218 protein-coding genes, 3 tRNA genes, 3 rRNA genes and 3 pseudogenes (2 of these 227 running past the window's edge) are annotated in these 222,541 nt (G+C 72.8%); 143 read left to right on the forward strand and 84 right to left on the reverse strand.

The genetic code is table 11. The annotated features are described in order from the left end of the window. A protein-coding gene (locus Q2K19_RS17000) for a PP2C family protein-serine/threonine phosphatase (RefSeq protein ID WP_302762231.1) crosses the window boundary here: on the reverse strand, window positions 1-415 show its start. Its footprint begins 1,247 nt before the window's first position; the window shows 415 of its 1,662 coding nt (coding positions 1-415); the start codon lies at window positions 413-415; its stop codon lies off the left edge, out of view. Between the two features lie 129 nt (window positions 416-544). Further along, window positions 545-1,801: an ROK family transcriptional regulator gene (locus Q2K19_RS17005; RefSeq protein WP_302762233.1), complete on the reverse strand. Its 1,257-nt coding sequence runs from the start codon at window positions 1,799-1,801 to the stop codon at window positions 545-547. A 50-nt stretch (window positions 1,802-1,851) separates the two neighbouring features. On the opposite strand from Q2K19_RS17005, the gene xylA reads away from it, so the two are divergent. The 4 genes from xylA to Q2K19_RS17025 are packed head-to-tail and all read left to right on the forward strand — an operon-like array spanning window position 1,852 to window position 7,177. Then, window positions 1,852-3,039: a xylose isomerase gene (xylA, locus tag Q2K19_RS17010; protein WP_302762234.1), complete on the forward strand. Its 1,188-nt coding sequence runs from the start codon at window positions 1,852-1,854 to the stop codon at window positions 3,037-3,039. An 11-nt stretch (window positions 3,040-3,050) separates the two neighbouring features. Further along, complete coding sequence (gene xylB / locus Q2K19_RS17015) at window positions 3,051-4,586, forward strand: xylulokinase (RefSeq protein ID WP_302762235.1); 1,536 nt, start codon at window positions 3,051-3,053, stop codon at window positions 4,584-4,586. A gap of 41 nt (window positions 4,587-4,627) precedes the next feature. Continuing rightward, entirely contained in the window at window positions 4,628-5,716 is a 1,089-nt protein-coding gene (locus tag Q2K19_RS17020) for a DUF5925 domain-containing protein (RefSeq protein WP_302762236.1), read from the forward strand. 48 nt (window positions 5,717-5,764) lie between these two features. Then, entirely contained in the window at window positions 5,765-7,177 is a 1,413-nt protein-coding gene (locus Q2K19_RS17025) for an MFS transporter (protein ID WP_446839647.1), read from the forward strand. A gap of 51 nt (window positions 7,178-7,228) precedes the next feature. Here Q2K19_RS17025 and Q2K19_RS17030 read toward each other — a convergent pair whose 3' ends face one another. The 5 genes from Q2K19_RS17030 to Q2K19_RS17050 form a co-directional block, all read right to left on the reverse strand. Then, window positions 7,229-8,887 (reverse strand): glycoside hydrolase family 13 protein, encoded by a 1,659-nt coding sequence (locus Q2K19_RS17030; RefSeq protein WP_302772567.1) that lies wholly within the window; start codon window positions 8,885-8,887, stop codon window positions 7,229-7,231. A gap of 70 nt (window positions 8,888-8,957) precedes the next feature. After that, window positions 8,958-10,031 (reverse strand): LacI family DNA-binding transcriptional regulator, encoded by a 1,074-nt coding sequence (locus Q2K19_RS17035; RefSeq protein WP_302762238.1) that lies wholly within the window; start codon window positions 10,029-10,031, stop codon window positions 8,958-8,960. 63 nt (window positions 10,032-10,094) lie between these two features. Beyond that, window positions 10,095-11,057: a carbohydrate ABC transporter permease gene (locus Q2K19_RS17040; protein WP_302762240.1), complete on the reverse strand. Its 963-nt coding sequence runs from the start codon at window positions 11,055-11,057 to the stop codon at window positions 10,095-10,097. 1 nt (window position 11,058) lies between these two features. After that, window positions 11,059-12,108 carry a carbohydrate ABC transporter permease gene (locus tag Q2K19_RS17045; protein ID WP_302762242.1) on the reverse strand — a complete coding sequence of 350 codons (1,050 nt, stop codon included), beginning with the start codon at window positions 12,106-12,108 and terminating at the stop codon, window positions 11,059-11,061. 68 nt (window positions 12,109-12,176) lie between these two features. Further along, window positions 12,177-13,520: an ABC transporter substrate-binding protein gene (locus Q2K19_RS17050; RefSeq protein ID WP_302762243.1), complete on the reverse strand. Its 1,344-nt coding sequence runs from the start codon at window positions 13,518-13,520 to the stop codon at window positions 12,177-12,179. Between the two features lie 262 nt (window positions 13,521-13,782). On the opposite strand from Q2K19_RS17050, the gene Q2K19_RS17055 reads away from it, so the two are divergent. Then, window positions 13,783-14,559 (forward strand): peptidoglycan DD-metalloendopeptidase family protein, encoded by a 777-nt coding sequence (locus tag Q2K19_RS17055; protein WP_302762244.1) that lies wholly within the window; start codon window positions 13,783-13,785, stop codon window positions 14,557-14,559. Between the two features lie 102 nt (window positions 14,560-14,661). On the opposite strand, the gene Q2K19_RS17060 is transcribed toward Q2K19_RS17055, so the two are convergent. From Q2K19_RS17060 to Q2K19_RS17075, 4 genes and pseudogenes are all read right to left on the reverse strand, one after another. Then, window positions 14,662-14,805, reverse strand: a complete 144-nt coding sequence (locus Q2K19_RS17060; RefSeq protein WP_167537057.1) for a GPGG-motif small membrane protein — start codon at window positions 14,803-14,805, stop codon at window positions 14,662-14,664. Next, window positions 14,796-15,573 (reverse strand): annotated as a pseudogene (locus tag Q2K19_RS17065) (metallophosphoesterase family protein). The gene Q2K19_RS17060 and the pseudogene Q2K19_RS17065 overlap by 10 nt, the downstream one beginning before the upstream one ends. Before the next feature lie 10 nt (window positions 15,574-15,583). Continuing rightward, window positions 15,584-15,853, reverse strand: a complete 270-nt coding sequence (locus Q2K19_RS17070; protein WP_302762249.1) for a hypothetical protein — start codon at window positions 15,851-15,853, stop codon at window positions 15,584-15,586. Further along, entirely contained in the window at window positions 15,850-16,431 is a 582-nt protein-coding gene (locus tag Q2K19_RS17075; RefSeq protein ID WP_302762251.1) for a nucleotidyltransferase, read from the reverse strand. Before Q2K19_RS17075 ends, Q2K19_RS17070 begins: the two co-directional genes overlap by 4 nt. A gap of 152 nt (window positions 16,432-16,583) precedes the next feature. On the opposite strand from Q2K19_RS17075, the gene Q2K19_RS17080 reads away from it, so the two are divergent. After that, the gene (locus Q2K19_RS17080) at window positions 16,584-17,297 is read left to right on the forward strand and encodes a dTMP kinase (RefSeq protein ID WP_302762252.1); all 714 of its coding nucleotides are present in this window, start codon (window positions 16,584-16,586) and stop codon (window positions 17,295-17,297) included. Here the strand turns inward: Q2K19_RS17080 and Q2K19_RS17085 are convergent. Further along, window positions 17,282-17,971, reverse strand: a complete 690-nt coding sequence (locus tag Q2K19_RS17085; RefSeq protein WP_302762254.1) for an SDR family NAD(P)-dependent oxidoreductase — start codon at window positions 17,969-17,971, stop codon at window positions 17,282-17,284. The genes Q2K19_RS17080 and Q2K19_RS17085 overlap by 16 nt on opposite strands. 309 nt (window positions 17,972-18,280) lie before the next feature. Here Q2K19_RS17085 and Q2K19_RS17090 point away from each other — a divergent pair, with 309 nt between their 5' ends. The 3 genes from Q2K19_RS17090 (at window position 18,281) to Q2K19_RS17100 (ending at window position 21,571) form a co-directional block, all read left to right on the forward strand. Continuing rightward, window positions 18,281-19,195 carry a MurR/RpiR family transcriptional regulator gene (locus tag Q2K19_RS17090; protein WP_302762256.1) on the forward strand — a complete coding sequence of 305 codons (915 nt, stop codon included), beginning with the start codon at window positions 18,281-18,283 and terminating at the stop codon, window positions 19,193-19,195. After that, window positions 19,192-20,139, forward strand: a complete 948-nt coding sequence (murQ, locus tag Q2K19_RS17095; protein WP_302762258.1) for an N-acetylmuramic acid 6-phosphate etherase — start codon at window positions 19,192-19,194, stop codon at window positions 20,137-20,139. Before Q2K19_RS17090 ends, murQ begins: the two co-directional genes overlap by 4 nt. 442 nt (window positions 20,140-20,581) lie before the next feature. Then, window positions 20,582-21,571, forward strand: a complete 990-nt coding sequence (locus Q2K19_RS17100; protein ID WP_189197923.1) for a sigma-70 family RNA polymerase sigma factor — start codon at window positions 20,582-20,584, stop codon at window positions 21,569-21,571. Window positions 21,572-21,644: 73 nt separating this feature from the next. Here the strand turns inward: Q2K19_RS17100 and Q2K19_RS17105 are convergent, their stop codons facing one another. Beyond that, window positions 21,645-22,613, reverse strand: a complete 969-nt coding sequence (locus Q2K19_RS17105; RefSeq protein WP_302762260.1) for a C40 family peptidase — start codon at window positions 22,611-22,613, stop codon at window positions 21,645-21,647. Between the two features lie 501 nt (window positions 22,614-23,114). On the opposite strand from Q2K19_RS17105, the gene Q2K19_RS17110 reads away from it, so the two are divergent. Continuing rightward, window positions 23,115-23,633 carry a DUF6232 family protein gene (locus Q2K19_RS17110; RefSeq protein WP_302762262.1) on the forward strand — a complete coding sequence of 173 codons (519 nt, stop codon included), beginning with the start codon at window positions 23,115-23,117 and terminating at the stop codon, window positions 23,631-23,633. 1 nt (window position 23,634) lies between these two features. Here the strand turns inward: Q2K19_RS17110 and Q2K19_RS17115 are convergent, their stop codons facing one another. After that, window positions 23,635-23,964 (reverse strand): DUF3817 domain-containing protein, encoded by a 330-nt coding sequence (locus Q2K19_RS17115; RefSeq protein ID WP_302762264.1) that lies wholly within the window; start codon window positions 23,962-23,964, stop codon window positions 23,635-23,637. A 26-nt stretch (window positions 23,965-23,990) separates the two neighbouring features. Continuing rightward, window positions 23,991-24,407 (reverse strand): hypothetical protein, encoded by a 417-nt coding sequence (locus Q2K19_RS17120; RefSeq protein WP_302762265.1) that lies wholly within the window; start codon window positions 24,405-24,407, stop codon window positions 23,991-23,993. A gap of 121 nt (window positions 24,408-24,528) precedes the next feature. Here Q2K19_RS17120 and Q2K19_RS17125 point away from each other — a divergent pair, with 121 nt between their 5' ends. Genes Q2K19_RS17125 through Q2K19_RS17135 form a run of 3 tightly spaced genes read left to right on the forward strand, consistent with a single transcriptional unit; the run spans window position 24,529 to window position 25,738 of the window. Next, window positions 24,529-24,846 carry a DUF6158 family protein gene (locus Q2K19_RS17125; protein ID WP_302762266.1) on the forward strand — a complete coding sequence of 106 codons (318 nt, stop codon included), beginning with the start codon at window positions 24,529-24,531 and terminating at the stop codon, window positions 24,844-24,846. Further along, window positions 24,846-25,169 (forward strand): hypothetical protein, encoded by a 324-nt coding sequence (locus Q2K19_RS17130; protein ID WP_302762267.1) that lies wholly within the window; start codon window positions 24,846-24,848, stop codon window positions 25,167-25,169. Before Q2K19_RS17125 ends, Q2K19_RS17130 begins: the two co-directional genes overlap by 1 nt. Before the next feature lie 32 nt (window positions 25,170-25,201). Next, window positions 25,202-25,738, forward strand: a complete 537-nt coding sequence (locus Q2K19_RS17135) for a DUF1360 domain-containing protein (protein ID WP_302762268.1) — start codon at window positions 25,202-25,204, stop codon at window positions 25,736-25,738. A gap of 85 nt (window positions 25,739-25,823) precedes the next feature. Here the strand turns inward: Q2K19_RS17135 and Q2K19_RS17140 are convergent, their stop codons facing one another. From Q2K19_RS17140 to Q2K19_RS17150, 3 genes are all read right to left on the reverse strand, one after another. Then, a complete protein-coding gene (locus tag Q2K19_RS17140; protein ID WP_302762269.1) occupies window positions 25,824-26,036 on the reverse strand; it encodes a hypothetical protein in 213 nt (70 codons plus the stop codon). A gap of 31 nt (window positions 26,037-26,067) precedes the next feature. Then, on the reverse strand, window positions 26,068-26,298 hold the full coding sequence (locus Q2K19_RS17145) for a hypothetical protein (RefSeq protein ID WP_446839807.1): 231 nt from the start codon (window positions 26,296-26,298) through the stop codon (window positions 26,068-26,070). Window positions 26,299-26,581: 283 nt separating this feature from the next. Then, window positions 26,582-27,667, reverse strand: a complete 1,086-nt coding sequence (locus Q2K19_RS17150) for a 3-deoxy-7-phosphoheptulonate synthase (RefSeq protein ID WP_302762271.1) — start codon at window positions 27,665-27,667, stop codon at window positions 26,582-26,584. Window positions 27,668-27,973: 306 nt separating this feature from the next. Between Q2K19_RS17150 and Q2K19_RS17155 the strand changes: the two genes are divergently transcribed. From Q2K19_RS17155 to Q2K19_RS17180, 6 genes are all read left to right on the forward strand, one after another. Continuing rightward, a complete protein-coding gene (locus Q2K19_RS17155) occupies window positions 27,974-28,186 on the forward strand; it encodes a hypothetical protein (RefSeq protein WP_302762272.1) in 213 nt (70 codons plus the stop codon). Window positions 28,187-28,336: 150 nt separating this feature from the next. Further along, on the forward strand, window positions 28,337-29,635 hold the full coding sequence (locus tag Q2K19_RS17160) for a M16 family metallopeptidase (RefSeq protein ID WP_302762273.1): 1,299 nt from the start codon (window positions 28,337-28,339) through the stop codon (window positions 29,633-29,635). Beyond that, complete coding sequence (locus Q2K19_RS17165) at window positions 29,632-30,978, forward strand: M16 family metallopeptidase (RefSeq protein ID WP_302762274.1); 1,347 nt, start codon at window positions 29,632-29,634, stop codon at window positions 30,976-30,978. The genes Q2K19_RS17160 and Q2K19_RS17165 overlap by 4 nt, the downstream gene beginning before the upstream one ends. A 242-nt stretch (window positions 30,979-31,220) precedes the next feature. Next, window positions 31,221-32,246 carry an aspartate-semialdehyde dehydrogenase gene (locus Q2K19_RS17170; protein WP_302762275.1) on the forward strand — a complete coding sequence of 342 codons (1,026 nt, stop codon included), beginning with the start codon at window positions 31,221-31,223 and terminating at the stop codon, window positions 32,244-32,246. A gap of 166 nt (window positions 32,247-32,412) precedes the next feature. Next, window positions 32,413-32,853 (forward strand): PPOX class F420-dependent oxidoreductase, encoded by a 441-nt coding sequence (locus tag Q2K19_RS17175; RefSeq protein WP_302762277.1) that lies wholly within the window; start codon window positions 32,413-32,415, stop codon window positions 32,851-32,853. Window positions 32,854-32,919: 66 nt separating this feature from the next. Beyond that, a complete protein-coding gene (locus Q2K19_RS17180; protein WP_302762279.1) occupies window positions 32,920-33,336 on the forward strand; it encodes a CBS domain-containing protein in 417 nt (138 codons plus the stop codon). Window positions 33,337-33,407: 71 nt separating this feature from the next. Here the strand turns inward: Q2K19_RS17180 and Q2K19_RS17185 are convergent, their stop codons facing one another. Beyond that, window positions 33,408-33,935 carry a DNA glycosylase AlkZ-like family protein gene (locus tag Q2K19_RS17185; RefSeq protein WP_302762281.1) on the reverse strand — a complete coding sequence of 176 codons (528 nt, stop codon included), beginning with the start codon at window positions 33,933-33,935 and terminating at the stop codon, window positions 33,408-33,410. A gap of 375 nt (window positions 33,936-34,310) precedes the next feature. Here Q2K19_RS17185 and Q2K19_RS17190 point away from each other — a divergent pair, with 375 nt between their 5' ends. Next, window positions 34,311-34,682 (forward strand): SCP2 sterol-binding domain-containing protein, encoded by a 372-nt coding sequence (locus tag Q2K19_RS17190; RefSeq protein ID WP_302762283.1) that lies wholly within the window; start codon window positions 34,311-34,313, stop codon window positions 34,680-34,682. Next, window positions 34,682-36,745: an amylo-alpha-1,6-glucosidase gene (locus tag Q2K19_RS17195; protein WP_302762285.1), complete on the forward strand. Its 2,064-nt coding sequence runs from the start codon at window positions 34,682-34,684 to the stop codon at window positions 36,743-36,745. Before Q2K19_RS17190 ends, Q2K19_RS17195 begins: the two co-directional genes overlap by 1 nt. 50 nt (window positions 36,746-36,795) lie before the next feature. Here Q2K19_RS17195 and Q2K19_RS17200 read toward each other — a convergent pair whose 3' ends face one another. Together Q2K19_RS17200 and Q2K19_RS17205 are read right to left on the reverse strand one after the other, a co-directional pair. After that, window positions 36,796-37,188 carry a VOC family protein gene (locus Q2K19_RS17200; RefSeq protein WP_302762287.1) on the reverse strand — a complete coding sequence of 131 codons (393 nt, stop codon included), beginning with the start codon at window positions 37,186-37,188 and terminating at the stop codon, window positions 36,796-36,798. 18 nt (window positions 37,189-37,206) lie between these two features. After that, complete coding sequence (locus tag Q2K19_RS17205; RefSeq protein ID WP_302762289.1) at window positions 37,207-37,854, reverse strand: alpha/beta hydrolase; 648 nt, start codon at window positions 37,852-37,854, stop codon at window positions 37,207-37,209. Window positions 37,855-37,976: 122 nt separating this feature from the next. Between Q2K19_RS17205 and Q2K19_RS17210 the strand changes: the two genes are divergently transcribed. From Q2K19_RS17210 to Q2K19_RS17220, 3 genes are all read left to right on the forward strand, one after another. Next, entirely contained in the window at window positions 37,977-38,729 is a 753-nt protein-coding gene (locus Q2K19_RS17210) for a lysophospholipid acyltransferase family protein (protein WP_302762291.1), read from the forward strand. A gap of 88 nt (window positions 38,730-38,817) precedes the next feature. Then, a complete protein-coding gene (locus Q2K19_RS17215) occupies window positions 38,818-39,471 on the forward strand; it encodes an isochorismatase family protein (protein WP_302762293.1) in 654 nt (217 codons plus the stop codon). Window positions 39,472-39,475: 4 nt separating this feature from the next. Beyond that, window positions 39,476-40,405 (forward strand): GlxA family transcriptional regulator, encoded by a 930-nt coding sequence (locus Q2K19_RS17220; protein ID WP_302762296.1) that lies wholly within the window; start codon window positions 39,476-39,478, stop codon window positions 40,403-40,405. A 5-nt stretch (window positions 40,406-40,410) separates the two neighbouring features. Here the strand turns inward: Q2K19_RS17220 and Q2K19_RS17225 are convergent, their stop codons facing one another. From Q2K19_RS17225 to Q2K19_RS17245, 5 genes are all read right to left on the reverse strand, one after another. Then, on the reverse strand, window positions 40,411-41,154 hold the full coding sequence (locus Q2K19_RS17225) for a hypothetical protein (RefSeq protein ID WP_368046148.1): 744 nt from the start codon (window positions 41,152-41,154) through the stop codon (window positions 40,411-40,413). Window positions 41,155-41,227: 73 nt separating this feature from the next. Further along, a complete protein-coding gene (locus Q2K19_RS17230; RefSeq protein WP_302762300.1) occupies window positions 41,228-41,944 on the reverse strand; it encodes a response regulator in 717 nt (238 codons plus the stop codon). After that, on the reverse strand, window positions 41,914-43,140 hold the full coding sequence (locus tag Q2K19_RS17235) for a hypothetical protein (protein ID WP_302762301.1): 1,227 nt from the start codon (window positions 43,138-43,140) through the stop codon (window positions 41,914-41,916). Before Q2K19_RS17235 ends, Q2K19_RS17230 begins: the two co-directional genes overlap by 31 nt. Beyond that, window positions 43,130-44,308: a sensor histidine kinase gene (locus Q2K19_RS17240; protein WP_302762302.1), complete on the reverse strand. Its 1,179-nt coding sequence runs from the start codon at window positions 44,306-44,308 to the stop codon at window positions 43,130-43,132. The genes Q2K19_RS17235 and Q2K19_RS17240 overlap by 11 nt, the downstream gene beginning before the upstream one ends. Window positions 44,309-44,460: 152 nt before the next feature. Beyond that, entirely contained in the window at window positions 44,461-45,261 is an 801-nt protein-coding gene (locus tag Q2K19_RS17245; RefSeq protein ID WP_302762304.1) for a class I SAM-dependent methyltransferase, read from the reverse strand. A gap of 170 nt (window positions 45,262-45,431) precedes the next feature. Between Q2K19_RS17245 and Q2K19_RS17250 the strand changes: the two genes are divergently transcribed. After that, window positions 45,432-46,466, forward strand: a complete 1,035-nt coding sequence (locus Q2K19_RS17250) for a sigma-70 family RNA polymerase sigma factor (RefSeq protein ID WP_446839646.1) — start codon at window positions 45,432-45,434, stop codon at window positions 46,464-46,466. Here Q2K19_RS17250 and Q2K19_RS17255 read toward each other — a convergent pair. Continuing rightward, the gene (locus Q2K19_RS17255) at window positions 46,429-47,334 is read right to left on the reverse strand and encodes a septum formation family protein (RefSeq protein ID WP_302762308.1); all 906 of its coding nucleotides are present in this window, start codon (window positions 47,332-47,334) and stop codon (window positions 46,429-46,431) included. The genes Q2K19_RS17250 and Q2K19_RS17255 overlap by 38 nt on opposite strands. Window positions 47,335-47,736: 402 nt before the next feature. On the opposite strand from Q2K19_RS17255, the gene Q2K19_RS17260 reads away from it, so the two are divergent. From Q2K19_RS17260 to Q2K19_RS17270, 3 genes are all read left to right on the forward strand, one after another. Then, a complete protein-coding gene (locus Q2K19_RS17260; protein ID WP_302762310.1) occupies window positions 47,737-48,246 on the forward strand; it encodes a hypothetical protein in 510 nt (169 codons plus the stop codon). Window positions 48,247-48,473: 227 nt separating this feature from the next. After that, window positions 48,474-49,262, forward strand: a complete 789-nt coding sequence (locus Q2K19_RS17265; RefSeq protein ID WP_302762312.1) for a class I SAM-dependent DNA methyltransferase — start codon at window positions 48,474-48,476, stop codon at window positions 49,260-49,262. After that, a complete protein-coding gene (locus tag Q2K19_RS17270; protein WP_302762314.1) occupies window positions 49,235-49,849 on the forward strand; it encodes a dihydrofolate reductase family protein in 615 nt (204 codons plus the stop codon). The genes Q2K19_RS17265 and Q2K19_RS17270 overlap by 28 nt, the downstream gene beginning before the upstream one ends. A 63-nt stretch (window positions 49,850-49,912) precedes the next feature. On the opposite strand, the gene Q2K19_RS17275 is transcribed toward Q2K19_RS17270, so the two are convergent. After that, window positions 49,913-51,112, reverse strand: a complete 1,200-nt coding sequence (locus Q2K19_RS17275; protein ID WP_302762315.1) for a hypothetical protein — start codon at window positions 51,110-51,112, stop codon at window positions 49,913-49,915. Next, window positions 51,109-51,633: a SigE family RNA polymerase sigma factor gene (locus Q2K19_RS17280; RefSeq protein WP_302762317.1), complete on the reverse strand. Its 525-nt coding sequence runs from the start codon at window positions 51,631-51,633 to the stop codon at window positions 51,109-51,111. Before Q2K19_RS17280 ends, Q2K19_RS17275 begins: the two co-directional genes overlap by 4 nt. 177 nt (window positions 51,634-51,810) lie before the next feature. On the opposite strand from Q2K19_RS17280, the gene Q2K19_RS17285 reads away from it, so the two are divergent. Further along, window positions 51,811-51,936, forward strand: a complete 126-nt coding sequence (locus Q2K19_RS17285; protein ID WP_302762319.1) for a hypothetical protein — start codon at window positions 51,811-51,813, stop codon at window positions 51,934-51,936. A gap of 10 nt (window positions 51,937-51,946) precedes the next feature. Here Q2K19_RS17285 and Q2K19_RS17290 read toward each other — a convergent pair whose 3' ends face one another. Further along, on the reverse strand, window positions 51,947-52,441 hold the full coding sequence (locus tag Q2K19_RS17290; protein ID WP_302762321.1) for a hypothetical protein: 495 nt from the start codon (window positions 52,439-52,441) through the stop codon (window positions 51,947-51,949). Between the two features lie 12 nt (window positions 52,442-52,453). Continuing rightward, window positions 52,454-52,693: a GntR family transcriptional regulator gene (locus Q2K19_RS17295; RefSeq protein ID WP_302762323.1), complete on the reverse strand. Its 240-nt coding sequence runs from the start codon at window positions 52,691-52,693 to the stop codon at window positions 52,454-52,456. A 353-nt stretch (window positions 52,694-53,046) separates the two neighbouring features. Here Q2K19_RS17295 and Q2K19_RS17300 point away from each other — a divergent pair, with 353 nt between their 5' ends. Further along, the gene (locus Q2K19_RS17300) at window positions 53,047-53,226 is read left to right on the forward strand and encodes a hypothetical protein (protein ID WP_302762325.1); all 180 of its coding nucleotides are present in this window, start codon (window positions 53,047-53,049) and stop codon (window positions 53,224-53,226) included. 227 nt (window positions 53,227-53,453) lie between these two features. Here Q2K19_RS17300 and Q2K19_RS17305 read toward each other — a convergent pair whose 3' ends face one another. Then, window positions 53,454-53,618 carry a hypothetical protein gene (locus tag Q2K19_RS17305; RefSeq protein ID WP_302762327.1) on the reverse strand — a complete coding sequence of 55 codons (165 nt, stop codon included), beginning with the start codon at window positions 53,616-53,618 and terminating at the stop codon, window positions 53,454-53,456. 176 nt (window positions 53,619-53,794) lie between these two features. Here Q2K19_RS17305 and Q2K19_RS17310 point away from each other — a divergent pair, with 176 nt between their 5' ends. Then, window positions 53,795-54,358, forward strand: coding sequence for a hypothetical protein (locus Q2K19_RS17310; protein ID WP_302762329.1), 564 nt, complete (start codon window positions 53,795-53,797; stop codon window positions 54,356-54,358). An 84-nt stretch (window positions 54,359-54,442) separates the two neighbouring features. Here the strand turns inward: Q2K19_RS17310 and Q2K19_RS17315 are convergent, their stop codons facing one another. Further along, window positions 54,443-55,420, reverse strand: a complete 978-nt coding sequence (locus Q2K19_RS17315; protein WP_302762330.1) for a HEAT repeat domain-containing protein — start codon at window positions 55,418-55,420, stop codon at window positions 54,443-54,445. A 615-nt stretch (window positions 55,421-56,035) separates the two neighbouring features. Continuing rightward, on the reverse strand, window positions 56,036-56,515 hold the full coding sequence (locus tag Q2K19_RS17320) for a GNAT family N-acetyltransferase (protein WP_302762331.1): 480 nt from the start codon (window positions 56,513-56,515) through the stop codon (window positions 56,036-56,038). A 197-nt stretch (window positions 56,516-56,712) separates the two neighbouring features. On the opposite strand from Q2K19_RS17320, the gene Q2K19_RS17325 reads away from it, so the two are divergent. After that, entirely contained in the window at window positions 56,713-57,603 is an 891-nt protein-coding gene (locus Q2K19_RS17325) for a sulfotransferase domain-containing protein (RefSeq protein WP_302762332.1), read from the forward strand. A gap of 859 nt (window positions 57,604-58,462) precedes the next feature. Here the strand turns inward: Q2K19_RS17325 and Q2K19_RS17330 are convergent. From Q2K19_RS17330 to Q2K19_RS17340, 3 genes are all read right to left on the reverse strand, one after another. Beyond that, window positions 58,463-59,578, reverse strand: coding sequence for a MerR family transcriptional regulator (locus Q2K19_RS17330; protein WP_302762333.1), 1,116 nt, complete (start codon window positions 59,576-59,578; stop codon window positions 58,463-58,465). 85 nt (window positions 59,579-59,663) lie between these two features. Continuing rightward, window positions 59,664-59,855 (reverse strand): hypothetical protein, encoded by a 192-nt coding sequence (locus Q2K19_RS17335; protein WP_302762334.1) that lies wholly within the window; start codon window positions 59,853-59,855, stop codon window positions 59,664-59,666. A 143-nt stretch (window positions 59,856-59,998) separates the two neighbouring features. Then, window positions 59,999-60,071: transfer RNA gene (locus Q2K19_RS17340), tRNA-Arg, on the reverse strand. Window positions 60,072-60,240: 169 nt separating this feature from the next. Between Q2K19_RS17340 and Q2K19_RS17345 the strand changes: the two genes are divergently transcribed. Next, window positions 60,241-60,981, forward strand: a complete 741-nt coding sequence (locus Q2K19_RS17345; protein WP_302762335.1) for a hypothetical protein — start codon at window positions 60,241-60,243, stop codon at window positions 60,979-60,981. A gap of 10 nt (window positions 60,982-60,991) precedes the next feature. Here the strand turns inward: Q2K19_RS17345 and Q2K19_RS17350 are convergent, their stop codons facing one another. Together Q2K19_RS17350 and Q2K19_RS17355 are read right to left on the reverse strand one after the other, a co-directional pair. Continuing rightward, on the reverse strand, window positions 60,992-62,020 hold the full coding sequence (locus tag Q2K19_RS17350) for an alpha/beta hydrolase (RefSeq protein WP_302762336.1): 1,029 nt from the start codon (window positions 62,018-62,020) through the stop codon (window positions 60,992-60,994). An 84-nt stretch (window positions 62,021-62,104) separates the two neighbouring features. After that, window positions 62,105-62,512 carry an HPF/RaiA family ribosome-associated protein gene (locus Q2K19_RS17355; protein WP_302762337.1) on the reverse strand — a complete coding sequence of 136 codons (408 nt, stop codon included), beginning with the start codon at window positions 62,510-62,512 and terminating at the stop codon, window positions 62,105-62,107. Window positions 62,513-62,951: 439 nt separating this feature from the next. Between Q2K19_RS17355 and Q2K19_RS17360 the strand changes: the two genes are divergently transcribed. From Q2K19_RS17360 to Q2K19_RS17375, 4 genes are all read left to right on the forward strand, one after another. Beyond that, the gene (locus Q2K19_RS17360; RefSeq protein ID WP_302762338.1) at window positions 62,952-64,028 is read left to right on the forward strand and encodes an IS110 family RNA-guided transposase; all 1,077 of its coding nucleotides are present in this window, start codon (window positions 62,952-62,954) and stop codon (window positions 64,026-64,028) included. Window positions 64,029-64,155: 127 nt separating this feature from the next. Then, complete coding sequence (gene ssb / locus Q2K19_RS17365; protein ID WP_302762339.1) at window positions 64,156-64,914, forward strand: single-stranded DNA-binding protein; 759 nt, start codon at window positions 64,156-64,158, stop codon at window positions 64,912-64,914. A gap of 95 nt (window positions 64,915-65,009) precedes the next feature. Continuing rightward, entirely contained in the window at window positions 65,010-66,029 is a 1,020-nt protein-coding gene (locus Q2K19_RS17370) for a cobalamin biosynthesis protein (RefSeq protein WP_302762340.1), read from the forward strand. After that, window positions 66,026-67,564 (forward strand): cobyric acid synthase, encoded by a 1,539-nt coding sequence (locus Q2K19_RS17375; protein WP_302762341.1) that lies wholly within the window; start codon window positions 66,026-66,028, stop codon window positions 67,562-67,564. Before Q2K19_RS17370 ends, Q2K19_RS17375 begins: the two co-directional genes overlap by 4 nt. On the opposite strand, the gene Q2K19_RS17380 is transcribed toward Q2K19_RS17375, so the two are convergent. After that, window positions 67,558-67,959, reverse strand: coding sequence for a rhodanese-like domain-containing protein (locus tag Q2K19_RS17380; protein ID WP_302772572.1), 402 nt, complete (start codon window positions 67,957-67,959; stop codon window positions 67,558-67,560). The genes Q2K19_RS17375 and Q2K19_RS17380 overlap by 7 nt on opposite strands. A gap of 137 nt (window positions 67,960-68,096) precedes the next feature. On the opposite strand from Q2K19_RS17380, the pseudogene Q2K19_RS17385 reads away from it, so the two are divergent. The 4 genes and pseudogenes from Q2K19_RS17385 to Q2K19_RS17400 form a co-directional block, all read left to right on the forward strand. Continuing rightward, window positions 68,097-68,798, forward strand: a pseudogene (locus Q2K19_RS17385) (uridine kinase family protein); the annotation flags it as partial. Next, window positions 68,788-70,140, forward strand: coding sequence for a dipeptidase (locus tag Q2K19_RS17390; RefSeq protein WP_302772574.1), 1,353 nt, complete (start codon window positions 68,788-68,790; stop codon window positions 70,138-70,140). The pseudogene Q2K19_RS17385 and the gene Q2K19_RS17390, both read left to right, overlap by 11 nt. Before the next feature lie 75 nt (window positions 70,141-70,215). Then, entirely contained in the window at window positions 70,216-70,422 is a 207-nt protein-coding gene (locus Q2K19_RS17395) for a hypothetical protein (RefSeq protein ID WP_302762343.1), read from the forward strand. A 103-nt stretch (window positions 70,423-70,525) separates the two neighbouring features. Continuing rightward, on the forward strand, window positions 70,526-72,121 hold the full coding sequence (locus Q2K19_RS17400) for an ATP-dependent DNA ligase (RefSeq protein ID WP_302762344.1): 1,596 nt from the start codon (window positions 70,526-70,528) through the stop codon (window positions 72,119-72,121). 21 nt (window positions 72,122-72,142) lie between these two features. Here Q2K19_RS17400 and Q2K19_RS17405 read toward each other — a convergent pair whose 3' ends face one another. Beyond that, the gene (locus Q2K19_RS17405; RefSeq protein WP_302762345.1) at window positions 72,143-72,967 is read right to left on the reverse strand and encodes an SURF1 family cytochrome oxidase biogenesis protein; all 825 of its coding nucleotides are present in this window, start codon (window positions 72,965-72,967) and stop codon (window positions 72,143-72,145) included. Window positions 72,968-73,113: 146 nt separating this feature from the next. Here Q2K19_RS17405 and Q2K19_RS17410 point away from each other — a divergent pair, with 146 nt between their 5' ends. Together Q2K19_RS17410 and Q2K19_RS17415 are read left to right on the forward strand one after the other, a co-directional pair. After that, window positions 73,114-74,481, forward strand: a complete 1,368-nt coding sequence (locus tag Q2K19_RS17410; protein WP_302762346.1) for a cobyrinate a,c-diamide synthase — start codon at window positions 73,114-73,116, stop codon at window positions 74,479-74,481. Next, window positions 74,478-75,047: a GNAT family N-acetyltransferase gene (locus tag Q2K19_RS17415; protein WP_302762347.1), complete on the forward strand. Its 570-nt coding sequence runs from the start codon at window positions 74,478-74,480 to the stop codon at window positions 75,045-75,047. The genes Q2K19_RS17410 and Q2K19_RS17415 overlap by 4 nt, the downstream gene beginning before the upstream one ends. A 99-nt stretch (window positions 75,048-75,146) precedes the next feature. Here the strand turns inward: Q2K19_RS17415 and Q2K19_RS17420 are convergent, their stop codons facing one another. Next, a complete protein-coding gene (locus Q2K19_RS17420) occupies window positions 75,147-77,282 on the reverse strand; it encodes a transglycosylase domain-containing protein (protein ID WP_302762348.1) in 2,136 nt (711 codons plus the stop codon). 133 nt (window positions 77,283-77,415) lie between these two features. Here Q2K19_RS17420 and cobC point away from each other — a divergent pair, with 133 nt between their 5' ends. From cobC to cobA, 3 genes are read left to right on the forward strand one after another with little or no spacing between them, the layout of a single operon-like run. Then, entirely contained in the window at window positions 77,416-78,501 is a 1,086-nt protein-coding gene (cobC, locus tag Q2K19_RS17425) for an Rv2231c family pyridoxal phosphate-dependent protein CobC (protein WP_302762349.1), read from the forward strand. Next, window positions 78,501-79,577, forward strand: a complete 1,077-nt coding sequence (gene cobT, locus Q2K19_RS17430; RefSeq protein ID WP_302772576.1) for a nicotinate-nucleotide--dimethylbenzimidazole phosphoribosyltransferase — start codon at window positions 78,501-78,503, stop codon at window positions 79,575-79,577. The genes cobC and cobT overlap by 1 nt, the downstream gene beginning before the upstream one ends. Then, window positions 79,574-80,815, forward strand: a complete 1,242-nt coding sequence (cobA, locus tag Q2K19_RS17435) for a uroporphyrinogen-III C-methyltransferase (RefSeq protein WP_302762350.1) — start codon at window positions 79,574-79,576, stop codon at window positions 80,813-80,815. Before cobT ends, cobA begins: the two co-directional genes overlap by 4 nt. Window positions 80,816-80,926: 111 nt before the next feature. Here the strand turns inward: cobA and otsB are convergent, their stop codons facing one another. Both otsB and Q2K19_RS17445 read right to left on the reverse strand, forming a co-directional pair. Further along, window positions 80,927-83,488, reverse strand: a complete 2,562-nt coding sequence (gene otsB / locus Q2K19_RS17440) for a trehalose-phosphatase (protein WP_302772579.1) — start codon at window positions 83,486-83,488, stop codon at window positions 80,927-80,929. 35 nt (window positions 83,489-83,523) lie between these two features. Further along, window positions 83,524-84,924, reverse strand: coding sequence for an alpha,alpha-trehalose-phosphate synthase (UDP-forming) (locus Q2K19_RS17445; RefSeq protein ID WP_302762351.1), 1,401 nt, complete (start codon window positions 84,922-84,924; stop codon window positions 83,524-83,526). Between the two features lie 317 nt (window positions 84,925-85,241). Here Q2K19_RS17445 and ettA point away from each other — a divergent pair, with 317 nt between their 5' ends. The 4 genes from ettA to Q2K19_RS17465 all read left to right on the forward strand — a co-directional run bounded on the left by ettA (window position 85,242) and on the right by Q2K19_RS17465 (window position 88,764). After that, a complete protein-coding gene (gene ettA / locus Q2K19_RS17450; RefSeq protein WP_302762352.1) occupies window positions 85,242-86,918 on the forward strand; it encodes an energy-dependent translational throttle protein EttA in 1,677 nt (558 codons plus the stop codon). After that, a complete protein-coding gene (locus Q2K19_RS17455; RefSeq protein ID WP_302762353.1) occupies window positions 86,911-87,354 on the forward strand; it encodes an acyl-CoA thioesterase in 444 nt (147 codons plus the stop codon). The genes ettA and Q2K19_RS17455 overlap by 8 nt, the downstream gene beginning before the upstream one ends. Before the next feature lie 28 nt (window positions 87,355-87,382). Then, window positions 87,383-88,051 (forward strand): hypothetical protein, encoded by a 669-nt coding sequence (locus tag Q2K19_RS17460; RefSeq protein WP_302762354.1) that lies wholly within the window; start codon window positions 87,383-87,385, stop codon window positions 88,049-88,051. 131 nt (window positions 88,052-88,182) lie between these two features. After that, window positions 88,183-88,764, forward strand: coding sequence for a type III secretion system chaperone family protein (locus Q2K19_RS17465; protein ID WP_302762355.1), 582 nt, complete (start codon window positions 88,183-88,185; stop codon window positions 88,762-88,764). A 51-nt stretch (window positions 88,765-88,815) separates the two neighbouring features. Here the strand turns inward: Q2K19_RS17465 and Q2K19_RS17470 are convergent, their stop codons facing one another. The 3 genes from Q2K19_RS17470 to Q2K19_RS17480 form a co-directional block, all read right to left on the reverse strand. Then, entirely contained in the window at window positions 88,816-89,205 is a 390-nt protein-coding gene (locus Q2K19_RS17470; RefSeq protein WP_302772581.1) for a globin, read from the reverse strand. A gap of 77 nt (window positions 89,206-89,282) precedes the next feature. Next, a complete protein-coding gene (locus Q2K19_RS17475) occupies window positions 89,283-90,653 on the reverse strand; it encodes an MFS transporter (RefSeq protein ID WP_302762356.1) in 1,371 nt (456 codons plus the stop codon). A 242-nt stretch (window positions 90,654-90,895) separates the two neighbouring features. Then, window positions 90,896-91,936 carry a mechanosensitive ion channel family protein gene (locus Q2K19_RS17480; protein WP_302772583.1) on the reverse strand — a complete coding sequence of 347 codons (1,041 nt, stop codon included), beginning with the start codon at window positions 91,934-91,936 and terminating at the stop codon, window positions 90,896-90,898. Between the two features lie 302 nt (window positions 91,937-92,238). On the opposite strand from Q2K19_RS17480, the gene Q2K19_RS17485 reads away from it, so the two are divergent. Next, on the forward strand, window positions 92,239-92,778 hold the full coding sequence (locus tag Q2K19_RS17485; RefSeq protein ID WP_302762357.1) for an HNH endonuclease: 540 nt from the start codon (window positions 92,239-92,241) through the stop codon (window positions 92,776-92,778). 7 nt (window positions 92,779-92,785) lie between these two features. Here the strand turns inward: Q2K19_RS17485 and Q2K19_RS17490 are convergent, their stop codons facing one another. The 3 genes from Q2K19_RS17490 to Q2K19_RS17500 all read right to left on the reverse strand — a co-directional run bounded on the left by Q2K19_RS17490 (window position 92,786) and on the right by Q2K19_RS17500 (window position 95,116). After that, window positions 92,786-93,538, reverse strand: a complete 753-nt coding sequence (locus Q2K19_RS17490; RefSeq protein WP_302772586.1) for a class F sortase — start codon at window positions 93,536-93,538, stop codon at window positions 92,786-92,788. 465 nt (window positions 93,539-94,003) lie between these two features. Further along, window positions 94,004-94,513, reverse strand: coding sequence for a hypothetical protein (locus Q2K19_RS17495; RefSeq protein WP_302762358.1), 510 nt, complete (start codon window positions 94,511-94,513; stop codon window positions 94,004-94,006). A 132-nt stretch (window positions 94,514-94,645) separates the two neighbouring features. After that, window positions 94,646-95,116, reverse strand: coding sequence for an Lrp/AsnC family transcriptional regulator (locus tag Q2K19_RS17500; protein WP_302762359.1), 471 nt, complete (start codon window positions 95,114-95,116; stop codon window positions 94,646-94,648). A gap of 141 nt (window positions 95,117-95,257) precedes the next feature. Between Q2K19_RS17500 and Q2K19_RS17505 the strand changes: the two genes are divergently transcribed. The 14 genes from Q2K19_RS17505 to Q2K19_RS17570 all read left to right on the forward strand — a co-directional run bounded on the left by Q2K19_RS17505 (window position 95,258) and on the right by Q2K19_RS17570 (window position 108,176). Next, window positions 95,258-96,142, forward strand: coding sequence for a tryptophan 2,3-dioxygenase (locus tag Q2K19_RS17505; RefSeq protein WP_302762361.1), 885 nt, complete (start codon window positions 95,258-95,260; stop codon window positions 96,140-96,142). 14 nt (window positions 96,143-96,156) lie between these two features. After that, window positions 96,157-97,434: a kynureninase gene (gene kynU / locus Q2K19_RS17510; RefSeq protein ID WP_302762363.1), complete on the forward strand. Its 1,278-nt coding sequence runs from the start codon at window positions 96,157-96,159 to the stop codon at window positions 97,432-97,434. Beyond that, on the forward strand, window positions 97,431-98,765 hold the full coding sequence (locus Q2K19_RS17515; protein WP_302762365.1) for an FAD-dependent oxidoreductase: 1,335 nt from the start codon (window positions 97,431-97,433) through the stop codon (window positions 98,763-98,765). Before kynU ends, Q2K19_RS17515 begins: the two co-directional genes overlap by 4 nt. Before the next feature lie 20 nt (window positions 98,766-98,785). Next, window positions 98,786-100,267 (forward strand): 2-hydroxymuconic semialdehyde dehydrogenase, encoded by a 1,482-nt coding sequence (locus Q2K19_RS17520; RefSeq protein WP_302772588.1) that lies wholly within the window; start codon window positions 98,786-98,788, stop codon window positions 100,265-100,267. 65 nt (window positions 100,268-100,332) lie between these two features. Then, window positions 100,333-101,127, forward strand: a complete 795-nt coding sequence (locus Q2K19_RS17525; protein ID WP_302762366.1) for a 2-keto-4-pentenoate hydratase — start codon at window positions 100,333-100,335, stop codon at window positions 101,125-101,127. Further along, the gene (locus Q2K19_RS17530; RefSeq protein ID WP_302762368.1) at window positions 101,124-102,056 is read left to right on the forward strand and encodes an acetaldehyde dehydrogenase (acetylating); all 933 of its coding nucleotides are present in this window, start codon (window positions 101,124-101,126) and stop codon (window positions 102,054-102,056) included. The genes Q2K19_RS17525 and Q2K19_RS17530 overlap by 4 nt, the downstream gene beginning before the upstream one ends. Beyond that, window positions 102,053-103,108, forward strand: coding sequence for a 4-hydroxy-2-oxovalerate aldolase (gene dmpG, locus Q2K19_RS17535; RefSeq protein WP_302762370.1), 1,056 nt, complete (start codon window positions 102,053-102,055; stop codon window positions 103,106-103,108). Before Q2K19_RS17530 ends, dmpG begins: the two co-directional genes overlap by 4 nt. Beyond that, window positions 103,105-103,878, forward strand: coding sequence for a 2-keto-4-pentenoate hydratase (locus Q2K19_RS17540; RefSeq protein ID WP_302762372.1), 774 nt, complete (start codon window positions 103,105-103,107; stop codon window positions 103,876-103,878). Before dmpG ends, Q2K19_RS17540 begins: the two co-directional genes overlap by 4 nt. A 20-nt stretch (window positions 103,879-103,898) precedes the next feature. After that, entirely contained in the window at window positions 103,899-104,351 is a 453-nt protein-coding gene (locus tag Q2K19_RS17545) for a RidA family protein (RefSeq protein WP_302762374.1), read from the forward strand. Then, on the forward strand, window positions 104,351-104,875 hold the full coding sequence (locus Q2K19_RS17550; RefSeq protein WP_302762376.1) for a 3-hydroxyanthranilate 3,4-dioxygenase: 525 nt from the start codon (window positions 104,351-104,353) through the stop codon (window positions 104,873-104,875). Before Q2K19_RS17545 ends, Q2K19_RS17550 begins: the two co-directional genes overlap by 1 nt. After that, a complete protein-coding gene (locus Q2K19_RS17555) occupies window positions 104,875-105,897 on the forward strand; it encodes an amidohydrolase family protein (RefSeq protein ID WP_302762378.1) in 1,023 nt (340 codons plus the stop codon). Before Q2K19_RS17550 ends, Q2K19_RS17555 begins: the two co-directional genes overlap by 1 nt. A 56-nt stretch (window positions 105,898-105,953) precedes the next feature. Further along, window positions 105,954-107,417, forward strand: coding sequence for an amidase (locus Q2K19_RS17560; RefSeq protein ID WP_302762380.1), 1,464 nt, complete (start codon window positions 105,954-105,956; stop codon window positions 107,415-107,417). Window positions 107,418-107,470: 53 nt separating this feature from the next. Then, window positions 107,471-107,776, forward strand: coding sequence for an aa3-type cytochrome oxidase subunit CtaJ (gene ctaJ, locus Q2K19_RS17565; protein WP_446839644.1), 306 nt, complete (start codon window positions 107,471-107,473; stop codon window positions 107,774-107,776). Beyond that, entirely contained in the window at window positions 107,763-108,176 is a 414-nt protein-coding gene (locus Q2K19_RS17570) for a DUF5130 family protein (protein WP_302762381.1), read from the forward strand. Before ctaJ ends, Q2K19_RS17570 begins: the two co-directional genes overlap by 14 nt. A 129-nt stretch (window positions 108,177-108,305) precedes the next feature. Here Q2K19_RS17570 and pepN (Q2K19_RS17575) read toward each other — a convergent pair whose 3' ends face one another. Beyond that, window positions 108,306-110,852 carry an aminopeptidase N gene (gene pepN, locus Q2K19_RS17575; protein ID WP_302762382.1) on the reverse strand — a complete coding sequence of 849 codons (2,547 nt, stop codon included), beginning with the start codon at window positions 110,850-110,852 and terminating at the stop codon, window positions 108,306-108,308. A gap of 223 nt (window positions 110,853-111,075) precedes the next feature. On the opposite strand from pepN (Q2K19_RS17575), the gene Q2K19_RS17580 reads away from it, so the two are divergent. The 4 genes from Q2K19_RS17580 to Q2K19_RS17595 all read left to right on the forward strand — a co-directional run bounded on the left by Q2K19_RS17580 (window position 111,076) and on the right by Q2K19_RS17595 (window position 114,072). After that, a complete protein-coding gene (locus Q2K19_RS17580; RefSeq protein ID WP_302762383.1) occupies window positions 111,076-111,699 on the forward strand; it encodes a mycothiol-dependent nitroreductase Rv2466c family protein in 624 nt (207 codons plus the stop codon). A 172-nt stretch (window positions 111,700-111,871) separates the two neighbouring features. Beyond that, window positions 111,872-112,237, forward strand: a complete 366-nt coding sequence (locus Q2K19_RS17585) for a hypothetical protein (RefSeq protein WP_302762384.1) — start codon at window positions 111,872-111,874, stop codon at window positions 112,235-112,237. A gap of 91 nt (window positions 112,238-112,328) precedes the next feature. Continuing rightward, window positions 112,329-113,537 (forward strand): DUF1015 family protein, encoded by a 1,209-nt coding sequence (locus Q2K19_RS17590; protein ID WP_302762385.1) that lies wholly within the window; start codon window positions 112,329-112,331, stop codon window positions 113,535-113,537. Window positions 113,538-113,601: 64 nt separating this feature from the next. Further along, window positions 113,602-114,072, forward strand: coding sequence for a ribose-5-phosphate isomerase (locus tag Q2K19_RS17595; protein ID WP_302762386.1), 471 nt, complete (start codon window positions 113,602-113,604; stop codon window positions 114,070-114,072). Window positions 114,073-114,085: 13 nt separating this feature from the next. Here Q2K19_RS17595 and Q2K19_RS17600 read toward each other — a convergent pair whose 3' ends face one another. Both Q2K19_RS17600 and Q2K19_RS17605 read right to left on the reverse strand, forming a co-directional pair. After that, window positions 114,086-114,421: a hypothetical protein gene (locus Q2K19_RS17600; RefSeq protein WP_302772593.1), complete on the reverse strand. Its 336-nt coding sequence runs from the start codon at window positions 114,419-114,421 to the stop codon at window positions 114,086-114,088. 201 nt (window positions 114,422-114,622) lie between these two features. Beyond that, the gene (locus tag Q2K19_RS17605; protein WP_302762387.1) at window positions 114,623-115,843 is read right to left on the reverse strand and encodes a GNAT family N-acetyltransferase; all 1,221 of its coding nucleotides are present in this window, start codon (window positions 115,841-115,843) and stop codon (window positions 114,623-114,625) included. Between the two features lie 99 nt (window positions 115,844-115,942). Here Q2K19_RS17605 and Q2K19_RS17610 point away from each other — a divergent pair, with 99 nt between their 5' ends. Both Q2K19_RS17610 and Q2K19_RS17615 read left to right on the forward strand, forming a co-directional pair. Next, window positions 115,943-116,479: a hypothetical protein gene (locus tag Q2K19_RS17610; RefSeq protein WP_302762388.1), complete on the forward strand. Its 537-nt coding sequence runs from the start codon at window positions 115,943-115,945 to the stop codon at window positions 116,477-116,479. Window positions 116,480-116,751: 272 nt separating this feature from the next. After that, a complete protein-coding gene (locus tag Q2K19_RS17615) occupies window positions 116,752-118,635 on the forward strand; it encodes a propionyl-CoA synthetase (protein ID WP_302762389.1) in 1,884 nt (627 codons plus the stop codon). On the opposite strand, the gene Q2K19_RS17620 is transcribed toward Q2K19_RS17615, so the two are convergent. Continuing rightward, entirely contained in the window at window positions 118,636-118,803 is a 168-nt protein-coding gene (locus tag Q2K19_RS17620) for a hypothetical protein (protein WP_302762390.1), read from the reverse strand. It lies immediately after the preceding gene. 39 nt (window positions 118,804-118,842) lie between these two features. Here Q2K19_RS17620 and Q2K19_RS17625 point away from each other — a divergent pair, with 39 nt between their 5' ends. Further along, window positions 118,843-119,301, forward strand: coding sequence for a hypothetical protein (locus tag Q2K19_RS17625; protein WP_302762391.1), 459 nt, complete (start codon window positions 118,843-118,845; stop codon window positions 119,299-119,301). A 61-nt stretch (window positions 119,302-119,362) separates the two neighbouring features. Here the strand turns inward: Q2K19_RS17625 and Q2K19_RS17630 are convergent, their stop codons facing one another. Both Q2K19_RS17630 and Q2K19_RS17635 read right to left on the reverse strand, forming a co-directional pair. Then, a complete protein-coding gene (locus Q2K19_RS17630) occupies window positions 119,363-119,743 on the reverse strand; it encodes a VOC family protein (RefSeq protein ID WP_302762392.1) in 381 nt (126 codons plus the stop codon). A gap of 85 nt (window positions 119,744-119,828) precedes the next feature. After that, window positions 119,829-120,671: a LysR family transcriptional regulator gene (locus Q2K19_RS17635; protein ID WP_302762393.1), complete on the reverse strand. Its 843-nt coding sequence runs from the start codon at window positions 120,669-120,671 to the stop codon at window positions 119,829-119,831. 108 nt (window positions 120,672-120,779) lie between these two features. Here Q2K19_RS17635 and Q2K19_RS17640 point away from each other — a divergent pair, with 108 nt between their 5' ends. Next, window positions 120,780-121,988 (forward strand): MFS transporter, encoded by a 1,209-nt coding sequence (locus Q2K19_RS17640; RefSeq protein WP_302762394.1) that lies wholly within the window; start codon window positions 120,780-120,782, stop codon window positions 121,986-121,988. Between the two features lie 97 nt (window positions 121,989-122,085). Here Q2K19_RS17640 and Q2K19_RS17645 read toward each other — a convergent pair. Beyond that, window positions 122,086-122,159 (reverse strand) — tRNA-Gly (locus Q2K19_RS17645). A 227-nt stretch (window positions 122,160-122,386) separates the two neighbouring features. Between Q2K19_RS17645 and Q2K19_RS17650 the strand changes: the two genes are divergently transcribed. From Q2K19_RS17650 to clpX, 5 genes are all read left to right on the forward strand, one after another. Then, a tRNA-Pro gene (locus tag Q2K19_RS17650) sits at window positions 122,387-122,460 on the forward strand. A gap of 145 nt (window positions 122,461-122,605) precedes the next feature. Then, window positions 122,606-123,952 (forward strand): trigger factor, encoded by a 1,347-nt coding sequence (tig, locus tag Q2K19_RS17655; RefSeq protein WP_302762395.1) that lies wholly within the window; start codon window positions 122,606-122,608, stop codon window positions 123,950-123,952. A 173-nt stretch (window positions 123,953-124,125) separates the two neighbouring features. After that, complete coding sequence (locus Q2K19_RS17660) at window positions 124,126-124,767, forward strand: ATP-dependent Clp protease proteolytic subunit (protein ID WP_302762396.1); 642 nt, start codon at window positions 124,126-124,128, stop codon at window positions 124,765-124,767. A 14-nt stretch (window positions 124,768-124,781) separates the two neighbouring features. Beyond that, on the forward strand, window positions 124,782-125,444 hold the full coding sequence (locus Q2K19_RS17665) for an ATP-dependent Clp protease proteolytic subunit (protein WP_302762397.1): 663 nt from the start codon (window positions 124,782-124,784) through the stop codon (window positions 125,442-125,444). Between the two features lie 213 nt (window positions 125,445-125,657). Further along, window positions 125,658-126,950, forward strand: a complete 1,293-nt coding sequence (gene clpX, locus Q2K19_RS17670) for an ATP-dependent Clp protease ATP-binding subunit ClpX (RefSeq protein WP_302762398.1) — start codon at window positions 125,658-125,660, stop codon at window positions 126,948-126,950. Between the two features lie 24 nt (window positions 126,951-126,974). Here clpX and Q2K19_RS17675 read toward each other — a convergent pair whose 3' ends face one another. Further along, a complete protein-coding gene (locus Q2K19_RS17675) occupies window positions 126,975-127,601 on the reverse strand; it encodes a helix-turn-helix domain-containing protein (protein WP_302762399.1) in 627 nt (208 codons plus the stop codon). Window positions 127,602-127,642: 41 nt separating this feature from the next. Here Q2K19_RS17675 and Q2K19_RS17680 point away from each other — a divergent pair, with 41 nt between their 5' ends. Together Q2K19_RS17680 and Q2K19_RS17685 are read left to right on the forward strand one after the other, a co-directional pair. After that, on the forward strand, window positions 127,643-128,476 hold the full coding sequence (locus Q2K19_RS17680) for a DMT family transporter (RefSeq protein WP_302762400.1): 834 nt from the start codon (window positions 127,643-127,645) through the stop codon (window positions 128,474-128,476). Window positions 128,477-128,516: 40 nt separating this feature from the next. Continuing rightward, window positions 128,517-129,314, forward strand: a complete 798-nt coding sequence (locus Q2K19_RS17685; RefSeq protein WP_302762401.1) for a carbon-nitrogen hydrolase family protein — start codon at window positions 128,517-128,519, stop codon at window positions 129,312-129,314. Between the two features lie 4 nt (window positions 129,315-129,318). Here Q2K19_RS17685 and Q2K19_RS17690 read toward each other — a convergent pair whose 3' ends face one another. After that, window positions 129,319-129,546 carry a hypothetical protein gene (locus tag Q2K19_RS17690; protein WP_302762402.1) on the reverse strand — a complete coding sequence of 76 codons (228 nt, stop codon included), beginning with the start codon at window positions 129,544-129,546 and terminating at the stop codon, window positions 129,319-129,321. A gap of 637 nt (window positions 129,547-130,183) precedes the next feature. On the opposite strand from Q2K19_RS17690, the gene Q2K19_RS17695 reads away from it, so the two are divergent. The 3 genes from Q2K19_RS17695 (at window position 130,184) to rrf (ending at window position 135,373) form a co-directional block, all read left to right on the forward strand. Next, a 16S ribosomal RNA gene (locus Q2K19_RS17695) occupies window positions 130,184-131,699 on the forward strand. A 369-nt stretch (window positions 131,700-132,068) separates the two neighbouring features. After that, window positions 132,069-135,178: ribosomal RNA gene (locus Q2K19_RS17700) — 23S ribosomal RNA — on the forward strand. 78 nt (window positions 135,179-135,256) lie between these two features. Next, window positions 135,257-135,373: ribosomal RNA gene (gene rrf / locus Q2K19_RS17705) — 5S ribosomal RNA — on the forward strand. The 16S, 23S and 5S rRNA genes sit together here, the layout of an rRNA operon. 126 nt (window positions 135,374-135,499) lie before the next feature. Here rrf and Q2K19_RS17710 read toward each other — a convergent pair. After that, window positions 135,500-136,180: a hypothetical protein gene (locus Q2K19_RS17710; protein ID WP_302762403.1), complete on the reverse strand. Its 681-nt coding sequence runs from the start codon at window positions 136,178-136,180 to the stop codon at window positions 135,500-135,502. Window positions 136,181-136,249: 69 nt separating this feature from the next. Here Q2K19_RS17710 and Q2K19_RS17715 point away from each other — a divergent pair, with 69 nt between their 5' ends. From Q2K19_RS17715 to Q2K19_RS17725, 3 genes are read left to right on the forward strand one after another with little or no spacing between them, the layout of a single operon-like run. Then, the gene (locus tag Q2K19_RS17715) at window positions 136,250-138,868 is read left to right on the forward strand and encodes a valine--tRNA ligase (RefSeq protein WP_302762404.1); all 2,619 of its coding nucleotides are present in this window, start codon (window positions 136,250-136,252) and stop codon (window positions 138,866-138,868) included. Continuing rightward, window positions 138,865-140,199 (forward strand): bifunctional folylpolyglutamate synthase/dihydrofolate synthase, encoded by a 1,335-nt coding sequence (locus tag Q2K19_RS17720; protein ID WP_302762405.1) that lies wholly within the window; start codon window positions 138,865-138,867, stop codon window positions 140,197-140,199. The genes Q2K19_RS17715 and Q2K19_RS17720 overlap by 4 nt, the downstream gene beginning before the upstream one ends. Further along, window positions 140,196-140,639, forward strand: coding sequence for a DUF4233 domain-containing protein (locus tag Q2K19_RS17725; RefSeq protein ID WP_302762406.1), 444 nt, complete (start codon window positions 140,196-140,198; stop codon window positions 140,637-140,639). Before Q2K19_RS17720 ends, Q2K19_RS17725 begins: the two co-directional genes overlap by 4 nt. Window positions 140,640-140,668: 29 nt before the next feature. Here Q2K19_RS17725 and Q2K19_RS17730 read toward each other — a convergent pair whose 3' ends face one another. Further along, a complete protein-coding gene (locus Q2K19_RS17730) occupies window positions 140,669-141,922 on the reverse strand; it encodes a VOC family protein (protein ID WP_302762407.1) in 1,254 nt (417 codons plus the stop codon). A gap of 144 nt (window positions 141,923-142,066) precedes the next feature. Between Q2K19_RS17730 and ndk the strand changes: the two genes are divergently transcribed. Continuing rightward, a complete protein-coding gene (gene ndk, locus Q2K19_RS17735) occupies window positions 142,067-142,492 on the forward strand; it encodes a nucleoside-diphosphate kinase (protein ID WP_302762408.1) in 426 nt (141 codons plus the stop codon). Between the two features lie 54 nt (window positions 142,493-142,546). On the opposite strand, the gene sigJ is transcribed toward ndk, so the two are convergent. Together sigJ and Q2K19_RS17745 are read right to left on the reverse strand one after the other, a co-directional pair. Beyond that, a complete protein-coding gene (gene sigJ, locus Q2K19_RS17740; protein WP_302762409.1) occupies window positions 142,547-143,431 on the reverse strand; it encodes an RNA polymerase sigma factor SigJ in 885 nt (294 codons plus the stop codon). After that, window positions 143,428-143,868, reverse strand: a complete 441-nt coding sequence (locus Q2K19_RS17745) for a carboxymuconolactone decarboxylase family protein (protein ID WP_302762410.1) — start codon at window positions 143,866-143,868, stop codon at window positions 143,428-143,430. Before Q2K19_RS17745 ends, sigJ begins: the two co-directional genes overlap by 4 nt. 168 nt (window positions 143,869-144,036) lie before the next feature. Here Q2K19_RS17745 and Q2K19_RS17750 point away from each other — a divergent pair. Next, window positions 144,037-144,189 (forward strand): annotated as a pseudogene (locus tag Q2K19_RS17750) (alkaline phosphatase D family protein); the annotation flags it as partial. A gap of 46 nt (window positions 144,190-144,235) precedes the next feature. Here Q2K19_RS17750 and Q2K19_RS17755 read toward each other — a convergent pair. The 4 genes from Q2K19_RS17755 to Q2K19_RS17770 all read right to left on the reverse strand — a co-directional run bounded on the left by Q2K19_RS17755 (window position 144,236) and on the right by Q2K19_RS17770 (window position 147,966). Continuing rightward, the gene (locus Q2K19_RS17755) at window positions 144,236-145,021 is read right to left on the reverse strand and encodes an ABC transporter permease (RefSeq protein WP_302762411.1); all 786 of its coding nucleotides are present in this window, start codon (window positions 145,019-145,021) and stop codon (window positions 144,236-144,238) included. 10 nt (window positions 145,022-145,031) lie between these two features. Next, window positions 145,032-145,802, reverse strand: coding sequence for an ABC transporter permease (locus Q2K19_RS17760; RefSeq protein ID WP_302762412.1), 771 nt, complete (start codon window positions 145,800-145,802; stop codon window positions 145,032-145,034). Continuing rightward, window positions 145,799-146,809, reverse strand: coding sequence for an ABC transporter ATP-binding protein (locus Q2K19_RS17765; protein ID WP_302762413.1), 1,011 nt, complete (start codon window positions 146,807-146,809; stop codon window positions 145,799-145,801). The genes Q2K19_RS17760 and Q2K19_RS17765 overlap by 4 nt, the downstream gene beginning before the upstream one ends. Window positions 146,810-146,949: 140 nt before the next feature. Then, window positions 146,950-147,966 (reverse strand): ArsR family transcriptional regulator, encoded by a 1,017-nt coding sequence (locus Q2K19_RS17770; protein WP_302762414.1) that lies wholly within the window; start codon window positions 147,964-147,966, stop codon window positions 146,950-146,952. A 397-nt stretch (window positions 147,967-148,363) separates the two neighbouring features. On the opposite strand from Q2K19_RS17770, the gene ileS reads away from it, so the two are divergent. Then, complete coding sequence (gene ileS, locus Q2K19_RS17775) at window positions 148,364-151,510, forward strand: isoleucine--tRNA ligase (RefSeq protein ID WP_302762415.1); 3,147 nt, start codon at window positions 148,364-148,366, stop codon at window positions 151,508-151,510. A 132-nt stretch (window positions 151,511-151,642) separates the two neighbouring features. Next, window positions 151,643-152,329 (forward strand): lysophospholipid acyltransferase family protein, encoded by a 687-nt coding sequence (locus tag Q2K19_RS17780; RefSeq protein WP_302762416.1) that lies wholly within the window; start codon window positions 151,643-151,645, stop codon window positions 152,327-152,329. Window positions 152,330-152,356: 27 nt separating this feature from the next. Here the strand turns inward: Q2K19_RS17780 and Q2K19_RS17785 are convergent, their stop codons facing one another. Beyond that, window positions 152,357-153,826: a cryptochrome/photolyase family protein gene (locus tag Q2K19_RS17785; protein WP_302762417.1), complete on the reverse strand. Its 1,470-nt coding sequence runs from the start codon at window positions 153,824-153,826 to the stop codon at window positions 152,357-152,359. Between the two features lie 82 nt (window positions 153,827-153,908). Beyond that, window positions 153,909-155,615 (reverse strand): hypothetical protein, encoded by a 1,707-nt coding sequence (locus tag Q2K19_RS17790; RefSeq protein WP_302762418.1) that lies wholly within the window; start codon window positions 155,613-155,615, stop codon window positions 153,909-153,911. A 252-nt stretch (window positions 155,616-155,867) separates the two neighbouring features. On the opposite strand from Q2K19_RS17790, the gene Q2K19_RS17795 reads away from it, so the two are divergent. The 11 genes from Q2K19_RS17795 to Q2K19_RS17845 all read left to right on the forward strand — a co-directional run bounded on the left by Q2K19_RS17795 (window position 155,868) and on the right by Q2K19_RS17845 (window position 168,888). Beyond that, the gene (locus tag Q2K19_RS17795; RefSeq protein ID WP_302762419.1) at window positions 155,868-157,853 is read left to right on the forward strand and encodes a TIGR03960 family B12-binding radical SAM protein; all 1,986 of its coding nucleotides are present in this window, start codon (window positions 155,868-155,870) and stop codon (window positions 157,851-157,853) included. Window positions 157,854-158,032: 179 nt separating this feature from the next. Then, entirely contained in the window at window positions 158,033-158,476 is a 444-nt protein-coding gene (locus Q2K19_RS17800; RefSeq protein ID WP_302762420.1) for a hypothetical protein, read from the forward strand. A 13-nt stretch (window positions 158,477-158,489) separates the two neighbouring features. After that, complete coding sequence (locus Q2K19_RS17805; RefSeq protein WP_302762421.1) at window positions 158,490-159,923, forward strand: hypothetical protein; 1,434 nt, start codon at window positions 158,490-158,492, stop codon at window positions 159,921-159,923. 10 nt (window positions 159,924-159,933) lie between these two features. Further along, complete coding sequence (gene mycP / locus Q2K19_RS17810) at window positions 159,934-161,328, forward strand: type VII secretion-associated serine protease mycosin (protein ID WP_302762422.1); 1,395 nt, start codon at window positions 159,934-159,936, stop codon at window positions 161,326-161,328. 245 nt (window positions 161,329-161,573) lie between these two features. Continuing rightward, a complete protein-coding gene (locus Q2K19_RS17815) occupies window positions 161,574-162,293 on the forward strand; it encodes a TIGR03936 family radical SAM-associated protein (RefSeq protein WP_302772595.1) in 720 nt (239 codons plus the stop codon). A 131-nt stretch (window positions 162,294-162,424) separates the two neighbouring features. After that, on the forward strand, window positions 162,425-165,478 hold the full coding sequence (locus tag Q2K19_RS17820) for an Rne/Rng family ribonuclease (RefSeq protein ID WP_302762423.1): 3,054 nt from the start codon (window positions 162,425-162,427) through the stop codon (window positions 165,476-165,478). Between the two features lie 313 nt (window positions 165,479-165,791). Next, window positions 165,792-166,070: a hypothetical protein gene (locus tag Q2K19_RS17825; RefSeq protein ID WP_302762424.1), complete on the forward strand. Its 279-nt coding sequence runs from the start codon at window positions 165,792-165,794 to the stop codon at window positions 166,068-166,070. Window positions 166,071-166,236: 166 nt separating this feature from the next. Continuing rightward, a complete protein-coding gene (gene rplU, locus Q2K19_RS17830) occupies window positions 166,237-166,551 on the forward strand; it encodes a 50S ribosomal protein L21 (protein ID WP_088975625.1) in 315 nt (104 codons plus the stop codon). 11 nt (window positions 166,552-166,562) lie between these two features. Further along, window positions 166,563-166,817 (forward strand): 50S ribosomal protein L27, encoded by a 255-nt coding sequence (rpmA, locus tag Q2K19_RS17835; RefSeq protein WP_013288010.1) that lies wholly within the window; start codon window positions 166,563-166,565, stop codon window positions 166,815-166,817. A gap of 90 nt (window positions 166,818-166,907) precedes the next feature. After that, a complete protein-coding gene (obgE, locus tag Q2K19_RS17840; protein ID WP_302762425.1) occupies window positions 166,908-168,368 on the forward strand; it encodes a GTPase ObgE in 1,461 nt (486 codons plus the stop codon). Window positions 168,369-168,438: 70 nt separating this feature from the next. Further along, window positions 168,439-168,888, forward strand: a complete 450-nt coding sequence (locus tag Q2K19_RS17845) for a GNAT family N-acetyltransferase (protein ID WP_302762426.1) — start codon at window positions 168,439-168,441, stop codon at window positions 168,886-168,888. Window positions 168,889-168,901: 13 nt separating this feature from the next. Here the strand turns inward: Q2K19_RS17845 and Q2K19_RS17850 are convergent, their stop codons facing one another. Together Q2K19_RS17850 and Q2K19_RS17855 are read right to left on the reverse strand one after the other, a co-directional pair. Further along, on the reverse strand, window positions 168,902-169,561 hold the full coding sequence (locus Q2K19_RS17850) for a DUF6766 family protein (protein ID WP_302762427.1): 660 nt from the start codon (window positions 169,559-169,561) through the stop codon (window positions 168,902-168,904). A 120-nt stretch (window positions 169,562-169,681) separates the two neighbouring features. Then, window positions 169,682-170,164 (reverse strand): DUF4383 domain-containing protein, encoded by a 483-nt coding sequence (locus Q2K19_RS17855; protein ID WP_302762428.1) that lies wholly within the window; start codon window positions 170,162-170,164, stop codon window positions 169,682-169,684. Between the two features lie 199 nt (window positions 170,165-170,363). Between Q2K19_RS17855 and Q2K19_RS17860 the strand changes: the two genes are divergently transcribed. The 3 genes from Q2K19_RS17860 to Q2K19_RS17870 are packed head-to-tail and all read left to right on the forward strand — an operon-like array spanning window position 170,364 to window position 172,301. After that, the gene (locus Q2K19_RS17860) at window positions 170,364-171,158 is read left to right on the forward strand and encodes a hypothetical protein (RefSeq protein ID WP_302762429.1); all 795 of its coding nucleotides are present in this window, start codon (window positions 170,364-170,366) and stop codon (window positions 171,156-171,158) included. A 31-nt stretch (window positions 171,159-171,189) separates the two neighbouring features. Beyond that, the gene (locus tag Q2K19_RS17865; RefSeq protein WP_302762430.1) at window positions 171,190-171,654 is read left to right on the forward strand and encodes a phage holin family protein; all 465 of its coding nucleotides are present in this window, start codon (window positions 171,190-171,192) and stop codon (window positions 171,652-171,654) included. Then, entirely contained in the window at window positions 171,651-172,301 is a 651-nt protein-coding gene (locus Q2K19_RS17870) for a DUF3618 domain-containing protein (RefSeq protein WP_302762431.1), read from the forward strand. The genes Q2K19_RS17865 and Q2K19_RS17870 overlap by 4 nt, the downstream gene beginning before the upstream one ends. A gap of 108 nt (window positions 172,302-172,409) precedes the next feature. Here the strand turns inward: Q2K19_RS17870 and Q2K19_RS17875 are convergent, their stop codons facing one another. After that, window positions 172,410-172,709, reverse strand: a complete 300-nt coding sequence (locus tag Q2K19_RS17875; protein ID WP_302762432.1) for a hypothetical protein — start codon at window positions 172,707-172,709, stop codon at window positions 172,410-172,412. 152 nt (window positions 172,710-172,861) lie between these two features. On the opposite strand from Q2K19_RS17875, the gene Q2K19_RS17880 reads away from it, so the two are divergent. The 5 genes from Q2K19_RS17880 (at window position 172,862) to Q2K19_RS17900 (ending at window position 178,179) form a co-directional block, all read left to right on the forward strand. Continuing rightward, window positions 172,862-173,500 carry an SRPBCC family protein gene (locus Q2K19_RS17880; RefSeq protein WP_302762433.1) on the forward strand — a complete coding sequence of 213 codons (639 nt, stop codon included), beginning with the start codon at window positions 172,862-172,864 and terminating at the stop codon, window positions 173,498-173,500. Next, window positions 173,497-174,675: a zinc-dependent alcohol dehydrogenase gene (locus Q2K19_RS17885; RefSeq protein ID WP_302762434.1), complete on the forward strand. Its 1,179-nt coding sequence runs from the start codon at window positions 173,497-173,499 to the stop codon at window positions 174,673-174,675. The genes Q2K19_RS17880 and Q2K19_RS17885 overlap by 4 nt, the downstream gene beginning before the upstream one ends. A gap of 61 nt (window positions 174,676-174,736) precedes the next feature. Further along, window positions 174,737-175,267, forward strand: a complete 531-nt coding sequence (locus Q2K19_RS17890; RefSeq protein ID WP_302762435.1) for an HPP family protein — start codon at window positions 174,737-174,739, stop codon at window positions 175,265-175,267. Window positions 175,268-175,271: 4 nt separating this feature from the next. Beyond that, window positions 175,272-177,719 carry a molybdopterin oxidoreductase family protein gene (locus Q2K19_RS17895; RefSeq protein ID WP_302762436.1) on the forward strand — a complete coding sequence of 816 codons (2,448 nt, stop codon included), beginning with the start codon at window positions 175,272-175,274 and terminating at the stop codon, window positions 177,717-177,719. 1 nt (window position 177,720) lies between these two features. Then, entirely contained in the window at window positions 177,721-178,179 is a 459-nt protein-coding gene (locus Q2K19_RS17900; protein WP_302762437.1) for a hypothetical protein, read from the forward strand. Between the two features lie 29 nt (window positions 178,180-178,208). On the opposite strand, the gene Q2K19_RS17905 is transcribed toward Q2K19_RS17900, so the two are convergent. Continuing rightward, window positions 178,209-179,456: a cytochrome P450 gene (locus Q2K19_RS17905; RefSeq protein WP_302762438.1), complete on the reverse strand. Its 1,248-nt coding sequence runs from the start codon at window positions 179,454-179,456 to the stop codon at window positions 178,209-178,211. Window positions 179,457-179,717: 261 nt separating this feature from the next. Here Q2K19_RS17905 and Q2K19_RS17910 point away from each other — a divergent pair, with 261 nt between their 5' ends. Further along, the gene (locus Q2K19_RS17910) at window positions 179,718-180,110 is read left to right on the forward strand and encodes a hypothetical protein (RefSeq protein WP_302762439.1); all 393 of its coding nucleotides are present in this window, start codon (window positions 179,718-179,720) and stop codon (window positions 180,108-180,110) included. A 7-nt stretch (window positions 180,111-180,117) separates the two neighbouring features. On the opposite strand, the gene Q2K19_RS17915 is transcribed toward Q2K19_RS17910, so the two are convergent. Beyond that, on the reverse strand, window positions 180,118-180,336 hold the full coding sequence (locus Q2K19_RS17915; protein WP_302762440.1) for a DUF397 domain-containing protein: 219 nt from the start codon (window positions 180,334-180,336) through the stop codon (window positions 180,118-180,120). Between the two features lie 66 nt (window positions 180,337-180,402). On the opposite strand from Q2K19_RS17915, the gene pepN (Q2K19_RS17920) reads away from it, so the two are divergent. Continuing rightward, entirely contained in the window at window positions 180,403-182,919 is a 2,517-nt protein-coding gene (gene pepN / locus Q2K19_RS17920; protein ID WP_302762441.1) for an aminopeptidase N, read from the forward strand. Between the two features lie 51 nt (window positions 182,920-182,970). Here pepN (Q2K19_RS17920) and Q2K19_RS17925 read toward each other — a convergent pair whose 3' ends face one another. Beyond that, window positions 182,971-184,176, reverse strand: coding sequence for an FAD-dependent oxidoreductase (locus tag Q2K19_RS17925; RefSeq protein ID WP_302762442.1), 1,206 nt, complete (start codon window positions 184,174-184,176; stop codon window positions 182,971-182,973). A gap of 154 nt (window positions 184,177-184,330) precedes the next feature. Then, on the reverse strand, window positions 184,331-184,972 hold the full coding sequence (locus Q2K19_RS17930) for a PadR family transcriptional regulator (RefSeq protein WP_302762443.1): 642 nt from the start codon (window positions 184,970-184,972) through the stop codon (window positions 184,331-184,333). Window positions 184,973-185,124: 152 nt separating this feature from the next. Here Q2K19_RS17930 and nadD point away from each other — a divergent pair, with 152 nt between their 5' ends. From nadD to Q2K19_RS17960, 6 genes are all read left to right on the forward strand, one after another. Then, window positions 185,125-185,721, forward strand: a complete 597-nt coding sequence (nadD, locus tag Q2K19_RS17935; RefSeq protein WP_302762444.1) for a nicotinate-nucleotide adenylyltransferase — start codon at window positions 185,125-185,127, stop codon at window positions 185,719-185,721. 110 nt (window positions 185,722-185,831) lie between these two features. After that, entirely contained in the window at window positions 185,832-186,236 is a 405-nt protein-coding gene (gene rsfS / locus Q2K19_RS17940; protein ID WP_302762445.1) for a ribosome silencing factor, read from the forward strand. Further along, the gene (locus Q2K19_RS17945; RefSeq protein ID WP_302762446.1) at window positions 186,233-186,862 is read left to right on the forward strand and encodes a histidine phosphatase family protein; all 630 of its coding nucleotides are present in this window, start codon (window positions 186,233-186,235) and stop codon (window positions 186,860-186,862) included. Before rsfS ends, Q2K19_RS17945 begins: the two co-directional genes overlap by 4 nt. A gap of 48 nt (window positions 186,863-186,910) precedes the next feature. Beyond that, complete coding sequence (locus Q2K19_RS17950) at window positions 186,911-187,756, forward strand: DegV family protein (protein WP_302762447.1); 846 nt, start codon at window positions 186,911-186,913, stop codon at window positions 187,754-187,756. A gap of 4 nt (window positions 187,757-187,760) precedes the next feature. After that, window positions 187,761-188,534 (forward strand): SDR family NAD(P)-dependent oxidoreductase, encoded by a 774-nt coding sequence (locus Q2K19_RS17955; RefSeq protein WP_302762448.1) that lies wholly within the window; start codon window positions 187,761-187,763, stop codon window positions 188,532-188,534. 5 nt (window positions 188,535-188,539) lie between these two features. Beyond that, complete coding sequence (locus Q2K19_RS17960) at window positions 188,540-189,262, forward strand: alpha/beta fold hydrolase (RefSeq protein ID WP_302762449.1); 723 nt, start codon at window positions 188,540-188,542, stop codon at window positions 189,260-189,262. 122 nt (window positions 189,263-189,384) lie between these two features. Here Q2K19_RS17960 and Q2K19_RS17965 read toward each other — a convergent pair whose 3' ends face one another. Further along, window positions 189,385-189,651, reverse strand: a complete 267-nt coding sequence (locus Q2K19_RS17965; RefSeq protein WP_302762450.1) for a hypothetical protein — start codon at window positions 189,649-189,651, stop codon at window positions 189,385-189,387. Between the two features lie 355 nt (window positions 189,652-190,006). On the opposite strand from Q2K19_RS17965, the gene Q2K19_RS17970 reads away from it, so the two are divergent. The 4 genes from Q2K19_RS17970 (at window position 190,007) to Q2K19_RS17985 (ending at window position 195,063) form a co-directional block, all read left to right on the forward strand. Further along, complete coding sequence (locus Q2K19_RS17970; protein ID WP_302762451.1) at window positions 190,007-190,204, forward strand: helix-turn-helix transcriptional regulator; 198 nt, start codon at window positions 190,007-190,009, stop codon at window positions 190,202-190,204. A gap of 363 nt (window positions 190,205-190,567) precedes the next feature. After that, complete coding sequence (locus Q2K19_RS17975) at window positions 190,568-191,644, forward strand: IS110 family RNA-guided transposase (protein ID WP_302762338.1); 1,077 nt, start codon at window positions 190,568-190,570, stop codon at window positions 191,642-191,644. A 99-nt stretch (window positions 191,645-191,743) separates the two neighbouring features. Beyond that, entirely contained in the window at window positions 191,744-192,649 is a 906-nt protein-coding gene (locus Q2K19_RS17980) for a helix-hairpin-helix domain-containing protein (RefSeq protein ID WP_302762452.1), read from the forward strand. Beyond that, window positions 192,649-195,063 carry a ComEC/Rec2 family competence protein gene (locus Q2K19_RS17985; protein WP_446839642.1) on the forward strand — a complete coding sequence of 805 codons (2,415 nt, stop codon included), beginning with the start codon at window positions 192,649-192,651 and terminating at the stop codon, window positions 195,061-195,063. Before Q2K19_RS17980 ends, Q2K19_RS17985 begins: the two co-directional genes overlap by 1 nt. 64 nt (window positions 195,064-195,127) lie before the next feature. Here Q2K19_RS17985 and Q2K19_RS17990 read toward each other — a convergent pair whose 3' ends face one another. After that, window positions 195,128-196,279, reverse strand: a complete 1,152-nt coding sequence (locus Q2K19_RS17990; RefSeq protein WP_302762453.1) for a glycosyltransferase — start codon at window positions 196,277-196,279, stop codon at window positions 195,128-195,130. A 279-nt stretch (window positions 196,280-196,558) separates the two neighbouring features. On the opposite strand from Q2K19_RS17990, the gene holA reads away from it, so the two are divergent. Together holA and Q2K19_RS18000 are read left to right on the forward strand one after the other, a co-directional pair. Then, complete coding sequence (gene holA / locus Q2K19_RS17995; RefSeq protein WP_302762454.1) at window positions 196,559-197,539, forward strand: DNA polymerase III subunit delta; 981 nt, start codon at window positions 196,559-196,561, stop codon at window positions 197,537-197,539. Then, window positions 197,536-197,958 (forward strand): hypothetical protein, encoded by a 423-nt coding sequence (locus Q2K19_RS18000; protein ID WP_302762455.1) that lies wholly within the window; start codon window positions 197,536-197,538, stop codon window positions 197,956-197,958. Before holA ends, Q2K19_RS18000 begins: the two co-directional genes overlap by 4 nt. Before the next feature lie 123 nt (window positions 197,959-198,081). Here the strand turns inward: Q2K19_RS18000 and rpsT are convergent, their stop codons facing one another. After that, a complete protein-coding gene (rpsT, locus tag Q2K19_RS18005; RefSeq protein WP_302762456.1) occupies window positions 198,082-198,348 on the reverse strand; it encodes a 30S ribosomal protein S20 in 267 nt (88 codons plus the stop codon). A gap of 128 nt (window positions 198,349-198,476) precedes the next feature. After that, the gene (locus tag Q2K19_RS18010; RefSeq protein ID WP_302762457.1) at window positions 198,477-199,535 is read right to left on the reverse strand and encodes a phosphotransferase family protein; all 1,059 of its coding nucleotides are present in this window, start codon (window positions 199,533-199,535) and stop codon (window positions 198,477-198,479) included. On the opposite strand from Q2K19_RS18010, the gene Q2K19_RS18015 reads away from it, so the two are divergent. From Q2K19_RS18015 to Q2K19_RS18050, 8 genes are all read left to right on the forward strand, one after another. Next, on the forward strand, window positions 199,534-200,070 hold the full coding sequence (locus Q2K19_RS18015) for a DUF4240 domain-containing protein (protein ID WP_302762458.1): 537 nt from the start codon (window positions 199,534-199,536) through the stop codon (window positions 200,068-200,070). The two genes, Q2K19_RS18010 and Q2K19_RS18015, sit on opposite strands and share 2 nt — an antisense overlap. A gap of 93 nt (window positions 200,071-200,163) precedes the next feature. Continuing rightward, window positions 200,164-202,041 carry a translation elongation factor 4 gene (gene lepA, locus Q2K19_RS18020; protein WP_302762459.1) on the forward strand — a complete coding sequence of 626 codons (1,878 nt, stop codon included), beginning with the start codon at window positions 200,164-200,166 and terminating at the stop codon, window positions 202,039-202,041. 294 nt (window positions 202,042-202,335) lie between these two features. Beyond that, window positions 202,336-202,617, forward strand: a complete 282-nt coding sequence (locus tag Q2K19_RS18025) for a GlsB/YeaQ/YmgE family stress response membrane protein (protein WP_302762460.1) — start codon at window positions 202,336-202,338, stop codon at window positions 202,615-202,617. 265 nt (window positions 202,618-202,882) lie between these two features. After that, a complete protein-coding gene (locus tag Q2K19_RS18030) occupies window positions 202,883-203,164 on the forward strand; it encodes a GlsB/YeaQ/YmgE family stress response membrane protein (protein ID WP_302762461.1) in 282 nt (93 codons plus the stop codon). A 229-nt stretch (window positions 203,165-203,393) separates the two neighbouring features. Beyond that, window positions 203,394-204,686 carry a sugar ABC transporter substrate-binding protein gene (locus tag Q2K19_RS18035; protein WP_302762462.1) on the forward strand — a complete coding sequence of 431 codons (1,293 nt, stop codon included), beginning with the start codon at window positions 203,394-203,396 and terminating at the stop codon, window positions 204,684-204,686. Continuing rightward, complete coding sequence (locus tag Q2K19_RS18040) at window positions 204,683-205,669, forward strand: carbohydrate ABC transporter permease (RefSeq protein ID WP_302762463.1); 987 nt, start codon at window positions 204,683-204,685, stop codon at window positions 205,667-205,669. The genes Q2K19_RS18035 and Q2K19_RS18040 overlap by 4 nt, the downstream gene beginning before the upstream one ends. Continuing rightward, the gene (locus Q2K19_RS18045; protein WP_302762464.1) at window positions 205,666-206,496 is read left to right on the forward strand and encodes a carbohydrate ABC transporter permease; all 831 of its coding nucleotides are present in this window, start codon (window positions 205,666-205,668) and stop codon (window positions 206,494-206,496) included. The genes Q2K19_RS18040 and Q2K19_RS18045 overlap by 4 nt, the downstream gene beginning before the upstream one ends. Window positions 206,497-206,531: 35 nt before the next feature. Continuing rightward, window positions 206,532-207,176 carry an MOSC domain-containing protein gene (locus Q2K19_RS18050; protein WP_302762465.1) on the forward strand — a complete coding sequence of 215 codons (645 nt, stop codon included), beginning with the start codon at window positions 206,532-206,534 and terminating at the stop codon, window positions 207,174-207,176. A 13-nt stretch (window positions 207,177-207,189) separates the two neighbouring features. Here Q2K19_RS18050 and Q2K19_RS18055 read toward each other — a convergent pair whose 3' ends face one another. Then, entirely contained in the window at window positions 207,190-208,056 is an 867-nt protein-coding gene (locus tag Q2K19_RS18055; protein WP_302772600.1) for a hypothetical protein, read from the reverse strand. Window positions 208,057-208,166: 110 nt separating this feature from the next. Next, window positions 208,167-208,952, reverse strand: coding sequence for an enoyl-CoA hydratase-related protein (locus Q2K19_RS18060; RefSeq protein WP_302762466.1), 786 nt, complete (start codon window positions 208,950-208,952; stop codon window positions 208,167-208,169). 19 nt (window positions 208,953-208,971) lie between these two features. Here Q2K19_RS18060 and hemW point away from each other — a divergent pair, with 19 nt between their 5' ends. Then, complete coding sequence (hemW, locus tag Q2K19_RS18065; RefSeq protein WP_302762467.1) at window positions 208,972-210,195, forward strand: radical SAM family heme chaperone HemW; 1,224 nt, start codon at window positions 208,972-208,974, stop codon at window positions 210,193-210,195. 39 nt (window positions 210,196-210,234) lie between these two features. Here hemW and Q2K19_RS18070 read toward each other — a convergent pair whose 3' ends face one another. Then, window positions 210,235-210,882 carry a DUF4870 domain-containing protein gene (locus Q2K19_RS18070; RefSeq protein ID WP_302762468.1) on the reverse strand — a complete coding sequence of 216 codons (648 nt, stop codon included), beginning with the start codon at window positions 210,880-210,882 and terminating at the stop codon, window positions 210,235-210,237. Window positions 210,883-211,076: 194 nt separating this feature from the next. On the opposite strand from Q2K19_RS18070, the gene hrcA reads away from it, so the two are divergent. The 4 genes from hrcA to Q2K19_RS18090 all read left to right on the forward strand — a co-directional run bounded on the left by hrcA (window position 211,077) and on the right by Q2K19_RS18090 (window position 215,577). Further along, window positions 211,077-212,099: a heat-inducible transcriptional repressor HrcA gene (gene hrcA, locus Q2K19_RS18075; RefSeq protein ID WP_302762469.1), complete on the forward strand. Its 1,023-nt coding sequence runs from the start codon at window positions 211,077-211,079 to the stop codon at window positions 212,097-212,099. A 73-nt stretch (window positions 212,100-212,172) separates the two neighbouring features. Then, window positions 212,173-213,315 carry a molecular chaperone DnaJ gene (gene dnaJ, locus Q2K19_RS18080; protein WP_302762470.1) on the forward strand — a complete coding sequence of 381 codons (1,143 nt, stop codon included), beginning with the start codon at window positions 212,173-212,175 and terminating at the stop codon, window positions 213,313-213,315. Between the two features lies 1 nt (window position 213,316). Beyond that, window positions 213,317-214,051 carry a 16S rRNA (uracil(1498)-N(3))-methyltransferase gene (locus Q2K19_RS18085; RefSeq protein WP_302762471.1) on the forward strand — a complete coding sequence of 245 codons (735 nt, stop codon included), beginning with the start codon at window positions 213,317-213,319 and terminating at the stop codon, window positions 214,049-214,051. Between the two features lie 263 nt (window positions 214,052-214,314). Then, window positions 214,315-215,577 (forward strand): ISL3 family transposase, encoded by a 1,263-nt coding sequence (locus Q2K19_RS18090; RefSeq protein WP_302762472.1) that lies wholly within the window; start codon window positions 214,315-214,317, stop codon window positions 215,575-215,577. 159 nt (window positions 215,578-215,736) lie between these two features. On the opposite strand, the gene Q2K19_RS18095 is transcribed toward Q2K19_RS18090, so the two are convergent. After that, window positions 215,737-216,498, reverse strand: a complete 762-nt coding sequence (locus Q2K19_RS18095; RefSeq protein WP_302762473.1) for an SDR family NAD(P)-dependent oxidoreductase — start codon at window positions 216,496-216,498, stop codon at window positions 215,737-215,739. Window positions 216,499-216,591: 93 nt separating this feature from the next. Here Q2K19_RS18095 and Q2K19_RS18100 point away from each other — a divergent pair, with 93 nt between their 5' ends. From Q2K19_RS18100 to era, 7 genes are all read left to right on the forward strand, one after another. After that, window positions 216,592-216,942, forward strand: a complete 351-nt coding sequence (locus tag Q2K19_RS18100; protein WP_302762474.1) for a histidine triad nucleotide-binding protein — start codon at window positions 216,592-216,594, stop codon at window positions 216,940-216,942. Between the two features lie 21 nt (window positions 216,943-216,963). Beyond that, window positions 216,964-218,340, forward strand: coding sequence for a serine hydrolase domain-containing protein (locus Q2K19_RS18105; RefSeq protein WP_302762475.1), 1,377 nt, complete (start codon window positions 216,964-216,966; stop codon window positions 218,338-218,340). A gap of 134 nt (window positions 218,341-218,474) precedes the next feature. Further along, a complete protein-coding gene (locus Q2K19_RS18110) occupies window positions 218,475-219,533 on the forward strand; it encodes a PhoH family protein (protein ID WP_302762476.1) in 1,059 nt (352 codons plus the stop codon). Between the two features lie 17 nt (window positions 219,534-219,550). Next, complete coding sequence (gene ybeY / locus Q2K19_RS18115) at window positions 219,551-220,024, forward strand: rRNA maturation RNase YbeY (RefSeq protein WP_302762477.1); 474 nt, start codon at window positions 219,551-219,553, stop codon at window positions 220,022-220,024. Then, window positions 220,000-221,409, forward strand: coding sequence for a hemolysin family protein (locus tag Q2K19_RS18120; protein WP_302772602.1), 1,410 nt, complete (start codon window positions 220,000-220,002; stop codon window positions 221,407-221,409). The genes ybeY and Q2K19_RS18120 overlap by 25 nt, the downstream gene beginning before the upstream one ends. Next, on the forward strand, window positions 221,402-221,788 hold the full coding sequence (locus tag Q2K19_RS18125; RefSeq protein ID WP_302762478.1) for a cytidine deaminase: 387 nt from the start codon (window positions 221,402-221,404) through the stop codon (window positions 221,786-221,788). The genes Q2K19_RS18120 and Q2K19_RS18125 overlap by 8 nt, the downstream gene beginning before the upstream one ends. A gap of 5 nt (window positions 221,789-221,793) precedes the next feature. Next, a protein-coding gene (gene era / locus Q2K19_RS18130; protein WP_302772604.1) for a GTPase Era crosses the window boundary here: on the forward strand, window positions 221,794-222,541 show its 5' portion. Its footprint extends 155 nt past the window's final position; the window shows 748 of its 903 coding nt (coding positions 1-748); the start codon lies at window positions 221,794-221,796; its stop codon lies off the right edge, out of view.

Genomic DNA, 222,541 nt, shown 5'->3' on the forward strand with positions numbered 1-222,541 from the left:
ACCGCTCGGCCAGCAGCGCGTCGGCGCGGGCCTGCTCCTCGGTGACGTCCCGCACGTACCAGCCGCAGCGCCCGCCGGCCAGGCCGCGGCGGAGGCCGTGCAGCCGCCGGCCGTGGTGCTCGGCGTCGAACGTGTCGCCGCCCTCGCGGACGGCCCGGGCCAGTGCGGGCACCGCACAGCGGGCCAGGTCCACGCCGGGGGAGAGCTCGGGGAGGAACGCGCCGGCCATCGCGTTGACCAGGGTCACCACCCCGGCCTGGTCGGTGGTCACGACCGCCTCGGCGAGCCCGTCGAGCAGCTCACGGGCGAGGCGGGAGTCGGCCGGCAGCGCGTTCTGGGCGGTCCGGTGGACCCGGGGTCGGGCAGCCTGACCGCTGGCCGCCCCGGCGACACCGCCCCGGCGGGACGTCGTCACCGCAGGTCGCCGGGCGCCCCGGTGGGTCCACCTCTGCGCATGCTGTCGGTGCACTCCTCGGTCGCCGGCCGGTTGCCTGCGGCCCAGCGTACCGAGCAGGGCCGCCGCTCGCCCACGGAGGAAGGCGGGTCAGCCGGATCGCGCCAGCCAGCCGACCGGGCGGTCGACGATGCGGCGGACCACCGACGCGGCGCCACCGACGGCCGCGGACTGCGGGCCGAGCGCCGCCGGTCGGACCGTGATCGGTGACCACGCGGCGGTCAGCACCCGCCGGGAGACCTCCGCGACCACCGGTGGGCAGAGCCACGGAGCCAGTGGCGCGTATCCGCCGCCGAGCACCACGGTGTCCAGATCCAGCAGGTTCACCACGCCCGCCACGGCCACGCCGAGGGCGGTGCCGGCGTCCGCCAGGGCGGTCAGGGTGGCCGGGTCACCGGCCCGGGCGAGGTCGGCCAGCCGGGTCGCGGCGGTGTCGGCGGGCAGCTCCGCCCCGGCCAGCCCGGCGGCGGCGAGGATGGCCTCCTGGCCCGCGTACCGCTCCAGGCAGCCCTGGCCGCCGCAGCGGCAGGGCCGGCCGCGCGGGTCCACCGGCAGGTGACCGATCTCGCCGCTCCACCCGCGCGCGCCGCGGTAGAGGACCCCGTCGAGCACGATCCCGGCGCCGATGCCGATCTCGCCGGTGACGTGCAGGAAGCTGGCCGACCCGGGCGGGCCGGCGTGCAGCTCACCGAGGGCGGCCAGGTTGGCCTCGTTGTCGACCACCAGCGGCGGGATCCCGTCCACCGGCTCGGCCAGCCGATGCCCGGCGAGCAGCCGGGGGACGTCCACGTCCCGCCAGCCGAGGTTGGGCGCGAGGCGGACCAGGCCGCCGTCGCCGACCAGGCCGGGCACGGCGAGCGTCGCGCCGGCCAGGGTCAGCCCGGCGCGGACGGCCGCGGTCCGGGCCTCCGCGGCGAGCGCGGCCAGCCGGGCCAGCGCGTCGGCGGGGGAGACCGGGCGCAGGTCGGCCCGCCGCACCGCGTGGTGGCGTACCGCGCCGGTCAGGTCGACCACGCAGGCGGCCAGGTAGTCGACGTTGATCTCCAGCCCGAGCCCGGCCGGGCCGTCCCCGGACAGCACCAGGCCGCGGGCGGGCCGCCCGGCCCCGGTACGCGGCGCGGGCTCCGCCTCGGCGACCAGCCGGCCGGCGATCAGGTCGTCGACCACGGCCGAGACGGTGGCCCGGGTCAGCCCGGTCCCGGCGGCGATCTCGGCGCGGGACGGCGGTCGGTCGGCGGCGGCGATCCGCCGGAGCACCACGGCGAGGTTGAGCTCGCGGAGGCTGCCCTGCCGGACCGCCCCGGTGCTGGCGCTGGTCACCCCTTGACACTGCCACATCGCCGCCATTTAATTCAACCACTGAACAAATTTGGCGACGACACCACCGGAGGTCTGCCATGGCGCCCCGTCCCACCCCCGCCGACAAGTTCTCCTTCGGTCTCTGGACGGTGGGCTGGCAGGCCCGTGACCCGTTCGGCGACGCGACCCGGCCCGCGCTGGACGCCGTCGAGGCGGTCCACCGGCTCGCCGAGCTCGGCGCGTACGGGATCACCTTCCACGACGACGACCTGATCCCCTTCGGGGCGGACGCCGCCACCCGCGACGCCCACCTGACCCGGTTCCGCAAGGCCCTCGACGAGACCGGCCTGGTCGTCCCGATGGTCACCACCAACCTCTTCACCCACCCGGTCTTCAAGGACGGCGGCTTCACCAGCAACGACCGCGACGTCCGCCGCTACGCCCTGCGCAAGGTGCTGCGCAACGTCGACCTCGCCGCCGAGCTGGGCGCCCGCACCTTCGTGATGTGGGGCGGCCGGGAGGGCGCCGAGTACGACCTGGCCAAGGACATCCGCGCCGCGCTGGACCGCTACCGGGAGGCCGTCGACCTGCTCTGCCAGTACGTCGTCGACCAGGGCTACGACCTGCGCTTCGCCATCGAGCCCAAGCCGAACGAGCCGCGCGGCGACATCCTGCTCCCCACCGTCGGCCACGCGCTGGCGTTCATCTCCACCCTGGCCCGCCCCGAGCTGGTCGGGCTGAACCCCGAGGTCGGGCACGAGCAGATGGCCGGGCTGAACTTCGCGCACGGCATCGCCCAGGCGCTCTGGCAGGGCAAACTCTTCCACATCGACCTCAACGGCCAGCGAGGCATCAAGTACGACCAGGACCTGGTCTTCGGCCACGGCGACCTGCTCAACTCGTTCGCCCTGGTCGACCTGCTCGAGCACGGCGGCCCGAACGGCGGCCCCGGGTACGACGGGCCCCGGCACTTCGACTACAAGCCCTCCCGCACCGAGGACATGACCGGGGTGTGGGCGTCGGCGGAGGCGAACATGCGGACCTACCTGCTGCTCAAGGAGCGGGCCGCGGCGTTCCGGGCCGACCCGGAGGTGGCCGAGGCCCTGGCGGCCAGCAAGGTCACCGACCTGGCCACCCCGACCCTCAACGCCGGCGAGGGCTACGCCGAGCTGCTCGCCGACCGGTCCGCGTTCGAGGAGTTCGACCCGGAGGCGGCCGGCGCGAAGGGCTTCGGCTTCGTCCGGCTCAACCAGCTCGCCGTCGAGCACCTGCTCGGCGCGCGCTGAGGCGGCCCGCCATGCCGCTCGTCGCCGGCATCGACTCGTCCACCCAGTCCTGCAAGGTGGTGATCCGGGACGCGGAGACCGGCGCGCTGGTCCGGCAGGGCCGCGCGCCGCACCCCGAGGGCACCGAGGTCGACCCGCTCGCCTGGTGGGACGCCCTGCTCGCGGCCGTCGCCGAGGCCGGCGGGCTGGCCGACGTGGCCGCCGTCGCGGTCGGCGGCCAGCAGCACGGCATGGTCTGTCTGGACGAGTCGGGGCAGGTGGTCCGTCCGGCGCTGCTGTGGAACGACACCCGTTCCGCCGACGCCGCCCGCGAGCTGGTCGAGGAGGCCGGCGGCGGGGAGGCGGGCCGCCGGTTCTGGGCCGAGGCGACCGGCTCGGTGCCGGTGGCCAGCTTCACCGCCACCAAGCTGCGCTGGCTGGCCCGGCACGAGCCGGCGAACGCCGACCGGGTGGCCGCCGTCTGCCTGCCGCACGACTGGCTCACCTGGCGGCTGGCCGGCGCCCCCGGCCTGGCGGCGCTGCGCACCGACCGGGGTGACGCCAGCGGCACTGGCTACTGGTCGCCCCGGACCGGGGAGTACCGCCTCGACCTGCTGGAACGCGCCTTCGGGCGGCGGGTCGAGGTGCCCGTCGTGCTCGGTCCGGGCGAGGTGGCCGGCTACCTCGACCCGGCGGCCCTCGGCGGCGGCCCGAGCGGCACCGGCCCGGCCGACGGTGCGGGGTCCGGTGCCGTCGGCCGGGTCCTGCTCGGCCCGGGCACCGGGGACAACGCCGCCGCCGCGCTGGGCGCCGGGGCCGGCCCGGGGGACGTGGTCGTCTCGATCGGCACCTCGGGCACCGTCTTCGCGGTGGCCGACGGTCCCGCCGCCGACCCGACCGGGGCGGTGGCCGGCTTCGCCGACGCCACCGGCCGGTTCCTGCCGCTGGTCTGCACGCTCAACGCGGCCCGGGTGCTGGACTCCGCCGCGACCCTGCTCGGGGTCGGCCTCGACGAGCTGAGCGAGCTGGCCCTGGCGGCCCCGCCCGGCGCGGACGGGCTGGTCATGGTGCCGTACCTCGAGGGGGAGCGGACCCCGGACCGGCCCACCGCCACCGGCGCCCTGCACGGCCTCACCCTGGGCACCTCGACCCCGGCCCACCTGGCCCGGGCCGCCGTCGAGGGCATGCTCTGCGCCCTGGCCGACGGTCTCGACGCGCTGGTCGCGCAGGGCGCCCGCGCCGACCGGATCATCCTGGTCGGCGGCGGGGCCAGGTCCGCCGCCGTGCGACGGATCGCCCCGGAGGTCTTCGGCCGCCCCGTGGTCGTGCCGCCGCCCGGGGAGTATGTCGCCGACGGGGCGGCCCGCCAGGCCGCCTGGGTCGCCCTGGGCGGGGAGGCGCCGCCCACCTGGTCGGTCGGCCAGACCGAGGAGTACGCGGCGGACGACGGCTCCAGGTCGCGGCGCGGCGTCAGCCGCGCCGAGCTGGAGTCGTCGCCCGTCCCCACTGTCCGCGAACGCTACGCCCGGGCCCGCGAGCTGGTGGTGGACCGGCAGGCCGGCGGGTAAACGGCTGTACGGGCGGTGCCCGCACTCGCGATCATGGAGGGATGCGCACCGCCCCCGCCGGCCCCGCCCTGCCCTCGGTCCTCCAGTACGACGATTCGGACACCCCCTGCGACGTGATCGACGCGCTGGCCCTGGCCGACTTCGTCACGGGCCGGCATCCGTGGGCGCGGACCGTACGGCTGTCCCGGCTGCGGCGGGACGCGGCGCTGACTCCCGCCGACGCGCGGGTGCTGCGGACCGCCGTCGAACATCGGCAGCGGTACCGGCTGCTCGCCGGGGAGGGCTGGACCGCGCGGGTGGTGACCTGGAACGGCCGGTCCGGCGAGGTGACGGTGACCGCGGTGAGCGACGAGGTCGGCCAGGCGGCGCTGGACCGGATCGTGGACGGCGCCGCCGAACCCGATGACCCGGACACCGGGCGGATCGGGTTCTGGCACCACGATCCCCGACGCGGTGCCCAACGGGACGTGCGGTCGATCGTGGCGCCGGAGTGGACGGCGATCCGGAGCAACTACGCCGCGCAGGCGGGTGCCGCTCTGGATCGACTGATGGGCGTCACGCCGGAGGACATCTTGGGCCGGTTGGTGCTGCTGCACGGCGCACCGGGCACCGGCAAGACCACCGCGCTGCGCGCGCTCGCCCGGCAGTGGCGCGACTGGTGCCAGGTCGACGCCGTCCTCGATCCGGACGTGCTCTTCGCCGACGCGGCGTACCTCTCCGAGATCGCGGTGGGGGACGACGACGAGGAGGGTGGCGCGGGACGCCGCTGGCGGCTGCTGATCCTGGAGGACTGCGACGAGCTGATCCGGGGCGAGGCCAAGCAGGCGGCCGGACAGGCGCTGTCCCGGCTGCTCAACCTCACCGACGGGCTGCTTGGCCAGGGCCGCGAGGTGCTGGTGGCGATCACCACCAACGAGGACCTGGCCCGGCTGCACCCGGCCGTTACGCGGCCCGGCCGCTGCCTGGCCCGGATCGAGGTCGGCCCGCTGTCGTACGGGGAGGCGACCGACTGGCTCGGCACCTCGGCGGGCGTCCCGGCGCAGGGCGCCACTCTGGCGGAGCTCTACGCGCTGCGTGCCGGCACCGTCCCGGCCGGGGCCGTGCCGGTCGAGATCGGCGGTTACCTCTGAAGCGGGGTCGTCATCCGGCCGTGATCTGTACCTGATTTGCTGCCGGGCATGAGCGGCACCAGGATCTCCAGGCGCGGGAACGCGGCCCACCGGTGGTACAGCGTCGTGGTGTTCGTGGTGCTCGCCTCGCTGGACAACGTGGCGATCGGGCTGGTCCCGCCGCTGTACGGGCCGATCTCCGGCGCGCTGGGCGTGTCGCAGCGGATGCTCGGCCTGGTCACCGCGGTGAGCTTCCTGGTCAGCGCGGTCGCCGCCGTCGCCTGGGCGTACGTGGGCGACCGGACCGACCGCAAGCCGCTGCTCATGGTCGGCACCCTGATCTGGGCGGCCGGCACCGGGGGCAGCGCGCTCGCCCAGAACTACCCGACGTTCCTGGTCGCCCAGCTGGTCGCGGCGGTCGGGCTGGGCGCGGTCGGCTCGGTCGGCTTCTCGGTGGTCACCGACCTGATCTCGCCCCGGCGCCGGGGGCTGGTGATGAGCTTCTGGGGGTTGTCGCAGGGCGTCGGCACCCTCGCCGGCACGCTCACCGGCGGCATCCTCGGCGCCACCGAGTGGCGGCGGCCGTTCCTGGTGCTCACCGTGGTCGGCCTCGCCGCCACCGTGGCCTACCTGTTCACGTACGACATCCGGCGCGGGCAGAGCGAACCGGAGCTGGCCGCGGCGCTCGACGCGGGCGGCGAGTACGACTACCGGATCAGCCGGGCGGACCTGCCCCGGATCCTGGCCCGGCGGACCAACCGCTGGCTGATCCTCCAGGGCCTGACCGCACAGGCGGCGTTCGGCTCGCTGGTCTGGCTGCCCGTGCTGTTCGCCCAGCGGGCCGAGGCGCAGGGCTACTCGGCGGCCACCGCGGTCGTGGTGGGCAGCGTCTTCGCCACCCTGTTCCAGCTCGGCGGGGTGCTCTCCATCGTGGGCGGCCTGGTCGGCGACGCGCTCCAGCGGCGTACGCCGAGCGGCCGGGCACTGGTCGCGGCGGCGGGCATCCTCGCGGCCGTGCCCTTCTACCTGGTCCTGTTCCTGGTGCCGATCCGGATCGACGTGCCGGACGGCGGCAGCTCCGGCGCGGTGGTCGGCGCGGTGCTGGCCAGCGTGGTCACCGAGCCGACCGTCGGGCTGAGCCTGCTCACCGCCGTGCTGGCGCTGGCGCTCACCTCGGCGAACTCGCCCAACTGGTTCGCGCTGATCGCCGACGTCAACCCGCCCGAGCACCGGGGCACCGTCTACAGCCTGGGCAACCTGGTCAACGGGGTCGGCCGGGCGGCCGGCAACGGGCTGGTCGGGGCGGCCTTCCAGGGGCTGCGGGCGGCCTTCCCGCCGCCGTTGAACTACGCCGTCGGGCTGGCCGTGTTCCAGCTCTTCTTCATCCCGACCGGGCTGATGTACTGGCTCGCCGCCCGTACCTCACCCGGCGACATCGAGTCGGTCCACGACCTCCTGCACACCCGCGCCGACCGCCTGTAGGGAAGGGCCCCCGGTCAACGCCTCGCGCGGTACCGGGGGCCTCCTGAACCGTCAGACGCGGTACCAGACGGTGACGTCCGTCGGGACGGCATTGTCGTCGTCGAGCGGGGCGCTGGCGGCCAGCACCTTGGCGCCGACCGGCAGCGGCACCGGCTCGGCGCCGAAGTTGGTCAGCACGATGAGCCCCCGGTTGCTGAAGATGAGCACCTCGTCGCCGGAGGAGTGCCAGCGCAGCGGGCCGCGGGCGAGGCCGTGCTCACGGCGCAGCCGCAGCGCCGTCCGGTACAGCTCGTACGTCGAGCCCGGCACGTCGCGCTGCCGGTCGAGCGCGTACTCGGCCCAGCTCGGGGGCTGGGGGAGCCAGCTCGCGTCGGTCGGCCCGAAGCCGTACGACGGGGCGTCGGCCTCCCACGGGATCGGCACCCGGCAGCCGTCCCGGCCGCGCTGGGTGTGCCCGCTGCGCTCCCAGGTCGGGTCCTGCCGGGCCTCGTCGGGGAGCGTGGTGTGCTCCGGCAGCCCCAGCTCCTCGCCCTGGTAGAGGTACGCCGAGCCGGGCAGGGCGAGCATCAGCAGGCTGGCCGCCCGGGCCCGGCGCAGGCCGAGCGCGGCGTCCGGCTGCGGGTCGCCGATGCCGATGCCGTTCGGCCGGCCACCGCTGATCGGCAGGCCGAGCCGGGAGGCGTGCCGGACGACGTCGTGGTTGGAGAGCACCCAGGTGGTGGGGGCGCCGACCGAGTCGGTGGCCTCCAGGGAGCGGGTGATCACCGCGTACTGGGCCGGGGCGGTCCAGGCGGCGAGCAGGTACTCGAAGTTGAACGCCTGGTGCATCTCGTCCGGGCGCACGTAGCGGGCCAGCCGCTCGGCCGGCTCGACCCACGCCTCGGCGACCAGGATCCGCTCGCTGTCGTACGAGTCGAGCAGCCGCCGCCACTCCCGGTAGATCTCGTGCACGCCGTCCTGGTCCCACATCGGCGGGCGCGGCTTGTCGATCTCCGCGCCGGAGAGAATCTCCGGTTGCTCCTGCCAGTCGGCCAGGTCGGCCTGCTTGATCAGGCCGTGCGCCACGTCCACCCGGAAGCCGTCGACGCCCCGGTCCAGCCAGAACCGGAGGATGTCCAGGAACTCGGCGCGGACCTCGGGGTTGCCCCAGTTGAGGTCGGGCTGGCCGGGGTCGAAGAGGTGCAGGTACCACTGGCCGTCCGGCAGCCGGGTCCAGGCGGGACCGCCGAAGACGCTCTGCCAGTCGTTCGGCGGCTCGGCGCCCTGCGGCCCCTTGCCGTCCCGGAAGACGTAGCGCTGCCGCTCCGGGCTGCCCGGCGCGGCCGGTAGCGCGGCCTGGAACCAGCGGTGCTGCGAGGAGGTGTGGTTGGGCACCAGGTCGACGATCACCTTCAGCCCGCGCGACTTGGCCTCGGCGATCATCTTGTCGGCGTCGCCGAGGGTGCCGAAGAGCGGGTCCACATCCCGGTAGTCGGCCACGTCGTACCCGGCGTCGGCCTGCGGCGACGGGTAGAACGGCGACAGCCAGACCGCGTCGACGCCCAGCTCGGCGAGGTGGCCGAGGCGGGCGGTGATGCCGGGAAGGTCGCCGATGCCGTCGCCGTTCGAGTCGGCGAACGAACGCGGGTAGATCTGGTAGATGACAGCCTCGGTCCACCAGCCGGTGGCCGGGACGACGGCCGGTTCCTGCTGCGTAGCGTCGGTGTTCAGAGCCTTCTCCCCTGTGTCGTGCGGTGGCCGTGCGGCCGTTCCCCGGCCGTCGCGGGACGGCCGGATCCGTTCAGTGTGCCCGCGGCGGCGCGGTCGACTCCCGCACCACCAGCCGAGTGGGCAGGATCACCGGCCGCGTCGGCGTGTCGCGGCCGGTTTTCGCGCCGGCCTGCGAGGGCACCAGCCCGGCGTACGGGTCGGCGGCGCGTACGCCGAGCGGGTCGAGCAGGATCCGGGCGGCGAGCAGGCCCTGCTCCGCCGCGGGTTGGGCGATGGTGCTCAGCCCGAGCGCCCCGGCGAGGTAGTGGTCGTCGACGCCGATCACGCTGACGTCCTGCGGTACCCGCAGCCCGGCGTCGCGCAGCGCGGTCATCGCGCCCATCGCCATCTCGTCGCAGGCGGCGAAGATCGCGGTCGGCAGCTCGCCGCGGGCCAGCAGCTCGGTGGCGGCCCGGGTGCCGCCGTCGATGGTGAACTGCGACTCGATGTCCAGGGTCGGGTCGGGCCGGATCCCGGCGGCCCGCAGTGCCTCCTGGTAGCCGCGGCGGCGGTCCAGGTGCGTGGTGAAGGCGAGCTCGTCGTCCGGGTCGCCGGAGATGTGCGCGATCCGGGTGTGGCCGAGGTCGAGCAGGTGCCGGGTGGCGCTGCGGCCCGCCGCCACGTCGTCGATGCGTACGCAGGGCCAGCCGGGAACGCCGCTGCCCGAGCTGATCGTCACGCCGGGCAGGTCCAGCTTGGTCAGCGCGGTCACGTCGGCCGGGCGCAGCGGGGTGGCGACCAGGATGATCGCGTCCACCCGCTTGTGCAGGTCGGCCGTCCGTAGCACCCGCCGCCGCGTCTGCTCCCGACCGCCGAGGTTGTAGAGCAGCAGGTCGTAGCCGTTCTCGTGGAGATGGTCCTCGACCGCCTCGACCACCGTCGCGAAGAACCAGCGGGTGATCCGGGGGACCACCACGGCCACGGTGCCGGTCTTCCCGCCGGCCAGTCGGGACGCGCTCGGCGAGACGGCGTACTGGAGCTGCTCGGCGGCGGCGAGCACCCGGTGCCGGGTGGCGGCCGAGACCGTCGGGAGGCCGCGCAGCGCCCGGGAGACGGTGGCCGTGGAGACCCCGGCCAGGCGGGCGACGTCGTCAATCTTGGTCATCATTGTTCCCCGCTCCGGCCCGCGCCCCGCCGCCGCCGGGGTCGGCGGCGGCGGAGCAGCGGGTCAGCCCTTGACGCTGCCGGCGAGCAGGCCCCGCACGAAGTAGCGCTGGAGGGACAGGAACACGATCAGCGGTACCACGATCGACACGAACGCACCGGAGGTCAGCCGCTGCCACTCGTTGCCCCGGGTGCCGGCCATCTCGGCGAGCCGGACGGTCAGCGGGGCGGTCTCGTTGCCGCCACCCGCGAAGATGAGCGCGACCAGCAGGTCGTTCCAGACCCAGAGGAACTGGAAGATGCCGAACGCGGCCAGGGCGGGCGTGATCAGCGGCAGCACGATGGTGCGGAAGATCTTCGGGTGCGTGGCCCCGTCGACCCGGGCCGCCTCCATCAGGTCCGACGGCAGCTGCGAGATGAAGTTGTGCAGCAGGAACACGGCGAACGGGAGGGCGAAACAGGTGTGCGCGAACCACACCTGCGCGAACTTCTGCTCGTCGACGAGATCCCAGGCCGGGAGCACCTGGACACCGGCGACGGTGACGCCGGTGGAGAAGAACTTCAGCAGCGGCACCAGGGCCATCTGCAGCGGAACGATCTGCAACGCGAAGATCGCGATGTAGAGCCAGTCCCGCCCCTTGAAGTTGATCCAGGCCAGCGCGTACGCGGCCAGCGCCGCGAACGCCGTCGGGAAGAGCACCGACGGGATGGTGATCGCCAGGGAGTTGATGAAGTAGCTGGCGAGCTGACCCGACGAGGAGGACGTGCTGAAGAGGACCTGCTGGTAGTTCTCCAGCGTGAACTGCGGGTCGGTGAAGAACGTCCACCAGCCGGTGGTCTTGATCTGGTCCTCGGGCCGGAACGAGGAGATGAACAGGCCGAAGGTCGGAACCGTCCAGAGCAGCGCGATGACGATCGAGACCAGCGTGGCGGTCCGGCTGTTCAGGCGCTTGCGGACCCGGCCGATCCGGGTGGTCTTCCCGGTTGCCTGGACGCCGGCTCCGACGGTGGGCGTGGCGGTGGTCATCTCAGCCCTCCCGCTGCTGACGCAGGTTGCGGATCTGGTAGATCACGATCGGGATGACCAGGACGAAGAGGAAGACCGCGAGGGCGGAACCCTGCCCGTTCTGGCCGTACCGGAACGCCTGGTTGTACATCTCGTTCGCGATCACGCTGGTGTCGTAGTTGCCGTTGGTGGCGGTCCGGACGATGTCGAAGACCTTGAGCGTGGCGATGGAGAGCGTGACCACCACCACGATCAGCGCCGGCCGGATGCTCGGCAGGGTGATCTGCCAGAACATCTGCCACGGGCTCACCCCGTCCAGCCGGGCCGCCTCGACGATGTCCGCCGGGATGGCCTTGATCGCGGCCGAGAGCACCACCATCGCGAAACCGGCCTGGATCCAGACCATGATCACGATGAGCAGGAAGGTGTTCAGGGGCGATTCGAGCAGCCACTGCTTCGGCTCGCCGCCGAGGCTGACCACCATCTGGTTGAGCAGACCGATCTGCTCCTCACCGTCGCCGCGGTAGGCGTAGACGAACTTCCAGATGATGCTGGCGCCGACGAACGAGATCGCCATTGGCAGGAAGATCAGGGACTTGGCGAGCGCCTCGAGCCGGGCCCGGTCCACCATCACGGCGTAGATCAGGCCGAACGTGGTGGCGACCAGCGGCACCAGGAGCACCCAGATCAGGGTGTTGGTCAGCACCTGGACGATCGCGCCGTCGGAGAACATCCAGCCGTAGTTGCGCAGTCCGACCCAGTTGTTGCTGCCGGAATCCATGAAGGAGAGCAGCGTGGTGCGGATCGCGGGCACCACCAGCCCGACGAGGAGGAACAGCAGCGTCGGCAGCAGGAAGAAGAGCGCGAACAGCCCCTCACGCGGCTTGCGCCGGCGGGGCAGCGGGGCGCCGCTCGTCGCGGCGGCGACCAGCTTCGCCTCCCGGCGGCGGGCGAACCAGGCCGGCACCACGTCGAGGAGCAGGAGCAGCCCGCCCACCACCGCGACGAAAGCGATCAGCCCGTACATCAGCATGAGGAACTTCGGCTGTTCCTCCGCGAAGTCGAACTCCATCGACCCTCCCAGGGGTTGGATCGAGCGGTGGTCCGGCCCGCGGGCGCGGACCGGACCACCGGCTCAGATCACTTCGGCCAGCTGCTCTCGATGCCGTTCAGGACCGTGGTGGTGTCCTTGCCGTTGATCCAGTCGACCATGCCCTTCCAGAAGGTGCCCGCGCCGACCGCGGCCGGCATCAGGTCCGAGCCGTCGAAGCGGAAGACGGTCTTCGGGTCCTGCAGGATCTGGACGGAGAGCTTGTCCACCGGGTTGGGCACGTTGTTGATGTCGAGCTTCTTGTTCGCCGACAGCCAGTCGCCGATCTTGGCGCGGCTGTTGACGTACTCGCCGGAGGCCAGGTAGGTCTGCACCGCCTGGACCTCGGGACGGTCGGCGAAGGCCGCGACGAACTCACCGGCACCCAGCACGGGCTTGCCCTTGGCCGGGTCGATGGCCGGGAAGTAGAACGCGAAGACGTCGCCGTCCTCGGCCACCTTGGTGCCCTGCGGCCACTGGTTGGCGTAGAAGGACGCCTGGCGGTGCATGGCGCACTTGCCGGCGGTGATCGGCGTGCCGGCCTCCTGGAAGGAGGTGGTGGCGATGCTCTTCACGCCGCCGAAGCCGCCGTTGACGTACTTCTCGTTCTTGAGGATGGTGCCGGCCTTGTCGACGGCCGCGACGACCTGCGGGTCGTTGAACTTGATGCCGTGGGTGGTCCACTGGTCGTAGACCTCGGGGCCCGCCGTCCGCAGCATCACGTCCTCGATCCAGTCGGTGGCCGGCCAGCCGGTGGCGTCACCGGACTCGATGCCGGCGCACCACGGCTTCGTGCCGCTCGCCGCGATCTTGTCGCTCAGGGCGATCATCTCGTCCCAGGTGGTGGGGACGGTCCAGCCCTTCTCCTTGAAGGTCTTCGGCGAGTACCACACGTACGACTTGACGTTGGAGCCGAGCGGAACGCCGTAGAGCGTGCCGTTGACGGTGCTGTACTTCAGCCAGTCGGGGGTGAAGTTCTGCTCCGCCAGCGCCTTGGTGTCGGCGCCGACCGGCTTGAGCTTGCCCGCGTCGGCGAACCGCTTGAGCAGGCCCGGCTGCGGGATGAAGGCCAGGTCGGGGGCGTTGCCGCCATCCACCCGGACGCCGATCTGGGCCTCGAACTCGCCCGAGCCCTCGTGGTCGATGTCGATGCCGGTGCAGTCCTCGAACTGCTTCCAGGACTGGTCCAGGCGGTCGGCCTCGATGTCCCGGATCGACGAGTAGATCGTGACCTTCTTGCCGTCGTGGCCCTGGTACTTCTCGTATGCGGCGCACTCCGCGGAGCTCGCCTTGCCGCTCTTCTTGTCGTTGCCCGTGCCGCAGGCGGTGACGCCGAGCGCCAGGCCCAGCACGCCGGCGATCGCGAGAGCCTGGCGCGATCTGGCAAACGCCATGCCGATCTCCTTCCTTGCCGGCGCGTGGGGGAAATCGAACCCGCGCCGGTCCGATGGTCGTCCCCACATGTAAGCGCTTGCATCCTCGCTGGTCCACCCCCTGTCGGACACGGCCCGGTAACAATCCGGAAACCCGCTCACCGGCCGTGGACGCGCTCCCACGCTCCGTTCGTTCCGGCGCCGGGAAGGCCCTTCCCATCGATGGAGCTTTCTGTCACCCTGACCCTAGGAAATCGAAAACTTTCAACATAGGAGGTAGTGGATGCGCAAGCGGTGGTTCACCCTGGCGGCCGTGGGCGCGGTCCTCGCGGCCACGCTGGTGCCGGCGACCCCGGCCATGGCGGCTCCGACCTTCAAGGTCCCGTTCCCCTGCAACCAGTCCTGGTCCGGGCAGACCCGGTCCGACCACAGCCCCGCCTACGCCATCGACTTCAACCGGACCGACGACCTCGGCGACCCGGTGGTGGCCAGCGCGCCGGGCACCGTCGACCGGGTGACCGACCTCGGCGGCACCAGCTACGGCAAGTACGTCCGGATCGACCACGGCAACGGCTACACCACCTACTACGCCCATCTGAACGGCTTCAACGTCTCGGTCGGGCAGACCGTCGGCTACGGCAGGGTGATCGGGTACGTCGGCAGCACCGGCGGGTCCACCGGGCCGCACCTGCACTACGAGCAGCGGCTCAACGGCAACGACATCCAGGTCCGGTTCAACGGGGCGCTCGCCCTCTACTGGGGCACCAAGACCTACACGAGCGACAACGGCTGCTCCGGCACGAACACCGGCGAGGGCACGGTGAACACGGCGGGCGCCGCCCTGACCGTCCGCTCCGGCCCCGGCACCGGCTACGCCGCGGTCGGCTCGGTCGCCGACGGCGCGAAGGTGACCATCTACTGCCAGACCACCGGCACCACGGTCACCGGCACCTACGGCACCAGCTCGATCTGGGACCGGATCGGCACCGGCAGGTACGTCTCCGACGCGTACGTCTACACCGGCTACGACGGGTTCATCCCGGGCGTGCCGCGCTGCTGACCGCAGCACGCCGGGGTCGTCGTGCCCGGAGCACCTGTCTGGGAGGACGGAGCTCTCGGGTTCGACGACCCCGGCGGGTCAGGGGTGGTCAGGACATGTCGGTTAACTGAAGATGCTGACGCCACCCGGGCCGACGAGCAGACCGACGATGATGAGGACGATGCCCCACAGGATCTGCCGGCGGAACAGCGCGAGAATGCCGGCGACCACCAGTACGACTGCGAGAATCCACAGAATCAGCTCCATGGCCGCTGAGTACCCGGCCGTCCGATCCGGGAAACCTGCTCCTCACTCCAGATGATCTCCCAGGTGGAAGATGCTGTACGCCTGCTTGATGACGGGGTGGGCGACGTTGCGGACCCGGACCCCACCCGGCGTGGTGCCCCGCTCGGTCCCGTGGTGGGCGTGCCCGTGCAGGGCCAGTGCCGTGGGTGCCGAGTCGATCGCCTGCCCGAGCTGGTAGCAGCCGAGGAACGGATAGATCTCCAGCGGCTCGCCGGCGAGGGTGTCCGGCACCGGGGAGTAGTGGGTCAGCGCCACCAGCAGATCGCACTCCAGCCCGCGCAGCGCCGCGCCGAGCGCGTCCGCGCTCTCGGTGGTGGTGTGGACGAACGCCTTCATCTCCGGCTCGCCGAAGTCGCTGGCGCAGCGCCCGGCGAACCCGCCGCCGAAGCCCTTCACCCCGGCGACGCCGAGCCGCCCGCCGGCACACTCCAGCACGATCCCGGTCCCCTCCAGCACGGTGATGCCGACGTCCTCCAGCACCTTCACCACCTGCGGCACCTCGTCGCACTGATGATCGTGGTTGCCGAGCACGGTGATCACCGGGACGCCCAGGTTGCCGAACTCCTGCGCCACGCAGCGCGCCTCGGACTCGGTGCCGTGCCGGGTCAGGTCGCCGGCGAGCAGCAGCACGTCGGCACAGTCCGGCAGCTCATCCAGCGCCGGCCGGAACCGGCCGACGACGTCCTGGTCCAGGTGCACGTCGCCGACGGCGGCGATCCGGATCACCATCGATCCTCCCTCACGGCAGCTCCTCGACCTGGCTGGGCGCCTGCGTACGGATCACCCCGATGTCGCTGGTGATCGGCTCGTCCGGGAACCGCTCGGCGACCCGGCGCAGGATCTCCTCCCGCCGGTGCGGGCTCTCCACCTCGCCGTAGAGCACCAGGCCGCGCTCGCGGCGGACCACCGTGATGCCCTGTTCGGCGACGGAGGGGTCCTCGGCCAACAGGCGGTGGATCTCCGCCTCCACGTACTCGTCGGGCGGCCCGCCGCCGTGCTGCTCGGTCACGCTGTCTCCCTTCCTCCGGACGCGCCCTCGGGCAGCACGTCCAGCCGGTCGAGCAGCACCAGGAACGCCTCGGCGTACGGCGAGTGCTGCGTCTCCTTCCGTACCCGTTCCCAGTCGATCTGTTCCCGCAGCGAGCGGGCGAGCGGCAGGGCCCGGGCGAAGTCGCAGTAGTGCTGCTCGAAGCTGAGCAGCTTGTGCACCATCAGCTGGCTGGCCGAGAGGACCGGCATGTGGATCGCGTCGACCGGTCGCACGACGGTGTCGGCGAAGGTCTCCTCGGTCACCGGGGTCTCGATCGGCCGGTGGATCAGGTCCACCATCCGCCCCTCGTCGTAGACCTTGACCAGCCAGTCCTCCGGCGGGCGCTCGGCGCGGAAGCCGGACTCGACCAGCGCCTCCAGGGCCCGGTCCACGTCCTGCTCCCGGATCAGGAAGTCGACGTCGTGGTCGCTGGAGTGACCGCCGTGGGCGTAGACGGCAAAGCTCCCGCCGAGCGCGAAGGGGATCTCGGAGTGCTTGAGCACGGCGGCGACCTTCTTCAGGGTGTGCACCAGGCTCTCGTCCCCGCGCTCGGCCATCTGGATCTCCCGTCGTCGTGGGTGGCGGTGGGAATGAAGTTGCGTACCCGGCGTGCCGGTCGGTCACACCTCTTCCCGGCACGGCGGGGCGGGAGGGGGACGGGAACGGACAAATCCCCACGGCGGAGCGCCCGTCGGATAGCCTCGGGAAGGTGGCCAGGTCACTGCGGGTGCGGCGCGGCAGGGCCCGACTGCGCGCCGTCGCCCTGATCGGCATCGACGGATCGGGCAAGACCACCCAGGCTCACCGGCTCGCCGAGGCGCTCACCGCCGCCGGCCAACCCGCCACCTACCACCGCAACGCCGGCGGCCGGCGCTGGCTCGGCCGCCTCGCCCACCGGCTCGGCCGGCCCGACGCCCAACGTCTCGTCGGGCGGGAGGGCCTGCTCGCCGTCGAGTCCGTGCTCCGCTGGCTCGCCATCGCCCTGGCGATGCTGAGCTGCCTGGCGACCGGCCGCACCGCGGTGATGGACCGCTACGCCGCCTGCCAGTACGCCAGCATCCGGGCGCACGGCGGGCAGCGCTGGGAGCGGCTGGCCCGGGCCGGCTACCGCATCTTCCCGGCGCCCCAGGTCACCTTCCTGCTCACCGTGGACCCGGCCGAGGCGTACCGGCGGATCGAGCGGCGCGGCACCGACCACGAGAGCATGAGCTGGCTCACCACCGCCGCCACCGCCTACCGGACGCTGCCCGAGTACGGCAGTTTCGTGGTGGTCGACGCCAGCGGCACGCCCGAGGAGGTGTCCCGCCGAATCCAGGACCACCTCACCGAGTGGCTTCCCGGCGACCCGCCGGCCGAGGGCACCCGCCCGCCCGCGGGCGGCGCCGGCCGGGACGGTCCCGTCCCGGCTCAGGCCCGCCCGTAGACCGGGATGCTCGCCCCGCTGGTCGGCGCGGACTCGTCGGAGGCCAGGAAGCGGATCACCCCGGCGATCTCGGCCGGCGGCACCCAGCGCCCATGGTCGGCATCCGGCTGGGCGGCCCGGTTGGCCGGGGTGTCGATGACGCTGGGCAGCACCGTGTTGCACCGCACGCCGTGCTGCCGGTACTCCACCGCGACCGCGTTGGCGAAGGCGACCACCGCCGCCTTGGCGGTGGCGTAGCCGGCCGCGCGGGCAAAGGGCGCCACCGCCGCCCGCGCCGACACGCAGACCACCGCACCGCCGCCGGCCGCCGTCAGGTGCGGCAGCGCCGCCTGGGTGACCAGGTACGTCGGGCGTAGGTTGATCCGCAGCATCCGGTCGAACTCCTCGACCGGGGTCTCGTGCACCAGCCCGCCGCTGGCGTAGCCACCGACGAGGTTGACCACCGCCCGCAGCGGCGCGGTCGGGTCGGCCGTGGCCGCCTCGACCGCGCGGGCCACTCCGGCGGGTTCCAGCAGATCCGCGACGACGCGGACCGGTCCGGACGTCGCCGGCGTCGTCTCCCCGCCCTTCCGATCGGGTACGACCACCCGCCACCCGGCCTTCAGGAAGGCGGCGGTGACCGCGCCGCCCAGCCCGCCCGTGCCGCCGGTCACCAGCACCGTGCGCTCCACCATGGGCACACGCTAGCGGCCCGGTCCGCTCGTCGGTGGCCCGGGCGCGATCCGGCCCGCTCGACGCCGGCGGCCCTCGTCCGGCGGGTCGGCCCGGCCGTCCGGCGACGCGTGCCGGCCGTCCGGCCGGGGCGCCGTGGACGACGGCCCGTCCGCTGGTGGGCCGGGGTGGCCGAGTCGACCGGACCGGAGGAGGCGGCCGGGCTGCGGGAATGGGACCCTTGCCGCGCGGGACCCGCGCGGAAGGCGGTACTTTTCCCGATACGCGCCGTCATGGTTGACGGTCACGCCTCATGAAAGTAAGTTTCATCCGTGGCGAAGAGTCCGAAGATTTCTGCGAGTCACGAGCCCGGTGGACTGATCGTCCACATCAGTGGCCTGCTCCCGTCGCTGTCCCCGGCCGAGCAGCGGGTCGCCCGGCTGGTCGTCGCCGATCCCGCGGACGCCGCCCGGCGCACCATCACCGACCTCGCCACCGCCGCCGAGACCTCGGAGGCCACCGTCATCCGGTTCTGCCGGTCGGTCGGCATGGACGGCTACCCCCAGCTACGGATCCGGCTCGCCGCCGAGGCCGCCCGCCGGATCGAGCCGCCGGACGCCCGGGTGGTCGGTGGCGACATCCCGCCCGGCGCCGACCTGGCGCAGATCATCGCGACCATCGCCTTCAACGACGCACGGGCCGTCGAGGAGACGGCCGAGCAGCTCGACCCGGCGGTCTGCGAGCAGGTGGTCGAGGCGATCGGCGCGGCCGGCCGGATCGACGTCTACGGCGCCGGCGCCAGCGGCTTCGTCGCCTCCGACTTCCAGCAGAAGCTGCACCGCATCGGCCGGACCGCCTTCTACTTCCCCGACGTGCACACCGCGCTGACCTCCGCGGCCCTGCTCGGCCGGGGCGACGTCGCCGTGGGCATCTCGCACACCGGCACCACCTCGGACGTCATCGAGGTGCTGGAGCAGGCCCGGGCCCGGGGCGCCACCACGGTCGCGCTGACCAACTTCCCGCGCTCGCCGATCACCGAGGTCGCCGACTTCGTGCTGACCACCGCCGCCCGGGAGACCACATACCGCTCCGGGGCGATGGCCAGCCGGCTGGCCCAGCTGACCGTGGTCGACTGCCTCTTCGTCGGGGTGGCCGCGCGTAACCGGGCCAAGGCCCGCAAGGCACTGGAGGCGACGGCCGAGGCCGTCCAGTCGCACCGGGTGGGCTCCGGCCGGAGGCGGGCATGACGACGGGCCGGATGGAGCGGGACGAGGTGGACGCGATGCGGCCCGTGGTGCGGGTCGGCGCGCCGACCGAGCGGCGCAACCCGCACAGCCTGGACCTCGACCTGATGTCGACCCGGGACGTGCTCACCGTCATCAACGAGGCGGACCGGCGGGTGCCGGCCGCGGTGGCCGCCGTGCTCGACGAGATCGCCGAGACCGTCGACCTGGCGGTGGCCGCGCTGCGCGGCGGTCACCGGGTGCACTACTTCGGCGCCGGCACCTCGGGTCGACTCGGCGTGCTGGACGCCGCCGAGCTGGCCCCCACCTTCAACTCGCCGCGGCACTGGTTCTGCGCCCACCTGGCCGGGGGGCCGGAGGCGATGTGGCGGGCCGTGGAGGACGCCGAGGACGACGAACGCGGCGGCGCCGCCGAGGCGGCCGAGTGCGTACGCCCCGGCGACCTGGTGGTCGGGCTGGCCGCCAGCGGTCGCACCCCGTACGTCCTCGGGGCGCTCGGCGCGTCCCGGGCTCAGGGCGCCTCGACCGTGTTGCTCTGCGCCAATCCGGAGGCGGACGCCGCCTCGACGGTGGACGTCTTCATCGGGGTGGACACCGGACCGGAGGTGGTCACCGGGTCGACCCGGATGAAGGCGGGCACCGCGCAGAAGCTGGTGCTCAACACGTTCTCCACGGCCGTCATGGTGCGCCTCGGCCGGGTCTACTCGAACCTGATGATCGACATGGTGGCCACCAACGCCAAGCTGCGCGGCCGGATGATCTCGATCCTGATCGAGGCCACCGGCTGCCCCGAGGAGCTCTGCCAGGCCGCGCTGCAACAGGCCGACGGTGACCTCAAGACCGCCCTGGTCTCCCTGGTCTCCGGCGCGGAGGTCTCCGCCGCCCGGGCCGCCCTGGCCCGCTCCGCCGACCAGGTACGCGGCGCGCTGGCCCTGCTCGCCTCCTGACCGCCCTTCCGCACCCTCCCGCCGCCAGATGCGACGCGCGTCACGCTGCCGGGGGGACGTGTCGCGCGCTCCGGATTGTTCAAGGAGGCGTGGGGTAATCCTCACCCGTGGCTGAACCGACCGGCCCACGGACGCGTATCTCGCAGTGACCAGGATCGCAATGACGCGGTGACGCGGGTCGCTGTGTTCATGGAATTCGCAATGGTGCGATTCCGTGGGCGGACGACGATTCCGCTGCTCCGATGCCCTGCCACCAGGGCGTACGGGAGCCACCCGAGCAGGGGTCCTGACAGCAAACATGGACCGGGCTCTCAGCTACTACTCAGGCATTCGTGACAGTTTCGGCTCACGACATGGAATCCCCGACGCGTCTCATCTGTTGTGTAGGTGTCAGCACCTACGGGCACAGCGGAGGTTACGGGGAGGGCTGATGAACGTGGGGATGGCAAGGAACCGGGCAACCGGCGCGAGCGAGGGGACCGTGGCAATCGTGGACAAGAACATCGGCATGCGTACCGACGAGGTCGCCGAGGAGCGGGACCTGGTCGGCGTCTACCTGCACGAGATCTCCCGGACGCCGCTGCTGGACGCCGCCAAGGAGGTCGACCTCTCCAAGGCGATCGAGGCCGGCCTGTACGCCGAGCACCTGCTCGGCGAGGACCGCGTTCCCGACGGCGTCGACCGGGAGGACCTGGAGCGGCTGGTCGTGGAGGGTGAGCGCGCGAAGGACCTGTTCATCCGCGCCAACCTGCGGCTGGTCGTCTCGATCGCCCGCCGCTACGTGCGCTCGGGCATGCCCATGCTGGACCTGATCCAGGAGGGCAACACCGGCCTGGTCCGGGCGGTCGAGAAGTTCGACTACGAGCGCGGCTACAAGTTCTCCACCTACGCGACCTGGTGGATCCGCCAGGCGATCAGCCGGGCGATCGCGCAGCAGGAGCGCACCGTGCGGCTGCCCGTGCACCTGGTCGAGGACGTCAACCGGATGCGCAACGTGGCCCGGCAGCTCACCCGTGAGCTGGGCAGCGACCCGGAGCCGGAGCAGATCGCGGCGGCGCTCGGCGTCACCGTCGAGCGGGTCAACGAGCTGCGCCGCTGGTCGCAGGACACCGTCTCGCTGGACACCCCGGTGGGCGACGACGGCGACACCAACCTCGGCGACCTGGTCGCCGACAGCGACGCCCCGTCGCCGGAGGAGATCGTCCTCACCGGCCTTGAGCGGCAGCGGATCGAGGGTCTGCTCAACCACCTCGACGACCGTTCGGCCGGCATCATGCGGGCCCGCTACGGCCTCGAGGACGGGCGCGAGCACTCGCTGACCGAGGTCGCCTCGCGGTTCTCGCTCTCCCGGGAGCGGATCCGCCAGCTGGAGATCCAGGCCCTCGGCCGGCTCCGTGAGCTGGCCCGGGCCGAGGGGCTGCAGGCCGCCTGACCTGGTAACAATTGACACGACGAACGGCCGGCGTCCGATAGGGGGACGCCGGCCGTTCGTTCTGTCGGCGGGGTCAGCGCACCCGGCCGTAGCCGGCGATGGACATGATGTCCATGTCCCGTTTGCTGACGTTGCGGCCCGCGCTGGGCGCGTCGATGATCTGGCCGCTGCCCACGTAGATCGCCACGTGTCCGAGGCCGGAGTAGAAGACGAGGTCGCCGGGCTTCAGCGAGCCGCGACTGATCCGCGCGGTGGCGTCCCACTGCATCGCCGCGTTGTGCGGCAACGACTTCCCGGCCGCGCGCCAGGCCGCGAGGGTGAGCCCCGAACAGTCGTAGCTGTCCGGGCCGTCGTCCCCGTAGCCGTACGGCTTGCCGACCGCCCCGTACGCGTACCGCACCGCCACCCCGGCGGAGCCGGAGATGGCCGGCGGGTTCCCGGCGGAGCTGGAGCTGCTGGGCGCCTCGGTGGCCCGCCCGTACGCCTGGCGGCGCAGCTCGTAGAGGCGGGAGAGATCCGCCTCGATCTTCTTCTTGCCCGCGGCCAGTTGCTTGGCCTGCGCGGCCTGCCGGGCCAGCGTGGTGTCCAGCCGGGTCTTCTGGTCGATCAGCCTGCGCTGGCTGGCCGTGAAGCCGTCGATGGTCTGCTGGTGCTGCCGGCTCAACTGGTCCAGGGCGCCCAGCCGCTCCGGAAGCGAGGTCGACCCGCCCGGATCCAGCAGGGCCTGGGCGGTCCGCAGCCCACCGGTCTTGTACGCGGTCGTGGCGAGGACCCCGACGTCGGCGCGGCTCTGCTCGGCCTGCGCCTGCAACGGGCCGATCTTGGCCTGCAACGTGGCCGCGGTGGCCTTGTTGGCCTTGATCTCCTCGCTGAGCTTGTTGTAGGACTCGACGATTCGCTCCAGCTCAGTCGAGGACTTGTCGATCTGCTTCGTCAGCTCGGCCGGGGTGGGCTGGGCCCGGGCCACCGACGCCGGGGCGATCAGCACGGCCGAGAGGCCGGCCACCGCCAGGCTGCGCAGCAGGATCCGTAAGGACGACAAGAGCGGAAAGCTCCTCTCCGACGGTCGCCGGGGGCGGCGATGCGCACCCGGCGACACCAGCCCGGGGCCATCCGGCTGGATGGCGGTCGACCGGACCGGCCCGCCCAACCTAACCCGTGACCGAAGACGGCGGGAGTTGAAGCAGGGGCGAATGTTGGCAAAGTGTCAAAAAGTGACACTGGTGAGGGTGACGCTTCGTGTCCGGTGTGCCGGCCCGCCGTCGCGGCCCGCAGGGGGATGGGTGGATAGTGCGGCTGGCCCGATTCGTCGTTCTCGGCTGATGTCGCCAGGCGGCTCGGCGCGATATGCCGACAAAGCCGGAAATGCCTTCTCTTTCCCGGCGGGCAAGGCGCCGGGCCAGCCGGGCTGAGCAGGGAAAACGCCATGCCGGGGGTGGCGCGACCGCAACACAATGAAGCGCGGATCCGGGAATCCCGCCACACCGCATCGGCGCGTCTGGCCTGTGGCGCGGAAGTCCGGCGCGATCCCCGGGAGGACGCCGTGCAGACCGATGGCTCCACCACCCGCCCGCCCCGCTCGGCCCGGGCGGCCGCCCCGACCCTGCTCTACGCCCGGCCGGGCATCGTCGTCACCGCCGAGCGCTTCACCGTCGGCCGCGCCAGCTGGCCGGTCGCCGAGCTCACCCAGGTCTGGACCACCCGCGGCCCCCACGACCGTCTCGTCCTCCGCGCGGTCGGGGTCACCGCCGCCCTGATCGGCGGGGTCGGCGTGCTGCTCGGCTTCACCGGCGGACTGCAACGGCTCACCGCCGCCGCCTATCTGGCGCTCGGCGCGGTCGGCCTGCTGCCGGTGCTGCTGGTGGTGCTCGCCGACCGCTGGCGGCCCCCGGCGTACGAGCTGTGGGGGCGGTACCGGGGCGCCGAGGTGCTGCTCTTCAGCAGCGACAACGAGCGGCAGTTCGGGCAGGTCACCCGGGCCCTCCAACGGGCCCGCGAGGGAGTACGCCTCGGTGGCTGGGCGGAGCCGCTGGCCTCCACGGTGTGGCGGCCGAACCGCTGACTCAGCCGGCGACCGGCTCCGGAGTCCGGGGCCGGTCGGCGTCGGCCAGCCAGTGGCTCACCCGGCGCTCGGCGTAGAACGACACGAACGGCACCGTGCCGGCGAGCATCACCAGCAGCATCCGCTTCAGCGGCCAGTCGACCCGCCGCGACAGGTCGAAGGTGAGCGCCAGGTAGATCATGTACAGCCAGCCGTGCGCGGTACCGACCACGGCCACCACGGTCGGGTAGTCGAAGAAGTACTTCAGCGGCATGCCGATCAGGACCAGCACCACCAGCGCGACGCCCACGATCCAGGCGATCACGCGGTACCGGGTAAGGGCTCCGCCCACCGTCGTCCGTCCTTCCGAAGCCGGCCTCAGCCGGGATAGTCACCGGGCCTCGCGCCCGGGTTGGCGTTCAACCATGACAGGTAGCGGTTGTACTCGGCGAGGTCGCCGTCCTCCGCCCCGACCGGGGTGGCCGGTTGGCGGCTGACCCGCACGGGTCGGCGTACCGCCGGGGTGGCGGCGGCGGGCTCGGGCCCGGCGGCGGCCGGCGGCGCCGGGGCCACCTCCTCCTCGGGCCGCCCCCGCAGCGTGTGCCGCAGCTCACGCCACCAGACGAAGACCACGAAGCCGGCGAAGACCGGCCACTCGATCGCGTAGCCGAAGCTCAGCGTGTTGCCACCGGCGGCCCGGGTGACCTGCCACCAGCCGAGCCCGAGGAAGCCCACGACCAGCACGACCATGGCCACGTGGCGGGCGATCCACGCCGGTGTCCAGAGCCGCTTCATGCCCTCGAGGGTACCGGGGCCGGCGCCCGTCTCCGACGCGGTGTCGTAGGTGGCGGGGTTTGGTGGCATCCCGGGTGGGCATCCGTCTAGACGCCAGCCCGAACGAGACGAGGGGGCGACGATGACCGAATCAGTACGCCGCACCGGCGAGACCAGCCCGGAGCAGCGGATGCCCGAGTGGGACGGCGACCACGCCCGGACCGACACCATGACCGGCGACGTCGACGGCGAGCTGCTCGGGGTGGACCCGGCCGAGCTGGGGGACGAGGACCTGATCCGGGAGATGCAGAGCCTGCACCGGACCCGGCTGGACACGCTGCGGCACGCCACCGACTCGGCACTCGCCAACCACCTGCGCCGGACGGCGGAGCTGGAAACCGAGTACCTCGCCCGCCACCCCGGGCGGGAGGTCGACCCGAGCCGGCTGCGGGAGGGCTGATGGCCAGCCACGCCGAACGCGGCATGTCCGCGCCGCCCGAGGTGGTGTTCAACACCGCCACCGACCCGGACCGGTCGGCCGCCTGGCTGCCGGAGGAGCTGCGGCGCGCCGGGACGCACCGGGTGGAGATCGTCGACAGCGAGGACATGCGGGCGCGCTGGAGATCCGAGGCCGCCGGCTGGTCGGCGGACATCGACGTCGAGCCGGCCGACGCCGGCGGTGCCCGGGTCCGGCTGGACCTGTCCGGCACCGACCACGGCATGGCCGACGAGATCCTGGCCAGTCTCGCCCGTGAGGTGGCCGACAACCTGACCGCCGGCTGAGCCGGCGCCGCCACGAGCACCGAGGAGGCCGGGTGACCGGGAGTGGCCTGAAGCAGAAGGTGGCGCGGCTGCGCCAGGCGTACGCGCCGCACGAGCACCGGCCGCTGGGCGGCTACCTGGTGGCGATGGGCACCTACGCGGGGGTGACCGCGTCCCTGGTGGGCCTGGTGAAGGCGACCGGGCGGCCGGTGCCGGAGCGGCCCAGCCCGGGCGACGTGGTGCTGCTCTCGATCGCCACGCACAAGCTCAGCCGGCTGCTGTCCAAGGACGCCATCACCAGCCCGCTGCGCGCGCCCTTCACCCGCTACGACCACCCGATCGGCAGCGGCGAGGTGATGGAGCAGGTCCGCGACCAGGGCAGTCCCACCCGGCACGCCGTGGGTGAGCTGGTGAGCTGCCCGTTCTGCCTGGCTGTCTGGGTCGCCACCGGGCTCACCGGCGGACTCGTGCTGGCGCCCCGGCTGACCCGGCTGGTCGCCACCGCGCTGACCGCGGTCGCCGCCTCCGACTTCCTCCAGATGGGGTACGCCGTCGCCCAGCAGGCGGCCGAGGGCGGGCACGGGGAGTGACCGGCGGGCTGTCCAGCGACGTCCCGCGCTGGTGTTGTCGAGACGCGAGGGGTCGGCGCGCCGCCGGCCCCTCGGCTCGTAGAAATCAGGTGGCGGAGGTGCCGTGGTTCTCGCCGGCCCAGCCCCGCGCCGACTCCGGCTCCCGCCGGCCCGCGTCCTCGCCGGTGATGACGTCCTCGTCCACCGCGGTCTCCTCGTGTTCCTCCGCGAAGTCCGGGTCGGGGTCGGGGGGCACCGCCGCCGGCGGCTGGCCGAGCGCCTCCGGATGGGGTCGCTGACCCTCGTCCTGGTCGGTCATCCTGCTGTCCTCTCCGTCGTCCGGTCGGCGGTCACACCGTCCCGCCCAACAGCTCGGAGACCTCGTCGATCGCGTACTCGCCCTGGGGGAGCGCGGCGATCCGGGAGAGCAGCTCCGCGGGGAGCTCGGCGGCGACCGCCCGGCGGTAGATGTCCGCCTGGGTGATCCGTTCCTGGCCGTGGTAGATGTCGTCGAGCAGGTCGTCGAGCCGCCGAGTGTCCGGCTGCTCGGTCACGGGCGCGTCGTCGGTCACGCCGGTCAGCTACCCGGGCCCGAATCGGTCAAACGTCGTCGCCCGTGGCGCGGGACCGAGTGACGGCGGACACGGTGCCGGCCGGAACACCCGGCGGTCACCGGTCGTTGTGCAGAACGTCGGTGTGCCCAGTGTCCCCGGGCCTCACCCATTGCCTTCGCGGAATACCGTCCGGCTGGAGCCGCGTCGTGCCACTCGCCGAGAGGCGACCTGCACACCGACACCCAGCGCCGCCCGGTCCCCGGACCGGGCGGCGCTGTCACGTCCACCCCACCCCACCCCGGCCTGGCGGTCAGGCGGGGGTGGGGAGGGTGGCGCGGCGGGCACGGACGGCGGCGGCGAGGTGGTCGAGGACCTCGGCCGTGGTGTCCCAGCCGATGCAGGCGTCGGTGACCGACTTGCCGTACTCCAGCTCGCGGGTCGGGTCGAGGTCCTGCCGGCCCGGCTGGAGGAAGCTCTCCAGCATGACCCCGACGATGCCGCGCTGGCCGGCGGCGAGCTGGGCGGCCACGTCCGCCGCGACCAGCGGCTGGTTGCGGTGGTCCTTGCCGCTGTTGGCGTGGCTGGCGTCGATCACCACCCGCTCGGGCAGGCCGGCCGCCCGGAGCAGGTCGAGCGCGGCGGCCACCGACTCGGCGTCGTAGTTGGGCCGGCCGCCCCCGCCGCGCAGCACCAGGTGCCCGTCGGCGTTGCCCCGGGTGTGCATGATCGCCGGGGTGCCGGAGACGTCGATGCCGGGGAAGACGTGCGGCACGCCGGCCGCCCGGATCGCGTCCACCGCGGTGGAGATGCTGCCGTCGGGGCGGTTCTTCATGCCGATCGGCATGGACAGGCCGGAGGCGAGCTGCCGGTGCACCTGGCTCTCCACCGTCCGCGCGCCGATCGCGCCCCAGGCCACGGTGTCGGCGATGTACTGCGGGGTGATCGGGTCGAGGAACTCGCAGCCCACCGGCAGGCCCAGGCGCAGCACGTCGAGCAGCAGCGCCCGGGCGGTCCGCAGGCCGGTGTTGACGTCGCCGGAGCCGTCCAGCCCCGGGTCGTTGATCAGGCCCTTCCAGCCGACCGTCGAGCGCGGCTTCTCGAAGTAGACCCGCATCACCACGAGCAGGTCGTCGGCGAGCCGGTCGGCGGCCTCGCGCAGCCGGCCCGCGTACTCGAGGGCGGCCGCCGGGTCGTGCACCGAGCAGGGGCCGACCACGACCAGCAGCCGGTCGTCGGCCCGGTCCAGCACCCGGCCGACGGCGCGTCGACCGGCCACCACGGCCTCCGCGAGCGGAGCCTCCAGGGGCAGGTGGTGGTGCAGCAGGGCCGGGGTGGTCAGCGGCACGACACGGTCGATCCGCTGGTCGATGACCCGATGGGCGTCCGGGGTCGTCACGGTGGGGTTCCTTCCGCCGACCGTGCCCCCGGGGCCGGCGCCCGAGGTCGAGCCGGCTGCTCGTACACGAAAGGGCAGGGAGATCCCTGCCCGGCCGGCTCGAAGAGGAGTGACGTCAGATCATGGTCGAGTCACCGGCTCCTCCAGCCGGCTGCCTAAACCATCGATACGACCGCGTCACGCCGGCCAGCTTACCCGACGCAACGGGCGGCTCTCACCCGCTGGCCGCGCGGTACCACCCGCTGGGATCAGCTACGCGGTGCGTGGCCCGTTCCGCTGAGCCCCGGTGGGGGTATGGAGCACGGCATGAGTCACGAGCAGAGCGACCAGGAGCGGATCGAGTCCCGCGCCCATCTGCTGCCCGAGGAGGCCAGGACGGGCAGCGACGACCCGGAGGCCCAGGCCGACGCGATCCTCACCGAATCGGACATCCGGGAGGACCGGAACGTCGCCGAGGACACCACCCTGGAACACCGGACCTCCGATCAGACCGTGACCCCCGTCGAGCCGCCCGACTGAGTCGACGCGCCCCGGACCCGGCGGCGCGTGGCCGATCGGATCGAAGGCCGGCGCGGCATCCTCCCGGGCGCCGCGCCGGCCGTCCAGGCGGACCCGAGGATGCTCCCCGCTCGTCACCTTTCCGCCCGCGAGATCGGATAGCGTCGGGCCATGCCCGACAGCGGTTACCCCTGGCCCATCGAGACCACCCGACTGGACAACGGACTGCGCGTGGTGGTGAGCGAGGACCGCACCGCCCCCGCGGTCGCGGTGAACCTCTGGTACGACGTGGGGTCCCGGCACGAACCGGACGGACAGACCGGCTTCGCCCACCTCTTCGAGCACCTGATGTTCGAGGGCTCGCTGAACGTGGCGAAGACCGAGCACATGAAGCTGATCCAGGGCTCCGGCGGGTCGCTGAACGCGACCACCAACCCGGACCGGACCAACTACTTCGAGACCGTCCCGGCCGAGCACCTGGAGCTGGCGCTCTGGCTGGAGGCCGACCGGATGGGCGGCCTGGTGCCCGCGCTGACCGAGGAGACGCTGGACAACCAGCGGGACGTGGTCAAGAACGAGCGCCGCCAGCGCTACGAGAACGTCCCGTACGGCGACGCCTGGCTGCGGCTGCTGCCGCTGCTCTACCCGCCCGGCCACCCGTACCACCACGCCACGATCGGGTCGATGGCCGACCTGAACGCCGCCGACCTGGCCACCTTCCAGGCGTTCCACACCACCTACTACGCGCCGAACAACGCGGTGCTCACCGTGGTCGGCGACACCACGGCCGCCGAGGTCTTCGCGCTCGCCGACAAGTACTTCGGCGCGATTCCGATGCGCGAGGCCATCCCCGCCGCGCCCGACGGGCGCAGCGTGCCGGTGGCCGGGCGGCCGGCCGGGCAGACCGTGACCGCCGACGTGCCCGCGCCCCGCGTCTACGTCGCGCACCGCACCCATCCGTTCGGCAGCCCCGGGTACGACGTGGCCACGGTGCTCGCCGCCGTGCTCGGCAGCGGCCGGGGCAGCCGCCTCTACCAGCGCCTGGCCGACGGCGAGCGGATCGCCCAGCCGGACCTGGTCGGGGCGTACGGGGTGGACCTGGCGCACGCGCCGGCCCCGCTGATCGCCACCGCCACCGCCCGCCCCGGCGTCGACGCCGAGCGGCTGCGGGCCGGGCTGGCCGAGGTGATCGACGAGCTGGCCACCGTGCCGGTGACCGCCGCCGAACTGGACCGGGCCAAGGCGCTGCTGAGCACCCTGTGGTGGCGGCAGATGTCCACCGTGGACGGGCGGGCCGACACCCTGGGCCGGTACGCCACCCAGTTCGCCGACCCGGCGAAGGCCGGCGAGCGGCTGCCCGCCTGGCTCGCCGTCACCGCCGAGCAGATCGCCGAGCTGGCCGCCGAGCTGCTCCGGAACGAACACGACCGGGTGACCCTGATCTACGTGCCGGAGGAGAAGACCGCATGACGCTGATCACCGAACGCCCCGGCCCGGGTGCCGCCCGCCCGTACCGGTTCCCGCAGGTGGTCCGGCGGGCCGTCGCCGGCGGGCAGGTCGTCGCCGCGCACCTGCCCGGGCAGAACCTGGCCGTCGCGCTGCTGCTCCTCGACGCCGGGGCCGGCCGGGAGCCCGTCGGCAAGGAGGGGCTGGGCGGGGTCCTCGCCAAGGCCCTGGAGGAGGGCACCGCGCAGCGGGACGGCACCGCGTACGCGCTGGCCATCGAGGCGCTCGGCACCGAGCTGGTGACCGGGCTGGACTGGGACTCGTTCCAGGTCAGCGTGCAGGTTCCGGTCGACCGGCTGGGCGCCGCCGTCGAGCTGCTCGCCGAGGCCGTCCGGACGCCCCGGCTCGACCCGGCCGACGTGCTGCGGGTCCGCGACGACGAGGCGACCGCGCTGCGGATGGACTGGGCCAACCCCGGCCCCCGGGCCGACGCCGTGCTCCGCGCCGACATCTTCGGCGGCGAGAACCGCTGGGGCCGGCCGATGTACGGCGACCCGGAGAGCGTGGCCGGCCTGGACGTCGACGACGTGACCGTCTTCCACTCCGAGTGGTTCATCCGCCCGGGCACGCTGATCGTCGCCGGCGACCTGGACCGGCTCGACCTGGACGCGCTCGCCGCCGCCGCGTTCGCCGGCACCGGGGGTGGGCCGGTGGAGAAAAGCGGCCCGATCGAGCTGTCGCTGCCCGGCCAGCGGAAGGTCATCCTGGTCGACCGGCCCGGCTCGGTGCAGTCCACGCTCCGCCTCGGGCACCCCTCCCCGCATCGCGCCCACCCGGACCACGTGCCGACGACGCTCGCCGGCACGGTGCTCGGCGGGGCGTTCACCTCCCGGCTCAATCACCTGCTCCGCGAGGTGCACGGCTACACGTACGGCATCCGTGGCGACTTCGCCTCGTCGCGGCGGTTCGGCCGGTTCGCGATCAGCTCCGGGGTGCAGACCGCGGTGACCGCGCCGGCCCTGGTGGAGGCGGTCGGCGAGGTCTCGCGTACCCAGCTCACCGGGGTGACCGAGGACGAGCTGGCGGTGGCCCGCTCCTGGCGGGCCGGCCAGCTCTCGGTCGAGCTGCAGAGCCCGCGGGCGATCGCCTCGGCGCTGACCACGCTGGTGGTGCACGACCTGCCGGACGACTACCACGCCCGGCTGCGGGAGGCGCTGCTCGCCGCCGACGTGGACCAGGTCTCCGCGGCGGCCGCGACGCACCTGCACCCGGATTCGCTCACCCTGGTCGTCGAGGGCGACTCGGCGCTGATCCGGGACGAGCTGGTCGCCGCCGGGCTGGGCGAGGTCGTCGACCACCTCCCCTGACCGCCGGCACCCGGCGAGGTGTGATTCCGGTCGCGTCCGGGCGGCGCCGGGCCGCAGGGGGCGGGTGCGTGGATGCTCCGGCCCGGCGCGGCGCCGGCGGGCGATCTTCCGGGGCGGAGCGTCCCGGAGCGCTGTCGTTGCAGGTGGCGCGCCCGCCCGGCGGCCGGCGCGGGGCCGGGCGCCGGCCCGCGCGGTGGGAAAGGCTTCCCGGTCGGGCCACCGGGCTGGGTAGCCTCGCGGGCATGAGGATCGGCATTGTGGGGGCCACCGGCCAGGTCGGTGGCGTGATGCGGCGGGTGCTGGCGGAGCGCGACTTCCCGGCGGAGCAGGTGCGGTTGTTCGCCTCGGCCCGGTCGGCGGGGCGCACGCTGCCCTGGCGCGACGGCGAGGTCACCGTCGAGGACGCGGCCACCGCGGACTACCGCGGGCTGGACATCGTGCTCTTCTCGGCCGGCAAGGGCACCGCCCGGGAGCTGGCCCCCCGGGTCGCCGAGGCCGGCGCGGTCGTCATCGACAACTCGTCGGCGTTCCGGATGGACCCGGCGGTGCCGCTGGTGGTCGCCGAGGTCAACCCGCACGCCATCGCCGACCGGCCGAAGGGCATCGTGGCCAACCCGAACTGCACCACCATGGCCGCCATGCCGGTGCTGCGCCCGCTGCACCAGGAGGCCGAGCTGGTCAGCCTGGTGGTCTCGACGTACCAGGCGGTCTCCGGCGCCGGCCTGGCCGGCGTGGCGGAGCTGGACGAGCAGGTGCGCAAGGTCGCCGAGCACGCCAGCGGGCTCACCTTCGACGGCGGGGCGGTGGAGTTTCCCGCACCCCGCTCCTTCGCCCGCCCGATCGCCTTCAACGTGCTCCCGCTGGCCGGCTCGATCGTGGACGACGGCTCCTTCGAGACCGACGAGGAGCAGAAGCTGCGCAACGAGAGCCGCAAGATCCTGGAGATCCCCGAGCTGAAGGTCTCCGGCACCTGCGTCCGGGTGCCGGTGTTCACCGGCCACTCGCTCCAGATCAACGCGCGCTTCGCCCGGCCGATCAGCCCGGCGCGGGCCCGCGAGCTGCTGGACGGCGCGCCGGGGGTGGCCCTCTCCGACGTGCCGACGCCGTTGCAGGCGGCCGGCCAGGACCCGACCTACGTCGGGCGGATCCGGGCCGACGAGACGGTGGCGCACGGGCTGGCCCTGTTCTGCGCCAACGACAACCTGCGCAAGGGCGCGGCCCTCAACGCCGTGCAGCTCGCCGAGCTGGTCGCCGCCGAGCGCGGCTGAGTCTCCCGACGAGCGGCATGCCGGTCGCGGCATACCGCTCGTCGCCGCAGTGCCGCTGCGCGCTCTGCTGCCGTCCCCGGCGGCACGCCGGGGCGGCGCAGCTCGCGGCACGCGCGCCGATGCGGTGGGATGGTACCGACACGACGCGTCGACGCGGGAGCGCAGCATGGCGGACGAGCAGACCCGGCAGGCCCTGACCGACCTCATCGCGAGCCGGTGGCTCGGGATCCTCGCCACCGTCAAACGGGACGGGCGGCCGCAGTTGTCCAACGTGGTCTACTCCTTCGACCGGGAGCGGGGGCTGATCCGGGTCTCCGTCACCGACGGCCGGGCCAAGACGGCCAACCTGCGGCGCGACCCCCGGGCCAGCTTCCACGTCAGCAGCGAGGACGGCTGGGCGTACGCGGTGGCGGAGGCCCGGGCCGAGCTGACCCCGGTGGCGGAGCACCCGGACGACCCGACCGTCGAGGAACTGGTCGGGCTCTACCGCGCGGTGCAGGGCGAACACCCGGACTGGGCCGACTTCCGGCGGGCCATGGTGGCCGAACGCCGCCTCGTGCTGCGGCTGCACGTCGAGCGGGTCTACGGGATGCCGGCGCGCGGCTGATTGACTGCGGGTTACCCCGTCGGCGGGGCGGGTAGACCGCGGTGCCGACACCGAGAGGGGAGCCCCATGACAACGGTCGGAGAGTTCATGACGACCCGGTTGGTGACGATGGACGGCAACGACACCCTCACCGCCGCAGCCCAGGAGATGCGGGACAGCGCCATCGGCGACGTGGTGGTGACCGACGGCGACCACGTGGTCGGCATCATCACGGACCGGGACATCACGGTTCGGGGCGTCGCCGAGAACATGGACCCGAGCACCACCCGGCTCAACCAGATCACCACCAAGGACGTCGTGACGGTGAGCCAGTACGACGACGCGGTGTCCGCCGCCGACCTGATGCGGACGTACGCCGTCCGCCGGCTGCCCGTGGTGGACGACGGCCGGCTGGTCGGGCTGGTCTCCATGGGCGACCTGGCCGTGGAGCGGGAGCCGCAGTCGGTGCTCGCCGACATCAGCGCCGACGAACCCAACAACTGAGCTGTCCGCCGCGGTGACGCCGGCCTCCGGTACCGGAGGCCGGCGTTCGGGCTGTCCGGACCGGCCTCGGCTCAGCCCGCCTCGACGGCCAGCCGCACGTCGGCGGCGCCCCGGGCGGCACCGACGGTTTCCGCCTCGGCGGCCAGGGCCCGGGTCACCGCCGCCGGGAGCCGGTGGAACGGCGTCACGGTCAGCTCCAGCCGGCCCCGCCCGGCCTGCTTCGCGCGCCAGGAGCCGGCCACCTCGCCGTCCACCAGCAGCGCACCGGGGTTGCCCAGCATTCGCCAGACCTGCCGCTGGTGGGCCTTCTCCGGGACCAGCAGCGCCCGGTCGCGGGCCTGGAGCCACGGGTCGCCGGGCGGCAGCAGCCGGACCAGCCGGGCCGGCGCGGCGCCACGCAACGCGTCGAGCCGGTCCGCGGGCAGCCAGGCCCGCCGGCCGTCGACCTGGACCTCGGCCAGCGCGTCCGCCGGCCACACCCGGCGCAGCTCGGTGGCCGAGGCGCCCAGGAACCCCGCCGCGTCGCCCGGCGTCGCCGGACCGGACAGCCGCAGGTACGCCAGGACCAGCGCGTCCGTGCCGGCGGCCGCGGCGGGCACCGGTGCCGGGGTCGGCCAGCGGCGCCAGCCGGGCCGCCCGGCCGGCGACCACCAGGCGTACGCCGCCGGCCAGGCCGGCCTGCTGGAAGAGCGCGCCGGAGACGTGGCGGGCCTGGCAGGCCCGGCATTCGTAGGTCAACTCGGCCGGGATCCGGGCGCTGACCGCCCGGCTCACCTCGCCCTTCTCCAACGGGCCGGTCACCACCGCGCGGAACGCCGCCATGGTCCCTCCTCGTCGCCGACTGAGCACGTTACGGCCCAGGTCCGACCGGACGGGTGGGACGACTCACCCGAACCGGGCGAGGTTGACGTCGTACCCGGCGGGGACCCCTCCTCGGACGTCGAACGCCGCGGCTCGCGGGAGGAGTGGACCCGATGGTGGACGCGACCACGAGGTTCTTCGAGGACCTGGACCGGCGGGGGTACGAACCCCTGCTGGCGAAGACCGCCGGAACCCTTCGGTTCGACCTGCACGAAGGGGCGCACACCACGCACTGGCTGCTGAAGATAGACCGGGGCAACCTGCAGGTCCGTCAGCAGGATCAGGAGGCGGACACGGTCGTCGGGACCGAACCCCGACTCTTCGGCGAACTCGCCAGGGGTGAGGAGAACGCCATCGCCGCCCTGCTGCGCGGGGACATGACCGTCTCGGGCGACCTGCGGTTGGTGCTCCAGGTCGAACGGCTCTTTCCCAGCCCGCCGGACTCCCGTGGGCCGCGCCATTCGTTCCGAAGGGAGGGGTTCTGATGGCGGACACGAACACCGTTCGAATCCTCGACGGCAACACCTTCGTGGTCTCCGAGGACACCGGCGACATCGAAGCCACTCCGAGTGAGCCGACCGGTCTCTTCTCCATCGACACCCGCTTCCTGTCCCGCTGGGTGCTGACCGTCAACGGTGAGCGGCTCAACGCGCTCTCCTACGACGACCTCCAGTACTACGAGGCGCGCTTCTTCCTGGTGCCCGGCCTGGCCACCCACTACGTCGACGCCAAGCTGTCGATCATCCGGGAGCGGGCGGTGGGCGGCAGCTTCCGGGAGACGCTGACCATCCTCAACCACGACGAGAAGGCGGTCGATCTGGAGGTGCGGATGGCGGCCGCCTCGGACTTCGCCGACCTCTTCCAGGTCAAGGACGAGATCCTGAACAAGAAGGGGGAGATCTACAGCGAGGCCGAGCCGGACAAGTTGCGGTTGGGCTACCGGCGCGGGAACTTCAAGCGGGAGACGCTCATCTCCTCGTCGCAGCCGGCCCGCTACGACCGCGACGGCTTCGCCTTCACCATCCACCTGGAGCCCAACGAGCAATGGGACACCGCCATCGACGTGCAGACCTTCGCGGTCGGCCCGGGCGGACGGGACCTGCGGATGGGACTGCGGGTGCACGGCACCGAGCGGCTGGCCCTCCAGCGCGACCTGGAGGAGTGGATCGCGAGGGCGCCGAAGGTGAACAGCGAGCACGGCCGGGTCTCCTCGACGTACCGGCGCAGTCTGGTCGACCTGGCCGCGCTGCGGTTCTCGCCGCTCTCCCTCGGCGGGCAGACGCTTCCGGCCGCCGGCCTGCCCTGGTTCATGACCATGTTCGGCCGGGACAGCATCTTCACCTGCCTCCAGGTGCTGCCGTTCGCACCGGAGATGTCCAAGACCACGCTGCGGATCCTCGGCGCGTTGCAGGGCACCCGGTTCGACGACTTCCGGGACGAGGACCCGGGCCGGATCCTGCACGAGATGCGGTACGGCGAGACGGCCGCCTTCGAGGAGCAGCCGCACTCGCCGTACTACGGCTCGGTGGACGCGACGCCGCTGTTCGTGGTGCTGCTCGACGAGTACGAGAAGTGGACCGGTGACGTCGCGCTGGTCAAGGAGTTGGAACGGGAGTGCCGCGCCGCGCTGAAGTGGGTCGACGACTACGCCGACCTGGCCGGCAACGGCTACGTCTGGTACGAGCGACGCAACACCGACACCGGCCTGGAGAACCAGTGCTGGAAGGACTCCTGGGACTCCATCTCGTACTCCGACGGCACGCTGCCCCCGTTCCCGCGCGCCACGTGCGAGGTGCAGGGGTACGCGTACGACGCGAAGATGCGGGCCGCCCGGCTGGCCCGGGAGTTCTGGGACGACCCGGCGTACGCCGAGCAGTTGGAACGGGAGGCGGCGGCGCTGAAGGAGCGGTTCAACCGCGACTGGTGGGTGCCGGACGGCGGGTTCTACGCCCTCGCGCTGGACCCGGACGGCCGGCAGTGCGACGTGCTCAGCTCCAACGTGGGGCACCTGCTGTGGAGCGGCATCGTCGACGAGGACCGGGCGCCGCAGATCGCGCAGCACCTGGTCGGGCCGCGCCTCTGGTCGGGTTGGGGAGTGCGCACGCTGGCCGAGGGCGAGGTCCGCTACAACCCGATCGGCTACCACAACGGCACGATCTGGCCGTTCGACAACTCGTTCATCGCCTGGGGCCTGCGCCGGTACGGGTTCGCCGAGGAGGCGGCCACCATCGCCAACGGCATCCTCGACGCGGCGACCTACTTCGACGGCCGGCTGCCGGAGGCGTTCGGCGGCTACCGGCGGGAGCTGACCAAGTTCCCGGTGGAGTACCCGACGGCGTGCAGCCCGCAGGCCTGGTCGACGGGCACCCCGCTGCTGCTGATCCGCACCATGCTGGGGCTGGAGCCGCACGAGGGGCACCTGGCGGTCGACCCGCGGCTGCCGGTGGGCATGGGCCGGATCGAGGTGCTGGACATCCCGGGCCGGTGGGGTCGGGTGGACGCCTTCGCCCGGGGCCGGCTCGACCTGCAGAACCTGGCCTCCGGCTGAGGCGACCGTCGTCGGGGCGCCGCCGGCCCGGCGGCGCCTCGACCCCGCGTTCAGGTCCCGGCCGCCAGCGGGTCGGTGTGCGCCTCGTTGCGGGGGATCAGGCAGAACTCGTTGCCCTCCGGGTCGGCCAGCACCGTCCACCGGGGCAGCTCGCGGACCACGGTCGCGCCCGCCTCCAACACCGCGGCCCGCTCCTCGGCGTCCCCGACCAGGTCGAGGTGGATCCGGCCGGGGCCGGGCAGCTCCCCTGCAGGCGTGATCCAGACGTCCGGATGGCGGCCGGCGGGGTCGCGGAGCAGCACCGACTCGTCCGCCTCCAGCGACCGCTCGGCGAGCTTGACCCGGTCCTCCTCCACCACGGGCAGCCCGGTCACGATGCTCCAGAACGGGGCGAGCAGGTAGGGGTCGCGGCAGTGGATGACGATCGAGGCGAGGTCGGGCATGCCCTGACCGTAGTCGGCTCAGCCGGGCGTCAGGACGGTGTCCAGGAACGCGGCGGTGACCGCCCGGATGTCCGGGCGGGCCAGGTCGAGGGCGTGCCCGCCGTGGGTGAGCCAGGCGTGCACCGGGTGCCCGGCGACGAGCAGCCGGCGCGCGAGGTCGACTGACTGGCCGGCCGGCACCGACCTGTCCTCCCGGCCGTGCACCAGCAGCACCGGAACGCCGGAACCGAGGTGGGTGGCGACCGTCGCGTCGACGGTGGCGGGATCGCCCGCGGCGGGCGGACGGCCGAGCAGGCCGGCCCACGGGTCGTCGTCGGCGCGCAGCCGCCGGTACTCCGGATCGAGCGGGTCGAGCGGCGCCCAGTACGCCAGCGCCGCCGCCACGTCGCCGGGGCGGTCCACCCCGCGCAGGGCGAGGTGCAGGGCGAGCATCCCACCGGCCGAGTCGCCCCCGACCAGCAGCGGCAGCCCGTCCGCCGCCATCCGGGCCGCGCGGGCCGCGGCGCGCACGTCGTCGAGCTGGGCCGGCCAGCGGGCCTCGTCCACGAACCGGTAGGTCGCGGCGACCACCCGTAGCCCGAGCGGGGCCAGCGCGGCACCGTCCTCGTGGTACCGGCCCCGCCAGCCGCCGCCGTGGATCCAGAGCAGCACCGCGCGTTCCGTCATCCCGCCATCGTGCCCGCCGACGCGACGTCCCGGCGAGGCGGCTCTGCCGCGGGCAGAAGAAGGTGCCCGAGGACGGACTCCGCCCCTACGGTCGCGTAACCTACTCGGGGTAAAGTTGGCGGATGTCGGAACTCGTGTATCCGCCCGTGATCGCCGCCGCCAAGACGATGTTCCGGGTCCTCGACCTGCGGCTCACCGTCGAGGGCAGCCACCACGTGCCGCGTACCGGCGGCGCCGTGCTGGCCAGCAACCACGTCAGCTACCTGGACTTCATCTTCTGCGGCTACGGCGCACTCGAGTCCCGTCGCCTGGTCCGGTTCATGGCCAAGGACTCCGTCTTCCGGCACAAGGTCTCCGGCCCGCTGATGCGGGGCATGAAGCACATCCCGGTGAACCGGGCGGCCGGCGCCGGGTCGTACGCCGCGGCGGTCGGCGCGCTGCGTCGCGGCGAGGTGGTCGGGGTCTTCCCGGAGGCGACCATCAGCCGCTCCTTCACCGTCAAGGACCTGAAGAACGGCGCCGCCCGGATGGCGCAGGAGGCCGGGGTGCCACTGCTGCCGGTCGCCCTCTGGGGCACCCAGCGGCTCTGGACCAAGGGCCGGCCGCGCACCCTGACCCGTCGGCACACCCCGATCACCATCCTGGTCGGCGAGCCGATGGACCCGGCCGCCCATCCGGACGCCACCACGCTGACCGCCGAGCTGCGCACCCGGCTCGCCGGACTGGTCGACCGGGCCCAGCGGAACTACCCGGAGCAGCCGGCCGGCCCGGACGACGCCTGGTGGCAGCCGGCCCACCTGGGGGGCGGCGCGCCCACCCCGGAGGAGGCCGCCGCGCTGGACCGCCCGGGCCGCGGCGCCCGCAGCGCCTCCTGACGCGCCGCCAGGCGGCTGACCGGATCGTTCCGCATCCAGGCATGATGGTGCCTGCCGCCGCGGCGTCCGCCCGGCCAGGATCGAAGTCATGAGCAGAGCAGCACTCGTCGTCATCGACGTCCAGGAGTCCTTCCGGCAGCGCCCCAACTGGGCGTACGCCTCCCAGCCCGCCATCGTCGACCAGGTCAACAAGCTGGTCGACGCGGCCCGCCACCGCGGCGACCTGGTGGTATGGGTCCTGCACGCCGAGCCGGGCACCGGTGGCGTGTTCGACCCGGCCAACGGGCACGTCCGGCTGATCAACGGCCTCGCCCCGGCCGCCGGGGAGCCGACGCTGGTGAAGACGTCGCACAACGCCTTCACCACGACCAACCTCCAGCAGCTCCTCACCCTCGCCGGGATCCGGGACCTCACGGTCTGCGGCATCCGGACCGAGCAGTGCGTCGAGACCACCACCCGGGTCGGCGCCGACCTGGGCTACGAGATGACCTTCGTGACCGACGCGACGGTCACCTTCCCCACGCCGCACCGCGACCTGCCGGCGGACGCCTCGCTGGAGGAGATCCTCGCCGACCCGCGCACCCTCTCCACCGCCGACATGATCGCCCGCACCGAGTACGCCCTCGCCGGCCGGTTCGCCACCGTGCGGACGGTCGCCGAGGTCGTGCGACAACTCCCGCTCGGCGCGTCCGGCGGCGCGCCGCGACCCGGAGCCGTCGACGCGATCCCGGTCGGAGCCTGACTCCGTGGCCCGGGTCGTCTTCCTCCTGGTCCCGCAGGTGCACCTGCTGGACCTCGCCGGCCCGGCCCAGGTCTTCTCCACCGCCGCCGACCTCGGATACGACTACCGGCTGCACTACGTCGCCGCCACCCCGGAGGTGCCGACCGTGCAGGGAGTGACCCTGCGGGCCGACACCGACTGGCCCCCGCTGGACCGGAACGACCTGCTGGTCGTACCGGGGTGGCGGGTGTCGGCGCACGGCCCGGCGGGGCCGGTCGGCGGCGACGACCTGCGGCGGCTGGCCGACCACCACGCGGCCGGCGGCGTCGTGGCGAGCGTCTGCGCCGGGGCCTTCGCGCTGGGCCGGGCCGGCCTGCTCGACGGGCGGCGCTGCACCACCCACCACGAGGTGCAGGACGAGCTGGCCCGCCGGCACCGGGCGGCCCGGGTGGTCCGGGATGTGCTCTACGTGGTCGACGACCGGGTGGTCACCTCGGCCGGCATCGCCAGCGGCATCGACGTGGCGCTGCACCTGATGGCCACCCGGCACGGCCCGGCGGCGGCGGCCCGGATCGCCCGCGCCCTCGTCGTCTACGCCCGGCGCAACGGGGACGAACAGCAGGCCAGCGCCATGATGCGGCACCGCTCGCACCTGTCCGACGCGGTGCACCGCGCGCAGGACCTGATCGACGCCCACTACGCCGAGCCGCTGCCGCTGGCCGAGCTGGCCGCCGCCTGCGGCGTCTCCGAGCGCACGCTGAGCCGGCTGTTCCGGCAGGCCACCGGGCTGACCCCGCTCGGCTACCAGCAGCTGCTGCGGGTGGAGCGGGCCGAGCACCTGATCGGGCACGGCGCCACCGTGGAGGCCGCGGCCCGGGCGGTCGGCTTCACCGACGCCCGGATGCTCCGCCGGCTGCGCGCCCGCACCCGCCCCACCCTGGCCCCCGCCGGCTGAGCGGGTCAGCAGGCGGAGCCGGGGCGGTCCCGCGCCGGGGAGCCCTGACGCGGCCAGTCGGGCGTCTCGCCCACCGCCGGGCGGTAGTAGTCGTCGCGGGACAGGAACTCCACCGGCAGCGACCCCGGCAGGGTCACGGCGCCCCGCACCGGGCCCGGCGCCGCGCCCACCCGGAGCGCGAGGGTGTCCCGCTCCGGCGGGGAGAGGTCCACCAGCTCGGGGTGGACCAGCCGGAACCCGGCCACCGAGCGGCGGACCTGCCGGCCCAGCGCGGTGACCACGGCGGCCGGCCCGGTGAGCGCGAGCGCCGGCTGCCGGATGGTGCGCAGCGCGTCGCAGACCACCAGCAGCGCGAGCTGGCCGTCCGGGCCGTCGGCCAGCTCCAGCCGGGACGGCCACTGCCAGCGGATCTGGCCGCTGACCAGGCGGGACAGCCGGACCGGGCGCCGGTGCCGGGCGCCCGTCCGGCCGTCCGGCCCGGTGACCAGGGACAGCTCCGAACCGGAGCAGACGTACGCGAGCCGCCGGTCGGTCACGGTGACCGTGGCCGGCGCGGGGAGACTCCAGGCGCGGGCGCTCTCCGTCGGGCCGAGCAGGTGCCCGGCCACCTCGAGCCGGTGCTGCCCGAGCACCTGCTCGCCCGGCTCGGGGACCAGCGCGTGCCGCCGGTCGAGCAGGGGGCGGATGGCGTCGTCGTCCGCGTCGAAGCGGTGCGGCCGGATGAAGAAGGGAGCGGCGTCCTCCTGCACGGTCACGACCTCCCGGTGACGGTTGGCGGTACGTCGAGCCTGGCCGACGCGGCGGCGGCTGTCATGACACCCGTTAGGGGGTCGGCCTATCGGACTGCGCCTCTGACCGGTAGGTGCCGATCTCCTCCGGCCGGACGAGGCCGTCCTCGATCGCCCGGGCGAGCAGCGCCGCCTTGGTCGCGGCCGGTCGGCCCGCCCGGGTGTACTTGATCCGCGCCCGGTCCACGTACTGCTTCACGGTGTGCTCGCTGATCCGCATCCGGCGCGCCACCGACGCCTTCGACATCGACTGGAACCACAGCAGCAGCGCCTCACGCTCCTTGTCGGAGAGCGCCGGCCGGTCCGGCCGGTGGTCGCCCACCATCGCCCCGGCCAACGCCGGCGGCACGTACGGCCGGTCGGTCGCCGCCGCGAGCACGGTCGCCACGCAGTGCTCGCGCCCCTCGTGCTTGGCGAGGAACGCCACCGCGCCGGCGTCCAGCGCGGCGAGCATCGTGTCCGGGTCGGTGTGTTCGGAGTAGACGACCACCCGCCGCCCGGCGCTGCTCAGCTCGGCCAGCTTGTCGATCACCATCCGCCCGTGCAGCCGCAGGTCGAGCAGGACCACGTCGGCGTCCGGAGCGTTCAGCAGCACCGCGTCCGGATCGTCCCCGGTGGCCAGTACGCGCAGCCGCGGCTCGCCGGCCAGCCAGGCGCGCACCCCGTCGATCACCACCGGGTGGTCGTCCACGATCGCCACCCGGATCGGCCGTCCGCCGGTCACGCCCTCCGCCACCGGATCTGCGTCCATCTGATCTCCCCGTCCCGCTCCTGCACGTGGTCCACCGGCCCCTCCCCGCCCGGCTCGGGCGGGCCGGTCGCCTCCGGCCCGCCCCGCTCCGGGGTGACCAGGCTGACCACCACCTCGTCCGGGTTGGCGACCACGGTCAGCCGGGCCCAGTCGCGGGCGTCGGCGAGCGCCGTGGTGAGCGGGTCGGCCAGCCGCCGGCGTATCTCCACGGGCAGCTCCGGCGGGACGCCGAGGGCGACCAGTTCGATCGGCAGGCCGTTGCGTTCCGCCAGGTCGGCGGCGGCGCGCAACTCGTGCAGCAGCGGATCGGGCACGTCGTCCGACTCGGCGATGAGCCGGCGCAGCCGGGCCGCGGCCAGCACGCAGCGGCGGCGTACCTCGGGGTCGGCCGGGTCGGCCTCGCCGGCGGCGAGGGCGGCCAGCACCTCCTCGGCGGTGCCGCTGACCAGCGCGAGCCGGGCCTGCCGCTCCTGGCGGGCCCGTTCCGCCGCGATCCGTTCCGCCGCCACCGCGTGCGCCGCGGCGGCGGTGCCGGCCCGCTGCCGGGCCAGGGTCGCGATCGCGGCGCCGCCGACGAAGACGGCGACGGGCAGCGAGGAGGTGCCGTAGACGTACATCGCGGAGCGGGCGAGGTCGGCGGGGGCGGTGGCGCCGTGCGCGAACATCGCGCCGAGGGCGATCGCCGCGTGCGCGCCGAGCAGCACGAGCAGCCAGCGCACCGGCCGGCGCCAGAGCACCAGCAGGAAGAACCAGACCAGGCCACCCCACACCCAGTTCGCCGAGGCGAAGAGTTGCCCGCCGCCGACCGCCGCGAACACCGCCGCGTCGACCACCAGCAGCACCGCCGCCAGCCGCCGGGCCGGTGGCAGGCCACCGCGCAGCAGGCGTACGCCGGCCGCCGCGCCGACCGCCGTGGTCACCAGCCAGGCCGTGGCGATCACGGCCGAGGCGGCGGGCGTGGCCCCGGCGCCGTGCAACGCCGGCAGGTCGATCACCAGGTGCCAGGCCAGCGCGATGGTGACCGCCGCGATCCGGGCGGCCCGGTCGGAGGCGCTGGCCACCGCGCTCGCCGCCCGGCCGGCCGATACCGTCCCGTCGGCGGGCTGCGCCCCACCGGCCGTCCCCGCCCGGTCGGCCGGCGCGGCGTCGGGTCGGCGGTGGACGTCGTCGAGCCGCGCACCCAGGTCAGTAGCCACCGGTCCACTCCAGCCGGATCCGGGTGCCGGCACCAGGGGCGGACGTCACCTCTGCCCGGCCGCCCACGGTGGACATCCGCCCGATGACGGACTCCCGCAGTCCGTACCGGTGGGCGGGGACGGTGGTCGGGTCGAAGCCGGGACCGTCGTCGGCCACCTCGACCACGACGGTCTCCGCGTCCCGGGCCAGGCGCAGCGTGGCGTGCGCGCCCGGCGCGTGCCGGGCCACGTTCGCGAGGGCGGCGGCGGCGCTGTCGGCGAGCGCGCCGGCGACCTCCGCCGGCACCACGCACGGGGCGAGCGTCGCGGTCACCGGCAGGTCGGGCAGCCGGGTCAGGGCGGCCCGCAGCCGGTCGTCCAGCGCGACCGGGCCGGCCGCCGGCGCCGACCTGGCGTCGGCCAGCGCGGCGAGGGCACGCAGGTCCGCCGCGCACCGCTCGCGCAGCGTGGCCGACGGGCCCGGGACCGCGCCGAGGCCGACCATGGTCAGCGTGCCGAGGAGGGTGTCGTGCAGGTCGCGGTTCTGTCGCCGCTCGGCGTCCCGGGCGGCCCGCGCGGCCGCCGCCTCGCGGGCCAGCCGCTGGTAGTCGGCGAAGGCGGCGTCGGCGCGCCCGATCCGGGAGCGCATCACCGCGGTCAGCACCGCCGTGATGCCGGCCTGCACCAGCAGCGTCACGGCGTGCGCCCGCGCCTCGACCGGGTTGCCGGCGGCCGTCGCGCCGGCCGCGTAGCCGGCCGTGACCAGCAGCGCGGCCGGGATCGACCAGCGCGCCGGCGAGGTGGCCTGGGCGTTGATGACGGTGGTGCTGGCGAGCACCGCGATCCAGCTCACTTCCCCTGGAAGCACCTCCGGCGCGACCAGCCACGGGATCGCCAGTGCGGCCGCGGTGGTGAGCGCGACGTCGCCGGCGACCAGCGGGCCGGTGGCCCCGTGCCGCAGCGCGCGGACGGCGTACCAGACGGACCAGGCGGTCAGCACGGCCACCGCCGGGACCAGCAGCCCCACCCGGACGGGTGGGGTGCGGACCGCGAGGGCCACCACCGCGGCGACCAGGCCGCAGGTGAGCCGGAGCAGCGCCGGCAGGGTGGTGAAGACGAGGGTGAACGCGCCGGCGCCCGGCTGGTCCAGCGGGGCCGGTGGCGATGTCGTGGCGGCTACGACCGGCATCGGCGAGGCGTCCTTCCGGCAGCGACCCGGTCGGGTTCGGCACGGCCTGGATCGACGCCGGAGAATAACATGGCAAAACGCCACTGGTCACCCTCGGTGCGCGGTGCGTCGCTGGCCCGAACGGCGCTCCCGGCACCCGCCGGACGGGCGGCTCAGGCGGGCGCCACCGCCAGCAGGTGGGAGCTGGCGCCGAGCACCGCCGGATCCCGCTCGAACGCCTCGGCGCAGGCGACCGCGTCGGCGAAGAGCCGGTCCTCCGAGCCGGTGTCCAGCGTGTTCAGCAGTGGCCACAGCGGACCCTCCACCCCGTACACCGTCGGGGCCGGCAGGCCCGCCGCGGTGAACTCCGCCACCACCTGCTCCGGGCGGTGGAAGTAGGCGGTGGTGAAGCCGGTCTCCGGGTCGTTCACCCCGGTGGCGTACGCCCCGAGCAGCAGGGGGCGGCTGCGCTCGTCCACCCGCCCCTGCGCGGTCAGGTCGATCAGGGCCGCGTTGCGGCTGATCACCGCCGCGACCACCGGCCCACCGGGGCGGGTGAGCCGGGCCGCCTCGCGCAGCGCGGTCACCCGGTCCGCCCGGCCGGTCAGGTGGTAGAGCGGGCCGAGCAGCAGGGTCGCGTCGACCGAGTCGTCCGGCAACGGCAGGGCACGAGCGTCCCCGACCGTCGCGGTGACCTCCGGGTACGCCGCCCTTGCGGCGGCCACGTGCGCCGGCACCAGGTCGACCAGGTGCACCCGGTGCCCGGCCGACGCCAGCCACCCCGCGTACGCGCCGGTGCCCCCGCCGACGTCCAGCACGGTCGCCGGCGGCGCGGGGAGCAGGCGGGCGAGCAGGTCCCGGGTGCGCCGTGCCTCCAGCCGGCCCTGCGGCGTCCGGTGCAGCCGATCCGCCTCGTCGAACACCTCGGTGTAGTAGCGCTGGATGTCCGGCTCCGCCGGTCGATGGTGCGGCATCCGACGATGGTGGACCACCCGGCCCGGCAGATCATCCCGATTACCCGCCGGGCCCGGCCCGCGGTCATGGTCGTCCTTCCTCACGGCAACCTTCCGCCGGTACCTACTCGGCGGGCCGGGGCAACTCATCGGCCCGGCGGGGATGAATTTCGGCGACCGGGCCGGTAGGTATGGGGAGGGCGCGGCGGGAGGGCGGAACGGTGACGGTGACCAGCGAGGAGTTCGGCCGGCGGACCGGCCCGTACCGGCCGGAGCTGCTGGCCCACTGCTACCGGATGCTCGGCTCGGTGCACGAGGCGGAGGACCTGGTGCAGGAGACGCTGCTGCGGGCATGGCGGGCCTTCGACCGGTACGACGAAGGCCGCGCCTCGCTGCGCACCTGGCTGCACCGGATCGCCACCAACGCCTGCCTCACCGCGCTGCGCGGCCGCGCCCGCCGGCCACTGCCCTCGGACTTCGTGGCACCGAACCCGGACCCGGCGGCGCCGATGGTGGTCGGCGAGGTGCCCTGGTTGCAGCCGCTGCCGGACGCCCTGCTCGACCCGGCCACCGTGGTCGCCGCCCGGGGCAGCCTGCGGCTCGCGCTGGTCGCCGCGCTGCAGCTGCTGCCGCCCCGGCAGCGGGCCGTCCTGATCCTGCGCGAGGTCCTCGACTGGTCGGCCGCCGAGATCGCCGAGGCCCTGGAGACCACGCCCGCGGCGGTGAACAGCGGGCTGCAGCGGGCCCGGGCCCGGCTCGGCGCGACGGCGGTCCGCGAGGAGCAGGTGGCCGAGCCGGCCGACCCGGAGCAGCGGGCGCTGGTCGACCGGTACGTGGCGGCGTTCGAGCGGGCCGACGTGGCCGCGCTGACCCGGCTGCTCACCGACGACGCGGTGCTGGAGATGCCGCCGGTGCTCAACTGGTACGTCGGCCGGGACCGCTACGGCCGGTTCATCGCCCGGATCCTGGCGCTGCGCGGCACCGACTGGCGACTGGTCCCCACCGCGGCGAACGGGCAGCCCGCGCTGGCCGCGTACGTGCGGGACGGGGACGCGTACCTGCCGCACACCCTCCAGGTGCTCACCGTCACCGGTGGGCGGGTCAGCCGCAACGTGGTCTTCCAGGACCGGGCGGTGTTCGCCGCGTTCGGGCTGGCGCCACTGCCGGCCGACCCGGCAGCGACGCCGGTCAGCCGATCGGCAGCACCCGCGGGCCACCGCCCCTGATCGAGCGGGTCACCTTCTTCCCGCTGGACCAGTAGAAGCAGCGGATGCCGCGGTCACCCCGGGCCCACGCCTCCTCGGACGGCAACCGGAACGCCGTGCCGGTCCGGTAGGGCAGCGCGCGGTCGACCGGGACCTTCGCGTACCGGGCGACGAGGGTCCGGCACCGGGCGTGGATGCTCGTCTCCCGGCCGGCGGCGGCCTCCTCGAACCGCCCGTCCGGCGCGGTCCACGTGCCGACGTACTCGTACTGGTGGCTCTTCGTGCAGGAGGTCTGCAGGAAGCTGTCCCACGAGGTCGTCGTCAGGCAGCCGTACGCCAGCGGCGACGCTCCCTTCAACGCGCCCCGCAGGCTGCCGGCGTGCTGGCTGGCGAGGTCGCTCTGACCGTGGGCGTAGTCGGGATCGCCGTCGATTGCGTTCAGTTCGTACATGTCGCAGCGGAACCAGCGGGCGCCGCCCTGCCAGCCCGGGGGCGACGGCGGCACCACCTGGATCGTCAGGCGGGCGCCCCGCCAGTCGCCGCCGACGAACGCCGTCGCCTTCGCGGCACACTCGGCGAACGCGGGTCGGAGCGCGGCGGACCCGACCTTCGGCGGGGTGGGCCGCTCGGCGAGCGGGCCGGTGAACGTGCCCAGGTGGAAGGTCTCCACCAGGTGCGCCCGGGCGCAGTCGACCGGCTGGTAGCTGGTCAGGTAGCTGGTCGGGGCGGCGATCAGGTGGCAGTCGCCCGCCTTCGGCGCGAACTGCGTGACGGCGCCCACCGGCCGCCAGTCGTCGGTCAGGTCGCCGTCCAGGCCGGCCGGCGTCCCGCAGCCCGCCAGCGCCACCGTGCTCAGGGCAGCCGCCACCAGGCCCCGCCACCGTCGCATGTGAACCTCCCCCGTGTGCCGCGCGGCAGCATATGCCACCGGCGCGGGGTCCGGCGCCCCCGGCGGTGCGCCCGTGGTCGGCCCGCGTACGCCCTGACCAGCCTCTTCGGTTGCGGTCGGTCGGCTCGCGGTGCCCGACGGTGACGGTGTGACATCTGGCGAGGGGGCGGCGCTGAGGGGCACGGAATGCACGCACTGGAAACTTCGACCAGCACGCCTCCGGCGTCGCCGACTGATCACTCAGCGGCGCCGCCGGTGCGCGTCGGCAGCCGGCCGCCCCACCCGGCTGCCGGTCGTTCCAGGCGTCCGTCCCGCCGCCCGGCACCCCCGCCGGACGGTGAGCTGTTCCGGAGGCACGCCGGGCGGCCGGTCCGAACTCTCTATCCCAAACGGAGCCGTTCGATGTCACAGTTCGCCCTCGCGAAACTCCTCACCCTGAAGGCCGGCGCGACGGTCGTCGCGGTCACCGCCACCGGCGGGGTCGCGCTCGCTGCGGCGACCGGCACCCTGCCCGGCACGAGCAGCGAGCCGTCCACGAAGCCGGCGGCGCACGCCACCGGCAAGCCGTCCGACGCGGCCGACAAGGGCAAGGGCGCCGGTGACGCGCAGGGCACGCCCTCGCCGAACCTGGTCGGCCTCTGCCGGGCGTACCGGGCCGGTGCGGGCGACAACCCGGGCAAGGCGCTGGAGAACCCGGCGTTCCGCGTGCTGATCACCACCGCCGGCGACAAGGAGCAGGTGGCGGCGTACTGCGACGCGCTGCTCGCCGGCGCGAAGGGCAAGCCGAGCCAGGCGGCCCGGCCCACGGCCACCCCGAGCCACCCGACCGGCCGGCCCAGCGCCCGCCCGACCACCGCCGGAACCGACGCCCCGGACGCCGACCGCAAGCCGACCGCCCGACCCACCCACTGACCTCCGATGCCGGGCGGGCACACCCCCCTCCCGCCCGCCCGGCATCGGCGCCGCGACCCCGCCCGGACGACCAACCCCCCGGTCCTCCGTACGGCGTCGCGATCCGCGCCGCAGCATGGCGCGGCGAGGCGGCGGCCGAGGTCCCGCGGCCGCCGCCTCACCCACTCCCGCGTCCGGCGCCGCCACGTCTCGGTCCACGAGCGGGTCCGGGACGCTACGGTCGGCGGATGACCGAGCCCGCCCACCTGGTCCGCACCCGGGCGGCGTACGACACCGTGGCCGTCGACTACGCCGCCCTGGTGCCCGGCAAGCTGCCCGACATGCCGCTGGGCCGGGCGATGCTCGGCGCGTTCGCCGAGCAGGTCCGCTCGGGCGGCGGGGGCTCGGTCGCGGACGTCGGGTGCGGGCCCGGGCACGTGACCGCCCACCTGGCGGGGCTCGGCGTGGACGCGTTCGGCGTCGACCTGTCGCCGCGCATGGTCGACCTGGCCCGGCGGGCGTACCCGCTCCTGCGGTTCGAGGTCGGCTCGATGACCGCCCTGGCGATCCCGGACGGTCGCCTCGGCGGCGTCCTCGCCTGGTGGTCGACCGTCCACACGCCACCCGAGGTGCTGCCGGCGGTGTTCGCCGAGTTCCACCGGGCGCTCGCGGCCGGCGGGCACGCGCTGCTCGGCTTCCACGCCGGCGACGACGAACACGTCCGCCTGGACCACCCGTACGGCCACCCGGTGCCGCTCGACCTGTACCCCGCCCGGCCCGAACGGGTCGCGGCACAGCTGGCGGAGGCGGGTCTCGAGGTCACCGCGACCCTGCGGCAGGCGCCGGGGGAGGGGCTGCGGCGCCAGCAGGCGTACGTGTTCGCCCGGAAGCCGAAGGGATGTGGCTCAGGTCACACCCTCCGAGAGGTCGGATTGTCGAATCGGTCGGCTTCCGGCCGTCGGCATGGTGAGAGCCGGCGCGGGGCCGGCCCAACCGGAGGAGACACGTCATGCGACTCACCGTCACCACGTTCCTGACCCTGGACGGCGTCATGCAGGCCCCCGGCGGGCGGGACGAGGACGTCAGCGGCGGGTTCGACCTGGGTGGCTGGCTGCCGCCGCATTTTGACGAGACCGTCGGCGGGTGGATGGGGGAGATCCTCGGCCGGGCCGACGCGCTGCTGCTCGGCCGGCGCACCTACGACATCATGGCGGCCTACTGGCCGCACGTCACCGACCCGGCCGAGGGCGGACCGGACAACCCGCTCAACCGGCTGCCCAAGTACGTCGCCACCAATCGCAAGGACGAGCTGACCTGGTCCGGCTCGCACCGGCTCGACGGCGACCTGGCCACCGGGGTCACCGAACTCAAGGACCGCCCCGGCGGTGAACTCCAGGTGCACGGCAGCGGCGCGCTGGCCCGATCGCTGATGCGGGAGGGGCTGATCGACACGTACCACCTGCTGGTCTTCCCGGTGGTCCTGGGCCGCGGGCAGCGACTCTTCGCCGAGGGCGTGCCGCCGGCGGGCCTGCGGATGACCGACAGCCGCAACTCGCCCAGCGGGGTGACCATGCTGACCTACGACAGCGTCGGCGCGCCGACGTTCGGCACGGTCGGGGAATGACGTCGACGGCGACGCGGCCGGTGGCGATTCCCGCCACCGGCCGCGCCTGCGCCTACGGCTGCGTCAGCACCGCCACACGCGCGGTCCCAGGTTCTGGTGGTCGTTGCTGTCACTGCTCCGTGCCTGACCCACGACCAGCCCGGTGTCGGACACGGCCGAGGCGAAGCCGGCCTGCCCGCTCGGCACGCTGAGGTCGACAGCGGCGCCGTCCCGCACCAGTACCCCATTGGTGACCACCCAGCCGGCCGCGTTGACCGACTGTCCCGGTCCCTCCGTGGCCAGGTCGGTGACCTCGCCGGTCCGGATGTTCCACACGGCGGTCGAACGGGACGGCCACAGGCCGCCCGTCGCCCAGTCGCCCGCTGCCGCGTAGGCGGCGCCGGTCTCGCCGGCCGGCGCCCTCAGCTTCCGGCCCTTGCCCTGCTGGTCCCAGGCGTACGCCGCGATCCCGACGCCGTTGCGGTACATCGCGCCGACGATCGTGCCGTCGTCGGTGATGTCGTACGCGTTGGCGCCGTCGGGAAGCCGCAGCTTGACCGCGGTCGTCGACCCCGCCTTCCAGAGCAGGACGATGCTGTCCTTGCCCCCCGAGTTCCCGCGCGGCTCCGCGTTGATGACGACGTCGCCGGCCGCGTTGATCGCCGGGGACGGGTACACGTGCCAGTTCCCCGGCGGGGTGCGCAGCCGGGTGTACCCGCCCTTCTCGTAGCGGAAGACGTACTCCTCCTGCGGCCCGTTCTCCACCAGGCCCACCGCAATCCCGCCGGAGTTGACGGCGGTCACCTGGACCGACTGGCCGGGCACCGGCAGCGCCTGCGGCTGCCCGTCGGTCCACAGCACCGGCCGGAAGTCCTGCCCGACGACGCTGTTCCCGACCACGTACCGCCCGGCCGGATCCACCGCGTCGGCCGTGACGTCCCTCATGCCGCCCGGCACGGGCAGCTCCATCATCGTGCAGCGGCCGTCCGGGGCGGTGGCCGCCGGTGACGCGGTCGGCTCCGCCGACGCCGTCGCCTCCACTGTGGCCGTAGGGTCCGCCGAGGCGTCGGCCAGGCCGGCGGCCGGCTGCGCTCCCGCCCTGGTCAGGATCGACGGCACCGCGAGCAGCAGGGCTGTCGCCAGCGCCACACCCCCGACCCCCTGGACCGAGCGGCGGCGAAAGGCACGCCGGCGACCGGCGCGGACCAGGGCGTCCAGCTCGATACGGCTGGGCGGAACGTCGACCGCCGCCAGCCGGTCCCGCAGTTCCTGTTCCTCGTTCATGACCGGTCCCTCCCTCCCTGTACGACCGTGATCGGATGCCGTTCGCCGAGCGCCTCGCGCAGCGCGGCAAGACCCCGCGAGCACTGGCTCTTCACGTTGCCTGCCGAGCACCCGAGGGCTTCCGCGGTCGCCTCGACCGACAGGTCCCCGAAGTAGCGCAGCACCACGACCGCCCGCTGCCCCCGGGGCAGCGACCGCAACGCCGTCACCAGCGCGTCCCGCTCCTCGACCGCCTGATCGACCGGGGTGGACTGTTCCGGCAGGCGATCCCCGAGCAGCACCTTGGACCACCCGCGCCGCCGCTCGTCGAGGTAGCGCCGCATCATGATCCGGTGCACGTACCCGTCGAGATTGTCGGCGCCGGCGGCGCGCTTCCAGTTCACGTAGAGGGCCGTGAGCGTCGCCTGGACGATGTCGTCCGCCTGGTACGCGTCGGCGCAGAGGAGGTACGCCGTGCGATGCAGGCGCGGCAGTCGCGCCCGCACGTACTCGACGTACTCCCGTTCTAGGTCGGGCCGCATCCTGCTCCCTTGGTCGGCCGGCGTGGACGTTGGGCTCTGGTCGTCTCTATGTCGCCGATCGCGGGGTGAAAGGTTGCACGCCGGTCGGGCGCCGCAGGCGACGGACCTCAGCCGGTGGTTCTTGGCTGTCCGAACGGCTGTAGCGGCACTGGTAGCTGATCCCTACGGTTCACGATCATGGATGCCGCACTTGCAGCCGTTCTCCTGTACGCGCTGGGCCTCTTCGTTCTCTACTGGGTGATCCGGCTAGCGGTCCGGCACGCGATCGAGGACGCTGACGGGCGCCGGCGGGGCGGGGTGTGATGCGCGGCAGTCACAGGCAGGTGGGCCGGAGGTCGCGAGGCGTGTAGGTGATCTGCAGGTGGTACGTGCCCTTGGCGGTGTTCCGGACCTGCAGGTACCACGAGCAGTGGGTCCCGTCCGGCTTCCCGGCGTCGAAGGTGCTGGGTCCGCCGCCCTGGCCGAGGGCCTGCCAGCCGTTCGAGCGGGCGAGGTCCGTGTAGAAGCGGGACACCTCGCCGGCGGTGCCGGCTCCGGTGATGTCGCGGTCGAGCGATCCGAGGTTGATGGGCTCCGGACCCTCCCAACCGCAGCTCACGGTCTCGCTCAGCGCGGCGAGGGTGGCGCCGGGCGGCGCCTGGGTCACCATGGGTTCTTTTCGCAGGGCGGCGACCGTCTTCGGGTCCGGGTGGCAGTCGCGGGCGGACACGTCCCCCGAGATGGCGTCACCCAACCGGCCGCAGCCGCCACCGAACAGGCCCACCGCAACCATCACCGTGGCGTAGGCGATGATGCGGAGCCGGCGCACAGGCGTACCCCGTTACTTCCCGGCCTTCTCGGCCACGTAGGTGCCCCGCTGTGGGATCGTCATGACCAGCCCCCGCTCGCGGAGGAGGCGCACCGCCTGCCGCACCGTACCGCGAGCCACGCCGTACTCCTGCTGTAGCTGCGACTCGCTCGGGATCGGCCGCAGCGGTTCCAGTTCACCGTCCGCGATGCGCTTCGCTACAAGATCGGCGACCTGGACGTACAGCGGCGTCGGCGACAACGGATCGACCATGCCCCAACCTTCCTTGACGTCCTGAACGGCTTGGACCTGCGGTACGTACTAGACGTCCATAGACGTACAGGTCTACGGTCGGTAGCGACCCCAAAACCAAGAGGAGGGACAGATGTTGCTGAAGTGGCGTAGACGGGCGCAGGGCGCGTGGCTGAGGCGGAGGTGGCCCGCCGACCTGACCGGCCCAGCAACCGCGTATCAGAACCGCTCAGGGGCCCTCAGCCCGCAAGCGGTCAACGACGTCCAGGTCCGCCGCAACTCCGGGCGCTGCTACTGGTCCGATGAGCCGACGATGGAGTACCAGTGCTCCCCGCTCCTCACTCGCGGCCAAGAGCACCGGGCGGGAGGCTGGCGTGCCTGAAGTGCCGTTCCCGGTCGTCCTCGCGTCGTACTGCGTCGAGTACCACGAGCGCAATGACTGCTCAGCATGCATCCCGAGCGGGTGCCCTCGGCTCGCGGCTGCCGCCCTCATCCTCGACAAGTTCCGCGCGGAGCGGCTGGAGCGTCACCGACTCCGCCGGGCGACCGCCTGACCCGACGCAAGAGCGCAGCCCCCGGTCCTCTCACTACCGGGGGCTGTGCCTTGCCTGAGGCTAGCCGAGTTGGACCAGCGCGCCAGGGTTACAACTGCGGAGGGTATCGCTCGCCTAAGGGACAGCGAGCACACTCACCGCTGCCTACTGTGCAGCCCATGATGTTGGAGTCTCCGCTCGCAGCCGCATCGTCGCCGGGCTCCCCTCTTGGGGATCTGCTCACCGGCCTAGGTGCGTGGGTGCTGGGTTTGATCACCCTGTACGCCGTGATCCGGATGGCCGTTCGCCATGGCATCCAAGACGCGGACCGCCGTCGCTCCGGAATCCACTTCAAAGAACAGGTCTAGTCCGCGCATGATGTGGCGAAGTTCCAGACCGGTGGTGGCGGTCATTTCGGCGGCGGTTGCGGTCGTGCTGGCGGTGGTGGCCGCCGTTGGTGGGATTGGTGGCACAACGACCCGCCTGAAATACCTGGTGAACCTACGGCTCCAGGCTCACCCCGTGTCCGACCGGGACCCTTCGCCGTTCTCGTGGACCCTAGGCTGACGCCCATGTCGAGGAGCATGCAGTGATCGACCTGGACGACCAGAATCGCCAGCCGGCGGGGTCGGGCACCGCCACTTCTGACCGGCTCATGGCCAGACGGAAGATGACACTGCGGCTCGTCGCTGCGTTCGTAGTCGGTGTTGTGCTTGGCGGTTTCGGCGTCAGCCAGCTGCGAGACTCGCGTGATCAGCGGGAGCGGAACGCTGTGGTCGCACTCGTGGCCGTACCTCGATCGGCCAACTTCGGAGGCTCGTCCTCCCAAGGATCGGTCCAACTGTCCGGACAGTTGATGTTGATCAACGCCGGTCCCGCGCCGATCACGGTTCGTGGGGTTACCGCAGAGCGGCCGGGCGTCGTGATTCACAGCATCGAACGATCCCGTGTGATACCCGCTGGCGGCACCGGCCAGGTCATGGTCGAGCTGCGGTTCGTGTGCTCGATCGCCTTCCGGCTTTTAGAGCCACTGTCGCTACGACTGTCGGTCCAGACCGAGGACGAGCAAGTCAGAGAGGTTACTTACCCCGTCGATCTCTTCGGAAGCGACTGGCAGCGCGATGCTCTGGGTATGTGCGAGCCCCACGCATAGCCACGGCGGGCTGATGCCTAGCGCGTGCCGGGTTGGCCGCCGTGGACTGCGTCCGGATGCTCTGTTAGTAGTTCTGGTCGGGCGTTATTCGGAGGCGTGGAGCGCTTTCTTTGCGGTTTCCCGCACGGTCGGATTTTCGTCGCGGGTCAGTTGAGCTAGCAGCGGACGGGCGGGCGGCCAGCGTCGCAGGTTGGCGGCGAGGGCATTCGTGACTGCGGCGCGTACCCACCAGTCCGGGTCGTCCGTCGTGGACTGCAGGGCGTCGAGCGATTCGCCCAGCAGGCCAAGGCCGGTGGCCGCGTGGGACCGCACCGCCGACTCGGAGTCGGCGAGCAGCTTGCGCAGGGCGGTGGCTGCGGCGGGGGCCCGATCGGAGTTCGCGGCCATGCGGCCGATCGCCTGGCCCAGCGCCGAGCGGACGTACCAGGAGGGATCGGAGGTCAGCGGAACCAAGTGATCCACGACCGCCGGCGGGGCGGACCAGGCCAGCAGGAGCACGGCATGGTGCCGGACCCAGTCGTCCGGATCCTGCAAGGTCGCGACGACAAGCTCATATGCCTGTGGGTCCTCGGCGACGCTAGGCAGTGAGCTGACGGCGATCCGCCGGATTGCCGGATCGGGATCGGCCAGCGCCTCGCGCAGCGTCCCCATGTCGGACGGCTCGAACACGTCGCGGAGCGCCCACAGCGCGGCTCTGCGCAAGTCGGGATCATCGCCGGCGAGCGCCGGGAGGATGACGGCCCGGCAGCCGGCCCGGTCGGCCCGCATGACAGCGCTCAACGCTCGGCCCAGTCGTTCCCCGTCCTCGTCGTCCTCGCCGCGCAGCGCGCCAGCGAAGACCCGCAGGAGCAGCGGGAACACCTCGGCCCCGGACAGTCCGGCCAGGACGTGCGCCATCAGGTCCCGGCCGTACCAGTTGCGCTCGCGCGCGTGGCGTTCCAGCGCGGCCTGCACGGACGCTGCCGCCGAGCGATCACCGCTCACGGCCAGCTCCCGCACGAGCGGCCACGGATCACCATCCAGCGTGCCGTCGGCGTACCGGAACAGGTCGGCCAGTGGCACCTGGACCTCCAAACCGAGGTGAGACGTAGACCGGGGGACCGTTCCCGCCGGTCCAACGCCCGCAAGGCGGGGGCCAGCGTACCGCCGTCGTCAGCGCGCCGTCTGGAAGCGCTGTACGTCTGTGCTCTGACGGTCGGGCTCCGTCGCGGGGAACTGCTCGGGCTGGCCTGGTCCGCGATGATCGACTAGCCGGGACGCGACAAGCCGCTGACCTCGGGTGACGGTGGTGCGCCCGGCAGGATTCGAACCTGCGGCCTTGGGATTAGAAGAAGATCACGGAGGGCTGGTCACGGCAACCTGCTCCTGCTCAAGCCGTCCGTCACTGTCGGATCACGTCGGCGTTGGCCGGCGGTCTTGGCTGTACGAATGGCTGTATGGCGGCGGACTGCTGGCCACGGCAGGGCGGGGGACGGGTGACGCTCAACAAGCGGGGCAGTAGGGCCATCGTTGTCGACGGGATCGGCTACCGCTACGCCAGATCGTCACCGATGAGCTGGCGCCGGGCATCTACCCACACCGATGACCAACATCCGCTCATCGACAAAGCCGTGCTTCCACAACGCGCGGTCGGTGGCAGATCAGTACACCGGCGGCGGCAATCGATCTGGCTCTTGGTCAATTGAGTGATTTACGCATCTGTTGTGTCACGACGCGATAGCCGGAAGTCTCATACAGCCGGATCGCCCGGGCGTTGTCGCCGAAGACGTTGAGCTCTAGGCGACCCACGCCACGGGAGCGCACCGCGTCCTCGGCCGCAGCCAGGAGCGCGCGTCCGTAGCCGGCTCCGCGGTACGCCTCATCGATCTCGATGTCGTAGATGAACGCGCAGTCGGGCGAACCGCGCGGGTGCGTCAAGCCCAGCCACGACACGCCAACATAGTTGCCGTCGGGAAGCACGGCCCTCAAGAACAGCATTCCGGCAGTCGCAAAGCCATCCGGCAACAGGACGTCATTTGCCTTGGTGGCCAACTCGAGGGCCTCGTCCGCGGACCAGTTACCGGCTGCTACCTGCTCATCAGCGAATGATCGGATGGTACGGTCACGCCACTCCTCGAACTCGTTCCTCGTCATGTCCCGTACGATCAACTCAGGCACGGCGTGATGGTCCCACACCAATCGGCTGATGGCTGCCCCCGTTGTCCGCGCGAGCATCACGTCGGCCGCATTTACTCATCTCGGCACGACCGGGCGCCGGCTCGATCCGGGTGTGGTGACATTGCGTAGCGCGCGGTCGGCGGCAGATCCGGAAACGAAGAAGCGGACTGCTATATCGGTCCTCTAGGCTCGCTCGGATGACGGCTCCGGTGCGTTATCGATCTTCCGAGGAAGACAGCGGCAGGTGGCTCGCTTTCCCGTTCCGGCGTGGCGACATCGTCATCAGCACCCGATCTAAGAGCGGCACCACCTGGATGCAGGTGATCTGCGCGCTGCTGATCTTCCAGACCGCCGACCTGCCGGCACCGTTGGCGCAACTGTCCCCGTGGCTCGACTGGCTGACCGCCCCACAGCGGCAGGTGTACGACCATCTCGCCGCCCAGCAGCATCGGCGCTTCATCAAGACGCACACGCCACTGGACGGGGTACCGGTCGAGCCCGACGTGTCGTACATCGTGGTGGCGCGGCACCCGCTGGACATGGCGGTGTCCTTGTACCACCAGAGCGACAACATCGACCGGGAACGAGTGCGCCAGCTCACCGGCGACCCGCAGCCCAGCAGTGCACCGCCGGCACGCCCTTCCCTGCATTCCTGGTTGGTGCGGTGGACCGAGCGTGATAGAGATCCGCAGGAGGCGTTGGACTCGCTGCCCGGTGTGCTCTGGCATCTGACTGATGCCTGGCGACGCCGGGGGGAGCCGAATGTGCTGCTGGTGCACTATGACGATCTCCTGGCCGACCTCGGAGGACAGATGCGGCGGATCGCCGCCTGGCTAAATATCGAGGTGCCAGCCGAGCGGTGGTCGACGTTGGTGGAGGCCGCCACGTTCGCCGCGATGCGTGAGCGGGCCCAGGTCCTGGTGCCCGATGCCCTCGGCGTGCTGAAAGACCATCAAGCCTTCTTCCGGAAGGGCCGGTCGGGTGCTGGACAAGCGCTCCTGAGCACCGAGGAACTCAGCCGTTACCACCGGCGCGCGGCTGAGATGGCCCCACCGGATCTGTTGGCCTGGCTGCACCGAGGACGTTAGCCCATTGGACCAGCCTCGGGGATCGGCTTGCTGTAGCCCAAGGCCGGGCGCACCCTGGCGCCAGCAATCCGACGCACTGTTTTCGGCACGTCCGGATGCAGGCACCCGCGATCCGGTTACCTTCCGTGACGAGCGCTTCGCGGCATGTGCGGACACCCCTGGCTGGGCCCAGGTGAACTACGCTTTGAGGCCGGCCTGCCCAACCCGCGGCGCCGGTACCGCGCGTCACTGAGCCCAGGGGTGGCAGCACCGTTCGAGTCGGGCCAGGCTCCGGGGGAGCCCGCTCATAATGAGCGGGCTCCCGAAAACACCCCAGTCGGCCCCCAACTGTGCAACTGCAACCGCGCGGAGCGCGGCAGATCAGTTCGCCGTGGCGCCTGGAACAGCCCCAGCCACTGGTCGCCCGACCAGCGCGTTCTTCGCCGGTCGGGGCTGCTCGGCTCCCACAGGGATCCCAGCTACATTCCTCGGATAAATCGTCCAGCGAGTGTCCTGTATTCGGCATGTGAATGCACTCACGGCCGCTCAGGCATCACCGACTGCAACAACGACGACTGAGCGACCAAGGCCGAGTGTCGTGCATGTGCGGGGACGGATCCGTCAACTATGTGGTGTGACTAGACAACGCGGTCCGTGCCGCTGTCCTCCGCCGACTGATGTGCGACACGTGTCCGCCAGCTGATTTGCGACACCTCAGCGCGCTGATCGCGGCTGCCCATGAGCTGGACCGACAGGTCAAAGCTCGACCCGTGCGGTAAGGACGTCCAGCTTGAGCGCGCCACGGGGGCCAAGCGTCGCCGCGGCAGTATCTAATGATCCCGGCGGTCAGCTTTCTGGCGGCGTTCTCGCGCACGGTGGTTCAGGCTACGAGCAGGCGGAGACCGAGCTCGGCCGTGTCGAGGGCGACGAGGTCGCGGTTGCGCTCGGCCCACCGGCCTGAGGAAAGGTCTTCGCGGAGTGTGCTGACTGCCCGTTGCTCAGCCTGCGGTCCGACTCTGGTCCATACCGAAACCGCGCGGCGTACATGTTCGTCCAGGTACGCCTCAGGCCGGCGCCAGTATGCCTCGAAGAAGCCGTCAGCGCAGTCCCACGGGACGAGCACCGGCTCTGCGCGTCCTCCGATCGCGCGGGTGAGGTCGGCCAGGGACGGCCAGCCGACGAGGAGGTTTGCGAACTCCGGTAAGTAGTCGCGGGTGAGCCAGAATCGCTGACGCCAGCCGGTGTCATCGGCGTCGTACGTGAACACCACCACGCGGCGGGCCACACGCCGCATCTCACGCAGCCCGGCGACCGGGTCCGGCCAGTGATGGACGGTGCTGACCGCCATCGCGGCGTCAAAGGACTGGTCCTCAAACGGCAGACTCTCCGCAGCGGCGGCCACGCACGGCGCCGCGCCCACGGGACGCTGCGCCCGCATGACCGCCGACGGTTCCACCGCCGTGACGTCGCGGTCGGGTGGTTCGTAGGAGCCGGTGCCAGCCCCGACGTTCAGCACCGTTCGTGCGTCCCCCAGCGCATCCCAGATGCGCGCGGCGATCCGTGGCTCGGTGCGCCGCGTCGCTGGGTAAGCGGATCCGATGGCGTCGTACAACTGCGCGCCGAACACTTTCAGTTGCTCCTCTGGCGTCGTCCTGATTCCCATTGCTCGTGCCTCCAGTTCCCTGTCTATGGCCGTCACCATGGCAGCAGCGCGGTCGCGCTGGTCCATCAGCAGGCCGCGCAGCCGGCACAGGTGCGCGACTGCGTCGGTGGCCGGATCGTCAACAAGATCCGCGATCTCCCGCAAACCGAAGCCGAGCCGCCGGTAGGCGAGCACCTCCCGGAGTCGCTCCACATCGCCCGCGGAGTAGGCCCGGTGCCCAGCCGCGGTCCGCGTGGACGGCTCCAGGAGGCCGATCTCGTCATAGTGATGCAGTGTGCGGACGCTGACGCCGGCCAACTCCGCCACACGCCCCACGGTCAGGTGCTCCTCCACGCCACCGACTATGTGGCATGACGCCGCGTGAGGTGCAAGCGCTTCGCTGCTCGCATGATCGAGTTCCCGCTCATCGGCTACTTATCTACTGGTGGTACGACCGCAGCCCGGCGATGTCGAGGTTGTGCAGCTCGACCATCTCAGTAAGAACGCGGCCGGCGTGGTCGGCGGTCTGGAGCAGCCCGGGTACGTGCCCCGTCTCGAAGTGCCGGATCAGGCGCGACTCGGCGACGAGCTGGTTGTAGCTGTCCTGGACGGCGGCCTGGCCGTGACGCATCCGGCGACGAAAGCTGCGGTGCGCGGCGTGGACCAGGCCGCGAAGCACCTCTTCGGCTGACTTGGCTGTACGAATGGCTGTACGGGGGCCGTGGTGATCGTCTCGACCGCGAGCGGGAAGCCGCTGGACTGCGGTGACGTGGGTGCGCCCGGCAGGATTCGAACCTGCGGCCTTGGGATTAGAAGTCCCCTGCTCTATCCGCTGAGCTACGGGCGCGCGGCGACGGGTGTCGCGCCAAGAGGGTACCGCCGTACCCGGGCCCGACGGGGGAACGGGTGGTCGCGGCGACGTCCGTGATCAGGGTGCCATGAGCGTCCGGCCACCGGCACCCGGGATTCGCGGGTCACGGACGGCGGCGGCCGGCCAGGTCCGTACCCTCGGCGTCGTGCTGCTCGACCAGGAAACCGAGAACGAGATCGTCTACGAGCTGTGCCAGCTGCTCGGGCGGGCCATCCTGCCCGTCAGCCGGTACGACCGGCCCGGCGCGGCCGGCCACGGCTTCGGCACCGCCTTCTTCTACGCCGAGCTGGTCGGTGCCACCGACGACGGCGACGTGGTGCACGAATGGCTGCTGACCGCGGACGCGGCCACCCGGGCGGCGTACGGGGAGATCGGGCTGCGGCCGAGCGTGACCGAGCCGGCGGACGCGTCGGCGGAGCCGATCGAGCTGCCCGGCTTCGCCGACCGGTGGCTGCACCTGCCGGAGATCGGTCTGGCCGCCATGCCCACCGGCGGGCTGCACGGCCATGCCGAGGATCGGGGCTGGCGGTGGCGTACCCAGCAGGTGACCGACGCGGTGGCCGCGGGGGCCGACGTGGTCGCCCGGGTCGGCGCGGCGCCCGGCTCGGCGTTCGTGCTGGCGCTCGGGGTGGGCGACGACGGGTCGCGGCCCCTCGAAGCGGTCATCGAGCGGGTCGTCCGGGACGGCGCCGGGCTGCGGGTCGACACGGAGCTGCCGGCCGGGTACGTCGGCGCGCCGGTGTTCGGGGTCGAGGCCGGTCCCGACGGCGAGTTGGCGCTGCACTGCCTGGGTGCGGTGCTGCCGGGGGAGGCGGGCGGGCACCCGGTTGCGACGTTCGACCGGATCCGCTCGGCCCTCGCGGCGGCGACCGCCGGCTACCGGTGACCGGCCGGGCTCAGCCCTCGGTGGCTGCGCCGGCCCGGTCCTCGGCCGGCCGCCGCGCCGCCGGCGGGCGGTCCGCCGCCGGGTCGGTCGGGCCGGCCCTGAGGAAGCCCTCCGCCCACCGTCCGACCTCGGCGAAGACCTTCTCCCGTACGGCGGGGCCGGAGAGCGTCAGGTCGTGCAGCCCGCCGTCGAAGCGGGCCAGGGTGACGTGCCGGCCGAGCCGGGGCGCCCAGCGGACCATGTGTTCCACGTCCAGCACCGCGTCGGCGAGGGTCGCCGACTCGTGCCACCTGGTGCCCCGGTAGCTGCGGGTGGAGCAGGCGAGCAGCACCGGCACCGGGATGTCCAGGCCGGCCCGGAGCTGCCGCTGGCCGGCGCGGATCGCGTTGATCCAGCCGGCCCGCACCGGGAACCCGGCGAGCGGCTTCCAGGCCAGGTCGTACCGCCACTCGCCGCGGTGGTCGGCATGCAGGCTCTCGCCGTACACGGTGCCGAGCCCGAACGGGAGGATGCGGTGCGGCGCCCGGCGGCCCAGCCGGGAGACGGCGGCCGCGAGGGGTCGACGGACCAGCCAGGGGGCGTTGATGTCGAAGAAGGGGCTGTTGAGGACGAGCCCGTCGACCAGCCCGGCCTCGCGGCGGGCGTGCGCCCAGAGCGAGATGATCAGGCCGCCGGTGGAGTGGCCCAGGGCGAGCAGGGTGTCGTGCCCCTCGTCCTCCCGGATGATCTTCGCGGCGGCGTCCAGCTCGGGGAAGTACTCGCTCAGGTCGTGGCAGAAGTTCGGGGTCTGGTGCGGCAGCAGGCTACGGCCGTACTTGCGCAGGTCGAGCGCGTAGAAGTCCCAACCGCGCTCGGCGAAGAAGTCGGCGACGTGGGTCTGGAAGAAGTAGTCGACGAAGCCGTGCACGTAGAGCACGGCCCGGCCGGTCGGGCGCTCGGCCCGGCGGCGGACCAGGGTCGCGACGACCGGTCCCTCGTCGTCGGTGCCCAGGTCGATCGTCTGCCGCTCGTACGGCGGTCCCAGCACGTCGGGTTCCACGACCGCGACGGTACGCCGCCACGCTACCCGGCGGTAGGCCCCGCCCCCGTCCGTCCGACCGGCGCGGACGGGGGCGGGGAGGGCTCAGGCGGTCTCCGCGTCGGCCCGCTCGGTGGCCTGCGCGGGGACGCCCTCCGGGCCGATCTCCCGTAGGTGCTTGTTGTGGCGCGGCTCCTGCCGGGTCTTGGCGTCGTTGAGCCGGCGGCGCAGGTCGTCCCGGACGTCGTTCAGCGCGGCGTGCAGGTCCTCCTCGGCGGAGGTGGTGACGATCTTCTGCCGGCCGGCGACCCAGCATTCCAGGGTCACCTTCTGGCCCCGGGCGTCCCGGTCCTTGACCGACACCTCCAGCTCGGTCGCGTCGGCGTGGAACCCCGCGAGCCGGGCGTCCAGCGTCGCGAACTGCACCGCGATCCAGTTCCGGTCGCCCTGGGAGAACCCGGCCCCGACCCGCAGGCACTCGGCCACGGTCGCGGGGTTCGCCACGGCGCTCATCGCCGGGCCTCGCGATCGGTCGTACGGGGTGAGCGGAGGATCATCTCGCAGCCCTTTCTCTCGGTTGATCAACTCCATACCCAGCGGGTGCGGGTCCGGAACCGCCGGCACCTGTCGATCGTGTCGCGCCGCCGGTCGGCGTCCCAGGGACCGAGGTCCCTAGCAGACGGGACCTTGATCAGGTTGTTGTCCACGGTGAGATGCTTCGTCCCGCCCGGTCGGCCATGATCGTCGTGCTCCCGGCGCTGGTCTGACTCTTTGTCCACCTGGCGCCTTGGCTGCCCTTCGCCTGATTTGTCGGCCGCGCCGGGTGCACGCGCCGAACGGACGGGTGTGACCTGACAGGAGCCTGTGCAAGAGGTCCCATCACCGTGCTGTCCGTCCGCCCGACGGTGCGTGCTGCCCCGGTTGGTCACCTGGAAGGACAGCACCACCCACCATGACAGATCACCAGTTCGAAGTCATCGGCGGCGTTGACACCCACGCCGATACCCACACCGCCGTGGTCATCGACGAGGTCGGCCGGATGCATGGCCATCGCCAGTTCCCCACCACGGTGGCCGGCTACCGGGCGCTGCTGGCGTGGATGAGCGACCACGGTCCGGTACGGTCGGTCGGGATCGAGGGCACTGGCAGCTACGGCGTCGGCCTGGCCCGCTACCTGCGCGCCCAGGGCGTGCATCTCGTGGAGGTCGACCGGCCCAACCGCAAGATGCGCCGCCGGCGTGGCAAGTCCGACCCGATCGACGCCGAGGCCGCCGCCCGGGCGGTGCTGGCCGGCACCGCGACCACCACCCCGAAGAACCGAGACGGGCAGGTGGAGGCCATCCGGGTCATCCGCGTGGCCCGCACCTCAGCGGTGAAGTCGCGCACCGCGGCGATCAACGCCCTGGTCGGCATGGTCCGCACCGCCCCGGAACCGCTGCGCACCCAACTCCTGGACCTGCGCAACTCGGAACTGATCATGACCGCTGCCGCGTTGCGGCCAGCCCTGGACATCGCCGACCCGATCGCGGCGACCAAGACCGCGATCCGTCGGCTGGCGCGTCGCGTCATCGACCTGGACCGCGAGATCCGGGCCGCCGACGTCGACCTGCAGGTCCTGCTCAAGCAGGCCGCCCCGCAGCTGCTGGAGTTGCCCGGAATCGGCCCCGAAGTCGCCGCGCAGCTGCTCATCACCGCCGGCGACAACCCGGAGCGGATCCGCGACGAACGGGCGTTCGCCGCACTCTGCGGGGTCTCACCCATCCCAGCCAGTTCCGGTCGCACCGACCGGCACCGCCTCAACCGAGGCGGGGACAGGATGGCCAACAGGGCGCTCTACATCGTCGCGGTCAACCGGATGCGCTGCCATCCCGAGACGCTGACCTACGTCGAGCGCCGACGCGAGCAAGGACTGAGCAACAGAGACATCTCCCGATGTCTGAAGCGGTACATCGCGCGTCAGGTCTACCCGCTGATCTTGGAATCCCTGCGGATCCGGCCCCCGTCATCCACAGCCCTCGCAGAGCTCTGACCAGCCCGGCTTGCATTACAGGAGCATCAGGCCGGCCCGTCGTCCACAGCCCGGGCGGGGCCGCTGGTGGTCGGGGCGCCGCCGGTCGAGGCTCGGCCCGACAAACCGAGTCTCCCTGGGAGGGGCGATGTTCGATACGTACGTCACCATCGTCGGCAATGTGCTGACCGCGCCCGAGTGGCGCCGTACCACGCAGAGCAACACCCTGGTGGCCAACTTCAAGGTCGCCTCCACCGCCCGCCGGCTGGACCGGGACTCCGGCCGCTGGGTTGACGGCAACAGCCTCCGGGTGCGGGTGAACTGCTGGCGGAAGCTGGCCGAGGGGGTGGCCGCCTCGGTGATGGTCGGCGACCCGGTGGTCGTCGCCGGCCGCCTCTACACCCGCGACTGGACCGACGACGCGGGCAACCACCGCACCCTCTACGAGCTGGAGGCGGTCGCGGTCGGGCACGACCTGTCCCGCGGCCGGGGCCGCTTCCTGCGCAACCGCCCGAGCATGGCGACCAGCGCCGTCGAGGACGCCGAGGCGGAACGGCGGGTGCACGGCGAGGCGACCGAGGCGGTGCCGGTCGCGGCGGCGCCGACCTCGCTCGACGAGCGGCCGTTCGACGACGAGTTCGACGCGCTGGAGTTGGCTGCCCCGCACGGTGGGCCCGGGCTCCCCGACGACCTCGACGGCCCGCCGTCGGGTGGCTTCGACGCGGCGGCCGACCCGTTCGACGACCTGTCCGCCGACGACGACGAGGAGGAGGGCGACGGGACGGGCGACGACGAGCCGGCCGCCGAGCCCGGTGACCCGAGCGGCGCGCCGGCCGGCGACGTCGAGGGCGTCACCCCGACCGGCCGGGGCCGGCGGGGCGGACGGCGTACACCGGTGCCCGCCTGAGCCACCGGCTCGGGCAACGGGGGAGCGGGGTGGCGACGAGCCCGACGTGGCCACCCCGCCGTACGGCTAGGCTGGCCGGCCGGAGGTGGTGACGGGTGCGGCAGGCGACCGCCATGGCGAATGCGGCGGGACTGGTGGCGGGCTACGCCCTGGACTCGCTGCTCGGCGATCCCCGTCGGTGGCATCCGGTGGCCGGGTTCGGCCGGGCCGCCGGCGCGCTGGAACAGCGCCTCTACCGGCCCGACCGCACCGCCGGGGCGGCGTTCGCCGCGCTCGCCGTCGGCGCCCCGGTGCTGCTCGGCGTCGCCGGCACCCTCGCCACCCGGCGTCGGCCGCTGGCCCGCGCGGCGCTGGTGGCCGCCGGCACCTGGACCGTGCTGGGCGGCCGCACCCTGCGCCACGAGTCGAGGGCGATGGCCCGGGCGTTGCAGCGTGGTGACCTGGCGGCCGCCCGTGGCCGGCTCAACCACCTGTGTGGCCGCGACCCGTCCAGCCTGGACGAGCCCGAGCTGGCCCGGGCGACCGTCGAGTCGGTCGCCGAGAACACCTCTGACGCGGTGGTCGCGCCGCTGTTCTGGGGTGCGGTCGCCGGGCTGCCCGGCCTGCTCGGCTACCGCGCGGCGAACACGCTCGACGCCATGGTCGGGCACCGCTCACCCCGCCACGCCCGCTTCGGCACCCCGGCGGCCCGCCTGGACGATCTGCTCAACCTGGCCCCGGCCCGGCTGACCGGGCTGCTCACCATCGCGGTCGCGCCGGCCGCGCACGGGGATCGTCGGGCCGCCCTGCGGGTCTGGCGGCGGGACCGCAACGACCACCCCAGCCCCAACGCCGGCCAGTGCGAGGCCGCGATGGCCGGCGCGCTCGGCGTGCGGCTGGGCGGGCGCAACGTCTACTTCGGTCGCGCCGAGACCCGGCCGTTCCTCGGGGACGGGCCCCGGCCCGAGGCCCGGCACCTGAAGCGGGCCGCCCGGATCTCCGGCGCGGTCGGCCTGGCCGCGCTCGGCCTCGCCGCCGCCTACCCGGTGACCCTCGGCCGCCTGGTCGCCGCGGTCGGCCGGTCCGTGTTGCGCGGCCCGGCCCGGCGTCGGCTGTCCCCGGGGAGCGGGCGATGAGCGGCGGGCTGCTGGTCGCCGGGACCACCTCCGACGCCGGCAAGAGCGTGCTCACCGCGGGCATCTGCCGGTGGCTGCGCCGCCGGGGCGTGCGCGTCGCGCCGTTCAAGGCGCAGAACATGTCCAACAACTCGGCGGTGGTGGTCGGCCCGGACGGGCGCGGCGGCGAGCTCGGCCGGGCCCAGGCCATGCAGGCCGCCGCCTGCGGCGTCGACCCGGACCTGCGCTTCAACCCGGTGCTGCTCAAGCCGGGCAGCGACCACGCCAGCCAGGTGGTGCTGCTCGGCGAGGCCGTCGACACGGTGACCGCGGGCAACTTCCGCGAGCTGCGTCCCCGGCTGGCCGGCACCGCCTACGCGGCGCTCGCCGAGCTGCGGGCCGCGTACGACGTGGTGATCTGCGAGGGGGCCGGCAGCCCGGCCGAGATCAACCTGCGGGCCGGCGACTACGTGAACATGGGGCTGGCCCGGCACGCCGGGCTGCCCGCGATCGTGGTCGGTGACATCGACCGGGGCGGCGTGTTCGCCTCGATGTTCGGCACGGTCGCCCTGCTCGACCCGGCCGACCAGGCGCTCGTCGCCGGCTTCGTGATCAACAAGTTCCGGGGCGACCGCGGGCTGCTCCAGCCGGGGCTGGACATGCTGCACCGGGTCACCGGCCGCCCGACGTACGGGGTGCTGCCCTGGGCGCTGGACCTCTGGCTGGACGCCGAGGACTCGCTCGCCTACGGGCGGGTGCTCGGCCGGCCGGCCGCGCCCCGCGGCACCGACTGGCTCGACGTGGCGGTGGTCCGGCTGCCCCGGATCAGCAACGCCACCGACGTCGAGGCGCTCGCCACCGAGCCGGGCGTCCGGGTGCGGCTGACCGTCGAGCCGGCCGAGCTGGCCGCCGCCGACCTGGTGGTGCTCCCCGGCTCCAAGTCCACCGTGGCCGATTTGGCCTGGCTGCGGGAGACCGGCCTGGCCGACGCCGTGTCGGCGCACACCGCCGCCGGGCGGCCCCTGCTCGGCATCTGCGGCGGGTTCCAGATGCTGGCCCGGGCGATCCACGACCCGGTGGAGAGCCGGCAGGGCAGCGTCCCCGGGCTCGGGCTGCTGCCCATCGAGATCACCTTCGACCCGCGCAAGACCGTCCGCCGGGCCACCGGCATCGCCGCCGGGGACGTCCCGGTCCACGGCTACGAGATCCACCACGGCGTCGTCTCCGCCGCCGACCCCGCCCTGCCGCCGCTGCTGCGCTACGCCGACGGCACCGGGGAGGGAGCCCGGCTCGGCGCGGTGCACGGCACCCACTGGCACGGCGCCTTCGAGTCCGACGGCTTCCGCCGCCGGTTCCTCACCGAGGTGGCCCGGCTGGCCGGGCGGACCGGCTTCAAGGTCGCCCCGGACACCGCGTTCGCCGCCGCCCGCGAGCGCACCCTGGACCTCCTCGGCGACCTGGTCGAGGAGCACCTGGACACCGAAGCCCTGTGGCGGCTGGTCGAGTCCGGCCCGCCGGCGGGCCTGCCGTTCATCCCGCCCGGCGCTCCTCAGTAGCGCACGTCGGCCGGGCGATCGGACATCGGCAGGCCGGCCTCCCGCCACCCCTGCACGCCGCCGATCATGTCCGTCGCCCGGCGCAACCCGAGCGTCTGCAGGCTGGCGGCGGCCAGGCCGGAGCTGTAGCCCTCGCGGCACACCACCACGATCTGCCGGTCGTACCCGGTCGCCTCGCGGATCCGCCAGGCGCACGCCGGGTCCAGCCGCCACTCCAGCACGGTCCGGTCGATGACGATCGCCCCCGGCAACTCGCCCTGCTCCCGCCGCTGCACCTCGGTACGCGTGTCGACCAGCAGCGCGCCGTTGCGGACCGCCTCGACGGTCTGGTGCGGCGTGAGCCGGCGCAGCCCGGCCCGGGCCTGTTCCAACAGGGCGTCGACGCCCGGACACATCACGTCATGGAGCACCACCCGATGATGCCGGGTGGCGGGACCCGTCCGCCCGACGAACGGCCTGCTGGGCGGCAGGATCCAGCGGACGGGGGACGGTGCTCGCGGCGGCCGCCGGGCGCGGCGCTAGCGTCGGTCGGGTGACGGTGGCGGTGGTCGAGGCGTACGCCGGACTGGCCCGGCGGGTGCTCGCCGGACCGGCGCGGTTGGGGCCTACCCGGCTGGTGGCGGTCGACGGGCCGAGCGGCGCGGGCAAGACCGTCCTCGCGGCGCGCCTGGCGGACGCGCTCGCCGCGCTGGCCGGCGACCGGCCGCCGGTGGTCCGCACCGACGACCTGCTCGACGGCTGGGACGATCAGCTTACCTTCTGGTCCCGGCTGGAGGAGTGGGTGCTCGCGCCGCTGCGCTCGGGCCGGCCGGGGGCGTACCGCCGGTACAGCTGGGCGCGGGGGTGCTTCCTGGGCCCGCCGGTGCCGGTGTCGGCCGGACCGGTGCTCATCGTCGAGGGGGTGAGCGCGGCGCGGGCCCGGATCCGGCCCGAGCTGACCCTGTCGGTGTTCGTCACCGCGCCCGCCGAGCTGCGGCTGTCCCGCGCGCTGGCCCGGGACGGCGCGCAGATTTTGCCCGAGCTGCGCCGCTGGCACGCGGGGGAGCGCGCGCACTTCGCCGCCGACGGCACCGAGGCGGCGGCGGACCTCGTGGTCGACGGCGCCCCGGGCCTCCCGTACGACCCCGCCCGTTACTACGTCCGCCGCCCCTGACCAGGGGACGGGCTCGGACGGTGCCGGCGGTAAGGCCGGGCATACGATGCCGGTCATGACCACACCGATCATGTCCGAGTCCGAGGTGCGGGCCGCCGTCGAGCGGGAACTGCCCGGAGTCCGTGCCGACCTCGAACGCCTCGTCCGCATCCCGGGCATCGCCTTCGAGGGCTTCGACCACTCGCACCTGGAGCGCTCCGCCGAGGCGGTGGCGGAGCTGCTGCGCGGCTGCGGCCTCGACACCAAGATCGTGCGTTCCGGCGGCCAGCCGGCGGTGATCGGGCGGAAGCCCGCCCCGCCCGGCGCGCCCACCGTGCTGCTGTACGCCCACCACGACGTGCAGCCCGTGGGCGACCTGTCGCTGTGGGAGTCCGACCCGTTCGAGCCGGTGGAGCGGGACGGCCGCCTCTACGGCCGGGGCGCCGCCGACGACAAGGCCGGCATCATGGCGCACATCGCCGCGCTGCGCGCCTTCGGCGACCGGCTCCCGGTCGGCGTGGTCCTGTTCATCGAGGGCGAGGAGGAGTACGGCTCGGACTCGCTGGAGCAGCTGCTCGCCGCGCACCGCGACGAGCTCGCCTCGGACGTCATCGTCATCGCCGACTCCACCAACTGGGACGTCGGCGTGCCCGCGCTGACCACCTCGCTGCGCGGCATCGTCAACTGCTTCGTGGAGGTACGCACCCTCGACCACGCCGTGCACAGCGGCATGTTCGGCGGCGCCGTGCCGGACGCGCTCACCACGCTGGCCAAGCTGCTCGCCACGCTGCACGATGCCGTCGGTGACGTGGCCGTCGAGGGCCTGGTGGGCCGCGAGGGAGCCAGCGTTGACTACCCCGAGGACCGGTTCCGCGTCGAGGCCGGGCTGGTCTACGGGGCCGAACTCTTCGGCACCGGCCGGATCACCGACCGGCTCTGGACCAAGCCGGCCATCGCGGTGCTCGGCGTCGACGCCCCGGCCACCGGGGAGGCGCCGAACGCGCTGGTCCCGGCCGCCAAGGCCAAGCTGAGCGTCCGGCTGGCGCCGGGCGACGACCCGAAGCAGGCATACGCGGCGTTGATCGCGCACCTGGAGAAGCACGCGCCGTGGGGCGCGCAGGTGACGGTGACCTTCGAGCACGACGGCGCCCCCTGCGTCATCGACGCCACCGGCCCGATGTTCGACGCGGCGCGGGCGGCCTTCCGGGGCGCCTGGGACGGCATCGACCCGGTCGACATCGGCGTCGGCGGTTCGATCCCGTTCATCGCGACCTTCCAGGAGATGTTCCCGGCCGCGGCGATCCTGGTGACCGGCGTCGAGGACCCGGAATCCCGGGCGCACGGGCCGAACGAGAGCCTGCACCTGGGGGAGTTCGCCCGGGTCTGCCTGGCCGAGGCGCTGCTGCTGGCCAAGGTCGCCGAGGCGGGCGCGACCCTGGGTTGACCGCCAGCCGTAACTTCGCCGCCGATGTCGGAGTTTGCCGTGTGTCGGCCGGGCGGGTGTTGTAGCCTCTCGAACATGCGTACGAATGACGAGATGGCGCGGCTCCAGGCCGCCGTCAGCGCTCTGGGGGACGTCGATGTCTCCGCGTGGCCCGAGGACACGCTCAAGGAACAGCTCGGCGACCTGTCCGCCGCGCTGGTCACGCTCGACACGCTGCTCAGCCGGGTCGCCGACGAGGTCCGCTCGCGCGGCCTGCGGATCGAGGAGCCGGTCTCGGTCTGACCGGGACCGGTCCGCCCGACGGTCCACCTCTTGTGGCGGCCGCACCCGACCAGGGTGGCGTCGCCGGCCGGGATGCCCCGCGGTGTCGGGGGTGGCTGGCAGGATGAGGTCCGTGCGGTTCCTCGACCTGGCGGCCACCTCCGCCGCGGTGGGCGCCACCAGCGGCCGGCGGGCCAAGGTGGAGCTGCTCGCCGCGGCGCTCCGGTCGCTCGACCCCGACGAGGTCCCGGCCGGTGCCGGCTACCTCGCCGGGGAGCTGCGGCAACGGCAGACCGGGGTGGGCTGGGCGAGCCTGCGTGAGCTGCCGCCGCCGGCGACCGAGCCGACCTTGACCGTGGCCGGGGTCGACGCGGCGATCGACGAGATCGCCGGGGTCCGCGGCGCGGGCTCCCAGGCCCGCCGCCGGGAGCTGGTCGGCCGGCTCTTCGCCGCGGCCACCGCCGACGAGCAGCGGCTGCTGGCCGGGCTGTTCCGCGGTGAGCTGCGCCAGGGTGCCCAGGCCGGCCTGCTCGCCGACGCGGTGGCCCGGGCCGCCGAGGTGCCGGTCACGGCCGTGCGCCGGGCCCTGCTGCTCGCCGGTGACCTGCGCGCGGTGGCGGTCGCCGCGCTCACCGGCGGTGCCGCGGCGCTGGCCGGCTTCGGGCTCCAGGTCGGCCGGCCGCTGGCGCCGATGCTGGCGCAGAGCGCCCCCACCGTGGACGAGGCGCTGACCGCCACCGGCATCCCGGCCGTGGTCGACGTCAAGCTCGACGGCATCCGCATCCAGGTGCATCGCTCGGGGCAGGACATCGCGATCTTCACCCGCAGCCTGGACGACATCACCACCCGGCTCCCCGAGGTGGTGGCCGCCGTGCGCGCGCTGCCCGCCCGGGAGCTGGTGCTCGACGGCGAGGCGATCGGGTTGGACGCCGAGGGCCGGCCGCTGCCCTTCCAACAGACCTCCAGCCGGGCCGCCCGGCGCACCACGCCCAGCACCACCGGGCCCACGCCGGTGGCGGCCGCGGTGCTCGCCGCCGCCGACCGGACCGGCGACGCGGTGCTCACGCCGTACTTCTTCGACCTGCTGCACCTCGACGGCGCGGATCTGATCGACCTGCCGGGCCGGGAGCGCTGGGCGGCCCTGGCCCGCGTGGTCGACCCGACGCTCCTGGTCGGCCGGGTGGAGGTGGACGGCCCGGAGGCGGCCGGGGCGGCCTTCGCGGCCGCGATCGAGGCCGGCCAGGAGGGGGTGGTGGTCAAGGATCCGGCCGCCCCCTACGACGCCGGGCGGCGCGGGTCGGCCTGGGTCAAGGTCAAGCCGCGGCACACCCTGGACCTGGTGGTGCTGGCGGTCGAGTGGGGCAGCGGCCGGCGGCAGGGCTGGCTCTCCAACCTGCACCTCGGCGCGCGTGACCCGCGCACCGGCGAGTTCGTCATGCTGGGCAAGACGTTCAAGGGGCTCACCGACGAGCTGCTGCGCTGGCAGACCGAGCGCTTCCTCGACCTGGCGGTGGAGAAGGGCGACTGGGTGGTCCGGGTCCGCCCGGAGCAGGTGGTCGAGATCGCCTTCGACGGGGTGCAGACCAGCCGCCGCTACCCGGGCGGCATGGCGCTGCGCTTCGCCCGCGTGGTGCGCTACCGGGACGACAAGACCGCCGCCGAGGCCGACACCATCGACCACGTCCGCGCCATCCACGCCGGCCGGGTCACCACCGGCTGAGGCCGGCCGGCGGGAACCGGGTCAGGCGGAGGCGCTGGACGTCGGCTCGGCGGCCCGGTCGACCGGTGTCCGCGGCCCGTCGAGGCCGGCCATCCGGCGCGCCTCGCGGCGGGCCACCCAGCCGTAGCCGACGAGGCTCATGCCGGCGAAGAGCCACCACTGCACCACGTAGCCGAAGTTCTGCCAGTTGTTGGTGTGGCCGATCGGGACGGCCTGGAACGCCGCGTCGGCGGCCGGCGCCTGCTGGTCGAGCAGCACGTAGCCGCCGGCCACCGGGTAGGGGAGCTGCTTCGCGATCCGGGGGATGCTGATCCGCCGGGTCTCCAGCTTGCCGTCGCGCCGGTCGACCGCGCCGCCGCCGCTCTCGCTGGACACCACCCGGCCGGTGACCGTGACGTTGCCGGTCGGCGCGGCCGGGACCGCCGGCTGGGTGGTGGCGCCGCCGCCCGGGACCGTCGGGATCCAGCCCCGGTCTACCAGCACCGCGCTGCCGTCGGCGAGGACGAGCGGGGTGAGCACCTCGAAGCCGACCTCGCTGTCGACCGTACGGCCGCGGACCAGGACGATGTTCGCGCTGTCGTACCGACCGGTGGCGGTCACCTTGGTCCAGGTGACCCGGTCGGCCGGGGCGGGGCCGGTGCTGCCGGCTCCGCCGGTCGGCGCGGGCAGGGCGTCGCGCAGCGGCGCGGGGGTCATCGTCGAGCCGGCGTCGATCCGCTCGTTGATCGCCGTACGACCGTGGTAGCGGTCCAGCTGCCAGTTGCCGAGGAACACCATCAGCGCGGCGGCGACCAGGGTCAGCGCGAGATAGCCCAGCCAGCGCGGGGTCAGCAGGAACCGGTACACGTCAGGAAGGCTACCCGTACGAGCCGGGCCACTGACCTGCGCCGGGCGATCTGCCGGGGCGGAACCGGCCGGTCGGCGACCGTCGCGTGTCGGCTCGGCCGGGTATGGTCACGCGGGCGGAAACCACCCCAGACCAGGAGTCGATGATGACCGTCGTGCCGCGCGTCGTGCTGAGCGCTCCCTCGTCGGGGCACGGCACCGGTGCCCTCTCGCTCGGACTGCTCGCCGCGCTCGCCGACCGGGGGCTGGACGTGGCCGGTTTCAAGATCGGTCCGGACCAGGTGGACGCGGCGTACCTGGGGCTGGCCGCCCGGCGTCCGGGGCGCATCCTGGATCCGCGGCTGGTCGGCCCGGAGCGGATCGCGCCGCTCTTCGCGCACGGCGCGGCCGGGACCGGGTTCGCGCTGGTCCAGGGCACCATGGGCCTCTACGACTCGATCTCCGGCCGCCCCGAGGCGGAGTCCACCGCCGCCGTCGCCACGGCGCTGCGCAGCCCGGTGGTGCTGGTGGTGGACGTGGCCGCGATGGGCCAGTCGGTGGCCGCCCTGGTGCACGGCTTCCGCTCCTACGACGAGCAGCTGTGGTTGGGCGGTGTGATCCTCAACCGGGTGGCGTCGCCCCGGCACGAGGCGATGCTGCGCGAGGCGCTCGACGACGTCGGCGTGCCCGTCTACGGCGCGCTGCGCCGGCACGAGCTGCCCCCGGTGCTCCCCGCCCGCCGGCACGGCACGGTCCCGGTGGTCCAGCGGGACGGCGAGGCGGAGCGCGCGGTGCGCCGGCTCGGCGAGGCGGTGGCCGCCACCGTCGACCTGGACCGGCTGCTGGCGCTGGCCCGTTCCGCGCCGGCGCTCACCGTCGAGCCGTGGTCGCCGGAGCCGGCCGGGGGCCCACCGGCCGGGGAGCGGCCCGTGGTCGCGCTCGCCGGCGGCCCGGGCGGCAGCTACAGCCACCCGGAGACCGCCGAGCTGCTCCGCGCCGCCGGAGCGGAGGTGGTCCCGGTCGACCCGCTGCGCGACGAGGCGCTGCCCGCCGGGACCCGGGCGCTGGTCGTCGGCGGCGGCCTGCCGGAGGCGTACGCGGACCGGCTCTCCGCCAACCGTCGGCTCTGCATCGCCGTGGCCGAGCTGGCCCGGACCGGCCGGCCGGTCATCGCCGAAGGCGCCGGCCTGCTCTGGCTGGCCCGGGAACTGGACGGGCTGCCCATGTGCGGGGTGCTCGACGCGATCGGGGCGAGCCGGGACGGCGTGGTGATCGGCTACCGGGAGGCGACCGCCCGGACCGACAGCGTGGTCGCCCCGGCCGGCAGCACGGTCGTCGGGCACAAGCAGCACGCCGCCGTGCTCACCCCGCGGGCGGGCGAGCGGGCCGCGTGGAGCTGGGAGGGTGGCGCCCCGGAGGGCTTCGTCTGGCGGGGCGTGCACGCCTCGCAGCTCGTGCCGCACTGGGCCGCGTACCCGGAGATCGCGGCCCGGCTGGTCGCGGCGGCCGTGGCCCCGGCGGAGGCCCCGGCGTGATCGGACAGGTGGCCGTCCGCCGCTTCCCGGCGCTGACCGTCTCCACCCCGCGCACCGAGGTGCGCCCGCTGGCGGCGGCGGACGCCGCGGCGGTCGACGAGGTGTTCGCGGACCGGCGGACCCAGCGCTGGCTGCCGCTGGCCGACGCGTCCGGGCAGATCGACGGGCGGGCATGGTGCACCGAGCTCGCCCGGCAGCGCCGGGACGGCGGCGACGGCGACCACTACGGGGTGGTTCGCCGGGAGGACCAGCGGCTGGTCGGCTGCCTCTGGACCCGCCGCACCGACTGGGGCGCCCGGCTGACCGAGGTGTCGTACGCGATCGCGCCGCACGCCCGGGGGTACGGCCTGGCCGCCGAGGCGGTGGACGCGGTGGCCATCGCGCTGATCCTGGAGCACGGCTTCCAGCGGGTCGAGCTGCGGGTGGCGCCGGGGAACGTGGCCTCCCGGCGGGTGGCCGAGAAGGCCGGCTTCAGCTACGAGGGCCTGTTGCGCAACGCCGGCTTCGTCCGGGGCGCCCGGGTCGACCTGGAGCTCTGGTCCTTCGTGGCCGCCGACCTGCGCTGAGCGCCGGTGAACGCGGTCAAGAGGTTCGCGGACGCCGGCCGCGAACCTCTTGACCATCAGCCCGGGCGCACCCCCGGGCCGTCGGGCGACGGCTCCGCCTCAGCCGACGATCTGGTCGGACGGTGGGGTGAACTGGCGGGTGGGCTTGCCCTTGAGCGCGTCGCGCAGGGTCGTCGCCACCGCGTCGACGGGCACCTGGGACAACCCGTCACCCACCGCGTTGAACGGGTTGTCCGGGTCGGCGATGAAGCTCGCCGCGGCCAGCTCCGGGGTGTAGCCGACGAACCAGGCGGACCGGGTGCTGTCGGTGGTACCCGTCTTACCGGCGACCGGGCGGCCGACCGTGCCCCGGACGCTGTCGGCGGTCGACCAGCCGCCGCAGCCCCCCTTGGCCGGGCTGTCGCCGGTCGGGCAGCGGGCGGCGTCGGTGGCGGCCCGGGCGGCGTCCGCGCTGACCACCTGCCGGCAGCGCGGCTTGGCGACCTCCCGCTCCACCCCGCCGGCGGTGGTGTACATGGCCGGCGTGCCGTCCCGGTTGAGGATCGAGTTCACCGGGATGGCCTCGCAGTACCGGCCGTCGGCGGCCACCGTGGCGTACGCGTTCGCCATCTCCAGGGGAGTGGCGTCGGAGACGCCCAGGGTGAACGCGCCCCACTTGTTCGCCTTGTCCGGCGCGGCGTGCTCGCGGTCCACGTCGGTACGCCAGCGCAGCCCGAGCTGCTCGGCCAGGCGCACCCCCTTCTCCGCGCCGACCTTCTCCTCCAACTGCACGAAGAAGGTGTTCACCGACTTCCCGAAGCCGGACCACATGGTCTGCACGCCGGTCATCGCGCCGCTGGCGTTGACCGGGGCCCACCCGTCGTAGATGGCCGACTGGTACTTGAACGGCGAGTTGATGGTGTCGGAGAGCTTGGTCCCGGAGTTGAGCGCGGCGAGCATCGTGAACATCTTGAACGTCGATCCGGCCTGGTATCCGGGGAGGGTGCCCCCGCCGAGCAGCGGCGCGACCGTGTTCGGATAGTTCGCCTTGACCTTCGGGCCGGCCTCCGGGTTGGAGCTGTTCGGGTTCTCGCTCAGGTCGAGCGAGTAGGTCCGGTTGACCGCCATGGCCTTGATCCGTCCGGTGCCCGGTTCGGCGACCACGATGCCGTTGGCGAATGGGCTGCCGGTGGCGTCCTTGGCACCCACGTTCTTCTCCGCCGCGTCCTGGATCTTCGGGTCGAGGGCGAGCACGATGCGGTAGCCACCGCGGCGCAGCTTGTCCATCCGTTCCAGCCGGTTGGCGCCGAACGCGGGCTGCGAGCTCCACCAGTTCTTCAGGTAGTCGCAGTAGAAGCCCCAGGTCGCCCGGTACTTCTCCAGCAGCGAGGCGCAGTCGTTCGGCGGGTTGGTGAGCTTGAGCCTGATCGGCTCGGCCTTGGCCTGTGCGACGGCGTCGGGCGACAGGTAGCCGAGGCGGGCCATGTTGTCGAGCACGTAGTTGCGCCGGCCGGTGGCGTCCTTCTGGTCGGAGGTGATCGGGTCGTACTCCGACGGGGACTTGACCAGGCCGGCGACGGTGGCCGCCTCGACCGGGGTGAGGGTGGCCGGGGTCTTGGAGAAGAAGATCTGCGCGGCCGCGTAGATCCCGTACGCCCGGTGGCCGAAGTAGGCCGAGTTGAGGTAGCGCTCGAGGATCTGCTCCTTGCTGAGGTGCTTCTCGATGTCCAGCGCCATCCGCATTTCCTTGACCTTGCGCAGGCTGGTCTGCTGGGTGGCCTCCTGGACCTCCTTCGGCGTCTTGGCGCTGTCCCGCAGGGCCATCCGGACGTACTGCATGGTCAGGGTCGAGGCGCCCTGGGAGACGCCGCCGGAGCGGGAGTTGGCCACGAAGGCGCGGGCCACGCCCTTCGGGTCGACGCCGTGGTGCTGGTAGAAGCGGTTGTCCTCGGCGGCGACGATCGCCTGCTGGACGTTCGGCGAGATGTCCTCGATCTTGGTGTACTGGCGGTATTCCTCGTAGAACATCGTCAGCACGGTCGTGCCGTCCGGCGCGTAGAGGTACGACGTCTCGGCGGGTAGCGCGGACTTCAGGATGTTCGTCTTCTGCTCCACGGCGTGCGCGGTGGCCTTGGCGCCGATGCCCGTGACGGCGGCCAGCGGGTAGAGCGCGGCGGCGACCACGATGCCGGCGATCAGTCCGGCGCGGAGGAGGGGAACGGCACGACCGGCGGAGGCGAGGGGTCGATTGCTCACGTGGTCAAGCTATGACATTTCCGATTCGGAAATGAGAAGAATTCATAAACGGGCGAGCGGGCGGAGCGGTGGTGACGCGCCCCACGCCGGGATCCGCTGTCCCGCGCGGCGGCTTCCCGGCAGGATCGCGGACATGCGTGCTCAGCTCACCGGGGTGCCGCCCGCCCCGCCCGACGAGCCCGACCTCGGCCACCACGGGGACGTCGAGGCCACGCCCGGTCTGGTCGACCTGGCGGTCAACGTCCGCCGCGCCCCCATGCCCGACTGGCTGGCCGACCCGCTGGTCGCCGCGCTGGCCGAGCTGGCCGCCTACCCGGATCCCGCCCCGGCCCGGGCCGCCGTCGCCGCCCGGCACGGGCGTCCCCCGGAGGAGGTACTCCTCACCGCCGGTGCGGCCGAGGGCTTCGTGCTGATCGCCCGGGCGTTGCGCGAGGCCCGCCGCCCGGTGGTGGTGCACCCGCAGTTCACCGAGCCGGAGGCCGCCCTGCGGGCCGCCGGCCACCGGGTCGAGCGCGTGCTGCTCGACCCGGCGGACGACTTCCGGCTCGACCCGGCCCGGGTGCCCGCCGACGCCGACCTGGTGATGGTCGGCAACCCGACCAACCCCACCTCCGTGCTGCACCCCGCCGAGGCGCTCGCCGCGCTGGCCCGCCCCGGCCGGGTGCTGGTGGTCGACGAGGCGTTCGCCGACACCACCCGCACCCCGGGCACGGAGGGCGAGCCGGAGTCCCTCGCCGCCCGGCGGGACCTGCCCGGCCTGGTGGTGGTCCGCAGCCTGACCAAGACCTGGGGGCTGGCCGGGCTGCGCGTCGGCTACCTGCTCGGTGAGGCGGCGCTGCTCGCCCGGTTCGCCGCGGCCCAGCCGCTCTGGGCGGTCTCCACCCCGGCGCTCGCCGCCGCGACCGCCTGCGCGTCCCCGGCCGCCGTCGCGGCCGAGCGCGCCATCGCCGCCGGGCTCGCCGCCGACCGCGCGCACCTGGTGGCGCGCCTGTCCGGCCTGCCCGGCGTACGCGTCGCGGGCCGCCCGGCCAGCGCCTTCGTCCTGGTCCACCTGCCCGGCGCCGCAGCGGTGCGGGAGCGGCTGCGCGAGCGAGGCTGGGCGGTACGCCGGGGCGACACCTTCCCCGGGCTCGGCCCGGACTGGCTGCGGATCGCGGTACGCGATCCGGCGACGACCGACGCGTTCACCGGCGCGCTGGCGGAGATCCTGGAGGCATGATGTTGGAGTCCACCGTTGCGGCGATCCGGCCGCTCGACGAGGCCGCGATGGCGGCGGCCCGTGACCTCCAGGGCCGGCTCACCAAGCCCGCCGGTTCGCTCGGCGCCCTGGAGCCCCTCTCGGTACGCCTCGCCGGGCTGGCCGGGACCTGCCCGCCGCCGCTGCCCGAGCCGGCCGCGGTGGCGATCTTCGCCGGCGACCACGGCGTGCACGCCCAGGGCGTCACCCCGTGGCCGCAGGAGGTCACCGCCCAGATGATCGGCAACTTCCTGGCCGGTGGCGCGGTCGTCAACGCGTTCGCCCGGCAGGCCGGCGCCACGGTCACCGTGGTGGACGTCGGCGTGGCCACCCCGCTGCCGGTGGAGCCGCCGGCCGGCGCCGACCTGGCCGCGCCCCGTCTGATCCCCGCCAACGTCCGCGCCGGCACCCGGGACCTGACCGTCACCGCCGCGCTCACCCGGGACGAGGCCCGCGCGGCCGTGGAGACCGGCATCCGGGTCGCCGGGGAGCTGATCGACGCCGGGGTGGCCATCCTGCTCACCGGCGACATGGGCATCGGCAACACCACCCCGGCCGCGGCGCTGGTCGCCGCGTTCACCGGCGCCGACCCGGCCGAGGTGACCGGGCGCGGCACCGGGGTGGACGACGAGACGTACGCCCACAAGGTCGCCGTGGTGCGGGCCGCGCTGGGCCGGCACGCCCCGGACCCGGCCGACCCGCTGGGCGTGCTGGCCGCCGTCGGCGGCCTGGAGCACGCCGCGCTGGCCGGGCTGATCCTCGGCGCCGCCGCCCGCCGGGTGCCGGTGCTGCTGGACGGCGTGATCGCGGTCAGCGCCGCGCTGGCCGCCGCCGCGTTCGCGCCGGACGCGGTCGGGGCGATGGTCGCCGGGCACCGGTCCGCCGAGCCGGGCGCCACGGCGGCGCTGCGCCACCTCGGCCTCGACCCGCTGGTCGACCTCGGGCTGCGCCTCGGCGAGGGGACCGGCGCGCTGCTGGCGTTGCCCGTCGTCACCGGCGCGGTCCGGGTGCTGCACGAGGTGGCCACCTTCGACTCGGCGGGTGTGGCGGAGAAGTGACCAGCCCCTACCCCCTCGGCCTGCGGCTTTCCGGCCGGCGGGTGGTCGTGGTGGGCGGGGGAGCGGTGGCCACCCGGCGGGTTCCCGCGCTGCTCGACGCCGGCGCGGACGTCCTGCTGGTGGCGCCGGAACTCACCCCGGCGCTGCGGGCGCACGTGGACGCCGGCCGGCTGCACTGGGCGGCCCGCCGGTTCCGCCCCGCCGACCTGGACGGCGCCTGGCTGGTCCAGGTGGCGGTGGACGATCCGGTCGCCGCCGCCGGGGTCAGCGCCGCCGCCGCCGAGCGCCGGATCTTCTGCGTACGCGCCGACGACCGGGCGGCGGCCACCGCGTGGACCCCGGCGGTGACCCGCCACGGCCCGGTCACCGTGGCGGTGCTCGGCGGCGGCGACCCGCGCCGCGCGATGACCGTCCGCGACGCCGTCCGCGACCTCCTGGGTGCAAGGAAGGGCCCCCTCTTAACGCCTGCGGTAGAGGAGGGGTCCCCGGTTAACGCCGGCGGCCGGGTGGCGCTGGTCGGGGCGGGGCCGGGCGACCCGGAGCTGATCACCCTGAAGGGCTGGCGGCTGCTCACCGATGCGGACGTGGTGGTCGCCGACCGACTGGTCCCCGGGCTGCTCCTCGACGAGCTGCGCCCGGACGTCGAGCTGGTCGACGCCTCGAAGATCCCGTACGGGCCGTCCCGGGCCCAGGAGGAGATCAACCGGATCCTGGTGGACCGGGCGCTGGCCGGGAAGACCGTGGTGCGGCTCAAGGGCGGCGACCCGTACGTCTTCGGCCGCGGCGGGGAGGAGTTGCTGGCCTGCGCCGAGGCGGGCGTGCCGGTGACCGTGGTGCCCGGGGTGACCAGCGCGGTCGCGGTTCCGGCGGTGGCCGGCGTGCCGGTCACCCACCGAGCGGTGGCGCACGAGTTCACCGTGGTCTCCGGGCACGTCGCGCCCGACTCGCCGGCCTCCCTGGTCCGCTGGGATGCCCTCGCCGGCCTGCGCGGCACCCTGGTGATCCTGATGGGCCTGAAGAACCTCGCCGCGATCGCCGCGACCCTGGTCGGGCACGGGAAGCCGGCGGAGACCCCGGTCGCCGTGGTGCAGGAGGGCACCACCGCCGGGCAGCGCACGCTGCGGTCGACGCTGGGTCAGGTGGCCGCCGACGTGGCCGCCGCGGGCCTGCGCCCGCCGGCGGTGGTGGTGGTCGGCGACGTGGTGGACGCCCTCCTCGGCGGCCGGCCCGAGTCCTGAGCCGCCCGCCCCGACGACTGGGCGCAGACGGCGTCGGTCGGCCGTGCGGTGGGCATCGACGACGGCGGCGGGAGACCGAGGTCTCCCGCCGCCGCGTGCGCTCCGCTCAGGTCACTGCTTGAGCATGTTGTCCAAGATCAGGGCGCAGCGGACCAGGCCGAGGTGGCTGTAGGCCTGCGGGTGGTTGCCCAGGCCGCGCTCGGCGAGCGGGTCGTACTGCTCGGGGAGCAGGCCGGTCGGTCCCGCCGTGTCGATCATCTGGGCGAACAGCTCCTCCGCGTCGGTCCGCCGGCCGGTGCGCAGGTACGCCTCGATCAGCCAGGACGTGCAGATGTGGAAGCCGCCCTCCCGGCCGGGCAGGCCGTCGTCCCAGTGGTACCGGTAGACGACCGGGCCGCTGCGCAGGTCCGCCTCGATCTTCAGCACGGTCGACAGGAAGCGGGGGTCGTCGCCCGCCAGCAGGCCGGAGATGCCGATCCAGAGCGACGAGGCGTCCATCTCCTCGTACCCGTACGCGACGCTGTAGGCCTCGGCCTCCTCGTGCCAGCCGTGCTCCAGCACGTTGGCGGCGATCCGGTCGCGCAGCTCCACCCACTCCGGCCGGTCCTCGCCGCCGTGCTGGCGCACCACGTGCAGCGCCCGGTCCACGGTCATCCAGAGCATGACCTTCGAGAAGACGTGGTGCCGCGGCGGGAGGCGGGCCTCCCAGATGCCGTGGTCGGGCTCGTGCCAGCGGCGGCGGACCGCCTCGACCATGTTCTCCAGCACCCGCCACTCGTCCTCGCGCACCGAGCCCCGGGCGTCGGCCACCGCGGCGATCAGGTCGGCCACCGGGCCGAAGACGTCGAGCTGGAGCTGGTGGTTGGCCAGGTTGCCGACCCGGACCGGCCGGGAGCCGGCGTAGCCGGGCAGGGTGTCGATGACCGCCTCGGCGCCCAGCTCGTACCCGTCGACGGTGTAGAGCGGGTGCAGCCGCTCCGGGTGCCCGCCGGTGCGCTCGATGACGCCGTCGATCCAGCGCAGCAGCCCTTCCGCCTCCTCGGTGGAGCCGAGGTCGACCAGGGCCCGGGCGGTCATCGCCGCGTCCCGCAGCCAGCAGTAGCGGTAGTCCCAGTTCCGCACGCCGCCCAGCTCCTCGGGGAGCGAGGTGGTCGCCGCGGCGAGGATCGAGCCGGTCGGCCCGTGGCAGAGCCCGCGCAGGGTGAGCGCGCTGCGGGCCACCAGGTCCCGGGCGGTGGCGGGCAGCCGCAGCGAGGCCACCCAGTCCTTCCAGGGCTGCTCGGCGGCGGCCTGCCGCTCGTGGATCGGCACCCGGTGGTGTTCCACGCTGTGGGTGCCGAAGCGCAGCTCCAGCACCACCTGGCCGCCGGCGGCACGCAGGTCGACGACCGCCTTCGCGCTCTCGTTCACCCCGTCGCTGGTGACCTGCCACTCGACGCCGGGGGAGTAGAGCGCGACCGGCTCGTTGGAGCCGAGCACCAGCAGCCCGTCGTCCAGCGGCTGGAGCTGCACCGCGACCTGGCCGAACTCGGGGCGCGGGGCGAACTCGATCCGGGCCCGGCCGGTGCCGCTGAGCACCCGGACCAGCGTGGAGTCGCCGGTGACGACCGCCGGGCCGTCGGGGGTGGTCTCCCGGGCGGGCAGGTCCAGCCAGTCGGTGACGGTCAGGCCGGACCAGCGGGTCTCCACCGTCATCGTGTTGCTGCGGTAGCGCTGGCCGAGGGGGATGCCGCCGCGCTCGGGGGCCACGCTGAAGTGCCCCGCCGGGCTGCCGCCGACCAGATCGGCGAAGATCGCGGCCGAGTCGGGCTTGGGGTGGCAGAGCCAGGTGATCTTGGCGTCCGGGGTGACCAGCGCGACGGTCCGCCCGTTGGCCAGCATCGAGTGCCGCTCGATCGGCACCGCCCGCTCGCCGAAGAGCCAGTGCCGCCGGGTCTCCAGCAGCAGGCCCAGCGCCCGGGCCGCCTCGATCGGCTCGGCCACCCGGTAGTCGGCCTGGGTGTCGCCGGGACCGATCTTGATGCCGACGTCCGGCCCGTGCAGGTTGCCGAAGGCGTTCTCGTCGGTGACGTCGTCGCCGATGAAGAGCACCGCGCTCGCCGCGAGCTGGGTGCGGAGCTGGTCGACCGCGGTGCCCTTGTGGGTGGCCACCACCGACAGCTCAATGACCTCCTTGCCCTGGGTGACGGTGACGTCGTCCCAGGTGGCGGGGCCGCTGCGGACCGCGTCGACGGCGGACGCGGCGATCTGCGGGTCCAGCCCGCGGGTGTGCACGGCGACGCTGGCCGGCTTGCGCTCCAGGCGTACGCCCGGGTGGGCCGCGGCGATCTCGCGCAGCGCGTCCCGCAGCCGGGTCCGGGTCGCGATCAGCTCGGGGGAGAGCCGCTCGACGAAGCCGATGTCGAACTCGGAGCCGTGGCTGCCGACCAGGTGCACCTCGCTCGGCAGCCGGGAGAGCGCGGCCAGGTCGCGCAGCGCGCGGCCGGAGACCACCGCGACGGTGGTCTGCGGCAGCGAGGCCAGCGCGCGGATCGCGGCCACCGACTCGGGCAGCGGTACGGCCTTGCTCGGGTCCTCGACGATCGGGGCCAGGGTGCCGTCGTAGTCGCAGGCGACCAGGAGTTGCGGGACGCGGGCGATCCGGCCGATGGCAGCGCGCAGCTCGGGATCCATCACCCCGGCCTGCGGAGTGGCGGTGGCGGGGGAGTTCACGCGGCCTCCGCATCGGGCACGCCGAGTTCGGTCAGGAAGGACTTGGCCCAGTGCCCCACGTCGTGGGTGCGCAGGTGGCGCTGCATTATCCGCATCCGGCGGCGGGCCTCGGGTTTCTCGACGTGCACGGCGCGCAGCAGCGCGTCCTTCACCGCGTCGGGGTCGTGCGGGTTGCACAGGAAGGCCTGACGCAGCTCTGTCGCGGCGCCGGCGAACTCACTGAGCACGAGCGCGCCGCCCTGGTCGGCGCGCGATGCGACGTACTCCTTGGCCACCAGATTCATTCCGTCTCGAAGGGGGGTCACCATCATCACGTCGGCCGCGACGTACATCGCGGCCAGTTCCGAGCGACTGTACGACTGATGCAGATAATGCACTGCGGGCACACCCACCCGTCCGAATTCGCCGTTAATCCGGCCTACCTCGCGCTCGACCTTCACCCGAAGTGCCTGGTAGTGCTCGACGCGCTCGCGGCTCGGCGTGGCGACCTGCACCATGACCGCGTCGGGGACGGTCAACTTTCCGTCAGCGAGGAGCTCCCGGAAGGCCTTGAGCCGGAGCTCGATGCCCTTGGTGTAGTCGAGCCGGTCCACGCCCAGGACGATGGTCTTCGGGTTGCCCAGCTCCTCGCGGATCTGCTTGGCCCGAGCCTGGATCGCCGGGTCGGCGGCCATCCGCTCCATCTCCTTGGTGTCGATGGAGATGGGGAACGCCCCGGCCTTCACCTGCCGCCCGTCGACCTGGATCATCTGCCCTTCGTACCGCAGGCCGAGCAGGTGGCGGGCGAGCCGGACGAAGTTCTGCGCCGCCAGCCGCTGCTGGAAGCCGACCAGGTCGGCGCCGAGCAGGCCGCGCAGGATCTCGGTGCGGAACGGCATCTGCATGAACAGCTCGATCGGCGGGAACGGGATGTGCAGGAAGAACCCGATCCGCAGGTCGGGCCGGAGCTCGCGGAGCATCGCCGGGACGAGCTGGAGCTGGTAGTCCTGCACCCAGACCGTCGCCCCCTCGGCCGCGACGTCCGCCGCGGCCTCCGCGAACCGGGCGTTGACCAGCCGGTACGCCTCCCGCCAGCGGCGCTTGTACGCCGGGGTCTCGACCGCGTCGTGGTAGAGCGGCCAGATCGTCGCGTTGGACTGCCCCTCGTAGTACCGCTCCAGCTCCTCGGCGCTCAGCGGCACCGGGTGCAGCCGGATCCCCTCCAGGTCGAACGGCTCCGGGGCGGCGCCCGTGCCGCCGGCCCAGCCGACCCAGGTGCCCTGGTGCTCGGCGAGGACCGGGTGCAGTGCGGTGACCAGCCCGCCCGGGCTGCGCCGCCACTGCCGCCCCTCGGGTGTGCTCACCTCGTCGACCGGCAGGCGGTTCGCCACTACGACAAAGGAGCTACGGACGGTCACGATCGGCCACCTCCGGGTGCTGACGGGTCCACCGCGCTGAGCGTACTGAGCGTAGCTGCGGCGTCTGTTCCCCCGTGCCTGAGTTCCCTACCCGTCCCAGAACCACCGAACCCCCAATCGTGATCTTGTCGACATCGGGCCGGTCGCGGCGCGCGTACCGCCCCCGGCGGGGTGATGTGGGCGGAGCGGGCCGTACCTGTCAGGATTGACGATGGCGTGCGCGTGGCCGGCCCCCGGCCGGCGGCGGCGGGCGGAAGTCGCCGCCCGCGCCCGCGCCCCGAAGCTCGCGATCGCAACCGACGGAGGTAGCCCGCACCGTGGCCCAGTTCATCTACGTCCTGGAAAAGGCGCGCAAGGCGCACGGCGACAAGGTCGTGCTCGACAACGTGACGCTGAACTTCCTGCCGGGGGCCAAGATCGGTGTGGTCGGCCCGAACGGCGCCGGTAAGTCCAGCCTCCTCAAGATCATGGCAGGCTGGGACCAGCCGAGCAACGGCGAGGCCCGGCTCATGCCCGGCTACACCGTCGGCATGCTGGCGCAGGAGCCGCCGCTCAACGACGCCAAGACCGTCCTCGGCAACATCGAGGAGGCGGTCGCCGAGACCAAGGCGAAGCTGGAGCGGTTCAACAAGATCGCCGAGCAGATGGCGACCGACTACTCCGACGAGCTGATGGAGGAGATGGGCAAGCTCCAGGAGGAGCTGGACCACGCCGACGCCTGGGACATCGACTCCAAGCTCGAGCTGGCGATGGACGCCCTGCGCTGCCCGCCGCCGGACGCCGACGTCACCCAGCTCTCCGGTGGTGAGCGTCGCCGGGTGGCGCTCTGCAAGCTGCTGCTGGAGGCCCCCGACCTGCTGCTGCTCGACGAGCCCACCAACCACCTAGACGCGGAGAGCGTGCAGTGGCTGGAGCAGCACCTGGCCAAGTACGCCGGCACGGTGATCGCGATCACCCACGACCGGTACTTCCTCGACAACGTGGCCAACTGGATCCTCGAGCTGGACCGCGGCCGGACCTACCCGTACGAGGGCAACTACTCCACCTACCTGGAGAAGAAGGCCGCCCGGATGTCCGTCGAGGGCCGGCGCGACGCCAAGATGAAGAAGCGGCTGAGCGAGGAACTGGAGTGGGTCCGCTCCAACGCCAAGGCCCGGCAGACCAAGTCCAAGGCCCGCCTCGACCGCTACGAGGAGATGGCCAACGAGGCGGAGAAGACCCGGAAGCTGGACTTCGAGGAGATCCAGATCCCGCCGGGCCCGCGCCTGGGCAGCACGGTCATCGAGGTCAACCACCTCACCAAGGCCTTCGGGGACCGGGTGCTGATCGACGGCCTCAGCTTCTCCCTGCCGCGCAACGGCATCGTCGGCGTGATCGGCCCGAACGGCGTCGGTAAGACCACGCTGTTCAAGACCGTCGTCGGGCTGGAGGAGCCGACCGACGGCTCGGTCCGGGTCGGCGACACGGTCTCGCTGTCGTACGTCGACCAGAGCCGGGCCGGCCTGGCCGGGGACAAGACGGTCTGGGAGACGGTCTCCGACGGGCTGGACCACCTCATGGTGGGCAAGGTCGAGATGCCGTCCCGGGCGTACATCGCCGCGTTCGGCTTCAAGGGTCCGGACCAGCAGAAGCCGACCAAGGTGCTCTCCGGCGGCGAGCGGAACCGGCTCAACCTGGCGCTGACCCTCAAGATCGGCGGCAACGTGATCCTGCTCGACGAGCCGACCAACGACCTGGACGTGGAGACCCTCTCCAGCCTGGAGAACGCGCTGCTGGAGTTCCCCGGCTGCGCCGTGGTCATCTCCCACGACCGGATGTTCCTGGACCGGGTCGCCACGCACATCCTGGCCTGGGAGGGCGACGACCAGAACCCGGCCAAGTGGTTCTGGTTCGAGGGCAACTTCGAGGCGTACGAGAAGAACAAGATCGACCGGCTCGGTGCCGAGGCCGCCCGTCCGCACCGGGTGACCTACCGCAAGCTGACCCGTGACTGACCGGTTCGTCTACCACTGCACGCTGCGCTGGTCCGACCTGGACGCGTACGGCCACGTCAACAACTCGCGCTTCCTCACGCTCTACGAGGAGGCGCGGGTGGCCATGATGTTCGCCGGCGGCCGGGCGTGGGGGGTGGGCTCGTTCGCCGACGGGGTCGTCATCCGTCGGCACGAGGTCGACTACCTGCGCCCGGTCGACTACGCGCTGGGTCGGGCCACCGCGGAGGTGGCCCCGACGGTCCGGATCGAGCTCTGGGTGGAGGAGATCCGCGCCGCCTGGTTCAGCGTCGCCTACGAGCTGTACGACGGCGACGTGCTGGCCAGCCGGGCCCGCTCGGTGCTGGTCCCGTTCGACCTGGCCGCGCAGCGGCCGCGCCGGATCTCCCCGGAGGAGCGGGCCTTCCTGCTCCGGTACGCCCCCGGGGTGGCCCCGTGAGCGCGCGATCGCGCACCGAGGAAGTCCGATGAGTGCGCCGGCCCTGGGCCACGGGCTGGCCGGCGTGGCGGACGCCGGAGCCTTCCTGGCCCGGCTGGTCCGGCTGGACCCGGCCACCCTGGTCCGGCTGCGGCCGGTGCCGGGCGCGGGGCGTACCGCCCTCTGGGCCCGGCTGCCGTGGGGCGTCCTGGTCGTCCGGACGGTCGAGGGGGCGGCCCCGGAGGACGCCACGGTCGCCGCCGCAGAGCTGCTGGCCGAGTTGGCGGCGGGCGGCGCGGCGCTGCCCCGACGCCGTGACGACGGGTGGCGCTGGGCGCTCCCGCCGGTGGCCAGCCGGGCGGTGGAGGCGTTGCCCGCCGATGAGGTCCGCCGGATCGCCGCCGCCGCGGCCGGCGCGCTGCGGGAGGCGGCCACGCACGGCGTGGGCGGCCGCGCGGTGGGGCAGCGGGCGCTGCGCGACGCGTTGCTGGACCACGTCGCGGTGGTGGTGACCCCGGACGACGCGCCGGACGCCCCGGTGGAGGTGCCGCAGCGGCTGGTGCAGGGGCTGGTCCGGATGGGCTTCCTCGGCACGGGCGACGTCCAGGTACGGGTGGCCGGCCGTTGGGTCGGTCTGGTCGGACCGTATGGAGCGGCCTGGTCGCAGAAGGCCGCCGAATTCGCCCTGACGCCCGTATCGAGTCATCCGAACGGATGACCCCTGTTCGTCCTTCCGGTTTGGGGCGTCCGTTGGGGGGATGCCTCAACCCGGCTGTCCGGGTACCGTCCATCCTCGGATCCAACGCACCGTAGGCGATTGGATCCGCTGGGGAGTGAGGTGCGCGAGCGATGCCGTGGTGGTCATGGCGCCCAGGTCCCGCCGGCGGCGGCGATCCGGAAACTCGAACCGGAATCACAATGGAGGACACCGTCCGGGTCGGACCACCGACCCCCCGCCAGCCGGGGGACGACGCGGCCGCCGAGCGCCCGGTGATCTCGGACATGCCGGCCACCGTCGGGCCGGTCACCCTCCCGCGGGTCTGCGAGGCGCTCGACCTGCTCGACGTGCGCTACCTCGCCGACGGCGACGGCAACCTGCTGGCCATGTGGGAGCGGCACGCCGTGCTGGTCACCCTCGAGGGGCCGGACGACGAGATCCTGGTGATGCGGGCCCGGCCGCACGCGACGGTGCCGCCGGACTGGGCCGACCGGGCCTACCGGGTGGTCAACGAGTGGAACCACACCCGGCGGTTCTGCAAGGCCTACATCGGCGACCCGACCGAGCGCGGGCAGCTGCCGATCTACGCCGAGCTCCAGGTGCCGCTCGGCGCCGGCACCCACGACGCGCTGCTGGTCGAGATGCTCGACTGCGGCGCCGCCGTGGCCACGACCTTCGTGGACTGGCTGCACGACGAGGGCGCGCTGCTCTGATCCGGCCGCCGTCGGGGCCGCCGGTCCCGACGGCGGCGCGGCCGGTCGCCGTCAGGCCCCGGCCGCCGGGTCCTCCACCACGTTCACCATGAAGTACGCGGCCCGCTCCAGGTAGTTCCAGAGCGCGGCGGCGACCTCGGGCGGCAGGTCCAGCCGGTCCACCGCCCGCCGCATGTGGTGGAGCCAGGCGTCCCGCTCCGCCGCCCCGATCCGGAACGGCGCGTGGCGCATCCGCAGCCGCGGGTGGCCGCGCTGCTCGGAATAGGTGCGCGGGCCGCCCCAGTACTGGATGAGGAAGAGGGTCAACCGGTCGGCCGCCGGGCCGAGGTCCTCCTCCGGATACATCGGCCGCAGCAGCGGGTCGGTGGCGACGCCCACGTAGAACTCGTCCACCAGCTTGCGGAAGGTGGGTTCGCCGCCGATCGCCTCGAAGAGGGTCATCGACTCGCCTGGGGAAGTCACCGTTCCATCCTGCCAGGTGCGGCCGGCGCGCGATCCCCGCCCACCGCCGGCGTTGGTCAGGTCACCGCGTGCCGTTGCCGGGCCCGCTCGCCGGCCGCTCGGGCCGGCACGTGCGGGCGGAGACCCGCCGGGACCGACGGGTCGGCCGAGTTGGCCCGGGCGGCCGCCTCCAGCGCCGCGTCCACCGTCTCGGGGCGCGGCCAGGTGAGCGCCGCCGCGAGCACCAGCAGCACCCCGGCGACGCTCCATCCGCCGACCACGTCGGGGATGGTGAAGTGCTCGGCGAGCGCCCCGGTGACGAGCACCGCGGCGCCCTGGACGATCTGCGTCCCGCTGGCCATCACGCCGAACGCCCGCGCCCGGTAGGCGTCGGGCAGGGCGCGGACGAAGAGGCCGTTGGCCACCGGGATCAGCCCCGCGACGGCGAAGCCGCACGCCGCGGCGAGGAGCGCCACCACGAGCGGCGAGGGGTCGAACAGGGCGGGGACGAGCACCGCCGGGGCGAGGACCGCCAGCGGGCGCATCAGCGCCAGCCGGCGGGCCGGCCCGAGGAGCCGGCCGATCATCAGCCCACCGAGGATGTAGCCGACCGGGTTGGCGGCCATGATGATCGCCTGGGCGGCGCCGTTGTCCAGGTCGCCGCCGCTCTGCTCGGCGGCCCACGCCGCGGCGAGGCCCTCGGGGACGATGGAGAAGAGCGACGCGCTGAACACCAGCACGGCGATGGCCCGCAGCAGCGGCTGGCCGAAGACGATCCGGAAACCCTGTCCGGTCTCCCGCAGCAGGTGGCTGCGGTGGGCCGCGGTCATCGCGGGCGGCCGGTCCCGCAGGCCGAACCGGACCAGGGCGGCCGACACGGCGAAGGTGGCCGCGTTGATCAGCAGGGCGGCGGCGGGGCTGACCGCCGCGATGGCCGCGCCGAGCAGGTATCCGACGACCTGGGCGGCCTGCCCGGTGCTCGAGATGATCGAGAGCCCGACCACCAGCCGGTCGCCGGGCAGGATCTGCGGCGTCACGGCGGACCGCGCGGCCTGGCTCGGCGGGTTGGCCAGGGTGGCGGCGAAGATCAGGGCGAGGACCGCCCAGGGTGGCATCCCGGGCAGCGCCACCAGGACCATCAGCGCCATCCGGACCAGGTCGCAGGTGACCATCACCTGCCGGTACCGGTGCCGCTCGGCGACCGCGGCGAGCACCGGGCCACCGATCAGCCAGGGCAGGTAGCTGGCCGCGAACGCGGCGGCGGAGAGCGCCACCGACTGGGTCTCCCGGTAGACGAGCACCGTGACGGCGGCCTTGGCGAGGTAGTCGCCGACCCAGGACAGGGCGTTGGCGGCGAAGAGCGCGCGGAACTCGGCCTGGGCGAACACGTCGCGAAAGGTGGCCGGGCCCTCCGCGGCCGGTCGCTCGTCGGACACCGTCGCCTCCATCGTCCTCGGCGTCGGCCCACTCGTGATGGCCGACCGGGGACCGTCGTCAGATCTCGGATCAGCGAGGACACGAGCCCGCTCCGGTGGGAGCGTGCTGACCGGATTCTGCCCGATCGTCTGAGCAACGGCTAGGGTGAACGGATGGATCGTCGCATCTCCGACTGAACGAACGGACGATACCCGAGGGGCCGCACGGTGGGGAACCCCCGAAATCGGTCCCCGCTCCGGTGGCGGGCCAGCTCCTACGTCGCGCCGCCGGTGCCCGTCTCGCCCGGGGCCTGCGGCCGGGTGGGCATCCCCGGATAGAGCCGGGCCGCCGCGATCCGGGCGGTGATGCCCGAGTTCTCCAGTGCCTCGGCCAGCCGGCGGCGCAGCTCACGGCCGACCGCGAACTGACCGTCGGCCGTCGTCTTGACCACCGTACGGAGCACCGCGCCGTCCACCGTGATCTGTTCCACGCCGAGCACGTCCGGCTCCTCGACGATCTGCGGCGCCAACTCGGGATCCATCGCCACCGAGGCCGCCGCCGTACGCAGCACCGCGGTGGCCTCCTCGGTGCCGGCGAAGCCGATCGGCAGGTCGACCACCACCAGGGCCCAGCCCTGGCTCTTGTTGCCGACCCGGACGATCTCGCCGTTGCGGATGTACCAGAGCACGCCGCGGCCGTCCCGGACCGTGGTGACCCGCAGGCCCACCGCCTCGACCACGCCGGTCGCCTCGCCCAGGTCGACCGTGTCGCCGACGCCGTACTGGTCCTCGATCAGCATGAACAGGCCGGCGATCAGGTCCTTGACCAGGCTCTGCGCGCCGAAGCCGAGCGCCACGCCGGCGATGCCGGCGCTGGCCAGCAGCGGCGCCAGGTCGAAGCTGAACTCGCGCAGGACCATCAACAGCGCGATACCGAAGACGAACGCGGTGACCACGCTGCGCAGCACCGAACCGATCGCCTCGGCTCGCTGTCGCCGCCGTTCCGGTACGAACTCCTCGGGAGTGAGCGTGGCGGACGGGATCCGCTCGCGCAGCGGCCGGAGCAGGGTCGGCACCGCGCCCTCGGTGGTGGTGCGGACCAGCCGGTTGATCGTCCGGTGCAGCGCCCAGCGGGCGGCCACCGCCAGCAGCACGATCAGGATGATCCGCAGCGGCTTGAGGATGATCCAGTAGCTGCCCTCGGCGAGCCAGGTCGAGTTGGTCAGCTCCAGGATGGGCTTGCACCAGTCGTTGGTCCGGCAGTCGACGGAGGGCGTTGGGTCGGGGCTGGGCGCGGCGGCCAGGGCGCGCAGCATCAGGTTGGTGGCACTCACCCTGCTTTCGTACCGCACGCCCGCTGTGTGCCGGCTGTTGACCCACCGCCGCCCCACCGCTCGGACAGTAACCGATCATCACGGGCGGAACCGGCCATCCTGACAGGCCCGGAAAAAGCTTCGTGGGGTACCCCGGATTAGTGCGTGCAATCCGGGTCGCGATCAGGGACGATTGGCGCAACGGACGTCGGTGATCCGGCCGGCGTCGGTGTCGTTCCCCGCTGCCTGCGGGGCGGGCCCGGCGCGACAGCGGCAGGAGCGGCTGGACCGGGAGGGTGAGCGCGATGCCTGACATACGACCCACGGCGGGCTCCGGTGCGCTCGTTCTCAACGCCACCTATGAGCCGCTGTGCGTCGTCTCGGTGCGTCGTGCCGCCATCCTCGTCCTCTCCGCCAAGGCCGTCTGCGTCGCCGACGGCGACGGCATCCTGCACAGCGCGCGCAACGCGCTCCCGGTCCCCTCGGTGGTCCGGCTGACCCGCTACGTCCGGGTCCCCTACCGCTCCCACGTCGGGCTCTCCCGCCGGGCGGTCTTCGCGCGGGACGGCTGGCGCTGCGCCTACTGCCGCGGGCCGGCGGAGACCATCGACCATGTCTTTCCCCGCAGCCGGGGTGGCCGGCACGCCTGGGAGAACGTGGTGGCCGCCTGCGCCCGGTGCAACCACACCAAGGGCGACAAGACCCCGGCCGAGCTGGGCTGGCGGCTGCACAACCTGCCGGCCGTGCCGAAAGGGACGGCGTGGCGGGTGCTCGGGCACCGGGCGCCGGACCCGCGCTGGGCCAACTGGCTCGACCTGCGCGAGCCCGAGCCCGAGGCGGCCTGAGCCCGGGTCAGGGGCCACGCGCCTGCACCAGGGACGCGTAGACCACCAGGTTGTCGGCGTAGCCGGTCTCGCCGCCCACCCACCGGCCACCGCACGTGATCAGGCGCAGGTTGGGCCGGCTGAAGTCGCCGAAGATCTCGTCCACCGGCAACTTCTCCTTGCCGTACCGCTGCACCGAGGTGACCTCGAAGATCGCCACCGAGTGGTCCTCCCGGGTCACCTCGACCCGGTCGCCGTCGTCGAGTTGCTTGAGATTGTGGAAGACGGCCGGACCGGTGGTGGTGTCGACGTGGCCGACGATCACCGCTGGGCCGTACTGCCCGGGGGTGGGCCCCCGGTCGTACCAGCCGGCCTCGCCGGCCTTCTCCAGCTCGGGTACCGCGATGGTGCCGTCGGGGGCGAGGCCGACCCGGTGCACCGGCGCCCGCAGGCCGAGGGTGCCGATCGAGAGGTGCGTCGGTGGGCTCGCCGGCAGCACGGGAAACTTCTTCGGCGGCGGCCGCAGCCCGGCGAAAAGCCGGTCGGGCAGCACGCTGAGCCCGGTCACCCGTTCCATCCCGAGCATGGCCACGATCAGCACCATCACCGCCGCCACCACCAGCACCGGGGCGCCGGGGCCGCGGCGGGCGGCGTACCGCCAGCGGGCCGCAGCGGTGGTGGGTCGGACCGGGACCGGCCGGGCCCGCGCGTCGGCGGTGGCCACGCTCGCGGTGGAGGCGTGGCCGGCGGCGCGGGTGAACCGGCGGACCGCCGCGGTCACCGCCCGGAGCGAGGCACGTAGCCGGTCGTTGGGCGCGGCGGCCGGGCCGCGCCGGGCAGGGCCGGCCCGCCGGCTAGCCCCGTTGGCCCCCGGCCTCGGCACGCGGCCGACGCCCCGCGCCGAGGGAATCCGCCCCCCGTCGCCCTGGATCTGCGCCGTGCGGCCGCCCCGGATTCGCGCGGTGCGGCCGTCGCCCTGGATCCGCGCGGTACGACCGCCCTTGATCCGCCCCGCGCGGCCAGCGCCCTGGATCCGTGCGGTGCGATCGTCGCCCTGGATCCGCGTCGCGCGGCCGTCGCCCTGGATGCGCGGGGTGCGAGCCTCGCCGTGGATCCGCACGGTACGGGCGTCCCGGGGGGTCCGGCTGGCGCGGCCGTCACCGCGGATCCGCGTCGGTCGGCCGTCGTCTCGGATGTCCGGCTGCCGGCCGGCTCGGGTCCGTTGGTGGGCCATGGCCGCACCTCGTCAGAAGCGCGACCGGGTCCTGCGACGGGCGCCGACGCCGGCCACCACCGCCACCGCGACGAGCCCGCCGACCAGCAGCAGCGACCCGGCGCCCCGGCCGCCCGCGGTGCCGCCACCGCCGGTTGCCGGGCCCTTGCTCGGCTGGGCCATGTTCAGCACGGTGAGTACGGTCGAGGCCGTCTTCCCGTTGGAGCAGCGCAGATCGACCGGGAAGTCCCCGGCCTGCTTGTTGCCCGGGATGGTCACCGCTCCGGTGAGGAAGCCGTTGTCCGGGCGGAGCATGACCCGCCCGAAGGCGTCCGAGTTCACGTCGGCCTGCCGGTTGTTCGCGTTGTCGCAGCTGGCCCGGATGTTCACCCGGGTGCCGGCCTGTGCCGGATTCGGCGTGACCTCGACGAAGACGTTCTCCCCGGCCCGCGCCGGGGTGACGGTCATCAGGACGAACGCCGCGACCAGTCCCAGTACGGTCAGGACGGCCGACAGGGCGCGGCGTGACACGAGCCCTCGCATGATTCCCCCCTTCCGGTGCGGTGCACCGGAATCCTGCTGACGGGCAGTGGGGGCTGCTTTCCCGGCGGTTCGGGGTGTTAACAGGGGACCCCTGCTCTGCATCAGGCGTTAAGAGGGGCCCTTCCTTGCGGCTCAGCGGCGGCGGCCGCGCGGCGTCGAACCGGACGGCGGGAGCGGGGTGACCGGGTGCCAGTCCAGCGGGGTGGAGAGGACCATGGTGCTGGACGGCTGGCCGTACGGGGCGAGCCGGTCGATGACCCCCTCGAACTCGCCCATCGACCCGGCCGCCACCTTGAGCATGCTGCACGCGTCGCCGGTGATCCGGTGGATTTCCATGATCTCCGGCCAGCCGGCCACCTCGGGGTCGTTGAGGATGCAGCGCGAGCCGTAGCAGGACATCCGGATCAGGGCGAGCACGGTCCGGCCGGCCCGGGTCAGGTCCACGTGCGCGTGGTAGCCGGTGATCACGCCGGACTCCTCCAGCCGGCGGACCCGCTCGGCGACGGCTGGCGGCGACAGGTGCACCCGGCGGGACAGCTCGCTGTAGGAGAGCCGGGCGTCGGCCTGGAGTTCGCGCAGCAGCGCCCAGTCCATGTCGTCCACGCGGTGACCTTTCTTCCGTGAAGTCGAGTGCGGGGGAAGCCTTCCGAGTGACAGGCGATACCACCGTACCGCCGTTGAACAGGCATTCCATCTGCGGATCCACTGGCGGGATCATGTCGTCTACCCCGCGTACCGGAGGAGATGACGGTGGAACAGACGACGGTGGTCCGGCCGGCCACCCCGCAACAGCGGGCGGCCCGGGCGGCGCGCAACGCGGGCGAGCCGACGCTGGAGTTCGCCGACCGGGTGCCCTACGACGCGTACGTCCGGGCGAGCACGCTGCACCAGCTGCAGGAGCCGCTCAGCGACGACCCGGGCGAGATGTCCTTCCTGATGGTCAGCCAGATCATGGAGCTGTACTTCGGGCTGACCTGCCACGAGCTGCGGCACGCCCAGCGGGAGCTGCGGGCCAACCGGATCTGGGAGGCGCTGCCCCCGCTGCGCCGGGCCGCCCTGCACCTGGAGGGGCTCAACGCCGCCTGGCAGGGGCTGCGCTGGATGACGCCGGCCGACTTCAACCGCTTCCGGAACCTGCTCGGCGAGGGCTCCGGCTTCCAGTCCGCGATGTACCGCCACCTGGAGTTCCTGCTCGGCCTCCGCGACCCGGCGCTGATCCGCCCGTTCCGCCGGCAGACCGAGGTGTACGCCGAGCTGACCGCCGCCCTCGCCACCCCGAGCCTCTGGGACGATGTGGTCGCCCTGCTCGCCCGGCGCGGCTTCGACCTCCCGGCCGAGTTGCTCGACCGGGACGTGACGGTCGAGCACGAGCCGCACCCCGCCGTCGAGGCGGCCTGGGTGCGGATCTACGCCGACGGCGGCCCCGACAACCACCTGCGCCTGCTCGGCGAGGCGCTGACGGAGGTGGCCGAGCGGTTCGGTGACTGGCGCTGGCACCACATCAAGGCGGTGCAGCGCTCGATGGGCGCCAAGGTCGGCAGCGGCGGCTCCGCCGGGCTGGCCTGGTTGCAGCGCAGCATGGCCCGGGTGGTCTTCCCGGAGCTGTGGTCGGCCCGGACCGCGATGTGACCGGAGAGAACAGCATGCACACCTCCGAGGCAGAAGCCCGCGCCCTCGACGCCGCGGACCCCGGACACCGGCACCTCTTCCTCGTGCCACCCGCCGAGGGCGGGCGGCACCCCGACGTGGCGTACCTGGCCGGCAACTCGCTGGGTCTGCAACCCCGGGCCACCCGGGACGAACTCCTCGCCGACCTGGACGCCTGGCGCAAGCTGGGCGTGGAGGGGCACCTGGAGGCGGAACGGCCCTGGCTGCCGTACCACGAACTGCTGACCGCGCCGGCCGCGCGACTGGTCGGCGCGCTCCCCGCGGAGACCGTGGTGATGAACTCCCTCACGGTCAACCTGCACCTGCTGATGGTGAGCTTCTACCGGCCGGCGGGAGAGCGGACCCGGATCGTCATCGAGGACAGCGCCTTCCCCTCGGACAGCTACGCGGTGCGCAGCCAGGCCCGCTTCCACGGCCTCGACCCGGACGCCACCGTGGTCCGGCTCAAGCCGCGCCCCGGCGAGGACACCCTGCGCCCGCAGGACGTCCTCGACTTCCTCGCCGCCGAGGGACACACCGTCGCGCTGGTGCTGCTGGGCGGGGTCAACTACCTGACCGGCGAGCTGATGGACATCCCGGCGATCACCGCCGCCGGGCGGGCCGCGGGCGCGGTGGTCGGCTGGGACCTGGCGCACGCGGTCGGCAACGTCCCCCTCGCGCTGCACGACTGGGACGTGGACTTCGCCGCCTGGTGCTCGTACAAGTACCTCAACTCCGGGCCGGGGGCCCTCGCGGGCGTCTTCGTCCACGAGCGACACCTCGGCGACCCGGACCTGCCCCGCTTCGAGGGCTGGTGGAGCACCGAGGCCAGCACCCGGTTCGAGATGACCCCGGTGTCCCGGCCGCCCGCCACGGTCGAGGCGTGGCAGATCTCCAACCCGCCGATCTTCGCGATGGGCCCGGTGCGTACCTCGCTGGAGCTGTTCGACTCCGTCGGCATGCCGGCGCTGCGCGAACGCAGCCTCCGGCTCACCGGCTACCTGGAACGGCTGCTGGACGAGGTGACCGCCGACCGGCCGCTGACCGTGGTGACCCCGCGCGACCCGGCCCGCCGCGGCTGCCAGCTCTCGGTGCGGATCGGAACGGGCAGCGCCAACGAGCTGACCAAGCGGCTGCGGCACGAGCACGGGGTGATCGCCGACGCCCGGGAGCCGGACATCGTCCGGTTCGCCCCGGTACCGCTCTACTCGACGTACCACGACTGCTGGCGGGTCGCCGACGCGCTGGCCGCGACAGTGGAGGTGGATCAGTGACCGAGCGACGCGACGAGATCGCGGTGGTCGGCGCCGGACTGGCCGGCTGCCTGCTCGCCTGCTTCCTGGCCCGGCGCGGCTACCCGGTGGCCCTCTACGAGCGGCGGCCCGACCCGCGGACCGGGCAGGTCGAGCGGGGCCGCTCGATCAACCTGGCGCTCTCCGAGCGCGGCCTGGACGCGCTGCGCCGCATCGGGCTGGACCAGCAGGTGATGGCGGACGCGCTGCCGATGCGCGGCCGGATGATCCACCCGGTGGCGGGCGAGCCGCAGTTCCAGTCGTACAGCGTCTCGGGCGACCGGGCGATCAACTCGATCAGCCGGGGCGCGCTGAACAACGCGCTGCTCGACGCCGCCGCCGCGCTGCCCGGCGTGCGGATCGCCTTCGACCACCGGCTGGTCGGGCTCGACCCGGCCACCGGCGAGATGACCTTCGATACCCCGCCGGGCAAGGTCGCCACCACCGCGTCGGTCGTCCTCGGCGCCGACGGCGCCGGCTCCGCCGTGCGCGGGCAGCTTCTCGAACACGGGGTGCTGACCGAGAGCCTGGACTTCCTCGACTACGGCTACAAGGAACTCACCATCCCGCCGGTCGGCGGGGAGTTCGCCCTCGATCCGGGCGCGCTGCACATCTGGCCGCGCGGCACCTCGATGATGATCGCGCTGCCCAACCCGGACCGCTCCTTCACCTGCACGCTCTTCTGGCCGACGCACGGCACGCAGAGCTTCGCCTCACTGGGCAGCCCGGCCGCCATCGAGCGGTACTTCGCCACCCACTACCCGGACCTGATCCCGCTGGCCCCGAACCTGGTGGACGACTACCAGCACAACCCGGTCGGCGTGCTCGGCACCGTCCGCTGCGCCCCCTGGCAGGTGGACGGGAAGGTGGGCCTGCTGGGCGACGCCGCGCACGCCATCGTGCCGTTCTACGGCCAGGGCGCGAACTGCGCCTTCGAGGACGTGGTCGAGCTGGACCGCTGCCTGGACGAGTGCGGCGACCAGTGGGCGTCGGCGCTGCCGCTGTTCCAGCACCGACGGCAGGCCAACGCCGAGGCGATCGCCCGGATGGCGCTGGCCAACTTCGTGGAGATGCGGGACAAGGTCGCCTCGCCGGTGTTCCAGACCCGCAAGAAGATCGAGCACGCGCTGGAGCGGGCGCTGCCCGGCCGGTACGTCTCGCAGTACGAGCTGGTCTCCTTCTCCACCACCCCGTACGCCCAGGTGCGCCGCCGGGTGCGCCGGCAGTACCAGGTGGTCGGGGCGGTGGCGGCCGGCGCGGCGGCGGCGCTGGCCGGCGTGGCGATGGCGCTCGGCCGAGGGAGGCGAGGATGAGTCTCTGGGATCCCCGGCTGATGGCCGGACACGCGCCGGACGGCCCCGGCCTGCTGCGCAACTTCGTCGGCGGCTCCTTCGTGGACGTCGGGACCCGGTTCACCAAGCGCAGCCCGGTGACCGGCGAGCCCGTCTTCGAGGTGGTCGAGGCTTCCTCGTCCGTCGTGGACTACGCGGTGGCGGCCGCCCGGGCGGCGCTGCGCGGCCCGTGGGGCCGGATGGGTGAGCGGGAACGCGCCGAGGTGCTCCGCCGGGTCGCCGACGAGCTGGAACGCCGCTTCGACGACCTGGTCGCCGCCGAGGTGGCGGACACCGGCAAGGCCATCTCCCAGGCCCGCACCCTGGACATCCCGCGCGGCGCGGCCAACTTCCGGGCGTTCGCCGAGATCGTGGCGACCGCGCCGACCGAGTCGTTCACCACGGTCACCCCGACCGGCGGCCGGGCGCTGAACTACGCGGTCCGCAAACCGGTCGGCGTGGTCGCCGTGATCGTGCCGTGGAACCTGCCGTTGCTCCTGCTCACCTGGAAGGTCGCCCCGGCCCTGGCCTGCGGCAACGCCGTGGTGGTCAAGCCCAGCGAGGAGACCCCCGCCTCGGCCACCCTGCTCGCCGAGGTGATGGCCGCCGCGGGCGTGCCGGAGGGCGTGTTCAACCTGGTGCACGGCTTCGGCCCCGACTCGGCCGGGGAGTTCCTCACCCGGCACCCGGGCGTGGACGCGATCACCTTCACCGGGGAGTCCGCCACCGGCAGCGCCATCATGCGCGCCGCGGCGGACGGGGTGAAGGCGGTCAGCTTCGAGCTGGGCGGCAAGAACGCCGGGCTGGTCTTCGCCGACGCCGACCTGGACGCCGCGGTCGCCGGGTCGGTCCGGTCCAGCTTCACCAACGGCGGCCAGGTCTGCCTCTGCACCGAGCGGATCTACGTGCAGCGGCCGGTCTTCGAGGAGTTCACCGCGCGGCTGGCCAAGCGCGCCGACGAACTGGCGTTCGGCTGGCCGGCCGACGAGGCGACCGCGAACATGCCGCTGATCTCGCACGCCCACCGGGACAAGGTGCTCGGCCACTACGAACTGGCCCGGGCCGAGGGCGCCGAGGTGCGCGCCGGGGGCGGGACGCCGCGCTTCGGCGACGCCCGCGACGGCGGCGCGTACGTGCAGCCGACCGTGCTGACCGGGCTGGGCCCGGACGCCCGCACCAACCGGGAGGAGATCTTCGGCCCGGTGGTCCACGTCGCCCCGTTCGACGACGAGGAGGAGGCGTACGCGCTGGCCAACGGCACCGACTACGGCCTGGCGGCGACGGTCTGGACCCGGGACGTGGGCCGGGCGCACCGGGCCGGGTCCCGGTTGGACGCCGGCATCGTCTGGGTGAACACCTGGTTCCTGCGCGACCTGCGCACCCCGTTCGGCGGGGTGAAGGCGTCCGGCATCGGCCGGGAGGGCGGGGTGCACTCCCTCGACTTCTACTCCGAACTCACCAACGTCTGCGTGGACCTCACATGAGCGAGCGGAGTGCGCGCGGCGGGCAGAATGGCCGGCGTCGTCAGCGTACGCAGCGAGGAGCGGGGATGACCGTCGACATCGAAGCCGCGAACCGAGAACTGGCCGTCGCCCGGCAGGAGGAGAAGCCGTGCCCGCCCCTGCGCGGCCGGCTGCTGCCCGAGGGCGACATCGAGGCCGCCTACCAGGTGCAGCAGGTCTACACCCGGCAGCGGCTGGGCAAGGGCCACCGCCGGGTGGGCGCGAAGATCGGGCTCACCTCCCGCGCCGTGCAGGAGAACTTCGGCGTCTTCCAGCCCGACTTCGGGGTGCTCTTCGACGACATGGCGGTCGGCGACGGGGTCGAGGTGCCGATGGGGCGGCTGCTCCAGCCCCGGGTGGAGGCGGAGATCGCCTTCGTGCTCGGCACCGACCTGCCCGACGAGCGGGTCACCACCGTCGACCTGATCCGGGCGGTGGACCACGTGCTGCCGGCCATCGAGATCGTCGACTCGCGGATCGCCGGCTGGGACATCTCCATCGTGGACACCGTCGCGGACAACGCCTCCAGCGGGCTCTTCGTGCTCGGCACCGCGCCGCGCCGGCTGGCCGACGTCGACCTGCGGCTCTGCGGCATGGTGCTGGAGCACGCCGGCGAGCCGGTCTCGGTCGGCGCTGGGGCGGCCTGCCTGGGCAACCCGTTGCACGCGCTGGAGTGGCTGGCGGGCACGATGGCCCGGGCCGGCGACCCGTTGCGGGCCGGGGACGTGGTGCTCTCCGGGGCGCTCGGCCCGATGGTGCCGGTCACCCCGGGCGCCGCGTACGAGGCGCGGATCTCCGGGCTCGGCTCGGTGCGGACCTGTTTCTCCCGGGAGGCGTCATGAGCATCGGTGTGGCCGTGCTCGGGTCGGGCAACATCGGCACCGACCTGATGATCAAGGTGTTGCGGCTGAGCGACCGGTTGCGCATGGTGGCGCTGGCCGGCATCGACCCGGAGTCCGACGGCCTGGCCCGCGCCCGCCGGCTCGGCGTGGCCACCACCGCCGAAGGTGTGGACGGCCTGGTGGCCCTGCCCGAGTTCGCCGACGTCGAGCTGGTCTTCGACGCCACCTCGGCCGGCGCGCACCGGCACAACGACGCCGTGCTGCGGGCGCACGGCCGGACCGTGGTCGATCTGACCCCGGCTGCCCTCGGCCCGTACGTGGTGCCGCCGGTGAACCTCGACGAGCACCTGCACCAGCCGAACGTCAACATGGTCACCTGCGGCGGGCAGGCCACCGTGCCGATCGTGCACGCCGTCGGGCGGGTCACCCCGGTCGCGTACGGGGAGATCGTCGCCTCGATCGCCTCGAAGTCGGCCGGGCCGGGCACCCGGGCCAACATCGACGAGTTCACCGAGACCACCGCCCGGGCGATCGAGGTGGTCGGCGGGGCCGAGCGCGGCAAGGCCATCATCGTGCTCAACCCGGCCGACCCGCCGCTGCTGATGCGGGACACCGTCTACTGCCTCTGCCCGGACGCCGACGCCGACCGGTCCGCGATCGCCGGCTCGGTGGCCGACATGGTCAAGACCGTGCAGGAGTACGTCCCGGGCTACCGGCTCAAGCAGGACGTGCAGTTCGACCGGGTGGACACCTACGTCCCGTCGCTGGGGCGGCACCTCACCGGGCTCCAGGTCTCGGTCTTCCTGGAGGTCTCCGGCGCCGGGCATTACCTGCCCGCGTACGCCGGGAACCTGGACATCATGACCTCTGCCGCGCTGCGCACCGCGGAGCGGCTGGTCACCCTGCGGGCCAAGGGGGTGCCGGCATGACCGACCTCTACATCCAGGACGTCACGCTGCGGGACGGGATGCACGCGATCGCCCACCGCTACACGGTGGACCAGGTGCGCGCCATCGCCGCGGCGCTGGACGCGGCCGGGGTGGCCGCGATCGAGGTGGCCCACGGCGACGGCCTGGCCGGCTCCAGCGTCAACTACGGCCACGGCGCGGCCAGCGACGCCGACTGGATCTCCGCCGCCGCGGAGGTGATGACGACCGCGAAGCTCACCACCCTGCTGCTGCCCGGCATCGGCACCATCGCCGACCTCAAGGCGGCCAGGGCGCTCGGCGTGACCAGCGTCCGGATCGCCACCCACTGCACCGAGGCGGACATCTCCGCCCAGCACATCTCGTGGGCGCGGGAGAACGGCATGGACGTCTCCGGGTTCCTGATGATGTCGCACATGAACGACCCGGCCGGGCTCGCCGCCCAGGCCAAGCTCATGCAGTCGTACGGGGCGCACTGCGTCTACGTCACCGACTCCGGCGGCCGGCTGCTGATGTCCGACGTGGCCGAGCGGGTCGACGCGTACCGGCAGGTGCTCGAACCGGAGACGCAGATCGGCATCCACGCCCACCACAACCTGTCGCTCGGCGTCGCCAACAGCGTGGTGGCGGTCGAGCACGGCCGGATCCTCGGGGACGGCCCGCTCGGCTCCCCGTCCGGCCGGACCGTCCGGGTGGACGCGTCGCTGGCCGGCCAGGGCGCGGGCGCCGGCAACGCCCCGCTGGAGGTCTTCGTCGCGGTCGCCGAGCTGCACGGGTGGAAGCACGGCTGCGACGTGTTCGCGCTGATGGACGCGGCCGACGACATCGTCCGCCCGCTCCAGGACCGGCCGGTCCAGGTGGACCGGGAGACGCTCTCCCTCGGCTACGCGGGCGTCTATTCCAGCTTCCTCCGGCACGCCGAACGCGCCTCGGCGAAGTACGGGGTGGACGTCCGGTCGATCCTGGTCGAGCTGGGCCGGCGCCGGATGGTCGGCGGCCAGGAGGACATGATCGTGGACGTGGCACTCGACCTGGCCGGCAAGGAGAACTCATGATCGGACCGGACATCGCGGGGATCGCCGGGAAGCTGGGCGCGGCCGCCGACACGGCCACCGCGATCCCGCAGCTCGCCGCCGAGACGGGCCTCGACGTGGACACCGCGTACGCGGTGCAGACCGCGCTGCTGCAGCACCGCCTCGACCGGGGTGAGCGGCTGGTCGGGCTGAAGATGGGGCTGACCAGCAAGGCGAAGATGGCCCAGGTCGGGGTGGACGAGGTGATCTGGGGTCGGCTCACCGACGCGATGCGGGTCCCCGACGGCGGCACGGTCGACGTGGGCGCCTTCATCCACCCGCGGGTGGAGCCGGAGGTGGCGTTCCTGCTGGACCGGCTGCCCGAGCCCGGCGAGCCGGTCGGCGCCTTCACCGACGCGGTGCGCGCGGTCGCCCCGGCGATCGAGCTGATCGACTCCCGGTACGCCAACTTCACCTTCTCCCTGCCGGACGTCATCGCCGACAACACCTCGGCCGCGGCGTTCGTCGTCGGGCCCTGGTCGCCGGTGCCGGACGGCCTGGAGAACCTCGGCGTGCTGCTGGAGATCGACGGGCGGGTGGCCCAGGTCGGCTCGACCGCGGCGATCCTCGGCGACCCGCGTCGCGCGCTGGACGAGGGGATCCGGCTCGCCGGCCGGCACGGCGTCCGGCTCCGCGAGGGCTGGGTCTTCCTGGCCGGGGCGGCCACCGCGGCCGTGCCGCTGCGCCCCGGCGCGCACGTCCGGGCCGTCGTCGAGAAGCTCGGCACCACGTCGTTGGCGGCGGCGTCGTGAGCGCGAGGAGTGAGCCGGGGGTGCGAGCCCCGCAGTCGCGAACAGCGGGGAATCCAACCGCCCGGGTGGTGGCCGGCAAGGCCGTGCCGCGCGGCGCCTTCCCGCACGTCAAGGTCGCGGGCGGCTTCGTCTTCGTCTCGGGTACGTCGTCGCGGCGGCCGGACAACACCTTCGCCGGCGTCTCGGTGGACGAGCTCGGCACGACCGACCTCGACATCCGGGCGCAGACCCGGGCCGTCATCGAGAACATCCGCGACCTGCTGCGGTCGGTCGGCGCCGACCTGTCCGACCTCGTCCAGGTCACCAGCTACCTGGTCAACATGAATGACTTCGGTGGATACAACGAGGTGTGGGCGGAGTTCTTCGACGCCACCGGCCCGACCCGGACCACGGTGGCGGTACACCAGCTCCCGCACCCGCACCTGCTGATCGAGATCCAGGCAGTGGCCCTACTTCCGTCGGGAGGTCAGTGATGAGTGAGATCGCCGAGCCGTTCAGCTTCCAGGGCTGGATCGGGGAGAACCAGCACCTGCTGAAGCCGCCGGTGGGCAACAAGGAGATGCTGCCGGGCAGCGACGACTTCATCGTCATGGTGGTGGGCGGCCCGAACCAGCGCACGGACTTCCACGTCGACCCGTACGAGGAGTTCTTCTACCAGGTCAAGGGCAACATGCACATCAACCTGATGCTGCCGGAGGGGCCGCGTACGGTGCACGTGCGCGAGGGGCAGATGTGGATGCTGCCGCGCAACACCCCGCACTCGCCGCAGCGGCCCGAGGCCGGCTCGATCGGCATGGTGATCGAGCGGGTCCGCGAGGAGGGCACCCTGGAGAAGTTCCAGTGGTACTGCCCCCAGTGCAGCCACAAGGTGCACGAGGTGGAGCTCCAGGTGCGCGACATCGCCGCCGACCTGCCGCCGGTCTTCGCGGCGTTCTACGCCGACGAGAAGGCCCGCACCTGCACCAACTGCGGCGCGCTGCACCCGGGCAAGGGCTGATGCCGGGACCCGTCGTCGACGTGCACACGCACGTCGTACCCAAGGGGTGGCCGGACCTCGCCGCGGCCTGCGGCGGGTCCGGCTGGCCCTGGCTGCGGGTGGACTCCGAGCGCGCGGCCATGATCATGGTGGGGGAGACGGAGTTCCGGCCGGTCGGCGCGGAGTGCTGGGAGGCGGAGACCCGGCTGGCCGACATGGCCGCCGACGGCGTCGACGTGCAGGTGGTCTCGCCCACCCCGGTCTTCTTCAGCTACGACCGCCCGGCCGAGCAGGCGGTCCGGGTGGCCCGGATCTTCAACGACCTGACCCTGGAGGTCACCGCCGCCGGGGGTGACCGGCTGGTGCCGTTCTGCCAGGTGCCGTTGCAGGACCCGGACGCCGCCTGCGCCGAGCTGGATCGCTGCCTGGCCGCCGGCCACGTCGGGGTGGAGATCGGCAACCACGTGGGCGACCGGGACCTGGACGACGCCGGCATCGTCGAGTTCCTCACCCACTGCGCCCGGGTCGGCGCGCCGGTCTTCGTGCACCCGTGGGACATGCCGGGCGGGCCCCGGCTGGACCGGTGGATGGCCCGCTGGCTGACCGGGATGCCCGCCGAGACGCACCTGTCGGTGCTGGCGCTCATCCTCGGCGGGGTCTTCGACCGGGTGCCGGAGACGCTGCGGATCTGCTTCGCGCACGGCGGCGGCAGCTTCCCGTTCTGGCTGGGTCGCGCCGACAACGCCTGGCACCGCCGCGGTGACCTGGTACGCGGCGCCTCGACCGCGCCGCCCAGCTCCTACGTCGACCGGTTCTGCGTCGACTCGGTGGTCTTCGAGCCGGCCGCGTTGCGGCTGCTGGTCGACACCATGGGGGAGGACCGGGTGCTGGTCGGCAGCGACTACCCGTACCCGCTGGGGGAGCGGCCGGTCGGGCAGGTGGTCCGCAAGGCGGACTTCCTCTCCGCGGACCAGCGCGACAAGCTCCTCTCCCGCAACGCCCTGCGCTTCCTCGGGGTCGCCCCGCCCGGAACTCTGTCCTGATCGGCGCCCGGCCGTGTCGGGACGCGGACGCCGGTCCGGCACGGCAGGATGGCGGTATGGCCGAGCCGCACGACCTGACCGCGCTGGAACAGGCCGCCGCCATCCGCCGGGGCGAGCTGTCCAGCGTGGAGCTGGTCGAGCATCACCTGCACCGCGTCGACGCGCTCGGCGACACCGTCGGCGCGTTCGTCACGGTCACCCCCGAGCGGGCCCGGGAGGCGGCGCGGGCCGCCGACGCCGTACCGAGGGACGAGCGCGGACCGCTGCACGGCGTACCGACCGCGATCAAGGACCTGACGCTGACCGCCGGGGTGCGCACCACCTTCGGGTCGGCCGCCTTCGCCGACTTCGTGCCGCCGATCGACGCCGACGTGGTCCGGTTCATGGCGGCCGCCGGGCTGGTCAGCCTCGGCAAGACCACCACCTCCGAGATGGGCTGCTCGCTCTACTCGGAGGGGCTCGTGGCGCCGCCGGCGCGCAACCCGTGGGGGCTCGGGTACACGGCCGGCGGGTCCAGCGGCGGCGCGGCGGCCGCGGTGGCGGCCGGGCTGGTGCCGGTGGCCCAGGGCTCCGACGGCGGCGGGTCGCTGCGCATCCCGGCGTCGCTCTGCGGCCTGGTCGGCTACAAGCCGAGCCGGGGCCTGGTCTCCGGCGGGCCGCTCGGCTTCGGGGCGTTCGGGCTGCCCACCAACGGCCCGCTGGGGCGGACCGTGGCCGACGTCGCGGCGCTGCTCGACGTGCTGGCCCGACCGGTGCCCGGCGAGCCGTACCTGCCGCCGGCCACGCCCGCCGGCGGCTACCTGGGCGCGGCCCGGGAGGCGGCGCCCCGGCCGCTGCGGATCGGCCGCTTCACCACCCCGATGCTCGCCGACGAGCCGGTGCACCCCGACTGCGTGGCCGCCGTCGACCGGGCCGCCGAGCTGCTCGCGGCGGCCGGCCACGAGGTGGTCGAGGTCCCCGCGCCGCTCGGCCCCGCGGCGTGGCCGCTCTTCGAGACCGTCTGGTACGTGCTGGCGCTCTCGCCGGTGCCGCCCGAGCGGGAGAGCCAGCTGCTGCCGCTGACCCGGTTCCTGCGCGAACGGGGCACGGCGGTCGGCGCCGGTCCGCTGATGGCCGCCCTCGGCGAGCTCCAGGCCCAGGTACGCCTCGGCATCCACCGGACCGCCGGATGCGACCTGCTGCTCTGCCCGGCCCTGGCCGCGCCGCAGGCGCCGGTGGGCGCGTTCGCCGCGCTCGATCCGGCGGAGGATTTCGACCGGCAGCGCCGGTTTTCGCCGTACTGCGCCATCTTCAACGTGACCGGCGACCCATCCGTTTCCCTGCCGGTCGGCCGGACGGCCGACGGAATGCCGGTCGGGGTGCTGCTCACCGGCCGGTACGGCGACGACGCGACATTGATAAGCACTGCCGCGCAACTGGAGCACGGCTGTGGCGGGTGGGATCAGCACCCCGCAATCTGGCGAGCCGTCGACTCCGCTAACGTGAACATCACAAGCGGCGTCGGGCGCTCGTCGTCATGATCGGACCCGGCCCGGGAATTCCTGGTCTCTCTTTCCGCCTGGGGGCGTTGGGATTGTCTGTTACCGACACGTTGGTGGTCTTCGTCGGCATCCCGGCGGCCGCGGTGCTGGTGATCGCCGGCCTGGCGTACGCCGGCAGCGGCCGTCGCGGCGGTGGCGGCGCCAAGCGCTACCGGCCGGGCCGGCCCTTCGACTTCACTCCGGTCTGGTTCCTGGGCCGCCCGGAGCAGCTGGCCGACTCGGCCGGCACCGCGCTGGCCGCCGGGGCGCAGGCGCCGGCGCTGACCAGCCACAAGCAGGAGCAGGCCGGCCGGGAGGCGCCGGCCGGTGGAACCGGAGGCGCAAGTGACCGTTGGTGAGAAGCAGGCCGCGACGGGGACCGATACCCCGCCCGACGTGCTGGACGGGCCGTTCTCGACCCGCCAGCTGCTGCGCATCGACGAGGCGCTCCGCCTGGCCGACCAGGGCACCGGCCTGGTCTTCTCGGTCTACGTGGGCGGCCTCGACGAGCCCATCCGGGAGCACGCGGAGCGGCTGCACCGGCAGCTCGCCGAGCCGGACAAGTCGGTGCTGATCGCCGTGTCGCCCAACCAGCGGCAGCTGGAGGTCGTCACCGGCCGGTACGTCCGCAAGCGCATCCCGGACACCTACGCCAAGCTCGCCGCGCTCTCCATGGTGGCGTCCTTCGGCGGCGGCGACCTGGCCGGCGGCATCATCCAGGGCCTCGACCAGCTGGCCAGCCACGCCGGCAAGGGCTGAGCCCCTTCGCGTACGACAGAGCCCGGCCCGCGAACCGCGGGCCGGGCTCTGTCGTCTCGTCGTTCACCTGACGGCCGGGGCCGGCGCGGGCCTCTGCCCACGCCGGCCCCGGCCGCGGTGCTCCTCGCGTCAGGCGCTCCGGGCGTCCCGGGCGCGCGCCTTCAGGGCCCGCACCACGCCGTCGCGGCCCTCGGCGACCAGCCGGCGCAGCGGCGCCGGGTGCCCCTCGCCCGCCAGCCAGGCGTCGGTCGCCGCCACGGTGTCGTCCTCGACCAGGTACGCCGGGTAGGCGAGCTGGACGAACTCCTGCGCCGGCTCGCTGTCCCGCTGGGCCCAGACCTGGTCCACGATGGCGAAGTACTTCTCCCGGTACGGCGCCACCAGCTCGACCTGGGCCGGGTGCGCGAAGCCCTGCAGCAGCGCCCGGTTGCGCCAGTTCGGCAGCGCCTCCGGGCCGGTGAGCTGCGCCCACACGGCCGCCTTGTTCTCCGCGGTGGGCAGCAGGGCGTGCGCGTACGCCGCCTCCCGCTCGCCGCTGGCGGTGCGGTCGCCGGCCAGTTCGGCGTCCACCTCGGCCGCCCCGGCCGCGCCGTTGGCCACCAGGGACTGGAGCACCGCCCAGCGCAGCTCGGTGTCCACGGTCAGCCCGGCGGGCACCTCGACGCCGTCCAGCCAGCCGCGCAGCGTCGCCAGGTCCTCAGCGGAGCGGGCCGCCGACACGTACGCCCGGGCCCAGGCGAGCTGGAAGCCGCTGCCCGGCTCGGCCGCCGCCAGGGCGGCCCTGGCGGTACGGGCCAGCTCGGCCCAGCCGGTCGGCGCCCACGCCGGGTCGACGTAGAAGGTGAGCGAGGTGGTCGCCTGGCGCAGGGTGGCGGTGACCAGGTTGATGTCCGTCTCGGCCGGCAGCCCGGCGAGCACCAGCGCCACGTAGTCCCGGGCGGACAGCTCGGCGTCCCGGGTCATGTCCCAGGCGGCGGTCCAGCACAGCGCCCGGGCCAGCGACGAGTCGAAGCCGGAGATGTGCTGCACCACGGTGGCCATCGACCGCTCGTCCAGCCGCAGCTTGGTGTAGGTGAGGTCCTCGTCGTTGAGCAGCAGCACGTCGGCGGCCGGCTTGCCGTGCAGCACGGACAGCTCGGTCGCCTCGCCGGTCACGTCCACCTCGACCAGCTCCCGGCGGACCAGCCGGCCGTCGGTCAGGTCGTAGAGGCCCACCCCGATCCGGTGGGTACGCAGCGTCGGGTGCCCGGCCGGCGCGTCCTGGCGGACCAGCACCCGCTCGTACGTGCCGTCGGCGCCGATGGTGACCTCCGGGCGCAGCGTGTTGACCTGTGCCGTCTCCAGCCATTGCGCGGCGAACTTGCGCAGCTCCCGGCCGGAGGCCGTCTCCAGCTCGCTGAGCAGGTCGTCGAAGGTGGCGTTGCCCCAGGCGTGCTTGCCGAAGTACGCCCGCAGCCCGGCCAGGAACGGCTCCTCGCCGACGTACGCGACGAGCTGCTTGAGCACGCTGGCGCCCTTGGCGTAGGTGATGCCGTCGAAGTTGACCTCGACCGCCTCCAGGTCCGGCATCTCGCAGTAGACCGGGTGGGTGGAGGAGAGCTGGTCCTGCCGGTAGCCCCAGTTCTTGCGGATGGACAGGAAGGTCGTCCAGGCGTCGCCGAACCGGGTGGCGTGGGTGTTGCACCAGTGGCTGGCCCACTCGGCGAACGACTCGTTCAGCCACAGGTCGTTCCACCAGCGCATGGTGACCAGGTCACCGAACCACATGTGCGCCAGCTCGTGCAGGATCGTGTTGGCCCGCTGCTCGTACTCGAAGTCGGTGACCTGCGAGCGGAAGATGTAGTGCGACTCGGCGTGCGTGACGCAGCCGAAGTTCTCCATCGCGCCCGCGTTGAAGTCCGGCACCCAGAGCTGGTCGTACTTGGGCAGCGGGTAGCGCACCCCGAACTTCTCGTGGAAGAAGTCGAAGCCCTGCTTGGTGATGAGGAACAGGTCGTCGGAGTCCAGGTACTGCGCCATCGAGGCCCGGCAGAACACGCCCAGGTCGATGCCGTCGTGGCTGTCCCGCACCTCGTGGTACGGCCCGGCGCAGAGCGCGGTGATGTAGGTGCTCATCCGCGCCGACTCGGCGAAGTGGACGGTCTTGAGCGCCTCACCGGCCGGCTCGTCCCGCTCCACCGGCATGTTCGAGACCACCCGCCAGTGGTCGGGCACGGTGGCGTGCCAGGTGTAGACGCTCTTCAGGTCGGGCTGGTCGAAGCAGGCGAAGACCCGCTGCGCGTCCGCCGTCTCGAACTGGCTGTAGAGGTAGGTCTCGCCGTCGACCGGGTCGACCGTGCGGTGCAGGCCCTGGCCGCTGTTCGAGTAGACGAAGTCGGCGTCGACCACGAGGACGTTCTCGGCGGCCAGGCCGGTCAGGGTGAGGCCCTTCTCCGCCGACCAGCCGGAGATGTCGACCGGCGCGCCGTTGAGCGTCGCGGACCGCACCGAGTCGGCGGCCGTCTCGATGAAGGTGGTCGCCCCCGGCTCGGTGCAGCGGAACCGGACCTCGGTCACCGAGCGGAACGTGCGGCTGGTGGCCTGCACGGCGGTGGACAGGTCAAGGGTGATGTCGTACCCGGTCACCTCGAGCAGGCGGGCCCGCTCGGTGGCCTCGACCTGGGTCAGGTTGCGCACTCCCGGCACTGTTCGTCTCCATCCCACTCGTCTCGCCGCATCCTGCGGCACCGGCCGCCCGGGCCGCTCGTGGCGGCCGGTCCGCACCGAGTCTTCCATGTGGTGACACCCCGCGGTGGCCGAGGTCACGCTCTCATTCCGCTGTCGGTCGATGCCGTCCGGGGTGAGGATCAGGGGGAAGGCGCCGGGGTTCCGGCGCGCGGAGTCGTGAAGGGATATCACCGTGACCGAACGTGTCGCCGTGGACATGTGGTTCGACCCGCTGTGCCCGTGGGCGTGGATCACCTCCCGCTGGCTGCTGGAGGTCGAGCAGGTCCGGGACGTGGAGATCCGTTTCCACGTGATGAGCCTCTCCGTGCTCAACGAGGGCCGGGAGCTGCCCGAGGAGTACCAGGACCTGATGAAGAAGGGCTGGGGTCCGGTGCGGGTCTGCATCGCCGTCGAGCAGGCGCACGGCGGGGAGACGCTGGCGAAGCTCTACACCGCCATGGGCACCCGGATCCACCTGGGCAAGGAGCCGCTCGGCCGGGAGATGCTGGTCGGCGCGCTCAGTGAAGTCGGGCTGGACCCGGCACTCGCCGACGCCGCCGAGTCGTCCGCGTACGACGAGGCGCTGCGGGCCAGCCACGAGGCGGGCATGCGGCCGGTCGGCACCGAGGTCGGCACCCCGGTGATCCACGCCCCCGGTCCGGACGGCGGCAAGGTCGCCTTCTTCGGCCCGGTGATCACCCCGGCGCCGAAGGGCGAGGCGGCCGGCAAGCTCTGGGACGGCGTCCTGCTGGTCGCCGGCACCCCGGGCTTCTACGAGTTGAAGCGCACCCGGGACCTGGGCCCGATCTTCGACTGAGGTGCAAGGAAGGGCTCCTTCCTGACGCCTCCGGCTGAACCGGGGCCCCTCTTGACACCCCAGAACCCTGCGCCGCCCGGCGTGACCCGGGCGGCGCAGGGCTCGTTTGACCGGGTGTCACCGCCGGCGGCCCGTCCGGGGCCGCACCCCGGCAGCTCCTGGAGGCGTTCCCATGGCCAAGCACCGCCGCCTGCCCCACGCCGAGCCACAGCCGGCGGCCGAGGACTCCGGTGCGACGTACTGGTCCGTGGCCGAGGGCGACTGGCCGGAGGCGACCCTGCCGGCCGAGGTGGTCGACCTGCTGGCCCCGCCGATCGTGGTCGGGGTGGCCCGGGTGGTGGCCACCTCCCGGATGACCCCGCCCGCCGGCGCCGGCGGGCCGGCCCGGACCCCCGGCCCGACCCGGTCCGCCACCGCGGGCGGCCGCCCGATGCCGGGCGGCGCGACGACGGTACGCCTCGCCACCGGCGCCGCCTCGCGTCCGCCCACCCCGGCGCCGGGTCACCATCCCGCCGCCGGCCGGCACCGCACCGTCTGACTCGACCCGCGCGAAGGGGCCCCTTTCATCTGGTGGACGCGGCGCGGGTCCGGCACCGGCGCGGCGAGGGTCGCGGGTAGCGTCAGCGGGCATGACGGTCGTGCATCCGATCCCCCGGGCCTGGATAACCACTGGCGGCACCGGCGCGCAGAACTACGACGAGTTCGCCGACGACGCGGAGATCACCGCCATCGTCGAGGCGAACCCGCACAGTGCCCTGGGCATCGAGATGCCCCACCGGGCGCCGGGCAGCCTCGGGAAGTCCTTCCTCGACGCGCTCCCGGACGCGGTGGCCCGCCTCGCCGAGGCCAAGGCGGACGGCAGCTACACCCCGGCCGAGCAGGTCGTGGTGCTCTACCGGATCAGCGCGCCGGGCGAGGAGAGCGCGTACGGGCTCTTCGCCATGGTCGACACCGACCAGATCTCCACCCGCGCCGACGAGCCCGGCCTGGTGATCCGCAACGAGGACGTCTTCATCGCCAAGGTGCGGGAGCGGGTGGCCCTGGCCGAGGCGCTGGGCCACCTGCTCTCGCCCGTACTCCTGCTGCAGACCGGGCGCGGCGACGAGCTGCACGCCGCGCTCGCCGCGGCGACCGAGGCGGCGGGCGCGCCCGCGGCGACCGACGTGGACCAGAGCGGGCGGACGCACGCCATCTGGCTGGTCGGCCCCGGCCCGGAGCAGGCCGAGCTGACCGCGCTGGCCGGCGGCGGCGAGCTGGTGGTGGCGGACGGCAACCATCGCAGCCTGGCCGCGCAGACCGGCGGCTTTGCGCGCTTCCTGTCCGTGATCACCACCCCGGCCTCGGTCGCCATCCAGCCCTACAACCGGCTGGTCAGCGAGCTGACCACCACCCCGGCGGAGCTGCTCGACCGGCTCCGCGTCGCGGGCGCGGCGGTCACCCCGATCGACGGCCCGGTCGAGGTCCCGGCGGCCGGCGGCACCGTCCACCTCTACCTCGCCGGTCACGGGTACGCGGTCTCCCTGCCGCACGTCGACGGCGGCCGGCTGGACAACCTCGACCACGCGCTGGTCGAGCGGCTGCTGCTGCGCGACGCGCTCGGCCTCGACCCGGGCGACAAGCGGGTCACCTACGTCGGCGGCGACTACCCGGCGCGCTGGCTCACCGGCGAGGTCGACGCCGGCCGGGCGGAGCTGGCGATCCTGATCGCCCCGGTGACCGTGGACGACTTCGTCGCGGTCAACCTGGCCCGGGAGAAGATGCCCCGCAAGAGCACCTGGTTCACCCCGAAGGCGCGGGCCGGCCTGGTCGTCGCCGAGCTGCCGCCGGCGAACCTGTGACGAATCCGCCTCCGTGCCGCCGCCTACGCGCCGGCCCGGGGGCGGGCCTGTCAGACTGCGCGGTATGCGCGTCTACCTGGGATCGGATCACGCCGGCTTCGAGCTGAAGGTGCACCTGGCCAACCATCTGGCCAAGCAGGGGTACGAGGTGGTCGACGTCGGCCCCCACGCCTACGACCCGGACGACGACTACCCGGCGTTCTGCCTGCACACCGGTGACCGGGTGGTCGATGACCCGGACAGCCTCGGGGTGGTCATCGGCGGGTCCGGCAACGGCGAGCAGATCGCCGCCAACAAGATCGCCGGGGTCCGCGCCGCGCTCGCCTGGAACATCGACACCGCCCAGCTGGCGCGCGAGCACAACGACGCCAACATCATCGCCGTCGGCGCCCGGCAGCACACCCTGGACGAGGCGACCGCCCTGGTGGAGGCGTTCCTGACCACGCCGTTCTCGGGCAACCCCCGGCACGCCCGGCGGATCACCCAGGTGGCCGAGTACGAGCAGACGCGCCGCCTCCCCGACCTGCCCGCCTGACCCCGGCCCGTCGTCAGCGGCCGGTGCGGGGCAACTCGTCGCGGGGGATCCAGTTGCGGCGGACGATCACGACACGGGCCTCGGCCTCGGCCAGGTCCGCGTCGGTCGGCCGGGCGGCGTCCCGCGCCCGCAGGGCGGCGGTCACGCTCACCTGCGACGACCCCGACCCGACCAGCCCGCGCAGCCCGCGTTCGCCCTCCTCGGGGGCGGCGCGGCGGGCCCGGACCTCCGACGACTCCAGCTCGGCGCGTCTGGCGCCGCGCGGCGACCTGGAGCCGTCGTCCGCCGACTCCAGCTCGGCGCGTCTGGCGCCGCGCGGCGACCTGGAGCCGTCGTCCGCCGACTCCAGCTCGGCGCGTCTGGCGCCGCGCGGCGACCTGGAGCCGTCGTCGTCATGCACCGCGGACGTGGTCGCGCTCGGCCCGTCCGTGACCGGCGTCTCGCCGTCGCCGTGGTGCCGCAGCCGCCGTCGCCGTCGCTCCGCATCACCCATCACCCGACCGTACCGCCCCCGGCGTCCCTGGCGGCCGGGCCGCCCGCCCGCGAAGGGTCAGAAGACCTCCATGGGGGCGGGGGCGCGGTGCCAGCCGAACGCGGCGGCGGCCGCCGCCACCGTCCCCGGCACGAGTTCCCGGACCCGGCCGGCGGCGGCGAGCGCACCCAGGCCGGCACCGCCCAGGTAGAGCTCGCCGAGGGCGCGTACGTCGCAGGCGAGCTGGGCGGGCGCGCTGCTCGCGACACACTCCGCGCCGGCCGGCCCGCCGACCAGCCGCCACCGGCCGGCGTTCTCCGGCAGCAGCTCGTCGGTCACCTCGACCGCCAGGTCGACCTCGGTCGCGTAGCGGCGGGCGGCCAGCGCGGCGGGCGCGTCGACCACCCGGACCCAGAGCGCGTCGGAGAGCTGGGCGCCCAGCCCGCGCGGCTCGTCCACCAGCCACAGCAGCGGCTCGTCCACCGCGGCGGTCCCGAACGACAGTCGCCGGGTCAGGTCGATCGAGAGCAGCAGCGCCCACAGCGACCGGTACGCCTCCGGCGTCGCGGCGACCACCTCGTCGACCCGTACCTCGGCGCGTGGACCGCCGCGGCCCCACCCCTCCTTCGTCCGGTACAGCGCGTACCCGTCGACGCCCGCCGCGCACTCGTGCAGCAGCACCCGGCGCTCGGTCGCCCCCTCCCGCAGGCTCTTCAGGTCGGCGAGCAGGTACGCCCACCAGCGCTCGTCCCGGCTCGACCAGCCGGGCCGGTCCGCGCGCACCCGGTCGTACAGCCGAGCCAGCTCGGCCCGGTGCGCCGCCGGGCGGTCCAGGCGGAGTCGGCCCGCGGCGGACGCCGGTTCCGGCAGCCGCAGCCCCGCGGTGTCGCACTGGAGCGTGTACCGCTGCGCGGCGAGCCCATAGCCGAAGCGGGGGTAGATCCGGCCCTCGCTGGCCCAGAGCACCGCCACCGGCTCCCGACCGGCGTCCCGGATCTCCCGCAGCTGCCGGCTCATCAGGGTGGTGAGCAGCCCGCGGCGGCGGTGGGTGGGGGCGACCGAGACCATCGTCACGTGCGCGGCCGGCACGCTCGCCCCGGGCACCTGCAGCTCCCGGGTGAACGCGGCGGCGTGCGCCACCGCCGTCCCGCCGTCGCGGACCAGCAGGGCCCGCTCGGGCTCGAACACCCCGCGCTCCACCGCCCGCAGCTCGGGGTCGGGTTCGCCGTGGAAGGCCAGGGACAGCAGCGCGAAGATCTCGTCGAAGTCCTCGGCCCGGGGCACCGTCACATCCGTCATCGGATGTGTGTAGCCCGTCACGTCCGGGTTCGGCGACCGATTTGCCGGCTCGCTACCCTCGGAACCGTGGCCGGCGTCGGTCGAGGGGGAGGACACGAGATGGCGGACCAGACACAGCCGTGGGCCGAGCGGACCGTGGAGGTGCCGCCCCAGCCGGGCGCCGGGGTGGTGCCCCCGCAGCGGGACGGGTTCCAGCGGGGGGTGGCCCAGGTCGGGCAGCGGCGTACCCCCCGGACCGAGCAGTTCCCCACCGTCGACCAGCCGCACTGGTCGGGTGACTCCGCCCCGCGCCGGCCGATGAGCTGGCACCTGGCGCAGCTGCGCCGGGGCGGCGAGTGGAGCGCCGCCGCCGCTCTCTTCGCCTTCGTCTGTTGGGGCATCTGGGCGATCTCCGGCCGGGGCAACCTGACCGCTCCGCTGCTCACCTTCGTGCTCAGCCTGCTCACCGCGGTCGGCCTCTTCGCGCTCGCCCGCCTGCTCGGCCGGATCGTCTGGGAGCGGCAGCTCGGCCGGATCCGCCGCACCGCCCGCGGCGCGCACCTGGTGACCGCGCTCTTCCTGGTCGGAGTGGGGGTGGCCTACCTGCAGCAGACCGAGTGGGTGGTGACCGCCTGGAACTGGGTGACCGGCAACTGACCGCCGTGGCCGCGGGCGGTCGACGTTCCGCCGCCCGCCCGCGCGCCCGGTCGCGGTACGCCGCGACGCCGGTCGTCACTCCACCAGGACGGCGTTCGCATTACCCGGCCCGGACCGGTTCATCCGTCACCCGGCCGGCTGAGCCCCGATCACCGGCCTCGGCGACCGCCCAGCGGCCGGGCCGGGCCGTTCGGCGAGCCGGGACGCGCTTCCGGCGCACCGATCCCGGTCGGCCGTCGTGTCCCGGAAGGGCCGCCGAGCAGCATGGCCGCATGGGTGCGTATCGATCAGCGTACGAGCGGAGCATCGCCGACCCGGCCGGCTTCTGGCGCGAGGCGGCGGCGGACCTCGACTGGCACCGGGCCCCGGAGCGGATCCTCGACGACACCGCGGCGCCGTTCTACCGCTGGTTCCCGGACGGCGAGCTGAACACCTGCCACAACGCGCTCGACCGGCACGTCGCGGCCGGCCGCGGCGACCAGCCGGCGTTGATCCACGACAGCCCGGTCACCGGCGCGGTCCGCACCCTCAGCTACGCCGAACTGCTGGCGGAGACCGCCCGGTTCGCCGGGGCGCTGCGCCGGCTCGGCGTGGGCCGGGGCGACCGGGTGCTGCTCTACTTCGCGATGGTGCCCGAGGCGGTGGTCGCGATGCTGGCCTGCGCCCGGATCGGTGCGGTCCACTCGGTGGTCTTCGGCGGCTTCGCCGCCCACGAGCTGGCCGTCCGCATCGACGACGCGCAGCCGAAGGTGGTGGTGGCCACCTCGTGCGGCATCGAGGTGGACCGGGTCGTGCCCTACCATCCGATCCTCGCCGCCGCCCTCGACGAGGCGACCCACGCCCCGGAGCGCTGCGTGATCGTGCAGCGCCCGCAGGAGCCCGCCCCGCTCGTCGCCGGCCGCGACGTCAGCTGGGCCGAGGCGATGGCGGAGGCCGAGCCGGTCGACTGCGTACCCGTTGCCGCCACCGACCCGCTCTACATCCTCTACACCTCCGGCACCACCGGCCGGCCGAAGGGCGTGGTACGCGACAACGGCGGCCATGCCGTGGCGCTGCGCTGGTCGATGCGGAACGTCTACGGCATCGAGCCCGGCGACGTCTTCTGGGCCGCCTCCGACGTCGGCTGGGTGGTCGGCCACTCCTACATCGTCTACGCGCCGCTGCTCACCGGCGCGACCACCGTCCTCTACGAGGGCAAGCCGGTCGGCACCCCGGACGCCGGGGCGTTCTGGCGGGTGATCGCGCAGCACCGGGTCGCCGCCCTGTTCACCGCGCCCACCGCGATCCGGGCCATCCGCCGGCAGGACCCGGACGGCACCCTCACCGCCGGGTACGACCTCACCGGCCTCCGTACCCTCTTCCTGGCCGGCGAGCGTCTCGACCCGGACACCTGGGCCTGGGCGGGGGAGCGGCTCGGCGTGCCGGTGGTCGACAACTGGTGGCAGACCGAGACGGGCTGGCCGGTGGCGGCGAATCCGCGCGGGCTGGAACCGCTGCCGATCAAGCCCGGCTCGCCGTCGGTGCCCGTCCCCGGGTACGACGTCCGGGTGCTCGACGGCTCGGGCCGGGAGGTGCCGGCCGGCACCGACGGCTCGATCGTGATCCGGCTGCCGCTGCCACCCGGCTGCCTGCCCACCCTGTGGGGCGACGACGAGCGCTACGTCCGCTCCTACCTCGCCACGTTCCCCGGCCACTACCTGACCGGGGACGGCGGCCGGTTCGACTCCGACGGCTACCTGTACGTGATGGGCCGCACCGACGACGTGATCAACGTGGCCGGGCACCGCCTCTCCACCGGCGCGATGGAGGAGGTGCTGGCGGAGCACCCGGCGGTCGCCGAGTGCGCGGTGATCGGGGTGGCGGACGAGCTCAAGGGGCAGGTCCCCAGCGGGTACGTGGTACTCAAGGCGGGCGCCGAGGTCGACCCGGACGCCCTCGCCGGTGAGCTGGTCAGCCTGGTCCACCAGCGGATCGGGCCGGTGGCCGCGTTCCGCCGGGTCACCGTGGTGCCGGCGCTGCCCAAGACCCGCTCCGGCAAGATCCTCCGCCGGACCATGCGTGGCCTGGTCGAGGGGCGCGACGAGCCGGTGCCGGCCACCATCGACGACCCGGCGACCCTGGCCGTCTTCCGGGGCCTGGGCGCGCAGCGGGGCTGATCAGCCGGCGAACCGGTACAGCGCGAAGTCCTTCTCCGCCCCGCAGGCGATCACCTCGGTGTTCCACGAACAGGACTCCTGACCCGCGACGAGATCAAGACAGGTCTTGGGTTGTCCTCCGCCACCGTCGCCGAGGACGGCCGGGTCCGGCTCGGCCGGGACTTCCACGTTGCCGGTGGTCCCGTCAGCCTCCGGGCTGAGGCCGTGATGGTCGACGCAGTCCGGCTGCTCGCGGCCTCAGGGGTGAGCTTCGTCGTCGAGTCCTCGGTGTTGTCCCACGAGCTGCTAGGCGTGCTGCGCGCGGGTGGCACCCGAGTGCTGGCTGTTCACGTGGTCGCCGAGGAGGCGGTCATCGGCCGGCGACTTGGTGCTCGGGCGGCCGAAGGCGGGGCCATCGACCAGCAGCTCCTGTCCCGGTTTCAGCGGGGCGAGATGACGCGGTCGATCTTCGAACCGCCGGAGGGCGTCGACGCCGTCGTTGAGATCGACACCTCACACCATGGAGTCCCGGCCATCGAGACGATCGTCGCGGCAGTCGTCGCCCTGCTTGGGCCGCCAAGTTCGGGAGGCGGCTCGTTACCGATCGAGCCAGCAACGAACCGTCGACCGGGGCCCGCAGGTAGCCGGCGTCCTGGCGAGTCGGTGGAATCGCTCCGTCGGAGTTGAGCGAACCATCAAGGGTGCGCAGACAGTGCGGTTGCAAGCGGCAGGGCTCCGCGCGCCTGGCCTATGCGGTTGTTTGGCGCTCGGCGTCGCTGCGTAACACGCAGAACTCGTTGCCCTCCGGGTCGGCCATCACGACCCAGCCGCTGCCGTCCGGATCACGCCGATCGGCGACGATGGTGGCACCGAGGGCGCCGATCCGCTCGACCTCTTGATCGCGGAGCACTTCTGGCTGTAGGCAGATGTGCAAACGGTTCTTGACGCTCTTCGGCTCCGGTACCCGCTGGAAGTAGAGCGTGGTGCCGCCGGGCGGCTCGATGGCTACCTCCTCGTCGTCGGGCTTGAACTGGGGGTCGACCGGGCAGTCGAAGATCTTGGCCCAGAAGTGCGCCAGTTCGTACGGGTCGGCGCAGTCGAACGCGAAATTTCGGATGACGGTCCCCATCCGGTCAGCCTCATGCCTGCCCGGCGAACAGGTCAACTCATCTCGACAGGCGAAGGCGTTGCGGCGCGCTGACCAGCCGCGAAACTCAGATCATGCGTCGTAGCGCGGTCTCCACGGCATCGATCAGCGGATCACCTTTGGTCCGTGGGTGCCGTGCTAGACCGAGCTCGACGTCCGGCAGGTTGGGCAGGGCGTCCGCGTCGTGGCAGGCCATGGCCGGTTCGAGGTTAGCGGGCATGAGCGCCGCGACGCCGAGCCCGGCCCGTACCGCGGCCAGCACACCGACCAGGCTGTTGCTCTCGAACGCCACCCGCCAGCGCCGATCGGCACGGGCCAGCGTTTCCAGCACTGACGTACGCCAGAAGCACGGGTTCGAGAACAGCACCACCGGCAGCGGATCGGCAGCCACGTCCACACCCTGGCCGATCGCCCAGACCAGCGGGCGGCGTACCGTCCAGCGCGGCGGCCCGGGAACCTCCGGCGCCTCGTCGAGCACGAGTTGTACGCGGCCCGCGTCGTAGGCCTCCCGCATCGCGGCGTGGGAAAGGCTCAGCACCTCCAGCGTCGCGCCGGGGTGCAGCCGGGTGAGGTCGGCGAGGGCCTGCGGAAGCTGGGACGCGGCGAGGTCCTCGAGCAACCCGACGCCGCAGTGGCCGGTGAGCGCGCGCCCGGCTTCGGTGAGTGCCTGTGCGGAGAGGGAGAGTATGCGTTCGGCGTACGGCAGGAGTTCCTCGCCCGCGCGGGTCGGCGAGACGCCAGACGGCGACCGGTAGAGCAGCGGACGGCCGACAACGCTCTCGAGCTTGCGCAACTGCTGGCTGAGCGCGGGCTGGGTGTGTCCGAGCGCGGTCGCGGCGCGGCTGATGCTGCCCGTCCGCACGGCGGTGACGAACGACCGCAGCAACGCCGTCTCGAGATCTCTGGCCATAAGCATTCATTATGTCAGCTCTAACGAATTAACCACTTCCTATGGCGTGAGGGAAAATCTAGCGTCAGGCAGGTGACCAGATACCGACAGGTACTCGCTGTGCCGGGGATGGCGTCGCTGCTGGGCGTTTCGCTGGTCGCCCGTGCCGCGATCACGGCCGACGTGATGGCGCTGACGATGTACGTCGTGCTGGGTCTGGACATGAGCTACGCGGCAGCGGGTGGTGTCGCGGCGGCTCTGACCGCCGGGGTGGCGCTGGGCGGACCTCTGCTTGGCCGCATGATCGATTGGCGGGGCCTGCGTCCCGTGCTGCTGGCAACTGTCGTACTGCAGGTCGTGTTCTGGCTGAGCGTGCCGATCCTGTCGTACGGGACCCTGCTGGGCGCCGCCTTCGCGGCGGGTCTGCTGATGGTGCCGGCCCAGCCGGTGACCAGGCAGGCGATCGCCGCGATGACGACGGCGGGACAGCGCCGGGCCGCGTTCGCGCTGGAATCGGTGCAGGGCGAGCTGTCGTACATCGTGGGCCCGGCTGTGGTGATCCTGTGTGCGGCGAAGATGTCCCCCGGTGTGGTGGCGTGGGGGGTCGGCGCCGCGATTGCGGCTGGCGGAGCCGGGATCGCCTTGCTCAACCCGCCGCTGCGTGCCGAGGACGAGACGGATGCCGGCGTGGCCCGACGACCCCCGCGCCGGGAGTGGCTGTCCGCCGGCATGATTGCCGTACTGACCATGGCGTTCGGCGCCACGACGCTGCTCAGCGGCGTCGACCTCGCCATCGTCGCCACGCTCAAAGAAGCAAATCAGATGTCCTGGGCCGCCGTGGTCGTAGCCGTGTTCGGCGTGGCCTCCGTCGCCGGCGGGCTGATCTATGGCGCGCTGCCCCGGCCGCTGCCCACGTGGCTGCTGCTCGGCCTGCTCGGGCTCGTGACGATTACCGCCGGGCTTGCCCACGACTGGCCCTGGTTGTGCGTGGCCGTTGTCGGCGCCGGGCTTCTCACCGCGCCGACCCTTTCAACGGTGGCCCATGCGGTGAGCCGGCTGGCGCCGGCCAGCGTGCGGGGTGAGGCGACAGGTCTGCAATCCTCGGCGCAGAGCGCGGGTTTCGCGGTCGGGTCCTCGATCGTCGGGGTGGCGATCGACGTCTCCGTGCCAGCGGGCGGCTTCGCGGCGGCCGGGCTGGCCGCCCTCGCCGCCGCGCTGACCGGATGCCTGCTGTCCCGCCGCTCGCCCGCCCGAACGCGGTCCCCGCTCAGCGATCTGGGGCGCGCCGGGGCACCGGACCTTGAGCCGTACGGGGCCGGCGCCCGGCCTGGCGCCTGAGGTACGGGCCCGTGCCTACGGCCGCGCCGCTCCGGTGAGGAGTTCCGCACATCGGCGGTGAGTGCGACCACGACTGCATGACTGGGCCGGAGGCCGTTGGAGCGGGCGACGGGAATCGAACCCGCACCGTCAGTTTGGAAGACTGAAGCTCTGCCATTGAGCTACGCCCGCGGGCGCCCCGCTGTCGCGAGGCGCGCCCGACAGCCTACCGAATCCCGGAACCGGACGCGCAGCCCCGTACCGCGCGTCCCCTCCGGTCATCGCGCCGCGAAGATCCGCACGGGTGGACCCCCGGCCGGGAGGCAGGACGAAAGCCCGGCCTCCCGCCGCCGACGCACCGGGCGGAGCGCCCCGGTGACCGTCCCGCGGGCGCGGACGGCATACACTTCTCGTCGCCACGGGGTGTGGCGCAGCTTGGTAGCGCACTCGCTTTGGGAGCGAGGGGCCGTGGGTTCAAATCCCGCCACCCCGACTGTCGTTCGCGACCGGCCCGTCCCGGGAACCGCTGATTTTTCCGTGCGGTACCCGGGCGCTGCCGATGCAGCAGGTCGGCTCGCCTACACTCGATGCGCGCAATCACGCCCAGACTCAACTGAGATCCGTCAAGGAGTACGCCTGTGAAGAGCACCGTCGAGACTCTGAGCCCGACGCGCGTGCGGCTCGCCATCGAGGTGCCGTTCGTCGAGCTCGAGCCGAGCCTCAAGAAGGCGTACCGGGAGATCGGCCAGCAGGTCCAGGTTCCCGGCTTCCGCCGGGGCAAGGTTCCCGCCGCCGTCATCGACCAGCGGGTCGGCCGGGGCACCGTCCTCAACGAGGCGGTGCAGGAGGCCATCCCGCAGAACATCCTCGCCGCGGTCCGCGAGCACGACCTGAAGACCCTCGGCCGCCCGGAGGTCGAGATCACCGAGTTCAACGACGGTGACTCGCTCAACTTCACCGCCGAGGTCGACGTCCGCCCGGAGATCACCCTGCCGGACCCGGCCACCATCGAGGTGACCGTCGACGAGGTGCAGATCGCCGACGACGAGATCGACGATCAGGTCAACAACCTGCGCGAGCGGTTCGCCACGCTGAAGACCGTCGAGCGGGCTGCCCAGGAGGGCGACTACGTCCAGATCGACCTCAACGCGACCGTGGACGGCGAGGAGGTGCCGGGCGGTTCGGCGAGCAACATCTCGCACGAGGTCGGCAGCAAGCAGCTCCTGCCGGGCCTGGACGAGGCCCTGGTCGGCCTGGCCGCCGGGGACAGCACCACCTTCTCCACGCAGCTCGTGGGCGGCGACTACGCCGGCCGCGACGCCGACGTGGCGGTGACCGTGCGCACGGTCAAGGAGAAGGAGTTGCCCGAGCTCGACGACGACTTCGCCCAGATGGCGAGCGAGTTCGACACCATCGAGGAGCTCCGCAACGACGTGCGCGAGCGGATCACCCGCGGCAAGCAGGTCGAGCAGATCTACGCCGCCCGGGACAAGGCCCTCGAGCAGATGGTCGAGACCGCCGAGGTGCCGGCGCCGGAGGGCGTCGTCAAGGAAGAGGTCGAGAGCCGCAAGGCCGCGATGGTCGACCAGCTCGAGCGCATCGGCGCCTCCCTGGAGGAATACCTCGCCGCCGAGGAGAAGACCGAGGAGCAGATCGACACCGAGCTGACCGAGGCGGCGACCGACGGCGTCAAGATCCAGCTCCTGCTGGACACCCTCGCCGACGCCGAGGACGTCCAGGTCTCCGACGACGAGTTCGGCCACGAGATCGTGCACCGCGCCCAGCGCGCCGGCATGGCTCCGCAGCAGTACTACGACCAGCTGGTCCGCTCCGGCGCCGCCGCGGCCGTCTTCGGTGACGTCCGCCGGGGCAAGGCGCTCGCCTCGGTGATGGAGAAGATCAAGATCAAGGACTCGTCGGGCAACGAGGTCACCCTCGACGCGCTGCGGGCCCAGAACGAGGCCGAGCACAGCCACGAGCACTGATCATCGGGTGTCGGCCGCCGTCCTTCGCTGCGCGCGGGACGGCGGCCGAAACCCTTTCCGGGGTACGCCGAGCGGGTGACTGCGCTGAGAGCGAACAGTGCCCCGACCGGGAGTACGCCCCCCGGCTGAGCGGTTAGTGTCGGGTAGGACGGTACGGAGAGCGAAGGGCTGCCATGACCGACATGCACATCCCAGCAACGCCGCTCCGGGCGATCGAGGCCCGAGGTGGCGACACCATTGGCAACCTCGACGACTCGGTCTACAACCGGTTGCTCAAGGAGCGGATCATCTTCCTGGGCAGCGAGGTGACCGACCAGGTCGCCAACCGCATCTGCGCGCAGCTGCTGCTGCTCGCGGCGGAGGACCCGGACCGCGACATCAACCTCTGGATCAACTCGCCGGGTGGCTCGGTCTACTCCGGCATGGCGATCTACGACACCATGCAGTTCATCGACAACGACGTGTCGACCGTGGCGATGGGCATGGCGGCCTCCATGGGCCAGCTGCTGCTCTGCGCGGGCACCAAGGGCAAGCGCTACGCCCTGCCGCACGCGCGGATCATGATGCACCAGCCGTCCGGCGGCATGGGCGGCACGGCCGCCGACATCGCGATCCAGGCGGAGCAGATGCTGTACACCAAGCGGATGTTCCAGGAGCGGGTCGCCTTCCACACCGGTCGGAGCGCCGCCGAGATCGAGGCGGACTCGGACCGGGACCGCTGGTTCACCGCCCAGGAGGCCATGGACTACGGCTTCATCGACAAGGTGATCACCGGAGCCGCGCAGGTTCCGGAAGGCGCCGGGACCCTGAGCTGAGCGAGGAGCTGACGATGACCGACCTGAGCCTGCCGCCCCAGTTCGCGGCCGTGCACAACCGCTACGTTCTGCCGTCGTTCGTCGAGCGCACGTCGTACGGGATGAAGGAGTCCAACCCGTACAACAAGCTCTTCGAGGACCGGATCATCTTCCTCGGCGTCCAGGTGGACGACGCCTCGGCCAACGACGTGATGGCCCAGCTGCTGACGCTCGAGGGCACCGACCCGGACCGCGACATCATCATGTACATCAACTCGCCCGGTGGCTCGTTCACGGCCATGACGGCGATCTACGACACCATGCAGTACGTCCGCCCGGACATCCAGACCGTCTGCCTCGGCCAGGCGGCCAGCGCGGCCGCGGTGCTGCTCTCGGCGGGCACCCCGGGCAAGCGGATGGCGCTGCCCAACTCCCGGATCATCATCCACCAGCCGGCCACCGAGGGTGGCTACGGCCAGGGTTCGGACATCGAGATCCAGGCCCGGGAGATCCTGCGGATGCGGACGCAGCTGGAGACGATGCTCTCCCAGCACTGCAACCGCCCGGTCGATCAGGTCCGCAAGGACATCGACCGCGACAAGATCATGACGGCCGAGGAGGCCAAGGACTACGGGCTGGTCGACACCATCCTGACCAGCCGCAAGAAGGGTCTGCTGGCGGCGCACGCCGCGAGCTGAGCACTGGGAGGTCGGAGGTCGGCCGGGGTATCGTTCCCGGTCGACCTCTGACACACCCGCTTTGGGGGTCGGAGAAACCTCCGCCAGCGGGTAACGTCGGGTCTGTACCGCTTGGCTGGGTCGGATCGGCGAGGTGGGACGACAGACGGACGGGCGCCCGGCGCCCGCAGGTCAGGGCCGGCGTTCCGGCCGACGAGTGCAGGGAGAACGTAGGTGGCACGGATCGGTGACGGCGGCGACCTACTCAAGTGCTCCTTCTGTGGCAAGTCACAGAAGCAGGTCAAGAAGCTCATCGCGGGCCCTGGCGTCTACATCTGCGACGAGTGCATCGATCTCTGCAACGAGATCATCGAGGAGGAGCTGGCCGAGTCCGGCGAGGTGAAGTGGGAAGAGCTTCCCAAGCCGATGGAGATCTGCCAGTTCCTCGACAACTACGTCGTCGGCCAGGAGCAGGCCAAGAAGGCGCTCGCCGTCGCGGTCTACAACCACTACAAGCGGATCCAGGCCGAGGCGGCCGGCGCGCCGGGCTCCGGCAGCGATGGCGTCGAGCTGGCCAAGTCCAACATCCTGCTGCTCGGCCCCACCGGCTGCGGCAAGACCCACCTGGCGCAGACCCTGGCCCGGATGCTCAACGTCCCGTTCGCGATCGCTGACGCCACCGCCCTCACCGAGGCGGGCTATGTCGGCGAGGACGTGGAGAACATCCTCCTCAAGCTGATCCAGGCGGCCGACTACGACATCAAGCGCGCCGAGACCGGGATCATCTACATCGACGAGGTCGACAAGATCGCCCGCAAGTCGGAGAACCCGTCGATCACCCGGGACGTCTCCGGCGAGGGCGTGCAGCAGGCGCTGCTCAAGATGCTCGAGGGCACGGTGGCCAACGTGCCGCCGCAGGGCGGGCGCAAACACCCGCACCAGGAGTTCATCCAGATCGACACCACCAACGTGCTGTTCATCTGCGGTGGCGCCTTCGCCGGCCTCGACCAGATCATCGAGTCCCGCACCGGTTCCGGCGGCACCGGCTTCGGCGCCCGGCTCCGGTCCGTCTCCGAGCGGTCGACCGACGACATCTTCAGCCAGGTCATGCCGGAGGACATGCTCAAGTTCGGCCTGATCCCCGAGTTCATCGGCCGGCTTCCGGTGATCACCAACGTGCGCAGCCTCGACCGCACCGCCCTGGTGCGGATCCTCACCGAGCCGCGCAACGCCCTGGTCCGGCAGTACCAGCGCCTCTTCGAGCTGGACGGCGTCGAGCTGGAGTTCGAGCAGCCCGCGCTGGAGGCCATCGCCGACCAGGCGATGCTGCGCGGCACCGGCGCCCGCGGCCTGCGGGCCATCATGGAGGAGGTCCTGCTCTCCGTGATGTACGAGGTGCCGAGCAACCCCGACGCCGCCCGGGTGCTGATCACCCGCGAGGTCGTCCTGGAGAACGTCAACCCGACCATCGTGCCCCGCGAGTTCACCGGCCGCCGTCGCCGGGACCGCGAGGAGAAGTCGGCCTGAACGCCGCCCCGACCGTGCCCGGCCTCAGCTCGGGCGCGGTCCGCGTGAGCGGGTGCGGCGGTCCCACTCGCCCGACGGGGTGACGACCACCATCACCAACCGCGCCGGCTCCTCGCCCGCCGTTCGGTAGCCGTGCTCCTGGTCGGCGTGGAACTCGATCGTGTGGCCGGCGCGTACGTCGTGGTCGACGCCGTCGACCGTGACGGTGACCGCCCCGACCAGCACGTGCAGCATCTCGCGGCTACCCCGGGGATGGTCGGGGGAGTCGTGCCGCTCGCCCGGCTCCAGGCGCCACTCCCAGAGCTCCACCAGGTCGGGCTCCCCGACGCCGTTGAGGAGCCGGGCCGTCCCGCCCTGGTCGCCCCGCCAGAGCACCGGCGCGTCGGCGGTCGCGGAGATCCGTACGCGGCGCTCCTCGGCCGGCTCCAGGAGTTGGGCGATGCTGACCCCGAAGGCGTCGGCGACCCGGCACAGCGTGCCGATGCTGGGGTTGGTGCGTGCCCCCTCGATCTGCACCAGCATGCCCTTGCTGACCCCGGACCGGCCGGCCAGTTCCTCGAACGACCAGCCGCGGGCGGCCCGCAGCTCGCGTACCTGCCGGGCCACGGCGGAGGTCACCGCGCCCACCCGCCCGGTTCCGGCGTCGGTCATCACACTGTCCTTCGCGGTCAATATTGTGGTACGACTGCCTGATGTTCCCCATTGTGCTCGCGGCGGTGTCCGCGGTCGCGTTCGGCACGGCAGACTTCTCCGGCGGAAAGGCCTCCCGCCGGGCCGACCCGATCGCCGTCACCGTGGTCTCGCAGATCCTCAGCGTCCCGCTGCTGCTCGCCCTGGTGCTGCTGGTGCCCGGCACGCCCCGCCCGCTCGACCTGGGGTGGGGCCTGCTCTCCGGGGTGGCCGGCGCCGCCGGAGTGATGCTGCTCTACCGGGCCCTGGCGACGGGGATGATGGCCGTCGTCGCCCCGGTCACCGCGATCACCGCGGCGGTGGTGCCGATCGTCGCCGGTCTGGTCACCGCGCACTCCCCGGGCGCCCTGGCGCTCGGCGGCGCGGGCCTCGCCGTTGTCGCCATCGCGCTGGTCAGCCTGGGTGAGGGCGGCGTCTCCGGCCGGGTCTCGCGCCCGGTCATCGGCATGGCCCTCGGCGCCGGCCTGCTCTTCGGCGTCTTCTTCGCCCTGCTCGGCCAGGCCGACGAGGACGCCGGCATGTGGCCGGTGCTCGCTGTCCGGGTCAGCTCGATCGCCTTCGGCCTCGCGCTCGCCGCGCGAACCGGGGCGCGTCTGCGGCTCGAGCGGGGCGTGCTCGGCTGGGCGGCGGCGGCCGGCCTGCTGGACTCGGCGGCCAACGCGCTCTACCTGGCCGCCGCGAGCCGGGGCCACCTCAGCATCGTCGCCGCCATCACCTCGCTCTACCCGGCGAGCACGGTGCTGCTGGCGCTCGGCGTCGACCGCGAACGGCTCCGCCCCGTGCAGCTCGCCGGTCTCGGCTTCGCCGCCGGCGCGCTGGTGCTGGCGAGCGTCTGAGCCCTGTCGCCATCTCCTACCCGCCCGTACGCTGAGCCCCATGCGTGTCGCCGTGTGCCAGCTCAACGCCCGCGACGACCGGGTGGCGAACCTCGCCGCCGCCGAGGCCCTGCTCACCAGAGCTGCGGCGGCCGGTGCCGATCTCGCCGTCCTGCCGGAGTACGTCGACTATCTCGGCCTCGGCAAGGGGATGCCGCCGGCCGAGTCGGTGGACGGCGTGGTCGGCCGGTTCTTCGCCGACGTGACCCGCCGGCTCGGCATGTGGGTGATCGCCGGCTCGTTCCACGAGGCCGGACCGGACCCGGAGCACACCTGGAACACCTCGCTGGTCTTCGACCGCACCGGCGCGCTCGCCGCCAGTTACCGCAAGATCCACTTGTACGACGTGGAGATCCCGGGCCGGGTGTCCTACCGGGAGTCGGCGACCGTCGCGCCGGGCGACCAGCCCGTGGTGGTCGACGTCGAGGGGCTGCGGGTGGGCCTCTCGATCTGCTACGACCTGCGTTTCCCCGAGCTCTACCGGCAGCTCGCCACCGACGGGCGCGCCGAACTGCTCGTCGTGCCGGCGGCGTTCATGATGCACACCGGCCGGGACCACTGGGAGGTGCTGCTCCGGGCCCGCGCGATCGAGAACCAGTGCTACGTGGCCGCCGCCGGCCAGACGGGCGATCACGAGCCGTCCCGCACCTGCTTCGGGCGCAGCATGGTGGTCGACCCCTGGGGGACGGTGCTCAGCCAGGTGCCGGACGGACCCGGGCTCGCGATCACCGACCTGGACCTGGACCGGCTGCGGACGATCCGCGCCGAGCTGCCCAGCCTCGCCAACCGCCGGCTCTGACCGGTCAGCTCTCCAGGAGAACGCCGATCACGGTGAAGCCGGCGATCGCCACCGCGGTGATCAGCAGCGCCGTGGTCATCCGGGACGGGCCGCGCCGGGCGAGGCGGCCCACCGACACCAGGACGACGACGAGTACGAAGGCTCCGATGACCAGCTGCCAGAACGGCAGCAGAAGGCCGAGCAGGGCCTCCTCGGCGAGCGTCGCCACCGGGGACCGGGACACGTCATCCATGCCGACCACTCTGGCATGCCGGGACCCGCGATGGCTCCCTTCGATCGCCGTGGAGCCTCATGGCCCGCCGCGTGCAGCAAGTGACGATCATTGATTTGCCTTCTCGGGGCCGGACACGTAACTTTCTCTCTGCACGCGGGAGGCCGGACAAACCGGCCGAGAACGGGCGCCAGGCTGGTGGCGAAAGCCGAGCCAGACTGAGGATCCGGGCGGTGCGACGGACTCCGAGAGACACGGGGTTGCGATCGCGAAGCCGACCGGGTAGAGTTCGAAAGCCGGCAGGGAGCCGGGCGGGTGGTCGCGAGAGCGGCGCCGGCCGGTCCGCCGGAATCCACGACAGCAACGAACGCCGGATATGGCGAGCGTCAGCGTGGGTCGGACTGACCAAGTTGATCACCTCAAACATGAGGTTGACAGCGAAAGTCGGACCGGGTAAGTTAGAGAGGTTGCCCCGGACGGGGGCTCTACGGTGTAGAGCTTCCGGATGGTGTGTGGTTGTTCTTTGAGAACTCAACAGGGTGCTTGATAAGCCAGTGCCAAATTGATTTATACCCCGGACTGGTCGAGCCTTTTGGTTTGGCTGGTTGGGATTCCTTTGGCAACACTTTTGTTGTCAGGACATGTTTTCAACAAGTTTTTGTTGGAGAGTTTGATCCTGGCTCAGGACGAACGCTGGCGGCGTGCTTAACACATGCAAGTCGAGCGGAAAGGCCCTTCGGGGTACTCGAGCGGCGAACGGGTGAGTAACACGTGAGCAACCTGCCCTAGGCTTTGGGATAACCCCGGGAAACCGGGGCTAATACCGAATAGGACCACCGGCCGCATGGCTGGTGGTGGAAAGTTTTTCGGCCTGGGATGGGCTCGCGGCCTATCAGCTTGTTGGTGGGGTGATGGCCTACCAAGGCGACGACGGGTAGCCGGCCTGAGAGGGCGACCGGCCACACTGGGACTGAGACACGGCCCAGACTCCTACGGGAGGCAGCAGTGGGGAATATTGCACAATGGGCGGAAGCCTGATGCAGCGACGCCGCGTGAGGGATGACGGCCTTCGGGTTGTAAACCTCTTTCAGCAGGGACGAAGCGTAAGTGACGGTACCTGCAGAAGAAGCGCCGGCCAACTACGTGCCAGCAGCCGCGGTAAGACGTAGGGCGCGAGCGTTGTCCGGATTTATTGGGCGTAAAGAGCTCGTAGGCGGCTTGTCGCGTCGACTGTGAAAACCCGCAGCTCAACTGCGGGCCTGCAGTCGATACGGGCAGGCTAGAGTTCGGTAGGGGAGACTGGAATTCCTGGTGTAGCGGTGAAATGCGCAGATATCAGGAGGAACACCGGTGGCGAAGGCGGGTCTCTGGGCCGATACTGACGCTGAGGAGCGAAAGCGTGGGGAGCGAACAGGATTAGATACCCTGGTAGTCCACGCTGTAAACGTTGGGCGCTAGGTGTGGGGGGCCTCTCCGGTTCCCTGTGCCGCAGCTAACGCATTAAGCGCCCCGCCTGGGGAGTACGGCCGCAAGGCTAAAACTCAAAGGAATTGACGGGGGCCCGCACAAGCGGCGGAGCATGCGGATTAATTCGATGCAACGCGAAGAACCTTACCTGGGTTTGACATGGCCGCAAAACCGGCAGAGATGTCGGGTCCTTCGGGGGCGGTCACAGGTGGTGCATGGCTGTCGTCAGCTCGTGTCGTGAGATGTTGGGTTAAGTCCCGCAACGAGCGCAACCCTCGTTCGATGTTGCCAGCGCGTTATGGCGGGGACTCATCGAAGACTGCCGGGGTCAACTCGGAGGAAGGTGGGGATGACGTCAAGTCATCATGCCCCTTATGTCCAGGGCTTCACGCATGCTACAATGGCCGGTACAATGGGCTGCGATACCGTGAGGTGGAGCGAATCCCAAAAAGCCGGTCTCAGTTCGGATCGGGGTCTGCAACTCGACCCCGTGAAGTCGGAGTCGCTAGTAATCGCAGATCAGCAACGCTGCGGTGAATACGTTCCCGGGCCTTGTACACACCGCCCGTCACGTCACGAAAGTCGGCAACACCCGAAGCCGGTGGCCCAACCCGTAAGGGAGGGAGCCGTCGAAGGTGGGGCTGGCGATTGGGACGAAGTCGTAACAAGGTAGCCGTACCGGAAGGTGCGGCTGGATCACCTCCTTTCTAAGGAGCACCTTCACCCGAAAGGGTGCAGGAGCCCGCACCGCCCGAATGTGGTGGTGGGGTGCTCGATGGCGGAGACACTGGCGAGTCTTTCCCTGGCAACGGCCGGGTTCCTTCTAGTACGGCCACCTCGTGTGGTGTGGAACGAAGTCCTGGTGCGGCTGGGGAGGATGTAGAGCACCCTGTTGGGTCCTGAAGGAACAACCATCGGTTGTCTTTCAGAGCCTTGTGACGAGCGGTCAGCTCGTCGGGCGCCAGGCATGACCTGGTGTGGCATACCGCCGGCGGTTGTCGGGTTTGGTGTCACGCGGTTCGGGTTGTGGGTTGGTCGTTTGTTGAGAATTGCACAGTGGACGCGAGCATCTTTGTGGTCAAGTTGTCAAGGGCGAACGGTGGATGCCTTGGCACCAGGAGCCGATGAAGGACGTGGGAGGCCGCGATAGGCCTGGGGGAGCTGTCAACCAAGCTGTGATCCCAGGGTGTCCGAATGGGGAAACCCGGCACCAGTCATGTGGTGTCACCCGCACCTGAACACATAGGGTGTGTGGGGGGAACGCGGGGAAGTGAAACATCTCAGTACCCGTAGGAAGAGAAAACAAATAGTGATTCCGTGAGTAGTGGCGAGCGAAAGCGGATTGAGGCTAAACCGGCTGCGTGTGATACCTGTCAGGGGTTGCGTGGTCGGGGTTGTGGGACCCTGCGAAACAAGCTGACACTTGTTTGAGGAGTTACAAAGCCAGCTGCTAGCCGAATGGTGTGGAAAAGCCAACCGTAGGCGGTGATAGTCCGGTAGGTGAAAGTGGCTGGTCTCCTGTGGGTGTTCCCGAGTAGCGGCGGACCCCTGAAATCTGCCGTGAATCTGCCAGGACCACCTGGTAAGCCTAAATACTTCCTGGTGACCGATAGCGGACGAGTACCGTGAGGGAATGGTGAAAAGTACCCCGGGAGGGGAGTGAAATAGTACCTGAAACCGTTCGCCTACAATCCGTCGGAGCCTTGCGGGGTGACGGCGTGCCTTTTGAAGAATGAGCCTGCGAGTTAGTGGCATGTGGCGAGGTTAACCCGTGTGGGGGAGCCGTAGCGAAAGCGAGTCTGAATAGGGCGTATTCAGTCGCATGCTCTAGACCCGAAGCGGAGTGATCTAGCCATGGGCAGGCTGAAGCGCGGGTAAGACCGCGTGGAGGGCCGAACCCACCAACGTTGAAAAGTTGGGGGATGACCTGTGGTTAGGGGTGAAAGGCCAATCAAACTCCGTGATAGCTGGTTCTCCCCGAAATGCATTTAGGTGCAGCGTCGCGTGTTTCTTGCCGGAGGTAGAGCACTGGATGGTCTAGGGGGCCCACAAGCTTACCGAAATCAGCCAAACTCCGAATGCCGGTAAGTGAGAGCGCGGCAGTGAGACTGCGGGGGATAAGCTTCGTAGTCGAGAGGGAAACAGCCCAGATCACCAGCTAAGGCCCCTAAGCGTGTGCTAAGTGGAAAAGGATGTGGGGTCGCATAGACAACCAGGAGGTTGGCTTAGAAGCAGCCACCCTTTAAAGAGTGCGTAATAGCTCACTGGTCAAGTGGTTCCGCGCCGACAATGTAGCGGGGCTCAAGCACACCGCCGAAGCTGTGGCATTCACATTTCAACCTCGCTTGGACTTGATTCCTTGTGCAGGTGTGTGGATGGGTAGGGGAGCGTCGTGCCGGGGGTGAAGCAACGGGGTGACCTAGTTGTGGACGCGGCACGAGTGAGAATGCAGGCATGAGTAGCGAAAGAAGGGTGAGAAACCCTTCCGCCGGATGACCAAGGGTTCCAGGGCCAGGCTAATCCGCCCTGGGTGAGTCGGGACCTAAGGCGAGGCCGAGAGGCGTAGTCGATGGACAACGGGTTGATATTCCCGTACCCGCGAAAGAGCGACCCTGACGAACCTCGTTGTGCTAACCACCCGAACCGTGGATGACCTTCGGGTCTGAAGCGGCGAGCGTGGGAACCTGACGGGTAGTAGTCAAGCGATGGGGTGACGCAGGAAGGTAGCTGATCCCGGCCGGTGGTTGTGCCGGGGTAAGCGTGTAGGCCGTGCTGTAGGCAAATCCGCAGCACACATAGGCTGAGACGTGATGCCGAGCCGATTCAGGTGAAGTCAGTGATCCTATGCTGCCGAGAAAAGCCTCTAGCGAGTTCTTAGCGGCCCGTACCCCAAACCGACACAGGTGGTCAGGTAGAGAATACCGAGGCGATCGGGCGAACTGTGGTTAAGGAACTCGGCAAATTGCCCCCGTAACTTAGGGAGAAGGGGGGCCGGAGACGTGAAGCCCCGCGCGGGTGGAGCGTTGTATGGCCGCAGAGAGCAGGGGGAAGCGACTGTTTACTAAAAACACAGGTCCATGCGAAGAAGTAATTCGATGTATATGGACTGACGCCTGCCCGGTGCTGGAACGTTAAGGGGACCTGTTAGCTCTTCGGGGCGAAGCGGAGAACTTAAGCGCCAGTAAACGGCGGTGGTAACTATAACCATCCTAAGGTAGCGAAATTCCTTGTCGGGTAAGTTCCGACCTGCACGAATGGCGTAACGACTTCCCCACTGTCTCAACCACAGGCCCGGCGAAATTGCATTACGAGTAAAGATGCTCGTTACGCGCGGCAGGACGGAAAGACCCCGGGACCTTTACTATAGCTTGACATTGGTACTTGAGTTAGCTTGTGTAGGATAGGTGGGAGCCGGTGAAGCTCGCACGCCAGTGCGGGTGGAGGCAATCTTGAAATACCACTCTGGTTGATTTGGGTATCTAACTTCGGACCGTTATCCGGTTCAGGGACAGTGTCTGGTGGGTAGTTTAACTGGGGCGGTTGCCTCCTAAAGGGTAACGGAGGCGCCCAAAGGTTCCCTCAGCCTGGTTGGCAATCAGGTGTTGAGTGCAAGTGCACAAGGGAGCTTGACTGTGAGACTGACAGGTCGAGCAGGGACGAAAGTCGGGACTAGTGATCCGGCACTGGCATGTGGAAGCGGTGTCGCTCAACGGATAAAAGGTACCCCGGGGATAACAGGCTGATCTTCCCCAAGAGTCCATATCGACGGGATGGTTTGGCACCTCGATGTCGGCTCGTCGCATCCTGGGGCTGTAGCAGGTCCCAAGGGTTGGGCTGTTCGCCCATTAAAGCGGTACGCGAGCTGGGTTTAGAACGTCGTGAGACAGTTCGGTCCCTATCCGCCGTGCGCGTAGGATACTTGAGAAGGGCTGTCCCTAGTACGAGAGGACCGGGACGGACGAACCTCTGGTGTGCCAGTTGTCCCGCCAGGGGCACGGCTGGTTAGCTACGTTCGGAAGGGATAACCGCTGAAAGCATCTAAGCGGGAAGCTCGCTTCAAGATGAGGTATCCCACCACCTTCGGGTGGGTAAGGCCCCCAGCTAGACGACTGGGTTGATAGGCCGGAAATGTAAGCCCGGTAACGGGTTCAGTTGACCGGTACTAATAGGCCGAGGACTTGACTACCAAGCTGCTACGCGTCCACTGTGCAACTCTGAACGAGCGAACAACCATCGACTGGTTGTTTTGACATGTTCATAGAGTTACGGCGGTCATGGCGGAGGGGAAACGCCCGGTAACATTCCGAACCCGGAAGCTAAGCCCTCCAGCGCCGATGGTACTGCACTCGTGAGGGTGTGGGAGAGTAGGACACCGCCGGACAACCTTTCCAGTCAGGGTCACCCTCCAGGGTGACCCTGACTGCGTTTATGCGCAAATTCCGCGGCTCCGAGCCTCCGGGAACGCCGCCGGCGAATGCGAACGGCGCCCCGCGAAGCCGGGACCGGGTCAGCGGCTCTGGATGCCCTCGCGCAGCTGGCGGAGCAGCGCGGCGGACTCGTCGACCGTGCGGCCGGGGAATATCGCCATCACCACGCTGCCGTGGTCGGCCCAGCCGCAGACCGCGAAGTCGCCGCCGTCGCCGCTGGTCGTACCGCACTTCATCACGCCGCCCAGCCGGCCGGCGCGTACCTCGCGCAGCCCGGTCACCTTGCCGGTCTCGTCGGCCATCAGGCCGAACAGGCTGTCCAGGTCCCGCTCCGGCTGCCAGAGCAGGGTCGTGCCGCCGAACACCAGCACCGCCCGCCCCGTGTCCCGTGGGTCGCTGTAGACCGTGCCGAAGCTGCGGTCCAGCTCGATGTCCGCGGCGAAGCCGTCGCGGAGATAGTCTGCGGTGCTCCGGGCCCGCTCGGAGTCGTCCCGGGTGAGGCCGGCGATCTCGGTGGGCGGGCTGAGTTTGGTGTCCTTCTGCTCCAGCACCCGCCAGCCGGCCACGCCGAGGGCCCCCAGACCGGCCAGGCCGACGGCCAGCGCGGCGGCGAGCGCGATCCGCCGCCGGCGGGAGGCGGGACGCCGCTCCTCGGGGTCGTGTGCCGGGTCACGGCGGCTCAGCTGGATCGGCTCGTCGGTCAGCTCGACGGGTTCGGGCCCGTCGTCGACCGGGCGCTCGGTGAGGTGCGCGTCGGACATGTCCGCCACCGTACGCGAACAGGAGGTGGCGCACGTCAGGTCTCCGAAAGCGCTCCGTAGACTTTCAGGGTGACCGAGAGACTGGATGCCCCGCGCCCCGACGCCCCGACCCTTGCCGGCCAGTACCAGCCCGGCGAGGTAGAGCAGCGACGGTACGAGCAGTGGGTAGCCGCCGGCCACTTCCGGGCGTCGGCGGAGAGCGACAAGCCCCCCTTCACCATCGTGATCCCGCCGCCGAACGTCACCGGCTCGCTGCACATGGGCCACGCGTTCGAGCACACCCTGATGGACGCGCTGAGCCGGCGTAAGCGGATGCAGGGCTACGAGGCGCTCTGGCTGCCCGGCATGGACCACGCCGGCATCGCCACCCAGAACCTGGTCGAGCGGCAGCTCGCCGGCGAGGGCCTGTCCCGGCACGACCTGGGCCGGGAGAAGTTCGTCGAGCGGGTCTGGCAGTGGAAGGCCGAGTCCGGCGGCGCGATCCTGGGCCAGATGCGGCGCCTCGGCGACGCGGTCGACTGGGACCGGGAGCGCTTCACCATGGACGAGGGCCTCTCCCGGGCCGTCCAGACCATGTTCAAGAAGCTCTTCGACGACGGCCTCATCTACCGGGCGAACCGGATCATCAACTGGTGCCCGCGCTGCCTCACCGCGCTGTCGGACATCGAGGTGGAGCACACCGACGACGAGGGTGAGCTGATCTCGATCCGCTACAGCGACGAGGTCGTGGTGGCCACCACCCGGGCCGAGACCATGCTCGGCGACACCGCCGTCGCCGTGCACCCGGACGACGAGCGGTACCAGCACCTCATCGGCACCGAGGTGGCGCTGCCGCTCACCGACCGCCGGATCCCGATCGTCGCCGACGCGCACGTCGACCCCAGCTTCGGCACCGGCATGGTCAAGGTGACCCCGGCGCACGACCCCAACGACTTCGAGATCGGCCAGCGGCACGACCTGCCCGCCGTGACGATCATGGACGAGCGGGGCATCATCACCGCGCCCGGCCCGTTCGAGGGCCTGGACCGGTACGAGGCCCGCCCGGCGATCGTCGCCGCGCTGCGCGAGCAGGGCCTGATCGTCGCGGAGAAGCGGCCGTACGTGCACGCGGTGGGGCACTGCTCGCGGTGCAAGACGACCGTCGAGCCGCGGCTGTCGCTGCAGTGGTTCGTCAACACCGCCCCGCTGGCCAAGGCGGCCGGCGACGCGGTCCGCGACGGCCGGGTGACGATCGAGCCGGCCGAGCTGGCCAAGCGCTACTTCGCCTGGGTCGACAACATGCACGACTGGTGCATCTCCCGGCAGCTCTGGTGGGGTCACCGGATCCCCGTCTGGTACGGCCCGGACGGCGAGATCGTCTGCGTCGGCCCGGACGAGCAGCCGCCGACCGGCGAGGGCTGGCGGCAGGACGAGGACGTCCTGGACACCTGGTTCTCCAGCGGCCTGTGGCCGTTCTCCACCCTGGGCTGGCCGGAGCGGACCCCGGACCTGGCCAAGTTCTACCCGACCAGCGTCCTGGTCACCGGCTACGACATCCTCTTCTTCTGGGTCGCCCGGATGATGATGTTCGGCCTGTACGCCATGGATGGCGTGCAGCCGTTCGACGTGGTGGCGCTGCACGGCATGGTCCGGGACGAGCACGGCAAGAAGATGTCGAAGTCGTTCGGCAACGTGGTCGACCCGCTGGACTGGATCGACCGGTTCGGCGCCGACGCCACCCGGTTCACCCTGGCCCGCGGCGCCAACCCCGGGCAGGACGTGCCGGTGAGCGAGGAGTGGTGCCAGGGCTCGCGGAACTTCTGCAACAAGCTCTGGAACGCCACCCGGTTCGCGCTGATGAACGGCGCGCACACCGACGGGCCGCTGCCCGAGGCCGACACCCTGTCGACGGTCGACCGGTGGATCCTCTCCCGCCTGGCGCACGTCACCGCCGAGGTGGACGAGCAGTTCGAGGCGTACGAGTTCGCCAAGGTCTGCGACCTGCTCTACCACTTCGCCTGGGACGACGTCTGCGACTGGTACGTGGAGCTGAGCAAGCCGGTGCTCGCCGAGGGCGGCGCGGCGGCCGACGCCACCCGCCGGGTGCTCGGGCACGTGCTGGACCAGCTGCTGCGCCTGCTGCACCCGGTCATCCCGTTCGTCACCGAGGAGCTGTGGACGGCGCTCACCGGCGACGAGACGGTGCTGACGGCGGCCTGGCCGGTGGCCGACCGTACCCTCGTCGACGACGCCGCGGAGGGCGAGGTCGGCACCCTGCAGCGGGTGGTGACCGAGATCCGCCGGTTCCGCTCCGACCAGGGGCTGCGCCCGACGCAGCGGGTGTCGGCCCGACTCGACGGCCTCGCCGGAGCGGGTATCGCCGCGCACGAACCGCTGATCCGGTCGCTGGTCCGGATCGACACGCCCGGGGACGACTTCCAGGCCAGCGCCACCCTCGCCATGCCGGGCGAGGTGAGCGTCGCGCTGGACACCCGCGGTTCGATCGACGTGGCCGCCGAGCGGGCCCGGCTCACCAAGGACCGGGCGGCCGCCGAGAAGGAGGCCGCGCAGGCGCGGGCGAAGCTGGACAACCCGGCGTTCGTCGGCAAGGCCCCCGAGCCCGTGGTCGCCAAGATCCGGGAGCGGCTCACGGTGGCCGAGGCGGACCTGATCCGGATCGACGCCGCGTTGGAGGCGCTTCCCTCGTGACCGACCGCACCGAATTCGCCGAGGTGGAGGCCGCGCTGAACGCGCGCGGCTTCACCCGCATGCACTTCGAGCTGGAGAAGATCGAGAGCCTGCTCGACCTGCTCGGCAGCCCCCAGCGGGCGTACCCGTCGATCCACCTCACCGGCACGAACGGCAAGACCTCGACGGCCCGGATGATCGACTCGCTGCTGCGGGCGTTCGGGCTGCACACCGGCCGCTACACCAGCCCGCACCTGGAGACCGTCCGGGAGCGGATCAGCCTGGACGGGGAGCCGGTCAGCGAGGAGCGCTTCGTCGCCACGTACCGGGAGGTGGCGCCGCTGGCCGAGCTGGTGGACCACCGGTTCGACGAGTCGCTGACCTACTTCGACATGACCACGGCGCTGGCGTTCGCCACCTTCGCCGACGCGCCCGTCGACGTCGCGGTGGTGGAGGTCGGCCTCGGCGGCGCCGAGGACGCCACCAACGTGATCCAGGCCGGCGTCGCGGTGATCACCCCGATCGGGCTCGACCACACCGAGTGGCTCGGCGACACCATCGAGGACATCGCACTGCACAAGGCGGGCATCATCCACAAGGGCGCCACCGTCATCGCGGCGGCGCAGGAGGAGGAGGCGGCCCGGCCGATCCTGGAGCGCTGCGCCGAGGTCGGCGCGACCATCGGCCGGGAGGGTGCCGAGTTCGGCGTGCTGCGCCGCGCGGTCGCGGTCGGCGGCCAGGTGCTCACCATCCAGGGACTCGGCGGGGTGTACGAGGAGATCTTCATCCCGCTGCACGGCGCCCACCAGGCCCAGAACGCGGCCGTGGCGCTCGCCGCGGTGGAGGCGTTCCTGGGGGCGGGCGCGCGTCGCCAGCTCGACATCGAGGCGGTCCGCGAGGGCTTCGCCGCGACCAGCTCGCCGGGGCGGCTGGAGAAGGTGCGAACGGCGCCGACGATCCTGCTGGACGGCGCGCACAACCCGCACGGGATGACGGCCACGGTCACGGCGCTCCAGGAGGAGTTCGCGTTCAGCAAGCTGGTCGGCGTGCTCGCCGTGCTCGGCGACAAGGATGCGGCCAGCCTGCTGGAGCTGCTCGAGCCGGTGCTCGACTCGCTCGTGGTCACCGAGAACAGCTCGCCCCGGGCCATGCCGGCGGAGGAGCTGGCCGCGTTGGCCCGCGAGGTGTTCGGGCCGGAGCGGGTGCAGGTCACCGCGGAGATGCCGGACGCCATCGAGGCGGCCGTCGCCGAGGCCGAGTCCGACGTGCCGGGCGAGCTGGCCGGGGTCGGCGTGCTGATCACCGGGTCGGTGGTGACCGTGGCCGACGCCCGCCGGCTGCTCAAGCGATGACCGGCCCGGTGGAGGAGCGGCCCGGCGCCGAGGACCAACCGACGACCGGCGGGCCGGTGGCTGGTGCGTCGACCGACGGCGGGCCGGCCGGGCCGGAGCAGCGGCGGTCCGGGCTGCGCAATCCGGACAAGGCCGTCCGCGGGCTGGGCGCGGGCACGCTGGCGCTGGAGGCACTGGTGCTGCTGCTGGCCATCCAGCCGATCCGGGTGGTCGGCGGACACCTCAGCGGCACCGCCGTCGCGGCGATCGTGACGCTGGCGGTCGCCTGCGTGCTGCTCGCCGGCCAGATGAAACGGCCGTGGGCCTGGCATGCGGGCACCGTCCTGCAGGGCCTGCTGCTGCTCTCCGGCCTGCTGCACTGGTCGCTGCTCGTGCTGGGGGTCATGTTCGCCCTGGTCTGGGCGTACGCGCTGCACGTGCGGCGGATCATCCTCGGCTGAGCGGTGCCCGCCGCCGGCTCGCGGCGGGATCAGGCGTCGGCGAGGGTGCGCCACTGGGTGAGGGCCACTCCGTGCCCGTCCGGGTCGCGGAAGGCCGCCGCCCACACCTCCAGCTTGGTGCCCCGGTTGACCACCCGCGGGGCGTACGTGAACCGCACGCCGGAGTCGCGCAGCCGCTCGTAGGCGGCCTGGATGTCGTCGACCTCGAGGTTGACGTGGACCAGCCGGCGGCTCATCGGGGCGGCTCCGGTCACCTGGCGCAGCACCAGGCGGGTCGGCCCGGAGGCGAGGACCGCGTTGCCGGCGCCCCGGTCCAGCTCGTCGAAGCCGAGATCCCGGTAGAAGTCGCGGGACCGGTCCAGGTCGGTGACGAGCAGGGTGATGCCCACGCCGCTGATCGGGGTGGACACCCCGGACGGCCCGTCGCCGGCCGGCCCGAAGATGGCCTCGTCCAGCTCCTCGGCGGTGGGCGGCGCCTCGGCGGCCGGCTCGTCCAAGGGCACGTCGATCGGGTCGATCGGCACGGTCTCGAACCGTTCCTCGGCTGGCGGGCGCGGCACCGGGGTGGCCCGGCGAGGCAGCGTCCCGCCGGGCGTAGGCTCCACCACCTCGCCCTCCAGGACCTTCCCGCCACCCGGGCGCTGGTGCACCACCACCGGCTCCCGCTCCTCGGTGCGCACGACGTCGTCGAGGAGCGGGTCGGGCGCGGGCGGGAAGTCGTCGCGGAAGTCGTCCTCCGGGGCGCGGTCCGCCCACGGCGGGGCCTCCTGGACGATCAGCACCTCCTCGACCGACTCGGCACCGGCGTACTCCGGTGGGAGGTCGGCGACGGTGGCGGCGGTGGCGGCGGTCTCCGCGTGGGTCGGCACCTCGTCCCAGAGAACGCGGACGTGCCGCTGGTCGTCGAGGGCGACCCGGACCGGCAGGGCCTGGCCCAGCGACGGCCACTTGGCGACCGGGACCCGGGGCTCGATGATCTTCTTGGACCTCGGCGGCAGCCCGGGGGCGTCGATCACCAACTGCAGTTCGCAGCGGCCGAACGCGTACTGGGTGGGCGGCTCGGAGGCGCTGTGCACGTGGCCCAGGCCGACCACCCAGGTGCGCCCACCGCCGCGTACGGTGGCCAGGGCGATCGCCAGGACGAGCAGGGCGACGCCGAGCGCCACGATGGCCCAGCTCGTCATGCCCAGGCCGAACAGCGTGATGAACGTCGCCACGGTGCCCAGCACCGCACCGATCAGCTTGCGCACCGGCGCGATCGTTCGGTTCCCGCCATTCGCCACAGTGGACCTCCCAGGGATTCCAGGGCCAGGCTAGGCCGGAGCGGCGACCGAGGGAAAGAGCAGCCGCCGTCCCGGCGCCGGGACCGGGTCGCTAGGCTGACCGTACCCAGCCCGAGCCGCATCCGCGCACAGGAGGAACCCAGCGTGTCCAGCAGCAGCCCGGACGAGCGCACGCTCGTACTGATCAAGCCCGACGCGGTCCGCCGCGGTCTGGTGGGCGAGATCCTCGCCCGTTTCGAGCGCAAGGGCCTGCGGATCGACGCGCTGGTGTCCCGGACCATGGACGGCGACTTCGCCGACCAGCACTACGCCGAGCACGTGGACAAGCCGTTCTACCCGCCGCTGAAGGCGTTCATGACCGGCGGCCCGCTGGTGGCGCTGGTGCTCTCCGGCGACCAGGTGATCGAGGTCGTGCGCGGGATGATCGGCAGCACCGACGGCCGCAAGGCGGCCGCGGGCACCATCCGCGGCGACTTCTCCCTCTCCAACCGGGAGAACCTCGTGCACGCCTCCGACTCGGTGGACAGCGCCAAGCGGGAGATCGCGCTCTGGTTCCCCGAGCTGGGCTGACCTCCTCGTCGACGGCCCCGGTCCCCGGCGCGGGACCGGGGCCGTCGCGTGCGCTCAGCCGGTGACGCGGGTCAGCTTGTCGGGGTTGCCGACGACGTAGATGCCGGTGATCCGGCGGTCGACGGCGGTGACCGCCAGGGTGTAGTGGACGCCGGTCGGCAAGCGCAGCAGCAGCGCGGGGGCGCCGTTCAGCTCGACCGGGGTCACGGTTACGCCGGGCCGGCGCGGGCCGTAGACGCCGGTGAAGAACCGGGCGATCCGGTCCGCGCCGTGGAGCGGGTTGCGGGCCGCGCTCACCCGGCCGCCGCCGTCGGACCAGGCGGTGGCGTCGGCCGCGACCAGGTCGGTCAGCCGGGCCAGGTCACCGTCGCGGGCCGCGGCCAGGAAGGCGTCCAGCAGGCGCCGCTGCTCGGCCGGCCCGGCGGTGAAGCGCCGCCGGTCGTCGGCGAGCCGGGCGACCGCCCGGTGGTGCAGTTGGCGGCAGTCCGCCGCCGACCGGTCCAGCAGGTCGCCGATCTCGGCGTACGGCAGCGCGAAGGCGGTGTGCAGCACGTACACCGCGCGCTCCGGCGGGGTGAGCCGTTCCAGCAGGTGCAGCAGCGCGGTGGAGAGGGTGTCGCGCTGCTCGACGGTGTCCAGCGGCCCGAACGGCGACGGATCGGTGGGCACCTGCTCGGGCAGCCACGGCCCGACGTACGTCTCGCGAGCCGCCTGCCGGGCGCGCAGCCGGTCAATCGCCAGCCGGGTCACCACCCGGGACAGGTACCGGCGGGGCTCGGCGACCGTCTCCCGGTCGACGTCCAGCCAGCGCAGGTACGCCTCCTGGAGCACGTCCTCGGCGTCGTGCAGGCTGCCGAGCAGCCGGTAGGCCAGCCCGAGCAGCATCGGCCGGTGCGCTGTCAGCGCACCGGCCGCCTGCGCCGCCTCGGTGCCGCTCACACCTCGAGCGGCGGCTCGTTCCGGGTGCTGACCGAGAGCCGGTTCCATACGTTGATTGTGGCGATCGCGAGGAGCAGGTCGGCCAGTTCCTTCTCCGACCACACCTTCGCCGCCGCGTCCCACACGTCGTCCGGCACGCCGTGGTCGCCGAGGCGGGTGACCGCGTCGGTCAGCGCCAGCGCGGTCCGCTCCCGCTCGTCGAAGAAGGGCGCCTCCCGCCACGCGGCCACGGCGAAGAGCCGCCGGCTCGACTCGCCGGCGGCGAGGGCGTCGCGGCTGTGCATGTCCACGCAGTACGAGCAGCCGTTGAGCATCGACGCCCGCAGCTTCACCAGCTCCAGCACGGTGTGGTCGACGTTCGCCTGGACGTACTTCTCCAGCCCGAACACCGCCCGGTACGCCTCCGGCGCCACCGCAGCCATGTTGATCCGACTCATCCCGGCCTCCCTCGTGTCGTCCGTACGCGTAGACGACGGACCGGCGCGGCGCGGACGTGACGGACGGCGGCTGTGACGGTCGTCATGCCGGCCCACCGTCGACGAGTGGTCAGCCGGGGTTCCCCCGCCAGCCATCCGCGTCGCCGGTCCGCCTCAACTGTGCCCGCGTTCGTGCACGCCCCGCCGCGCGCGAACACCTCGCCCGCCGAGGGCTTCCAGCACTTCGGCGAGGTCGCCATCGACGGCGAGTCGGGTGACCTGACCGTGCACCTGCGCGACCGGTCCGACGTCGCCCTCTGGACCACCACCCTGACCGCCCCCACCCCCCTGACCCACCCCCCTCGCCCCCCACCTCCGGGGGTGGGGGTCACAGGGTGTCCAGGGAGGCGCGGCGGCGGGACTCGGCTTCGAAGAGCTTGAGGAGGGCGGCGGCGAGGATCGCGTAGCCGAAGCCGACGGCGGCCTCGGCGGCCAGTGCCGGGGCGGCCGCCGCGAAGCCGTCGCCGGCGGCCAGGTGGCGGGCCGCCCGGGCGGCGTGCGTGATCGGCAGCGCCTCGCCGACCGCCCGCATCCAGCCGGGCAGCCCGGCGGCGGGGACGTTGACCCCGGTGAGCAGGAGCAGCAGCGCCACCGAGACGTTGGAGACCACCCAGACGTCCCGGAAGCGCAGGCCCAGCGCGCCCAGGGTGAGGCCGAAGAAGCCGCAGGACAGCGCGGCCACCGCCAGCGTCGCCAGCAGCGCCGGCAGGGCGTCGACGGGCAGCCGCAGGCCCAGCAGCAGGGCGCCGGCGGTCAGCGTGGTCACCGCGATGAGCAGGCCGTTCCCGGCGTACGGGAGGACCCGGCCGAGGAAGACCGCGGTGCGGCTGCGCGGGGAGAGCAGCACGTGCCCGAGGGTGCCGAAGCGCCGCTCGTTGGCGACGGCCATGGTGCCGCCGAAGACGCAGGAGAGCGAGGCGGCGAGCACCGCGTTGCCGACGATGTAGAAGCGGTCGTCCGCGACCCCGAGCTGCCGCCCCAGGTACGCGAAGAAGAGCAGCTGGAAGATCGGACCCACCAGCAGCGAGCCGATGAACATCGCCGGCGTGGTCCAGTTGAACAGGGCCCGGTAGGCGATCACGCCGCCGGTGCCGATCAGCCGGAAGAGTGCCATCGTCGCCCCCTCAGGCCAGCGCGAGGGTCGCCGCGGCGCGGGCCCGTCGCTCGACGTAGGTCATCATCAGGGCGCCGGCGACCAGGCAGCCGAGGCTGATCGCCAGGCAGATGCCGAGGGACGGCCACACCGGGCCGCCGCTGGCCGCCTCGTGCACCGCCCGCGCGCCCCAGGTGGTGGGCAGCACGGCGGCGATCGGGCCGGTCCAGCCGGGCAGCACGGTGAGCGGCACCAGCATCCCGGAGACCAGCCAGATCGGGTACTCCAGCGTGTTGGTCAGCGCGTTGGCGTTGCGCATCAGCACGAACGTGGCGGCGAGCAGCAGGCCGAACATGCCCAGCCCGAGCACGCAGCCGGGGACCGCGACCAGGAAGAGCAGCGGGTGCGCGAAGTCCAGCGGCACGCCGTAGAGCAGCCGGCCCCAGAGCAGGGTGGCGAGCATGGCGTACGTGCCGGTGACGGCGGTGGCCAGGGTGATCGGCAGGATCATCAGCGCCGGCGGCCGGGGCGCCAGCATGATCATCTCCAGCGTGCCCTGCCAACGCTGGTTCTGGATGGCGCCGCCGGAGCCGAAGAGCACCGACGACCAGACCCCCATCAGCCCGGCGCCGACCGAGGCCTCCAGCAGCCGGCCCGGCTCGCCGCCGGCCCGGAACAGGTAGACCGCCAGGGTGGCCTGCACCACCGGCACGATCAGCGCGGTGGCGATCTCGAACGGGGAGCGGGTGAGCTGCTTGGTGTGCAGCAGCAGACCCACCCCGATCATGCGCAGCAGCCTCACCCGGCCACCGCCTCGAGCGGGCGGGACGGCACGGTGACCCGGTTGACGATCGTCACGTACGCGTCCTCCAGCGTGGGCTGCCGGGCGCTGACCCGGCCCAGCCGGACCCCGTCCAGCTCGCGCAGCACGTCCGCCTGCACGTCCACCCCCGCGTCGGACTGCACGGTCAGCACCTGCGCCGCGCCGGTCACGGTCACGCTCGCCTCGCGCACTCCGGGCAGGGCGTGGATCCGGGCGAGCTGGGCGTCTGTCACGCCGTACGCCTCGACCTCCAGCACCTGCCGCCCATCGGCGTGGTGGCGCAGCTCGGCGGGGGTGCCGAGGGCCTGGATGCGGCCGTCGGCGATCACCGCGATCCGGTCGCAGAGCTCGTCCGCCTCGGCCATGTAGTGGGTGGTCAGCAGCACGGTGGTGCCGGTGGCGGCCAGGTCGGCTACGGTCTGCCGCAGCTCCCGCGCGGCCACCGGGTCCACCCCGATCGACGGCTCGTCGAGGAAGAGCACCCGCGGCCGGTGCAGCAGGCCGCGGGCGATGTGCAGCCGCTGCCGCATGCCCCGGGAGTAGCCCTCCACCCGCTCGTGCTCCCGGCCGTCGAGCCGGACCAGCGCCAGCAGCTCGCCGATGCGCCGCTTCTGCTCCCGCCCCGGCACCCCGTACAGCTCGGCGAAGTAGCGCAGGTTGTCCAGGGCGGAGAGCCGGTCGTACAGGCCCCGGTCACCGCCGAAGACATACCCGATCCGCCGGCGTACCTCCCGGGTCTCGGCGACCACGTCGTGGCCGCAGATCCGGGCGGTGCCGGCGGTCGGGATGAGCAGCGTGTTCAGCAGCTTGATGGTGGTGGTCTTGCCGGCGCCGTTCGGTCCGAGCAGGCCGAACAGCTCCCCGTTGCCGACCGTCAGGTCGACGCCGCGGACCGCCTCCACCTCCCGGCGCTGGGGTCGTAACCATCCCGTTCGGCTGCGGTAGGTGCGCCGCAGCCCGGCCGCCTCGATCGCGTAATCGCTCATGCCGGCCCTCCGCTTCGCTCCGGGCCGTCATGAGGCTCCACCGCACTGAGCCGGATGATTCGCTCGCTTCGCTCGCTCATGGCCGCGAATCTAGGGACGGCCGGCGGGGTGGGGAAACGAATTCGGCGGTTGCCGAATCCTCAGGCGGAGGCGGCCGCCGGATCCGACCCGATCAGCGTGACCAGGGCCAAGCCGGCCGGCTCCAGGCCGTACAGCACCCGCCGGCCCACCCGGCGGCGGTGCACCACCCCGGCCGCGAGCAGCGCGGCGAGGTGTTCGGAGACGGTGCTCGGCGCGAGCCCGAGGGTGGCGGCGAGCCCAGCGGTGGTGGCCGGCCGGGCCAGCGCCCGCAGCACCTGGGCCCGGCCCCGGCCGACCAGGATCGCCAGGCGGTCGGTCCCGGGAACGTCCGCCGTCGGGGTGGGCCCGCCCTCGGCGAGCACGGCCGCCCCGCGGGCCTGGTAGGAGACCGCGACGATCTCCGGATGGTCGGTGGAACAGGCCAGCGCGCCCCGGGAGAAGATGAGCGGGATCAGCAGCAGCCGCTGATCCACCGCGCGGAAGCTCTGGTCCAGGGGTTTGACCAGGGTGAGCACCGGCTCTTCCCAGCGCACCCGCTCGTGCAGGTCGGCCAGGAGCGCGTCCGGGCCGTCGGCGGCGAGTGCCCGGGCCCGGTGCAGCACCTCCTCGTCCAGCGCCGCCCGCATGACCGGCCACCAGGGCGCGATGGCCGCGTCCCAGTACGCCTGGATGCCGCCGGCGAGCCGGTCCAGCGCGGCCTGCCGGTCGGTGACGAACGGGCGCAGCCAGTCCGGCAGGTCGTCGGGGTCGTGGTAGCGGGGGATCTGCTCGGCGATCACCTCGGCCGGGGTCGCGCGCAGCACGGCCAGCTCCTCGGCCAGGGTGGGGGCCGGCGACGGCGGGACCGGGGTGAGGAAGTCCGGTGCCCGGTCGTCGGCGGTGAGCAGCCGGGCCGGCGCCGTCTCCGGCACCTCGGCCAGCACCCGGCGGGCGTGCCGGGCCCAGCCGGTGTACGGCCAGGGCGCCTCCCCAGGGTGACGCTTCAGCACGTAGAGGCTGGTCATCACCTCCCAGAGCGGGCTGGTGGCGATCCGGGTGCGGGCCAGCGTGGGCTCGTCCAACTCGATCCGGATCACCCCGGCAGCCTAGCCGGGCGCGAGCTCCCCCGGTCCGGCCGCCGGCCCGGGTGTTAGGAGGGGACCCTTCCTATACCGGAAGCGATAACAGGGGGCCCTTCCTTTCCCCCAGATACTCGGGGGCGGGGGGCCGGGCCGGTCGAGTACCCTGGATCGCACACAGGCGACGACCCGGCCATCACCGGCGAGCCTCCGGAAGAACAGCCGGGTGACCGGCCCAGTAGAACCGGACGGGACCGGCCCGTCACAGCCGGCCAACGAGCGGGCGGTCGCACCTCGACCGCCAAGCGGGGTGGTACCGCGGGCCTGGCCCGGGGCGCCGGTGACGGCGTACCGGAACGGGTTCGTCCTCGCAGACCCACACGGACATGTGAGCTGCTGAGGAGAGCGACCCGCGATGGCCTATCCGTTGCACGACCCGACCGCCGGCGGCGTCCCGGCGAGCCCGGACCTGCCCGCGGTCGAGCGCCGGGTCCTGGAGCACTGGACGGCCGACAAGACCTTCGAGGCGTCGGTGGAGACCCGTCCCGCCGGGGAGGACGGGAAGAACGAGTTCGTCTTCTACGACGGCCCGCCGTTCGCCAACGGCCTGCCGCACTACGGCCACCTCTTCACGGGGTACGTCAAGGACGTGGTGCCGCGCTACCAGACGATGCGCGGCAAGCACGTCGAGCGCCGGTTCGGCTGGGACTGCCACGGCCTGCCCGCCGAGGTGGTGGCCGAGAAGCAGCTCGGCATCACCAGCAAGGCGGAGATCCTCGACCTCGGCGTGGCCCGGTTCAACGAGGCCTGCCGCACCTCGGTGCTGGAGTTCACCCAGGACTGGGAGCGGTACGTCACCCGGCAGGCCCGCTGGGTCGACTTCGCCAACGACTACAAGACGCTCGACCTGGACTACATGGAAAGCGTCATGTGGGCCTTCCGGACCCTGCACGACAAGGGTCTGGTCTACGAGGGCTTCCGGGTGCTGGCGTACTGCTGGCGGTGCGAGACCCCGCTGTCCAACACCGAGACCCGGATGGACGACGTCTACAAGGACCGGCACGACCCGACCCTGACGGTCTGGTTCGAGCTGACCCCGGACGAGAGCGCGGCGGAGCTCGTCCGCGGCCCGGTCCGGCTCGGCGTCTGGACCACCACGCCGTGGACGCTGCCGTCGAACCTGGCGCTCGCCGTCGGCCCGGACATCGAGTACGCGGTGCTGGAGCGCGACGGGCAGCGCCACGTCGTCGGCGCGGCGCGCCTCGGCGCGTACGCCAAGGATCTGGAGGGATACGAGCAGGTCGGCACGGTGTACGGCCGCGAGCTGGTCGGGCGCCGCTACACCCCGCTCTACGACTTCCTCGTCGACCAGGCCGGCGAGAACGCCTACCAGGTCCTCGGCGCGGACTTCGTCACCACCGAGGACGGCACCGGGATCGTCCACCTGGCCCCGGCCTTCGGCGAGGACGACCAGAACACCTGCAACGCGGCCGGCATCCCGACCGTGGTGACCGTGGACGACCACACCCGGTTCACTGCGCTCGTCCCGCCGTACCAGGGCGAGCAGGTATTCGACGTGAACAAGCCGGTGATCCGGGAGCTGAAGGAGCGGGGGGTGGTGCTCAAGCAGGACACCTACACCCACTCCTACCCGCACTGCTGGCGCTGCGACACCCCGCTGGTCTACAAGGCGGTGTCGTCGTGGTTCGTCGCAGTGACGCAGTTCAAGGACCGGATGGTCGAGCTGAACCAGCAGATCAACTGGACCCCGGGGCACATCAAGGACGGCTCGTTCGGCAAGTGGCTGGCCAACGCCCGGGACTGGTCGATCAGCCGGAACCGGTTCTGGGGCTCGCCGATCCCGGTGTGGAAGTCCGACGACCCGAACTACCCGCGCGTCGACGTGTACGGCTCCCTGGCCGACCTCGAGCGGGACTTCGGCGTACGCCTGACCGACCTGCACCGGCCGGCGGTGGACGACCTGGTCCGCCCCAACCCGGACGACCCGACCGGCAAGTCGATGATGCGCCGGGTGCCGGAGGTGCTGGACTGCTGGTTCGAGTCCGGCTCGATGCCGTTCGCCCAGGTGCACTACCCGTTCGAGAACCGCGAGTGGTTCGAGCACCACTACCCGGGCGACTTCATCGTCGAGTACATCGGACAGACGCGCGGCTGGTTCTACACCATGCACGTGCTGGCCACGGCGCTGTTCGACCGGCCGGCGTTCCGCAACTGCCTGAGCCACGGCATCCTGCTCGGCTCCGACGGGCGCAAGATGTCCAAGAGCCTGCGCAACTACCCGGACGTCTACCACGTCTTCGACGCGTACGGCTCGGACGCGATGCGCTGGATGCTGATGTCCTCGCCGGTGCTGCGCGGCGGCGACATGGCGGTCACCGAGACGCTCATCCGGGACGCGGTGCGTCAGGTGCTGCTGCCGCTCTGGAACGTCTGGTACTTCTTCTCGCTCTACGCCAACGCCGACTCCTACACGGCGAAGCGTCGCACCGACTCGACGCACCTGCTCGACCGGTACGTGCTGGCGAAGACGAACGAGCTGGTGTCGACGGTCCAGGGGCAGCTCGACGCGTACGACATCTCGGGCGCGTGCGCCAGCGTGCGGTCCTACCTGGATGCGCTCACCAACTGGTACGTGCGCCGGTCGCGGGACCGGTTCTGGGCGGGCGACGCCGACGCGTTCGACACGCTCTGGACCGTGCTGGAGACGCTCTGCCGGGTGGTGGCACCCCTGGCGCCGCTGACCGCCGAGGAGATCTGGCGCGGGCTCACCGGCCAGCGGTCGGTGCACCTGACCGACTTCCCGTCCGCCGAGGAGTTCCCGGCCGACCACGAGCTGGTCGCCGCCATGGACAACGTCCGGGCGGTCGCCTCGGCGGCGCTGTCGCTGCGCAAGGCCAAGGGCCTGCGGGTGCGGCTGCCGCTGTCGAAGCTGACCGTGGCCTCGCCGGTCGCCGCCCAGCTGCGGCCCTTCGCCGACCTGGTCGCCGACGAGGTCAACGTGAAGGAGGTCGTCTTCACCGACGAGGTGTCGGCGTACTGCCAGCAGGTGCTGACCGTGGTGCCCCGGGCGCTCGGCCCGCGGGTCGGCAAGGCGGTCCAGCAGGTGATCAAGGCGGTCAAGGCGGGGGAGTGGGAGCTGGTCGAGGGCGCCCCGGTCGCGGCCGGGGTCACGCTGGCCGAGGGCGAGTACGAGCTGCGCCTGGTCGCCGCCGACGCCGAGCACTCCGCGCCGCTGCCCGGCGGCGAGGGAGTGGTCGTGCTGGACACCGAGGTCACCCCGGAGCTGGCCGCCGAGGGGCTGGCCCGGGACGTGGTCCGGGTGGTGCAGCAGGCCCGCCGGGACGCCGACCTGGACGTCTCGGACCGGATCGTGGTCGCGCTCTCGGCCTCGGAGGAGGTGCGTGCGGCGGTGGCCGCGTACACCGACTTCGTGGCGCGGGAGGTGCTCGCCGACACGATCGACTTCGTCGAGGGGGTCGAGGGCTTCGCCGGCGAGGCCGGCGAGGGCGAGCGGGTGACGGTGGCCGTCCGGCGGGTATGACCTACTGACGGTGGTCCGGCGGCGGGTGTCGCCGCCGGGCCACCAGGCGGGCGGCCCACCACCCCGTCGGGCCGGCGGGGAACCGTCCGCTACCGTGACAGCGCCTGTTCACGTACGACTGCCGGAGGACCCGTGCCGCTGCTCTACACCATCGGCAAGCTCGCCGTGGCACCCACGATCCGGTTGGCCTTCCGTCCGACCGTGGAGGGGTTGGAGCACATCCCGGCGACGGGCGGGGCGATCTTCGCGGGCAACCACCTTTCCGTCGCCGACGAGCTGCTTCTCGGCACGGTGGTGCCGCGCCACCTGGCGTTCTGGGCCAAGTCGGAGTACTTCACGGGCACCGGGGTGAAGGGCGCGTTCTCCAAGTTCGTGCTCACCGGGCTGGGCGCGATTCCGGTCGCGCGGGCCGGCGGACGGGCGGCGCTGTCCGCGTTCGACGCCGCCATCCCGGTGCTCAAGGCCGGTGACCTGGTCGCCGTCTACCCCGAGGGGACCCGCTCGCCGGACGGGCGGCTCTACCGGGGGCGGACCGGGGCGGCCCGGCTCGCGGTGGCGGCCGGTGTGCCGATCATCCCGGTCGGCGTGACCGGCACCGACAAGGCGCAGCCCATCGGGACGCGGGTGCCCCGGCCCGGCAAGGCCAAGATCAGCATCCGGTTCGGCAAGCCGCTGGACGTCACCGGCCGGTCCGACGACCGCACCTCGCTGCGCGAGATCACCGACGAGCTGATGGCCGAGATCCAGAAGCTCACCGGCCAGGAGTACGTCCCCCGCTACGCCCCCAAGCGCGTCGAGCCCACCGCCGACCCCACCTGACCCGCGTCCACTCCTTGATCCGCAGGATCAGGGTGGGTCGCTGCCGCGCTGCTTCTCCTGCGCCACCACCGCGTCCAGGTCGCTGAGGCGCTCCAGCTGCTTCAGGGCGCGGGCCATCCGGGCGTTGGCCGGGATGCGAGGGCGGTTGGTGGACAGGAACGCCCAGTAGCCGGCGGTGAACGGGCAGGCCTTCTCGCCCAGCCGCTTCCTCGGGTCGTACCGGCAGCCGCCGCAGTAGTCGCTCATCCGGTTGATGTACGCGCCCCCGGAGACGTACGGCTTCGTGGTCATCCGGCCCAGGTCGGCGTACTGGCTCATGCCGATCACGTTGCCGGTCATCACCCACTCGTAGCCGTCCACGAAGCGGGTGTGGAACCACTCCACCAGCTCGGCGGGGCGCCAGCCGCGCTGCAAAGCGTAGTTGCCGAGCACCATCAGCCGGGGAATGTGGTGCACCCAGCCCCGGTCCCGGACGCCGCCGAGCACGTCCGACAGGCAGTGCGCGTCGACCGCGTCCGCGTCCAGGTCGTGCCACCAGTCCGGCAGCGACCGCCGGGCGGCCAGCTCGTTGCTGGTGCGCCAGTTCGGCTCGAAGTACCAGTAGGTGTGCCAGATGAAGTCCCGCCAGCCCATCACCTGCCGGATGAAGCCCTCCACGCTGGCCAGCGGCGCCCCGCCCCGCCGGTACGCCTGCTCGGCGCCGCGGACCGCCTCCGCCGGGTCCAGCAGGCCCAGGTTGAACGCGGCGGAGAGCATGCTGTGCGCCAGCCACGGATCGGTGGAGAGCATCGCGTCCTCGTACGGGCCGAACGCGGCGAGCCGGTGCCGGAGGAAGTGCCGCAGCCGGGCCGTCGCCTCCTTCGCGGTGGCGGGAAACCGGCGGGGGCCGTCCCGGCCGGCGAACCGGATCCCCTGCCGCTCCCAGCGGTCCAGGTCGGCCCGGACCTCCGCGTCGATGTCGTCCTCCTTCGGCATCGCCGGGGCGGCCACGTCGAGCTTCCCGCCCTTCGGCGCCGGCTCGCGGTTCTCGGTGTCGAAGCTCCACCGGCCACCCACCGGGTCGCCGCCCTGCATGAGCACCCCGTGGTGCTCCCGGGCGAACCGGTAGAACGCCTCCATCCGCAGCGCGCCCCGGCGCCCGTCGGCCCAGTCGGCGAAGTCCGCCAGGCTGGTCACGTATCCCCGGGCCGGCAGCACGGTGACCCGGTCCAGGTCGCGGACGAAGGCCAGGGCCCGGCGCGACGTCGGGTGGCAGACCTCCAGCGGCTCGCGAACCTGTTGCAGCGCCTGCCGGTACGTCTCGGCGCGCAGGAAGATCGCCTGATCGCCCAGCTCGGCGGCGCGGTGCCGCAGCGCGGAGAGGATCAGGTGGGCCTTCTGCCGGTGGTAGACGCGGCGCCGGAAGACCGCCTTCGACTCGATCAGCAGGACCGGTTGCTTCCGGTCGTCGAGGAAGTGCGGCCCCAGCTGGTCGGCAAACAGCCAACGCCGCGACATGCCCCAATTGTCACCGGCCCGTCCGATGTGTGCCGGTAGAAACTGGCGCTTTACGTGTTCGATACATTGCGAAACGTGACGGTCAGGACTGCTTTGCGGTCACCACCTGCTGCCGAAGCTGGTCCAGCAGGCGACCGCTGTCGTCCAGGGACAGCCGGGTGAACACGCCGGTCGCCAGGCTGCCGTGGTCGACCGAGGTGCAGACCACCACGCCGTCGCCGTCCGCCCGGCCCACCGCGCAGCGCTCGTAGCGGCCCCGGACACCGGTCTCCACCGGTACGGCGGCCTCCAGCGCGTACTCCTCCCGCAAGCGGGCGATCTCGGCGTCGGCGTCCGCCTCCGGGGTCAGCCGGAACCCGGTGCCGCCGAACAGGGCCACGCGCTTGCCGTCGTCCGTGCCGTAGATCCCGGCGAAGGTGTCCTCGGCGAGCAGGTGCGCCTGGGCCACCTCGTTCTTCAGCCTCTCGGCGGCCGCCTGGCTGCGCTCGTCCTCCCGCAGTCGCAGCCCGGACATCCGGTCGGGCAGGGCCGCGCTCGCCGGGTACTGGGCGGAGAGCGGCTGGGCCCACCACAGCGGCACCCCGCAGCAGCAGGCGAGGGTCAGCAGCAGCACCCACGGCCAGCGGCGCCGGCGGCGCACCGGCACCGCCACGTACCCCTTGGGTGGCTGGAAGCCCGGCGGCGTGGTGACCGGCGGCGCGGTCTGCCGGCGGCGCTGCTTCGGCGGCTTGGCCGGCGCGGGCGGTGCCGGCCGGGGCGGCGGGACCGGGACGGGCCGCGGCGGGGACACCGGCGCCGGTGGCGGCGGCGACACGGGGCGGGCCGCGATCGGCGGGTGCGCGGCCGGCGGTGGGCTGACCGGCGGCGCCGGGTAGGGCCGCGTGTGCGGCGGCGCCGGGTAGTCGAGCGTCGGCGGGAGCGCCGGGAAGTCGGCCGAGTGCAGGTCCCAGCCGGTGGTGTCCACGCCCTCCCAGGGGTCGACCGGGATCTGGTGCTCCGGCGAGTCGAGCGGCGGCAGCGGGGTGGGCTCGGCGGACTCGCCCCAGGAGCGCTTGCGCGGCGGCGGGGGCGGGACCGGCGCGGAGCCGCTCCACCTGGGCGCGGACGGCTCCGGTCGGGTCTCGACCCGGGTGGGGTCGGGGCGGCCCGGGGCCGGGGTGGTCCCGGCCGGGCGGGTGGATGCGGGCACGGCGGCGGATCCCCGGGCCGGGCTCACCGGCGCGACCGGAGTGACGTCGACACCCGCCGTGGCGTCCGGCGGCGCGGCGGGCGTGGCGGGGCGTCGGGCGTCCGGTTCGCCGGTCGACTTGTCGGGTTCGTCGGTCGCCCGGGTGGCTTCGGCCGGGAACTTGTCGGGTTCGGGGGTCAACGGGTTGGCTTCGGGATTCGACGGGTCTGCCTCGGCGGTGGACTTGTCGGGGGAGGCCACCGCAGGCGACGTCGGGTCCCCGGCGTCCGGCGTGGTCGCGGTCGGAGGCTCGGCTGCTGTCTCGGGCGCCGTCCGGCTCCCGGCTTCCTCGGCGGTCGTCGCGGTCGCAGGCACCGGGGACCCCGGCGCCGGGTCCGGGGTGGTCGCGGTCTCGGCGTCGCCCGTGGTGCTCGACGGCTCGGCGCCCGAGGTCGGGGCGTCCGGCGGGGTCGGAGCCCCGGCTTCCGACGCGGCGGCGGGCGCCGGGGCGTGGCCCGGAGACGCTGCGGGCGGATCGGTGACCGCCGGGTCGCGGTCCTGGCCGGTGGCCGGGATGCTCCCGTCGGCCGGCCGGTCCGCCCCCGGCTGCGGCTGCGACATCGCGGCTTTCTCCTCTCGCGCCCGTTGCGAGGTTAGTACCGCCCCGCCACCACCGACCAACCCGCCAGCCCCGCCCACCCCGCACCCGCCACCCACTACGTCGATCAAGAAGGTTGGGTCGCCGTCGGCCCCGATCCCGACCGAAACCTCTTGATCGCCGGGCTCGGGGGGTGGGCAGCCAGGGAGGGGGTGGGGGCCGGGGCCTGCGGTGCGGGGTGGTGAGCGGCGGAGCACCGCGTACGCTTGGGCATCATGAGTGCCCCGTCCACGACGCCGCGCCCGGTCGCGGCCAATTCTGTCTGGCCCCGGCTGGAGCCGCTGCTGCCCCAGGTGACCAAGCCCATCCAGTACGTCGGTGGTGAGCTGGGTGCGGTGGTCAAGGACTGGGACGGGGTGACCGTCCGGTGGGCGCTGATGTACCCGGACGCGTACGAGGTCGGCCTGCCCAACCAGGGCGTGCAGATCTTGTACGAGGTGCTCAACGAGCTGCCCGACGTGCTGGCCGAGCGGACGTACGCGGTCTGGCCGGACCTGGAGAAGCTGATGCGCGCCCACGGCGTGCCGCAGTTCACCGTCGACGCGCACCGCCCGGTGCGTGACTTCGACGTGTTCGGCGTCTCCTTCTCCACCGAGCTGGGCTACACGAACCTGCTCACCGCGATCGACCTGGCCGGCATCCCGCTGCTCGCCGCCGACCGCACCGACGCCGACCCGGTGATCGTGGCCGGCGGGCACGCCGCGTTCAACCCGGAGCCGATCGCCGACTTCGTCGACGCCGCCGTGCTCGGCGACGGCGAGGAGGCGGTGCTGGAGATCACTGCGATCGTCCGGGACTGGAAGAACGAGGGCTGCCCGGGCGGCCGGGACGAGCTGCTGCTGCGGCTGGCCCGCACCGAGAGCGTCTACGTGCCGCGCTTCTACGACGTGGACTACCTGCCCGACGGCCGGATCCAGCGGGTGGTGCCGAACCGCCCCGACGTGCCGTTCCGGGTGCACAAGCGCACGACCATGGACCTGGACGCCTGGCCGTACCCGAAGAAGCCCCTGGTGCCGCTGGCCGAGACGGTCCACGAGCGGTACGCGGTGGAGATCTTCCGCGGCTGCACCCGCGGCTGCCGGTTCTGCCAGGCCGGCATGATCACCCGGCCGGTGCGGGAGCGCTCGATCACCACCGTCGGCCAGATGGTGCAGCAGGGGCTGGAGTTCTCCGGCTTCCACGAGGTGGGCCTGCTGTCGCTGTCGTCGGCCGACCACTCGGAGATCGGCGACATGTGCTCCGGCCTCGCCGAGCAGTACGAGGGCACCAACGTGTCGCTCTCCCTGCCGTCGACCCGGGTGGACGCGTTCAACATCGACCTGGCCCAGGAGTTGTCCCGCAACGGCCGGCGGACCGGCCTGACCTTCGCCCCCGAGGGCGGGTCGGAGCGGATCCGCAAGGTGATCAACAAGATGGTGTCGAAGGAAGACCTCATCCGCACCGTGGTCACCGCGTACACCAACGGCTGGCGGCAGGTGAAGCTGTACTTCATGTGCGGCCTTCCCACCGAGACCGACGAGGACGTCCTCGAGATCGCGGACATGGCGCACGAGGTCATCAAGGCCGGCCGGGCGGCGACCGGATCCAGGGACATCCGCTGCACGGTCTCCATCGGCGGGTTCGTGCCGAAGCCGCACACTCCGTTCCAGTGGGCCTCCATGGCACGGCCGGAGGTCATCGACGCGCGGCTCAAGCTGCTCAAGCAGGCCATCAACGCGGACCGTTCGCTCGGCCGGGCGATCGGCTTCCGCTACCACGACGGCGAGCCCTCGTTGATCGAGGGGCTGCTCTCCCGGGGCGACCGTCGGGTCGGCGCGGTGATCCGCAAGGTGTGGGAGAACGGCGGCCGGTTCGACGGCTGGAGCGAGCACTTCTCCTACCAGCGCTGGGTGGACGCGGCGGCCGAGATGCTGCCGACCTTCGGGGTGGACCTGGACTGGTTCACCACCCGGGAGCGCGACGAACTGGAGGTCCTGCCCTGGGACCACCTCGACTCGGGCCTGGACAAGGACTGGCTCTGGCAGGACTGGCAGGACTCCCTGTCCGAGTACGAGCAGGACGACTGTCGCTGGACGCCCTGCTTCGACTGCGGTGTCTGCCCGGCCATGGACACCGAGATCCAGATCGGCCCGACCGGCCAGAAGCTGCTGCCGTTGACCCCGGTCAACGGGCTGAAGCTGCCGACCGGCGCGCAGCGGTAACGCCACCGACGCCTCCGGAGCGCGGGAACCCCAGCGGGTTCCCGCGCTCCGTCGTTTCCGGGGCGGGTTCCGCCGCCGGCGTCCCATGACGCGGGGCGGGGGTGCCTCGACTGGCCGTCACTCGATACGCTGCGTCCGTATTGGACCGACCGGCGGGTCGGCAGCGGGGAGGCAGCAGCATGGGTGACATCACGCCGCCGGACACCGGCGATCTGCACGTCAGCGTCGAGGATCTGGACGCCGCGGCGGACTACGTCGAGCGTTTGAAGCAGTATGTCGACGACACCATCAGCTACGAGATGGAACGCATCAAGGAGCGGATGAAGGGCGACAGCAACAACGCGCAGACCGTGCCGAACGGCACGCCCTTCGGGGCGTACGAGGACGCGCGCATGCAGTGGCAGGCGCTGACCCGGTCGACGGCCAACATGGAGGCCCACCTGAAGGCGGTCTCCCAGAAGCTCGCCGGGCTCAAGCAGGGCACCGAGGACATCGCCAAGGCGTTCCGGGACGTCGAGGCGCGCAACGCCGCCAACGGCAAGCAGATCGAGCGGATGCTCGAGTCCGCCACGCCGCCGCCGAGCACGGGCGATCACCCGCCCACCTACCCGTACACGGCCTGAGGGGGAGACGGTCATGGCAGGAGGAACCTGGGAGCGGTGCGTCCGTGAGGTGACGCTGTCGGCGGATCCGGAGACGGTCGGCTCGGTCGGCGTCGGGTGGAACAACCTCTCCACGGGCCTGGGGCACCTGCGGGATTCGCTGGTCGGGCGGTCGTTCGTCGGCCCGATCGCGCCCGGCAAGGAGCGCCCGCACGTCGGCGGCCTCACCGACATGCTCGCCGGCTGGAAGGGCAGCGGTGGCGACGCGTACCGGGAGCACCTGGGTGAGATCGGCAAGGACATCGAGGAGCTGATCACCCACGCGACCAACGTCAGCGGCGCCCTGTCGCGGATCGAGGGCGACATCCGCAAGTCGGTCGCCAGCATCCCGATCCCGCTGATGGACGACTTCGGCTGGAACGAGTGGAGCCTGCCCAACGGCACCGAACTCGACGACGCCCGCGACGGCGAGAGCGCATCCGGCTTCCTGGCCGCGCTGCGCAAGGACTACCAGAGCAACCCCGCGTCGTACGCCGACGGGGCGTTCCGCGACAAGGCCGACGACCTCGAAGCGACCATGAAGGTCGACGGCAACGCCGAGGACCACAAGCGGGGCGGCTGGTGGGACACCAAGTCCCACCTGGACAACTGGTACCGGGACAACCAGACGGCGGCCAACTCCGCCATGTCGCCGCTGCCCACCGCGGTGGAGACCGAGCGGCCCAAGCTGGTCGTACCGAGCCCGGACGGCAAGGACATGAGCGACGGCTACCGGCCGGACGACCGCACCCCACCGTCCGGGTACCCCGGCGGCGGGGGTGGCGGCGGCATCGGCGGCGGAGGCGGCGGAGGCGGCGCCCCCAACCTCGGCAGCACGGGCATCGGCGGTGGCGCCGGCTCGTACGGCGGCGGCCCCTCGTCCATCGCGCCGCCGTCCACCGGCGGCAACTTCGGCAGCGGCGGCCACGGCGGCGCCGGTTCCTACACCCCGCCGGCCGCCGGTGCCCCCGGCAGCGGTGGACACGACTACGGCAGCGGCCTGGCCGGTGCCGGTACCCCCACGATCGGCAGCGGGTACAGCGGCGGCCCCGGCCTCGGCGGCTCGCCCGGGCTCGGCGGTGGGGGCGGCCTCAGCAGCGGGATCGGCGGCGGTGTCGGGTCGGCCGGCGGCATCGGCGGTGGCGGCCTCGGCGCGGCCGGTGGCATCGGGATGGGTGGCATCCCCGGCATGGTCGGCGGGGGAAACGGCAAGGTGCCGCCGATGACCAGCGCGGCCAGCGCCCTGCGCAACGCGACCGGCGCCGGGCAGGGTGGCCTGCGCGGGGCCGGAATGATGGGCGGCGGCATGATGGGCGGGCACGGCGGCGCCGGGCACGGCGGCACCGGCACCGAGCACTCGTCGTGGTTGACTGAGGACGACGATCCGTGGGGTACCGGTGACGCCGCGTCCCCGGGCATCCTGCGATGAGGACGGACGGATGAGGTTGAACGTCGGCGGGCTCCGGCCGGTCGTGGCCGCCCTGGTGGCCGGCCTCCTGGTGCTGGGGGCGGCCCAACCGGCGGCCGCCGCGCCCCGCCGGGCCGAGCAGTGGTACCTGGACGAACTTCGCATCGACCAGGTGCACAAGGTCGCCACCGGTCGGGGCGTGCTGGTCGCGGTGGTGGACACCGGGGTCGACGGCAGCCACCCGGACATCGCCGGCCGGCTCGTGCCCGGGGGCCGCACCGACGGCCGCAGCGGGGACGGCCGGACCGATCCGGACGGCCACGGCACGCACATGGCCGGCATCATCGCCGCCACCGACGCCGCCCGGGACGGGGTGGTGGGCATCGCCCCGGCCGCGAAGATCCTGCCCATCGGCATCTCCGTCGAGAAGCGGGGCGGTGTCACCGAAGCGGCGTCCGCCGCCGGCATCCGGCTGGCCGCCGACCGCGGCGCGAAGGTGATCAACCTGTCCTACGGCAGCATGGGCGCCGCCTCGGACGAAGAGGTGCAGGCGATCCAGTACGCGCTGCAACGGGACGCCGTGGTGGTGGCCGCCGCCGGCAACACCGACCGGGGCGACAGTGCGGTGAACAACCCGGCCAACCTCCCCGGCGTGATCGCGGTGACCGGCACGACCAGGGGCGGCGCCTTCTGGTCCGGCTCCGTGGAGGGCCCGGAGGCTGTGGTCGCCGCCCCCGGGGACAGCATCTACAACATCGGCCCGGACCACGGCTACGGCTGGGGTGACGGCACCTCCGACGCCACCGCGATCGTGTCCGGGGTCGCGGCGCTGATCCGGTCGAAGTACCCGGACCTCGACGCGCCGAACGTGATCAACCGGATCATCCGGACCGCCCGGGACGCCGGTCCGGCCGGCCGTGACCCGCAGTACGGCTACGGCCGGATCAACCCGGTCGCCGCGCTGACCGCGAACGTGCCCACGGTCTCCGCGAACCCGCTCCTCGAGCCGAAGGCGGCCAGCCCGGCCCCGCCCCGGGCGGGCGAGGACGACGACTTCGATGTGACCCAGTACGGCGACCGGGGCGGCCCGACCGACCAGCAGGTCATGATCATCGGCGTCGGCATCGCCGTGGTACTGGTGATCCTGCTGGCGCTGGCGATCTTCCTGGTCTGGAACCGGCGTCGGTCCCGCCGGGACGCGGCCCGGGCGGCCGACATCCCGGACGAGGTGCTCGACCGGATGACCGACGGCGGGCACCCGGTCCCGGCCGGCTACGGCCCGCCGGGCGCGCCGCCCGTACCGGGTGCCGGGCCCGCTCCGGGCGGTGGTTACCCGCCGCCGGGACCGGGCGGTTACGCCCCGCCCACCGGCTACGCGCCCCCACCGGGTGCGCCGCCCGCCCCGCCGGGCGGGAATCGGTCCTGATCGTCGTGGCCGGCCGGGTGACCTGTGTGTCGCCGGCCGGCCACCGGCATCTCCGGGGCGGGTGCGAAGGTCCCCGCCGACCGGTTTCGACCGACTTTTCGGGTCGCCGCGACGGCCCCGGCTGCGTACCGCCCGGGGTGCTGCGCCACTATGGGTCGGACATACAGGTAGCACCCGAGGAGCTCACGATCGCCAGAAAGCCTCAACCCGAGGGCGGCCAGGCACCGGTCGTCCAGCGGGTCCGGATCCGGTACGCCAAGCGTGGACCGCTCCGGTTCACCTCACACCGGGACTTCGCCCGGGCCTTCGAGCGCGCGCTGCGCCGGGCCGGCGCACCGATCGCCTTCTCCCAGGGCTTCACCCCGCACCCGAAGATCTCGTACGCCTCCGCCGCGCCGACCGGGGTCGCCAGCGAGGCCGAGTATCTGGAGATCGGCCTGCGCGAGCCGGTCGACCCCGAGCAGCTGCGGCTGGCCCTGGACGCCGCGCTCTCGCCCGGGCTGGACGTGCTCGAGGCCGTGGAGGCCACCGGCGGCAGCCTGGCCGACCGGATCGAGGCGTCCCGCTGGCGCATCGAGCTGCCCGAGGTCGACCCGGACCTGGCCGAGCAGGCGGTGGCCGCGTTCCGCGCCGCCGAGGAGATCCAGGTCGAGCGGATGACCAAGCAGGGCCGGCGCACCTTCGACGCCCGGGCCGCCGTGATCGCCATCAATGTGGTGCCCCCGTCGGAGACGCCTTCCGGGGCTGCGGCCGTACCGTGTGCGATACTCGAACTGGTCGTGCGGCAGGTCACCCCGTCCGTACGGCCCGATGACGTCCTTTCCGGCCTCCGCGCGGTGGCCGCCCTGGAGCCGCCGGTCGCTCCGAAGGTGATCCGGCTGGCGCAGGGCACGTTGACCGCGCAGGGCGAGATCGTCGATCCGTTGGATGCGGATCGCGACGGGGCAGCCATCGGAGAGCACTGACCGACGGTCAGCGCTCTGGCAGGCAGACTTCGGCGGTCGCGCGCCTGCGCGCCCGGCGGAAACACCTTTTGCGGCGACCCTGCGTGGCAGCGCTCACCCGCGCCCGGGGCAGCCAGAACTGGAGAACGTCCATGCTCGAGAACGAGCCCGAGGGCGGCGAACGGACCGGCTCGGAGCCGGCCGAGGCAACCGCCAGCAGCACCGACAGCACTCCCGAGGCCAAGCCGGCCCGGAAGCGGACAAGCCGCCGCAAGGTCGCCCCGCTCAACCAGCCGGAGCAGACCGACGCGCCGGTCGAGGCGTCGGCCGGCGTCGGCAACGCCACCGGCGAGGCGCCGCAGGCCGAGGTGTTCGCCCCGGTCGCCGGGGAGCTGGAGGCCGCGCCGAAGACCACCCGACGGCGCCGCAAGGCGACCCCCGCGAAGGCGGCCGAGGAGCCGGTGGTCGCCGCCGGCGCGGAGGGCACCTCCGACGAGGTCGTCCCGCCGGTCAAGGTGACCCGTACCCGCCGCCGGAAGGCCACTCCGCCGCCCGCGGAGACCCCGGTGGAGGAGTCCGCGACGGAGGCGCCGGCCGAGGCCGCGGCGGTGCTGCCCGCCGGCGCGGAGCCGCAGCCGGCCGCCGAGCCGTCGGGCACCGCCGAGGAGGCGGCCGACGAGGAGGTCGAGGGCGCGGCGACCGAGGGCGCGCCGACGCCGGCCGCCGAGGGGGTGGCCGAGCTGCCGCCGGCCGCCGAGGCCACGCTGGCCCGCGCCGGGGGGCCGGAGGACCGGACCGGGGAGGTGTCCCCGGGTGCCGCCGTCCCCGGCGTGACCGAGCCGGCCGAGGAGCCGCAGCCGACCAGCCGCCGCCGACGGGCCGCGCTCTCCGCGCCGACCGTCCTGTTCATGGCGCCCCAGCCCGAGGAGATGCCGAGCGTCCGGGTCACCTACCCGACGCCTGCCGAGGAGCCGGCTGAGGAGCCGGCTGAGGAGCCGGTGGAGACCGGCCGGCGCCGCCGGCGGGCTCGCCGCGAGGCGGAGCCGGTGGACGTCGAGGTCGAGGTCGACGAGGAGCCGGCCGTCGAGGCGGAGGAGATCGCCGAGGCGGAGGAGGACGAGGACGAGGAGGCCGCCGGCCGCCGCCGTCGTCGTCGTGGCCGCCGGGGCCGGGGCCGCGGCAAGGGCGGTGTCGAGGAGATCGAGGACGAGGAGGCCGAGGAGGCCGTCCAGGCCGAGGCCGCCGACGCCGAGGCCGAGGAGGCCGCCGAGGAGGAGGAGTCCGAGGGCGACGGGATGACCCGCCGCCGGCGCCGCCGGCGCCGGCGGGGCGCCGGTGAGGTGGAGACCGCGGCCGAGGACGGGGTGCCCACGGTCGTCAAGATCCGGGAGCCGCGTCGGGCGGTCGACGAGGTGCAGGGCGTCTCCGGCTCGACCCGGCTGGAGGCCAAGCGGCAGCGCCGCCGGGACGGTCGCGAGCAGCGGCGTACCCGGCCGCCGATCCTGAGCGAGTCGGAGTTCCTGGCACGCCGCGAGGCGGTCGACCGGGTGATGGCCGTCCGCCAGCGCGGCGACCGGACGCAGATCGCGGTCCTCGAGGACGGCGTGCTGGTCGAGCACTACGTCACCCGCAACTCGTCCGGCACCATGGCCGGCAACGTCTACCTGGGCAAGGTGCAGAACGTCCTGCCCAGCATGGAGGCGGCCTTCGTCGACATCGGGCGCGGGCGCAACGCCGTGCTCTACGCCGGCGAGGTCAACTGGGACACCACCGGCCTGGAGGGCCGGGCCCGCTCGATCGAGCAGGCGCTCAAGTCCGGCGACTCGGTGCTGGTGCAGGTCACCAAGGACCCGATCGGGCACAAGGGCGCCCGACTGACCAGCCACATCGCGCTCTCCGGCCGGCACCTGGTCTACGTGCCGAACGGCAACGCCTCCGGGATCAGCCGCAAGCTGCCGGACACCGAGCGCAAGCGGCTGCGGGACATCCTCAAGAAGCTGGTGCCGGACGGCGCCGGGGTGATCGTGCGGACCGCCGCCGAGGGCGCCAGCGAGGACGAGCTGGCCCGGGACGTCAAGCGGCTGCAGGCGCAGTGGGAGGACATCCAGGCCAAGGCGGCCGAGGGCGGCGCCCCGGTGCTGCTCTACGAGGAGCCGGACCTGGTCATCCGGGTGGTCCGGGACCTGTTCAACGAGGACTTCCGCGAGCTGGTCATCGAGGGTGAGCAGGCGTACGACCTGGTCGAGTCGTACCTGTCGCACGTCTCGCCGGACCTGGTCGCCCGGCTGCGTCGGCACGTCGGCACGTCGGACGTCTTCGCCGAGTACCGGATCGACGAGCAGATCCTCAAGGGGCTGGACCGGAAGGTCTTCCTCCCCTCCGGCGGGTCGCTCGTGATCGACCGGACCGAGGCGATGACCGTCATCGACGTGAACACCGGCAAGTACACCGGCTCCGGCGGCAACCTGGAGGAGACGGTCACCCGGAACAACCTGGAGGCGGCCGAGGAGATCGTGCGCCAGCTCCGGCTGCGCGACCTCGGTGGCATCGTGGTGATCGACTTCATCGACATGGTGCTGGAGTCGAACCGGGAGCTGGTGCTGCGCCGGCTGACGGAGTGCCTCGGCCGGGACCGCACCAAGCACCAGGTCACCGAGATCACCTCGCTCGGCCTGGTCCAGATGACCCGCAAGCGGATCGGCGCGGGCCTGCTGGACGCGTTCAGCGAGACCTGCGAGTGCTGCAAGGGCCGCGGCGTGATCATCCACACCGAGCCGGTGCCGGAGAAGCCGCGGGCCGGCGGCGCGGGGGAGAAGGTCAAGGCGGTCGCCTCGGCCGTCACCACCCCGGCCACCGAGGAGAAGGGCCGGCGCCGGGGCCGCAAGGCCGCCCCGGAGAAGCCCGCCGCGGAGGCCGCGCCGGAGCAGCCGGCCGGCGGGACCACCCCGGAGAAGACCGTCGCCGAGGTCGTCGACACCGCGGACGACTACTACGACACCCAGGGCTACGACCTGTCCCGGTACGAGGCCGAGACGGCGGCCGCCGCGGCGGCCGCCGACAGCCAGGTGGGCGACTCGGCCCGGCTGGCGGCGCCGGACGACCCGGACGCGCTCGGCGACGGCGGGACCGAGGAGGAGGGGGCCGAGGCCGGTACCAGCCGGCGCCGCTCCCGGCGCGGCGGCGCGCGGCGGCGTACCCGGCCGTGAGCCGCTGACCAGCACGGCGTTTGACAGGGCCCCTTCCTCGGCAACAGAGTCCGGGAAAGGGGCCCTGCCGTCTCCGTCGACCCCCGGTCGGGGCGGCGCGCCCCGGAGGGAGGAGACATGCGTCGGGTGTTCGCGGTCACCGGGCTGACCGGCATCCTGCTGGCCGGCGCGGGCTGCGCCGACCGGGGCGAGGACCCCTTCGGGGTGGGCTTCGCCTCACCGGCCCCAGCGGCCACGGCGCCCACCCCCGCCCCGACCGCCCACCGGGGACGCGGGGGTCTGCGCCCGCGCCAAGCAGGCCGGCTCCGCCGCCGTGCAGACGTACGTGCAGAAGCTGGCCGAGTCGCTCCGGGCCGGCGGGCGCGGTGACCGGAAGACGGCGGACGCCGCCCGGCAGGACGCGGAGACGGCCCTCGCGGGCTGGCAGGACGCGCTGCGGGAGCAGTCCGTGGGGGCGACCGACCCGCGGCTGCGTACGCTGTTGACGGAGCTGGCCGCCGAGGTGGGTGGGCTCGGCACGGACGTGCGGTCGATCGACACCACGAGGTTCGACCGGCTCCAGGAGCGCCTCGACGAGGTCTGCCCGGCCTGACCAGGCGGCCCGGTTTGGGCGGCGGGCCTGGTATGGCGTACGCTAGCCTGCGGCAGCACTTTGGTGTGCCGAGTTCCCGCGTGCCCGCGCTGCCGGTGTCACGGCTCCCGGCAAGACGCCGTGGGAACGACCGTTAGCAGCCTCAACGACAGGGAGTCCGCCTCCGATGTACGCGATCGTCAAGACCGGCGGCAAGCAGTACAAGGTCGCCGAGGGCGACGTGATCGAGGTCGAGAAGCTCGTCGGTGCCCCCGGCGACGCGGTGAAGCTCACCGCGGTGCTCCTCGTCGACGGTGACGACCTGGTGACCGACGCGGCGAAGCTTGCCAAGGTCGCGGTGTCCGGCGAGATCGCCGCGCACACCAAGGGCCCGAAGATCCGGATCCACAAGTTCAAGAACAAGACCGGCTACCACAAGCGCCAGGGTCACCGCCAGCCGCTGACCCAGGTCAAGGTGACCGGCATCTCCAGCGGGAAGTAGGTCGTCCTCCAATGGCTCACAAAAAGGGTGCGTCCAGCTCGCGTAACGGTCGCGATTCCGCGGCCCAGCGGCTCGGCGTGAAGCGCTTCGGTGGTCAGGTGGTCAGCGCGGGTGAGATTCTCATCCGTCAGCGGGGCACCAAGTTCCACCCCGGTGACCTGGTCGGCCGTGGCGGCGACGACACGCTGTTCGCGCTGGCCGCCGGCTCGGTCCAGTTCGGCACCAAGCGCGGTCGCAAGACCGTCAGCATCGTGCCGCAGCAGTAATTTTCCGGCGAAGCGGGCCGCGGACCTCGTGTCCCGGCCCGCTTCGTCTTTTCTCGCGCGGGGGCGTGCCCCGCTGGAAGGATTGGCGTCGTGACGACGTTCGTTGACCGGGTCGTCCTGCACATGCAGGCCGGCGACGGCGGGCACGGCTGTGTCTCCATCCACCGGGAGAAGTTCAAGCCGTTCGGCGGCCCCGACGGCGGCAACGGCGGGCACGGCGGCAGCGTCTCGCTGGTCGTCGACCCGCAGGTGACCACGCTGCTCGACTTCCACTTCCGCCCGCACATGAAGGCCGAGAACGGCAAGGGCGGCGCCGGGTCGAACCGGGACGGCGCCAACGGCCACGACCTGGTCATCAAGGTGCCCAACGGCACCGTGGTGCAGACCCTCGACGGCGAGGTGCTGGCCGACCTGGTCGGCGTGGGCACCACCTTCGAGGCGGCGCGGGGCGGACGCGGCGGCCGGGGCAACGCCTCGCTCGCGAACGCCCGGCGCAAGGCCCCCGGCTTCGCCGAGCTGGGCGAGCCCGGCGACCGGCTCGACGTGGTGCTGGAGCTGAAGAGCGTCGCCGACGTCGGCCTGGTGGGTTTCCCCTCCGCCGGAAAGTCGTCGCTGATCTCGGTGATCTCCGCCGCCAAGCCGAAGATCGCCGACTACCCGTTCACCACGTTGGTGCCCAACCTGGGTGTCGTCCGGGTGGACAACCACACCTTCACGGTCGCCGACGTGCCGGGGCTGATCCCGGGCGCGGCCACCGGCAAGGGGCTGGGCCTCGAGTTCCTCCGCCACGTCGAGCGTTGCGCCGTGCTGGTGCATGTGGTCGACACGGCGACGCTGGAGCCGGGCCGAGACCCGCTCGCCGACATCGACGCCATCGAGTCGGAGCTGACCCAGTACGGCGGCCTGACCGACCGCCCCCGCCTGGTCGCGCTCAACAAGATCGACGTGCCGGACGGGCGGGACCTCGCCGACATCGTCCGGGCCGACCTGGAGGCCCGTGGCTTCCGGGTGTTCGACATCTCCACCGCCACCCGCGAGGGGCTGCGGGAGCTGACGTACGCGATGGCCGAGCTGGTCGACCAGGGCCGCCGGGCCGCGCCGCCGGCCGAGCCGACCCGGATCGTGATCCGCCCGAAGGCGGTCGACGACACCGGCTTCACCATCGAGGCGGAGGAGGACGGCTCGTTCACCGTCCGCGGCAACCGGCCGGAGCGCTGGGTCAAGCAGACCAACTTCGACAACGACGAGGCCGTGGGCTACCTGGCCGACCGGCTGGCCCGCCTCGGCGTCGAGGAGAAGCTGGCCAAGGCCGGCGCGGAGGCGGGCGACCTGGTCCGGATCGGTGACCGGGAGTTCGACTGGCAGCCCACCCTCTACGCCGGGGTCGACTTCGTCCCGGGCAACCGGGGCACCGACGTCCGGCTGGAGGACAAGTCGACCCGCGTCTCCGCCGCCGAGCGGCTGGCCGCCCGCAAGGCGCGCCGGGTGCGTCCGGCCGACGAGGTGGTGGCGGCCCCGCAGGACGACGTCGACGACGAGGACTGGGAGTAGTCCCGCTCCGTCCGTGTTCGGGTCGTTGGCCGGAAACCTCCGCGAAATCCGGCCGATCTACGGTGACGGCATGCTGATCGAATCCCGGCCGGCCACCGACCCGGAGATCGCCGCCCTGGTCACCGCCCAACAGCGGGAGCTGCGCGAGGCCGACGGGGGCCTGGACGGACAGGCGACGGTCACCCACGACGACATCCACTACCTGGTCGTGGTCGACGGCGGGCGGGCGATCGCCTGCGGCGGGATCCAGGCCCTCGACGCCGACACCGGGGAGCTCAAGCGGATGTACGTCCGGCCGGCGTACCGGGGGCGGGGCGTGGCCCGGCAGCTGCTGGCCGCGCTGGAGGAGCTCGCCTTCCGGCAGGGGCACACCACGGTGTGCCTGGAGACCGGTAGCTACCTGCCGGCCGCGATCGGCCTCTACCGGTCCTGCGGCTACCGCCCGATCCCGGTGTACGGCGAGTACGTCGACAACCCGTACAGCGTCTGCTTCGCCAAGCGCCTGCCGGTCGCCGCCTGACGGCGGCGGGCGCTCAGGCGCCCGTCTCGGCGTGTGCGGCGGTGACCGGCTTCGACTCGGGGCTGGCGTGCTGCCGCAGCACGATGCTCAGCAGGATCAGCACGCCCACGGCCAGGAACTCGCTCTGCCAGTTCTGCATCGACTGGAACCAGAAGTCGCTGGTGCCGAGGAACTGCCAGGCGCTGATCGGGGCGGCCCCGCTCTCCAGCGCCTGCTCCTGGTTGTACTCGGCCACGCCGCCGAGCAGGTGGCCGAGGAACGAGCCGGCGAAGATCATGAGCAGCGCGATCGACAGGCTGTTGCGGTAGACCACCAGCGGGAGGCCGCCGACCCGGGCCGGCCAGGGGGAGTCCGGGGTGGCGCGGCGCGCGTCGTCGTCGGGCCGGTCCGTCTGGCCCTCCGGCTTCGACTCGGCCGAGCCCTTCTGCACCAGGTACGCGGTGAGCAGCACGTAGCCGCCCATCTGGAGGAACTCCGACTCCCAGTTCTCGAAGACCGCCTCGGCGAAGTGCCCGGTGCCCAGGTACGCCCACCAGCTCAGCGGGGCCGCGCCGTACTGGCTCAGCTCCTCGTTGTGGACCTGCCAGCCGAACACGCTCTGCAACGTCAGGAAGACCACGAACGCGCCGAGCATGGCGACCGTGAGCGCGTTCTCCCGCAACCACCGTGGCATCGCGGACCTCCTCCTCCACCGGGTCACTCCCGGTAGTGGTCCTCCGTTGCCCTGAGCAATGTTCGCGCAAACGCGCGGCCGGTGTGTCGGACCGCAGCCCCCGAGCGGGTGACGGGCCGGTCAGGGCCGGTCGATCGCGCTGTCCGGCCGGCCGCCGGTGCCCACGTCGTTGGAGAGCAGCAGACCCAGGACGAGCATGCCGAAACCGAGGAAGAGGTGCAGCCAGTTGTCGGCGTCGTTGAACGGCACGAAGTTCCCCGCGCTCTCCGGGTACACGGCGAAGCCGTACAGCCAGATGCCCAGGTAGACCGCGCCGCCCCCGGCCAGGAAGAGCCGGGCCCCGGCGACCCGGCGGGCCAGCACCAGCCCGACCAGCCCGAAGACCAGGTGCAGCAGGTTGTGCAGGACGGACACCTGGAACAGGCCGATCAGCTTCGCCTTCGAGTGGTGTCCGGCGAACGCCAGGTCACCGTAGTGCGTGGTGAAGCCGGGGACGAACCCGAGCATACCGATCAGCACGAAGACGACGGCCACCGCGAGGGCGACCTTCTGGATCGCCGGACGGGACCGGGCCGGAGCGCGTCCCCGCACGTCACGTGCCATCGCTGTCACCTCCGTGGATCAGCCGCCACCCGGACCGGGCAGACCCTCCATTCTGTGATCGGGACGGGGCGCCTCCGCAGAGAAATGCCGAATCAGGCATGGACCCGACGACGGGGGGTAGTCAGTTGTCACGCTGAAAGCAATTCGGCGTGATCCCCCCGAGCACAACCGCTACGACCATCCGAGCGGAAGGGACACCATGACTTACGATCACTCACCCACGTCTGCCACGTACGAGTCGAGCAACGGCGGCGGCGTTCGCGATCAGGCCCGTCAGGTCGGCTCGGAGGCCGCCAACGCGGGCGGCGCGGTCGCCCAGACCGCCAAGGAGCAGGGTCAGGAGGTCGTCGGCGAGGCGAAGCGCCAGGCCCGCAACCTCTACGGCGAGGCCCGCGACCAGCTCACCACGCAGACCAGCCAGCAGCAGCAGCGCGCGGCGAGCGGGCTCCGGTCGCTGGCCGACGAGGTGCGCGCGATGGCGCAGCAGGGCGGCGGCGCCGGACCGGTCACCGAACTGGCCCACCAGGCCGCCGACCGCGTGCACGGCGTGGCCGGCTGGCTGGAGCAGCGCGAGCCGGGCGACATCCTCAACGAGGTGAAGAACTACGCCCGCCGCAACCCGGGGACCTTCCTGGTCGGCGCCGCGCTGCTCGGCGTGGTGGCCGGACGGCTGACGAAGAACATCGCGGCGGCCGGTGACGGCCTGACCGGCACCCAGCGGGCGTACGGCGGCTACGACCCGGACCGCACCGCGGTCATCCCGACCTCCCGTGGCGTGTCGGACCAGATCCCGCCGGGCGGCTACCTCGACCCGACCCCCGGCACGTACGCCGAGCCGGACCCGGGCTACTCGGCCCCGGGCGCGGAATACCCGGCCGGCGGCGCGCCGAGCACCTGGGCCGACCCGGAGGGCGGCACCGGCCAGCCGCTGCCCCCGCCGAGCCAGACCGACCCGCTGCCGGGCGTCCCGTCCAGCGGCGTGAACCGTCCGTGAGCGGCCGAACCGGCAGAAGGGAGGCGACGGCATGACCGCGCCGACGCAGGGGCCCGGCCTGGACTCCGGCTACCAGCCGGCGGGCGCCCCGCACACCGCGGACGAGGTTCGCGGCAGCTCCATCGGTGAGCTGATGCGCCAGGTCACCACCGACCTCTCCACCCTGTTGCGGCAGGAGGTCGAGCTGGCCAAGGCGGAGGTCCGCGCGGAGGGGAAGAAGGCCGGCAAGGCCGCCGGCCTCTTCGGCGGCGCCGGCTTCGGCGGCTACATGGTGGCCCTCTTCCTCTCCATCGCGCTGTGGCAGGCCCTGGACAACGTGATGGATTCGGGGCTGGCCGCGCTGATCGTGGCCGTCATCTGGGCCGTGATCGCCGGCGTCCTCTACTCGATGGCGAAGAAGAACGCCGAGCGGATCCGCGGTCTCAAGCGGACCAACGACACCGTCCAGCGCATCCCCGACGCGCTCAAGCCGCACCCGGAGGGAGTCACCCGATGAGCACCGATCCCGACCAGATCCGCCGGGAGATCGAAGCCACCCGCAACAACCTGAGCTCGGACGTGGACGCCCTGGCGTACAAGGTCAGCCCGAGCCGCATCGTCGACGACCGCAAACAGCGCGTTCGTAGCGCGCTGACGAACGTGAAGGACAAGGTGATGGGAACCGCATCGGACCTCGGCCACAGCACCGGCCAGCACGCCCACTCGGTGGGCGACCACGCCTCCTCGGCCGCCGCCACGGTCAGCGACCGGGCGCACGCGGCCGCGTCGACCGTCGGTGACGCCGCCCAGCGGGCGCCGCAGGTGCTGCGGGAGAAGTCCGAGGGCAACCCGATCGCGGCCGGTGTGATCGCCTTCGGCGTCGGCATGCTGGTCTCCTCGCTGATCCCGGCCACCCGCCGCGAGCAGCAGGTCGCGACGCAGGTCAAGGAGAAGGCCAGCGAGCACTCCGGCGTGGTGAAGGAGAAGCTCGGCGAGGTCGCCGGCGAGATCAAGGAGGAGCTGCGCGGGCCGGCCCAGCACGCCGCCGAGTCGGTGAAGGCGACCGCCCAGGACGCCGCGCAGACGGTCAAGGAGGACACCCGCTCCGCCGCGTACGACGTCAAGGACACCGCGCAGCAGTCGCGCGAACAGGCGCGGTACTGACGCGTCCCCGTACGCCGCAGCTCGCGGCCACTCCCCGGGTCCGTCCGGAGTGGCCGCGAGCTGTCTCGTGTGCGGGCCGGGCCGGGCGCCGCTGTCGGCGGGGACGACTCAGCTCGACAGCGGGCGCGCGGCCGGGACCGGCAGGTCGCCGGCCGCCACCCAGAGCCGCAGCTCGTCCGGCCCGTCCTGGGCCGCGCGGCCCGGCCCGACCCCGTCGCCGCTCCGCCCGGTCGGCGGGGCGAGCGCGCCGGCCAACCGCCGGCCCACCAGGGCCCCGGCCGCCGTCGCGGCGGCGGCCCGCGACAGCCGTCCCCGCCGGCCGGTGGTGAGCGCGCCGGCCACCGCCGCACCGACCGCCAACGCGGCCAGCAGCCGCGCCGGTCGAGCCGCCTGGTGGTACGCGTCCATCGGGTCCTCGCCTCCTCCGGGCCGGGATCGGTGGCCCTGGCTGCCCGAAATCTCAGCGATCAAACCTTTTTCCCGTTTCACTGAACCAGCGGCGGGTAGCGCACCGGGGATGCGGGCGGTCCAACCTCGGACGCCCGGGCGGAGGAGACGTGATGACCAGCAACGGAGCGAGATGGACCCTGGCCTGCGCCGCCACGGTGACCGCCGTCGGGCTCGCCCGGGCGGTGGCCCGCCGGCGGCGTCGGCACCAACCCGACCGGGAGGACGGGTGGTACGTCGTCCACCGGGGGATCACCGTGGACCGGCCGATGGACGCGGTGATCGGCTTCTGGGCCGACCGGGAACGGTTGGACCGTGGGCTGGCCGAGTGGGCGACCCTGGAGCGGCTCGCCGACAACCGGTGGCGCTGCGTGGCGAGCGACCCGGGCGGCGCCGGCACCGAGTGGCGCGCCGAGATCACCGTCGACGGGCCGGGCCGGCTGAGCTGGCGGGTGACCGAGGGGCCGGTGGCCCAGCGGGGCCGGGTCGAGCTGGTGCCGGCGCCGCAGGACCGGGGCACCGAGATCCGCACCGAGCTGCGCTGGCGGTCCGGCCCGGTGCGCCGGCTGCTCGGCCTGGCCGGCGGGCACGACCCGGACCTGGCGCTGCGCGGCGCGCTGCGCCGGATCAAGTCGCTGATCGAGACGGGCCAGGTGCTCGACACCCGCCACGACCCGTCCGGGCGTAGCCCCAAGCAGGAGCAGGCCACCGACAAGATCCGGGAGAAGCTGATGGTGGGAGGCCGGCCGTGAGGGCACTCTGCTGGGAGGGCGTCGGCAAGGTGGCCGTACGCGACGTGCCGGAGCCGACCATCCGCGCCGCGGGCGACATCATCGTGAAGGTCCGGTCCAGCAGCGTCTGCGGCTCCGACCTGCATCTGATCAACGGATACCTGCCGGCCATGCGGGAGGGGGACATCCTCGGCCACGAGTTCATGGGCGAGGTGGTGGAGACCGGCCGGGACGTCCAGCGGATCAAGGTCGGCGACCGGGTGGTGGTCGGCTCCGTGGTGGCCTGCGGGGGCTGCTGGTACTGCCGCACCGAGCAGTACTCGCTCTGCGACAACTCCAATCCGCAGCCGGTCTACAGCGAGAAGCTGTGGGGCCACTCGCCGGCCGGCATCCTCGGCTACTCGCACGCGGCCGGCGGCTACTCGGGCAGCCACGCAGAGTACATCCGGGTGCCGTTCGGCGACGTCGGCGCGTTCACCGTCCCCTCGGGAGTGCCGGACGACTCGGTGGTGTTCGCCGCCGACGCCATGCCGACCGGCTGGATGGCTGCCGACTTCTGCGGGCTCAAGGGCGGCGAGGTGGTCGCGGTCTGGGGCGCCGGCGGGGTGGGCCAGATGGCCGCCCGCTCGGCGCAGATCTTCGGCGCCGAGCGGGTGATCGTGATCGACCGGCTGCCGGAGCGGCTCGCCACCGCCGCCGACCGGCTCGGCGTCGAGACGGTCAACTACGCGGAGACCGACGTGCTGGAGGCGCTGCGCGAGCTGACCGCCGGACGCGGGCCGGACGCCTGCATCGAGGCCGTCGGCATGGAGTCGCACGACGTCGGCCCGGTCTACGCGTACGACAAGGCGAAGCAGACGGCCCGGCTGCAGAGCGACCGGCCGACCTCGATCCGGCAGGCGATCATGGCCTGCCGCAAGGGCGGCACGGTGAGCATCGTCGGCGTCTACGGCGGTCTGGTGGACAAGTTCCCGCTCGGTGCGGCCATGAACAAGGCGCTGGTGCTGCGGATGGGACAGATGCACGCCCAGCGTTACATCCCGATGCTGCTGGACCGGATCGCGGTCGGCGAGATCGACCCCGGCTACCTGGCCACCCACCCGATGTCGCTGGAGGACGGGGCCCGGGGCTACGAGATCTTCCAGAAGAAGGAGGACGGCTGCCTGCGTACCGTGCTGCACCCGCAGGCGGCTTGAAACAGGTTCCGGGACGCGTGCGTTCGATTCGGAGTCGCGCGGCGGGGGTAGGACTCCGGTCATGCCAGCCGAGATCGATGAGACCCCGTCCCGGCCCGCGGTGCGGGCCTTCGCTGGCAGCGCGATCGCCGTGGTGGTGGCCGGTACGGTCGCTATGCTGACCCGGCAGCCGTGGCTCTTCCCGAGCCTCGGGCCGGCGATCATGCTGCACGTCGAGCAGCCTCGCAAGCCGGAGTCCTCGCCCCGCAACACCCTCATCGGGCACCTGGTGGCGCTGCTCGCCGGGTACGCGCTGCTGCTGCTCACCGGGCTCGCCGACCACCCGTCCGCGCTGCAGGAGGGGGTGTCGGTGCCGCGGATCGTGGCCGCCGCCGGTTCGCTCGCGGTGACCGCGTTGGTGCTGGTGCTGCTGAGGGCAGCGCACCCGCCGGCCGGAGCGACCACACTGATCGTGAGTCTCGGCCTGCTGCACACCCCCACCCAGCTGGTGATCGCGCTCGCCGCCGTGCTGCTGGTGACGGTGGTCGACCTGCTCTTCAACCGGGCCGCCGGCCGGCAGATGCCGCTCTGGTCCGTGCCGAAGGAGGGATGAGGAGATGGTGGACCGGATCGCCGACCCGTGGGGGCCGCGCACGCCGTACGGGCCGGAGGAGCGCTGGCCGGTGCGGGTGGACACCTTCCTCGCCGACGGGCACTCCGAGGCCGACGTGCAGCGCTGGGTGCCCAGCGCCTCCATCCTGCACTCCAACGGCGACGCCATGGACATCGCCGTGATCGACGACCGGATCGTCGGCGTACGCGGGCGGTCCGGGGACCGGATCAACCACGGCCGGGTCGACCCGAAGGACCTGTACGGCTGGCAGGCCAACCACAGCCCGGACCGGCTGCGCCGGCCGCTGGTTCGGGAGGGAGACCGGCTGGTCGAGACCGACTGGGACACCGCGATGGGGCGGATCGTGGCCCGCTCGAAGGATCTGCTGGAGGGCCCCGGCGGCTGGGGACACTTCGGCTTCTACACCACCGGGCAACTCTTCCTCGAGGAGTACTACACGCTCGGCGTGATCGGGAAGGCCGGAATCGGCACCCCACACATGGACGGCAACACCCGGCTCTGCACCGCCACCGCCGCGTCGGCCCTGAAGGCGTCCTTCGGCACCGACGGCCAGCCCGGGTCGTACACCGACGTGGACCACTGCGACGCGATCGCGCTCTGGGGGCACAACGTCGCGGAGACCCAGACCGTGCTCTGGATGCGGATGCTGGACCGGCGGCGCGGGCCGAACCCGCCGGCGATGCTCGCGGTGGACCCGCGGGCGACGCCCGTGGCGCGGGAGGCCGACGTGCACCTGGCGCTGCGCAACGGCACCAACATGGCGCTGCTCAACGGCCTGCTCCGCGAGCTGATCCACCGCGGCTGGTACGACGAGGAGTACGTGCGAGCGCACACCCTCGGCTTCGAGGAGCTGTGCCAGGTGGTGGCGGACTACCCGGTGGCGAAGGTCGCCGAGATCTGCGACCTGCCGGCCCGGGACATCGAGCGGGCGGCGGAGCTGCTCGGCCACTCGGAGCGGCTGCTCTCCACCGTGCTCCAGGGTTTCTACCAGTCCAACCAGGCCACCGCCGCGGCCTGCCAGGTGAACAACCTGCACCTGATCCGCGGCATGATCGGCCGGCCGGGCGCCGGGCTCTACCAGATGAACGGCCAGCCGACCGCGCAGAACAACCGGGAGTGCGGCGCCGACGGTGACCTGCCGGGCCTGCGCAACTGGGAGAACGTGGAGCACGTCGCCGAGCTGGCCCGGCTCTGGAACGTCGAGGTGGACACCATCCCGCACTGGTCGCCGCCGACGCACGCCATGCAGATCTTCCGGTACGCCGAGCAGGGCTCGATCAAGCTGCTCTGGATCTCGGCGACCAACCCGGCCGTCTCCCTGCCCGACCTGGCCCGGATCCGCCGGATCCTGGCGAAGCCGGAGCTGTTCGTCGTGGTGCAGGACCTCTTCCTCACCGAGACCGCCGAGCTGGCCGACGTGGTGCTGCCCGCCGCCACCTGGGGCGAGAAGACCGGCACCTTCACCAGCGTGGACCGGACCGTGCACATCTCGGAGAAGGCGGTCGAGCCACCCGCCGAGGCCCGCCCCGACCTCGACATCTTCCTCGACTACGCGCGCCGGATGGACTTCCGGAACAAGGACGGCAACCCGCTGATCACCTGGACCGGGCCGGAGGAGGCGTTCGAGGCGTGGCAGGAGTGCTCCCGCGGGCGGCCCTGCGACTACACCGGCATCAGCTACGCGAAGCTGCGCACCGGCGGCATCCAGTGGCCGTGCAACGAGGAGCATCCGGACGGCACCGAGCGGCTCTACACCGACGGGGTGTTCAACACCGACCCGGACTACTGCGAGACGTACGGGCAGGACCTGACCACCGGCGCGGAGCTGCTGCCCGACGAGTACCGGGCGAAGCAGCCCGGCGGGCGGGCGTTCCTGCACGGGGCGCCGTACCAGCCGTCGCCGGAGGTGCCCAGCGCGGACTATCCGCTGCTGCTCACCACCGGCCGGACGGTCTACCAGTTCCACACCCGGACCAAGACCGGGCGGGCCGCCCAGCTGGTGCACGCCGCCCCCGAGTCGTGGGTGGAACTCAGCCCGGCCGACGCGGACCGGCTCGGCGTCGGCGAGGGGGACCTGGTCCGGGTCGAGTCGCCGCGCGGCGCCGTCCGCGGCCGGGCCCGGATCTGCGGGGTACGGCCCGGGGTGGTCTTCGTGCCCTTCCACTACGGCTACTGGGACGCCGCCGACGGTGCCGCGCCCGGGGAGGGGCGGCACGACCGGGCGGCGAACGAGCTGACCATCACCGCCTGGGATCCGGTCTCCAAGCAGCCGATCTTCAAGGTGGCCGCGGTGCGGGTGGTGAAGGAGGCCGACTCGGGCGGCCGGCCCTCGCCCGCGCCGACGGTGGGCGGCTGCGCCCCGCCGGAAGGCTCCGGCATCCCGGCCACGGTCGGCGGGCCGGCCGCCGAAGCGCCGTCGAGGGAGGAGTGACATGCATCTGGCGCACTATCTCGGGCTGCTGCACCGGGCCCAGGACCGCCTTGGCGACGCGTTCGCCGAGGTCGGCGAGGCGCACCGGGACGAGCCGGACGTCTTCCACACCTGCGAGAAGCTGGCCGCCCAGTGCCGCCGCCACGCGAAGCAGCTGGCCCCGTTCGCCCGCCGGTACGCCGAGGAGGCCCCGAAGGAACCCGACCGGCTGCACTCGCAGCTCTTCTCCGGCACGCGTACCGGGCCGATCGGGCTGCTCCGCGACCTCCAGGACCTCTACCTGATGGCCGCCGAGTGCGACATCTGCTGGACGGTGGTCGGGCAGGCCGCGTACGGGGCCCGGGACGAGGAGCTGCTGGGGGTGGTGAAGTCCTGCGAGCAGGAGACCGCGATCCAGCTCAAGTGGCTGCGCACCCGGATGAAGCAGGCCGCCCCGCAGGCCCTGGTGGCGGCGGAGTGACGCCGGTCCTGTCCGGGGCGGCCAGGTGATCACCCCGCCCGGCGTACCCCGTCGATCAGGAGGCCGCCGGGCGGCAGGGTGGGCAGGCGGGTGAGGTCGAGCGCCAGGTCCTGGGGCGGGACGCGGTAGCTCATCGCGGTGGTCAGGTTGGTGACCGCCCGCTTCATCAGCTCGATGGTGATCCACTCGCCGGCGCAGCGGTGGCCGGTGTAGTGGTCGCCGCCGCCCTGCGGGACGAGGCTGAGCGGATCCCCCGACCAGCCGGCGAAGCGTTCCGGCCGGAACCGTTCCGGTTCGGGCCACAGCTCCGGGTGGTGGTTGGTGGCGTACAGGTCGAGCAGCACCCGCCGGCCCTGCGGGAACGGGTACCCCCGCCACTCGAAGGAGCGCCGGACCCGGGCCGCCGCCACCGGGAAGAAGGGGTAGTAGCGGCGCACCTCCTGCACGAAGTGCTCGGTCGCGGTGTCGTCACCGCGGACCCGCTCCCGCCATGCCGGGTGGTCGTGCAGGGCCAGCGCGGCGAACACCACGAAGCGGTCGACCGCGACCGTCGGCCGGAGCATGTTGAGCAGTTCCACCGCCGCGATCCGGCGGGGCAGCAGCTGCCCCCGCTCGTCGCGATGCTCGGCGATCACCCGCAGCGCGCTGCCCTCCGGTGCCGGCAGGGCGCCCGCCCGGGCCCGTCCGATCAGGTCCCCGGCCCAGTGTTCGGCGTGCCGACGGGCGAGCCGGCCGCGCCAGTGCCGGGGGCCGACCGCGGCCGGGGCCTCGATCATGGCGTGCAGCTCCGCCGTGCGCCGCGCCACGTCCTCGGCGGCCAGCGGCACCCCCGCCCAGGCGTGGACCGCCCGGGTCAGGATCCGGGCGATCTCGTCGTAGAGCGCGACCGGACCGGACTCCGCCCAGACGGCGATCCGGGCCCGCCACTCGTCGTCGAAGAGCTGCCCGAGCTGGCGGATCCCGGCCGGCGTCATGATCGACATCAGCATCGCCTTGCGGGTCCGGTGGGCCGCGTCGTCGAGCCCCTGCACCCCGCCGACCCCGGTGAGGGTGCGCTGGCCCCGCATTGGCATGGCGCCCCGCCGGACGAACCGGTCGTCGTCGTAGAAGAGTTCGGCGGCCGGGCGGCCGCGCAGGCAGATGGTCGGCTCCAGCAGCAGCCGGGTCTGGAAGATGTCGCTGCCGTGGCGGTCGCAGCGGTCGGCGATGAACCGGTACCCCGCCCGGAGGAACGCCAGTGTGCTCTCCGGGCTGCGGTCGGTGGGGATGGCGCTCATCGGTTGCTCCTGACGGCGACGCGGCACGGTCGCTGCGCTTCTACCCGGGTCCGGGCGGGTGAATCCCGCCCCTGCCTGTCGTAGCACGTCCGGGCACCCCGGGGGAGGGGCCAGCCGAGGCACCGGAGCTGGCCCCTCCCAGGGCGGCGAAAACCTGGTTCGCTCAGCTTCGCAGCCGGCGGCGGGCCCGTCCCCGGTCACCACCGGACGGCTGCTGGTGGGCCGGCCGGCGGGGCGGGCAGCGGAGACGGGGAGGACGGAATGCGGGACAACAGGGCGGCGCAGCGCCGGCAGCGGTGGGTGTCGACCGGGCTCGGCGCAGGCCGCGACCGGGCGGAGAGCCTGGTCGCGCCGCCCCGCCGGGCGGTCGCCCGACCGCCCCGGTTCTTCACCGTGCACCTCGGCTTCGAGGCGGCCGACCAGGCCGCCGCGCGCGAGCTGGCCGTCGCGTACGCCGAGGCGCTGGGCCTGCTCCGCCCGGAGCTGGCGCTCGGCGCCGCGGCGCTCTCCGCGGCGGACGCCTGGCACCGCGCGGAGCGGCTGTTCTGCGGCGCGCTCGGGCCCGACGGCGAGCGCTGCGCCGACGTGGCCGGCCATCCCGGCTTCCACCACGCGCCCGGCCCGGGCGGCCTCGGCTGGGGCGACGGTGACTGACCGCCGCTCAGTCCAGGTCGAACTCGCCGTCCTGGGCACCCGCGACGAAGGCGTCCCACTCGTCCTGGGTGAAGACCAGCACCGGCCCGTCCGGCGCGGCCGAGTTGCGCATTCCGATCAGATCGTCGACGAAGGCCACCTCGACCGCGCTCACCGAGGTGTCTCCCTCGGCCCGCTGCCAGACCGCGCGGGAGAGGTCGAAGTCGCCCTTGGGGTGCTGACCCATCGCTGTTCCTCCTTCGCCAGGTGCCACGGGGAGGTCCGTCCGGACCCTATCGGGCAGGATAAGCGGATGCCGAGCCTGAGCCGTGTAGAGGCGACCGCGCGTGGCGCGTTGATTACCGTCGAGTCCTACCAGGTGGACCTCGACCTGACCGATGCCGGTGAGCGGTTCCGCTCCACCGTCACCATCCGGTTCCGGGCGACCCCCGGCACCGAGACCTTCGCCGAGGTCAAACCCGCGAAACTCGTCGCGGTACGCCTCAACGACCGGGATGTCGACCCGGCTCTGCTCGACGACAACCGGCTGCCGCTGGCCGGGCTGGCCGCGACGAACACGCTGACCGTCAGCGCCGAGATGGCCTACTCCAACACCGGCGAGGGCGTGCACCGGTTCGTCGACCCGGCCGACGGCGAGACCTACCTGTACGCGATGTCCTTTCTCGACGACGTGCAGCGGATCTTCGCCGCGTTCGACCAGCCCGACCTGAAGGCCCCGGTGACCCTCTCGGTCACCGCCCCGCCGGAGTGGACCGTGGCGGCCAACGGCCAGGTCGCCGACCGGCCGGCCCCGGGGCGCTGGGAGTTCGCCCCGACCGCGCCCCTGGCCACGTACTTCTTCACGCTGATCGCCGGCCCGTGGCACGTCCGGCACGACGAGCACGACGGGATCCCGCTCGGCCTCTACTGCCGGCGCTCGCTCGCCGCGCACCTGGACGCCGACGCCGACGAGATCTTCACCGTCACCAAGGAGTGCTTCGACCGGTTCCACCAGCTCTTCGCCGAGCGCTACCCGTTCGGCAAGTACGACCAGGCGTTCGTGCCCGAGTTCAACGCCGGCGCCATGGAGAACCCGGGCCTGGTCACCCTCCGGGACGACTACGTGTTCCGCTCCGCCGTCACCGACACCCAGCGGGAGCTGCGGGCCACCACCATCGCCCACGAGATGGCGCACATGTGGTTCGGCGACCTGGTGACCATGCGCTGGTGGGACGACCTGTGGCTGAACGAGTCCTTCGCCGAGTACCTCGGCACCCGGGTCACCGCCGAGGCGACCCGCTTCGACCAGGCGTGGACCACCTTCGCCATGCGGCGCAAGGCCTGGGGATACGCGGCCGACCAGCGGCCGTCCACCCACCCGGTGGCTCCCGAGGAGGTGGCCGACGCCGCCCAGGGCCTGCTCAACTTCGACGGCATCTCCTACGCCAAGGGGGCCAGCGTGCTGCGCCAGCTCGTCGCCTGGCTGGGCGACGACGCCTTCCTCGCCGGCCTGAACGCGCACTTCGCCAAGCACCGGTTCGGCAACGCCACGCTCGCCGACCTCCTGGAGAGCCTCGGCGCCGCGAGCGGGCGGGACCTCACCGACTGGGCGGAGCGCTGGCTGCGCCGGCCCCAGGTCAACACGCTGCGCATGGTGACCGCGGTGGACGTCGACGGCCGGTGGACCGAGGCGGCCGTGGTGCAGACCGCGCCGGAGGCGTACCCGGTGCTGCGCCCGCACCGCGTCGGCGTCGCCCGGTACGCCCCGGACGCCCCGGTGCGCCGCTTCGAGGTGGACCTCGACCCGGACACCGACCACGGCCGCACCGAGCTCACCGAGCTGGTCGGGCAGCCGGCCACCGGCCTGCTGCTGCCCAACGCCGGGGACCTCACCTTCGCCAAGATCCGGCTCGACCCCGCCTCCGCGGACGCGGTGCCGATGGTGCTGCCCGCGCTGGACGACCCGCTGGCCCGGGCGCTGCTCTGGGGCGAGACCCTGGATGCCGCCACCGACGGCGAGCGGCCGGTGGCCTCGGTGGTGGCGCTCATCGCGGCGGCGCTGCCCGCCGAGACCGAGGTGATCATCGCGGAGGACGTGCTCACCCTCAGCCGGAGCCTGGTCGACCGTTACCTGGAGCCGTCGGCCCGGGAGGCGGCCCTGCACCGGATCGCCGGGGCCTGCGCCACGCTGCTGGCCGGCGCCCCGGCCGGCGGTTCGCTGCAGCTCGCCGCGGCCCGCGGCCTGATCGGCGCCACCACCGACACCGGGCTGCTCGCCGGTTGGCTGGCCGGCAAGGGCGTGCCGGACGGCCTGGCCGTGGACGCCGACCTGCGCTGGGCGCTGCTGCACCGGCTGGTGGTGCTCGGCGGGGCCGGCGAGCCGGAGATCGCCGCCGAAGCGGCCGCCGACCGCAGCGCCACCGGCGCCGAGCGGGCCGCGAGCTGCCGGGCCGCCCGGCCCGACGCCGACGCCAAGCGCGTCGCCTGGGAGATCGTCACCAGCAACACCGAGCTGTCCAACCGGCTCGTGGAGGCCACCGCGGAGGGTTTCTGGCACCCGGAGCAGGTTGAGCTGACCGCCAGGTACGTCGAGCGGTACTTCACCGACATGCCGGCGGCGGCGCGGCTGCGTACCCCCTGGACCGCCGACCGGGTCGCCACCCTGGCGTTTCCCCGCTACGCGGTGGCGCAGCCCACCCGGGAGCTGGCCGCGGCGCTGCTGGCCCGCGACGACCTCACGCCGGGCCTGCGCCGGCGGGTGGTCGACCTCGACGACGACCTGCGCCGCGCCCTGGTGGCCCGGACGGCGGTGGCCGCCGCCAGCGCCTGACCAGGGGTCGGGGTGGCGCACCCCATCGGGTACGCCACCCCGGCGCACGGCTCAGCCCACCGCCGCGCCCGCGGTCACCGGAGCTGCCCAGTCGATGACGTACCGCTGCTCGTGCCCGATCATCTTCTCCGGGTTCATGGCCGCCTTGATGAACAGCGGCATGAGCACCGGCATGATCGCCCGGGCCACCGGTCCCGGCGCCTTCGCGTGGTTGATCCGGGCCGCCCGCGCGGCCACCTTCTCCACCCGGTCCCGTCGCAGCCGCTCGTACGCGGCGAACGCGGAGGGGACGTCGGGCAGGTCCCGCAGGCACCGGGCCAGCTGCACCCCGCTCTCGATGGAGAGCGAGGCGCCCTGCCCGGAGCTGTTGGAGGGGGCGTGGGCCGCATCGCCGACCAGCACCATCCGCCCGCGGTGCCAGTGCGGGACCGGCGGCATGATGTGCATCGAGCCCACCACCTGCAACTCCGCCGCGTTGCTGGTCCGCATCAGATCCCGCCCCGGGTCGTCGTCGCGGTACGCGTCCCGCAGGACCCGCAGCCACTCGGCGGCCGGTACGGCGCGGGCCTCGGCGAGGCTCATCGGCCGCTCCCGGGGCAGGTTGACGCCCCACCGGGTGCCGCCGCCCGGCTCCGGCCAGTAGAGGTAGTAGCCGCCCCGGCCAAAGGCGAAGTTCATCGTGCCGGGCGCCGAGTCCGCCTCGTGCCGGGCCACCGCCTCGAAACCCAGCACTCCGGTGAACCGGGGGCCGGGGGCGTGCGGGTCGATCAGCGTACGCACGGTCGAGTGGACGCCGTCCGCGCCGATCAGCACGTCCGCGGTGGCCGTGTCGCCGTCGGCGAAGGTGGCGGTCACCCCGTCGGCCGTCTCCCGTACGCCGACCAGGCGCTTCCCGTGTGCGATGGTCACGCCCTCGGCGATCGCCCGGTCGTGCAGCACCCGGTGCAGCTCGTTGCGGTGCACCACGCGCAGCGGGGGCATGCCGGCCAGGCCGGGCAGGGGGACGCGCTTGCGGCCCACCGCCAGCGCCTGCGTGTGGATCGGGGTGGCGATCGCGGTGACCGCCTCGGCCGCACCGACCAGGCGCAGCGCCGCGACGCCGTTCGGGGCGAGGGCGAGCGTGCCGCCCCTGCCATCGGTGGTGCTCGGATACGCCTCGTAAACGGTGGCGGTGATGCCCGCCCGGTGCAGGGCCAGCGCGGTCACCGGGCCGGCGATGCCGCCGCCGATCACGATGGCTGTCCGTACTCTGCTCACGGTTCCCTCCCAGGGATCGTCGGTCGTCGTGGAGAACCGACCGGGAAGGAGCCCAGCTATCCTCATGGTTGCCGCTTCGGGCCGGGCGCCTTCGGGTGTCGGTTCGGGGTAAGGGCCCCGGCCTGGTGTTGGCGCACCGTGCCGGGGCCGTCCATCACTGTGCGGGGTCGCTCCCTTCCGCCGGGCCGGTCGGCTCGGGGCCGCCGGCCTCGTGGTAGGCCCGCCACTCGTCGAGCCCGGGATAGCTGCCCGAGGTGAGCTCGGCCAGCAGGGAGCGGAGCCAGGTCGCCTCCGCCTCGCGGACGGCCAGGCCGTATTCGGACTCGACCAGGAACAGGCGGGGGACCGTGCGCAGGTGCTCGGTGAGCGCGTCCCGTTCGGCCGCGATCCCGGTCTCCACCTGCTCCAGCCGCTGGCGCAGTAGCGCCACGGCCTCGTCGGGGTGCAGCGCGGCGAGCACCGACAGGCCGGCGCGGAACCGGGACTGTTCCGAGACCGGGGTCGAGACCAGCTCCCGCGCCCAGTCGACCAGCTCCGCCCGGCCGGCGTCGGTGATGCGGTAGACGGTGCGCTCGGGGCGTCGGCCCTCCCGCACGCTCTCCACCGCCGCGATCAGGTCGTGCCGTTCCATGTTCCGGACGACCGTGTAGAAGGACCCCCACTTGATCTCCATGTCCTGGTCCTTGCCCCAGGCGCGAAGGGTGGTGGCGATCTCGTACGGGTGCATCGGCTGCTGGACCAGGGCGGACAGCACGGCCAGCGCCAGCAGGTTGCCGACCTTCCGCCGCCTCGGCATCTCGCCTCCTCGTAGTGCTCGTTCCCGATTACTCGTAAGCGAGTATAGGGCTTCGGGCGGCTCCCAGGAAGCCCGTACCGCGAACCGCCCCGGGACGCGGTCGCCGAAGGGCCGCACCGGGCCGCCGCGCGGGGCGGGCCTACGATCGCGGGGTGGAGGAAGACATCCGGCGGATCGGGATCATGGGTGGCACCTTCGACCCGATCCACCACGGGCACCTGGTGGCGGCCAGCGAGGTGGCGGACCGGTTCGGCCTGGACGAGGTGGTCTTCGTCCCCACCGGGCAGCCCTGGCAGAAGGCGGACTACCCGGTCACGCCGGCCGAGGACCGCTACCTGATGACGGTGATCGCCACCGCCTCCAACCCCCGCTTCCAGGTGAGCCGGGTCGACATCGACCGCGGCGGCCCGACCTACACCGTCGACACCCTGCAGGACCTGCACGACGAGTACGGCCCGAAGGTCCAGCTCTTCTTCATCACCGGGGCGGACGCGCTGGATCGCATCCTGTCCTGGAAGGAGGTGGACCGGATGTTCGAGCTGGCCCACTTCATCGGGGTGACCCGCCCCGGCTTCGAACTCTCCGACAAGCACCTGCCGGCCGACACGGTCAGCCTGGTGCAGGTGCCGGCGATGGCGATCTCCTCGACCGACTGCCGGGCGCGGGTGGCCCGGGGCGAGCCGGTCTGGTACCTGGTGCCGGACGGTGTGGTGCAGTACATCGCCAAGCGGCGCCTCTACCAGCGGTGACTTCGTCGCAAATGTGAGCGTTTGTCCGCGTAATCGACCAGAACTCACAAGTCGCCGCCCCGCCGGGTGTGAGAGGCTTGGAGGGTCGCACGGTTGATCGAAGGAGAACGGTGACAGTTTCCGAACGCGCTCACGAGCTGGCCATGGCCGCGGCCCAGGCGGCGGCCGACAAGAAGGCGCAGGACATCGTCATCATCGACGTGGGCGACCAGCTGGCCATCACCGACGCGTTCCTGCTGGCCGCCGCGCCGAACGAGCGGCAGGTGCTCGCCATCGTCGACGCCATCGAGGAGCGTCTGCTGGAGCTGCCGGAGAAGGCCAAGCCGGTCCGGCGCGAGGGCGAGCGGGGCGGTCGCTGGGTGCTGCTCGACTACGTCGACATCGTGGTGCACGTGCAGCACACCGAGGAGCGCGAGTTCTACGCCCTCGACCGGCTCTGGAAGGACTGCCCGCAGATCCCGTTCGTGGACCGCGACCTGGCCGACTCGGCCGCGGGCACCGCCAGCGGCGAATGACCCGCCTGATCATCTGGCGGCACGGCAACACCGACTGGAACGCCGCCAGCCGGGTCCAGGGGCAGACCGACGTACCCCTCAACGACCTCGGTCGGGAGCAGGCCCGCGCGGCCGCGCCGGTGCTGGCCGCGCTGCACCCCGACGCGATCGTGGCCAGCGACCTGCGTCGCGCCGCCGACACCGCCGCGGCGCTCGCCGCGCTCACCGGGCTGCCGGTACGCCCCGACGCCCGGCTGCGCGAGCGGCACTTCGGCGAGTGGCAGGGGCTCACCCTCACCGAGGTCGCCGAGCGCTTCCCCGAGGAGTACGCCCGCTGGCGCGCCGGCGACCCCGACCCGGGCGCCGGCATCGAGCCCCTCGACGACCTGGGCAAGCGGCTCGGCGCCGCCTTCCAGGACGCGGCCGACCTGGCCGCCGGCGGCACCGTCGTGGTGACCACCCACGGCGGCGGCGCCCGGCAGGGCGTCGGCCACCTGCTCGGTTGGGACCACACCGTACTGCGGACCATCGGCTCGCTGGCCAACTGCCACTGGACCGAGCTGCGCCACGACGACGTGCGGGGCTGGCACCTGCGCGCGCACAATGTCGGGCTCATCACCCAGCCAGCGCTGACCGACGCGGTCTGAGCCGTCCGGCCCAGGCGTGTCGGCCCGGCATCGGCTAGCGTGCCGGGCATGCCCGTCGCGGTCGTCACCGACTCCACCGCCTACCTCCCGCCCGAACTGGTGCGCGCGCACCGGCTCACCGTCGTCCCGTTGACCGTCGTGCTCAACGGCGCGGAGGGGCTGGAAGGGGTCGAGACGTTCCCGGACGACGCCACCCGGGTGCTCAGCGCCCGGCGCGTCTCGGTGAGCACCTCCCGGCCGGCCCCGGAACAGTTCGCGGAGGTCTACCGCACGCTGCTCGCCGGCGGCGCCGACGGCGTCGTCTCGGTGCACCTGTCGGCGGAGCTCTCCGGCACCGTCGAAGCGGCCCGGCTCGCCGCCGCCGAGATCGGCGACCGGATCGCCGTGGTCGACAGCCGCTCCACCGGCATGGGCCTCGGCTTCCCGGTGCTCGCCGCCGCGTCCGCCGCCGACCGGGGCGCGGACCTCGACGGGGTACGCGGCGCCGCGGTCGACGCGATCGACCGGACCACCATCTTCTTCTACGTCGACACCCTGGAATTCCTGCGCCGGGGCGGCCGGATCAACGCGGCCGAGGCGCTGCTCGGCACCGCCCTCTCGGTGAAGCCGATCATGCACATGCCGGACGGCGCGATCGTGGTCCGGGACAAGGTCCGCACCGCCGGCCGGGGCGTGGCGCGCCTGGTCGACCTGGCGGTCGAGGCGGCCGGTGACGCCGAGGTGGACCTCGCCGTGCACCACCTCGCCGCGCCGCAGCGCGCCGAACAACTGGTGGCGGCGCTGACCGAGCGGCTCGGCGACCGGCTGCACGACACCTACCTCACCGAGGCCGGGGCGGTGGTCGCCGCGCACGCCGGACCGGGCCTGGCCTGCGTGGTCGTCCACCGCAGGTGAGCCGGTGACGCTCTCCTACGTGGTGACCGGCGGGGGCCGGGGGGTCGGCCGGGCCATCGTGGAACGGCTCGCCGCCGGCGGTGGCACCGTGGTCGCCGTCGAACGGGACCCGACGGCCCTGACCTGGCTGGCCGGGCACCCGGCCGCTGACCGGCTGCTCCCGCTGGCCGGCGACGCCGCCGACGAGGAGGTCACCGGACGGGCCGCCGACCTGGCCGAGGCGGCCGCGCCGCTGGCCGGCTGGGTCAACAACGCCGCCGTGTTCCGGGACGCCTCCCTGCACACCGCGCCCGCCGCCGAGGTGTGCGCGCTGATCGACCGGAACCTCCGCCCCGCCGTGGTGGGCGCCGCCACGGCGGTACGCCGGTTCCTCGCCGCCGGCACCGGCGGCGCCATCGTCAACGTCTCCTCCCACCAGGCCCGCCGGGCGGTGCCGGGCGCCCTGCCGTACGCCACCGCGAAGGCGGCCGTGGAGGGGCTGACCCGGGCGCTCGCCGTGGAGTACGGCGGCCGGGGGATCCGGACCAACGCCGTCGCGCTGGGCTCGATCCACACCGAGCGGCACGCCGCCTTCCTGGCCGGGCTCGCCCCGGCCGAGGCGGACCGGGTCGGGTCGGAGTTGGCCCGGCTGCACCCGGTGGGCCGGATCGGGCTTACCGCGGAGGTGGCCGATGTGGTGGCGTTCCTGCTGTCCGGGCAGGCCGCCTTCGTCAACGGGGTGACGCTGCCGGTGGACGGGGGCCGGGCAGCGCTCGGTCTCGACCCGGAGGCACACTGAGCACTGTGGATCATCCACCGATCGTCCTGGTGCACGGCACCCGCTTCGCCCGCGGCCAGTGGCAGCCGCAACTGGCCGCCCTCGGCGCCGAGTTCCCGGTGGCGGCCGTCGACCTGCCCGGGCACGGCGGCCGCGCGGCGGACCCGTGGAACCTGGACCGGGCCGCCGATGTGGTCGCCGAGGCGGTCCACGAACTCGACGCGGGACCGGCCGTGGTGGTGGGGCACTCGCTCGGCGGTTACGTCTCGCTGCACTTCGCGCACCGGCACCCGGCCCTGCTGGCCGGGCTGGTGCTGATGGGCGCGAGCACGGCCACCACCGGGCCGCGCACCATCCCGTACCGGCTGGTGGCGGCGCTGGTCGGCCGGCTGCCGGCGGCCCGGCTCGCCCGGTGGAACGACCGGCTGCTGCGCCGCCTGTACCCGCCGGAGGTCGTCGACGCCACCATCGCCGACGGGTACGCCTTCCACACCCTGCCGGTCGCCTGGCGGGACATGCTGGGCCGGTTCGACGCGTCCAGCGTCGGCACGGTGCGCGCGCCCGTGCTCATCCTCAACGGAGAGCGGGACCGGGTGTTCCGCTCCGGTGAGCGGCAGTTCGCCGCCGCCCACCCCGGTGCCCGGATCGAACTGGTCCCGGGCGCCGGGCATCTGGCCAACTTCGACGCCCCGGCGGCCGTCACCGACGCCATCCGCCGGTTCGCCCGGGAACTGTCTTCGACCGCGTAGCACGACCTGACTGTCGTCGGGTCGTCCGCGGCTGGGCTTACCGACGAACATCGAGCATGTTCGACCACCGCCTCAGGGATTCCGAGCTGCCAACCGGAAGATCATGGTTGCTGGGCACTTCGTCACTCGCGTCGACGGAACCTGTCGGGCCAGCCGACGAACCGTGTGTAGAGGGCGCGTGCGTCCACATCGTTCGGACTGAGCTCCGTCAGGTCTGCGCAGGCGTCGTGCAGCATCGACCCGAGGTAGACGCACAGTGCGCTGCGATCCTGGGCGTACTCGGCCTTCAGCGACAGCCGGGCGTTGGCGCACGGCCAAGGGTCGGCGCAGGCTCGACACAGCCACAGCGGGCGCAGCGGCAAGTGATCGCGAGGGTGCCAGCTACGCATGCCGTCCGCCGTTCGCGCGATATGCCTGCCCGCGGGTGAGGACATCTCCTGTCCAGATGATCTGTGTCGGATGGTTCCGGCAGGGGAGACCGATCTGTGCGGGCGCCTCGGGCATCGGCTCGACGGGCACGGGCTGGTGCCTGTCGGGGCACGTCTTCCACCTCAGCCCACAGGAACAGTCACGGCGGAACCAGCGCCGCCGCACAGGCCGATGAACAGGAGCGAGGGGTATCGGTTTGCGGAGCCTCCATATGGGCATGCTCCGACTCTTGCCGAGGGGTTGACGACCCGTCAACCCCTTCGGATGACCCTTGTTGACGAGTCGTAAAGGGCCCGGCCTGGATGGTCTGAACCGATGACCGAGGACGTGATGGCGATGGCCGAGATAGCGGCCTTCCTCGGTGTGTCCAGGCAGCGAGCTAACACGCTCGCTGACCGTGGGGACTTTCCCGAGCCGATCGCTCATCTGACGGTGGGCAGGGTGTGGGCGACGGCCGACATCAGGGCTTGGGCTGAGAAGCGCCGCAGGGAACTTGAGGGCGAAGCCGGCTAGATCAAGTAGGTTCTGAGCTGCGGATGCCGGGCGACTGGAGACTTGCTGGACCGCCCGCCCGAATCCTCCACCCTCGCGCCTGCTAGCACATCCTCGGCGTGATCAGGCGGTTGTCCACGGTGAGATGCTTCGTCCCGCCCGGTCGGCCATGATCGTCGTGCTCCCGGCGCTGGTCTGACTCTTTGTCCACCTGGCGCCTTGGCTGCCCTTCGCCTGATTTGTCGGCCGCGCCGGGTGCACGCGCCGAACGGACGGGTGTGACCTGACAGGAGCCTGTGCAAGAGGTCCCATCACCGTGCTGTCCGTCCGCCCGACGGTGCGTGCTGCCCCGGTTGGTCACCTGGAAGGACAGCACCACCCACCATGACAGATCACCAGTTCGAAGTCATCGGCGGCGTTGACACCCACGCCGATACCCACACCGCCGTGGTCATCGACGAGGTCGGCCGGATGCATGGCCATCGCCAGTTCCCCACCACGGTGGCCGGCTACCGGGCGCTGCTGGCGTGGATGAGCGACCACGGTCCGGTACGGTCGGTCGGGATCGAGGGCACTGGCAGCTACGGCGTCGGCCTGGCCCGCTACCTGCGCGCCCAGGGCGTGCATCTCGTGGAGGTCGACCGGCCCAACCGCAAGATGCGCCGCCGGCGTGGCAAGTCCGACCCGATCGACGCCGAGGCCGCCGCCCGGGCGGTGCTGGCCGGCACCGCGACCACCACCCCGAAGAACCGAGACGGGCAGGTGGAGGCCATCCGGGTCATCCGCGTGGCCCGCACCTCAGCGGTGAAGTCGCGCACCGCGGCGATCAACGCCCTGGTCGGCATGGTCCGCACCGCCCCGGAACCGCTGCGCACCCAACTCCTGGACCTGCGCAACTCGGAACTGATCATGACCGCTGCCGCGTTGCGGCCAGCCCTGGACATCGCCGACCCGATCGCGGCGACCAAGACCGCGATCCGTCGGCTGGCGCGTCGCGTCATCGACCTGGACCGCGAGATCCGGGCCGCCGACGTCGACCTGCAGGTCCTGCTCAAGCAGGCCGCCCCGCAGCTGCTGGAGTTGCCCGGAATCGGCCCCGAAGTCGCCGCGCAGCTGCTCATCACCGCCGGCGACAACCCGGAGCGGATCCGCGACGAACGGGCGTTCGCCGCACTCTGCGGGGTCTCACCCATCCCAGCCAGTTCCGGTCGCACCGACCGGCACCGCCTCAACCGAGGCGGGGACAGGATGGCCAACAGGGCGCTCTACATCGTCGCGGTCAACCGGATGCGCTGCCATCCCGAGACGCTGACCTACGTCGAGCGCCGACGCGAGCAAGGACTGAGCAACAGAGACATCTCCCGATGTCTGAAGCGGTACATCGCGCGTCAGGTCTACCCGCTGATCTTGGAATCCCTGCGGATCCGGCCCCCGTCATCCACAGCCCTCGCAGAGCTCTGACCAGCCCGGCTTGCATTACAGGAGCATCAGGGGATCCCCCCGTCCACAGGGTCACCGTTCCTACCTGAGCGGCGCCCGTCCTCGGCCTAGCCTCTCGCCGTGTCAGACGACGAAGAGAGCGTGGTGCGACGGCGGCTGTCCCGGCTGTTCGACCCGGGTGCCCGCGGGGAGCCGGACCGGCCGACATTCGACCTGCTCCCTGGGGAATCCACCACGCAGCGGCACGGCAGGCGATCGCGCGCCGCGCAGGGGAGTTCCGGCCCGCGGTCCGACGCGATCGTGCAGCCGGCCACTGGGCCTACCGAGGCCGCCCCGCCTGGCGAGCCGGAGCAGGAGCCACCCGGCAGTCCGTCCGCTCAGCTCTCCCGCTTGCCCGGGCCGGGTGCGTTCGATCCCGGCCGGCGGGGTGTCCGGGCCCTCGCGGTCGTCGCCGCCGTGGTGGTGCTGATCGCCGCCCTGTGGGCCTGGCGGTCCCGCCCGCACGCCGAGCCGGTCCGCCCGGTCGCGGCGGCCGCCGCACCGGACGGCCCGCAGCCCTGCCCGGCCGCCTCGCCCGGGGCGACCGCGCAGCTCGTGGTGGCCGTCGCCGGCAAGGTACGCCGCCCCGGCCTGGTCCGGCTGCCCGCCGGAGCCCGGGTCGCCGACGCCGTCGAGGCGGCCGGCGGTGCGCTGCCCGGCGTCGACATCGCCCTGCTCAACCCGGCGCGCAAGGTCACCGACGGTGAGCTGATCCTGGTCGGCGTCACCGCCCCGCCCGGCCAGGCCGTCCCGCCCGGACAGGGCGGGCAGCCGGCGGCGGGCGCCGCCCCGGGCGGCCCGGTCAACCTGAACACGGCCACCCTCGCCCAGCTCGACGCGCTGCCCGGTGTCGGCCCGGTGCTCGCCCAGCGGATCCTCGACCACCGCGAGCAGCACGGCGGCTTCCGGTCCGTCTCCGACCTGCGCCAGGTCGACGGCATCGGCGACGCCCGGTACGAGCAGCTCAAGGACCTGGTGACGGTGTGATGTCGCACGCCATGGACGACCAGACGACGGCGGAACCGCCGGCCGGAGCCGCCGAGGGCCTTCCCGACCTGCGGCTGGCCGGGCTTGCCGTGGCCGCCTGGCTCGCCGCCCTGGCCGGGCTGCACCTCAGCGCGGGCGAAACGGCCACCCTCGCCGGGGTGGCCGCCGGCCTGGCTGCCGTCCTCGGCCTGCACCTGTGCGGCCTGCTGGGCCGCCCGGCCGGCCCGGTCCGGCGGTACGGCTGGATCGCGGTCGCCGTGCTGCTCGGCGTCGTCTGCGGCGCGACCGCCACCGCCGCCCGGGTGGCGGTCCGCGACGCCGCCCCGGTGCGGGCGCTCGCCGCCGAGCGGGCGTCGGTCACCGCCGACCTGGTGGTCCGGGACGACCCGCGGCCGCTCCGGGGCGCTCCGGGCCGGCCGGCCACCGTGCTGCTCCAGGCCGACCTGATAACCCTCACCGCCGGCGCCGACGGCCGGCGGGTCACCGGGTCGGTGCGCGGGCTGGTGCTGGCGACCGATCCGGCCTGGCGGACGTTGCTGCCCGGGCAGCGGGCGACCGCCCGGGGCCGGCTGGCCGAGCCGCGCGGCGGCGACCTGACGGCGGTGGTGCTCACCGCCACTGGACCGCCCACGTTGCACGGTGCGTCGTCCTGGCCGCAGCGCGCCGCCGGCGCCCTCCGCGCCGGGCTGCACCGCGCGTGCGCGCCGCTGCCCGACGAGCCGGGCGGGCTGCTGCCCGGGCTGGTCGTCGGGGACACCAGCCGGCTGTCCCCGACCGTCGAGGAGGACTTCCGGACCACCGGCATGACCCACCTGAACGCGGTGTCCGGGTCCAACGTCGCCATCGTCGTCGGGGCGGTGCTGCTGCTCGCCCGCTGGGCCCGGGCCGGCCCCCGGACGGCCGCGGTGCTCTGCGTGCTGGCCCTGATCGGGTTCGTCATCCTGGTCCGGCCGTCCCCGAGCGTGGTGCGGGCCGCCGCGATGGGCGCGATCGGGCTGGCCGCGCTCGCCACCGGGCGGCCCCGGGCCGCGCTGCCCGCCCTCGCCGCCGCGGTCACCGTCCTGGTGCTGGTCGACCCCGAGCTGGCCGGGGACCCCGGGTTCACGCTCTCCGTCTGCGCCACCGGCGGGTTGTTGCTGCTCGCCCCCGGCTGGCGGGACGCCCTGCGTCGCCGGGGCGTACCGGTGGGGCTGGCCGAGGCCCTCGCCGTGCCGGCCGCCGCGCAGCTCGCCTGCGGGCCGGTGATCGCCGGCCTGTCGGGGACGGTGAGCCTGGTCGCGGTGCCGGCGAACCTGCTGGCGGTGCCGGCCGTCGCACCGGCCACCGTGCTCGGCGTGCTCGCCGCCGTGGTGTCGCCGGTCTGGCCGGCGGGAGCCGAGTTCGCCGCCTGGCTGGCGAGTTGGCCGGCGCGCTGGCTGCTGCTCGTCGCCGGGCAGGGGGCCCGGCTGCCCGCCGGGACGCTGGCCTGGCCGGGCGGGGTGACCGGGGCCCTGCTGCTGACCGCGCTCACGGTGGCGCTGCTGCTCGCCACCCGGCGCCCGCTGGTCCGGCGGCTCGTCGCGGCCTGCGCGGTCGCGGTGGTGCTCGGCACGCTGCCCGTCCGGCTGCTCGCCTCCGGCTGGCCGCCTTCGGGCTGGGTGGTCGTGGCCTGCGCCGTCGGGCAGGGGGATGCCATCGTGCTGCCGGTCGCCGCCGGCCGGGCGGTGGTGGTCGACGCCGGCCCGGAGCCCTCGAGTGTGGACGGCTGCCTGCGCCGGCTCGGCGTACGCGAGGTGCCGTTCTTCGTGGTCAGCCACTTCCACGCCGACCACGTGGGCGGCGTCGCCGGGGTGTTCCGGGGACGCCGGGTGGCGGAGGTGGTGACCCCGGGCTGGGCCGAGCCGCCCTACGGCGTTTCCCAGGTACGCGAAGCGGCCCGGAGCGGCGCCGCCGGGCTGCGTACGGTGCCGGTGGGGTGGCGCTGGCGGGGCGGGGGAGTGGAGCTGGTCGTCCTGGGGCCGCCGTACCCGCTGCAGGGCAGCCGGTCGGATCCGAACAACAACTCCCTGGTGGTCGCGGCGACCGTGGCCGGGGTGCGGATCCTGCTGGCCGGTGACGCCGAGACGGAGGAGCAGCGGGCGCTGCTGGAGGCCGGGCCGCCGGAGGCCGTCCGGGCCGACGTGCTCAAGGTCGCCCACCATGGCTCGGCCTACCAGGACCCGGAGTTCATCGACGCGGTCCGGCCCGCCGTGGCGCTGGTGTCGGTCGGCGTCGACAACGACTACGGGCACCCGAACCTGGGCCTGCTGGGCCGGCTGACCCGGGGTGGCGCCCGGGTGCTGCGTACCGACACCGATGGGGATGCGGCGGCGGTGTGGGACGGGCGTCGACTCGCGGTGGCGGCGCGCGGCATCAGTCCGGGGCGGCAGCCCTGACGGCCTCGATCTGGCGCTGAGTTTCCCCGGCGCGCAGTGCCAACCGCCAGTGCGCCTTCACCCTTCACGCTGACGGCGAGAGGTCCCCGTGCCACTCCTCCTCCGTCTCGGTGACGCGCTCCAGCGCAGGACCCCGCGCCGCTGTCCGTTCGTACAGGTTGTCGATCCGGGCAGCCACGCTCTCGATGCCGTACCGCTCACACAGTGCGGGTACGGGTGTGCGCGGGTGCAGCGGAGCGTGCAGTTCGGCGGCCAGTTCCCGACGCAGCCCGACCTCGTCGCCGGGCACCTGCCGCGCCCGCTCGACGACGATGCCGTCCAACGTGGGGCAGGTGGTGTAGAGCAGGGGGAGCCCGTTGCCCAGCGCCTCCAGCATGGCCAGCCCGAACGTCTCCTGCGCCGGCGCGGCGACCAGCATGTCGAACGACGACAGCACTGCGCCCAGGTCCCGGCGCGCTCCGGCGAAGAGCACGTGCTCCGTCACCCCGACCTCTCGGACGATCTGCTCGAGACGCTCGCGTTCCTCGCCGTCACCGGCCACCACGAGGCGCCGCCTTTCGCCGAGCAGCGGCGCGGCCGCCCGGATCACCAGGTCAACCCGCTTGTCGGGGCCGAGATGGCCGAGCACTCCGATGACCTGGACGTTCGGTCCGATGCCCCAGCCCATCCGCACGTTCACCCGGCCGACCGGGTCGAACGCGACGGCGGCGAAGTCGACCGCCTTCGGGACCACTGTGATCTTCCGGCTCGGCACACCCCAGGCCACCAGCCGGTTCCGGACCACGTCCGACACCGCGACCGTGGCGTGCGAGCAGAGTTCGGCAGCGCGGTACACGGTCCGCACCGGCATGGTCATCCGCCGGCGTTCGACGGGCGTCTCGCCGACGGAGTGCTCGGTGGTCACGATCGCTCGGGTGCCGGCGAGGCGTGCGGCGAGGTGCCCGTAGATCTGGGCGCGGTAGAGGTGGGTGTGGACGACGTCGTAGCGTCCCTCCCGGATGATCCGGTGCAGCCGGCCCAGTGCGGACACCTCGGTGCTGCGGGTCATGGCGAGGTCACGGACTCGCACACCGCCTTGCGCGATGGTGTCGGCGACCTGGCCGCGGTTGTGGAGCGTGACCACCTCGGGCTCATGCCGGGTGTGTCTGAGCAGCAGTTCGAGCTGCGTTTGCGCTCCACCGATGCCAAGGCCGGTGATCACGTGCAGGACCTTCACTGTGAGCCTCCCTGAACGGGCCAACCGTCCCGGCGAAAGGTCGGGAGGTGGTCGAGGTCCCCCGAAAGGGATACTGCCGCAGGAAGACTGGCGCTCGTGAGAAATTATCAGAATTGGGGCAGATCTCGGGGTGGACCTGAGTGGCGGGCAGCCCGGGTGCCGACGGGAATCGAGATGGTTTGCTGGGGCCGACGTAAATGTCTGGATTTGCGCTGGCTGCGGGCTGCGTCGTCACAGTCCTCGATGACCAGGCACGATCCGATCGAGGGCCGTGCGAATATGGGCGACGTGACCCCCGCCAGCCTGCCCCCTATTCTGCTCGTTCTCGGCGACGAGGAGCTGCTCGCCACGCGAGCGGTGACCGAAGCCGTCGCCCGGGCCCGGAGCGTCGACCCCGACGTGGACGTCCGGGAGTACCAGGCCGGTTCGCTGACGGTGGGCGAGATCGCCGAGATGCTCAGCCCCTCCCTGTTCGGCGGGCGCCGGGTGCTCGTGCTCCGCTCCGCCCAGGACGCCCGCAAGGACCTGGTCACCGCGCTCCTGGCGTACGCGAAGAACCCGGACCCCGACGTGCAGCTCGTGGCGCTGCACCTCGGCGGCGCGAAGGGAAAGGCGTTCGCCGACGGGCTGCGCGCGGCGGGCGCCACCGTCGTGCCCGCCGCGAAGCTCAAGGGGCACCGGGAGCGGGTGGCCTTCGTGCGGGACGAGATCCGCCGCAGCGGGGGCAGGTGCACCGAGGACGCGGCCGAGGCGCTGATCGCCGCCGTCGGCACCGACCTGCGCGAGCTGGCCGCCGCCTGCTCGCAGCTCGTCGCCGACACCGACGGGCGGATCGGGGCCGACACGGTGGCCCGCTACTACAAGGGTCGGGTCGAGGTGAGCGGCTTCACCGTCGCCGACGCCACGATGGTCGGTGACGTGCCCGCCGCCCTGGAGGCGCTGCGCTGGGCGCTGCACGTCGGCGTCGACCCGGTGCCGATCGCCGACGCGCTCGCCGACGGGGTCCGCACGGTGGCCCGGGTCGCCTCCGCCGGCCGGGGCAGCCCCTACCAGCTCGCCAGCAGCCTCGGCATGCCGGCGTGGAAGATCGAGCGGGCCCAGCGGCAGGGGCGGGGCTGGACGCCGGAGGGCCTGGTCGAGGCCATGCGGGCCGCCGCCGAGTGCAACGCGGCCGTCAAGGGCGGTGCCGACGACCGGGCGTACGCGCTGGAGCGGGCGGTGTTCTCGGTTGCCGCGGCGCGGCAGGGTGGCGCCCGGTGACCCGACCCCGGCGCTGGGCGACCGTCCCGACGGACGAGGAGCGGTACCGCCCGCTCTACGCCCGGGTGCTCGGGTTGCGCTTCGTCAACCCGGGCGGGGTGCTCTGCTTCCTCTTCTTCGAGGGGGCGGTGGCGCTCGCCGTGCTGCTCGCCCTCGCCGAGCTGGTCAGCTGGTGGGCCGTCCTGGTCCTGCCGGCGGTGGTGGCGGCGATGGTCAAGGTCAACGACCGGGTCGCCGAAGTGGTGATCCACACCGCGGCGCAGGTACCGGAGCAGGAGCGGGACCGTTTCCGCCGGCAGATGGAGCCGGCGGTGGGGCGGGCGACGGTCCGGGCGCTGCCCCGGGTGGCGCGCGGCCGTGATGCGGCGCCGGGGGCGGCCCGCCCGGGCGACCCGGTGCTCCGCCACGACGACCCCTGACGCCGCCGCCTCCCGCTACCGGCGAGGCAGCGGCGGCGGAGCGGGTCGGGCCTCCGGAACGCAGACAGCCGGAAGCCCCGGGGCGGAACCCCGGGGCTTCCGGTCAGAATCTGAGTGCGCTCGTCAGGCCGAGAGCGAGGCGACGCGCTTGGCGATCGCCGACTTCCGGTTGGCCGCCTGGTTGCCGTGGATGACGCCCTTGCTGGCAGCCTTGTCCAGCTTGCGGGCGGCGTCCCGCATGAGGGCGGTGGCCTTCTCGCTGTCGCCGGCCTCGGCAGCCTCGTGGAACTTCCGGATGGCGGTCTTCAGCGACGACTTGACCGACTTGTTACGCAGCCGGCGCTTCTCGTTCTGCCGGTTGCGCTTGATCTGGGACTTGATGTTCGCCACGCGACAGCCTCGTCTTGATAGCTCGGGTTGGTCTGCTTCCGCGCACGACGAGCATGCGTCACCGCCGCGCGAAGAGCCAGGTTACCAGGTCGGCCCGGGACGAGCCAAAACGGCTCCGCCCGCCGCCCTCACGCCCAGCCCTGCCGGTCGGCCAGCCAGGCGAGCGCCTGGTCGCCGCTCCACCGTTGGTGCGCCCGGATGTGCGGCGAGGCGCTCGACGGGCCGGCCGCCGCGCTGGTCAGAAAGTAGCCGGCCAGTGCGGCGAGCGTCACGTCGAGCGCGTCGGCCGGGGCGTCCGCCGCCGCCGGGTGGGCGGCGAAGGCCGCGTCCGCGTCGAGGCCGCTGGCGTACCCGGTGATCAGCAGGCTGACCAGGTCGAACCAGGCCGGGCCGTGGCAGAGCCAGTTCCAGTCGCAGATCCAGGCCCGGGCCGCCGGGTCCAGCAGCAGGTTGTCCACCCGCAGGTCGCAGTGGGCCAGCCCGGCGCCGGCGGCGGCGTAGCCGGGCAGCCGGGACTCCAGCGTCACCAGCTCGGGCAGCGGTGCCCACGGGGGCAGCTGCGGGGCGGGTGAGCGGCCGAAGGAAACGTCACCCCAGGAGAGAATGTCGTCGCGGGCCAGGTCGGCGAGGCGCGGCAGCCCGAGCGCCGCCAGCTCCGCCGGCGGGTCGGCAAGCGCGGTGGCCACCTCGGCGTACGCGGCGAGGGCGGCGTCCAGCTCGGCCGGGTCCCAGGGCAGCCGGGGGGTGCGCCCGTCGACGGCGGTCAGGGCGAGCGCGTACCAGCCGGCCTCGGTGAGCGCCCAGCGCGGTCGGGGGACCGGCAGGCCGGCGGGGAGCCGGGCCAGGATCGCGGCCTCGTGGGCGTACCAGTCGACCAGGTGCCGCTGCCCGGCCAGCGCGGCCGCCTTCACGAAGACCCGGTCGCCGTCGGGGCCGGTCAGCAGCGCGGCGAAGCCCCGGGTGAAGCCGGCACCGGCCAGCCGGACCGCGGCCGGGGGTCCGCCGAGCCGCGCGGCGACCGCGTTCCGCAGGCCGGCCGGGAGCGCCGCCCAGTCGGGGCGGACGGCCGTCGCGTCGTACGGCACCGGGGGCCGGGAGATCGGGCGCACCCGCCCATGCTGCCCCACCGGCGCGGCGGCTCGGCCCGGAGCCGGCTGTCGGTCCGCTCTGCCAGACTGGCCAGCCATGAGGACCGAGGAGTTCTGGCAGCTGATCGACTCCGCCCGCGCCGGCGCCGGGGGAGAGCCCGACGCGGTGGCCGTGCGGGCGGTCGCCCTGCTCGCCGAACGGGAGCCGGCGGAGATCGTCGGGTACGCCCAGCACCAGCAGCGGGTGCTGGCTGCCTCGCACAAGGTCGACCTGTGGGGCGCGGCCTACCTGATCAACGGTGGCGCCTCCGACGACGGCTTCGAGCACTTCCGGGGCTGGCTGATGACCCAGGGGCGGGCGGTGTTCGCGAAGGCGGTGGCCGACCCCGACTCCCTCGCCGAGCTGCCCCAGGTCCGGGCCGCCGCGCTCAGCGGCGAGGAGTTCGAGTGCGCGGACATGCTGTCCGTGCCGTGGGAGGCGTACCGGAAGGCGACCGCGGCCGAGCTGCCGGCGGACCGGGCGCCGGCCGCGGAGCCGGACCTGCACGACTTCTGGGACTTCGACGACGAGGACGCGGCGCGGCGGCGGCTGCCCCGGCTCGCCGCCCTGTTCGTGGAGCCGCCGGAGGAGTGACGGGGGAGGACCGGCCGCCCGGGCGACGTGGGAGCATAGAGGGGGCCGGCGCCGCGCCGGCCCGCTCACGTCAGCCGACCAGAACGGACAGCTGTGCCACCGACGCTCGATCCCGGCGCGAACGCTCCTGGTGCCACCGACCCGGCGCGCATCAGGAACTTCTGCATCATCGCCCACATCGACCACGGGAAGTCGACCCTGGCCGACCGGATGCTGCAGCTCACCGGCGTGGTCGACCCCCGGCAGATGCGCGCCCAGTACCTCGACCGGATGGACATCGAGCGCGAGCGGGGCATCACCATCAAGAGCCAGGCCGTCCGCATGCCGTGGACGGTCCGGGAGGGCGACCGGGCCGGCGAGACCGCCGTGCTCAACATGATCGACACCCCGGGTCACGTCGACTTCACCTACGAGGTGTCCCGGTCCCTCGCGGCCTGCGAGGGCGCGATCCTGCTGGTCGACGCCGCGCAGGGCATCGAGGCGCAGACCCTGGCCAACCTCTACCTGGCCCTCGAGAACGACCTGCACATCATCCCGGTGCTCAACAAGATCGACCTGCCGGCCGCCCAGCCGGAGAAGTACGCCGAGGAGCTCGCCCACCTGATCGGCGGCGACCCGGCGGACTGCATCAAGGTCTCCGGCAAGACCGGTGAGGGAGTGCCGTACCTGCTTGACGAGATCGTCCGGCAGTTCGTGCCTCCGGTCGGCGAGGCCGCGGCCCCGGCCCGGGCGATGATCTTCGACTCGGTGTACGACGTCTACCGCGGCGTGGTCACCTACGTCCGGGTGGTCGACGGGAAGATCAGCGCCCGGGACCGGATCAAGATGATGTCGACCGGCGCCGTGCACGAGCTGCTGGAGATCGGCGTCATCTCCCCGGAGATGGTGAAGGCCGACGCGCTCGGGGTCGGCGAGGTGGGCTACCTGATCACCGGCGTGAAGGACGTTCGCCAGTCCCGGGTCGGTGACACCGTGACCATCAACGCCAACCCGGCCAAGGAGGCGCTCGGCGGTTACAAGGACCCGAAGCCGATGGTCTACTCCGGCCTCTACCCGATCGACGGGTCCGACTACCCCAACCTTCGCGAGGCGCTGGACAAGCTCAAGCTCAACGACGCCGCCCTGGTGTACGAGCCGGAGACCTCCGGGGCCCTCGGCTTCGGCTTCCGCTGCGGCTTCCTCGGCCTGCTGCACCTGGAGATCATCCGGGAGCGGCTGGAGCGGGAGTTCAACCTCGACCTCATCTCCACCGCGCCGAACGTGGTCTACCGCGCGATGCAGGAGGACGGCGAGGAGATCGTGGTGACCAACCCGAGCGAGTACCCGACCGGCAAGATCGCCGAGGTGTACGAGCCGACGGTGCGGGCCACCGTGCTCACCCCGAACGACTACGTCGGTGCCGTGATGGAGCTGTGCCAGGGCCGCCGGGGCAGCCTCCTCGGCATGGACTACCTCTCCGCCGACCGGGTGGAGCTCCGCTACACCCTGCCGCTGGCCGAGATCATCTTCGACTTCTTCGACCAGCTCAAGAGCCGCACCAAGGGGTACGCCTCGCTGGACTACGAGCCCTCCGGCGAGCAGGTGTCCGACCTGGTCAAGGTGGACATCCTGCTGCACGGCGAGCCGGTGGACGCGTTCAGCGCCATCGTGCACAAGGACAAGGCGTACAACTACGGCACCACCATCGCGGCGAAGCTGCGCACGCTGATCCCGCGCCAGCAGTTCGAGGTGCCCATCCAGGCCGCCATCGGCAGCCGGGTGATCGCCCGGGAGACCATCCGGGCCATCCGCAAGGACGTGCTCGCCAAGTGCTACGGCGGCGACATCAGCCGCAAGCGCAAGCTGCTGGAGAAGCAGAAGGAAGGCAAGAAGCGGATGAAGATGGTGGGCCGGGTGGAGGTCCCGCAGGAGGCCTTCATCGCGGCGCTCTCCTCGGACTCGGGCGACGGCAAGCCCGCCGGCAAGAAGTAACCCGCCCGACGCCGACGCACCGGCCGGCGCCCCGCGCGCGGCGACCCGTACCACGGGTCCGCCCGCCCGGGGCGCCGGCCGTTTTCGCGTACCCGGGCAGCCTTTTCGCCGCCGCCGACACTCCTCGTCACCTGCGGCATCGTCCGGCGCGATGGCACCGGCGGAGGTCGTGGACGGCCGGCGGCGGCGCCGCGCCGCGGAGTGGGTCGGTTTGGCTTTTCGGCGGGTAGGGAACTTACCGGTCACGACAGGAACCACACAGAAGGTGTGAAACTACTTCGAAGGAGAGCGATCGTGACCGTCTGGGGCATCATCACCGCGCTCATCGTTGGTCTGATCGTCGGCGCGCTGGGTCGCCTGATCGTGCCGGGCCGGCAGAACATGCCGATGTGGCTGCACATGCTGATCGGCGTGGGCGCCGCGCTGCTCGGCACCGTCCTGGCCCGGGCGCTGGGCATCGCCACCGAGACCGCCGGCATCGACTGGATGGAGCTGCTGGTGCAGGTCGTGCTGGCCGCCATCGCCGTCGCCCTGGTGGCCGGCGTGGGTCGTCGGCGCAGCGTCTCGCGCTACTGACGCGCGTCCCCGAAACGCCGAGCGGGCGTCCGACCTCCGGGTCGGGCGCCCGCTGGCGTGCGCGGCCCTTTCCCGCATGACGTCGTTCAATGCGAAAACCCGCCGACCGCCGCGGCATTCTGGAGCGAAATACCTGGTCAGAGCTGTTTGATGCGGTTCGAGCTTGAATTCGGTTTGGGTTTTCGGCCGGTCGGGAACTTAGCGGTCACGACAGCAAACACACGACATCGTGTGACAGAGCTTGAGGATGAGGAGGAGAGCGACCATGACCGTCTGGGGCATCATCACCGCACTCGTCGTTGGTCTGATCGTCGGCGCGCTGGGTCGCCTGATCGTGCCGGGCCGGCAGAACATGCCGATGTGGCTGCACATGCTGATCGGCGTGGGCGCCGCGCTGCTCGGCACCGTCCTGGCCCGGGCGCTGGGCATCGCCACCGAGACCGCCGGCATCGACTGGATGGAGCTGCTGGTGCAGGTCGTGCTGGCCGCCATCGCCGTCGCCCTGGTGGCCGGCGTGGGTCGTCGGCGCAGCGTCTCGCGCTACTGACGTCAATCCCCGAACCGCCCCCGGCGGGCGTCCGACCTGACGGTCGGGCGCCCGCCGTCGTCTGCCCACCCGTCGTGAGCTGCCCGGACGGCACCCCTGCCGCCCGGGCGGCCGGCTGCGATACGGTCGCCTCGCCCGGACGTCGCGAGTACCCCCTGTTGTAAAGGAAATTTTCCTACTAAGGTGCGGCGGAGAAGGTTAGTGCCAAGCGGCGCGAGGGAGATACGGCGTGAACAGGTGGAAGCGGCTGGCTCCGGTCACCGCCATCGTGGCCTCGGCCGCGATGGTGCTGGCTGGGTGCGGTGGCTCCGGCGATGACGACAAGGCCGCCGACAACAGCAAGCTGACGGTCTGGATGATGGGTGAGGGCGGCGACGCCCAGACCAAGTTCCTCGACGGCGTCGAGGCCGAGTTCAAGAAGAAGCACCCCGAGACCGACGTGGTGGTGCAGTACATCCCCTGGCTCGAGGCGCCCAAGAAGTTCCAGGCCGCGCTCGCCGGTGGTGAGGGTCCGGACGTCACCGAGCTGGGCAACACCGAGACCCAGGGCTGGGCGGCGCAGGAGGCCCTCGCCGACGTCTCGGGCAAGTTCAACAGCTGGACCGAGGGCAAGGACATCCTGCCCGACCTGGTGAAGAACGCCCAGCTCGACGGCAAGCAGTACGGCGTCCCGTGGTACGCCGGCGTCCGGGCCATCTACTACCGGACCGACTGGTTCGCCGAGGCCGGCGTGAAGCCGCCGACGACCTGGGACGAGCTGGTCACCGTCGCCAAGACGGTCCAGGCCAAGAAGCCGGGCAAGTACGGCATCGCCCTGCCCGGCAACTCCGAGCTGCCGTTCTACTCCTTCCTCTGGGCCTCCGGCGCCGAGATCGCCACCAAGCAGGGCGACACCTGGAAGTCCGGCTACAACACGCCGGAGGCGCAGAAGGCGGTCAAGTTCTGGACCGACCTGGTGACCGTGCACAAGGTCGCCCCGCCGGCCGCCGCCGGCTGGAACGAGATCGACGCCCGGACCCAGTTCGCCACCGGCAACGCCGCCATGGCGTTCGCCGGTAGCTGGCAGGGCGGCGCGATGAAGAAGGACAACCCCGACATCGAGAAGGTGTGGGGCACGTTCCCCATCCCCGGCCCGGACGGCAAGCCGGCCCCGGCCTTCGCGGGTGGTTCCGACATCGCCCTCTGGAAGGACAGCAAGAAGCAGGACCTGGCCTGGGACTACCTGACCGTGCTGCTGAGCAAGCAGAAGGACCAGGAGTTCGCCAGCAGCCTCGGCTTCTTCCCGGTGTACAAGGACCTGGTCAGCGGCGGCAACTACGCCAACGACAAGGTGATGGCCGCGTTCGCCACCGCCATGCAGAACACCAAGCTGACCCCGCTCACCCCGAAGTGGGTCGAGGTCAGCCGCACCAAGACGGTGACCCAGGCGATGAACAGCTCGGTCATCAAGGGCCAGAAGACGGTCGAGAAGGCTACCGCCGACGCGGCCACCGAGATGGAAAGCATCCTCAACGCCAAGTGACCACGCTGACCGAGGCCACCGGCACAGCCGCCGCGCGGGAGACCCCCGCGCGGCGGCGCCGCCGTGTGGACCACCTGCCGTACGTTCTGCTCCTGCCCTGTCTGGCGATCATCGTGGGGCTGCTGCTCTGGCCGCTCGGCCAGGTCGTGGCGATGTCCTTCTACAAGCTGGACAGCGTCCGGCAGCTGCGCGGGGACCGCGAGTGGCCGTGGGTGGGCCTGGCCAACTACGCGCAGATCCTCGGCGACCCGTTCTTCCGTACGGTGCTGCGCAACACCGTGCTCTTCGCCGCGGCGACCGTGGTGCTCACGATGATCCTCGGCACCCTGGTCGGGCTGCTGCTCAACCGGCTCGGCAGGAAGATGGCCACCTTCGTCGCGAGCTGCGTGATGCTGGCCTGGGCCACCCCGGCGCTGACCGGCACCATCGTCTGGAAGTGGATCTTCGACGACACCAGCGGCCTGGTCACCTGGCTGTTCAACAAGCTCCCGGGCGGGCTCTCCAGCACGCTCTTCGGGCGCAGCGACTGGACCGGCTACGGCTGGTTCAACGATCCGCTGCTCTTCTTCGCGATCCTCACCCTGGTGGTGGTCTGGCACTCCTTCCCGTTCATCGCGGTGAGCGTGCTGGCCGGGCTGAAGAGCGTGCCGAGCGAGCTGCAGGAGGCAGCCCGGGTGGACGGGGCCGGGCCGTGGCGGGTCTTCTGGTCGGTCACCTTCCCGATGCTGCGCCCGGTCTTCGGCATCCTGGTGGTGCTCTCCACGATCTGGGACTTCAAGGTCTTCACCCAGCAGTTCGTGCTGGCCGGCGGCACGCAGGACCGGCCGACGTTCATGCTCTCGATCTACTCGTACGCGGAGGCGTTCTCGCCGCCGCCCAAGTACGGCCTGGGGTCGGCGATCGCGGTCATCCTCACCCTGATCCTGCTCGCGGTGACCGCCCTGTACGTCCGCATGGTGCTGCGGCAGGAGGACGAGTCGTGAAGAAGATCGCCCTCAACGGCGCCGGCCTGCTGGTCGCCCTCTTCGCGGCGTTCCCGGTCTACTGGATGATCGCCACCTCGCTGAAGCCCAACCGGGAGATCTTCTCGGCCACGCCGCGCCCGGTACCGGCCGAGCCGACGCTGGCGCACTACCGGGAGATCCTCACCGGGAACCTGATCCCCGGCGTGACGTTCGCCGACTTCTTCCTCAACAGCGCCCTGGTGGCGGTGGCGACCGTGCTGCTCAGCGGCCTGGTCGCGCTGCTCGCGGCGACCGCCGTGGCCCGGTTCCGGTTCCGGCTGCGGACCACCTTCCTGATCCTGCTGCTCGTGGTGCAGATGATCCCGCTGGAGGCGCTGGTCATCCCGCTCTTCCTGATGATCCAGCGGCTCGGGCTCTACAACACCCTGCCCAGCCTGATCCTGACCTACCTCGGCTTCTCGCTGCCGTTCGCGGTCTGGATGCTGCGCGGCTTCGTGGCCGCGGTGCCGAAGGAGTTGGAGGAGGCGGCCGCGATCGACGGGGCCAGCCGGGCCCAGACCTTCCGCCGGATCCTCTTCCCGCTGGTCGCGCCGGGCCTGGTGGCGACCAGCATCTTCTCCTTCATCACCGCGTGGAACGAGCTGATCTTCGCGCTGACCTTCATCAACGACCAGGACCGGTACACGCTGCCGGTGGCGATGACGTTCTTCTTCGGGCGGGACGACACCGCCTGGGGGTCGGTGATGGCCGCGTCGACGCTGTTCACCCTGCCCGTGATCGTCTTCTTCCTGCTGGTCCAGCGCCGGATGGTCTCCGGCCTGGTCGCCGGCGCGGTCAAGGGCTGAGCCGGGCGCCCGGCCCGGCGACTAGGCTGACCGCCATGACGGGCAGGGTGGCGGCGGTGAACCTCGGCGTGGTGACCGAGGCGGAGTGGGCGGGCGACCCGAGCGGCCGCAGCGGCATCGACAAGCGGCCGGCCGACGGCCCGGTGCCGATCCGGTTCGCCGGGCTGGCCGGCGACTTCATCGGCGAGCGGGCCCACCACGGCGGCCCCGACCAGGCCGTCTACACGTACGCCGAGGAGGACGCCGGCTGGTGGGCGGCCGAACTGGGCCGGTCGCTGCGGCCGGGCGCCTTCGGCGAGAACCTCACCACGTACGCGGTGGACGTGACCGGCGCGGTGATCGGCGAGCGGTGGGCGGTCGGCACCGCCCTGCTGGAGGTGACCAAGCCGCGCACCCCGTGCACCACCTTCGCCGGGTACTGGGGCATGCCCGACCTGATCAAGCGGTTCACCGTGCGGGCCGCGCCCGGCGCGTACCTGCGGGTGCTGCGGGAGGGCGAGGTCGGCGCGGGCGACCCGGTCGAGGTGGTGGACCGGCCCGCACACGGGGTCACCATCGGCCACGTGTTCCGGGCCACGACGCTGGAGCCCGAACTGCTGCCCGCGCTGCTCGACGTGCCGCAACTGCCGGAACCGGTCCGGGCGAAGGTCCGCCGCCGGCTCGGCCTCGCCTCCGCCTGACCGCCGGCCCGGGTCAGGTCGCGGCGAAGACCTCGGCGAGCACCTGGCTCGGGGCGCCGCCGCCGTCGCGGACCTTGGCCCAGGTGCCGTGCTCGGCGGTCCACTCCAGACCGCCGAAGCGGACCCGCTTCACGCCGTGGTCGTCGGCGTGCGAGACCAGCCAGTGGGCGTACCGCCAGCCGTTGCGGCTGTCGGCCGCCGGGACGGCGAAGTCGGTCAGGTCGATCGGCGTGGTGAGCCCGGACAGCCCCCAGTCCAGGGCCAGGTTCTCCGCCAGCGACGCCGCCGCGGCCGGCCCGCGCACCGTCGGCGTCGGCCCGACCGTGCAGGCCACCGCGCCGGTCGCGTGGCCGAGCAGCGCGCGGGTGAGCACCTCCGACTCGTCCGCCCACTTCTGGTACGCCTCCGGGTAGGCCGACCGCTGCACCCGCTGGGCGGCCTCGGTGACCCGCAGCTCCTCCCAGCCCTTGACCTTCTTCAGCGCGGCGTAGAACTTGTTCGCCGCGTAGCGCGGGTCGCGGATCTGCTCCGGGGTGCCCCATCCCTGGCTCGGGCGCTGCTGGAACAGGCCCAGCGAGTCCCGGTCGCCGTGCGCGATGTTGCGCAGGTGCGACTCCTGGTAGGCGGCGGCCAGCGCCACCACCACCGCTCGCTCCGGCATCTGCCGCTGGGCGCCGATCGCCGCGATGGTGGCCGCGTTGGCCATCTGGTCGGCACTGAGCACGACCTCGCCGTCGGCGCGCACCGTGCAGGTGCGGCTCGGCACCGGGAGGCTGAGCTGGTGCCCGAACTGCTTCGCGACGAACCACACGCCGAGCAGGGCGACCACCGCCACCGCCACACCGGCTGCCACGATTGCCGCTCGAGTTCGCACCCGCACCTCCTGCCCCGACAGTTCGACCAATGTACGTCGCCCGGCGCGCGCCCCGGGTCGGCCGACCGGCTGTCTCCCGCTGCGTCACCGCGTCGCCACGCCCCGCGCCGGCGGCCTCAGTCCTCGCTGGGCACCCAGGCGGCGGGCCGCTTCTCGCGGAACGCCAGCACGCCCTCCCGGCCCTCGGCGGAGAGGAAGTACCCCGTGGAGACAGCGGCCAACTCGGTGATTTCCGCGCGCAGGTCGGCGGCCGCCGGCCGGCGCAGCAGCTCCTTGGTGCCGGCCAGAGCCTTCGGCGCACCCTTCACCAGCGAGGCGCAGTAGCGCTCCACCGCGGCGTCCAGGCCGTCCGCCGGCACGGCGGCGGTGACCAGGCCGATCTCGGCGGCCCGCCGGCCGTCGAAGGTGTCGCCGGTCAGGTACAGCTCGGCGGCCGCCCGCGGCTGCAGCCGGGGCAGCACGGTCGCCGAGATCACCGCCGGGATCACCCCGATCCGGACCTCGGTGAAGGCGAACGTCGCCTCCTGCGCGCAGACCGCCAGGTCGGCCGCTGCGATCAGGCCCAGGCCGCCGGCCCGGGCCGGCCCGGCCACCTTGGCCAGCACCGGCTTCGGGCACTCCCGGACCGCGACCAGCACGTCGCCGAGCATCCCGGCGGGCACCGTCCCGCTGGCGTACGCGGCCGCGGTCTCCTTCAGGTCCGCCCCGGAGCAGAAGACCGGCCCGGTGTGATCCAGCACGACCGCCCGCACCGCGTCGTCGGCGACCGCGGCGGCCAGCCCGGCCAGCAGCTCGGTCATCAGCGGGGTGGAGAGCGCGTTGCGGTTGTGCGGGCTGTCCAGGGTGAGGGTGGTCACCCCACGGGCCGTGGCGACCCGCACGAGAGCGTCCGGAGAGGTCATGCCGGGCACACTAGTGGCCATGCCCGGCGCTCTTCCAGAAGGCGAATCCGTCCCGCGCGACGGATCGCTGCCCCCTGCCGCCCTGCGCGCCGTCGGCGCCCGCGGCTTCGGGGTGTACGTGCACGTTCCGTTCTGCGCCAGCCGCTGCGGCTACTGCGACTTCAACACGTACACCGCCGCCGAGCTGGGCGGCGGGGCCAGCCGCGAGTCGTACGCCGACACCGTGCTGGCCGAGCTGGCCCTGGCCGGCCGGGTGTTGGGCGACACCCCGCCGCCGCGGGTGGACACCGTCTTCGTCGGCGGCGGCACCCCCACCCTGCTGCCCGCCGACGACCTGGCCCGGATCCTGGACGGCATCGACCGCACCTGGGGGCTGGCCGCCGACGCCGAGGTGACCACCGAGGCCAACCCGGAGTCCGTCACCCCGGAGTCGCTCAAGGCGCTGCGGGCGGCCGGGTACACCCGGATCTCGCTGGGCATGCAGTCCGCCGCCCCGGGGGTGCTGGCGATCCTGGACCGGCAGCACAGCGCCGGCCGGGCCACCGCCGCCGCGCTGGAGGCCCGCGACGCCGGGTTCGAGCACGTGAACCTGGACCTGATCTACGGCACGCCGGGGGAGAGCGCGGCGGACTTCGCCGCCTCGCTGGACCAGGTGGTCGCGGCGGGCGTGGACCACGTCAGCGCGTACGCCCTGATCGTGGAGGACGGCACCCGGCTGGCCGCGCGGATGCGGCGCGGCGAGCTGCCGTACCCGAGCGACGACGTGGCGGCGGACCGCTACCTGGCCGCGGAGTCCGCCCTCGACGCGGCCGGCTTCTCCTGGTACGAGGTCTCCAACTGGGCCCGCTCCGAGGCGGCCCGGTGTCGGCACAACCTGCTCTACTGGGCCGGCGCCGACTGGTGGGGCCTCGGCCCGGGGGCGCACAGCCACGTCGGCGGGGTGCGCTGGTGGAACGTCAAGCACCCCAGCACGTACGCCCAGCGCCTCGCGGCGGGGGAGTCCCCCGGCCTGGCCCGGGAGGTGCTCACCCGGGACGAGGCGCACATGGAGGACGTGATGCTGCGGCTGCGGCTCGCCGAGGGCCTGCCGCTGGACGTGCTGGACGAGGCGGGCCGGGCGGCGGCCGGCCGTGCCCTGGCCGACGGCCTGCTGGATGCCGGGGGCTACGCGGCCGGCCGGGCGGTCCTCACCCTGCGCGGCCGGCTGTTGGCCGACGCGGTGGTCCGCGACCTGCTGCCCTGAGCGGTGCCGGCCGGCCGGGGGAGCGGCCGACCGGCCGGGTCACTTGGTGAAGCTGTAGCTCAGCGGGTAGCGGTAGAGCACGCCTTCGTTGGCCTTGACCCCGGCGATGATCCCGAAGATCAGCGGCACGATCCAGACAAGCATCGGGACGAAGAACAGAATCCCGCAGGTGATCAGGGTGAGCACCCAGCCCAGCACGCTGGCGGCCGCCCAGGTGATCTGGAAGTTCAGCGCCGCGACGGCGTGGGCCCGGACGGTCGGCGACTGCTGCCCCCGGCTCATCAGCGCGATGAGCGGGGCGACCCAGCCGAGCAGGCCACCGCCGACAATCACGCCGGCGGCGCCGCCGAAGTGCGCCACCAGCGCCCAGGTCTTGTCGTCGTTGTTGGCGTAGCCGGCGGGCGGGCCGTACGCACCACCGCTCGGGTACCCGGCACCAGGCGGCGGATAGCCGCCCGGCGGGGGGTAGCCACCGGGGGGTGGATAGCCACCTGACGGCGGCTGGCCGCCGGAGGGCGGCGGATAGCCACCGGGCGGGGGATAGCCCCCTGCGCCCGGAGGCCCGGACAGTGGTGCGGTGGGGGGCTCGTCCGCCGACGAGGAGCCGTGGGGGGCCGACGGCGGGGTCGCCTCCGGCGGCTGGGCGCCGGGGTCGCCCGCTCCGGGAGGGCGAGGAGGTTCGGTCATGCCGGTCACGGTAGGTCCCGCCGGCAAGGGCACACCAGAGCGGAATCGTCCGGCATGTCCGGCTGATCGGCTCTGGCGCGCGGTGTGCCGGGCCGCACCGGAGGTCCGTCGCTGATCATCGCGTCGGCGGGTATGCCGACGTAGACTGGCACTCGCTACAGTCGAGTGCCAGTCGGCGTCAGGAGGTGGGGGAGATGGGTCTCGACGACCGCAAGCTCGCCGTGCTGCGCGCGATCGTCGAGGACTACGTCGCCACCCAGGAGCCGGTGGGCAGCAAGGCCCTGGTCGAGCGCCACCAGCTGGGGGTCTCCCCGGCGACCGTCCGCAACGACATGGCGGTGCTGGAGGAGGAGGGCTACATCCGGCAGCCGCACACCAGCGCCGGCCGGGTCCCCACCGACCGCGGCTACCGCCTCTTCGTGGACCGGCTCTCCCGGGTCAAGCCGCTCAGCCCCGCCGAGCGCCGGGCCATCGAGCGCTTCCTGGTCGGCGCGGTCGACCTGGACGACGTGGTGCACCGCACGGTGCGGCTGCTGGCCCAGCTCACCCGCCAGGTCGCCGTGGTGCAGTACCCGAGCCTGGCCCGCTCCAAGGTGCGCCACCTGGAGCTGGTGCCGATCTCCACCACCCGGCTCATGGTGGTCATGATCGCCGACACCGGCCGGGTCGAGCAGCGCCTGGTGGAGATGCCCGGGCCGATCCCTGCCGACGACGTGACCGACCTGCGCCGGCTGGTCAACGAGAAGCTGGTCGGTACCCGGCTGTCGGAGACCCCGCCGCTGGTACAGGCGCTGGTCGACGAGTCCTCCCCGCAGCTCCGGTCGGCCATGGCCACCCTCTCCAGCGTGCTGCTGGAGACACTGGTCGAGCGGCACGAGGAGCGCATCGCGCTGGCCGGCACGGCCAACCTGACCCGGGGCGGCCTGCTCGACTTCCAGGGCACGCTGCGCCCGATCCTCGAGGCGCTCGAGGAGGAGGTCGTGCTGCTCAAGCTGATCGGCGAGGCGGAGCCGAGCACCACCCGGGTGCTGATCGGCGACGAGAACGAGATCGACAACCTCCGGGCCGCCTCCGTGGTCAGCACCGGGTACGGCCCGGGCAGCACCATCATGGGCGGGCTCGGCGTGCTCGGGCCGACCCGGATGGACTACCCCGGCACCATCGCCACGGTGCGGGCCGTGGCACGCTACGTGGGCGAACTGCTGGCCCAGAACTGACCAGTCAGGGCCGACGGCCGAGCGGCGGCCGACGCGGCGCAACGCGAGACGAAACACGAGGACACCGAACGCAGTGGCCAGGGACTACTACGGCATTCTCGGCGTGAGCCGGGACGCCTCCGACGACGAGATCAAGCGCGCCTACCGCAAGCTGGCGCGGCAGTTCCACCCGGACGTGAATCCGGACCCGGAGGCACAGGAGAAGTTCAAGGACATCAACGCCGCGTACGAGGTCCTCTCGGACGACCGGAAACGGCAGATCGTCGACCTGGGCGGCGACCCGCTCGCGCCGGGCGGCGGGGGCGCCGGTCCGGGCGGTCCGGGCGGGGCGGGCCCGTTCGTCGGGTTCCAGGACATCATGGACGCGTTCTTCGGCGGCGCGGCCGGCGGCTCGCGCGGGCCGCGGCCGCGTACCCGGCCGGGCGCCGACGCGATCCTGCGGCTGGAGCTGGACCTCAACGAGACCGCGTTCGGCGTGGAGGCCCCGATCACGGTCGACACCGCGGTGCTCTGCACCACCTGCTCCGGTGCGGGCACCGCGGCCGGCACCCACCTGGCCACCTGTGAGGCGTGCGGTGGGCGGGGCGAGGTGCAGTCGGTGCAGCGCACCTTCCTCGGCCAGGTGGTCTCCGCCCGGCCGTGCACGGTCTGCCAGGGCTACGGCACCACCATCCCGCACCCCTGCCCGACCTGCGCTGGCGACGGCCGGGTGCGGACCCGCCGCTCGCTCACCGTCAAGATCCCGGCCGGGGTCGAGGACGGCATGCGGATCCGGCTGGCCCAGCAGGGCGAGGTCGGCCCGGGCGGCGGCACCGCCGGCGACCTCTACGTGGAGATCCACGAGCGGCCGCACGACGTCTACTCCCGCAAGGGCGACGACCTGCACTGCCGGGTCACCGTGCCGATGACCGCCGCCGCGCTGGGCACCCGGCTGACCATCAAGACGCTGGACAGCGAGGAGACGGTCGACGTCAAGCCCGGCACCCAGCCCGGCAGCACGCTGCGGCTGCGCGCCCGGGGCGTCCCGCACCTGCGCGGCACGGGCCGAGGCGACCTCTACGTCCACCTGGACGTGCGTACCCCTACCAAGCTCGACCCCGACCAGGAGCGGATGCTGCGCGAGTTCGCCAAGACCCGGGGCGAGGAGGTCGCCGAGCTGACCAAGCAGGGCGGCTTCTTCTCCCGGATGCGCGACGCGTTCAACGGGCACGCCTGACGTGTCGGCGCCGCTGTTCCTGGTGGAGGCGCTGCCCACCGGCGACACGCTGACGCTCGACGGCCCGGAGGGGCACCACGCGGCGACCGTGCAGCGGCTGCGCGTCGGCGAGGAGCTGCTGCTCGCCGACGGCCGGGGCGGCACGGCCGCCGCCGTGGTGACCGCGGTCGGCAAGGGCACCCTCGACCTGTCGGTCACCTCCCGGGGGTACGTCGACGCGTCCGTCCCCCGGCTGGTGGTGGTGCAGGGCATCGCCAAGGGCGACCGGGGCGAGCTGGCCGTGCAGGCGATGACCGAGGTCGGGGTGGACGAGATCGTCCCGTGGGCGGCGTCCCGCTCGGTGGTGCAGTGGCGCGGCGAGCGCGGCGTACGGGCCCGGGAGAAGTGGGCGGCCACCGCCCGCGAGGCGGCCAAGCAGGCCCGCCGGGCGTGGCTGCCCGTGGTGGCCGGTACGCCCGACGAGTCCACGACCACCGTCACGCGCCGGATCGCCGGGGCCGCCGCCGCGTTCGTGCTGCACGAGGAGGCCGACGACCGGCTGACCACCGCCGAGCTGCCGGAGACCGGCGAGATCGTGCTGGTGGTCGGCCCGGAGGGCGGCATCGCCCCCGTCGAGCTGGCCGCCTTCCGCGAGGCGGGCGCCCGTACCGTCCGGCTCGGCCCGTCGGTCCTCCGCACCTCGACGGCGGGCGTCGCCGCCCTCAGCGCCCTCTCCACCCGCCTGTCCCGCTGGTGACCGGCCAGGTCCTCGGTCTGCCCTGAGCACAGTGGCTTCGCGCCGAGCGCGGCCGGCCCTGCTCGTTGGGGAAGCGAGCGCAGCGCGGCCCGGCGTGTCGCGGTCACTAGCGACATTCATTGAGAGCGACATGCCTGAGAGGCATATTTATGGGTCTTGTGGCGCATCTGTGGGTGGTGCGGTGCGTCGTTGATGGCGCACGCCGTTGTCCTGCCTAGGTTCTGGCTTGTCGAAGGTCAGAACTGGATGGGTGGGAGAACGGCGTGCGTTCTGCCAGGGTATGGGCTGGGCTGCTTGGGGTCGAGCAGGCGGTGGTGGAGGACGTCGAGTTCGACCCGGCCGAGTCGGTGTTGGTGGCTCGGGTGCGGGTGCGTAAGGCTGCTCGGCAGCGGTGTCCGCATTGCGGGCGGCGGTGTGCGCGGTATGACGCTGGTGTTCGTCGTCGGTGGCGGGCGTTGGATCTGGGCGTGGTGCGGGCGGTGATCGAGGCGGACGCGCCTCGGGTGTCGTGTCCGGTGCATGGGGTGGTGGTCGCGGCGGTCCCGTGGGCTCGTCATGGGGCGGGGCATACTCGGGCGTTCGACGCGACGGTGGCGTGGTTGGCGGTGCACACCACGAAGTCGGCGGTGTCGCGGTTGATGCGGATCAGTTGGCGCACCGTGGGGTCGATCGTGGCGCGGGTGTGGGCAGACACCGGTGGTCTGCAGGACCGGTATGACGGGTTGCGTCGTATCGGTATTGACGAGGTCAGCTACAAGAAGGGCCACCGGTATCTGAGCGTCGTGGTGGATCACGACACCGGTCGGCTGGTGTGGGCTGCGCCGGGCAAGAGCGCGGCGACGCTGAACGCGTTCTTCGACCTGCTCGGCCCGCAGCGCACGGCCGCGATCACCCACGTGTCCGCCGACGGCGCCGATTGGATCACCACGGTCATCCGTCGTCGCTGCCCGAACGCCGTCCGCTGCGCCGACCCGTTCCACGTCGTCGCTTGGGCCACCGACGCCGTCGACCGAGTTCGCCGGCAGGTGTGGAACGAGGCCACCGGCCGTGGGGCCGGCCGTCGTGGCGTCGCTATCGGTGAGGCCCGGATGTTGAAGAACACCCGCTGGGCGTTGTGGAAGAACCCGGAGAACCTGACCGAGGGTCAACGGGCCAAGCTCGACTGGATCGCCAAGACCCACCCCCGCCTGCACCGGGCATGGGCGCTCAAGGAAGGCCTGCGCTGCATTTTCAGCCTGGCCAAGACCAGCCCGACCGCCGCGGTCGAAGCCCTCGACAGGTGGATCGGCTGGGCCCGCCGCAGCCGCATCGACATCTTCATCGACCTGCAACGACGCGTCACCCGCCACCGCGACGCGATCATCGCCGCCATCGAACACGGCATGTCCAACGGCCGGATCGAGTCCGTCAACGCCAAGATCCGCCTACTCACCCGCATGGCCTTCGGCTTCCACTCCCCCGACGCCCTCATCGCCCTGGCCATGCTCAGCCTCGGCGGCCACCGGCCCCAACTCCCCGGCCGCTGACCCACACATCCGACACAAGACCCATATTTATGCCTCTCAGGCATATCGCTCGCCAGTCTTGTCTCTCCTCCGGCAGGGCGGGGTCCGGCCCGACCGACAGGCGCTGGCGCCGGCCTGAGCCGGGCGGCCGCGCGCTGCGGGTGGCCTGCGGCGGCGGGGTCAGGTGCGCAGGTAGGAGGCGCCGTTGAGGTCGAGGATGGTGCCGGAGGCCCACTCCGCCTCAGGGCTGGCCAGCCAGTGGACGGCGGCGGCGATCTCCTCGGGGCGGGCCACCCGGTTGAACGGGGACTGGGCCCGGATCGCGTCGCCCCGCTCGCCGCTGAGATGGCTGGTGGTCATGTCGGTCGCCACGAACCCGGGCGCCACGGTCGCCACCGCGATGCCGTACGGGGCGAGGGCCAGGGCCAGCGACTGGCCGAGCGCGTTCAGCCCCGCCTTGCTCGCCCCGTACGCCGGCTGCTCCGGCTCGCCCCGGAAGGCGCCCCGGGACGACACGTTGACGATCCGGCCGCCCCGTTCGCGCAGGTGCTGGGCGGCGCACCAGGTGACGTTGGCGGCACCGGTCAGGTTGGTCTCCATGACCAGCCGCCACTGCTCCCGCCACTGCTCGTAGGTGGCGCCGAAGACCGGGTGCGGGAGGTCCCGCGGGCCGTAGACGCCGGCGTTGTTCACCAGCACGTCGAGCCCGCCCAGCCGGTCGGCCGCCTCGTCGACCATGGCCCGCACCGCGTCCGGGTCGGCCAGGTCGGCGCGGACCACCACGTGCCCGTTGCCGGGCAGCTCCGCCCGTAGCGTCTCGGCCAGCTCCGCCGAGTCCCGGTGGTGGATCGCCACCCGGTCCCCGCCCGCCGCGAACGCCCGGGCCACCGCGCGCCCGATGCCGCGCGAGGCTCCCGTCACCAGTACCGCCCGTCCCGCCATGCGCGCCATCCTGCCGCACCTGCCGGCCGGGTCGGGAAGAGCCCCTTCCTGTGCCCGAGGCGTTGAGACGGGACGCTTCCTTACACTGCCGGAATGGGAACCGACTGCCTGTTCTGCCGGATCGTCGCCGGGGAGATCCCCGCCACCATCGTGCGGGAGACCGCCACCACCCTCGCGTTCCGGGACATCGACCCCAAGGCCCCCACGCACGTGCTGGTGATCCCGAAGGAGCACTACGCGGACGTGGTGACCCTGGCCGAGGGCGACCCGGGGCTGGCCGGTGAGGTGCTCGCCACCGCCGCCGTGGTGGCCGAGGAGGAGGGGCTGACCACCGACGGCTTTCGGCTGATGTTCAACACCGGCCCGTGGGGCGGCCAGGAGGTCTTCCACGTGCACGCCCATCTGCTCGGCGGCGCCCCGCTCGGTCCGATGCTCTGCCGCTGAGACACTCCCTAGACTGCTCCCATGATCACGGTGCATGACCGGCTCGGCCGGATGGTGCGGCAGGCGCAGGCGCACGGTCGGATCCCGGCGGTCTCGGTCGCCCTGCACCGGGCCGACCGGCCGCTCTGGAGCTGCGCGGTCGGCGAAACCGGTAACGACACCTCGCTCGGCCCGGAGACGGTGTTCCGGATCGGCTCGGTGACGAAGACCTTCACCTCGCTGCTGGTCATGCAGTGCCGCGACGAGGGGATGCTCGACCTGGACGACCCGGTCGGGCGGCACCTCGACCTGCCGGCGCACGGCGAGCTGACGGTCCGCCGGCTGCTGTCGCACACCGCGGGCCTGCAACGCGAGCCGCACGGCGACGTCTGGGACAGCCTGCGCGCGCCCGACGTGGCCCAGCTCGTCGCCGACCTGGCCCAGGTGGAACGGGTGCTGCCCACCGGGCGGCGCTACCACTACTCCAACCTCGGGATGGCGCTGCTCGGCGAGCTGGTCGCCCGGCTGCGCGGCGGTACCTGGGCGGAGGTGCTGGCCGACCGGGTGCTGGCCCCGCTTGGGCTGACCGGCACCGGCCCGACGCCGGGGGAGCGGGCGGCGACCGGGTTCCTGGTCGACGCGTACTCCGACGAGGCGCACCGGGAACCGCCGACCGACTTCGGCGCGGTGGCCCCGGCCGCGCAGCTCTGGAGCACCGCCCCGGACATGGCCCGCTGGGCGGCCTTCCTGGCCGACCCGGCCGCTCTCGACCCGGCCGGCGCGGTGCTCACCCCGGCCACCCTGGAGGAGATGCGCTGGCCCCGCACCACCACCGACGAGACGCTCTGGGCGGCCGGCTTCGGGCTGGGCCTGATCCTGGTGCCGCAGCCGGGGCGGGTGATGCACGTGGGGCACGACGGCGCCATGCCCGGTTTCCTGGCCGCCGTCTACGGCCGGCGGGGCGGCGACGGCACCGCCGGCGCGATGGGCTGCGCCGTGCTCGGCTCCTCCGGCACCGGCGTGGAGGTGTTCGACCTGCCGCACCGGCTGCTCGCCGCGGCCGCCGAGCACGACCCGGCCGAGATCGAGCCGTGGCGGCCCGGCGCGCCCGCCCCGGACCACCTGCGCGGGATGCTCGGCCGCTGGTGGGGCGAGGGCTTCGAGTACGTCTTCTCCTGGCACGCCGGGACGCTGCGCGCCCGGGGTGCGGACGACCCGGCCGGCAAGCCGCCGGCGGTGTTCGCGCCGCTGCCGGAGCGGCCGGACGTGTTCCGGACCGTCGCCGGCCGGGAGGTCGGTGAGCTGCTCCGGCTGACCCGCGACGAGCGCGGCGCGGTGGTCCGGATGCACTGGGCGACCTACCGCCTCACCCGCCACCAGGAGACCTTTGACAGGTACGACTTCCGCACCGGTAGCTGATCTCCTACCGGCGGAAATGGGCGAGGTGCGGCCGGTGTTGACCCGATACGATGGGTGTAACGTCCGCACGCCGCGCCAGCAGGGCCCGGCGCCGAGATCGAGAGCAGGTGGCGTAGGGCCCGACGGCCCGATCTATGACCGGCACCCCACCTCCCGGCCCGCCCCGGGTGCAGACCAGGATCACGGTCCCCGAGCAGAAGATCATGGTCAATCTGCTCGGCGCGGGCGACGAGATCCTTCGACTCGTCGAACGCTCGGTCAACAGTGACGTCCACGTGCGGGGCAACGAGATCACCATCACCGGCGCGCCCGCGGACAACGCCCTCGCCGAGCGCCTCTTCAGCGAGCTGCTCGAACTCATCGAGAAAGGCGAGACCCTGACCACTGACGCCGTGCGGCGTACCGTCGGCATGCTCGAGCAGGGCAGCGCCGAGCGGCCCGCCGAAGTCCTGACGCTCAACATCCTCTCCCGGCGCGGGCGCACCATCCGTCCCAAGACGCTCGGGCAGAAGCGCTACGTCGACGCGATCGACGCGCACACCATCGTGTTCGGGATCGGCCCCGCCGGCACCGGCAAGACCTACCTGGCCATGGCGAAGGCCGTCCAGGCGCTCCAGGCCAAGCAGGTCAACCGGATCATCCTGACCCGGCCGGCGGTCGAGGCGGGGGAGCGGCTGGGCTTCCTGCCCGGCACCCTGAACGAGAAGATCGACCCCTACCTGCGGCCGCTCTACGACGCGCTGCACGACATGCTCGACCCGGAGTCCATCCCGAAGCTGATGGCCGCCGGCACCATCGAGGTGGCGCCGCTGGCCTACATGCGGGGTCGGACGCTCAACGACGCGTTCATCATCCTGGACGAGGCGCAGAACACCACGCCCGAGCAGATGAAGATGTTCCTCACCCGGCTCGGCTTCGGTTCCAAGATCGTGGTCACCGGTGACGTCACCCAGGTGGACCTTCCGGGCGGGACGACCAGCGGCCTGCGGGTGGTCCGGGAGATCCTGAGCAACGTCGAGGACGTGCACTTCGCCCAGCTCTCCAGCTCCGACGTGGTCCGCCACAAGCTGGTGGGCGAGATCGTCGACGCGTACGCCCGCTGGGACGCCGAGCGGGAGAACCAGCAGGCGCAGAGCGTGCACGCCGTGCCCGGGCGCACCGCCCAGGGCGGCCGGGCCGGCCGGCGCCGCTAACCACCAGAGGAAGACAGTTGTCCATCGAGATCGCCAACGAGTCGGGTGTCGAGGTCGACACCGACGCCGTGCTCGCCGTCGCCCGGCACGCCCTCGACGAGATGGGGGTCAACCCCCTCGCCGAGCTCTCCATCCTGCTGGTCGACATCGACTACATGTCCGAGCTGAACCACCGCTGGATGGGCGGCGACGGCCCGACCGACGTGCTCGCCTTCCCCATGGACGAGGGCAGCGTCGACCACGGCCCGGGGGAGAGCAGCCCGGCCGGCGGTGAGCCGGCCCTGCTCGGCGACATTGTGCTCTGCCCGGAGGTGGCGGCCAAGCAGGCGGCCACCGCCGGCCATTCGACCGCCGACGAGCTGCACCTGCTCACCGTGCACGGCGTGCTGCACCTGCTCGGGTACGACCACGCCGAGCCGGAGGAGGAGCGGGAGATGTTCGGTCTCCAGGCCCGCCTGCTGGCCAGCTGGCGGTCGACCCGGTCGAAATGATGGTCACCCTGGCGGCCGGCGCTCCCGCCGGACTGCCCGACGTCCAGCTCATCGTCTTCGCGGCGGGGTTGGTGGTGCTCGCCGGCCTCATCGCGATGACCGAGGCGGCGCTGGCCGCCGTGTCCCCGGCCCGGGCCGCCGAGCTGGCCCGCGACGGCGTACGCGGCGCGCGTACCCTCCAGGCGGTCGCCGCTGACGTGGTCCGCCACCTCAACCTGCTGCTCCTGGTCCGGTTGCTGGCCGAGCTGACCGCCACCACGCTGGTCGCGCTGGTGGCGGTGGACAGCTTCGGCGCCGGCTGGCGGGCCGCCCTGGTCACCGCCGGAGCGATGACCGTGGTCAGCTTCGTGGTGGTCGGCGTGGCGCCGCGCACCATCGGCCGGCAGCACGCGTACGCGGTGGGGCGGGTGGTCGCCCCGCTGGTGCGCTGGCTGGGCCGGGCGCTCAACCCGCTGGCCTCGCTGCTCATCCTGATCGGCAACGCGGTCACCCCGGGCAAGGGGTTCCGGGAGGGCCCGTTCGCCAGTCAGGTGGAGCTGCGCGAGGTGCTCGACCTGGCCGAGCAGCGCGGCGTGGTGGAGCACGGCGAACGCCAGATGATCCACTCGGTCTTCGCCCTCGGCGACACCATCGCCCGCGAGGTGATGGTGCCGCGTACCGAGATGGTGTGGATAGAGGAGCGCAAGACGCTCAGCCAGGCGCTGGCGCTCTTCCTGCGCTCCGGCTTCTCCCGCATCCCGGTGATCGGCGAGAGCGTGGACGACGTGCTCGGGGTGCTCTACCTCAAGGACCTGATCCGGCGGACCCAGGGCGGCGACCCGCGCACCGCGGAGCTCCCGGTGTCGGAGCTGATGCGTCCGGCGACCTTCGTGCCGGAGTCCAAGCCGGTCGACGACCTGCTCTCCGAGATGCAGGCGGCCCGCAACCACCTGGTCATCGTGGTCGACGAGTACGGCGGCACCGGCGGTCTGGTCACCATCGAGGACATCCTCGAGGAGATCGTCGGCGAGATCACCGACGAGTACGATGTCGAGCGCCCGCCGGTCGAGCGTTTGGCGGACGGGTCCGTGCGGGTGACCGCGCGGCTGCCCGTGGAGAACCTGGGCGAGCTGTTCGACACCGAGCTGCCCACCGACGAGGTCGAGACGGTCGGCGGCCTGCTCGCCCAGTCGCTGGGCCGGGTGCCGATCCCCGGGGCCGAGGCCGAGGTGGCCGGGCTGCGGCTGATCGCCGAGGGCACCACCGGTCGGCGCAACCGGATCGACAGCGTGCTGGTGAGCCGGGTCGAGCCGAGCGACGCACCCGAGAGCGCGGGGCGCGGCGAGTCCGCCGAGTCCCGCGGCAACCACAACCGTTCCGAGGAGAGGCAACCCGCCGATGCCTGAGTCACCCACCGTGCCGGCCGCCCGGCCCACCCCGTCCGACCCGGCCGAGCTGAGCCCCGAGGACGGCAAGCTGGTCGTCCTGGCCCGGGGCGCGCGTGGCCGGGTCGGCGCCGTGGAGGGCGCGGCGGTGCGGGACCAGGACGGCCGGACGTACGCGGCCGCCAGCGTGGCGCTGCCGTCGCTGACGCTGACCGCGCTCCAGCTCGCGGTCGCCTCGGCGGTGGCCGCCGGCGCCACCCGGCTGGAGGCCGCGGTGGTGGTCACCGAGGCCTCGACGCTGGACGGCGCGGGGCACGCCGCCGTCCGGGACCTCTCCGCCGACGCGCCGGTCCACGTGGCCGCGCCGGACGGCACCGTCCTGGGCACGGTGGTCGAGTGAGCGGCGTGCCGGACCCGGAGGAGCCGCGCCCGTACCGGGCCGGTTTCGCCTGTTTCGTCGGACGGCCGAACGCCGGCAAGTCGACGCTGACCAACGCGATCGTCGGCACCAAGATCGCGATCACCTCGAACAAGCCGCAGACCACCCGGCACGTCATCCGGGCGGTGCTGCACCGGCCGGAGTCGCAGCTCGTCCTGGTCGACACCCCCGGCCTGCACCGGCCCCGGACCCTGCTCGGCGAGCGGCTGAACGACCTGGTGCGGGAGACCTGGAGCGAGGTCGACGTGATCGGCCTCTGCATCCCGGCGAACGAGCCGATCGGCCGCGGCGACCGGTTCATCACCGGCGAGCTGGCCAGCCTGAAGGCGACCGTGCTGGCCGTGGTCACCAAGACCGACCTGGTGGACCGGAAGCGGCTGGCCGAGCAGCTCGTCGCGGTGAGCGAGCTGGCCGACTTCGCGGACGTGGTGCCGGTGAGCGCGGTCTCCGGGCACCAGGTGGACACGCTGGTCGACGTGATGACCGGCTACCTGCCCGAGTCGCCGCAGCTCTACCCGGACGACATGCTCACCGACGACCCGGAGCAGGTGCTGGTCGCGGAGCTGATCCGCGAGGCCGCCCTGGAGGGCGTCCGGGACGAGCTGCCGCACTCCATCGCCGTGGTGGTGGAGGAGATGATCCCGGAGGGCGGCAACCTCACCAAGATCTACGCCGACGTGTACGTCGAGCGGCCGAGCCAGAAGGCGATCGTGA

This window comes from Micromonospora sp. NBRC 110009 (assembly GCF_030518795.1).
In the GTDB taxonomy this organism is placed as follows: Bacteria; Actinomycetota; Actinomycetes; order Mycobacteriales; family Micromonosporaceae; genus Micromonospora.

What these genes read in the sequence shown, in the direction of transcription:
- Q2K19_RS17005 (WP_302762233.1), bottom strand. Translation starts at nt 1,801, where the DNA reads ATGGCGGCGATGTGGCAGTGTCAAGGGGTGACCAGCGCCAGCACCGGG.
- xylA (WP_302762234.1), top strand. Translation starts at nt 1,852, where the DNA reads ATGGCGCCCCGTCCCACCCCCGCCGACAAGTTCTCCTTCGGTCTCTGG.
- xylB (WP_302762235.1), top strand. Translation starts at nt 3,051, where the DNA reads ATGCCGCTCGTCGCCGGCATCGACTCGTCCACCCAGTCCTGCAAGGTG.
- Q2K19_RS17020 (WP_302762236.1), top strand. Translation starts at nt 4,628, where the DNA reads ATGCGCACCGCCCCCGCCGGCCCCGCCCTGCCCTCGGTCCTCCAGTAC.
- Q2K19_RS17025 (WP_446839647.1), top strand. Translation starts at nt 5,765, where the DNA reads ATGAGCGGCACCAGGATCTCCAGGCGCGGGAACGCGGCCCACCGGTGG.
- Q2K19_RS17035 (WP_302762238.1), bottom strand. Translation starts at nt 10,031, where the DNA reads ATGACCAAGATTGACGACGTCGCCCGCCTGGCCGGGGTCTCCACGGCC.
- Q2K19_RS17040 (WP_302762240.1), bottom strand. Translation starts at nt 11,057, where the DNA reads ATGACCACCGCCACGCCCACCGTCGGAGCCGGCGTCCAGGCAACCGGG.
- Q2K19_RS17045 (WP_302762242.1), bottom strand. Translation starts at nt 12,108, where the DNA reads ATGGAGTTCGACTTCGCGGAGGAACAGCCGAAGTTCCTCATGCTGATG.
- Q2K19_RS17050 (WP_302762243.1), bottom strand. Translation starts at nt 13,520, where the DNA reads ATGGCGTTTGCCAGATCGCGCCAGGCTCTCGCGATCGCCGGCGTGCTG.
- Q2K19_RS17055 (WP_302762244.1), top strand. Translation starts at nt 13,783, where the DNA reads ATGCGCAAGCGGTGGTTCACCCTGGCGGCCGTGGGCGCGGTCCTCGCG.
- Q2K19_RS17060 (WP_167537057.1), bottom strand. Translation starts at nt 14,805, where the DNA reads ATGGAGCTGATTCTGTGGATTCTCGCAGTCGTACTGGTGGTCGCCGGC.
- Q2K19_RS17075 (WP_302762251.1), bottom strand. Translation starts at nt 16,431, where the DNA reads ATGGCCGAGCGCGGGGACGAGAGCCTGGTGCACACCCTGAAGAAGGTC.
- Q2K19_RS17085 (WP_302762254.1), bottom strand. Translation starts at nt 17,971, where the DNA reads ATGGTGGAGCGCACGGTGCTGGTGACCGGCGGCACGGGCGGGCTGGGC.
- murQ (WP_302762258.1), top strand. Translation starts at nt 19,192, where the DNA reads ATGACGACGGGCCGGATGGAGCGGGACGAGGTGGACGCGATGCGGCCC.
- Q2K19_RS17100 (WP_189197923.1), top strand. Translation starts at nt 20,582, where the DNA reads ATGGCAAGGAACCGGGCAACCGGCGCGAGCGAGGGGACCGTGGCAATC.
- Q2K19_RS17120 (WP_302762265.1), bottom strand. Translation starts at nt 24,407, where the DNA reads ATGAAGCGGCTCTGGACACCGGCGTGGATCGCCCGCCACGTGGCCATG.
- Q2K19_RS17125 (WP_302762266.1), top strand. Translation starts at nt 24,529, where the DNA reads ATGACCGAATCAGTACGCCGCACCGGCGAGACCAGCCCGGAGCAGCGG.
- Q2K19_RS17130 (WP_302762267.1), top strand. Translation starts at nt 24,846, where the DNA reads ATGGCCAGCCACGCCGAACGCGGCATGTCCGCGCCGCCCGAGGTGGTG.
- Q2K19_RS17140 (WP_302762269.1), bottom strand. Translation starts at nt 26,036, where the DNA reads ATGACCGACCAGGACGAGGGTCAGCGACCCCATCCGGAGGCGCTCGGC.
- Q2K19_RS17155 (WP_302762272.1), top strand. Translation starts at nt 27,974, where the DNA reads ATGAGTCACGAGCAGAGCGACCAGGAGCGGATCGAGTCCCGCGCCCAT.
- Q2K19_RS17160 (WP_302762273.1), top strand. Translation starts at nt 28,337, where the DNA reads ATGCCCGACAGCGGTTACCCCTGGCCCATCGAGACCACCCGACTGGAC.
- Q2K19_RS17165 (WP_302762274.1), top strand. Translation starts at nt 29,632, where the DNA reads ATGACGCTGATCACCGAACGCCCCGGCCCGGGTGCCGCCCGCCCGTAC.
- Q2K19_RS17170 (WP_302762275.1), top strand. Translation starts at nt 31,221, where the DNA reads ATGAGGATCGGCATTGTGGGGGCCACCGGCCAGGTCGGTGGCGTGATG.
- Q2K19_RS17175 (WP_302762277.1), top strand. Translation starts at nt 32,413, where the DNA reads ATGGCGGACGAGCAGACCCGGCAGGCCCTGACCGACCTCATCGCGAGC.
- Q2K19_RS17180 (WP_302762279.1), top strand. Translation starts at nt 32,920, where the DNA reads ATGACAACGGTCGGAGAGTTCATGACGACCCGGTTGGTGACGATGGAC.
- Q2K19_RS17190 (WP_302762283.1), top strand. Translation starts at nt 34,311, where the DNA reads ATGGTGGACGCGACCACGAGGTTCTTCGAGGACCTGGACCGGCGGGGG.
- Q2K19_RS17195 (WP_302762285.1), top strand. Translation starts at nt 34,682, where the DNA reads ATGGCGGACACGAACACCGTTCGAATCCTCGACGGCAACACCTTCGTG.
- Q2K19_RS17200 (WP_302762287.1), bottom strand. Translation starts at nt 37,188, where the DNA reads ATGCCCGACCTCGCCTCGATCGTCATCCACTGCCGCGACCCCTACCTG.
- Q2K19_RS17205 (WP_302762289.1), bottom strand. Translation starts at nt 37,854, where the DNA reads ATGACGGAACGCGCGGTGCTGCTCTGGATCCACGGCGGCGGCTGGCGG.
- Q2K19_RS17210 (WP_302762291.1), top strand. Translation starts at nt 37,977, where the DNA reads ATGTCGGAACTCGTGTATCCGCCCGTGATCGCCGCCGCCAAGACGATG.
- Q2K19_RS17215 (WP_302762293.1), top strand. Translation starts at nt 38,818, where the DNA reads ATGAGCAGAGCAGCACTCGTCGTCATCGACGTCCAGGAGTCCTTCCGG.
- Q2K19_RS17230 (WP_302762300.1), bottom strand. Translation starts at nt 41,944, where the DNA reads ATGGACGCAGATCCGGTGGCGGAGGGCGTGACCGGCGGACGGCCGATC.
- Q2K19_RS17240 (WP_302762302.1), bottom strand. Translation starts at nt 44,308, where the DNA reads ATGCCGGTCGTAGCCGCCACGACATCGCCACCGGCCCCGCTGGACCAG.
- Q2K19_RS17245 (WP_302762304.1), bottom strand. Translation starts at nt 45,261, where the DNA reads ATGCCGCACCATCGACCGGCGGAGCCGGACATCCAGCGCTACTACACC.
- Q2K19_RS17250 (WP_446839646.1), top strand. Translation starts at nt 45,432, where the DNA reads ATGGGGAGGGCGCGGCGGGAGGGCGGAACGGTGACGGTGACCAGCGAG.
- Q2K19_RS17255 (WP_302762308.1), bottom strand. Translation starts at nt 47,334, where the DNA reads ATGCGACGGTGGCGGGGCCTGGTGGCGGCTGCCCTGAGCACGGTGGCG.
- Q2K19_RS17260 (WP_302762310.1), top strand. Translation starts at nt 47,737, where the DNA reads ATGTCACAGTTCGCCCTCGCGAAACTCCTCACCCTGAAGGCCGGCGCG.
- Q2K19_RS17265 (WP_302762312.1), top strand. Translation starts at nt 48,474, where the DNA reads ATGACCGAGCCCGCCCACCTGGTCCGCACCCGGGCGGCGTACGACACC.
- Q2K19_RS17270 (WP_302762314.1), top strand. Translation starts at nt 49,235, where the DNA reads ATGCGACTCACCGTCACCACGTTCCTGACCCTGGACGGCGTCATGCAG.
- Q2K19_RS17275 (WP_302762315.1), bottom strand. Translation starts at nt 51,112, where the DNA reads ATGAACGAGGAACAGGAACTGCGGGACCGGCTGGCGGCGGTCGACGTT.
- Q2K19_RS17280 (WP_302762317.1), bottom strand. Translation starts at nt 51,633, where the DNA reads ATGCGGCCCGACCTAGAACGGGAGTACGTCGAGTACGTGCGGGCGCGA.
- Q2K19_RS17285 (WP_302762319.1), top strand. Translation starts at nt 51,811, where the DNA reads ATGGATGCCGCACTTGCAGCCGTTCTCCTGTACGCGCTGGGCCTCTTC.
- Q2K19_RS17295 (WP_302762323.1), bottom strand. Translation starts at nt 52,693, where the DNA reads ATGGTCGATCCGTTGTCGCCGACGCCGCTGTACGTCCAGGTCGCCGAT.
- Q2K19_RS17305 (WP_302762327.1), bottom strand. Translation starts at nt 53,618, where the DNA reads ATGACCGCCACCACCGGTCTGGAACTTCGCCACATCATGCGCGGACTA.
- Q2K19_RS17325 (WP_302762332.1), top strand. Translation starts at nt 56,713, where the DNA reads ATGACGGCTCCGGTGCGTTATCGATCTTCCGAGGAAGACAGCGGCAGG.
- Q2K19_RS17335 (WP_302762334.1), bottom strand. Translation starts at nt 59,855, where the DNA reads ATGCGTCACGGCCAGGCCGCCGTCCAGGACAGCTACAACCAGCTCGTC.
- Q2K19_RS17355 (WP_302762337.1), bottom strand. Translation starts at nt 62,512, where the DNA reads ATGAGCGCCGTGGCGAACCCCGCGACCGTGGCCGAGTGCCTGCGGGTC.
- Q2K19_RS17360 (WP_302762338.1), top strand. Translation starts at nt 62,952, where the DNA reads ATGACAGATCACCAGTTCGAAGTCATCGGCGGCGTTGACACCCACGCC.
- ssb (WP_302762339.1), top strand. Translation starts at nt 64,156, where the DNA reads ATGTTCGATACGTACGTCACCATCGTCGGCAATGTGCTGACCGCGCCC.
- Q2K19_RS17375 (WP_302762341.1), top strand. Translation starts at nt 66,026, where the DNA reads ATGAGCGGCGGGCTGCTGGTCGCCGGGACCACCTCCGACGCCGGCAAG.
- Q2K19_RS17380 (WP_302772572.1), bottom strand. Translation starts at nt 67,959, where the DNA reads ATGTGTCCGGGCGTCGACGCCCTGTTGGAACAGGCCCGGGCCGGGCTG.
- Q2K19_RS17390 (WP_302772574.1), top strand. Translation starts at nt 68,788, where the DNA reads ATGTCCGAGTCCGAGGTGCGGGCCGCCGTCGAGCGGGAACTGCCCGGA.
- Q2K19_RS17395 (WP_302762343.1), top strand. Translation starts at nt 70,216, where the DNA reads ATGCGTACGAATGACGAGATGGCGCGGCTCCAGGCCGCCGTCAGCGCT.
- Q2K19_RS17400 (WP_302762344.1), top strand. Translation starts at nt 70,526, where the DNA reads ATGAGGTCCGTGCGGTTCCTCGACCTGGCGGCCACCTCCGCCGCGGTG.
- Q2K19_RS17410 (WP_302762346.1), top strand. Translation starts at nt 73,114, where the DNA reads ATGACCGTCGTGCCGCGCGTCGTGCTGAGCGCTCCCTCGTCGGGGCAC.
- cobC (WP_302762349.1), top strand. Translation starts at nt 77,416, where the DNA reads ATGCGTGCTCAGCTCACCGGGGTGCCGCCCGCCCCGCCCGACGAGCCC.
- cobT (WP_302772576.1), top strand. Translation starts at nt 78,501, where the DNA reads ATGTTGGAGTCCACCGTTGCGGCGATCCGGCCGCTCGACGAGGCCGCG.
- otsB (WP_302772579.1), bottom strand. Translation starts at nt 83,488, where the DNA reads ATGGATCCCGAGCTGCGCGCTGCCATCGGCCGGATCGCCCGCGTCCCG.
- Q2K19_RS17460 (WP_302762354.1), top strand. Translation starts at nt 87,383, where the DNA reads ATGAGTGCGCCGGCCCTGGGCCACGGGCTGGCCGGCGTGGCGGACGCC.
- Q2K19_RS17465 (WP_302762355.1), top strand. Translation starts at nt 88,183, where the DNA reads ATGCCGTGGTGGTCATGGCGCCCAGGTCCCGCCGGCGGCGGCGATCCG.
- Q2K19_RS17470 (WP_302772581.1), bottom strand. Translation starts at nt 89,205, where the DNA reads ATGACCCTCTTCGAGGCGATCGGCGGCGAACCCACCTTCCGCAAGCTG.
- Q2K19_RS17475 (WP_302762356.1), bottom strand. Translation starts at nt 90,653, where the DNA reads ATGGAGGCGACGGTGTCCGACGAGCGACCGGCCGCGGAGGGCCCGGCC.
- Q2K19_RS17480 (WP_302772583.1), bottom strand. Translation starts at nt 91,936, where the DNA reads ATGCTGCGCGCCCTGGCCGCCGCGCCCAGCCCCGACCCAACGCCCTCC.
- Q2K19_RS17485 (WP_302762357.1), top strand. Translation starts at nt 92,239, where the DNA reads ATGCCTGACATACGACCCACGGCGGGCTCCGGTGCGCTCGTTCTCAAC.
- Q2K19_RS17495 (WP_302762358.1), bottom strand. Translation starts at nt 94,513, where the DNA reads ATGCGAGGGCTCGTGTCACGCCGCGCCCTGTCGGCCGTCCTGACCGTA.
- Q2K19_RS17505 (WP_302762361.1), top strand. Translation starts at nt 95,258, where the DNA reads ATGACGGTGGAACAGACGACGGTGGTCCGGCCGGCCACCCCGCAACAG.
- kynU (WP_302762363.1), top strand. Translation starts at nt 96,157, where the DNA reads ATGCACACCTCCGAGGCAGAAGCCCGCGCCCTCGACGCCGCGGACCCC.
- Q2K19_RS17520 (WP_302772588.1), top strand. Translation starts at nt 98,786, where the DNA reads ATGGCCGGACACGCGCCGGACGGCCCCGGCCTGCTGCGCAACTTCGTC.
- Q2K19_RS17525 (WP_302762366.1), top strand. Translation starts at nt 100,333, where the DNA reads ATGACCGTCGACATCGAAGCCGCGAACCGAGAACTGGCCGTCGCCCGG.
- Q2K19_RS17530 (WP_302762368.1), top strand. Translation starts at nt 101,124, where the DNA reads ATGAGCATCGGTGTGGCCGTGCTCGGGTCGGGCAACATCGGCACCGAC.
- dmpG (WP_302762370.1), top strand. Translation starts at nt 102,053, where the DNA reads ATGACCGACCTCTACATCCAGGACGTCACGCTGCGGGACGGGATGCAC.
- Q2K19_RS17540 (WP_302762372.1), top strand. Translation starts at nt 103,105, where the DNA reads ATGATCGGACCGGACATCGCGGGGATCGCCGGGAAGCTGGGCGCGGCC.
- Q2K19_RS17550 (WP_302762376.1), top strand. Translation starts at nt 104,351, where the DNA reads ATGAGTGAGATCGCCGAGCCGTTCAGCTTCCAGGGCTGGATCGGGGAG.
- Q2K19_RS17555 (WP_302762378.1), top strand. Translation starts at nt 104,875, where the DNA reads ATGCCGGGACCCGTCGTCGACGTGCACACGCACGTCGTACCCAAGGGG.
- Q2K19_RS17560 (WP_302762380.1), top strand. Translation starts at nt 105,954, where the DNA reads ATGGCCGAGCCGCACGACCTGACCGCGCTGGAACAGGCCGCCGCCATC.
- Q2K19_RS17585 (WP_302762384.1), top strand. Translation starts at nt 111,872, where the DNA reads ATGGCCAAGCACCGCCGCCTGCCCCACGCCGAGCCACAGCCGGCGGCC.
- Q2K19_RS17590 (WP_302762385.1), top strand. Translation starts at nt 112,329, where the DNA reads ATGACGGTCGTGCATCCGATCCCCCGGGCCTGGATAACCACTGGCGGC.
- Q2K19_RS17595 (WP_302762386.1), top strand. Translation starts at nt 113,602, where the DNA reads ATGCGCGTCTACCTGGGATCGGATCACGCCGGCTTCGAGCTGAAGGTG.
- Q2K19_RS17605 (WP_302762387.1), bottom strand. Translation starts at nt 115,843, where the DNA reads ATGACGGATGTGACGGTGCCCCGGGCCGAGGACTTCGACGAGATCTTC.
- Q2K19_RS17610 (WP_302762388.1), top strand. Translation starts at nt 115,943, where the DNA reads ATGGCGGACCAGACACAGCCGTGGGCCGAGCGGACCGTGGAGGTGCCG.
- Q2K19_RS17615 (WP_302762389.1), top strand. Translation starts at nt 116,752, where the DNA reads ATGGGTGCGTATCGATCAGCGTACGAGCGGAGCATCGCCGACCCGGCC.
- Q2K19_RS17625 (WP_302762391.1), top strand. Translation starts at nt 118,843, where the DNA reads ATGGTCGACGCAGTCCGGCTGCTCGCGGCCTCAGGGGTGAGCTTCGTC.
- Q2K19_RS17630 (WP_302762392.1), bottom strand. Translation starts at nt 119,743, where the DNA reads ATGGGGACCGTCATCCGAAATTTCGCGTTCGACTGCGCCGACCCGTAC.
- Q2K19_RS17635 (WP_302762393.1), bottom strand. Translation starts at nt 120,671, where the DNA reads ATGGCCAGAGATCTCGAGACGGCGTTGCTGCGGTCGTTCGTCACCGCC.
- Q2K19_RS17640 (WP_302762394.1), top strand. Translation starts at nt 120,780, where the DNA reads ATGGCGTCGCTGCTGGGCGTTTCGCTGGTCGCCCGTGCCGCGATCACG.
- Q2K19_RS17660 (WP_302762396.1), top strand. Translation starts at nt 124,126, where the DNA reads ATGACCGACATGCACATCCCAGCAACGCCGCTCCGGGCGATCGAGGCC.
- Q2K19_RS17665 (WP_302762397.1), top strand. Translation starts at nt 124,782, where the DNA reads ATGACCGACCTGAGCCTGCCGCCCCAGTTCGCGGCCGTGCACAACCGC.
- Q2K19_RS17675 (WP_302762399.1), bottom strand. Translation starts at nt 127,601, where the DNA reads ATGACCGACGCCGGAACCGGGCGGGTGGGCGCGGTGACCTCCGCCGTG.
- Q2K19_RS17680 (WP_302762400.1), top strand. Translation starts at nt 127,643, where the DNA reads ATGTTCCCCATTGTGCTCGCGGCGGTGTCCGCGGTCGCGTTCGGCACG.
- Q2K19_RS17685 (WP_302762401.1), top strand. Translation starts at nt 128,517, where the DNA reads ATGCGTGTCGCCGTGTGCCAGCTCAACGCCCGCGACGACCGGGTGGCG.
- Q2K19_RS17690 (WP_302762402.1), bottom strand. Translation starts at nt 129,546, where the DNA reads ATGGATGACGTGTCCCGGTCCCCGGTGGCGACGCTCGCCGAGGAGGCC.
- Q2K19_RS17710 (WP_302762403.1), bottom strand. Translation starts at nt 136,180, where the DNA reads ATGTCCGACGCGCACCTCACCGAGCGCCCGGTCGACGACGGGCCCGAA.
- Q2K19_RS17725 (WP_302762406.1), top strand. Translation starts at nt 140,196, where the DNA reads ATGACCGGCCCGGTGGAGGAGCGGCCCGGCGCCGAGGACCAACCGACG.
- Q2K19_RS17745 (WP_302762410.1), bottom strand. Translation starts at nt 143,868, where the DNA reads ATGAGTCGGATCAACATGGCTGCGGTGGCGCCGGAGGCGTACCGGGCG.
- Q2K19_RS17755 (WP_302762411.1), bottom strand. Translation starts at nt 145,021, where the DNA reads ATGGCACTCTTCCGGCTGATCGGCACCGGCGGCGTGATCGCCTACCGG.
- Q2K19_RS17765 (WP_302762413.1), bottom strand. Translation starts at nt 146,809, where the DNA reads ATGAGCGATTACGCGATCGAGGCGGCCGGGCTGCGGCGCACCTACCGC.
- ileS (WP_302762415.1), top strand. Translation starts at nt 148,364, where the DNA reads ATGGCCTATCCGTTGCACGACCCGACCGCCGGCGGCGTCCCGGCGAGC.
- Q2K19_RS17785 (WP_302762417.1), bottom strand. Translation starts at nt 153,826, where the DNA reads ATGTCGCGGCGTTGGCTGTTTGCCGACCAGCTGGGGCCGCACTTCCTC.
- Q2K19_RS17790 (WP_302762418.1), bottom strand. Translation starts at nt 155,615, where the DNA reads ATGTCGCAGCCGCAGCCGGGGGCGGACCGGCCGGCCGACGGGAGCATC.
- Q2K19_RS17795 (WP_302762419.1), top strand. Translation starts at nt 155,868, where the DNA reads ATGAGTGCCCCGTCCACGACGCCGCGCCCGGTCGCGGCCAATTCTGTC.
- Q2K19_RS17800 (WP_302762420.1), top strand. Translation starts at nt 158,033, where the DNA reads ATGGGTGACATCACGCCGCCGGACACCGGCGATCTGCACGTCAGCGTC.
- Q2K19_RS17805 (WP_302762421.1), top strand. Translation starts at nt 158,490, where the DNA reads ATGGCAGGAGGAACCTGGGAGCGGTGCGTCCGTGAGGTGACGCTGTCG.
- mycP (WP_302762422.1), top strand. Translation starts at nt 159,934, where the DNA reads ATGAGGTTGAACGTCGGCGGGCTCCGGCCGGTCGTGGCCGCCCTGGTG.
- Q2K19_RS17820 (WP_302762423.1), top strand. Translation starts at nt 162,425, where the DNA reads ATGCTCGAGAACGAGCCCGAGGGCGGCGAACGGACCGGCTCGGAGCCG.
- rplU (WP_088975625.1), top strand. Translation starts at nt 166,237, where the DNA reads ATGTACGCGATCGTCAAGACCGGCGGCAAGCAGTACAAGGTCGCCGAG.
- rpmA (WP_013288010.1), top strand. Translation starts at nt 166,563, where the DNA reads ATGGCTCACAAAAAGGGTGCGTCCAGCTCGCGTAACGGTCGCGATTCC.
- Q2K19_RS17845 (WP_302762426.1), top strand. Translation starts at nt 168,439, where the DNA reads ATGCTGATCGAATCCCGGCCGGCCACCGACCCGGAGATCGCCGCCCTG.
- Q2K19_RS17850 (WP_302762427.1), bottom strand. Translation starts at nt 169,561, where the DNA reads ATGCCACGGTGGTTGCGGGAGAACGCGCTCACGGTCGCCATGCTCGGC.
- Q2K19_RS17855 (WP_302762428.1), bottom strand. Translation starts at nt 170,164, where the DNA reads ATGGCACGTGACGTGCGGGGACGCGCTCCGGCCCGGTCCCGTCCGGCG.
- Q2K19_RS17860 (WP_302762429.1), top strand. Translation starts at nt 170,364, where the DNA reads ATGACTTACGATCACTCACCCACGTCTGCCACGTACGAGTCGAGCAAC.
- Q2K19_RS17865 (WP_302762430.1), top strand. Translation starts at nt 171,190, where the DNA reads ATGACCGCGCCGACGCAGGGGCCCGGCCTGGACTCCGGCTACCAGCCG.
- Q2K19_RS17870 (WP_302762431.1), top strand. Translation starts at nt 171,651, where the DNA reads ATGAGCACCGATCCCGACCAGATCCGCCGGGAGATCGAAGCCACCCGC.
- Q2K19_RS17875 (WP_302762432.1), bottom strand. Translation starts at nt 172,709, where the DNA reads ATGGACGCGTACCACCAGGCGGCTCGACCGGCGCGGCTGCTGGCCGCG.
- Q2K19_RS17880 (WP_302762433.1), top strand. Translation starts at nt 172,862, where the DNA reads ATGACCAGCAACGGAGCGAGATGGACCCTGGCCTGCGCCGCCACGGTG.
- Q2K19_RS17890 (WP_302762435.1), top strand. Translation starts at nt 174,737, where the DNA reads ATGCCAGCCGAGATCGATGAGACCCCGTCCCGGCCCGCGGTGCGGGCC.
- Q2K19_RS17895 (WP_302762436.1), top strand. Translation starts at nt 175,272, where the DNA reads ATGGTGGACCGGATCGCCGACCCGTGGGGGCCGCGCACGCCGTACGGG.
- Q2K19_RS17900 (WP_302762437.1), top strand. Translation starts at nt 177,721, where the DNA reads ATGCATCTGGCGCACTATCTCGGGCTGCTGCACCGGGCCCAGGACCGC.
- Q2K19_RS17905 (WP_302762438.1), bottom strand. Translation starts at nt 179,456, where the DNA reads ATGAGCGCCATCCCCACCGACCGCAGCCCGGAGAGCACACTGGCGTTC.
- Q2K19_RS17910 (WP_302762439.1), top strand. Translation starts at nt 179,718, where the DNA reads ATGCGGGACAACAGGGCGGCGCAGCGCCGGCAGCGGTGGGTGTCGACC.
- Q2K19_RS17915 (WP_302762440.1), bottom strand. Translation starts at nt 180,336, where the DNA reads ATGGGTCAGCACCCCAAGGGCGACTTCGACCTCTCCCGCGCGGTCTGG.
- pepN (WP_302762441.1), top strand. Translation starts at nt 180,403, where the DNA reads ATGCCGAGCCTGAGCCGTGTAGAGGCGACCGCGCGTGGCGCGTTGATT.
- Q2K19_RS17930 (WP_302762443.1), bottom strand. Translation starts at nt 184,972, where the DNA reads ATGCCGAGGCGGCGGAAGGTCGGCAACCTGCTGGCGCTGGCCGTGCTG.
- Q2K19_RS17945 (WP_302762446.1), top strand. Translation starts at nt 186,233, where the DNA reads ATGACCCGCCTGATCATCTGGCGGCACGGCAACACCGACTGGAACGCC.
- Q2K19_RS17950 (WP_302762447.1), top strand. Translation starts at nt 186,911, where the DNA reads ATGCCCGTCGCGGTCGTCACCGACTCCACCGCCTACCTCCCGCCCGAA.
- Q2K19_RS17965 (WP_302762450.1), bottom strand. Translation starts at nt 189,651, where the DNA reads ATGCGTAGCTGGCACCCTCGCGATCACTTGCCGCTGCGCCCGCTGTGG.
- Q2K19_RS17970 (WP_302762451.1), top strand. Translation starts at nt 190,007, where the DNA reads ATGACCGAGGACGTGATGGCGATGGCCGAGATAGCGGCCTTCCTCGGT.
- Q2K19_RS17975 (WP_302762338.1), top strand. Translation starts at nt 190,568, where the DNA reads ATGACAGATCACCAGTTCGAAGTCATCGGCGGCGTTGACACCCACGCC.
- Q2K19_RS17985 (WP_446839642.1), top strand. Translation starts at nt 192,649, where the DNA reads ATGTCGCACGCCATGGACGACCAGACGACGGCGGAACCGCCGGCCGGA.
- holA (WP_302762454.1), top strand. Translation starts at nt 196,559, where the DNA reads ATGGGCGACGTGACCCCCGCCAGCCTGCCCCCTATTCTGCTCGTTCTC.
- Q2K19_RS18015 (WP_302762458.1), top strand. Translation starts at nt 199,534, where the DNA reads ATGAGGACCGAGGAGTTCTGGCAGCTGATCGACTCCGCCCGCGCCGGC.
- Q2K19_RS18010 (WP_302762457.1), bottom strand. Translation starts at nt 199,535, where the DNA reads ATGGCTGGCCAGTCTGGCAGAGCGGACCGACAGCCGGCTCCGGGCCGA.
- Q2K19_RS18030 (WP_302762461.1), top strand. Translation starts at nt 202,883, where the DNA reads ATGACCGTCTGGGGCATCATCACCGCACTCGTCGTTGGTCTGATCGTC.
- Q2K19_RS18050 (WP_302762465.1), top strand. Translation starts at nt 206,532, where the DNA reads ATGACGGGCAGGGTGGCGGCGGTGAACCTCGGCGTGGTGACCGAGGCG.
- Q2K19_RS18060 (WP_302762466.1), bottom strand. Translation starts at nt 208,952, where the DNA reads ATGACCTCTCCGGACGCTCTCGTGCGGGTCGCCACGGCCCGTGGGGTG.
- hemW (WP_302762467.1), top strand. Translation starts at nt 208,972, where the DNA reads ATGCCCGGCGCTCTTCCAGAAGGCGAATCCGTCCCGCGCGACGGATCG.
- Q2K19_RS18070 (WP_302762468.1), bottom strand. Translation starts at nt 210,882, where the DNA reads ATGACCGAACCTCCTCGCCCTCCCGGAGCGGGCGACCCCGGCGCCCAG.
- hrcA (WP_302762469.1), top strand. Translation starts at nt 211,077, where the DNA reads ATGGGTCTCGACGACCGCAAGCTCGCCGTGCTGCGCGCGATCGTCGAG.
- Q2K19_RS18095 (WP_302762473.1), bottom strand. Translation starts at nt 216,498, where the DNA reads ATGGCGGGACGGGCGGTACTGGTGACGGGAGCCTCGCGCGGCATCGGG.
- Q2K19_RS18100 (WP_302762474.1), top strand. Translation starts at nt 216,592, where the DNA reads ATGGGAACCGACTGCCTGTTCTGCCGGATCGTCGCCGGGGAGATCCCC.
- Q2K19_RS18105 (WP_302762475.1), top strand. Translation starts at nt 216,964, where the DNA reads ATGATCACGGTGCATGACCGGCTCGGCCGGATGGTGCGGCAGGCGCAG.
- Q2K19_RS18110 (WP_302762476.1), top strand. Translation starts at nt 218,475, where the DNA reads ATGACCGGCACCCCACCTCCCGGCCCGCCCCGGGTGCAGACCAGGATC.
- Q2K19_RS18125 (WP_302762478.1), top strand. Translation starts at nt 221,402, where the DNA reads ATGCCTGAGTCACCCACCGTGCCGGCCGCCCGGCCCACCCCGTCCGAC.